At 72.9% G+C, this 212379-nt stretch carries 189 protein-coding genes, 6 tRNA genes, 1 other RNA gene and 1 riboswitch (1 of these 197 only partly in view); of the genes, 65 read left to right on the top strand and 131 right to left on the bottom strand.

The window, feature by feature from the left end:
• A partial coding sequence (locus tag JOE38_RS15655; protein WP_204577093.1) for a dTDP-4-dehydrorhamnose 3,5-epimerase family protein occupies positions 1 to 449 on the bottom strand: 449 nt, incomplete at its 3' end.
• A gap of 25 nt (positions 450 to 474) precedes the next feature.
• Positions 475 to 927, bottom strand: coding sequence for a GtrA family protein (locus JOE38_RS15650; RefSeq protein WP_204577092.1), 453 nt, complete (start codon positions 925 to 927; stop codon positions 475 to 477).
• A 179-nt stretch (positions 928 to 1106) separates the two neighbouring features.
• Here JOE38_RS15650 and rfbB point away from each other — a divergent pair, with 179 nt between their 5' ends.
• The 5 genes from rfbB (at position 1107) to JOE38_RS15625 (ending at position 5876) form a co-directional block, all read left to right on the top strand.
• The gene (rfbB, locus tag JOE38_RS15645; protein WP_204577091.1) at positions 1107 to 2096 is read left to right on the top strand and encodes a dTDP-glucose 4,6-dehydratase; all 990 of its coding nucleotides are present in this window, start codon (positions 1107 to 1109) and stop codon (positions 2094 to 2096) included.
• Positions 2093 to 2947, top strand: a complete 855-nt coding sequence (gene rfbD / locus JOE38_RS15640) for a dTDP-4-dehydrorhamnose reductase (RefSeq protein WP_204577090.1) — start codon at positions 2093 to 2095, stop codon at positions 2945 to 2947. Before rfbB ends, rfbD begins: the two co-directional genes overlap by 4 nt.
• 95 nt (positions 2948 to 3042) lie before the next feature.
• Complete coding sequence (locus JOE38_RS15635) at positions 3043 to 3912, top strand: ABC transporter permease (RefSeq protein ID WP_204577089.1); 870 nt, start codon at positions 3043 to 3045, stop codon at positions 3910 to 3912.
• Complete coding sequence (locus JOE38_RS15630; protein ID WP_204577088.1) at positions 3896 to 4642, top strand: ABC transporter ATP-binding protein; 747 nt, start codon at positions 3896 to 3898, stop codon at positions 4640 to 4642. Before JOE38_RS15635 ends, JOE38_RS15630 begins: the two co-directional genes overlap by 17 nt.
• 94 nt (positions 4643 to 4736) lie before the next feature.
• Positions 4737 to 5876, top strand: coding sequence for a glycosyltransferase family 4 protein (locus JOE38_RS15625; protein WP_204577087.1), 1140 nt, complete (start codon positions 4737 to 4739; stop codon positions 5874 to 5876).
• Positions 5877 to 5891: 15 nt separating this feature from the next.
• Here the strand turns inward: JOE38_RS15625 and JOE38_RS15620 are convergent, their stop codons facing one another.
• The 3 genes from JOE38_RS15620 to JOE38_RS15610 all read right to left on the bottom strand — a co-directional run bounded on the left by JOE38_RS15620 (position 5892) and on the right by JOE38_RS15610 (position 9016).
• Positions 5892 to 7241, bottom strand: coding sequence for an LCP family protein (locus JOE38_RS15620; protein ID WP_204577086.1), 1350 nt, complete (start codon positions 7239 to 7241; stop codon positions 5892 to 5894).
• Positions 7238 to 7762: a 5-(carboxyamino)imidazole ribonucleotide mutase gene (gene purE, locus JOE38_RS15615; protein ID WP_086520774.1), complete on the bottom strand. Its 525-nt coding sequence runs from the start codon at positions 7760 to 7762 to the stop codon at positions 7238 to 7240. Before purE ends, JOE38_RS15620 begins: the two co-directional genes overlap by 4 nt.
• Before the next feature lie 126 nt (positions 7763 to 7888).
• On the bottom strand, positions 7889 to 9016 hold the full coding sequence (locus JOE38_RS15610; protein ID WP_204577085.1) for a 5-(carboxyamino)imidazole ribonucleotide synthase: 1128 nt from the start codon (positions 9014 to 9016) through the stop codon (positions 7889 to 7891).
• A gap of 137 nt (positions 9017 to 9153) precedes the next feature.
• On the opposite strand from JOE38_RS15610, the gene JOE38_RS15605 reads away from it, so the two are divergent.
• Positions 9154 to 9657, top strand: a complete 504-nt coding sequence (locus tag JOE38_RS15605; protein WP_204577084.1) for a GtrA family protein — start codon at positions 9154 to 9156, stop codon at positions 9655 to 9657.
• A 58-nt stretch (positions 9658 to 9715) separates the two neighbouring features.
• Here JOE38_RS15605 and JOE38_RS15600 read toward each other — a convergent pair whose 3' ends face one another.
• The gene (locus tag JOE38_RS15600) at positions 9716 to 10510 is read right to left on the bottom strand and encodes a PH domain-containing protein (RefSeq protein WP_204577083.1); all 795 of its coding nucleotides are present in this window, start codon (positions 10508 to 10510) and stop codon (positions 9716 to 9718) included.
• Positions 10511 to 10513: 3 nt separating this feature from the next.
• Entirely contained in the window at positions 10514 to 11296 is a 783-nt protein-coding gene (locus JOE38_RS15595) for a biotin--[acetyl-CoA-carboxylase] ligase (protein ID WP_204577082.1), read from the bottom strand.
• 149 nt (positions 11297 to 11445) lie between these two features.
• On the opposite strand from JOE38_RS15595, the gene JOE38_RS15590 reads away from it, so the two are divergent.
• The gene (locus tag JOE38_RS15590) at positions 11446 to 13017 is read left to right on the top strand and encodes an acyl-CoA carboxylase subunit beta (RefSeq protein ID WP_239545817.1); all 1572 of its coding nucleotides are present in this window, start codon (positions 11446 to 11448) and stop codon (positions 13015 to 13017) included.
• Positions 13014 to 13247 (top strand): acyl-CoA carboxylase subunit epsilon, encoded by a 234-nt coding sequence (locus tag JOE38_RS15885; protein WP_204577080.1) that lies wholly within the window; start codon positions 13014 to 13016, stop codon positions 13245 to 13247. The genes JOE38_RS15590 and JOE38_RS15885 overlap by 4 nt, the downstream gene beginning before the upstream one ends.
• A 272-nt stretch (positions 13248 to 13519) precedes the next feature.
• On the opposite strand, the gene JOE38_RS15580 is transcribed toward JOE38_RS15885, so the two are convergent.
• The 4 genes from JOE38_RS15580 to JOE38_RS15565 form a co-directional block, all read right to left on the bottom strand.
• Entirely contained in the window at positions 13520 to 14542 is a 1023-nt protein-coding gene (locus tag JOE38_RS15580; RefSeq protein WP_204577079.1) for a hypothetical protein, read from the bottom strand.
• Complete coding sequence (locus JOE38_RS15575) at positions 14539 to 15837, bottom strand: sensor histidine kinase (protein ID WP_307838901.1); 1299 nt, start codon at positions 15835 to 15837, stop codon at positions 14539 to 14541. Before JOE38_RS15575 ends, JOE38_RS15580 begins: the two co-directional genes overlap by 4 nt.
• 34 nt (positions 15838 to 15871) lie before the next feature.
• On the bottom strand, positions 15872 to 16576 hold the full coding sequence (locus JOE38_RS15570) for a response regulator transcription factor (RefSeq protein ID WP_086520783.1): 705 nt from the start codon (positions 16574 to 16576) through the stop codon (positions 15872 to 15874).
• 99 nt (positions 16577 to 16675) lie between these two features.
• Complete coding sequence (locus JOE38_RS15565; protein WP_204577077.1) at positions 16676 to 17923, bottom strand: class I SAM-dependent RNA methyltransferase; 1248 nt, start codon at positions 17921 to 17923, stop codon at positions 16676 to 16678.
• Between the two features lie 336 nt (positions 17924 to 18259).
• Here JOE38_RS15565 and JOE38_RS15560 point away from each other — a divergent pair, with 336 nt between their 5' ends.
• Complete coding sequence (locus JOE38_RS15560; protein ID WP_204577076.1) at positions 18260 to 18931, top strand: Maf family protein; 672 nt, start codon at positions 18260 to 18262, stop codon at positions 18929 to 18931.
• A 22-nt stretch (positions 18932 to 18953) separates the two neighbouring features.
• Here the strand turns inward: JOE38_RS15560 and JOE38_RS15555 are convergent, their stop codons facing one another.
• Complete coding sequence (locus JOE38_RS15555; RefSeq protein ID WP_204577075.1) at positions 18954 to 19481, bottom strand: hypothetical protein; 528 nt, start codon at positions 19479 to 19481, stop codon at positions 18954 to 18956.
• A 122-nt stretch (positions 19482 to 19603) separates the two neighbouring features.
• On the opposite strand from JOE38_RS15555, the gene JOE38_RS15550 reads away from it, so the two are divergent.
• The gene (locus JOE38_RS15550; RefSeq protein WP_204577074.1) at positions 19604 to 21373 is read left to right on the top strand and encodes an acetyl/propionyl/methylcrotonyl-CoA carboxylase subunit alpha; all 1770 of its coding nucleotides are present in this window, start codon (positions 19604 to 19606) and stop codon (positions 21371 to 21373) included.
• A 67-nt stretch (positions 21374 to 21440) separates the two neighbouring features.
• On the opposite strand, the gene JOE38_RS15545 is transcribed toward JOE38_RS15550, so the two are convergent.
• Positions 21441 to 22883 carry an NAD(P)H-quinone dehydrogenase gene (locus tag JOE38_RS15545; protein ID WP_204577073.1) on the bottom strand — a complete coding sequence of 481 codons (1443 nt, stop codon included), beginning with the start codon at positions 22881 to 22883 and terminating at the stop codon, positions 21441 to 21443.
• 90 nt (positions 22884 to 22973) lie between these two features.
• Between JOE38_RS15545 and JOE38_RS15540 the strand changes: the two genes are divergently transcribed.
• The 4 genes from JOE38_RS15540 (at position 22974) to JOE38_RS15525 (ending at position 27259) form a co-directional block, all read left to right on the top strand.
• Entirely contained in the window at positions 22974 to 23801 is an 828-nt protein-coding gene (locus JOE38_RS15540; protein WP_204577072.1) for a purine-nucleoside phosphorylase, read from the top strand.
• A complete protein-coding gene (locus JOE38_RS15535; RefSeq protein ID WP_204577071.1) occupies positions 23798 to 25501 on the top strand; it encodes a phospho-sugar mutase in 1704 nt (567 codons plus the stop codon). Before JOE38_RS15540 ends, JOE38_RS15535 begins: the two co-directional genes overlap by 4 nt.
• A gap of 88 nt (positions 25502 to 25589) precedes the next feature.
• The gene (locus JOE38_RS15530) at positions 25590 to 26228 is read left to right on the top strand and encodes a MerR family transcriptional regulator (protein ID WP_204577070.1); all 639 of its coding nucleotides are present in this window, start codon (positions 25590 to 25592) and stop codon (positions 26226 to 26228) included.
• Positions 26201 to 27259, top strand: coding sequence for a hypothetical protein (locus JOE38_RS15525; protein WP_307838900.1), 1059 nt, complete (start codon positions 26201 to 26203; stop codon positions 27257 to 27259). Before JOE38_RS15530 ends, JOE38_RS15525 begins: the two co-directional genes overlap by 28 nt.
• On the opposite strand, the gene JOE38_RS15520 is transcribed toward JOE38_RS15525, so the two are convergent.
• From JOE38_RS15520 to JOE38_RS15510, 3 genes are all read right to left on the bottom strand, one after another.
• The gene (locus JOE38_RS15520; RefSeq protein ID WP_204577069.1) at positions 27208 to 27480 is read right to left on the bottom strand and encodes a PTS sugar transporter subunit IIB; all 273 of its coding nucleotides are present in this window, start codon (positions 27478 to 27480) and stop codon (positions 27208 to 27210) included. The two genes, JOE38_RS15525 and JOE38_RS15520, sit on opposite strands and share 52 nt — an antisense overlap.
• On the bottom strand, positions 27477 to 27926 hold the full coding sequence (locus JOE38_RS15515; protein WP_204577068.1) for a PTS sugar transporter subunit IIA: 450 nt from the start codon (positions 27924 to 27926) through the stop codon (positions 27477 to 27479). Before JOE38_RS15515 ends, JOE38_RS15520 begins: the two co-directional genes overlap by 4 nt.
• A gap of 66 nt (positions 27927 to 27992) precedes the next feature.
• On the bottom strand, positions 27993 to 29111 hold the full coding sequence (locus JOE38_RS15510) for an adenosine deaminase (RefSeq protein ID WP_204577067.1): 1119 nt from the start codon (positions 29109 to 29111) through the stop codon (positions 27993 to 27995).
• Positions 29112 to 29213: 102 nt separating this feature from the next.
• Here JOE38_RS15510 and uriH point away from each other — a divergent pair, with 102 nt between their 5' ends.
• Positions 29214 to 30149, top strand: coding sequence for a uridine-preferring nucleoside hydrolase UriH (uriH, locus tag JOE38_RS15505; protein WP_204577066.1), 936 nt, complete (start codon positions 29214 to 29216; stop codon positions 30147 to 30149).
• A 57-nt stretch (positions 30150 to 30206) separates the two neighbouring features.
• On the opposite strand, the gene JOE38_RS15500 is transcribed toward uriH, so the two are convergent.
• The 8 genes from JOE38_RS15500 to JOE38_RS15465 all read right to left on the bottom strand — a co-directional run bounded on the left by JOE38_RS15500 (position 30207) and on the right by JOE38_RS15465 (position 39726).
• A complete protein-coding gene (locus JOE38_RS15500; RefSeq protein ID WP_204577065.1) occupies positions 30207 to 31505 on the bottom strand; it encodes a thymidine phosphorylase in 1299 nt (432 codons plus the stop codon).
• Entirely contained in the window at positions 31502 to 31933 is a 432-nt protein-coding gene (locus tag JOE38_RS15495; protein ID WP_043584543.1) for a cytidine deaminase, read from the bottom strand. Before JOE38_RS15495 ends, JOE38_RS15500 begins: the two co-directional genes overlap by 4 nt.
• Complete coding sequence (locus JOE38_RS15490) at positions 31930 to 33234, bottom strand: ABC transporter permease (RefSeq protein ID WP_204577064.1); 1305 nt, start codon at positions 33232 to 33234, stop codon at positions 31930 to 31932. The genes JOE38_RS15495 and JOE38_RS15490 overlap by 4 nt, the downstream gene beginning before the upstream one ends.
• The gene (locus JOE38_RS15485; RefSeq protein WP_204577063.1) at positions 33231 to 34592 is read right to left on the bottom strand and encodes an ABC transporter permease; all 1362 of its coding nucleotides are present in this window, start codon (positions 34590 to 34592) and stop codon (positions 33231 to 33233) included. The genes JOE38_RS15490 and JOE38_RS15485 overlap by 4 nt, the downstream gene beginning before the upstream one ends.
• Positions 34589 to 36130, bottom strand: a complete 1542-nt coding sequence (locus tag JOE38_RS15480) for an ABC transporter ATP-binding protein (protein WP_204577062.1) — start codon at positions 36128 to 36130, stop codon at positions 34589 to 34591. Before JOE38_RS15480 ends, JOE38_RS15485 begins: the two co-directional genes overlap by 4 nt.
• A gap of 81 nt (positions 36131 to 36211) precedes the next feature.
• Positions 36212 to 37306 carry a BMP family lipoprotein gene (locus JOE38_RS15475; RefSeq protein ID WP_204577061.1) on the bottom strand — a complete coding sequence of 365 codons (1095 nt, stop codon included), beginning with the start codon at positions 37304 to 37306 and terminating at the stop codon, positions 36212 to 36214.
• Positions 37307 to 37456: 150 nt separating this feature from the next.
• Positions 37457 to 38530, bottom strand: a complete 1074-nt coding sequence (locus JOE38_RS15470; protein WP_204577060.1) for a BMP family lipoprotein — start codon at positions 38528 to 38530, stop codon at positions 37457 to 37459.
• 74 nt (positions 38531 to 38604) lie between these two features.
• Positions 38605 to 39726 carry a mannose-1-phosphate guanylyltransferase gene (locus tag JOE38_RS15465; RefSeq protein ID WP_012037660.1) on the bottom strand — a complete coding sequence of 374 codons (1122 nt, stop codon included), beginning with the start codon at positions 39724 to 39726 and terminating at the stop codon, positions 38605 to 38607.
• 117 nt (positions 39727 to 39843) lie between these two features.
• Between JOE38_RS15465 and JOE38_RS15460 the strand changes: the two genes are divergently transcribed.
• The 5 genes from JOE38_RS15460 to JOE38_RS15440 all read left to right on the top strand — a co-directional run bounded on the left by JOE38_RS15460 (position 39844) and on the right by JOE38_RS15440 (position 44742).
• The gene (locus JOE38_RS15460; protein ID WP_204577059.1) at positions 39844 to 41019 is read left to right on the top strand and encodes a glycosyltransferase family 4 protein; all 1176 of its coding nucleotides are present in this window, start codon (positions 39844 to 39846) and stop codon (positions 41017 to 41019) included.
• Positions 41020 to 41162: 143 nt separating this feature from the next.
• Positions 41163 to 41597: a succinate dehydrogenase, cytochrome b556 subunit gene (gene sdhC, locus JOE38_RS15455; RefSeq protein WP_307838899.1), complete on the top strand. Its 435-nt coding sequence runs from the start codon at positions 41163 to 41165 to the stop codon at positions 41595 to 41597.
• 2 nt (positions 41598 to 41599) lie between these two features.
• On the top strand, positions 41600 to 42064 hold the full coding sequence (locus JOE38_RS15450; RefSeq protein ID WP_045526948.1) for a succinate dehydrogenase hydrophobic membrane anchor subunit: 465 nt from the start codon (positions 41600 to 41602) through the stop codon (positions 42062 to 42064).
• Positions 42065 to 42097: 33 nt separating this feature from the next.
• Positions 42098 to 43921, top strand: coding sequence for a succinate dehydrogenase flavoprotein subunit (gene sdhA / locus JOE38_RS15445; protein WP_086520802.1), 1824 nt, complete (start codon positions 42098 to 42100; stop codon positions 43919 to 43921).
• 59 nt (positions 43922 to 43980) lie between these two features.
• Positions 43981 to 44742 (top strand): succinate dehydrogenase iron-sulfur subunit, encoded by a 762-nt coding sequence (locus tag JOE38_RS15440; RefSeq protein WP_012037655.1) that lies wholly within the window; start codon positions 43981 to 43983, stop codon positions 44740 to 44742.
• An 88-nt stretch (positions 44743 to 44830) separates the two neighbouring features.
• Here JOE38_RS15440 and ptsP read toward each other — a convergent pair whose 3' ends face one another.
• Positions 44831 to 46486 carry a phosphoenolpyruvate--protein phosphotransferase gene (gene ptsP, locus JOE38_RS15435; RefSeq protein WP_204577058.1) on the bottom strand — a complete coding sequence of 552 codons (1656 nt, stop codon included), beginning with the start codon at positions 46484 to 46486 and terminating at the stop codon, positions 44831 to 44833.
• Positions 46487 to 46612: 126 nt separating this feature from the next.
• On the opposite strand from ptsP, the gene JOE38_RS15430 reads away from it, so the two are divergent.
• From JOE38_RS15430 to JOE38_RS15370, 13 genes are all read left to right on the top strand, one after another.
• Complete coding sequence (locus JOE38_RS15430) at positions 46613 to 47722, top strand: YihY/virulence factor BrkB family protein (protein WP_204577057.1); 1110 nt, start codon at positions 46613 to 46615, stop codon at positions 47720 to 47722.
• 10 nt (positions 47723 to 47732) lie between these two features.
• On the top strand, positions 47733 to 48578 hold the full coding sequence (locus JOE38_RS15425) for an exodeoxyribonuclease III (RefSeq protein ID WP_204577056.1): 846 nt from the start codon (positions 47733 to 47735) through the stop codon (positions 48576 to 48578).
• An 87-nt stretch (positions 48579 to 48665) separates the two neighbouring features.
• The gene (gene trpS, locus JOE38_RS15420; RefSeq protein ID WP_204577055.1) at positions 48666 to 49679 is read left to right on the top strand and encodes a tryptophan--tRNA ligase; all 1014 of its coding nucleotides are present in this window, start codon (positions 48666 to 48668) and stop codon (positions 49677 to 49679) included.
• A complete protein-coding gene (locus JOE38_RS15415; RefSeq protein WP_204577054.1) occupies positions 49676 to 50440 on the top strand; it encodes an HAD family hydrolase in 765 nt (254 codons plus the stop codon). The genes trpS and JOE38_RS15415 overlap by 4 nt, the downstream gene beginning before the upstream one ends.
• Before the next feature lie 66 nt (positions 50441 to 50506).
• Positions 50507 to 50650, top strand: a riboswitch (FMN riboswitch).
• 71 nt (positions 50651 to 50721) lie between these two features.
• Positions 50722 to 51795, top strand: coding sequence for a bifunctional diaminohydroxyphosphoribosylaminopyrimidine deaminase/5-amino-6-(5-phosphoribosylamino)uracil reductase RibD (gene ribD, locus JOE38_RS15410; RefSeq protein WP_204577053.1), 1074 nt, complete (start codon positions 50722 to 50724; stop codon positions 51793 to 51795).
• Entirely contained in the window at positions 51795 to 52436 is a 642-nt protein-coding gene (locus JOE38_RS15405; RefSeq protein WP_204577052.1) for a riboflavin synthase, read from the top strand. Before ribD ends, JOE38_RS15405 begins: the two co-directional genes overlap by 1 nt.
• A complete protein-coding gene (gene ribA / locus JOE38_RS15400) occupies positions 52433 to 53767 on the top strand; it encodes a GTP cyclohydrolase II (protein WP_204577051.1) in 1335 nt (444 codons plus the stop codon). Before JOE38_RS15405 ends, ribA begins: the two co-directional genes overlap by 4 nt.
• Positions 53764 to 54246, top strand: coding sequence for a 6,7-dimethyl-8-ribityllumazine synthase (ribH, locus tag JOE38_RS15395; protein ID WP_204577050.1), 483 nt, complete (start codon positions 53764 to 53766; stop codon positions 54244 to 54246). The genes ribA and ribH overlap by 4 nt, the downstream gene beginning before the upstream one ends.
• Positions 54247 to 54347: 101 nt before the next feature.
• Positions 54348 to 55214, top strand: a complete 867-nt coding sequence (locus JOE38_RS15390) for an ATP-binding cassette domain-containing protein (protein ID WP_204577049.1) — start codon at positions 54348 to 54350, stop codon at positions 55212 to 55214.
• Positions 55211 to 56080: an ABC transporter ATP-binding protein gene (locus JOE38_RS15385; RefSeq protein ID WP_204577048.1), complete on the top strand. Its 870-nt coding sequence runs from the start codon at positions 55211 to 55213 to the stop codon at positions 56078 to 56080. The genes JOE38_RS15390 and JOE38_RS15385 overlap by 4 nt, the downstream gene beginning before the upstream one ends.
• Positions 56077 to 57456: an MFS transporter gene (locus tag JOE38_RS15380; RefSeq protein WP_204577047.1), complete on the top strand. Its 1380-nt coding sequence runs from the start codon at positions 56077 to 56079 to the stop codon at positions 57454 to 57456. The genes JOE38_RS15385 and JOE38_RS15380 overlap by 4 nt, the downstream gene beginning before the upstream one ends.
• Complete coding sequence (locus JOE38_RS15375) at positions 57446 to 58987, top strand: ABC transporter substrate-binding protein (protein ID WP_204577046.1); 1542 nt, start codon at positions 57446 to 57448, stop codon at positions 58985 to 58987. The genes JOE38_RS15380 and JOE38_RS15375 overlap by 11 nt, the downstream gene beginning before the upstream one ends.
• Positions 58987 to 60780 (top strand): ABC transporter permease subunit, encoded by a 1794-nt coding sequence (locus tag JOE38_RS15370; protein ID WP_204577045.1) that lies wholly within the window; start codon positions 58987 to 58989, stop codon positions 60778 to 60780. The genes JOE38_RS15375 and JOE38_RS15370 overlap by 1 nt, the downstream gene beginning before the upstream one ends.
• On the opposite strand, the gene JOE38_RS15365 is transcribed toward JOE38_RS15370, so the two are convergent.
• Positions 60777 to 61073 (bottom strand): hypothetical protein, encoded by a 297-nt coding sequence (locus JOE38_RS15365; RefSeq protein ID WP_204577044.1) that lies wholly within the window; start codon positions 61071 to 61073, stop codon positions 60777 to 60779. The genes JOE38_RS15370 and JOE38_RS15365 overlap by 4 nt on opposite strands.
• 213 nt (positions 61074 to 61286) lie before the next feature.
• On the opposite strand from JOE38_RS15365, the gene JOE38_RS15360 reads away from it, so the two are divergent.
• Positions 61287 to 62702 carry an MFS transporter gene (locus JOE38_RS15360; protein ID WP_204577043.1) on the top strand — a complete coding sequence of 472 codons (1416 nt, stop codon included), beginning with the start codon at positions 61287 to 61289 and terminating at the stop codon, positions 62700 to 62702.
• A gap of 105 nt (positions 62703 to 62807) precedes the next feature.
• Positions 62808 to 64211: an MFS transporter gene (locus JOE38_RS15355; RefSeq protein ID WP_204577042.1), complete on the top strand. Its 1404-nt coding sequence runs from the start codon at positions 62808 to 62810 to the stop codon at positions 64209 to 64211.
• 49 nt (positions 64212 to 64260) lie between these two features.
• Here the strand turns inward: JOE38_RS15355 and JOE38_RS15350 are convergent, their stop codons facing one another.
• A complete protein-coding gene (locus JOE38_RS15350; RefSeq protein ID WP_239544856.1) occupies positions 64261 to 64938 on the bottom strand; it encodes a hypothetical protein in 678 nt (225 codons plus the stop codon).
• A gap of 137 nt (positions 64939 to 65075) precedes the next feature.
• Here JOE38_RS15350 and JOE38_RS15345 point away from each other — a divergent pair, with 137 nt between their 5' ends.
• Together JOE38_RS15345 and JOE38_RS15340 are read left to right on the top strand one after the other, a co-directional pair.
• On the top strand, positions 65076 to 65630 hold the full coding sequence (locus JOE38_RS15345; RefSeq protein ID WP_204577041.1) for an MOSC domain-containing protein: 555 nt from the start codon (positions 65076 to 65078) through the stop codon (positions 65628 to 65630).
• Between the two features lie 11 nt (positions 65631 to 65641).
• Complete coding sequence (locus JOE38_RS15340) at positions 65642 to 65839, top strand: hypothetical protein (RefSeq protein ID WP_239544855.1); 198 nt, start codon at positions 65642 to 65644, stop codon at positions 65837 to 65839.
• A gap of 13 nt (positions 65840 to 65852) precedes the next feature.
• Here JOE38_RS15340 and JOE38_RS15335 read toward each other — a convergent pair whose 3' ends face one another.
• The 5 genes from JOE38_RS15335 to JOE38_RS15315 all read right to left on the bottom strand — a co-directional run bounded on the left by JOE38_RS15335 (position 65853) and on the right by JOE38_RS15315 (position 72103).
• Positions 65853 to 66992, bottom strand: a complete 1140-nt coding sequence (locus tag JOE38_RS15335; protein WP_204577040.1) for a LacI family DNA-binding transcriptional regulator — start codon at positions 66990 to 66992, stop codon at positions 65853 to 65855.
• A gap of 85 nt (positions 66993 to 67077) precedes the next feature.
• Positions 67078 to 68940: a glycoside hydrolase family 3 protein gene (locus JOE38_RS15330; RefSeq protein ID WP_204577039.1), complete on the bottom strand. Its 1863-nt coding sequence runs from the start codon at positions 68938 to 68940 to the stop codon at positions 67078 to 67080.
• Positions 68941 to 68972: 32 nt separating this feature from the next.
• Entirely contained in the window at positions 68973 to 69878 is a 906-nt protein-coding gene (locus JOE38_RS15325) for a carbohydrate ABC transporter permease (protein WP_204577038.1), read from the bottom strand.
• Between the two features lie 11 nt (positions 69879 to 69889).
• Entirely contained in the window at positions 69890 to 70831 is a 942-nt protein-coding gene (locus tag JOE38_RS15320; protein WP_204577037.1) for a carbohydrate ABC transporter permease, read from the bottom strand.
• A gap of 3 nt (positions 70832 to 70834) precedes the next feature.
• Positions 70835 to 72103, bottom strand: coding sequence for an extracellular solute-binding protein (locus JOE38_RS15315; RefSeq protein ID WP_204577036.1), 1269 nt, complete (start codon positions 72101 to 72103; stop codon positions 70835 to 70837).
• Between the two features lie 251 nt (positions 72104 to 72354).
• Here JOE38_RS15315 and JOE38_RS15310 point away from each other — a divergent pair, with 251 nt between their 5' ends.
• Entirely contained in the window at positions 72355 to 72876 is a 522-nt protein-coding gene (locus JOE38_RS15310) for a helix-turn-helix transcriptional regulator (RefSeq protein WP_204577035.1), read from the top strand.
• A gap of 33 nt (positions 72877 to 72909) precedes the next feature.
• Here the strand turns inward: JOE38_RS15310 and JOE38_RS15305 are convergent, their stop codons facing one another.
• Positions 72910 to 73734 carry a ribokinase gene (locus JOE38_RS15305; protein ID WP_239544854.1) on the bottom strand — a complete coding sequence of 275 codons (825 nt, stop codon included), beginning with the start codon at positions 73732 to 73734 and terminating at the stop codon, positions 72910 to 72912.
• A gap of 148 nt (positions 73735 to 73882) precedes the next feature.
• On the opposite strand from JOE38_RS15305, the gene JOE38_RS15300 reads away from it, so the two are divergent.
• On the top strand, positions 73883 to 75214 hold the full coding sequence (locus JOE38_RS15300) for an MFS transporter (protein ID WP_204577033.1): 1332 nt from the start codon (positions 73883 to 73885) through the stop codon (positions 75212 to 75214).
• Here the strand turns inward: JOE38_RS15300 and JOE38_RS15295 are convergent.
• The 8 genes from JOE38_RS15295 to JOE38_RS15260 all read right to left on the bottom strand — a co-directional run bounded on the left by JOE38_RS15295 (position 75177) and on the right by JOE38_RS15260 (position 81972).
• Positions 75177 to 76025, bottom strand: a complete 849-nt coding sequence (locus JOE38_RS15295; RefSeq protein ID WP_204577032.1) for an ABC transporter permease — start codon at positions 76023 to 76025, stop codon at positions 75177 to 75179. The two genes, JOE38_RS15300 and JOE38_RS15295, sit on opposite strands and share 38 nt — an antisense overlap.
• Positions 76022 to 76855: an ABC transporter permease gene (locus JOE38_RS15290; protein WP_204577031.1), complete on the bottom strand. Its 834-nt coding sequence runs from the start codon at positions 76853 to 76855 to the stop codon at positions 76022 to 76024. Before JOE38_RS15290 ends, JOE38_RS15295 begins: the two co-directional genes overlap by 4 nt.
• Positions 76852 to 77778, bottom strand: a complete 927-nt coding sequence (locus JOE38_RS15285) for an ABC transporter ATP-binding protein (protein WP_045529116.1) — start codon at positions 77776 to 77778, stop codon at positions 76852 to 76854. The genes JOE38_RS15290 and JOE38_RS15285 overlap by 4 nt, the downstream gene beginning before the upstream one ends.
• Before the next feature lie 103 nt (positions 77779 to 77881).
• A complete protein-coding gene (locus JOE38_RS15280; RefSeq protein WP_204577030.1) occupies positions 77882 to 78628 on the bottom strand; it encodes an ABC transporter permease in 747 nt (248 codons plus the stop codon).
• Complete coding sequence (locus tag JOE38_RS15275) at positions 78625 to 79386, bottom strand: hypothetical protein (protein WP_204577029.1); 762 nt, start codon at positions 79384 to 79386, stop codon at positions 78625 to 78627. Before JOE38_RS15275 ends, JOE38_RS15280 begins: the two co-directional genes overlap by 4 nt.
• Positions 79383 to 80123 (bottom strand): ABC transporter ATP-binding protein, encoded by a 741-nt coding sequence (locus tag JOE38_RS15270; RefSeq protein WP_204577028.1) that lies wholly within the window; start codon positions 80121 to 80123, stop codon positions 79383 to 79385. Before JOE38_RS15270 ends, JOE38_RS15275 begins: the two co-directional genes overlap by 4 nt.
• A gap of 62 nt (positions 80124 to 80185) precedes the next feature.
• Positions 80186 to 80854 (bottom strand): response regulator transcription factor, encoded by a 669-nt coding sequence (locus tag JOE38_RS15265; protein WP_307838898.1) that lies wholly within the window; start codon positions 80852 to 80854, stop codon positions 80186 to 80188.
• Entirely contained in the window at positions 80851 to 81972 is a 1122-nt protein-coding gene (locus JOE38_RS15260) for a sensor histidine kinase (RefSeq protein WP_204577027.1), read from the bottom strand. The genes JOE38_RS15265 and JOE38_RS15260 overlap by 4 nt, the downstream gene beginning before the upstream one ends.
• 208 nt (positions 81973 to 82180) lie before the next feature.
• Between JOE38_RS15260 and JOE38_RS15255 the strand changes: the two genes are divergently transcribed.
• Positions 82181 to 84115, top strand: a complete 1935-nt coding sequence (locus tag JOE38_RS15255; protein ID WP_204577026.1) for an ABC transporter ATP-binding protein — start codon at positions 82181 to 82183, stop codon at positions 84113 to 84115.
• 107 nt (positions 84116 to 84222) lie between these two features.
• Here JOE38_RS15255 and JOE38_RS15250 read toward each other — a convergent pair whose 3' ends face one another.
• From JOE38_RS15250 to JOE38_RS15180, 15 genes are all read right to left on the bottom strand, one after another.
• Positions 84223 to 84591 (bottom strand): DUF2834 domain-containing protein, encoded by a 369-nt coding sequence (locus tag JOE38_RS15250; RefSeq protein WP_204577025.1) that lies wholly within the window; start codon positions 84589 to 84591, stop codon positions 84223 to 84225.
• 119 nt (positions 84592 to 84710) lie between these two features.
• Positions 84711 to 85523, bottom strand: a complete 813-nt coding sequence (locus JOE38_RS15245; protein ID WP_204577024.1) for a TrmH family RNA methyltransferase — start codon at positions 85521 to 85523, stop codon at positions 84711 to 84713.
• On the bottom strand, positions 85523 to 86998 hold the full coding sequence (locus JOE38_RS15240) for an NAD-dependent succinate-semialdehyde dehydrogenase (RefSeq protein ID WP_204577023.1): 1476 nt from the start codon (positions 86996 to 86998) through the stop codon (positions 85523 to 85525). Before JOE38_RS15240 ends, JOE38_RS15245 begins: the two co-directional genes overlap by 1 nt.
• 94 nt (positions 86999 to 87092) lie before the next feature.
• Positions 87093 to 87683 carry an isochorismatase family protein gene (locus tag JOE38_RS15235; RefSeq protein WP_204577022.1) on the bottom strand — a complete coding sequence of 197 codons (591 nt, stop codon included), beginning with the start codon at positions 87681 to 87683 and terminating at the stop codon, positions 87093 to 87095.
• Positions 87684 to 87747: 64 nt separating this feature from the next.
• Entirely contained in the window at positions 87748 to 89253 is a 1506-nt protein-coding gene (dacB, locus tag JOE38_RS15230; RefSeq protein WP_239544852.1) for a D-alanyl-D-alanine carboxypeptidase/D-alanyl-D-alanine endopeptidase, read from the bottom strand.
• A gap of 140 nt (positions 89254 to 89393) precedes the next feature.
• A tRNA-Thr gene (locus tag JOE38_RS15225) sits at positions 89394 to 89469 on the bottom strand.
• A 115-nt stretch (positions 89470 to 89584) separates the two neighbouring features.
• On the bottom strand, positions 89585 to 91141 hold the full coding sequence (locus JOE38_RS15220) for an alpha/beta hydrolase (RefSeq protein WP_239544851.1): 1557 nt from the start codon (positions 91139 to 91141) through the stop codon (positions 89585 to 89587).
• A 17-nt stretch (positions 91142 to 91158) separates the two neighbouring features.
• Positions 91159 to 92433 carry a DNA polymerase III subunit delta' gene (locus JOE38_RS15215; protein ID WP_374191165.1) on the bottom strand — a complete coding sequence of 425 codons (1275 nt, stop codon included), beginning with the start codon at positions 92431 to 92433 and terminating at the stop codon, positions 91159 to 91161.
• On the bottom strand, positions 92430 to 93065 hold the full coding sequence (gene tmk, locus JOE38_RS15210) for a dTMP kinase (RefSeq protein ID WP_204577020.1): 636 nt from the start codon (positions 93063 to 93065) through the stop codon (positions 92430 to 92432). The genes JOE38_RS15215 and tmk overlap by 4 nt, the downstream gene beginning before the upstream one ends.
• The gene (topA, locus tag JOE38_RS15205; RefSeq protein ID WP_204577019.1) at positions 93062 to 96016 is read right to left on the bottom strand and encodes a type I DNA topoisomerase; all 2955 of its coding nucleotides are present in this window, start codon (positions 96014 to 96016) and stop codon (positions 93062 to 93064) included. The genes tmk and topA overlap by 4 nt, the downstream gene beginning before the upstream one ends.
• Before the next feature lie 340 nt (positions 96017 to 96356).
• On the bottom strand, positions 96357 to 96716 hold the full coding sequence (locus JOE38_RS15200; RefSeq protein WP_204577018.1) for an Rv3654c family TadE-like protein: 360 nt from the start codon (positions 96714 to 96716) through the stop codon (positions 96357 to 96359).
• The gene (locus tag JOE38_RS15985; protein ID WP_204577017.1) at positions 96706 to 97107 is read right to left on the bottom strand and encodes a TadE family type IV pilus minor pilin; all 402 of its coding nucleotides are present in this window, start codon (positions 97105 to 97107) and stop codon (positions 96706 to 96708) included. Before JOE38_RS15985 ends, JOE38_RS15200 begins: the two co-directional genes overlap by 11 nt.
• A complete protein-coding gene (locus JOE38_RS16085) occupies positions 97104 to 97295 on the bottom strand; it encodes a DUF4244 domain-containing protein (protein WP_307838906.1) in 192 nt (63 codons plus the stop codon). Before JOE38_RS16085 ends, JOE38_RS15985 begins: the two co-directional genes overlap by 4 nt.
• A gap of 371 nt (positions 97296 to 97666) precedes the next feature.
• Entirely contained in the window at positions 97667 to 98674 is a 1008-nt protein-coding gene (locus JOE38_RS15185; protein WP_204577015.1) for a type II secretion system F family protein, read from the bottom strand.
• Entirely contained in the window at positions 98671 to 99918 is a 1248-nt protein-coding gene (locus JOE38_RS15180; RefSeq protein WP_204577014.1) for a TadA family conjugal transfer-associated ATPase, read from the bottom strand. Before JOE38_RS15180 ends, JOE38_RS15185 begins: the two co-directional genes overlap by 4 nt.
• A 337-nt stretch (positions 99919 to 100255) precedes the next feature.
• Here JOE38_RS15180 and acs point away from each other — a divergent pair, with 337 nt between their 5' ends.
• Positions 100256 to 102295 carry an acetate--CoA ligase gene (gene acs / locus JOE38_RS15175; RefSeq protein WP_204577013.1) on the top strand — a complete coding sequence of 680 codons (2040 nt, stop codon included), beginning with the start codon at positions 100256 to 100258 and terminating at the stop codon, positions 102293 to 102295.
• Between the two features lie 84 nt (positions 102296 to 102379).
• Here acs and JOE38_RS15170 read toward each other — a convergent pair whose 3' ends face one another.
• Both JOE38_RS15170 and JOE38_RS15165 read right to left on the bottom strand, forming a co-directional pair.
• A complete protein-coding gene (locus JOE38_RS15170) occupies positions 102380 to 102844 on the bottom strand; it encodes a RidA family protein (RefSeq protein ID WP_104344362.1) in 465 nt (154 codons plus the stop codon).
• Positions 102844 to 103026, bottom strand: a complete 183-nt coding sequence (locus tag JOE38_RS15165; RefSeq protein WP_012297657.1) for a hypothetical protein — start codon at positions 103024 to 103026, stop codon at positions 102844 to 102846. Before JOE38_RS15165 ends, JOE38_RS15170 begins: the two co-directional genes overlap by 1 nt.
• Positions 103027 to 103130: 104 nt before the next feature.
• Between JOE38_RS15165 and JOE38_RS15160 the strand changes: the two genes are divergently transcribed.
• The 3 genes from JOE38_RS15160 to JOE38_RS15150 all read left to right on the top strand — a co-directional run bounded on the left by JOE38_RS15160 (position 103131) and on the right by JOE38_RS15150 (position 106755).
• Positions 103131 to 105674, top strand: a complete 2544-nt coding sequence (locus JOE38_RS15160; RefSeq protein ID WP_204577012.1) for a transglycosylase domain-containing protein — start codon at positions 103131 to 103133, stop codon at positions 105672 to 105674.
• Positions 105674 to 106618, top strand: a complete 945-nt coding sequence (locus JOE38_RS15155; RefSeq protein WP_204577011.1) for a metallophosphoesterase — start codon at positions 105674 to 105676, stop codon at positions 106616 to 106618. Before JOE38_RS15160 ends, JOE38_RS15155 begins: the two co-directional genes overlap by 1 nt.
• Before the next feature lie 63 nt (positions 106619 to 106681).
• Positions 106682 to 106755 (top strand) — tRNA-Pro (locus JOE38_RS15150).
• Between the two features lie 107 nt (positions 106756 to 106862).
• On the opposite strand, the gene JOE38_RS15145 is transcribed toward JOE38_RS15150, so the two are convergent.
• The 4 genes from JOE38_RS15145 to JOE38_RS15130 form a co-directional block, all read right to left on the bottom strand.
• The gene (locus JOE38_RS15145) at positions 106863 to 107315 is read right to left on the bottom strand and encodes a hypothetical protein (RefSeq protein ID WP_204577010.1); all 453 of its coding nucleotides are present in this window, start codon (positions 107313 to 107315) and stop codon (positions 106863 to 106865) included.
• Positions 107315 to 108592, bottom strand: a complete 1278-nt coding sequence (locus JOE38_RS15140; protein ID WP_204577009.1) for an acyltransferase family protein — start codon at positions 108590 to 108592, stop codon at positions 107315 to 107317. The genes JOE38_RS15145 and JOE38_RS15140 overlap by 1 nt, the downstream gene beginning before the upstream one ends.
• Before the next feature lie 145 nt (positions 108593 to 108737).
• The gene (locus tag JOE38_RS15135) at positions 108738 to 110966 is read right to left on the bottom strand and encodes a transglycosylase domain-containing protein (RefSeq protein WP_204577008.1); all 2229 of its coding nucleotides are present in this window, start codon (positions 110964 to 110966) and stop codon (positions 108738 to 108740) included.
• 92 nt (positions 110967 to 111058) lie between these two features.
• Positions 111059 to 112090, bottom strand: a complete 1032-nt coding sequence (locus tag JOE38_RS15130; RefSeq protein WP_204577007.1) for an LLM class flavin-dependent oxidoreductase — start codon at positions 112088 to 112090, stop codon at positions 111059 to 111061.
• Between the two features lie 68 nt (positions 112091 to 112158).
• Between JOE38_RS15130 and JOE38_RS15125 the strand changes: the two genes are divergently transcribed.
• Complete coding sequence (locus JOE38_RS15125; protein ID WP_204577006.1) at positions 112159 to 112686, top strand: VanZ family protein; 528 nt, start codon at positions 112159 to 112161, stop codon at positions 112684 to 112686.
• 39 nt (positions 112687 to 112725) lie between these two features.
• Here JOE38_RS15125 and JOE38_RS15120 read toward each other — a convergent pair whose 3' ends face one another.
• From JOE38_RS15120 to ffs, 19 genes are all read right to left on the bottom strand, one after another.
• Positions 112726 to 113268, bottom strand: coding sequence for a sortase (locus JOE38_RS15120; protein ID WP_239544850.1), 543 nt, complete (start codon positions 113266 to 113268; stop codon positions 112726 to 112728).
• Between the two features lie 318 nt (positions 113269 to 113586).
• Entirely contained in the window at positions 113587 to 114171 is a 585-nt protein-coding gene (locus JOE38_RS15115) for a sortase (protein ID WP_204577004.1), read from the bottom strand.
• A gap of 87 nt (positions 114172 to 114258) precedes the next feature.
• Positions 114259 to 116079 (bottom strand): DUF4012 domain-containing protein, encoded by a 1821-nt coding sequence (locus JOE38_RS15110; protein WP_204577003.1) that lies wholly within the window; start codon positions 116077 to 116079, stop codon positions 114259 to 114261.
• Positions 116076 to 117059 (bottom strand): hypothetical protein, encoded by a 984-nt coding sequence (locus JOE38_RS15105; protein ID WP_307838897.1) that lies wholly within the window; start codon positions 117057 to 117059, stop codon positions 116076 to 116078. The genes JOE38_RS15110 and JOE38_RS15105 overlap by 4 nt, the downstream gene beginning before the upstream one ends.
• Positions 117060 to 117362: 303 nt before the next feature.
• Complete coding sequence (locus JOE38_RS15100) at positions 117363 to 118757, bottom strand: polysaccharide biosynthesis tyrosine autokinase (RefSeq protein ID WP_204577002.1); 1395 nt, start codon at positions 118755 to 118757, stop codon at positions 117363 to 117365.
• Positions 118758 to 119123: 366 nt separating this feature from the next.
• On the bottom strand, positions 119124 to 119798 hold the full coding sequence (locus JOE38_RS15095; RefSeq protein WP_043584435.1) for a thymidine kinase: 675 nt from the start codon (positions 119796 to 119798) through the stop codon (positions 119124 to 119126).
• Positions 119799 to 120497 carry a helix-turn-helix transcriptional regulator gene (locus JOE38_RS15090; protein ID WP_204577001.1) on the bottom strand — a complete coding sequence of 233 codons (699 nt, stop codon included), beginning with the start codon at positions 120495 to 120497 and terminating at the stop codon, positions 119799 to 119801. It abuts the gene before it with no gap.
• A 69-nt stretch (positions 120498 to 120566) separates the two neighbouring features.
• A complete protein-coding gene (locus tag JOE38_RS15085) occupies positions 120567 to 121751 on the bottom strand; it encodes an Rv2578c family radical SAM protein (RefSeq protein WP_204577000.1) in 1185 nt (394 codons plus the stop codon).
• Positions 121752 to 121820: 69 nt separating this feature from the next.
• Positions 121821 to 123299: a malate:quinone oxidoreductase gene (locus JOE38_RS15080; RefSeq protein ID WP_204576999.1), complete on the bottom strand. Its 1479-nt coding sequence runs from the start codon at positions 123297 to 123299 to the stop codon at positions 121821 to 121823.
• Between the two features lie 87 nt (positions 123300 to 123386).
• Positions 123387 to 124481, bottom strand: a complete 1095-nt coding sequence (locus JOE38_RS15075) for an aspartate-semialdehyde dehydrogenase (RefSeq protein ID WP_204576998.1) — start codon at positions 124479 to 124481, stop codon at positions 123387 to 123389.
• A gap of 62 nt (positions 124482 to 124543) precedes the next feature.
• Entirely contained in the window at positions 124544 to 125809 is a 1266-nt protein-coding gene (locus JOE38_RS15070; protein WP_015489607.1) for an aspartate kinase, read from the bottom strand.
• A gap of 111 nt (positions 125810 to 125920) precedes the next feature.
• On the bottom strand, positions 125921 to 126520 hold the full coding sequence (gene recR / locus JOE38_RS15065; protein ID WP_012297640.1) for a recombination mediator RecR: 600 nt from the start codon (positions 126518 to 126520) through the stop codon (positions 125921 to 125923).
• A 6-nt stretch (positions 126521 to 126526) separates the two neighbouring features.
• Complete coding sequence (locus JOE38_RS15060) at positions 126527 to 128998, bottom strand: DNA polymerase III subunit gamma and tau (RefSeq protein ID WP_204576997.1); 2472 nt, start codon at positions 128996 to 128998, stop codon at positions 126527 to 126529.
• A gap of 45 nt (positions 128999 to 129043) precedes the next feature.
• Positions 129044 to 130264: an HTTM domain-containing protein gene (locus JOE38_RS15055; protein WP_204576996.1), complete on the bottom strand. Its 1221-nt coding sequence runs from the start codon at positions 130262 to 130264 to the stop codon at positions 129044 to 129046.
• Positions 130261 to 131160, bottom strand: a complete 900-nt coding sequence (locus JOE38_RS15050; protein ID WP_204576995.1) for a DUF5819 family protein — start codon at positions 131158 to 131160, stop codon at positions 130261 to 130263. Before JOE38_RS15050 ends, JOE38_RS15055 begins: the two co-directional genes overlap by 4 nt.
• Before the next feature lie 149 nt (positions 131161 to 131309).
• Complete coding sequence (locus JOE38_RS15045) at positions 131310 to 136370, bottom strand: choice-of-anchor G family protein (RefSeq protein WP_239544847.1); 5061 nt, start codon at positions 136368 to 136370, stop codon at positions 131310 to 131312.
• A 290-nt stretch (positions 136371 to 136660) separates the two neighbouring features.
• The gene (locus JOE38_RS15040; RefSeq protein ID WP_204576993.1) at positions 136661 to 137851 is read right to left on the bottom strand and encodes an acetate/propionate family kinase; all 1191 of its coding nucleotides are present in this window, start codon (positions 137849 to 137851) and stop codon (positions 136661 to 136663) included.
• Positions 137852 to 137905: 54 nt separating this feature from the next.
• Entirely contained in the window at positions 137906 to 140023 is a 2118-nt protein-coding gene (gene pta, locus JOE38_RS15035; protein ID WP_204576992.1) for a phosphate acetyltransferase, read from the bottom strand.
• 50 nt (positions 140024 to 140073) lie between these two features.
• Positions 140074 to 140170: signal recognition particle sRNA small type (gene ffs / locus JOE38_RS15030), an RNA gene on the bottom strand.
• An 86-nt stretch (positions 140171 to 140256) separates the two neighbouring features.
• On the opposite strand from ffs, the gene JOE38_RS15025 reads away from it, so the two are divergent.
• The 5 genes from JOE38_RS15025 to JOE38_RS15005 all read left to right on the top strand — a co-directional run bounded on the left by JOE38_RS15025 (position 140257) and on the right by JOE38_RS15005 (position 145988).
• Complete coding sequence (locus tag JOE38_RS15025) at positions 140257 to 140910, top strand: SDR family oxidoreductase (protein ID WP_204576991.1); 654 nt, start codon at positions 140257 to 140259, stop codon at positions 140908 to 140910.
• Positions 140911 to 141309: 399 nt separating this feature from the next.
• Positions 141310 to 144096: a LuxR family transcriptional regulator gene (locus JOE38_RS15020; protein ID WP_204576990.1), complete on the top strand. Its 2787-nt coding sequence runs from the start codon at positions 141310 to 141312 to the stop codon at positions 144094 to 144096.
• Between the two features lie 45 nt (positions 144097 to 144141).
• Positions 144142 to 144229: transfer RNA gene (locus JOE38_RS15015), tRNA-Ser, on the top strand.
• Positions 144230 to 144447: 218 nt separating this feature from the next.
• Positions 144448 to 145098, top strand: a complete 651-nt coding sequence (locus JOE38_RS15010) for a hypothetical protein (RefSeq protein WP_204576989.1) — start codon at positions 144448 to 144450, stop codon at positions 145096 to 145098.
• Entirely contained in the window at positions 145095 to 145988 is an 894-nt protein-coding gene (locus JOE38_RS15005) for an aminoglycoside phosphotransferase family protein (protein ID WP_204576988.1), read from the top strand. Before JOE38_RS15010 ends, JOE38_RS15005 begins: the two co-directional genes overlap by 4 nt.
• Here JOE38_RS15005 and JOE38_RS15000 read toward each other — a convergent pair.
• From JOE38_RS15000 to JOE38_RS14990, 3 genes are all read right to left on the bottom strand, one after another.
• Positions 145985 to 147064, bottom strand: coding sequence for a heparan-alpha-glucosaminide N-acetyltransferase domain-containing protein (locus JOE38_RS15000; RefSeq protein ID WP_204576987.1), 1080 nt, complete (start codon positions 147062 to 147064; stop codon positions 145985 to 145987). The genes JOE38_RS15005 and JOE38_RS15000 overlap by 4 nt on opposite strands.
• A gap of 40 nt (positions 147065 to 147104) precedes the next feature.
• Positions 147105 to 148340, bottom strand: coding sequence for a multidrug effflux MFS transporter (locus JOE38_RS14995; protein ID WP_204576986.1), 1236 nt, complete (start codon positions 148338 to 148340; stop codon positions 147105 to 147107).
• A 130-nt stretch (positions 148341 to 148470) separates the two neighbouring features.
• A complete protein-coding gene (locus tag JOE38_RS14990) occupies positions 148471 to 149526 on the bottom strand; it encodes an aminotransferase class V-fold PLP-dependent enzyme (RefSeq protein ID WP_204576985.1) in 1056 nt (351 codons plus the stop codon).
• Positions 149527 to 149607: 81 nt separating this feature from the next.
• Between JOE38_RS14990 and JOE38_RS14985 the strand changes: the two genes are divergently transcribed.
• The 3 genes from JOE38_RS14985 to JOE38_RS14975 all read left to right on the top strand — a co-directional run bounded on the left by JOE38_RS14985 (position 149608) and on the right by JOE38_RS14975 (position 151584).
• Positions 149608 to 150564 (top strand): LysR family transcriptional regulator, encoded by a 957-nt coding sequence (locus JOE38_RS14985; protein WP_204576984.1) that lies wholly within the window; start codon positions 149608 to 149610, stop codon positions 150562 to 150564.
• 122 nt (positions 150565 to 150686) lie between these two features.
• Positions 150687 to 151022: a hypothetical protein gene (locus JOE38_RS14980; protein ID WP_204576983.1), complete on the top strand. Its 336-nt coding sequence runs from the start codon at positions 150687 to 150689 to the stop codon at positions 151020 to 151022.
• A gap of 124 nt (positions 151023 to 151146) precedes the next feature.
• Positions 151147 to 151584: a MarR family winged helix-turn-helix transcriptional regulator gene (locus tag JOE38_RS14975; RefSeq protein ID WP_204576982.1), complete on the top strand. Its 438-nt coding sequence runs from the start codon at positions 151147 to 151149 to the stop codon at positions 151582 to 151584.
• A gap of 39 nt (positions 151585 to 151623) precedes the next feature.
• Here the strand turns inward: JOE38_RS14975 and JOE38_RS14970 are convergent, their stop codons facing one another.
• Complete coding sequence (locus tag JOE38_RS14970) at positions 151624 to 152190, bottom strand: GNAT family N-acetyltransferase (RefSeq protein WP_204576981.1); 567 nt, start codon at positions 152188 to 152190, stop codon at positions 151624 to 151626.
• Positions 152187 to 153692: a GH1 family beta-glucosidase gene (locus JOE38_RS14965; protein WP_204576980.1), complete on the bottom strand. Its 1506-nt coding sequence runs from the start codon at positions 153690 to 153692 to the stop codon at positions 152187 to 152189. Before JOE38_RS14965 ends, JOE38_RS14970 begins: the two co-directional genes overlap by 4 nt.
• Before the next feature lie 206 nt (positions 153693 to 153898).
• Between JOE38_RS14965 and xylA the strand changes: the two genes are divergently transcribed.
• Positions 153899 to 155092 carry a xylose isomerase gene (gene xylA, locus JOE38_RS14960; RefSeq protein WP_086520883.1) on the top strand — a complete coding sequence of 398 codons (1194 nt, stop codon included), beginning with the start codon at positions 153899 to 153901 and terminating at the stop codon, positions 155090 to 155092.
• A gap of 177 nt (positions 155093 to 155269) precedes the next feature.
• Here xylA and JOE38_RS14955 read toward each other — a convergent pair whose 3' ends face one another.
• The 8 genes from JOE38_RS14955 to JOE38_RS14920 form a co-directional block, all read right to left on the bottom strand.
• Positions 155270 to 155881, bottom strand: coding sequence for a hypothetical protein (locus JOE38_RS14955; protein WP_204576979.1), 612 nt, complete (start codon positions 155879 to 155881; stop codon positions 155270 to 155272).
• A gap of 653 nt (positions 155882 to 156534) precedes the next feature.
• Positions 156535 to 157722: a multiple monosaccharide ABC transporter permease gene (mmsB, locus tag JOE38_RS14950; protein WP_012037566.1), complete on the bottom strand. Its 1188-nt coding sequence runs from the start codon at positions 157720 to 157722 to the stop codon at positions 156535 to 156537.
• A gap of 5 nt (positions 157723 to 157727) precedes the next feature.
• Positions 157728 to 159257: a multiple monosaccharide ABC transporter ATP-binding protein gene (gene mmsA / locus JOE38_RS14945; RefSeq protein ID WP_204576978.1), complete on the bottom strand. Its 1530-nt coding sequence runs from the start codon at positions 159255 to 159257 to the stop codon at positions 157728 to 157730.
• 178 nt (positions 159258 to 159435) lie between these two features.
• Positions 159436 to 160566 (bottom strand): substrate-binding domain-containing protein, encoded by a 1131-nt coding sequence (locus JOE38_RS14940; protein WP_204576977.1) that lies wholly within the window; start codon positions 160564 to 160566, stop codon positions 159436 to 159438.
• Between the two features lie 76 nt (positions 160567 to 160642).
• Positions 160643 to 162160 (bottom strand): L-arabinose isomerase, encoded by a 1518-nt coding sequence (araA, locus tag JOE38_RS14935; RefSeq protein ID WP_204576976.1) that lies wholly within the window; start codon positions 162158 to 162160, stop codon positions 160643 to 160645.
• Positions 162157 to 162867 (bottom strand): L-ribulose-5-phosphate 4-epimerase, encoded by a 711-nt coding sequence (locus JOE38_RS14930; RefSeq protein WP_204576975.1) that lies wholly within the window; start codon positions 162865 to 162867, stop codon positions 162157 to 162159. Before JOE38_RS14930 ends, araA begins: the two co-directional genes overlap by 4 nt.
• Positions 162864 to 164567: a ribulokinase gene (gene araB / locus JOE38_RS14925; RefSeq protein ID WP_204576974.1), complete on the bottom strand. Its 1704-nt coding sequence runs from the start codon at positions 164565 to 164567 to the stop codon at positions 162864 to 162866. Before araB ends, JOE38_RS14930 begins: the two co-directional genes overlap by 4 nt.
• Positions 164568 to 164735: 168 nt before the next feature.
• Positions 164736 to 165758, bottom strand: a complete 1023-nt coding sequence (locus JOE38_RS14920; protein ID WP_204576973.1) for a LacI family DNA-binding transcriptional regulator — start codon at positions 165756 to 165758, stop codon at positions 164736 to 164738.
• 177 nt (positions 165759 to 165935) lie between these two features.
• Here JOE38_RS14920 and JOE38_RS14915 point away from each other — a divergent pair, with 177 nt between their 5' ends.
• The gene (locus JOE38_RS14915) at positions 165936 to 166697 is read left to right on the top strand and encodes an RNase H family protein (protein ID WP_204576972.1); all 762 of its coding nucleotides are present in this window, start codon (positions 165936 to 165938) and stop codon (positions 166695 to 166697) included.
• Between the two features lie 40 nt (positions 166698 to 166737).
• On the opposite strand, the gene JOE38_RS14910 is transcribed toward JOE38_RS14915, so the two are convergent.
• On the bottom strand, positions 166738 to 167910 hold the full coding sequence (locus JOE38_RS14910) for a cystathionine gamma-synthase (RefSeq protein ID WP_204576971.1): 1173 nt from the start codon (positions 167908 to 167910) through the stop codon (positions 166738 to 166740).
• A 51-nt stretch (positions 167911 to 167961) separates the two neighbouring features.
• Positions 167962 to 169326, bottom strand: coding sequence for a cystathionine beta-synthase (locus JOE38_RS14905; protein ID WP_204576970.1), 1365 nt, complete (start codon positions 169324 to 169326; stop codon positions 167962 to 167964).
• Positions 169327 to 169494: 168 nt separating this feature from the next.
• On the opposite strand from JOE38_RS14905, the gene JOE38_RS14900 reads away from it, so the two are divergent.
• Both JOE38_RS14900 and JOE38_RS14895 read left to right on the top strand, forming a co-directional pair.
• A complete protein-coding gene (locus JOE38_RS14900; RefSeq protein WP_204576969.1) occupies positions 169495 to 170238 on the top strand; it encodes a DUF3105 domain-containing protein in 744 nt (247 codons plus the stop codon).
• A 2-nt stretch (positions 170239 to 170240) separates the two neighbouring features.
• Complete coding sequence (locus JOE38_RS14895; protein ID WP_204576968.1) at positions 170241 to 171008, top strand: DUF305 domain-containing protein; 768 nt, start codon at positions 170241 to 170243, stop codon at positions 171006 to 171008.
• 55 nt (positions 171009 to 171063) lie between these two features.
• Here the strand turns inward: JOE38_RS14895 and JOE38_RS14890 are convergent, their stop codons facing one another.
• From JOE38_RS14890 to JOE38_RS14875, 4 genes are all read right to left on the bottom strand, one after another.
• The gene (locus JOE38_RS14890; RefSeq protein WP_204577247.1) at positions 171064 to 172944 is read right to left on the bottom strand and encodes an ABC transporter ATP-binding protein; all 1881 of its coding nucleotides are present in this window, start codon (positions 172942 to 172944) and stop codon (positions 171064 to 171066) included.
• A 123-nt stretch (positions 172945 to 173067) separates the two neighbouring features.
• Complete coding sequence (locus JOE38_RS14885; protein ID WP_204576967.1) at positions 173068 to 174057, bottom strand: carbohydrate ABC transporter permease; 990 nt, start codon at positions 174055 to 174057, stop codon at positions 173068 to 173070.
• Positions 174054 to 175025, bottom strand: coding sequence for a carbohydrate ABC transporter permease (locus JOE38_RS14880; protein ID WP_204576966.1), 972 nt, complete (start codon positions 175023 to 175025; stop codon positions 174054 to 174056). The genes JOE38_RS14885 and JOE38_RS14880 overlap by 4 nt, the downstream gene beginning before the upstream one ends.
• A 136-nt stretch (positions 175026 to 175161) precedes the next feature.
• A complete protein-coding gene (locus JOE38_RS14875) occupies positions 175162 to 176526 on the bottom strand; it encodes an ABC transporter substrate-binding protein (RefSeq protein ID WP_204576965.1) in 1365 nt (454 codons plus the stop codon).
• 312 nt (positions 176527 to 176838) lie between these two features.
• Here JOE38_RS14875 and JOE38_RS14870 point away from each other — a divergent pair, with 312 nt between their 5' ends.
• Positions 176839 to 177858, top strand: coding sequence for a LacI family DNA-binding transcriptional regulator (locus JOE38_RS14870; protein WP_204576964.1), 1020 nt, complete (start codon positions 176839 to 176841; stop codon positions 177856 to 177858).
• Between the two features lie 37 nt (positions 177859 to 177895).
• Here JOE38_RS14870 and JOE38_RS14865 read toward each other — a convergent pair whose 3' ends face one another.
• Both JOE38_RS14865 and JOE38_RS14860 read right to left on the bottom strand, forming a co-directional pair.
• Positions 177896 to 179128 (bottom strand): MFS transporter, encoded by a 1233-nt coding sequence (locus JOE38_RS14865; RefSeq protein WP_204576963.1) that lies wholly within the window; start codon positions 179126 to 179128, stop codon positions 177896 to 177898.
• A 67-nt stretch (positions 179129 to 179195) separates the two neighbouring features.
• Positions 179196 to 179657, bottom strand: coding sequence for a MarR family winged helix-turn-helix transcriptional regulator (locus tag JOE38_RS14860; RefSeq protein WP_204576962.1), 462 nt, complete (start codon positions 179655 to 179657; stop codon positions 179196 to 179198).
• 153 nt (positions 179658 to 179810) lie between these two features.
• On the opposite strand from JOE38_RS14860, the gene JOE38_RS14855 reads away from it, so the two are divergent.
• Complete coding sequence (locus JOE38_RS14855; protein ID WP_204576961.1) at positions 179811 to 181430, top strand: LuxR family transcriptional regulator; 1620 nt, start codon at positions 179811 to 179813, stop codon at positions 181428 to 181430.
• Between the two features lie 78 nt (positions 181431 to 181508).
• On the opposite strand, the gene rplL is transcribed toward JOE38_RS14855, so the two are convergent.
• The 20 genes from rplL to tilS form a co-directional block, all read right to left on the bottom strand.
• Positions 181509 to 181892 carry a 50S ribosomal protein L7/L12 gene (gene rplL, locus JOE38_RS14850; RefSeq protein WP_045529261.1) on the bottom strand — a complete coding sequence of 128 codons (384 nt, stop codon included), beginning with the start codon at positions 181890 to 181892 and terminating at the stop codon, positions 181509 to 181511.
• Between the two features lie 74 nt (positions 181893 to 181966).
• Complete coding sequence (gene rplJ / locus JOE38_RS14845; protein WP_012037545.1) at positions 181967 to 182482, bottom strand: 50S ribosomal protein L10; 516 nt, start codon at positions 182480 to 182482, stop codon at positions 181967 to 181969.
• Between the two features lie 301 nt (positions 182483 to 182783).
• Positions 182784 to 183761 carry an aldo/keto reductase gene (locus JOE38_RS14840; RefSeq protein WP_204576960.1) on the bottom strand — a complete coding sequence of 326 codons (978 nt, stop codon included), beginning with the start codon at positions 183759 to 183761 and terminating at the stop codon, positions 182784 to 182786.
• Positions 183758 to 184645, bottom strand: coding sequence for an NAD-dependent epimerase/dehydratase family protein (locus JOE38_RS14835; protein ID WP_204576959.1), 888 nt, complete (start codon positions 184643 to 184645; stop codon positions 183758 to 183760). Before JOE38_RS14835 ends, JOE38_RS14840 begins: the two co-directional genes overlap by 4 nt.
• A gap of 162 nt (positions 184646 to 184807) precedes the next feature.
• The gene (locus JOE38_RS14830; protein WP_045529264.1) at positions 184808 to 187318 is read right to left on the bottom strand and encodes an ATP-dependent Clp protease ATP-binding subunit; all 2511 of its coding nucleotides are present in this window, start codon (positions 187316 to 187318) and stop codon (positions 184808 to 184810) included.
• Between the two features lie 154 nt (positions 187319 to 187472).
• Positions 187473 to 187655: a hypothetical protein gene (locus tag JOE38_RS14825; RefSeq protein ID WP_012037541.1), complete on the bottom strand. Its 183-nt coding sequence runs from the start codon at positions 187653 to 187655 to the stop codon at positions 187473 to 187475.
• Between the two features lie 21 nt (positions 187656 to 187676).
• Positions 187677 to 187802, bottom strand: coding sequence for a hypothetical protein (locus JOE38_RS15980; RefSeq protein WP_012037540.1), 126 nt, complete (start codon positions 187800 to 187802; stop codon positions 187677 to 187679).
• A 6-nt stretch (positions 187803 to 187808) separates the two neighbouring features.
• Positions 187809 to 189350 (bottom strand): lysine--tRNA ligase, encoded by a 1542-nt coding sequence (gene lysS / locus JOE38_RS14820; protein ID WP_204576958.1) that lies wholly within the window; start codon positions 189348 to 189350, stop codon positions 187809 to 187811.
• 113 nt (positions 189351 to 189463) lie between these two features.
• On the bottom strand, positions 189464 to 190342 hold the full coding sequence (gene panC / locus JOE38_RS14815) for a pantoate--beta-alanine ligase (RefSeq protein ID WP_204576957.1): 879 nt from the start codon (positions 190340 to 190342) through the stop codon (positions 189464 to 189466).
• Between the two features lie 42 nt (positions 190343 to 190384).
• Positions 190385 to 191146 (bottom strand): Rossmann-like and DUF2520 domain-containing protein, encoded by a 762-nt coding sequence (locus tag JOE38_RS14810; protein ID WP_204576956.1) that lies wholly within the window; start codon positions 191144 to 191146, stop codon positions 190385 to 190387.
• Positions 191143 to 192966, bottom strand: a complete 1824-nt coding sequence (locus JOE38_RS14805) for a PH domain-containing protein (protein WP_204576955.1) — start codon at positions 192964 to 192966, stop codon at positions 191143 to 191145. Before JOE38_RS14805 ends, JOE38_RS14810 begins: the two co-directional genes overlap by 4 nt.
• On the bottom strand, positions 192963 to 193451 hold the full coding sequence (locus JOE38_RS14800) for a PH domain-containing protein (protein WP_204576954.1): 489 nt from the start codon (positions 193449 to 193451) through the stop codon (positions 192963 to 192965). The genes JOE38_RS14805 and JOE38_RS14800 overlap by 4 nt, the downstream gene beginning before the upstream one ends.
• Positions 193452 to 193500: 49 nt before the next feature.
• A complete protein-coding gene (locus JOE38_RS14795; protein WP_204576953.1) occupies positions 193501 to 193983 on the bottom strand; it encodes a DUF3180 domain-containing protein in 483 nt (160 codons plus the stop codon).
• Positions 193980 to 194882: a 2-amino-4-hydroxy-6-hydroxymethyldihydropteridine diphosphokinase gene (gene folK / locus JOE38_RS14790; RefSeq protein WP_204576952.1), complete on the bottom strand. Its 903-nt coding sequence runs from the start codon at positions 194880 to 194882 to the stop codon at positions 193980 to 193982. The genes JOE38_RS14795 and folK overlap by 4 nt, the downstream gene beginning before the upstream one ends.
• Positions 194876 to 195586: a DUF3592 domain-containing protein gene (locus JOE38_RS14785; RefSeq protein ID WP_204576951.1), complete on the bottom strand. Its 711-nt coding sequence runs from the start codon at positions 195584 to 195586 to the stop codon at positions 194876 to 194878. Before JOE38_RS14785 ends, folK begins: the two co-directional genes overlap by 7 nt.
• A gap of 4 nt (positions 195587 to 195590) precedes the next feature.
• Positions 195591 to 196475: a dihydropteroate synthase gene (gene folP, locus JOE38_RS14780; protein ID WP_307838896.1), complete on the bottom strand. Its 885-nt coding sequence runs from the start codon at positions 196473 to 196475 to the stop codon at positions 195591 to 195593.
• The gene (folE, locus tag JOE38_RS14775; protein WP_204576950.1) at positions 196472 to 197056 is read right to left on the bottom strand and encodes a GTP cyclohydrolase I; all 585 of its coding nucleotides are present in this window, start codon (positions 197054 to 197056) and stop codon (positions 196472 to 196474) included. The genes folP and folE overlap by 4 nt, the downstream gene beginning before the upstream one ends.
• A 4-nt stretch (positions 197057 to 197060) precedes the next feature.
• Positions 197061 to 199061 carry an ATP-dependent zinc metalloprotease FtsH gene (gene ftsH, locus JOE38_RS14770; RefSeq protein ID WP_204576949.1) on the bottom strand — a complete coding sequence of 667 codons (2001 nt, stop codon included), beginning with the start codon at positions 199059 to 199061 and terminating at the stop codon, positions 197061 to 197063.
• Between the two features lie 157 nt (positions 199062 to 199218).
• Entirely contained in the window at positions 199219 to 199770 is a 552-nt protein-coding gene (gene hpt, locus JOE38_RS14765; protein WP_204576948.1) for a hypoxanthine phosphoribosyltransferase, read from the bottom strand.
• 1 nt (position 199771) lies between these two features.
• Positions 199772 to 200788 (bottom strand): tRNA lysidine(34) synthetase TilS, encoded by a 1017-nt coding sequence (gene tilS / locus JOE38_RS14760; protein WP_204576947.1) that lies wholly within the window; start codon positions 200786 to 200788, stop codon positions 199772 to 199774.
• 54 nt (positions 200789 to 200842) lie between these two features.
• Between tilS and JOE38_RS14755 the strand changes: the two genes are divergently transcribed.
• Positions 200843 to 201364 carry an inorganic diphosphatase gene (locus JOE38_RS14755; protein WP_119457535.1) on the top strand — a complete coding sequence of 174 codons (522 nt, stop codon included), beginning with the start codon at positions 200843 to 200845 and terminating at the stop codon, positions 201362 to 201364.
• Positions 201365 to 201461: 97 nt separating this feature from the next.
• Here the strand turns inward: JOE38_RS14755 and JOE38_RS14750 are convergent, their stop codons facing one another.
• Both JOE38_RS14750 and JOE38_RS14745 read right to left on the bottom strand, forming a co-directional pair.
• Positions 201462 to 202838 (bottom strand): C40 family peptidase, encoded by a 1377-nt coding sequence (locus tag JOE38_RS14750; RefSeq protein ID WP_204576946.1) that lies wholly within the window; start codon positions 202836 to 202838, stop codon positions 201462 to 201464.
• 13 nt (positions 202839 to 202851) lie between these two features.
• Positions 202852 to 204147 (bottom strand): M23 family metallopeptidase, encoded by a 1296-nt coding sequence (locus JOE38_RS14745; RefSeq protein WP_204576945.1) that lies wholly within the window; start codon positions 204145 to 204147, stop codon positions 202852 to 202854.
• A gap of 426 nt (positions 204148 to 204573) precedes the next feature.
• On the opposite strand from JOE38_RS14745, the gene JOE38_RS14740 reads away from it, so the two are divergent.
• The 3 genes from JOE38_RS14740 to JOE38_RS14730 all read left to right on the top strand — a co-directional run bounded on the left by JOE38_RS14740 (position 204574) and on the right by JOE38_RS14730 (position 204892).
• Positions 204574 to 204649, top strand: a tRNA-Glu gene (locus JOE38_RS14740).
• Positions 204650 to 204670: 21 nt separating this feature from the next.
• A tRNA-Asp gene (locus JOE38_RS14735) sits at positions 204671 to 204747 on the top strand.
• A 69-nt stretch (positions 204748 to 204816) separates the two neighbouring features.
• Positions 204817 to 204892: transfer RNA gene (locus JOE38_RS14730), tRNA-Phe, on the top strand.
• A 56-nt stretch (positions 204893 to 204948) separates the two neighbouring features.
• Here the strand turns inward: JOE38_RS14730 and JOE38_RS14725 are convergent.
• The 4 genes from JOE38_RS14725 to JOE38_RS14710 form a co-directional block, all read right to left on the bottom strand.
• Positions 204949 to 205083, bottom strand: a complete 135-nt coding sequence (locus tag JOE38_RS14725) for a hypothetical protein (RefSeq protein ID WP_275577789.1) — start codon at positions 205081 to 205083, stop codon at positions 204949 to 204951.
• 507 nt (positions 205084 to 205590) lie between these two features.
• Positions 205591 to 206016, bottom strand: a complete 426-nt coding sequence (locus tag JOE38_RS14720) for a hypothetical protein (protein WP_194683187.1) — start codon at positions 206014 to 206016, stop codon at positions 205591 to 205593.
• Positions 206013 to 206354, bottom strand: a complete 342-nt coding sequence (locus JOE38_RS16155; RefSeq protein WP_194683188.1) for a helix-turn-helix domain-containing protein — start codon at positions 206352 to 206354, stop codon at positions 206013 to 206015. The genes JOE38_RS14720 and JOE38_RS16155 overlap by 4 nt, the downstream gene beginning before the upstream one ends.
• A gap of 820 nt (positions 206355 to 207174) precedes the next feature.
• On the bottom strand, positions 207175 to 207708 hold the full coding sequence (locus JOE38_RS14710) for an O-acetyl-ADP-ribose deacetylase (RefSeq protein WP_204576944.1): 534 nt from the start codon (positions 207706 to 207708) through the stop codon (positions 207175 to 207177).
• Positions 207709 to 207945: 237 nt separating this feature from the next.
• Between JOE38_RS14710 and JOE38_RS14705 the strand changes: the two genes are divergently transcribed.
• Entirely contained in the window at positions 207946 to 209781 is a 1836-nt protein-coding gene (locus tag JOE38_RS14705; protein WP_204576943.1) for a glycoside hydrolase family 15 protein, read from the top strand.
• A 29-nt stretch (positions 209782 to 209810) separates the two neighbouring features.
• Here JOE38_RS14705 and JOE38_RS14700 read toward each other — a convergent pair whose 3' ends face one another.
• The gene (locus JOE38_RS14700; protein ID WP_204576942.1) at positions 209811 to 210551 is read right to left on the bottom strand and encodes a YqjF family protein; all 741 of its coding nucleotides are present in this window, start codon (positions 210549 to 210551) and stop codon (positions 209811 to 209813) included.
• Positions 210548 to 211033: a MarR family winged helix-turn-helix transcriptional regulator gene (locus JOE38_RS14695; protein WP_204576941.1), complete on the bottom strand. Its 486-nt coding sequence runs from the start codon at positions 211031 to 211033 to the stop codon at positions 210548 to 210550. The genes JOE38_RS14700 and JOE38_RS14695 overlap by 4 nt, the downstream gene beginning before the upstream one ends.
• Before the next feature lie 79 nt (positions 211034 to 211112).
• Here JOE38_RS14695 and JOE38_RS14690 point away from each other — a divergent pair, with 79 nt between their 5' ends.
• Positions 211113 to 211931, top strand: coding sequence for a TspO/MBR family protein (locus tag JOE38_RS14690; RefSeq protein ID WP_204576940.1), 819 nt, complete (start codon positions 211113 to 211115; stop codon positions 211929 to 211931).
• A gap of 69 nt (positions 211932 to 212000) precedes the next feature.
• On the opposite strand, the gene JOE38_RS14685 is transcribed toward JOE38_RS14690, so the two are convergent.
• Positions 212001 to 212379, bottom strand: partial view of an NAD-dependent epimerase/dehydratase family protein gene (locus JOE38_RS14685; protein WP_307838895.1) — the end only. The gene runs 665 nt beyond the window's last position; only the last 379 of its 1044 coding nucleotides appear in the window; the start codon falls outside the window, past its right edge — the gene reads right to left on this strand; its stop codon occupies positions 212001 to 212003.

Raw genomic sequence — 212379 nt, 5'->3', positions numbered from 1 at the left:
TCGAGCGGGGTGATCCCGTGCTCGGCGCCGGGGTTGTAGACGTCGCTCACGAGGTAGGTGACAGCCGCGTCGTCGGTGAGGGCGACGAAGCAGTGGCCGAGGCCCTCGGAGATGTAGACGGCCCTGTGCGTCTCGGTGTCGAGCCGCACGCTGTCCCACTGGCCGAAGGTCGGCGACCCGACGCGGATGTCCACGATGAAGTCGAGCACGGCGCCGGAGACGGCCTTCACGTGCTTGGCCTGACCGCGCGGCACGTCGGCGAAGTGCACGCCGCGGACGACGCCGCGCTTGGAGACGCTCATGTTCGCCTGGCGGAGGTCGAGCGGGTGGCCGACGCGCTCCTGGATCTCGTCGAACCGGTACCACTCGAGGAACACGCCCCGGTCGTCGGTGCGCTGGACGGGGGTGAGCTCGTACGCGTCGGGTACGGCGAGTTCGCGGATCTGCACGGGTCGGAGTCTAGCAACGGGCCGGTCAGCGGCCGGCCGGGCCCTCGTCCCGCGGTCGGCGGAAGGAGAACCACCGGTGCCCCGCGTAGCTGATGAGGGTGATCACCACCACGATGAGCGCCTGGGCGAGGAGGCGCGGGACCCCGAGCGCGACGAGCAGCGGCAGCGAGACGGCGTTCAGCGTGATGGACACGGCGTAGACCGAGACGAAGCGCGCGAGGTCGCGCAGCACGTGCCCCCGGACGCGGAACACCAGCCGGCGGTACAGGACGAACGCCACGAGCACGGCCACGGCGTAGCTCCCGGCGAGCGGCACGAGCGACCCGAGCACCGGGAGCCCCGCCGCATCGAGCGCCCGGCCCGCGGTGGCGGCGAGCCCCGCGAACAGGAGGAACGCGAAGGCGGTGTTGAAGCCCCCGACGAAGAGGAACGCCACGCGCTCGTCGCGGAGGAGCGCGCGGATGCGGGAGGCGGCCATCCCCGCATCCTGCCCGCATCCCCTCGGGATCCGCCGCGCGGATCGCGCCTCCCCCGCACGGGGACGTGGCCGCGCGGGCCGTCGCCGGTACACTCGCAGGCGGTCCGCCCCCGAACAGCAGCGGACTCTCCCCCGACGTCGGCCACCCGCCCGGCGTCTCGACGACAGGACGTTTCCCCATGAGGATCCTCGTGACCGGCGGCGCCGGCTTCATCGGCTCCAACTTCGTGCGCCACGCGCTCCAGGACCACTACGCCGGGCTCGAGGGCGCCGACGTCGTCGTGCTCGACGCGCTCACCTACTCGGGCAACCTCGAGAACCTCGCGCCCGTCAGCGACTCCCCGCGCTACACGTTCGTGCGGGGCGACATCCGCGACGACGCCGTCCTCGACGAGTGGATCCCCCAGGTCGACGCGGTCGTGCACTTCGCCGCCGAGAGCCACGTCGACCGCTCCGTGCGCGACGCGAGCATCTTCGTCGAGACCAACGTGCTCGGCACGCAGAAGCTCCTCGACGCGGCCCTCCGCCACGACCTGAAGCGGTTCGTGCACGTGTCCACCGACGAGGTCTACGGATCCATCGCCGAGGGCTCGTGGGACGAGGAGCGGCCGCTCGAGCCCAACTCCCCCTACTCCGCGTCGAAGGCCGGCAGCGACCTGCTCGCCCGCTCGTACCACCGCACGCACGGGCTGAACGTGTCGATCACGCGCTGCTCGAACAACTACGGGCCGTACCACTTCCCCGAGAAGGTCATCCCGCTCTTCGTCACGAACCTCATCGACGACAAGCACGTGCCGCTCTACGGCGAGGGCCTCAACATCCGCGACTGGCTGCACGTCGACGACCACTGCCGCGGCATCGCGCTCGTGCTCGTGCAGGGCGCACCCGGCGAGATCTACAACATCGGCGGCGGCACCGAGCTCACCAACCGCGAGCTCACGCAGCTGCTGCTCGACGCCACCGGCCGCGACTGGTCGTACGTCGACCGCGTCGAGGACCGCAAGGGCCACGACCTCCGCTACTCCGTCGACATCTCCAAGATCCAGCGCGAGCTCGGCTACGCGCCGCAGGTGCCGTTCGAGCAGGGCCTGGCCGACGTCGTGCAGTGGTACCGCGACAACCGCTCGTGGTGGGAGCCGCTGAAGACGCGCGCCGAGCTGCCCGCGTGAGCCGGATCCTCGTCGCCGGCGGCCGCGGCATGCTCGGCCAGGACCTCCTGCCGGCCCTCGCCGCGCACGACGTGACGGCGCCCGCGCGCGCCGAGCTCGACATCACCGACGAGGCCGCGGTCCGCGCCGCCGTCTCCGGGCACGACGTGGTGGTCAACCTCGCCGCCTACACCGCGGTCGACGCCGCCGAGGAGCACGAGGACGAGGCCCGCGCGATCAACGCGACCGGCGCCGGCGTGCTCGCGCGCGCGGCCGCCGACGCGGGGGCCCGCATCGTGCACGTCTCCACCGACTACGTCTTCGACGGGACGGCCACCTCGCCCTACCCGGAGGACGCCCCCCACGCGCCCGTCTCCGCCTACGGCCGCACCAAGGCCGAGGGCGAGCGGCTCGTGCTCGACGGCCACCCGACCGGCGCGAGCGTCGTGCGCACCGCGTGGCTGTACGGCGCGGGCGGCCCGTCCTTCCCCTCCACGATGCTGCGGCTCGCCGCGTCGCACGACACGGTCTCCGTGGTCGACGACCAGCGCGGCCAGCCGACGTGGACGGTCGACCTCGCGGCCCGCATCGTCGAGCTCGTCGACGCCGGAGCGCCCGCGGGCGTCTTCCACGGCACGGCCACCGGCGAGACGACCTGGTTCGGGCTCGCGCAGGCCGTCTTCGCGGAGGCGGGACTGGATCCCGAGCGCGTGCGGCCCACCGACAGCGCGTCCTTCGTGCGGCCGGCCCCGCGCCCCGCCTACTCGGTGCTCGGGCACGACGCCTGGGCCCGCGTCGGCCTCGCGCCGCTCCGCGACTGGCGCGAGGCGCTGTCCGACGCCGCCACGCACGGCGTCCTCCGGGCGAGCTGACGGTTACACTCGTGTCCGGTCCGATCCCGGACACCCGAGCCGATCCCGCTCCGCGCCCCGCGCGAGCCCCACGCAGTCCGAAGGGCACCACCGACGTGTCGAGCATGACGAGTTCCCAGTCGAGGGAGTTCTCGAGGCCCGGCACGGGCGCGGGGCTCCTGGACGTGTACCGCCGCCGCTACCTCCTCTCCCTCCTCGTCAAGAAGGAGGTGCAGGTCAGGTACCGCGGATCCGTCCTCGGCTGGCTCTGGTCGTACGTGAAGCCGGCCGCGCAGTTCGCCGTGTTCTTCGTGGCGATGGGCGTGTTCCTGCAGCTGAACCGCAACCAGGTGAACTACCCCGTCTACCTGTTCTCCGGGATCATCCTCATCAACTTCTACACGGAGGCGTTCTCCAACTCCACGAAGTCGCTCGTGGACAACGGGGCGCTGATCAAGAAGATCTACCTGCCCCGGGAGCTGTTCCCGGTGTCGAGCACGTTCGTGGCGCTGGTCAACTTCCTGCCGCAGCTCGTCATCCTGCTCATCGTCTGCCTCCTCGTCGGCTGGGCGCCCACGCCCGTGCAGGTGCTGGGGATCTTCCTGGCCGTCGCCATCATCGGCACGCTGGCCATCGGCCTCGGCATGCTGTTCGGCGCCGCCAACGTGTCCTTCCGCGACTCGCAGAACTTCGTCGAGCTCATCGTGATGGTCGTCGTGTGGGCCTCGCCCGTGCTCTACCCCTACGCGCAGGTCGCGAAGGTGCTGCCGGACTGGCTGCTCGTGATCTACCAGCTCAACCCCGTGACCGCGGCGGTCGAGCTCTTCCACGCCGCCTTCTGGTACCCCACCACGGGCGGCACCGGCGAGCTGCCGCCGAACCTCTGGATGTACGGGTTCATCGCCCTCGGCGTCTCGCTCCTGAGCCTCCTGCTCGGGCAGCTCGTCTTCAAGAAGCTGGAGGGGCGCTTTGCCCAGGACCTCTGAGTCGGACGCGCTCCCGCGCATCATCGTCGAGAACGTGAGGAAGTCCTTCCTCCTCCGCCACACGCACTCCATCAAGGAGACGGTCATCGCGGCCGTGCGCCGGAAGCCGCTCGCCTCGACCTTCGACGCGCTCGAGGACGTGAGCTTCGAGGTGCGCCCCGGCGAGTCGGTCGCGCTCATGGGGTTCAACGGATCCGGCAAGTCGACGCTCCTCAAGCTCATCTCGGGCGTGTACCAGCCCGACAGCGGCGAGGTCCTCGCGCGCGGGCGCATCGCCGGCCTCATCGAGGTGGGCGCCGGATTCCACCCCGACCTCTCGGGCCGCGAGAACATCTACCTCAACGCCGCGATCCTCGGCATGGAGCAGCACGAGATCGACGCGCGCTTCGACCAGATCGTCGAGTTCAGCGAGATCGAGAAGTTCATCGACACCGAGGTCAAGCACTACTCGTCGGGGATGTTCCTGCGCCTGGCGTTCTCGGTCGCGATCCACACCGAGGTCGACATCCTGCTGGTGGACGAGATCCTCTCCGTGGGTGACGAGCCGTTCCAGCGCAAGTGCCTCGCGAAGATCCGGGAGCTGCACGACGCGGGCAAGACGCTCGTGGTCGTGAGCCACGACCTCGACATGGTGTCGGACCTGTGCGAGCGCGGGATCCTCATCCAGTCGGGGAAGGTCGCGTTCGACGGCCCGTCCAAGGATGCGGTCGAGCGGATGCGCCGGAGCTGAGCCCGGCGGCGCCGCGCCCTCCCCGGTTCCCGGGCGCCGCGCCGGTACGATGGTCCTCCCGCGGGCCGACCCGACACCCGCGCGATGGAGGACCGTGACCACCACGCTGCGCGTGATCATCGACCAGCTGACCGGCCCGACGCCCGGCGGCATCGGCCGCTACGCCGAGGACCTGACGAGCGCGATCGTCGCCGCGACGCCGAGCGGCTGCGAGGTCGAGGGCGTCGTCTCCGCGGTCACGCCCGAGCAGACGGCCGACCTGGAGCAGCGCCTGCCCGGCCTCGCGCGCATCACGCGCGTCCCGCTCCCCCGGCGCGAGCTGTCCCGCGCCTGGCAGCTGGGCCTGCCGACGCCCGGCACCACCGGCATGGTCCACGCCCCCGGCCTCCTCGCGCCGCTGCGCCGCCACGACCGCGTGAACACGAACGACCAGATCGTCGCGACGATCCACGACGTCAACGCCTGGACGCACCCCGAGAGCATGACGAGCGCATCCGTCTCGTGGACGAAGGCCATGGCGAAGCGCGCCCGCAAGCACGCCGACGCCGTGGTCGTGCCCTCGCACGCGCTGGCCGAGGAGCTCGCGCGCTACGTCGACCTGGGCGACCGGGTGCGGGTGATCGGCGGCGCGGTCAGCCCGCGCATCGCCCTGCCCGACGACCCCGACGCCCGGGCGGCCGAGCTCGACCTGCCGGTCGACTACCTCCTCACCGTCGGGAGCCTCGAGCCGCGCAAGGGCGTCCAGGCCCTCGTCGAGGCCCTGGCCCGGCCCGAGACCGGGGACCTGCCGCTCCTCATCGTCGGCCCCGCCACGTGGGGCGACGTCGAGCTCGCGCAGGTGGCCGACGAGGCGGGCGTCGACCCGTCGCGCGTCCGGAGCCTCGGATCCCTCACCGACGCCGACCTGGCCGTCGCGCTCGACCGCGCCACGGTGTTCGTGCACCCGAGCCTCTCGGAGGGCTTCGGCCTCCCGGTCGTCGAGGCGCTGTCCTTCGGCACGCCCGTCGTCCACTCGGACGCGCCGGCACTCCTCGAGGTCGCGGCCGACGCGGGCGTCGTGGTGCCGCGCGAGGACGCCGCCGGCTACCCGCTGCGCCTCGCCGAGGCCATCGGCGGCCTGCTGTCCGACACGGCCGCGCGCGAGCGCCTCGCCGTCGTCGGCCAGGACCGCGCCCGCGCGTTCAGCTGGCGCGACTCCGCCGAGAAGGTCTGGCAGCTGCACGCCGACCTGTAGGCCGGCCCCGGGGGATCAGCCCGCGGAGCCGTTCGCGAACTGCTGCTGGATCGCCTGGCGGATGGCCGGGAAGTCGGGCTTCTGCGAGTCGAACCTCGGCGGCACGATCTCCAGGTCGTCGATGGGCTGGTCCTTCGTCTTCAGCGCGAGCTGCGTGAAGTAGCCGAGCATCCCGCGCGGGATGTCGGTCTTGACCACCTGCTGGCCGGCCTGCGCGATCGCGTCGAACTTGGTGAGGACGTTGGCCGGGTCGAACTGCTTGAGCACCGCCTGCTGGACCTCGCGCTGGCGCGACATGCGGTCGTAGTCGGTGGCCTGGTAGCGGGAGCGCGCGTACCAGAGCGCGTGGTAACCGTCGAGCTTCTGCTGCCCCGGCTCGATCCACTCGGGGATGGGCACGGGCCGGAACTTGTCGTCGTGCCCCGAGCCCATGCCGATGCGGCGCTTCACGTCGATGTCGATGCCGCCGAGCGCGTCCACCATGTCGGAGAAGCCCTGCATGTCGATGAGCGCGTAGTACTGGATCGTGAGCCCCGTGACGCCCTGCACGGCCTCGCGCATCGCCTCGATGCCGGGGAGGCTCCCCTTCTCCTTCGCGTCGGGGTAGAGGTCCTGCTTGTAGACCTCGACCTCGGTGTAAATGGAGTTGAGCATGCAGGCGTCGACGTCGCAGCGCTGGTAGCCGTTCGGGTAGCGCTTCTGGAGGGGCGAGCCGTCGGAGAACGGCACCTTCTCCATGTCGCGCGGCAAGCCCACCATGGTGGCGCGTCCGGTGTCGGCGTCGATGCTGACCACGGTGATGCTGTCGGGACGGAGGCCGGCCCGGTCGCTGCCCGCGTCGCCGCCCAGCAGCATGATGTTGTACCGCCCGTCGACCGGGGCCTCGGTGGCGTAGTCGCCGAAGATCCCGCCGAGGGCGCCACGGCCGACGCCGACGATGTAGGCGGCGTAGCCCGCGGATCCCGCCGTGCCGACCAGGAGCAGCACCGACAGCGCCGCGATGACCGGTCGGGCCCGGGGCGCGACGCGGACGATGCGCGCGAGCCGCAGCGTGTCGAGCGCGAGCACGACCCACAGCACGGCGTAGGCCGCGAGCAGCGCCTGCAGCACGACGAGCAGCCACTCCTGGGACACGACCTGGATGAGCGCGCCGCGGGCGAACAGCGCGAACCCGCCGACGACGAGGGCCAGCGCCCACACGGCGAGCGTCGAGGCGAGGCCGATGCGGCCGAGGCGGCGGTTCCCCGCGAGGACCTGGGCGGATCCGGGGATGAGGACGTTCAGCACCACGAGCCACCAGGCGCGGGTGGTCATGATGCGCGGCGACCGGGTGTCCGGGTGCCGCATGGGCTGGGTGAGGCTCACGTCCGCGACGAGACCTTCTGCTGCAGCGCGGCGTTCTTCCGCTCCACGAGCTCGGCGAGCTCGGCGCGGTGGCGCGCGAGGGCGTCCGCGATGCGGTCGTCGGAGGTGGAGAGGATGCGCGCGGCGAGGAGCCCCGCGTTCTCCGCCCCGCCGATGGAGACGGTGGCCACGGGCACGCCCGCGGGCATCTGCACGATCGAGAGCAGGGAGTCCATGCCGTCGAGGGTCGCGAGGGGCACGGGCACGCCGATGACGGGCAGGGTGGTGACGGAGGCGATCATCCCCGGCAGGTGCGCGGCACCGCCGGCACCCGCGACGATGACGCGGATCCCCCGCTCGCGCGCCGTCTGCCCGTAGGCGATCATGCGCTCGGGCGTGCGGTGCGCGGACAGCACCTCGACCTCGTGGGCGATGCCGAGGGCGTCGAGCGCGAGGGACGCCTTCTCCATCACGTTCCAGTCGGAGTCGGAGCCCATGACGAGGCCGACGAGTGCAGGGGTGTCGGGATTCACGGGCTCCATGCTAGGTGGCGCGTCCTGCGCGACCGCCCGCGCCACGCAGCCCGGGCGCTGCCGATCCGCATCGGGTCCCCGCGCCCCCGCGGGATCGGGCGCGCGCCCCCGCGCACGGGCCCCGGGGAACGCCGGTCAGCCCCGGAAGAAGGCCGCCGCCGCGCGCGCCCGGTACGCGGTCTCGTCGAGGTCGTCGCCCACCACGGTGACGTGCCCGACCTTGCGGCCGGGCCGCGGCTCCTTGCCGTAGAAGTGGAAGCGCGCCTCCGGCTGGTCGGCGAGCGCCCGCGGGTAGCGGTCGGCGACGCTGCCGGCCTCCGGGCCGCCCAGGACGTTGATCATGACCGACCAGGGCGCGAGCGGCCGGGTGGATCCGAGCGGCAGGTCGAGCACCGCGCGCAGGTGCTGCTCGAACTGCCCGGTGACCGCGCCGTCCATCGACCAGTGGCCGGTGTTGTGCGGGCGCATCGCCAGCTCGTTGACGAGGAGGCGCCCGTCGACGGTCTCGAACAGCTCGACCGCGAGGACGCCCGTGACGCCGAGCCCCTCCGCGATCCCGCGGGCCATGTCCTCCGCCGCCTCGCGGAGCCGGGCGCTCGCGCCGTGCGCGGGCGCGATGACCTCCGCGCACACGCCGTCGCGCTGGATCGACTCCACGACGGGCCAGGCCGCGATGTCGCCCGAGGGCCGGCGCGCGACGGACTGCGCGAGCTCGCGGGCGTAGTCGACGAGCTCCTCGGCCAGAAGCGCGTCCCCCGTGCCGAGCGCGGCGAACCAGTCGTCGGCCTCGTCGGCGGCGCGCACCACCCGCACGCCCTTGCCGTCGTAGCCGCCGCGCGGCGTCTTCACGACCGCGACGCCGCCGTTGTCGGCGAGGAAGGCGGCGAGCGCCTGCTGGTCGGCGACGCGCGCCCAGATCGGCACCGGGACGCCCAGCTGCTCGAGGCGCTCGCGCATGAGCAGCTTGTCCTGGGCGACGAGCAGCGCGTCCGGTCCCGGGTGCACGGCGACGCCCTCGGCGACGAGCGCGCGGAGGACGTGCTGCGGCACGTGCTCGTGGTCGAACGTGATCACGTCCACGTCGCGCGCGAAGGCGCGGACGGCGTCGAGGTCGCGGTAGTCCCCGACGGCGGTGGCGGCCAGCCCCGCGGACATGCCGTCGGCCTCGGCGAGGACGCGGATCCCGATGCCGAGCTCCACGGCGGGCGCGATCATCATCCGGGCGAGCTGGCCGCCTCCGACGACTCCGACGGTGGGCGTCATGGTGTCCTCCTCTGAGCAGGTGGGTGGGCCCGCGGGCGCCTGCGGGCGGCCTCGGGACGGTCGGTGGGCGGGATCAGCCGGTATCATCGTCCGTCACGCCACCCGCCATCCTCCCCCATCCAGGACGGACCCCGCCCATGTCCCCCCGTCGCTCCCTCGCGTCGCTCGGCGTCCAGATCGCGCAGTTCGGGCTCGTCGGCGGCGCGGGCTTCCTGGTGGACCTCGCGGTCTTCAACCTGCTGCGCGCCACCGTCTTCCACCCCGACGCCGTCGAGGCCGGCCCACTGCTCGCCAAGGTCGCGTCCACCGTCGTCGCCATCGCCGTCAACTGGGTGGGCAACCGCTACTGGACCTTCGGGAAGCAGCGCACCACGCGCCGCGGCCGGGAAGCGCTCGAGTTCCTGGCGGTGAGCCTCCTCGGCATGGTCATCGGGCTCGCGTGCCTCTACGTCTCGCACTACGTGCTGGGCCTCACGTCGCCGCTGGCCGACAACGTCTCCGCCAACGTCATCGGCCTGGGGCTCGGATCCGCGGTGCGCTTCGTGCTCTACCGCCAGTGGGTCTACTCCCCCGCCCGTCGCCACGCGGCACCGCAGGCGGCGGCGCGCACCGAGGACGCCGACCGGGTCGCGGTCTCCTAGGCGCCCGACGACCCGGGGCAGCGCGCCGAGGCGTGGCCGCGAGGACGCGCGGGACCCGTCAGCCGCGCTGCCAGGGCTGCGTGTCGTCCGGCCACACGGAGCGGGGCTCGTCCTGCTGCCGCCAGGACGGGTCGCCGGGCCGGCCGCGGCGCGACTCCTCCTGGCGTCGGCGCTCGGCCACCATGTTGGCGTTCTCCTCCATGAGGTCCTGCAGGGCCTGCACGACGAGCACGGCGGACGGTACGTCCCGCAGCACGACGGGCGACTCGAGGCCGGCGTTGATGGTGACGTGTCCGCTGCGGTGCAGGTGCTGCAGCGGGCCGCGGCGGAGGGTCACGTCGTAGCCGCGCGAGTGCAGCAGCTCCTGCCGGGTGCGCACGAAGAAGCCGTGCGAGACGATGAGGCGCCGCGTCGTGACCGTGTAGCGGCGGTTCAGCCAGACCAGCACGGGCAGCAGCGTGACGAAGACCGCGACGCCCGCGAGCGACACCAGCAGCAGCGCGTTCTCCCACGGCTCCGGGAACCAGCCGCCGAAGTACCCGCCGGTGAGGCAGATCGCGAGGAGCAGCAGCACCGGGAGGGTGAGGGCGCGGCCGTGCGGTCGGAGCCGGACGAGGACGCGTTCCGGATCGGCGGCCGCGACCTGCGAGGTCGGCGCGGCGGGGGGAGCCGCGGGTCGGCCGAGGCGCGGATCCACGTCGTGCGACGCGGTCAGGCGGCCGGCCTCGTCCTCGGCGGCGCGACGGCGCTCCTCCTTCTCGGCCTTGCGCCGTGCCCGGCGTCCGCCGCGGACGGGGAGCGCCCGCCCGCCCTCTCCGGGTGCGTACCGCTGCGTGTCACCCGTGTGCGCCATGCCTCATTGATACCGCAGATGCGTCACGTCCCCGGCGGCGACAGACGTCACGGCCGGATCCCCGGCGGACTCGACGGTGAGCCGCCCGTCGTCGTCGACCCCCGTCGCGCGCCCGAGGAGCTCGCCGCCGCCCGGCAGCTCGACGCGGACGTCGCGGCCGATGGTGGCGCACGTGCGGGTCAGCTCGTCGACGAGACCGGCCGCGCGCGCATCCCCGGCGGCGTCCACCCAGGCCAGGTACCGGGCGCGGAAGGCCACGAGGTAGGCGGCCAGGACCGCGTCCACGTCCGGGTCCGGCACCCCGGCCAGCCGCAGGGACGTCGAGGTGGGCGTCGGCAGCTCGTCCTCCTCGAGCGTGAGGTTGAGGCCGGTGCCGACCAGCATGCGGCCGGGCGCGACGAGCTCGCCGAGGATCCCGGACACCTTCCGCCCATCCACGTGCACGTCGTTCGGCCACTTGAGCGTGACCTCCGCCGGCGTCGGCACGATGTCGCGCAGGGTCGCGACGAGCGCGAGCCCGGCCGCGAGCGGCAGCCAGCCGGGGTCGAGGTCGCCGCGCCCGGGCGCGCAGAGCACGCTGACCGCGAGGGCGCGCCCCGGCGGCGCCGTCCAGACGCGGCCGCGGCGGCCGCGCCCCGCCGTCTGGTCCAGGGTGAGCACGACGGATCCGTCGGGCCATCCGGCCGGATCCGCCGACGCCCGCCGCGAGAGCTCGTCGTTGGTGGATCCCGCCTGGTCGAGGGCGAGGAGGCGCGGGGCGGCGAGGCGGCTGAGCGGGAGGTCCATGACGTCACCGTACCGAGCGGATCAGGAGGACACCGCACCCCGGACGCCCCGTCTTCTGTGCGTGGTCTACAAGGGCGGCGCCCATGCCCGCCGGTACAGTGAGGCGGGTGACTGCACACGAGCCAGACGAGGACGCCGGCGCCCCGGACATGTACACGACCGCAGGCAAGCTCGCCGACCTGAAGAGGCGCTACCACGAGGCCGTCACCGCGAGCGGCGAGGCCGCCATCGAGAAGCAGCACGCGCGCGGCAAGATGACCGCCCGCGAGCGCATCGACCAGCTGCTCGACCACGGGTCGTTCGTCGAGCTGGACGAGTTCGTGCGCCACCGCACGCACGCGTTCGGCATGGACGCCAAGCGGCCCTACGGCGACTCCGTCGTCACGGGCACGGGCACCATCAACGGCCGCCAGGTCGCCGTGTACTCGCAGGACTTCACGATCTTCGGCGGATCCCTCGGCGAGGTCGCGGGCGAGAAGATCATCAAGGTCATGGAGCTCGCCATCAAGACGGGCGTCCCCATCATCGGCATCCTCGACTCGGGTGGCGCGCGCATCCAGGAGGGCGTCGTCGCGCTCGGCAAGTACGGCGAGATCTTCCGCCTCAACACGCGCGCGTCGGGCGTCATCCCGCAAATCTCGCTCATCATGGGCCCGGCAGCGGGCGGCGCCGTCTACTCCCCCGCGCTCACGGACTTCGTGATCATGGTCGACAAGACCAGCCACATGTTCGTCACCGGCCCGGACGTCATCAAGACCGTCACGGGCGAGGAGGTCGGCTTCGAGGAGCTCGGCGGGGCGCTGACCCACAACAAGGTGTCGGGCGTCGCGCACTACCTCGCGAGCGACGAGGAGGACGCGCTCGACTACGCGCGCACTCTGCTCGGCTACCTGCCGGACAACAACCTGGCCGAGCTGCCGGAGTTCCCCCGCACGGTGGACCTCGAGATGACGGCGCGCGACCACGAGCTCGACACGGTCATCCCGGACAGCCCGAACCAGCCGTACGACATGAAGACGATCATCGAGCGCATCGTCGACGACGGCGAGTTCCTGGAGACCCAGCCGCTGTTCGCGCCGAACATCATCGTCGGGTTCGCCCGCGTCGAGGGGCGCTCGGTCGGCATCGTCGCCAACCAGCCGAACGCGATGGCGGGCACGCTCAACATCGAGGCGGGCGAGAAGGCCAGCCGCTTCGTCCGGTTCTGCGACGCCTTCTCCATCCCGATCCTCACGCTCGTCGACGTGCCCGGGTACCTGCCCGGCACCGAGCAGGAGTGGACGGGCGTCATCCGCCGCGGGGCGAAGCTGCTGTACGCGTACGCCGAGGCGACCGTGCCGCTCGTCACCGTCATCACCCGGAAGGCCTACGGCGGGGCGTACATCGTCATGGGATCCAAGCAGCTGGGCGCCGACATCAACCTCGCGTGGCCCACGGCCGAGATCGCGGTGATGGGCGGCCAGGGCGCCGTGAACATCCTCTACCGCGGCGAGATCAAGGGCGCGGAGCAGGCCGGCGAGGACGTCGCGGCGGTGCGCACGCGGCTCGCGAACGAGTACACATACAACGTCGCGAGCCCGTTCCTCGCGGCGGAGCGCGGTGAGCTCGACAACGTCATCCAGCCGGCCGCCACGCGCGCGTCGGTCGTCAAGGCCCTGCGGGCGCTGCGCACCAAGCGCGCGAGCCTGCCGCCCAAGAAGCACGGGAACATCCCGCTGTGAGCGACCCCCGCGGATCGGCGGACGCCGCGCTCGGCGGCTTCCGCGTCCTCGGCGGCTCGCCCACCGAGGAGGAGCTCGCCGCCGCCACGGCGGTCATCGCGGCGCTGGCGGCTCAGCCCGCCGCCGAGCAGCCCGTGCGCCGCGCGCCGGACGCATGGCAGCGCTCGCAGCGCGGCGTCCGCGGCACGCTGGTGCCGGGTCCGGGCCGCTGGCGCGGCTTCTCCGGCTGACCGTCCCGGCGGCGCCCGCGAGGTGCGTCCGCGACCGGCCGTGTCCTCGCAAATGACGACTTGGCGCGTCCCTCCCGTTGCGTGAGACTCGTCGTGCTGGGGGGCCCGCATCGCGGGTCAGTCAACACGGCGTCGTCCATCTGTGGTGAGCGGACGACGCCAGGGGGCGGATCATCCCGATGCTCGGGTCGTCGGGATGACCGGAGAGGCGCGGGGGCGGTCGGTGCAGGCACCGGCCCCCGCGCCTCTCAGCATCACCGCCTGTCGGCGCCTCAGGTCGGCGGTCGCGGGATCTCCAGCCAGAGGTCGACCTCGTCGTCCAGGTCGTCGCTGCCGAGGAGGCTCGCGCTGCCGTCGCCCGCCACGCTGAGGCCGACGACGGTGATCGCCGTGTCGGATCCCTCGGGAACCGTCCGCGCGATGATCTTGTCCGCCCGCGTGTCCCGCACGGCCGCGGCCAACCGGTCGAGCACGACGTCGCGCGTGGCGTCGTCGAGGTCGTCGATGCCGCCCTCGTCGAGGAGCGTGACGACCGTCCCCCGCCGCCGGGCGAGCATGACCTGCTCGCGGACGGCGTCGTTGAGGAGCGTGCGCCCGCGGATCTCGTCGCGGATCGCGCCCTCGAGGTAGAGGCACTCCTGTCGCTCCTCCGGGGAGAGGTCGCCGCCCGTCTCCACGATGCGGCGGAGCATGGGCACCGCCATGCGGCTCGTCTGGCGGAGCCGGAACTGCCGCTCGTAGAGGTGCGCCTCCTGCGCGGCCTGCCAGTCCGCCGCCTCGCGCTCGGCCCGGTGGAACTGCCGGGCGTCGCGGGCGGCCTTGGCGAGCGCGTGCGCGAGCACGTGCGAGACGGCGACCCACAGCGCGCTGCCCGTGACGCCGAGGTCGACGAGCCCGGCCGGCCCGCCCCAGAGCACGGTCTGGACCGCCAGGATCACGATGCCCGCCCACGCGAAGCCCTGCCGACGGCGGGCGGACGTGATGGTCATCAGCGTGCCGACGGCGGCGACGTGCCACGTGGTGAAGGGCACGAGCGGGCCGGGCGCGAGCTGGCTGGTCACCAGGACCGGCACCACCGTCGCGACGGCGAGGTTGAACGAGGCGAGCCAGACGGGCATGACCGTGGGGCTCGTGGGCCACAGGCTCATGAGCGTGGCGACGAGGTAGAGCGCGACCGCGACGAGCGTGACGGCCGCATCCGCGGGGGCGGCGATCGCGACGAGCGCGAGCACGACGTGGTACGCCGAGAAGAGCGCGGCGAGGCCGAGGACGATCGAGCGCGGGACGACGATCACCGGTCGCCCCTCTCGCGGTCGGGGCGCTCCAGCGGGGGTGCCTCGATGTCCCCGGGCAGGAGGGGGATATCGAGCGCGGCGGCGGCCGGGGCGGGCCAGCGGATCCGCACGGCCGTGCCCTCCCCCGGTGCCGTCTCGATGGTGACGAGCCCACCGGCCTGCGCCACGCGCTCCTTGATGGACACGCGGAGCCCGAGGCGCTCGGTGGGGATGCGGCGCTGGTCGAAGCCCGCGCCGTCGTCGACCACGTCGATCGCTACCCCCTCGTCGCCGTGGCCCGAGATCACGAGCATCCGCGTGATGGTCTCCGCGGACGTCCCGGCGTGCTGGAGGCTGTTCATCATCGCCTGCACCGCCGCGGAGTAGATGGCCTCCGCGGTGGCCACCGGGACCGCGCGCGCACCCAGGTCGCGCGTCTCGAGGACGAACGGGGCCGAGAGCGCGGAGGCCGCGTCGACGATGCGCTTCGCGACGGCGCGCAGAGGCACCGAGGCGTCGTCGTCCGTGCCCTGCTCGGCCGCCGCCAGGTGCCCCATCGCGTTGGCCGCCATCGTGGCGGCGAGCGTGCGGGCGGCCGGATCCGCGGTGCGGGCCGCCGAGAGCAGGGTCGTGAGGACGCTGTCGTGCACGATCGCGTCGACCTGCACGCGCTCCACCTCCGTGGCGTGCTGCCGCACCGCGTGCGAGTAGCGCGTCAGCGCCGTGCCCTGCGCCCAGTCGACGCCGAGGGCCGCCTGGCGGAGCACCGTGACGATCATCAGGACCGAGCCGCCGAGGATGATCGAGTAGAGGACCTGCAGGAACGAGTCGAGCGGCGTGATGACGCCATGGCGCAGCACCACCTCCATGAAGCCGAGCCCGAGCGGCACCGCGACCGTGTAGATCACGGCGATCCAGAGGCGGAAGGCCATCGCGGCGCACGTCGTCGCGACCGTGAGCTCCTGGTAGAGGAACGGCTGCGGGACGGTCGAGAGGGTCTCGGGCACGATCGCGAACGGCCACGTCGCGAGCGCGAGGACGAAGACCAGCGCGACGGTCGCGTGCGCGGGCACGACCCCGCGGCGGATGACGCCGGCCACGCACGTCCAGACGAGGCTGCCGAAGAAGACGACGAGGAAGGTGACGCTCCAGACCGGGCGCATGGCGTCCAGCTGCCCGCTGATGACCTGCAGCGACTGCAGGGCGAAGAGGAGGCCGAACGCGCTGGCGCCGCGGCCGAGGATCGTCTCGATGCGGGCAAGGCTGATGGGGTTGTCGGGGGTCCGCGGCGGGGCGCCGGCGAGGGCGCGCGTCACGGGAGCCGCAGAGGGCGGCGCGCTGGCCGGAGGCCTAGCGGCCATCGCCGCCGTCCTGGTCCAGCCCCGGGAGGATTCCGTCCTCCACGGCGCGGCGGAGGAGGTCGACCTTGGTGGGCGCGGGGCGGCCCACCTCGACGTACTTCACGCGGATCCGGTCGAGGTACTCGCGCGCCGTGCTGTTCGCGATGCCCAGCTGCTGCGCGACGAGCTTGAGCGGCAGGCCGGAGGCGTAGAGGTGGAGCACGTCGCGCTCGCGGCGGCCGAGCTGGGCCTTCGCGAAGTCGCGGTCGGCGTCGATCGCGGTCGCCCACTCCAGGTTGTTGAGCACGTCACCGCGGGCGACGGTGGCGACGGCCGCCATCACGGTCTGCGTGGCCGACGACTTGGGGATCACGCCCGCCGCCCCCGCGGCGAGCGCCTCGCGGACGCTCGCGACGCGGTCGGCGATGCTGTGGACGAGCACCGCGGCACCCGTGCCCTGCGCGGCCTTCACGTTGTCGGTGACGGAGGACCCGTCCCCCAGCGAGAGGTCGAGGACGACCACGTCGCACTCGCGGCCCACCAGGCCCTCGACGAGCTCGCGGGCGTTCGCGGCGGCGAGGATGAACTCGTACCCGGCGTCGAGGCACGCGGCCTTGAGGCCGAGGCGCACCGACTCGTGGTCGTCGACCACCGCGACGCGGACGGGCGGGCGGCTCTCGGCCACCGGATCGGATCCCTGCGTTGTCTCGGTCATCCGGATCCCCCTCGTCGCGTGGCGCCGTCGAGCTCCGACGATCGCCTCGCCCACTGTATCGCCCGGCTGCGGCGTCCCCGCGGCGGCGGATGCCTGAGGTCAGGAGGCGGCGGGCACCAGCACGGCCACGCTCTCGACGTGGTGGGTGTGCGGGAAGAGGTCGAACGACCGCACCGAGCGGAGCTCGTAGCCGCGCTCGGCGAACAGCGCCACGTCGCGGGCCAGCGCGACGGGATCGCACGCCACGTAGACGACCTGCGCCGGGTGCAGCTCCGCGAGCGCGTCGACGACGGGCTTCTTCGCGCCCGCGCGCGGCGGGTCGAGCACGACGGTCGCGCCCTGGAGGCGGCGGCGCTCGGCGGGGCTCGCCTCGCGCGCCAGCTTCTGCAGGTAGCGGTCGACGCGCGACGTGAGGGACGCGGCGCCCACCCACTCCGCGAGGTTGTCGCCGGCGAACTCGGTGGCGACCTCGTCGCTCTCGACGCTGGTGATCCGCGTGGTGTCGCCGAAGCGGTCGCCCACGGCGGCGGCCAGCAGCCCCACGCCCCCGTAGAGGTCGAGGTTGGCGGCGCGCGGGTCGAAGAGGGCCTCGTCGATGGAGGACTGCACGGCGTCGTACAGCGTCTCGGCCGCACGGCGGTGCACCTGCCAGAAGCCGCCGGCCTCCAGCTTGAACTCGCGGTCGCGGACGCGCTCGGTGATGGTGTCGCGGCGCTGCGGCTTGCCGTCGATGAGGAGCATGCGCACGTGCCCGTCGGAGGGCGCGACGAGGTCGATGCCCTCGACGCCGGGGAAGCGCTGGCCGAAGGGCGCGGCGCCGTTGACGCCGGCGGTGGCGAGCGGCAGCGACTGCACGGGGATCACGCGGTGCGAGCGCGAGGCGTACGGGCCGACGACGCCGTCGTCGCCGACGTGCAGGCTGACGCGCGTGCGCCAGCCGAGGCCGTCGGACTCGTCGTCGCCGGGCAGCGCCTGCACCTGCACGTCGTGGTCGACGTGCGCCATGCGCGACAGCGAGTCGACGACGACCTGCCGCTTGAGCTCGCGCTGGTGGGAGAGGCGGATGTGGCCGAGCTCGGCGCCGCCGACGCGGTCCTCGGGGGCGCGGTCGACGGAGGCCTCGGCCCAGACGTGCGGGCGGCGGTGCGGCGACGCGTCGAGCACCTCGACCGTGTCGGCCCGCCAGAAGGACTTCTTGGAGTCCTCGGTGATGCGCGCGCGCACCCGCTCGCCGGGGATCGCGTCGGAGACGAAGATCACCCGGCCGTCGTGCCTGGCGACGGAGACCCCTCCGTGCGCCATGTTCGTCACGTCCACCTCGACCTCGCGGCCCACCTGCTCACCCATCCCGCAACCCTGACACACGCCGGAGCGGCACGAACACACAGGCGACAGCAGACCGCGACCCTGACACACGCGGGAGCGGCACGAACACACAGGCGACAGCAGACCGCGACCCTGACACACGCCGGAGCGGCACGAACACACAGGCGACAGCAGACCGCGACCCTGACACACGCCGGAGCGGCACGAACACACAGGCGACAGCAGACCGCGACCCTGACACACGCCGGAGCGGCACGAACACACAGGCGACAGCAGACCGCGACCCTGACACGCGCGGGCGCCGCGATCACACCGCCGTCCGGCCGAGGGGCCGGATCCGCGTGCCACCATGTCCCCGTGACCACGCGCCTCCACCTCGCCTCCACCTCCCCCGCCCGCCTGGCCCTGCTGCGCTCCGCCGGCGTCGAGCCCGTCGTGCTGCCCTCCGACGTCGACGAGCCCGCCGCGGTCGCGGCCGCCGAGGCGCGCCAGGGCCCGCTCGGCCCCGAGGACATGGTGCAGCTGCTCGCCCGGGCCAAGGCCGAGGCTGTCGTCGGGCAGCTCGTCGCCGGCGCGCCGCTCACGGGCCTCGTGCTCGGCGGCGACTCGGCCTTCGAGATCGACGGCGTGGTGCACGGCAAGCCGCACACGGTCGAACGCGCCACCGAGCGATGGCGCGCGCAGCGCGGCCGGGAGGGACGGCTGCACTCCGGGCACTGGCTGATCGAGGTGGCCGACGGGCGCATCGTGCGCGGCATCGGGCGCGCCGCCGTCGCGGACGTCCGGTTCCGCGCCGACATCACCGACGCCGAGATCGACGCCTACGTCGCGACGGGCGAGCCGCTCCTGGTCGCCGGGTCGTTCACCATCGACAGCCTGGGCGCCGCCTTCATCGAGCGGATCCAGGGCGACCCGAGCACCGTCGTCGGCCTGTCGCTCCCCACGCTCCGCGCTCTGGTCCGCGAGCTCGGCACGGAGTGGACGGACCTCTGGAACCGGCAGGGCGCCGTGGAGGCGCGGCTCGTCTGAGCGGCGAGCGCGCCGACGCGCGTCACCCCATCCCGAGGACCTCGATGCGATCCGCGAGGTAGGCGGCGAGGGGCCTGGTCTCGTGCGCGTTCGGCCCCCACTGCACGCGGAGATCGCGGCCGCGCAGCGACAGCGGCCCGGATCCCGCGGCGAGCGACGCCGGGTCGAGCGCGATCGGCTCCCAGTCGTAGTCGACCGCGTCGCCCTCCTCGAAGGCGCGCACGGCCTGGCGCCTCGCCTCCTTGCGCGCCTCGACGCCCGAGTCCAGGCCCTGGGACCGCGTGGGCTCCACGGCGCGGGTGATGCTGCCGGTGCGGCGGAGGGATCCGTCGGCCGAGAGCAGCAGGACGCCGAGCCGCCAGGCCCGACCCACCGGCACCATGGCCGGCTGCCGCTTGATGGGCCCGAACGAGCGCTTGGCGCGCACCTCGGCGAGCGCCTCGTCGGGCGCCCGACGGGCCTGCAGCTCGGCGACCGTGGCCCGCAGCAGCTCGGCGAGGTCGGCCGCGGCGGCTCGCGCGTCGTCGTCGCCGGTGCCGGGTGCGGTCATGCGTCGATCATGCCAGGGGCACGCCGGGAGCGGCCGGTTGTGGGCGCGCGTACCCGACGGCCCCGCATGTTTGTGCGGACCCTCCGAAGCCGCGCGCATCCCAGACCCTAGGCTGGGGTCTCATGACGCGTGTGAACAAGGTCCTCATCGCCAACCGGGGCGAGATCGCCGTCCGCATCATCCGGGCGGCGAGGGATGCGGGGATCGGATCGGTCGCCGTCTACGCCGACCAGGACCGCGACGCCCTGCACGTGACCCTCGCCGACGAGGCGTACGCCCTCGACGGGCAGACGAGCGCGGAGACCTACCTCGTCATCGCCAAGCTCCTCTCCATCGCCCGCCGCTCCGGGGCCGACGCCGTGCACCCGGGCTACGGCTTCCTCGCCGAGAACGCCGACTTCGCCCAGCAGGTCATCGACGCCGGGCTCACGTGGATCGGCCCGTCGCCGAGCGCCATCCAGCAGCTCGGCGACAAGACCACGGCCCGCCACGTGGCCGAGCGCGTGGGCGCTCCCCTCGCGCCCGGCACGCTCAACCCCGTGTCCGGCGCCGACGAGGTGCTCGACTTCGTCGACGTGCACGGCCTGCCCGTCGCCATCAAGGCGGCGTTCGGCGGCGGGGGCCGCGGCCTCAAGGTCGCCCGCACCCGCGAGGAGGTGCCGGAGCTGTTCGAGTCCGCCACCCGCGAGGCCGTCGCGGCGTTCGGCCGCGGCGAGTGCTTCGTCGAGAAGTACCTCGACCGTCCGCGCCACGTCGAGACCCAGTGCCTCGCCGACTCCGCCGGCAACGTGGTCGTGATCTCCACCCGCGACTGCTCGCTGCAGCGCCGCCACCAGAAGCTCGTCGAGGAGGCGCCCGCGCCGTTCCTCACCGACGAGCAGAACGCGCAGCTCTACGCCGCGTCCAAGGCGATCCTCCGCGAGGTCGGCTACGTCGGCGCCGGCACGTGCGAGTTCCTCGTCGCGCAGGACGGCACCATCTCCTTCCTCGAGGTGAACACCCGCCTCCAGGTCGAGCACCCGGTCTCCGAGGAGGTCACGGGCATCGACCTCGTGCGCGAGCAGTTCCGCATCGCCGCGGGCGGCCTCATCGACTACGACGACCCGGCGCCGCGCGGCCACTCGTTCGAGTTCCGGATCAACGGCGAGGACCCGGGCCGCGGCTTCTTCCCCGCGCCCGGCCCCGTGCACGTGTTCCAGGCACCCGGCGGCCCCGGCGTCCGCGTCGACTCCGGCGTGCGCGCGGGCGACGTGGTCTCCGGCGCCTTCGACTCGCTGCTCGCCAAGCTCATCGTCACGGGATCCAGCCGCGAGGACGCCCTCGAGCGCTCGCGCCGCGCGCTCGACGAGTTCGAGGTGCAGGGCCTGCCCACCGTGCTCCCCTTCCACCGCGCGATCGTGCGCGACGCGGCCTTCGCCCCGGCGGACGGCGCGCCCTTCAGCGTCTACACCCGGTGGATCGAGACCGACTTCGACAACACCATCGAGCCCTGGTCCGGAGCGCTCGAGGACGCCGCCGAGGCGCCCGCCCGGCACACGGTCGTGGTCGAGGTCGGCGGCAAGCGCATCGAGGTGAGCCTCCCCGAGGACCTCGCACCGGCCGCGGGCGCGTCCACGTCGCGGCGTGCGGCGGCTGCCCCGACCCGGCGCACGCAGTCCGGATCCGTCGACACCTCGGGCGGCGGATCCGTCACGTCGCCCATGCAGGCCACCGTCGTCAAGCTCGCGGTCGAGGAGGGCCAGCAGGTCGTCAAGGGCGACCTCCTCGTCGTCCTCGAGGCGATGAAGATGGAGCAGCCGCTCACGGCGCACACCTCGGGCACGGTCTCCGGGATCTCCGCCGAGGTCGGGCAGACCGTCCCGTCGGGGCACCGCCTGCTCGACATCGTCTGATCCGCACGCCGAACGTCACGACGGCCGGTCCCCTGGGGCCGGCCGTCGTCGCGTGGGGGCGGGTGCGTCAGAGGACGATGTGCATGGCGCGCGCCGCGTCGGAGATGCTGCCCGACAGCGACGGGTACACCGTGAACGCGCGCGCGACGTCGTCCACCGTGAGCCGGTGCTCGACCGCTAGGGCGAGCGGGAAGATCAGCTCGCTCGCCTTGGGCGCCACGATGACGCCGCCGATGACCGTGCCGGAGCCGGTGCGCGCGAACAGCTTCACGAAGCCGTCCTTCACGTTCTGCATCTTGGCCCGGGGGTTGGAGGCGAGCGGCAGCTTGTAGATGTCGCCCTGCGCGAGCCCCTCCTCGATCTGCTTCTGCGACCAGCCGACCGTCGCGATCTCCGGCTGCGTGAAGATGTTCGAGGTCACGTTGCGGAGCTCGGTGGGGCTCACCGCGTCGCCCATCGCGTGGTAGACCGCGGTGCGGCCCTGCATGGACGCGACGGAGGCGAGCGGGAGGAACGTGGTGCAGTCGCCCGCCGCGTACACGCTCGGCACCGAGGTGCGCGCGACGCGGTTGACGCGGATGTGGCCGGACTCGCTCATCTGCACGCCCGCCTCCTCGAGGCCGATCCCCGCGGTGTTCGGCACGGATCCGACCGCCATGAGGCAGTGGCTGCCCTCGACGACGCGGCCGTCGCTCAGCGTCGCGACCACCCCGTCGCCCTGGCGGACGACCGACTCGGCGCGGGACTTCGAGAGCACCGTCATGCCGTTGCGCGTGAAGACGTCCTCGATGACGCGGGCCGCGTCGGCGTCCTCGCCCGGCAGCACCTGGTCGCGGGAGGAGATGAGCGTGACCTTGGCGCCGAGCGCCGTGTAGGCGGAGGCGAACTCGGCGCCCGTGACGCCGGATCCCACGACGATGAGGTGCTCGGGCACGCAGTCCATCGTGTAGAGCTGGGTCCACGTGAGGATCCGCTCCCCGTCGGGTTTGGCGGTGTCGAGGATGCGCGGGCTCGCGCCCGTGGAGATGACCGTGGTGTCGGCGTCGATCTCGTCGAAGTCGGTGCCCCGGCCGCCGCCGCGGCCGGTGGAGACGATGATGCGGTTCGGCCCGTCGAGCCGTCCCTCGCCCTGCACGATGCGCACGCCCGCGCGGATGAGGCTCGACTTCATGTCCTCCGACTGCTGGCGCGCGAGCCGCAGCAGTCGGTCGTTGACGGCCTGCAGGTTGACGGCGACCTCGGGGCGCACGGGCCGGCGGCTCTGCTCGCCGCGGGAGAAGAACTGGACGCCGAGGTCGGCGGCCTCGCCGAGCGCGTTCGTGGCCTCGGCGGTGGCGATGAGGGTCTTCGAGGGGACGACGTCGGTCATCACGGCCGAGCCGCCGACGCCGACGCGCTCCACCAGCGTGACCTCCGCGCCGAGCTGCGCTCCGGCGATGGCGGCCTCGTAGCCGCCGGGGCCCCCTCCGAGGACGGCGATCCGCTGGTTGGCCTCGAACTCGTATCCCATGCGCACATCATCCCGCAGGCCCGCGGCCCGCGCGAACCCGCCCGTCGTGGCGGCCCGGGGCGCCCGCGCCCGCGCATTTAGGATCGGGGCATGACCTACAGCAACCCCCTAGAGTCGCCCGACGCGGACCCCCAGGAGATCGCGCGGCAGGCCGCCCGGCAGATCGCCGAGCTCACGGGCGTCGAGCGCCACGACATCGCCCTCACGCTCGGCAGCGGATGGGGGAAGGCGGCGGATCTCATCGGCGAGACCACCGCGACCATCCCGGCCACCGAGGTCGTCGGCTTCTCGAAGCCCGCGCTGGAGGGCCACGTCGGCTCGCTCCGCAGCGTCCTGCTGCCGTCCGGCCGCCGAGCCCTCGTGATCGGCGCGCGCACCCATTACTACGAGGGCCACGGGGTCCGCCGGGTCGTGCACAGCGTGCGCACCGCGGCCGCGACGGGCGCCACCACGATGATCCTCACCAACGGCGCGGGCGGCATCAAGGAGCACTGGACCCCCGGCACGCCCGTCCTCATCAGCGACCACATCAACCTCACCGCCGACTCGCCGCTCGAGGGCGCGACCTTCATCGACCTCACCGACCTCTACTCCGCCCGGCTCCGGGCGATCGCCCACGAGGTCGAGCCCGACCTCGACGAGGGCGTCTACTGCCAGTTCCGCGGCCCGCACTACGAGACGCCCGCCGAGGTGCAGATGGCGAAGGCGATCGGCGGCCACATCGTCGGCATGTCCACCGCGCTCGAGGCCATCGCCGCGCGCGAGGCCGGCATGGAGGTGCTGGGCATGTCGCTCATCACCAACCTCGCCGCCGGGATCCAGAAGACCCCGCTCAGCCACGAGGAGGTCATCGAGGCCGGCCGCGCCGCCGAGGGCCGCATCGGCGGCATGCTCGCGCGCATCGTGGGCGCCCTGTGAGCCGCGAGGAGACCGCGGCGCTGGTCGCCGCCGCGCGCGCGTGGCAGGCGCAGGACCCGGATCCCCTCACGCGCGCCGAGGTCGACGAGCTGCTCGCCCTCGTCGAGGGCACCGCGGCCGGAGCGTCCGCGGCCGACCGGGAGCAGGCGGCCGCCGGGATCCGCGACCGCTTCCAGACGCGCCTCCAGTTCGGCACCGCCGGGCTCCGCGGCGAGCTGGGCGCGGGCCCCAACCGCATGAACCGCGTGCTCGTCGCGCAGGCGGCCGCCGGATTCGCCGACTACCTCCGCAGCCGCAGCCCCCGCCCGAGCATCGTCGTCGGGTACGACGGGCGCCACAACTCGCGCGTCTTCGCGGAGGACACCGCGCGCATCATGGCGGGCGCCGGCGTCCGCACCGTGCTGCTGCCACGGGCTCTCCCGACGCCCGTCCTCGCGTACGCGGTGAAGCACCTCGCCGTGAGCGCGGGCGTCATGGTCACGGCGTCGCACAACCCGGCGCGCGACAACGGCTACAAGGTCTACCTCGGCGACGAGGACCACGGCGCGCAGATCGTCAGCCCGGCCGACCGCGACATCGCCGCCTTCATCCACAAGGCCGCCGGCGAGCGCACCGTGCAGCAGCTGCCGATGGCGGACGACTACGAGATCGCGCCCGAGACGCTGATCGACTCGTACGTGGAGGAGACGGCCGACCTGTTCGCCGCGCCGCTCGCCCCGCTGAAGTGGGTGTACACGCCGCTGCACGGCGTCGGGTGGGAGACCGCCGCGCGCGTGTTCGACGCGGTCGGCGTCGACGCTCCCGTCGTCGTCGCGGCCCAGGCGGATCCCGACCCCGACTTCCCCACGGTCGAGTTCCCGAACCCCGAGGAGCCGGGCGCGCTCGACCTCGCGTTCGAGGCGGCCGTGCGGTCCGACGCCGAGCTCATCATCGCCAACGACCCGGACGCCGACCGGCTCGCGGTCGCCATCGCGGACGAGCACGGCGCCTGGCGGCGGCTCTCCGGCAACGAGGTGGGCATGCTGCTCGGCCTCGGCATCGCCGAGCGCTACGCGGCCGACGGCAACACGGGCACGTTCGCCTCGTCCCTCGTCTCCTCCCCCGCGCTCGAGGTCGTCGCGCGCGAGCTGGGCTTCGGCTACCGCGAGACGCTCACGGGCTTCAAGTGGATCAGCCGCGTGCCCGACCTGATCTACGGCTACGAGGAGGCGCTCGGCTACCTGGTCGCGCCCTGGATCACGAGCGACAAGGACGGCATCTCCGCGGCCGTCGCCGTGCTGCACGGCGTGATGCTGCTGAAGTCGCGCGGGCAGACCATCGACGACTACGACCGCGAGTTCGCCGAGCGGTTCGGCTCCTTCGCGAGCGACCAGATCTCGGTGCGCGTCACCGACCTCGCCGTCATCCCGCGCATCATGGCGAAGCTCCGGCAGTCGCCGCCGGCCTCGATCGGGTCCCGTCGCGTCGAGCGCATGGACGACCTCGCCGAGGGGACGGCCGACCTGCCGCCGAGCGACGTGCTCCGCTTCCACCTCGGCGACGGCGCCCGGCTCATCGTGCGGCCGAGCGGCACCGAGCCGAAGATCAAGGTCTACCTCGACGCGCAGAGCACCGAGGGCACCGTGGCCGAGCGCCGCGACGCCGCGCGCGCCATCGTCGCCGACCTGGCGCAGGCCGTGCCGCTGCTGCTCGAGGTCTAGCCGCTCCGGAGCCGCGGGCCGTCATCGGCCCGCGGCTCTTCTCGCACGCTCACTGGTAGTGACGCTATCAGTGCGCTACCCTCGTGGCATGCGCATCACCGAGCTGGCCGAGGCCACGGGCGTGGCCCCCGCCACGGTCAAGTACTACGTCCGCGAGGGCCTGCTCCCCGCGGGCACGCGCGTGAGCGACAACCGCACCGACTACGACGAGGAGCACGCGCGGCGCGTCCGGCTGATCCGCGCCCTCATCGACGTGGGACGGCTGCCCGTCGCGCGCGCCCGCGAGGTGCTCGCGGTGCTCGACGACGACGCCCGCCACGTGCAGGACGTCTTCGCGGTGGCGCAGGACGCGCTGACGCCGGGCCCGCCGGCCATGGATCCCCCGCCCGTGGACGCGCTCGCCCGCGTCGACGCCGTCACCGCCGACGCCGGCTGGTGCGTGCTCGAGGGGCACGCCGGGCGCGCCCAGGCCGCGCGCGCCGTCGACGCGTTCGCGCGCTCGGGCCACCCGATGGACGACGCCTACCTCGCGCGCTACGCGCAGGCCGCGGCGATCCAGGCCGACGCCGACCTCGCGGCGGTGCGGGCCCGCCCCGATCGCACGGCCATGGCCGAGCTCATGGTCGTCGGCACCGTGCTGGGCGACCAGCTGGCGGCGGGCCTCCGCCGGATCGCGCAGGCGACGGTCTCGATGCCCGCGTGGCCGACGACGGGCGGCGCGTCGTGATCCGGCGCGCGTACGACTGGCACCGGCCGCTGATGGCGGTCGCCGCGCTCATGGCCGTGGTCGCGGCGGCGTGCCTCGCGGGCGGCCTGGTCGACGACCGCGTCGTGACGGGCGCGCCCGTCTGGGACAAGCCCGCCAAGTTCTCGCTGTCGATCCTCGTCTACGCCGTCTCCTGGGCCTGGCTCATCGCGCACCTCCCCCGCTTCCGGCGCACGGCCCACCGGCTGGGCACCGTCGTGGCCGTCGCGCTCGTCGTGGAGCAGGCGGTCATCGTGGGCGCGGCGGCCGCCGGGACGACGAGCCACTTCAACATCTCCAGCCCGCTCGCGACGACGCTGTGGGCCGTGATGGCCGCGTCGATCACCGTGCTCTACCTCTGCACGTTCGTCACGAGCCTCGCCGTGCTGCGGCTCCGGCTCCCCGACCCGGCGCTCACCCTCGGGATCCGCGCGGGGGCCCTCATCGCGCTCGTCGGCATCGGGCTGGCCTACCTCATGACGTCGCCCACCGCTGCCCAGCTCGCCGACTTCCACGGCGTCGCCGGGGCCCACACGGTGGGCGCGGACGACGGAGGTCCCGGCATCCCCGTGCTCGGCTGGAGCACGACGGCGGGCGACCTGCGGATCCCGCACTTCGTCGGCATGCACGCGCTGCAGCTGCTGCCGATCGCGGCCCTCCTCCTCGGCGCGGCCGGGCGTCGGATCCCCGCGTTCGCGCCCGACCGGGTGCGCATGCGGCTGACGGCGATCGCGGCGATCGCCTACCTGGCGGCGATCGCGATCGTCACGGTGCAGGCGCTCCGCGGCGAGCCCGTCACGTCGCCCTCTGCCGGGATCGCGGCGGCGGCCGTCGCGGTGGCCGCCGCGGCCCTCGTCGCGGCGCTGGTGGTGGTGCTGCGCGGAGACGCGCGCACGTCGGCCGCCGGAGACGCGGGGCATCCCGACGAGGCGCAGGCCCCGCCGACGGGCGGGCCGCCCGCTCAGCCCAGCGCGGCGTCGAGCTTGGCCGAGATCTCCTCGAGGTCGAAGTAGTTCTCGATCACGACGACGTCGGCGTACGTGGCCCCGATGCGGTCCACGAGCTCCGGCGACGTGAGGATCACCTGCGCATCCTCGCCGAGGGAGGCGACGCTCGCGAGGTCGGCTGCGGTCACGTCCGCCTCGATGCCGAGCCGCGCGAGCGCGCGCTCCGCGTTGACCTTGAGGATGCCGGACGTGCCGATCCCCACGCCGCAGATCGCGACGACCTTCATGCGCTCTCCTCGCCGGCCATGACGCGCCGGACCTCGTCGACGGTGGTGGCGGCGCGCAACCGCGGGATGGCGGTGGCGTCGTTGAAGATGTTCGCCATGTCGGCGACCGAGGACACGTGGCGGTCGACCGTCGTGACGGCGAGCCCCACGATCACGTCGACGGGGTCGTTGTGCGCGTGCCCGAACGCCACCGGCTCCGTGAGGGTGACGACCGCCAGACCGTCGGCGAGCGTCTCGGGACCCGGCCGGGCGTGCGCGAGCGCGAGCCCCGGGGCGATGACGACGTAGGCGCCGAACTCGTCGACGACGCGGATCATGGCCTCCCCGTACTCCGGGGTGGCCGCGCCCGAACGGACGAGCGCGTCGCCCACGAGGCGCACGGCGGCGCGCCAGTCGGCGGCCTCGGCACCGAGTGTGACGGCGTCGTCCGGGAGCGGTGGGAGCACGGGGTGCGGCCTCTCTGTCGGGGCGGGCTGGCGGGACGAGCGGGACGGGAGGCCTCGGGCCTCGCGCTACAGGCGGGCGAACCCGTCGGAGATGATGTCGGCGAGCGCCTCGCGCTCCTCCAGCGGCAGGAAGGCCGCGGCGGCCGCGTTGAGCTGGAAGGCCTCGTGGTCGTCGAGGTCGTAGGCGAACGCGTCCGTGAGGAGGGCCAGCTCCCGGCTGATGCTCGTGCCGCTCATGAGGCGGTTGTCGGTGTTCACGGTGACGGCGAAGCCGAGCTGGTAGAGCAGGTCGAAGGGGTGGTCGACCATCGCGTCGCCCCACGCCTCGATGGCACCGGTCTGCAGGTTCGACGAGGGGCTGAGCTCGAGCGGGATGCCGCGGTCCTTGACCCACTGCGCGAGCGTGCCGAGGGTGACGAAGACGTCCTCGCCCTCCTCGCTGTCGATCTCGATGTCCTCGGCGATCCGCACGCCGTGGCCGAGGCGGAGGGCCCGGCCGTCGAGGAGCGCGCCGCGGATGGACTCGAGGCCGTCGGCCTCGCCCGCGTGCACGGTGCGGGGCATCCACTCGCGCGCCAGCAGGTCGAAGGCGCCCTGCATGCGGGACGGCGGGAAGCCGGCCTCGGGACCCGCGATGTCGAAGCCGACGACTCCGCGGTCGCGATGGCGGATGGCGAGCTCGGCGATCTCGGTGCCGCGGTCGAGGTGGCGCATGGCGCTGACGAGCTGGCCGACGCGGATGGATCCGCCCGCCTCCTCGACGCCGCGCACGGCCTCCTCGATGCCGGACTGCACGGCCTCGACCGCCTGGTCGAGCGAGAGGCCCTTCGTGAGGTGCTGCTCGGGCGCCCAGCGGATCTCGCCGTAGACGACGCCGTCGTCCGCGAGGTCCTCGACGAACTCGCGCGCCACGCGCGCCAGGTGCTCCTCGGTCTGCATGACGGCGATGGTGACGTCGAACGTCTTGAGGTACTCGACGAGCGACCCGGAGTCGGCGCTGGTGCGGAACCACTCGCCGAGCGCCTCGGCGCCCTCGGCGGGCAGCTCGAGGCCGATCTCGTGGGCGATCTCGACGATCGTCCCGGGGCGGAGGCCGCCGTCGAGGTGGTCGTGCAGGGAGACCTTGGGGAGGTCGCGGAACGACCCTCCGCCGGGCAGCGTGGAGTCCTCGGGAGCGATCGTCATGGGACGAATCTACTAGCCTCGACGCGGCCCACGCCGAGGTAGTAGGCACACGAACCATCGGTGCGCGAGACGTCGGAGGGCCGCGACCCGGCCGGAGGACCCATGCCCACCAAGATCCTGATCGACTGCGACCCGGGGCACGACGACGCCCTCGCCCTGATGCTCGCCCACGGGAGCCCCGAGGTGGAGCTCGTCGGCATCACCACCGTCGCGGGCAACCAGACGCTGGAGAAGGTGACGCGGAACGCGCTGGCGGTCGCGACCGTCGCGGGGATCCACGGCGTCCCCGTCGCCGCGGGCTGCGCGCGCCCGCTCGTGCGGCCCGTCATGACGGCGCCCGAGATCCACGGCGAGACCGGGCTCGACGGGCCCGAGCTGCCCACGCCCGCCGTCGCGCTCGACCCGCGGCACGCGGTGGACCTCATCATCGAGACGGTCATGGCGCACGCGCCCGGCGAGATCACGCTGGTGCCGCTCGGGGCGCTCACGAACATCGCGCTGGCCGTGCGCCGGGAGCCGCGCATCGTCGAGCGCGTGAAGGAGGTCGTGCTCATGGGCGGCGGCTACCACCACGGCAACCGCACGGCCGTGGCCGAGTTCAACATCGCGGTCGACCCCGAGGCCGCGCACATCGTGTTCGGCGAGGCGTGGCCCGTGACCATGGTGGGCCTCGACCTCACCTACCAGGCGACGGCGACCCCCGAGGTCATGGCGCGCATCGCGGCGCTCGGCACGCCCGCGGCGCGCTTCGTGGTCGACTCGATGGAGTCCTACGGCCGCGCCTACCACGACCGCCAGGACTTCCCGAGCCCGCCCGTGCACGACCCGTGCGCCGTGGCGCGCGTCATCGACCCGCGCCTCGTCTCGGTGCGGCGCGCGCCGATCTCCGTGGAGCTGACGGGCACGCTCACGACCGGCATGACGGTGGCGGACCTCCGCCGGCCCGCTCCCGCCGACTGCACGACGCAGGTCGCCGTCGAGCTCGACCACTCCGGGTTCTGGGACGTCGTGGTCGACGCGCTCGCGCGCATCGGCTGAGGCGCCGCGCGGCCCGCCCCGGCCGACCCGTGTCCTCCGAGGACGGCCGGCGGCGGATCAGCCCTCGGCGGTGATGCGCTCCCGCACGAGCGGGCCGCGCGCGACGTGCCCCTCCGGGTCGCCGACGCGGTACGCGCCTTCGAGCGACTCCAGCGCGCGGGCGAACCGCTCGGGCTCGTCGGTCGAGAGCGTGAAGAGCGGGTCGCCGCGGCGGACGCGGTCCCCCGGCTTGGCGTGCAGGTCGACGCCCGCGGCGTGCTGCACCGCGTCGCCCTGGCGCGCGCGTCCGGCGCCGAGGCGCCAGGCGGCGATGCCGAACGGGAGGGCGTCCTGCTGCACGAGCACGCCGTCGCGCTCCGCGGTGACCACGTGGGTCTCGCGCGCCACGGGCATCGCGGCGTCCGGATCCCCGCCCTGGGCGCGCACGGTGGCGCGCCAGGAGTCCATGGCCCGGCCGTCGCGGAGGGCGACGTCGACGTCCGCGTCGGGGATCCCGACCGCGGCGAGCATCTCCCGCGCGAGCGCGAGCGTGAGCTCCACGACGTCGGCGGGGCCGCCGCCGCTCAGCACCTCGACGGACTCGCGCACCTCGTTGGCGTTGCCGATGGCCAGTCCCAGCGGCACGTCCATGTCGGTGAGGAGCGCGGTGGTCCGCACGCCGGCGTCGGTGCCGAGCTCGACCATGGTGCGGGCGAGCTCGCGGGACCGGTCGATGTCGGTCATGAAGGCGCCGGATCCGAACTTCACGTCGAGCACGAGCGCGCCCGTGCCCTCCGCGATCTTCTTGCTCATGATGCTCGACGCGATGAGCGGGATGGCCTCGACCGTGCCCGTGGTGTCGCGCAGCGCGTAGAGGCGCTTGTCGGCGGGGGCGAGGCCGCTGCCGGCCGCGCAGATCACGCCGCCGTGGTCCTTCATCTGCCGCACCATCTCCTCGGTGGAGAGGTCGGCGCGCCAGCCGGGGATCGACTCGAGCTTGTCGAGCGTGCCGCCCGTGTGGCCGAGGCCGCGGCCGGACAGCTGCGGCACGGCGACGCCGTAGGAGGCGACCAGCGGCATGAGCGGGAGGGTGATCTTGTCGCCCACGCCGCCCGTGGAGTGCTTGTCGACCGTGGGCTTGCCGAGCTGCGAGAAGTCGAGCGTCTCGCCGCTCGCGATCATGGCGAGCGTGAGGTCGCGGATCTCGGTGCGGTCCATGCCGCGCAGCAGGATCGCCATCGCGAGCGCTGCCATCTGCTCGTCCGCCACGTAGCGGTCGGTGTAGGCCGCCACGAGCCAGTCGATCTCGGCGGTCGAGAGGCGGCCGCCGTCGCGCTTGGTCCGGATGAGGTCGACGACGTCGAACGCGGCGCTCACGAGCGGTCCCCGTACGCGTTCAGCGTGCTCGGGCCGAAGGCGTCAGGCAGCACCTCGTCGATCGTCCGGATCCCCGACACGGTCTCCAGGAGCATGCCCGGCACCGCGTGCTCGAACAGCAGCTGCCGGCACCGCCCGCAGGGCATGAGGATGTTGCCGTCGCCGTCCACGCAGGTGAAGGCCACGAGCTGGCCGCCGCCCGTGAGGTGCAGCACGGAGACGAGCGCGCACTCGGCGCAGAGCGTCAGGCCGTAGGACGCGTTCTCGACGTTGCAGCCGGTGATCACGCGGCCGTCGGTCGCGATGGCCGCGACGCCCACGGGGAAGCGCGAGTACGGGACGTACGCGCGGCCCATGGCCTCGTGCGCCGCCTCGCGGAGCGATCCCCAGTCGATGCCGCCCGACTCGACGGGCTCCACGGCGCTCACGACTTCACGTAGGGCTTGCCGGCGGCGGCGGGTCCGCGCACCTGCCCCACGAGGCCCGCGACGGCGGCGATGGTCACGACGTACGGCAGCATCAGCATGAACTCGCTCGGCACCGGCGATCCGATGACGCCGAGGACGTTCTGCAGGTTGCTCGCGAAGCCGAACAGGAGGGCCGCGAGCGTGGCGCGCAGCGGATCCCACCGGCCGAAGATGACGGCGGCCAGCGCGATGAACCCCGCGCCCGCGGTCATCTCCTTGTTGAAGGCGCCGACGGACCCGAGCGTGAAGAACGCGCCGCCGAGGCCCGCGATCGCGCCCGCGAGGGACACGTTCCAGAAGCGGGTCGCGGAGACCTTGATGCCCACGGTGTCGGCGGCCTGCGGGTGCTCGCCCACCGCGCGGAGGCGGAGGCCCCAGCGCGTGTGGAAGAGGCAGTACCAGACGAGGAACACGGCCACGTACATGAGGTACACGATGATCGTCTGCCGGAAGAGCACGGGTCCGATGATCGGGATCTGGCCGAGGATCGGGATGTCGATGCGGTCGAAGCGCGGCGGCGAGTTGAGCGTGCCCGGGTCGGCCGAGAGCACCTGCGAGAAGAGGAAGCTCGTGAGGCCCGTGACCAGCACGTTGAGCACGACGCCGACGATGACCTGGTCGACCAGGTACTTGATGGCGAACGCCGCGAGCACGAACGACACGAGCATCCCGGCGACCATCGCGGACGCGAGGCCGATGAGCGGCTGACCCGTGATCGAGGCGACCACCGCGGACACGAACGCGCCCGCCAGCAGCTGGCCCTCGATCGCGACGTTGACGACGCCCACGCGCTCCGAGAGCACGCCGCCGAGCGCGCCGAAGATCAGCGGCACCGACAGGGCGACCGTGCCGACCAGGAGGCCGGGCACCGGGATCGTCTGGCCCGCGGACGCCCAGGTGAGGAACGCGACGAGGAAGAGGATCGCGAACACCGCGGTGAACCACAGCGGCACCTTCGCCGACCGGCGCACCAGCAGCACGGACAGCACGGTCAGCACGGCGAGCGCCACGGTGACGACGACGCCGGTGGCGGCGGTCGGCAGCACGAGGGGCGCCAGCTGGATGAGGTCGGTGCCGGTCGAGAGGCCGAACGTGCTCGACCCCTCGCGTCCCAGCAGCACGAACAGGACCAGCGAGATCACGGTGAAGACGCCGAAGGCGACGGGCGCCTTCCAGCTGGTCGCGACGGCGCGCTCGAGCGCGGCGGCCGCGGGGTCGTGCGGCGCGGGAGACGCCGCCTGCGTGGGGGTCGTCGCGGTCATGAGGCGATCGCCGCCTTCCGGGTCCGGGTGGTGCGACGCGCCTGGCCCGGCGCGGGGAGGCGGAACACCGCCCGCACGAGCGGGGGCGCCGCGATGAACAGGACGATGAGCGACTGGACGACCACGACGATGTCGATGGGCACGCCCTCGGCCGCCTGCATCGAGAAGCCGCCGGCCTTGAACGCGCCGAACAGGATCCCCGCGACGAACACGCCCCACGGCCGGCTGCGGCCGAGCAGCGCCACCGTGATGGCGTCGAAGCCGATGCCCGCGTCGATCCCCGAGCTGAAGCCCGTGGTGACCGTGCCGAGCACCTGGCTCGCCCCCGCGAGGCCCGCGAGCCCGCCGGAGATGAGCATGGCGTAGAGATACGAGTTCTTGACGTCGATGCCGGCGACCCGCGCGGCGCTCGGGTTCTCGCCCACCGCGCGGAAGCGGAAACCGAGGCCGGAGCGGTTGAGGAGGTACCAGACGATCACCGTCGCGATGACGACCACGAGGAAGCCTGCGTGCAGCGAGTACCCGTCGCCGAGGAGCGCCGGGAAGATCGCGGTGTCCTGCATCGCGGGCGTCTTCGGGTTGTTCGACCCGGGCGCCTGCAGCAGGCCCGGCGTCCGCAGCAGGTAGGAGAGGAGGTAGAACGCGACGTAGTTGAGCATGATCGTGACGATCACCTCGTGGGCGCCGGTGCGCGCCTTGAGGAGGCCGACGATCCCGCCCCACACCGCGCCGCCGACGATGCCCGCGCCGACGGCGAGCACGAGGTGGATCACGGGCGGCAGGTCGAAGCTGAAGCCGACCCAGCCGGCGCACGCGGCGGCGATGAGCATCTGGCCGCGGGCGCCGATGTTGAACAGCCCCACGCGGAACGCGAGCGCGACGCCGAGGCCGGCCGCGATGAGCGGGGTGGCGAACGTCAGCGTCTCGGTCAGCGGCTTGATGCCGTTCGCGAAGCCCGGCCGACGGAAGTTGTAGATCGACCCCTGGAAGAGCGCGGAGTAGGCGCCCGACGCGGCGTCCCAGCCGGCCCGGAGCGTGTCGAGCGGGCGGCTGAAGAAGTACCCCGCCGCCTTCTGCGTCTCCTCGTCGGTGACGGCGATGAGCAGCGCGCCGACCACGAGCGAGAGCACGACCGCGAGCACCGACAGCAGCGCGCTGCCGCTCGCGATCTCGCGGAGCACCTGGCCGGCGCGGGATCCCCCGTCGCCGTCGGCGCTCGCCACGGCAGGCACGCCCGCGGGCGTCTCGGAGCGGGTGGGGTCGCCCACGGATCCGGCCTCGCGGCCGGACGCGGGCAGCTGCCCCGCGGACGGGTCCTCGGGCCCCTGGCCCTCGGGACGAGTGGTGTCGTCGGTCATGCGGTGCGCCCTCCGGCGGTCGTGGTGGTGGGGACGGATGCGGGGACCTCGCCGGCCATCATCAGGCCGAGCACATCGCGCGGGGTGTCGCCCGGGACGATGCCGACGATGCCGCCGCGGTACATCACGGCGATGCGGTCGGCCAGCGCCGCGACCTCGTCGAGCTCGGTGGAGACGACGATGACGGGCAGGCCGCGGTCGCGCGTCTCGACGACGCGCGTGTGCACGAACTCGATGGATCCCACGTCGAGGCCGCGGGTGGGCTGTGCCGCGACGAACAGGCGCAGGTCCCGGCTGAGCTCGCGCGCGAGCACGACCTTCTGCGCGTTGCCGCCGGAGAGCCGGCCGACGTGCGTGTCGATGCCCTGCGTGCGGATGTCGAACTCGCGCACGCGATCGCGGGCGAACTCGTCGAGGTAGCCGAGCTTCAGGGATCCGGCGACGACGAACGGCGGGCTGTCGGAGCGGTCGAGCATGAGGTTCTCGGCGATGGTGAACTCCGGGACGAGCCCGTCCTCGTTGCGGTCCTCGGGCACGAAGCCGACGCCCGCGTCGAGCACCCGGCGGACGGAGCGGCCCGTGAGGCGCGTGCCGTCGAGGTCGATGGTGCCGGACACGCGCGGCTGCAGCCCCAGGATCGCCTCCGTGAGCTCGGTCTGCCCGTTGCCCTGCACGCCCGCGATGGCGAGGATCTCCCCCGCGTGCACCTCGAAGCTCACGCCGTCGACGACCACCTGGCCGGCGGCGTCGATCACCGTGAGGTCGCGCACCACGAGGGCGGCGTCGCCGGGCGTCGCCGGCTCCTTCGCCACCGTCAGCGACACGCTCCGGCCGACCATCAGCGACGCGAGCTCGGCGTTGCTCGCGGTGGGCTCGGCCTCGCCGACGACCTTGCCGAGGCGGATCACCGTGATGCGGTCCGCGACCTCGCGCACCTCCCGCAGCTTGTGGGTGATGAAGACGATGCCCGTGCCGGCGTCCCGCAGCTGCTTCATGATGACCATGAGCTCGTCGGTCTCCTGCGGCGTGAGCACGGCCGTCGGCTCGTCGAACACGAGCACCTCGGCGTCGCGTGACAGGGCCTTGATGATCTCGACGCGCTGCTGCACGCCGACGGGCAGGTCGGCGACGAGCGCGTCCGGGTCGACGTCGAAGCCGAAGCGGGCGGAGATCTCGCGCACCTTCGCGCGGGCGCCGGCCAGGTCGAGCCGGCCGCCGAGCTTCGTCTCCTCGTGCCCGAGCATGACGTTCTCCGCGACCGTGAAGACGGGGATGAGCATGAAGTGCTGGTGCACCATGCCGATGCCGGCGGCCATGGCGTCGCCGGGTCCGGCGAAGCGCGCCACCCGGTCGTCGAGGAGGATCTCGCCCTCCTCGGCCTGGTACAGGCCGTAGAGCACGTTCATGAGCGTGGACTTGCCTGCGCCGTTCTCGCCCAGGAGGCAGTGGATCTCCCCCGGCTGGACCACGAGGTCGATGTGGTCGTTGGCGACCAGGGCGCCGAAGCGCTTGGTGATGCCCCGCAGTTCGAGCTTCATCGGATCAATCCGTTCGGTGGGTCGGGTGGACACGCGGCGGGGGGACCGGCGCCTGCCGATCCCCCCGCGGTGCGTTCGATGCTACTTCGTCAGAGACGACGGCGACTCGACCGAGATCGAGCCGTCGATGATGCCGGCCTTGATCGTCTCGAGCTCGCCCGAGAGGTCCGACGGGACCTCGGACTCGTAGTCGTGGAACGGGGCGATGTCCACGCCGCCGTTCTTCAGCGTGCCCACGTAGGGGGTCGCGTCGAACTTGTCGTCCGCCGCCGTCTTCACGACGTCCTCGACGCCCGCGTCGATGCCCTTGAGCACCGAGGTGAGGAAGAGGTCCTTGAGGTCGGGCGCGGTCTCGTACGCGTCGGAGTCGACGCCCACCATGACGACCTTCTTGTCGCTGGAGTCGCGGATGGCCTCGCCGGCGCTGAGGAAGATCGGTCCGCCGACGGGCATGATGACGTCCGCGCCCTGGTCGATCAGGGTCTGGGCGGCGGTCTTGGCCGTCTGGTTGGCGACGAACTCGCCGGTGAACGACCCGCTCTGGCTCGCGACGTCCCAGCCGATGGCCTTGACGTCCTTGCCCTTCTGCTCGTTGTAGTAGTTCACGCCGTCGACGAAGCCGTCCATGAAGATCGTGACGGTCGGGATCTGCAGGCCGCCGAAGGTGCCGACGGTGCCGGTCTTCGAGTAGGCCGCCGCGGAGTAGCCCGCGAGGAACGCGGCCTCGCTGGTGTTGAAGGTGATGGGCTTGACGTTCGGGGCGTCGATCGAGGCGTCGTCGATGATCGCGTACTCGATGTCGGAGTTCGCGGCCGCCGCCTCCTTGGTGGCGTCCGCGAGCAGGAAGCCGACGGTGACGATGAGGCCGCAGCCCTGGTCGGCGAGGTTGGTGAGGTTCGGCGCGAAGTCGGTCTCGGCAGCCGACTCGACCGTCTTCGGGGTCTCGAGGCCGAGGTCGGTGGCCGCCTTGGTGAGGCCCTCGAAGCCGAGCTGGTTGAACGACTTGTCGTCGAATCCGCCGGAGTCGGAGACCATGCAGGACACGAGGTCGCTCTTCGCGGCGCCGCCGGTGCCTCCCGCGGTCGACTCGGGGGCGGCGCCGCAGCCCGCGAGGATCGCGGTGATGCCGACGGCGGCGAGACCGCCGAGGGCGGCCTTTCGGGTGGTGATGGTCACTGTGGCCTCCAGGTGCAGCCCGGGTCAGCCGGGCGATGTGCGTTCATGTTACCCATGCACGGGAATGCATCCCGTGCCCCGATCGGGCCCCCGCGCGCAAGCGTTATCGATCCGGGACGGCCCCGAAACACCGCGGCAACACGGGCTCTGCTACGGGGTCGAGACCGACTTCACCTGCACGTCGCCGGACACGATGCGGGCCTTCAGCGCGTCGAGCTCGGACTGCAGCTCGGGCGACACCGCGGCGGCGAGGTCGTGGTACTGCGCGAGGCCCACGCCGCCGTTCGCGAGCGTGCCCACGTACGGCTCCGACGTGAACGACCCCTTCTGGTCGTCGGCCACGATGTCGACCACGGCCTGGCCCGTGTCCTTGAGCACGCTCGTGAGCAGGAGCGGCCGGTACTCGGCGGGCAGCGTGTCGTAGCCGTCGTTGTCGACCCAGATGAGCTTGCCGCTGCCGTGCGCGAGGATCGCCGAGGCCGCGCCCTCCCCCACCTGGCCGGCGACCGGCATGATCACGTCGGCGCCCTGGTCGAGCAGGTTCTGCGTGGTGGTCTGGCCCTTCGACACGTCCTCGAAGTCGCCGGTGAAGGTGCCGTCCTGCGCGGCGGCGTCCCAGCCGAGCGCGACGACGCTCGTGCCGTGCGCCTGGTTGTACGCGGCCACCCCGTCGACGAAGCCGTCCATGAAGAGGGTGACGGGCGGCTGGTTGCCGCCGCCGAAGGTGCCGACCTTGCCCGTCTGGCTCACGCCCGCCGCGAGGTAGCCCGCGAGGTAGGACGCCTGCGCCGTGTCGAAGACGAGCGGCTTGACGTTCGGGGCGTCGACGACCTCGTCCACGATGGAGAAGTGCACGTCCGGGTTCTCCGCGGCCGCCGCCGACGTGGCCTCCGCCAGCTCGTAGCCGACGGTGAGGATGAAGCCGCAGCCCGTGCCCACCGCCTGCTCGACGTTCGGGGCGAGGTCCGTCTCCGAGGTCGAGACGAGGACGTCGGCCTGGATCCCGAGCTCCTTCTCCGCGCGCTGCAGCCCCTCCCAGCTCGACTGGTTGAAGGAGCGGTCCTGCAGGCCGCCGGAGTTGGTGACCATGCGGGCGCAGTAGTCGCTCGCGGCGGCCGAGGTGGTGCCGGTCTCGGGGGCCGCGCCGCACCCGGCGAGGGCCGCGGCGGAGAGGAGGGCGATGGGCAGGATGGCGGCGCGGACGGCGCGGCGGGTGCGGGGCATCCCCGGAATCTAACGGCGGCGCTCCCGGCCCCTTCCGGCCGCGGAGAGCGCCCGGAGGGTTCGTTACCCCTTCGTTACAGGACGTCCGTCCCGCCGCTGAGCTTGAGCGCGTCCACCACGCTCTTGACGCGCTGCGCGTTCTCCTTGGTGGTCACGAGCAGGGCGTCGGGGGTGTCCACCACGACGATGTCGCGCACGCCGATGAGGCTGATCACGCGCTTGCTGTTGGCCACGACGATGCCGCTCGACGCGTCGGACAGGACGCGCGCGTCCTCCCCCAGGATCACGAGGTCGGACTTGCGGCCGCTGGAGTGCATCTTGGCGACGGAGGCGAAGTCGCCCACGTCGTCCCAGGTGAAGCGGCCGGGGATCACGGCGAGCGCGCCCCGGGCGGCGGCGGGCTCGGCGACGGCGTAGTCGATCGCGATCTTCTTGAGGTTCGGCCACACGCGGTCGACGACGAGACCGCGGTCGGCGGTGTCCCACGCCTCGGCGAGCTCGAGCACGCCCTTCAGCAGCTCGGGCTCGGTGCGGCCGAGCTCCTCGAGCAGGCGGTCCGCGCGGGCGATGAACATGCCCGCATTCCAGAGGTGCGTGCCGCCCTTCACGTAGCCGCGGGCGACGCCGATGCTCGGCTTCTCCACGAACGACGCGACCTCGAGGGCGTGCGGGGCGTCCGGGATGCTGAGCGCCTTGCCGGTGTGGATGTAGCCGAAGCCGGTGGCAGGCTCGGTGGGCGTGATGCCGATGGTGGTGATGTAGCCGGCGTCGGCGGCGATGACGGCCTCGCGCACGGTGTCGCGGAAGCGGTCCGGGTCGGCGATGACGTGGTCGGCCGCGAACGAGCCGATGATGACGCCCGGCTCGCGGCGCTGGAGGATGGCCGCCGCGAGCGCGATCGCGGCGGTGCTGTCGCGCCCCTCGCTCTCGAGGACCACGTTCGGGTCGGTGAGCTCGGGCAGCTGGGCCTCGACGGCGGCGCGGTGGGCGCGGCCGGTGACGACCATGATCCGGTCCTCGCCGGACAGCGGGGCGAGACGCTCCCACGTGTCGCGGAGCAGCGTGCGGCCGGAGCCGGTGAGGTCGTGCAGGAACTTCGGGGCGTCCGCGCGGGACAGCGGCCAGAGGCGGGAGCCCACGCCCCCCGCGGGGATCACGCTGTAGAAACGGGAGATCGCGCTCGTCTGCTCGGTCATGGGCCCACACTATCGGCACCCTGGGAAACAGCCGGATGCGCCGAGTTCACGCGACGGCAACGGGGCGTTCACGGGGCCGCGGCGACGGCGTCGGCACCCGTGCCTAGCGTCGAGGGCATGCGCGTAGCCGTCGTCAGCGAGAGCTTCCTCCCCACCGTCAACGGCGTGACCACGAGCGTCTGCCGGGTGCTCGAGCACCTGCGGGACCGCGGGCACCAGGCCATCGTGATCGCCCCGGACGCCGGCGCCCCGTCCGAGTTCGCGGGCTTCCCCGTCCACGGCGTGCCCGCCTTCGCCTACCGGCAGTTCCCGGTCGGGATCCCCAACCCCCAGGTGCTGCGCCTCCTCACCGACTTCGCGCCGGACGTGCTGCACGCCGCGTCGCCCCTCTTCCTGGGGGCGCAGGCCATCGCCGCCGCGACGCGCATCGACACGCCCTCCGTCGCCATCTTCCAGACCGACGTCGCGGGCTACGCGCGCCGGAACAGGCTGGCCGCGACCGCGCCGTACGTGTGGCGGCTCGTGCGCTGGATCCACCAGGGCGCCGACCTGACCCTCGCGCCCTCGAGCGCCGCGGCCGCCGACCTCGCCGCGGCGGGCGTCGAGCGCGTCGCCCGCTGGGGCCGCGGCGTCGACCTCGACCGCTACCACCCGCGCAACCGGGCCATGGAGGACGCGGTCGCGCTGCGGCACCGCGTCGCGCCGGGCGGCGAGACGGTCGTCGGCTACGTGGGGCGCATCGCCCCCGAGAAGCAGCTCGAGCGCCTCCAGGCCCTCCGCGGGATCCGCGGCGTGCGCTTCCTCATCGCCGGCGACGGCCCGAGCCAGGCCTCCGCCCGCCGCGCCCTGGCGGGCATGCCCGTCACGTGGCTCGGCCGCGTGGGCGGTCGCGAGCTCGCGGCCGCGTACGCCGCCATGGACGTGTTCGTGCACACCGGCACCGAGGAGACGTTCGGCCAGACCGTGCAGGAGGCGCACGCGTCCGGCCTCCCGGTGGTCGCGCCGCACGCCGGCGGCCCCATCGACCTCGTCGACCACGGCACGGACGGGTTCCTCTTCGATCCCGCCTCACCGCGGGACGCGCACCTGCGACGGCTGGTGGACGAGCTCGTCGCGAGCGAGCCCATGCGCCTGCGGATGGGCGAGGCCGGTCGACGGGCGGTCCTCGGCCGCTCCTGGGCCACGATCGGCGACGAGCTCATCGGGCACTACGGCCGCGCCGTCTCGGCCCGCCGCTCGGCGCTGCACGCGAACGACGCCGCGGGCGCCGGGCCCGTCCCCGTCGTCGCCTGATCAGGGCCCTCCGGCGGACGTCGACGCTTAGGGTGCCCTAACGGGTGACCGCGCGGACCCGGGCCGTAGACTCGACGGCGACGCGCAATGTCGGCGCGAAGGCGCTCCGCCCACGGGGCACCAGCATCAGGGAGGGTCGTTCCGTGTCCATCAAGACGGCAGGAACCCGCGAACCGCACATCGCTCGCGCACCGAAGGTCCCCGCGGGGACGCTGTACCGGGGCCGCGAGGGCATGTGGTCATGGGTGCTGCACCGCATCACCGGCGTGTCCATCTTCTTCTTCCTCCTGGTGCACGTGCTCGACACGAGCCTCATCCGCGTGAGCCCCGAGGCGTACAACGCGGTCATCGGGACCTACAAGAACCCCGTCATGGGCATCGGCGAGGTCGCGCTCGTCGGCGCCATCGGGTTCCACGCGCTCAACGGGCTGCGGATCATCCTCATCGACTTCTGGCGCTTCGGCGCCAAGCACCAGCGCCTCATGTTCTACGTGGTCATCGGGCTGTGGGTCGTGCTCATGGCCGGCTTCGTGCCGCGCCACCTCATCAACGTGTTCAGCGAAGCGGGATGGATCTGATCATGAGCGACATCGCACAGCAGGTGAGCATCGAGCGTCCCCGCCAGCCCCGGCAGCCGCGCAAGCAGGGCGGCGTGAACTGGGAGAAGTGGGGCTGGATGTACATGCGCGCCTCGGGCGTCGTGCTCGTCGTGCTCATCTTCGGCCACCTCTACGTCAACCTCATCAACGGCGAGGGCATCAAGGCCATCGACTTCGCCTTCGTCGGCGGCAAGCTCTCCGACCCGTTCTGGAAGGTGTGGGACATCGCGCTGCTCTGGCTCGCGGTCATCCACGGCGCCAACGGCATGCGCACCCTCGTGAACGACTACGCCGCGTCGCCCCGCACCCGCACGATCCTCAAGGGCGCGCTCGTGACGTCCACGGTCGTCCTGCTGGTGCTCGGCACGCTGGTCGTCTTCACCTTCGACCCGTGCCCCGCCGGCCAGCCCGCCGACCTGCTCCCCTCCTTCTGCGGCGACCTGTAGCCCGCTTCCCCATCCGCCTCGAGAAAGAAGCCCGTGACCACTGACACCGCGACCCCCGGTTCCGAGCCCTCCGCGAGCACCATCGTGGACGGCGTCCACTACCACCAGTTCGACATCGTGATCGTGGGTGCGGGCGGCGCCGGCATGCGCGCGGCGATCGAGGCGGGACCGCAGGCGAACACGGCCGTCATCTCGAAGCTCTACCCCACCCGTTCCCACACGGGCGCCGCGCAGGGCGGCATGGCGGCCGCCCTCGCGAACGTCGAGGAGGACAGCTGGGAGTGGCACACCTTCGACACCGTCAAGGGCGGCGACTACCTCGTCGACCAGGACGCGGCGGAGATCCTCGCGAAGGAGGCCATCGACGCGGTCATCGACCTCGAGAACATGGGCCTGCCCTTCAACCGCACGCCCGACGGCAAGATTGACCAGCGCCGCTTCGGCGGCCACACGGCCGACCACGGCAAGAGCCCCGTCCGCCGGTCCTGCTACGCGGCGGACCGCACGGGCCACATGATCCTGCAGACGCTGTACCAGAACTGCGTCAAGTTCGGCATCAACTTCTTCAACGAGTTCTACGTCCTCGACCTCGTCATGGCGGAGGTCGACGGCAAGGAGCAGCCCGCGGGCGTCGTGGCCCTCGAGCTCTCCACCGGCGAGATCCACGTCTTCCAGTCCAAGGCCGTGATCTTCGCGACCGGCGGCTTCGGCAAGATCTACAAGACGACCTCGAACGCGCACACGCTCACGGGCGACGGCGTGGGGATCATCTGGCGCAAGGGCCTGCCGCTCGAGGACATGGAGTTCTTCCAGTTCCACCCGACCGGCCTGGCAGGCCTCGGCATCCTCCTGTCGGAGGCGGCCCGCGGCGAGGGCGCGATCCTCCGCAACAGCGAGGGCGAGCGCTTCATGGAGCGGTACGCCCCCACCATCAAGGACCTGGCTCCCCGCGACATCGTGGCGCGCTGCATGGCGACGGAGATCCGCGAGGGCCGCGGCGCGGGACCGAACAAGGACTACGTCTACCTCGACATCACGCACCTGGAGCCCGCCGTCATCGACGCGAAGCTCCCGGACATCACGGAGTTCGCGCGCACGTACCTCGGCGTCGAGCCGTACACGGAGCCCGTGCCCGTGCTGCCGACCGCGCACTACGCGATGGGCGGCATCCCCACCAACATCAAGGCCGAGGTCCTCTCCGACAACACGACCGTGGTTCCCGGCCTCTACGCGGCCGGCGAGTGCGCGTGCGTCTCGGTGCACGGATCCAACCGCCTCGGCACGAACTCGCTCCTCGACATCAACGTCTTCGGCAAGCGCGCGGGCAATTACGCGGCCGAGTACGTGAAGACGGTCGACTTCACGCCGCTTCCCGCCGACGCGGCCGACTTCGTCAAGGGCCTCGTCGAGGGCGCGCGCAACTCCAACGGCACCGAGCGGATCTCGACGCTGCGTCGCGAGCTGCAGGAGTCGATGGACCGCAACGCCCAGGTGTTCCGCACCGAGGACACGCTGATCGAGGTCACCAAGGTGATCGCCGACCTGCGCGAGCGGTACACGAACATCCAGGTGCAGGACAAGGGCCAGCGCTTCAACACGGACCTGCTCGAGGCCATCGAGCTCGGCTTCCTCCTCGACCTCGCGGAGGTCGTCGTCTACTCGGCGATGTACCGCAAGGAGAGCCGCGGCGGGCACTTCCGCGAGGACTTCCCGAAGCGGGACGACGAGAACTACATGGTCCACACCATGGCGTACCTCACCGGCGACGCCCACAGCACGGACGCCGGCGACCACATCAAGCTCAGCACCAAGCCCGTGGTCATCACGAACTACCAGCCGATGGAGCGGAAGTACTGACCCCTCGGGTCAGCGCCGCCGCACATCACCGCATCACCGATCGGAATAGGACCGCACACGTGAGCACCGCAACACTGGACGCACCTCCCGCGGGAGAGGCCTCGGCCATCCCCACCTTCACGGTGACCCTCATCATCCGCCGGTACCTGCCCGGCCAGGACGCGGAGCCGAGGTGGGAGGACTTCGACGTCGAGGTCTACCCGACCGACCGCATCCTCGACGCGCTGCACAAGATCAAGTGGGAGCAGGACGGGTCGCTGACCTTCCGCCGCTCCTGCGCGCACGGCGTGTGCGGATCCGACGCGATGCGCATCAACGGCCGCAACCGCCTGGCCTGCAAGACGCTCATCAAGGACCTCGACATCTCGCAGCCCATCTACGTGGAGGCCATCAAGGGCCTGCCGCTGGAGAAGGACCTCGTCGTCGACATGGAGCCGTTCTTCGAGTCGTTCCGCGACGTGCAGCCGTTCCTCATCTCCAACACGAAGCCGGAGAAGGGCAAGGAGCGGATCCAGTCCGCGGCCGAGCGCGCCCGCTTCGACGACACCACCAAGTGCATCCTCTGCGCCGCGTGCACGTCGTCCTGCCCCGTGTTCTGGACCGATGGCCAGTACTTCGGCCCCGCCGCCATCGTCAACGCGCACCGCTTCATCTTCGACTCGCGCGACGAGTCGAACGTGCGCCTCGACATCCTCAACGACAAGGAGGGCGTGTGGCGCTGCCGCACGACCTTCAACTGCTCCGAGGCGTGCCCGCGCGGCATCCAGGTGACGCAGGCGATCGCCGAGGTCAAGCAGGCGATCATGCGCGGCAAGGCGTAGCGCCTCCGCTCCCCCGCACCACGAAGGCCCCGCAGCTCCTCGGAGCGGCGGGGCCTTCCGCCTGAGCGGGCGGAGTCAGAGCGCGGGTCTACCGGGCGACGAGGATCCGCTCGGCGGCAGCACGGGCCTCGGCTGCGGTGCGCGCCGTGAGCACGGCCTCGGCGGCCGTGCGCGCGTCGTCGAGGGTGCGGTGCGACAGCTCGAGGCGGACGTCGGCCAGCGCCGCCGGGGTCATCGAGAGGCTCGTGGCACCGAGGCCGACGAGGACCACCGCGAGGAGCGGATCCGCCGCCGCCTCGCCGCAGATGCCGACGGGCGTGCCGGTCGCGCGGCCGGCGTCGCCGAGGGCGCGCACGAGGCGGAGGACCGCCGGGTGCCACGGGTCCTGGTAGGAGGCGACCGAGCCGAGCAGGCGGTCCGCCGCCATCGTGTATTGCGTGAGGTCGTTCGTGCCGACGCTCACGAAGTCGGCGACCTCCACGACCTGGTCGGCGAGGAGCGCGAGCGACGGCACCTCCGCCATGACGCCGACCGTGCGGAGGCCGAGCTCGCGGCCGAGCTCGACGAAGTACGCCGTCTCCTCGGCGTCGGCGACCATGGGCGCCATGACCCAGAGGTCGGCGTCGGTGGCCGCGTCGGCCGCCGCCAGGGCGGTGAGCTGGTCGCGGAGGATCTGCTCGTGCGCGCGGAGGGCACGCAGGCCGCGGAGGCCCAGCGCGGGGTTCTCCTCGTCGGCGTCGGTCAGGAAGGCGAGGGGCTTGTCGGCGCCGGCGTCGAGCGCGCGGACGACGACCTTGCGGCCCGGGAAGGCCTCGAGGAGCGCGGTGTACTGCGCGGTCTGCGCGGCGACGGACGGGGCCTCGGCGGCGTCGAGGAACAGGAACTCGGTGCGGAACAGACCGACGCCCTCGGCGCCGAGCTCGACCGCGCGCGCGGCCTCGGCCGGGGATCCGAGGTTGGCGAGGAGCGGGACGGGGGTGCCGTCGGCGAGCGCGCCGTCGGTGACGGGGGCGGCGAGCGCCTCCTCGCGGGCGCGGATCCGGCGGACGGCGTCCTCGCGCTCGGCGTCGGACGGGTCCGCGATGACGAGGCCGGCCGCGGCGTCGACGACGACCTCGGTGCCCTCCACGAGGTCGGCCGCGCCCGTCGCGCCGACGATGGCGGGGATGGAGCGGCTGCGGGCGAGGATCGCGGTGTGGCTGGTGGGGCCGCCGTCCGTGGTGACCAGGGCGAGCACGCGGTCGAGCTCGAGGAGGGCGGTGTCGGCGGGCGCGAGGTCGCGCGCGACGAGGACGAAGGGCGCGTCCGCGGTGGGGATGCCGGGCGCGGGCACGCCGCGGAGGCGGGCGATGACGCGCTGCGCGACGTCGGCGAGGTCCGCCGCGCGCTCGGCCATGTAGCCGCCCATGCCCGTGAGGAGCTCCTGGAAGGTGGCGAACGCCTCGAACACGGCGCGCTCGCCCGAGCGACCCTGGCCGACGAGGCGGCCGACCGAGTCGAGGAGGGCGGGATCGCGCGCCATGAGCGACTGCGCGTCGAGCACGTCCTTCGCGTCGCCGCCGGCGCGGGCTCCGCGCGCGGCCAGGTCGTCGGCCGTCGCGGCGAGGGCGTCGGCGACGCGGGCGACCTCGGCGTCGGCGTCGCCCGTGAATGCCTCGGTGCCGGGCTCGGGCAGCGGGTCGGGCATCCGCATGACGGGGCCGGTGGCCACTCCGTGTCCTACTCCGATGCCGGTGATGCGCACAGGGACTCCCTCGCTCGGGTGCGTGACGCGCGGACGGACGTCGTCGGCGCGGGTGGCCTGTCCGGTCGGGCTGCCGGAACGGCCCGTCCACGCTACCAGGGGCTCGGCGGACCGTATCCTCGGGGGATGACCGCCCCCGACGGCCGCGGACGTCCCGCATCCCCCTCCACCGGCACGACGCCCGCGGAGCCGACCGCGCCCACCGGCATCCCCGCGCTCTTCGCCCGCGTGATGGCGCTGAAGCCCGTGCGGGTGTTCCTCGCCTACGGGGCAGCGGGCGGACCGATCCTCGCGGCCGGCATGTCGTACCAGGCGGTCTTCGCGGTGTTCGCGGCGCTGGCCGTCGGGTTCTCCGTGGCGGGATCCGTGCTCGCGGACAACCCGTTGCTGCTGGACTCGCTGCTCACGCTGATCCAGGGGGCGGTGCCCGGCCTCTTCGGACCGGATGGAGTGATCGAGGATCCGCAGGAGCTGCTGAAGTCGAGCACCATCTCCATCGCGGGCATCGTGGGCTCCATCGGCCTGCTCGTGACCGCGCTCGGCTGGCTGGCCTCGACGCGCGACTCGGTGCGCCGCATCTTCGAGCTGCCGCCGCCCACCACGTTCTTCCTGCTCCTCAAGGTCAAGGACCTCGGGCTCGCCCTGGTGTTCGCGCTCGCGATGCTGCTCTCGGCGGCGCTCTCGGTGGTCAGCACCGGGCTCCTCGGCTTCGTGTTCGGGCTGATGCAGGTCGGCGAGGACTCGCTGCTCGCCGTCGTCGTCGGCCGCACCGTGGGCCTCGCGCTCGTGCTCGCGCTCGACACGGCCGTGCTCGCGGGGGCGTACCGGATCCTGTCGGGCGTCAGGATCCCGCGGCCGCAGCTCCTCCAGGGCGCGCTCCTCGGCGGCGTCGCCATGGGCGTGCTCAAGGTGCTCGGCACGGCGCTCCTCGGCGGCGCGAGCCGGAACCCGCTGCTCGCGTCGTTCGCGGTGATCATCGGGCTCCTGATCTGGTTCAACCTCATCTGCCAGGTCATCCTGATCTGCGCGTCGTGGATCGCCGTGAGCATGGCCGACAAGGGCATCGACGCCCGCGACCTCACCCCCGAGCAGCTCGAGAGGGAGCGGCTCGCGAAGCTCGACGAGGCCCGCCGGATCCTCGAGGAGGAGGAGCGCGCGCGGGAGCGGGAGCGGTACGACCAGTCGCGCGGCATCACGCGGGTGCTGCTCGGACTCCGCCGCCGACGCCGCCGTTAGGATCGAGACCATGCCCTCGAACCTCCGCGTCGCGTCCATCAACACGAACGGCATCCGGGCCGCGTTCCGCAAGGGCATGGGCGACTGGCTCGCCACGCGTGACGTCGACATCCTCGCCATCCAGGAGGTCCGCGCCGAGACGAGCGACATCGAGGGCCTCCTCGGCCCCGAGTGGAACGTGCTGCACGACGCCGCGACCGCCAAGGGCCGCGCGGGCGTCGCGATCGCGAGCCGCCGCCGCGCGGACATCCACCGCGTCGCCATCGGCGAGGAGGACTTCGACAGCGCGGGCCGCTGGCTCGAGGCCGACTACGACGTGGACGGCACCATCGTCACGGTCGTGAGCGCCTACGTGCACTCCGGCGAGGTCGGCACCGCCAAGCAGGACGAGAAGTGGAGGTTCCTCGACGGGATGGAGCGGCGCCTGCCCGAGATCGCCGCGCACTCCGAGCTCGCGGTGGTCGTGGGCGACCTCAACGTCGGGCACCGCGAGCTCGACATCCGCAACTGGAAGGGCAATGTGAAGCGCGCCGGGTTCCTGCCGCGCGAGCGCGCCTACCTCGACCGCATCCTCGGCGCGAGCGGCGAGGAGATCACGGGCGTCGACGGATCCACCGGCCCCGGCCTCGGCTGGGTGGACGTCGGCCGCCAGCAGGCCGGCGAGGTCGACGGCCCGTACACGTGGTGGAGCTGGCGCGGCAAGGCGTTCGACAACGACACCGGCTGGCGCATCGACTACCAGCTCGCGACCCCGGCCCTCGCCGAGAAGGTCGTGGGCTACGCGGTCGACCGCGCCGAGGCGTACGACCAGCGATGGTCGGACCACACGCCCGTGGTCGTCGACTACGCGATCTGACCCGTCGCCCCGCCTCGCACTCCCCTCCCTCCGCGCCGCCCCGGCGCCCCGCGAGCGCCCCGCGCTCCCCCTCACGAAGGCATCGCCATGACCGCACGTCCCGTCCTCTTCTCCGGCATGCAGCCGTCCGCCGACTCGCTGCAGATCGGCAACTACATCGGCGCGCTCCTCCAGTGGAAGGAGCTGCAGAGCACGCACGACGCCGTGTTCTGCGTCGTCGACCTGCACGCCATCACCGTCCCGCAGGATCCCGCGGCGCTCCGGGCGAGCACCCGGCGCACCGCCGCGCAGTACATCGCGGCGGGCATCGACCCGGCCGTCTCGACGCTCTTCGTGCAGTCGCACGTGTCGGCGCACGCGGAGCTCGCGTGGATCCTCAACACGCTCACCGGGTTCGGCGAGGCCAGCCGCATGACCCAGTTCAAGGACAAGTCGCAGAAGCAGGGCGCCGACGCGACGACGCTCGGCCTCTTCGCGTACCCGACGCTCATGGCGGCCGATATCCTGCTCTACGGCACCGAGCTCGTGCCCGTCGGCGACGACCAGAAGCAGCACGTGGAGCTCACGCGCGACCTCGCGAAGCGCTTCAACTCGCGGTTCGGCGACGTCTTCCGGATCCCGGAGCCGATGATCCAGAAGGACACGGCCCGCATCTACGACCTGCAGGACCCGACGTCGAAGATGAGCAAGTCCGCCGCCAGCGACGCGGGCGTCGTGTGGATGCTGGACGAGCCCGCGAAGACGGCCAAGAAGATCCGCTCGGCCGTCACCGACACGGGCCGCGAGATCCGCTTCGACCGCGGCGAGAAGCCCGGCGTCTCCAACTTGCTGACGATCCTGTCGGCCTTCGAGGGCACGGCCGTGGAGGCCCTCGAGGAGCGCTACGCGGGCCGCGGCTACGGCGACCTGAAGAAGGACGTGGCCGAGGTGGTGACGGGGGTATTCGAGCCCGTCCGCGCGCGGACCCTCGAGCTGCTCGACGACCCGGCCGAGCTCGACCGCGTGCTCGCCGGCAACGCCGCGCGCGCCGAGGAGCGGGCCGACGCCATGCTCGCGCGCGTCTACGACGCCGTCGGACTCGTGCGGCGCGCGGGCCGATGACCCTGCGGCTGGTCCTGCTCGACCTCGACGACACGCTGGTGGACCACCGCGGCGCCGTGGCCGACGGGATCACCGCGCACCTCGCCGCGCGCGGGCTGCTCGATCCGGCCGACGCCGCCGAGCGCGACCGGGCCGTCGCGCTGTGGGTCGCGCTCGAGGAGGAGCACTACCACCGGTACCTCGCGGGCGAGCTCGACTACACCGGCCAGCGGCGGGCGCGCGTGCGCGGGTTCCTCGCGGCGTGGGGAGCCGGCGACGCCACCGACCTCGCCGTCGCCCTCGCGGACGACGACGCCGCGACCGACGTCTGGTTCGGCGGCTACCTCGCCGGGTACGAGGCGTCGTGGCGCGCGCTGCCCGGTGCCGTGGAGGCGCTCGACGAGATCGCGCGCCGGCACCCTGGCGTGCGCTTCGGCGTCGTGACGAACGGCGAGCGCAGCCAGCAGGAGCCGAAGATCGCCGCGGCCGGGCTGACCGCGCGCCTCTCCCCCGTCGTCTGCTCCGGGGACCTGGGCTTCACCAAGCCCGACCCGCGGATCTTCCTGCTCGCCTGCGCGGAGGCGGGCGTGGGTCCGGCCGACGCCGTGATGGTGGGCGACCGGCTCCGCACCGACGCGCTCGGGGCGGTCGACGCGGGCCTGGCCGGCGGCGTCTGGTTCGACGCCCTCGGCGACGGGGACGCCCCCCTGCCCGCGGGCGCCGTGCGGATCAGCGCGCTCGAGGAGCTCGCCGACGCCGTGGACCTCGTCGGCGTCCGCTGACGGCGTAGGTCGCGGAGCGTCACGGACCCCGGCCCCGCAGCCGGGTGGGCTAATCTCGACCCATACACGTGCTCCGGGGTCGGTGGAAATCCGAGCCGGCGGTGACAGTCCGCGAACGGACGAAGCGCGACCGGGTCCCCGGGAGCCTCGTCCGCCGATCCGGTGGGATTCCGGGACCGACGGTTAAAGTCCGGATGGGAGGCAGCACGCGGCGCCAGCGACCCTGCCGGCGTCGAGGTCTCGTCGACCGCGCCCGGAGTCCGTCCACGGACGAGGACACCATGCACGACGACCCGACGGCACCCGCGCACGCGCCGGCGACCGGCCAGCCCGCGGCCGGCGCGCTCGAGCGCGCCATGCGCCGCGGCCTCGAGCTCGCCGCCGAGGGCCCCGCGTGGGGCCCGAACCCGCGCGTGGGCTGCGTGATCCTCGACGCCTCCGGCCGCGTCATCGCCGAGGGCCGCCACCGCGGCGCCGGATCCGCCCACGCCGAGGTCGACGCGCTGCGGCAGCTGCCCGCGGGCGGGGCGCGCGGGGCCACCGCCGTCGTCACGCTCGAGCCGTGCAACCACACCGGCCGCACCGGCCCGTGCGCCGCCGCGCTCATCGAGGCGGGCATCGCGCGCGTCGCCTACGCGGTCGCCGACCCGGGCGCCGAGTCCTCCGGCGGCGCGGCCCGGCTGCGCGCCGCGGGCGTCGAGGTCGTGCCCGGCGTGCTCGCCGAGGAGGCCGCGGCGTTCCTCCGGGTGTGGCTCGGATCCGCGCGGCTCGGCCGCCCGTTCGTCACCGCGAAGTGGGCCTCCAGCCTCGACGGTCGCATCGCCGCCGCCGACGGCACGAGCCGCTGGATCACGGGGCCCGCCGCCCGCGAGGACGTGCACCGCCGCCGCGCCGAGGCCGACGCGATCCTGGTGGGCACCGGCACCGTGCTCGCCGACGACCCCGCGCTCACGGCCCGCCGGCCCGACGGGATCCCGTACCCGCACCAGCCCGCGCCCGTCGTGCTCGGCGACCGCGCGATCCCGGAGGACGCGGCCGTGCACCGCCACCCGCGCCGCCTCATCCGCATCGACGGCCACGACCCCGCCGCCGCGCTCGCGGAGCTCGGGAGCCGGGGCATCCGCCACGTGTTCGTGGAGGGCGGCCCCACGATCGTCTCCGCGCTCGTCGCCGCCGGCCTCGTGGACGAGGTGGTCGCCTACCTCGCACCCGTCCTCCTCGGCGGCCCCCGCACCGCGACCGGCGACCTCGGCGTCGCGAGCATGCCCGCCGCCCACCGACTCACCCTCATCAGCACGACGCGGCTCGGGGACGACCTCCTCGTGATCGCGCGACCCACCACGGAAGGCCAGTGATGTTCACAGGGATCATCGAGGAGCGCGGACGCGTCCTCGCGCTCGACGCCGAGGGCGACTCCGCCCGGATCACGGTGGAGGCGCCGCTCGCGGTGTCCGACGCCCGCCACGGCGACTCCATCAGCGTCGACGGCGTGTGCCTCACGGTCGTCGCGCAGACGCCCGAGGGCTTCACCGCCGACGTCATGCGGCAGACGCTCGTCATGAGCTCGCTCGGCCGGCTCGGCGTGGGCGATCGCGTGAACCTGGAGCGCGCCGCGCGCGTGGGCGACCGGCTGGGCGGCCACATCGTCCAGGGCCACGTCGACGGCACCGGGCGCCTCATCGCGACGACGCCGGGCGAGGCGTGGCGGATCCTCCGCTTCTCGCTGCCCGCCGACCTCGCTCCGCTCGTGGTCGACCGCGGATCCATCACCGTGCAGGGCGTCAGCCTCACCGTGAGCGCCGTCAGCCCCACCGACACCCCGGACGCCGACGCGTGGTTCGAGGTGTCGCTCATCCCCGAGACGCTCACCGCGACGACGCTCGGCGCGCTGGAGATCGGCGACGAGGTCAACCTGGAGACCGACGTGCTCGCGCGGCACGTGCAGCGGATGCTCGCGCTCGACGCGCGCGACGCCCGGACGGAGGCCCGCTCGTGAGCCTCGCCGACATCCCCGCCGCGCTGCAGGAGCTGCGCGCCGGACGACCCGTGATCGTCGTCGACGACGAGGGCCGCGAGAACGAGGGCGACGTGCTCCTCGCCGCCGAGTCCGCGTCGCCCGAGTGGGTGGCCTGGCTCGTGAGGCACTCGTCGGGCTTCATCTGCGCGCCCATGACCAACGAGATCGCCGACCGGCTGGAGCTGCCGCTCATGGTGGCCGACAACCGGGATCCGCGCGGCACCGCGTACACGGTCTCGGTCGACGCCGCCGACCGGCTCTCCACGGGCATCAGCGCGTCCGACCGCGCGCACACCCTGCGCGTGCTCGCCGACCTCGGCAGCGTGCCGACGAGCCTGCACCGGCCGGGCCACATCCTCCCGCTGCGCGCGGCGGACGGCGGCGTGCGCGAGCGCGACGGCCACACCGAGGCCGCCGTCGACCTGCTCACGCTCGCGGGCCTCACGCCCGTCGGCGCGATCAGCGAGATCGTGCAGGACGACGGCGAGATGATGCGCCTCCCCGGCCTCCTCGCCCTCGGCGAGCGCGAGGGCGTGCTGGTCGTCACGATCGAGGCGCTCAAGGCGCACCTGGAGGAGTTCCACTGCGACCGGCCGCTCGAGCCCGCCGTCGCGATCCCCGAGGCGTCGCGCGTGATCTTCGAGGTGGAGACCACGGTCCCCACCACGCACGGCTCCGTGAGGCTGCGCGCCTACCGCGACCGCACCACGGGCGCCGACCACGTGGCGATCGTCGCGGGCGAGCCGCGCGCGCACGGCACCCTCGTGCGGGTGCACTCGGAGTGCCTGACGGGCGAGGCGCTCGGATCCCTCAAGTGCGAGTGCGGTCCCCAGCTCGACGCCGCTCTCGACGAGATCCAGCGCGACGGCGGCGTGGTCGTCTACCTGCGCGGACACGAGGGGCGCGGCATCGGCCTCATCAACAAGCTGCGCGCCTACCGGCTGCAGGAGGACGGCTTCGACACGCTCGACGCCAACGTCGCCCTCGGCCTGCCGGCGGACGCGCGCGACTACGGCGCGGCGTCGGCGATCCTGCAGGAGATGGGGATCGAGGACGTGCGCCTGCTCACGAACAACCCCGAGAAGGTGCGGCAGCTCGAGGCTCACGGCGTGGAGGTGACGGAGCGCGTGCCGCTCGTCGTCGGCGTCAACGACGTGAACGCGGGCTACCTCGAGACGAAGCGCGACCGCATGGGGCACCGGATGGTGCTCGACACCGACATGCACATCGGACCCGACGCCTACCCGGACGCCGAGGCGCCCGACGGCCTGACCACCACGACCGCATCACCCCAGGAGGAGACCGCATGAGCGGACACGGAGCACCCGAGATCGACCCCACCGCGCTCGACGGGACGGGCCTCCGGGTCACCGTCGTCGCCGGACGCTGGCACGACGAGATCAGCGCGGGCCTGCTCGCGGGCGCGCAGCGCGTGCTCGACGCGGCCGGCGTCACCACCACGGTGATCCGCGTGCCCGGCAGCTTCGAGCTGCCCGTGGTCGCCCGCGCGGCGCTCGACGCGGGAGCCGACGCGGTCGTCGCGCTCGGCGTCATCATCCGCGGCGGCACCCCGCACTTCGAGTACGTGTCCGACGCGGCGACCTCGGGCCTCACGCAGGCGTCGCTCCTCACGGGCAAGCCCATCGGCTTCGGGCTGCTCACGCTCGACGACGAGCAGCAGGGCCTCGAGCGCGCGGGGCTCCCGGGCTCGAAGGAGGACAAGGGCGCCGAGGCGGCCGAGGCCGCGGTGACGACGGCGCTGCTGCTGAAGGGCATCAGCGGCGCATGACCCGCCGCCCGTTCGGTTTTGATATCGAGAACGGGTATCAGTAAGGTCGTCGGGAGCGCCGCCGGACCGTCCGGCACCCGGCGCGGACGGACGGGGGCCCGGTGCATCCCGCCCTCGACGTCCGCTCCCTCTCGATCGCGATCGACCGCACGCCGCTCGTGCACGACCTCGACCTCCGCGTCGGCGCCGGCGAGCGCGTGGCGCTCGTGGGCGCGTCCGGATCCGGCAAGTCGCTCACCGCGCAGGCCGTGCTCGGGACGCTGCCGGACGGATCCCGGGTGGGCGGCGTCGTCGAGCTCGGCGGCCGCGCGGTGGCCCCGGCCGCGCCGCGCCAGCGCCTCGGCCGCGTCGCCGCCGTGCAGCAGGACTCGCTCGCCGCGCTGAACCCGCTCGTCACGGTGGGCGCGCAGCTCGTGGCGGCGCTGCGCGCGAGCCGGGCCCGGGGATCCGCCGCCGACGGCGGGCTCCTCACCCGCGGCGACGCGCGGCGCGAGGTGCGGGCGCTGCTCGCCGACGTGGGCATCGAGGATCCCGACGGCACGCTCCCCGCCTTCGCCGCCGAGCTGTCGGGCGGCCAGCGCCAGCGCGTCTGCCTCGCGCTCGCGCTCCTCTGCCGCGCCGACCTGCTGCTGGCGGACGAGCCGACGACCGCGCTGGACGTCGTGACGCAGGCGCGCGTGGTCGACGTGATCCGCCGCCGCCTCGACGCGACCGGGCAGGCGCTCCTCTTCATCACGCACGACCTCGCGGTGGCCGCGGCGCTGTGCGACCGGGTCGTGGTGCTCGAGGCCGGCCGCGTGGTCGAGGCCGGGGCGATGCGCGAGCTCGTGCGGCGACCGCGGCACGCGTACAGCCGGGCGCTCGTGACGGCGGCATCCCGGCGGGCGGGCGGCGGATCCGCGGATGCGGTCCTGACGTCGGCGGCCGGGGCCGCCGCCGCCCCGCTCGGCGCGGTGGCGGCCCGATGACGGACGCGCTCCGCCTGGCCGACGCGTCGCCCGACGCCCTCGTCGCGGCCGGCATCACGCATCGCTACCCGCCGCGCCGCGACCCCGCCGCGCGCCGCGCCGCCCGGACCGCCCGCGCGCCCGGCGCCCCCGGCCCCGCGTCCGCCCCCGCACCCGCCCTCGACGACGTGTCGTTCCGCGTCGCACCGGGCGAGACGGTCGGGATCGTGGGCCGCTCCGGATCCGGGAAGTCGACGCTCCTGCGCGTGCTGCTCGCGCTCGAGGCACCGACCGCGGGCCGCGTGGCGCTCGGCGACCGCGCCGTCGCGCCCGGCCGCGCGTCCGCCCTCCGCTGGTACCGGCGGCACGTGCAGATGGTGCCGCAGGATCCGGGCGCGAGCCTCGAGCCGCGCATGACCGTGCGGCAGCTGATCCGCGAGCCGCTCCGCCGCCTCGACGTGCCGGGCGACCACGCCGCGATCGTCGCGCGCGCCCTCGACGACGTGGGCCTCGCCGCATCGCTCGCCGACCGCCGGCCCCGCGAGCTCTCCGGCGGGCAGGCGCAGCGCGTGGCGCTCGCGCGGGCCATCGCGACGTCGCCCGGGATCCTCCTCGCGGACGAGCCCGTGAGCGGGGTGGACCTGCCGCTGCGCGACCGGATCATCGAGCTGCTCGGCGGCCTCGTGCGCGAGCGGGGACTCGGGCTCGTGCTCGTGTCGCACGACCTCGACGCCGTCGCGCGGCTGTGCGGGCGGAGCGTCGTGCTCGCGGGCGGGCGGATCGTGGAGGAGGGGCCGACCGGGCGCCTGCTCGCCGATCCCGCGCACCCGGCGACGCGCGAGCTCGCCGACGCCGTGCCGCGGCTGCCGGGAGCGCTCACCGCATGACCGCGCCCCACCCGACCGGACCCGCGGGCCCGGGCACCGCCGCGCCCCACGCCGCCGTCCTCCTCTCCAGCCAGCTCGTGTTCAACCTCGGCTTCTACGCGGTCGTCCCGTTCCTCGCCGTCGTGATGCGCGACGACCTCGGGCTCGGCGCCCTCGCGATCGGCCTGGTGCTCGGCGCCCGCACCTTCAGCCAGCAGGGCCTGTTCCTCCTCGGCGGGATGCTCGCCGACCGCTTCGGCCCGCGCACCCTCATCGCCGCGGGCTGCGTCGTGCGCGTGTCCGGCTACCTGGGGCTCGCGCTGGCCGCCGACCTGGTCGGCTTCCTCGTCGGCGCGATCCTCACGGGGCTCGGCGGCGCGCTGTTCAGCCCCGCGCTGCAGAGCCTCGTCGCGGCCGCCGACGTGCGGGCGCGCGCGACCCGGCGACCCGGCCGGCCGTCGCTGTTCGCGGCGCTCGTGCTGGTGGGCGAGGTCGGCGCGGCGGTGGGCCCGCTCGCCGGGGCGGCGCTGCTCGGGCTCGGCTTCTCCGCGACCGTGCTCGTGGGCGCCGCGCTGTTCGCGGCCGTGGGCGTCGCGCTCTGGTGCGTGATCCCGGCCGACGCGGGGCGGACCCCCGCGGCATCGCCCGCGGGATCCGCGCCCGCCGCCGGTGCCGTCGCCCGGCCTGCCACCGCCCCCGCCGACCGCTGGGCCGCCGTCCGCGACCGCCGCTTCCTCGCCTTCTCGGCCCTGTTCGCCGTCGACCTCGTGGCCTACAACCAGCTCTACCTCGGGCTGCCGCTCGAGCTCGCGCGGACCGGCGCCGGGACCGCGGCGGTCGGATCCGCGTTCCTCGCCGTCTCGCTCCTCACCATCGCGCTGCAGTGGCCCGTCGCGCTCCTCGCGAAGCGGCTCGGCCCCGGCCGCGCGCTGGCGTGCGGCTTCGGCACCACCGCGACGGGCTTCGCGGCGCTCGCGCTGGCGTCCGTCGTGCCGCCGCCCGCGGGCGCCGAGCTCGTGCCGGCCGCGATCCTCGTCGCCTGCCTCACGCTCGGCCACATGACCGCGGGTCCCGTGACCATGGAGCTCGTCCCGTCCTTCGCCGCCAGCCGCCCGACCGCGTCGTTCTACGGCCTCCTCGCCAGCTGCGGCGGGATCGCCGTGCTCGTGGCCGGCGGCGTGGTGGGATCCCTGCTCGACTCCGCGCCCGCGGTCGCCTGGGGGATCCTCGCCGCGCTCCCCGTCGCCGCCGCCGTCGGCCTGCCCCGGCTGCTTCCCGTCCCTGCGCATGCGGCCTGTCCGGCCCGGCCGAGCGCTCCCCCGACCACCACCCCCGATGCCCCGCGCATCGCCGTCGATGCCCCGCGCATCCCCGAGACAGGACCCCATGCCCGCTAGACGCCCCCGCCCCGCCCGCTCCGCCGCCCTGATCGCCCTCGCCGCCGCGTCCATGCTCGCCCTCAGCGGGTGCTTCGCCGCGAGCCCGGGATCCAGCACGGGAGGCGGGCAGGACGGCGACGCCCGCATCCGCCTCGCCATGCTGCAGCCGCCGCGCTCCGGCCTCACGCCGCTCAGCGACGACGCCTTCAAGCTCGCGCGCTGGAGCACGGCCGAGACGCTCGTGACCCTCGACGACCTCGGCGACGCCCAGCCGCAGCTCGCCACCGGCTGGACCCGCGTCGACGACCTGACGTGGGCCTTCGACATCCGCCCCGACGTGCCCTTCCACGACGGCACGACGCTCACGGCCGCGCAGGCCGCCGCCTCGCTCACCGCCGCCGCGACCGCGAGCCCGAAGCCGCGGATCCTCGACGGCGTCGACCTCACCGCCACCGCGGACGGCGACCGCGTCGTCGTGCGCACCGCGACGCCCGACCCTCTCGTGCCGCAGCGCATGTCAAGCCCGCAGCTCGCGATCCTCGCCGCCTCCGCGTACGGCGCCGACGGCACGGTCTCGCCCGTCGGCACCGGCACGGGCCCGTTCCGCCTGACCGCGGTCGACGGCACGACATCCGCCACGCTCGACCGGTTCGACGACTACTGGGGCGGCCGCGCCGCGTCCGCCGGCATCGACGTGCGCTTCGTCCCCGACGGCACCGCCCGCGCCGCCGCGCTCCGCACCGACACGGCCGACGTGGTCGAGGCGATCCCCGTGGGCCAGGCCGCGCAGGTGGATCCGCAGCTCCTGCACGAGGTCGCCATGCCGCGCACCAACACGCTGTACCTGAACACGCGGACGGGGCCGTTCGCGGATCCCGCCGTGCGCGCCGCCGCCCAGGCCGCGGTCGACCGGGCCGCGCTCGTCTCGGGCGTCTACGAAGGCCGGGCCGACGCGGCCGCCGGGCTCCTCGGGCCGGCCCTGCCCTGGGCCGCGGACCTCCGCGACGGAGCGTCCTACCGTGACGCGCTCGCGGGCCGCGCGACGCCCGCGAGGGTCGACGGCGTGCCCATCACGCTCGGCACCTTCACCGACCGGGCCGAGCTCCCCGAGGTCGCCGTGCAGCTGGAGCAGCAGCTCGAGGCCGCCGGCTTCCAGGTGACCCAGGACGTGCGCGAGTACCAGTACATCGAGGCCGACGCGCTGGCCGGGAAGTTCGACGCCTTCATCCTGTCGCGCGCCACCGTGCTCGACTCCGGGGATCCGGCCGCGTACCTCTACAGCGACTTCGCGTGCCAGGGCTCGTTCAACATCTCGCAGGAGTGCGACCCGGCCGTCGACCAGGCCCTCGCCGACGCGTCCGTGCTGCCGGCCGGGCCCGAGCGGCGCGCCGCGATCATGCGGGTCGAGTCGCTCGTGCTCGCCGACGACGCCGCGGTGCCGCTCCTGCACGAGCGCGTGATCCAGGGCGAGGCCGCCGGGGTGACGGGCGCCGTGCGCGATCCCCGCGAGCGCGCGCTCATCACGGCCGACACGCGCGTCACGCGCTGATGGGCCGCGCGCGCGACGGGCTCGTCGTCGGGGCGTCCCGCGTCGTCGCGATCGGCGGCCTCGTGGCGCTCGTCGGCGCGCTGCCCTGGCTCTCGGGGCGCTCGCCCGAGTACACGATCCTCCGCGCGCGCTACGCCGATCTCGAGGCCACCCCGGAGGCGCTCGCCTCGGTGCGCGCCCAGCTCGGCCTCGACCGCGGGCCGCTCGCCGTCTCGGCGGACTGGCTCGCGGGCGTCGTCCGCGGCGACCTGGGCACGTCGTGGATCTCGGGCCGCCCCGTCATCCACGGCACCCTCGACGCGCTCGGCGTCTCCCTCACCCTGATGGCCTTCGCGATCGCGGTCGCCGTGGTGGTCGCGGCGCTCCTCTGCGCGCCCGCCCTGCACGCCGCGACGCGCGGGCGCCCGGCCCGCGGATCCGGCGCCCTGGCCGCCGCCCTCACCGCGCTCCCCGAGTTCCTGCTCGCGACCGCGCTGCTCGTGGTGGTCGCGGTGTGGCTGCGCTGGGCGCCGCCGTCCGGGTGGGACGGGCCGGCGAACGCGGTGCTCCCGGCGCTCGCCCTCGGGATCCCCGGCGGCGGGCTCGTCGGCCGCCTCCTCGCCGACGCGATCCGCGCGGCGTCCGCCGAGCGCTGGGTCGCCACCTGGGCGATGGCGGGCCTGCACCCCGCGCGCACGACCCTCGCGGTGCTGCGCCGCGCGCTGCCGTCGGTGCTCGGGCAGGTCGGGCTCGTGCTCGTGGGGCTCACGGGCGGCGCGGTCGCGGTCGAGCAGGTGTTCGCGATCCCCGGCATCGGCCGCGCGACCCTCGGCGCGGCCAGCAGCCAGGACGTCCCCGCGCTCCAGGCGGGCGTGCTGGCGCTCCTCGCGGCCGCCGTCGCCGCGGGCGTGCTCGCCGACCTCGCCCGTCGCGCGCTCCTCGGGCCCGCCCTCCGCCTCGGATCCCTGCCCGTGCCCGACGCGCGCGTCCCGGCCCGGCCGCGCGACGCCGTCGTGCCGGCCGTCGCCGCGGGTCTGCTGGCGCTCATCGTCGCGGCGGGGCTCGCGCGGGATCCGTTCGCCACCACCGCGGGCCGCCTCGCCCCGCCGTCGTGGGCGCTCCCCTTCGGCGCCGACGCGAGCGGCCGCGACCTCCTCGGCCGGGTCGGCCACGGCGCCGTCACGACGCTCGGCACCGCGCTCCTCGTGGTCGTCGTCTGCTGCGTCATCGGGCTCGCGCTCGGGCTCCTGCCGCGCGCGGCGATCGGGCCGATCGAGGTCGCGAACGCGGCCCCGCCGATCCTCGCCGGGATCGTGGTGGCGGCGATCCAGGGCCCGTCGACCGCGGGCGCCGCCATCGCCGTGGCGGCCGTCGGCTGGGCGCCGCTGGCCGCGCACGCCGGGGCGCTCATGCAGGAGGCGCGCGCGCAGCCGCACGTGCGGATCCTGCCGGTGCTGGGGGTCGGGCGCGCGCGGATCCTCCTGGTGCACCTGCTGCCCGCGGTCGTCGGGCCGGTGGTGCGGAACGCGATGCTCCGGCTGCCCGGCGTCGCCCTCACGCTCGCGGCGCTCGGCTTCCTCGGCCTCGGCAGCGCCCGGCCGACGCCCGAGTGGGGCCTGATCCTCAGCGAGGGCAGCGCCTACGCGGAGCGCGCGCCGTGGGCGGTCGCCGCCCCCGCGCTCGCGCTGGTGCTGGCCGCGGTGCTCGCGGTGTCGCTGTCGGCGCACGACCTGACGGGGCTCCTGCGGCGGGGACGCGGATCCGCGGCGGACGCCCGCCCGGCCGACGCACCCGCGACGGCCACCGCGGGCTAGCGCCGCTCGTCCGGCCCCGGCTCGTCCGACGGCCGCGGGTCGAGGGCGACGCCGCCGTCCTCGTCCCACCTGAGCGCTTCCGCGTGATCCTCCTCGGTCGGCTCCTCGGCGAGGCGGGCGCGCTCCTCGAGCTCCTGGTGCGTCCACCGGCGCAGCTGCAGCACGCAGATCACGACGACGGCCACGCACGGGATCGCCAGGTACCAGTACCCGGTCGCGACCGCGGCGAACGCCCCGACCCCGCAGAGCTGCGCGAGCCCCGGCAGGACCGCGCGGCCGGTCTCGTGCTCCATGGGGCTCCTCGTGGTCGGGCGGCGCCGCGGGGATCCGCCGGTCACCCCAGCTTAGGGACCGCGCACAGCTTCTCCCCAGGGGCGTAAACTCGGTTCGCCATCACGAGTGGCCCCTCGTCTCCGCCGCACCCGGCGCCCGCGCCCGACCGGCGCGCCCGCCCCTCCGCGCGCCCCTGCCGCTCACGCCGCACCAGCCGAAAGCCGTCTCCTCCCATGTCCACGACCCCCGCGGCCCGCACCGCCGCCCCGTCCACCGCCACCCCGCCCGCCGGCAACTCGCGCTCGCGCGTCATCATCGCGAGCCTCATCGGCACGTCGATCGAGTTCTACGACTTCTACGTCTACGCGACCGCGGCGGTGCTCGTCTTCCCCGCGCTCTTCTTCGCGAACGACGACCCGACCGTCGCGCAGCTCGCGTCGTTCGCGGTGTTCGGCGTCGCGTTCATCGCGCGGCCCATCGGATCCATCCTGTTCGGGCACTTCGGCGACCGCGTCGGCCGCAAGGGCACGCTCGTCGCGTCGCTGCTCACCATGGGCATCGCGACCGTGCTGATCGGCTGCCTGCCCACCGCGCTCACGCCCGGCTGGGAGGTGGCGGCCCCCGCGCTCCTCGTGATCATGCGCTTCGGCCAGGGCCTCGGCCTCGGCGGCGAGTGGAGCGGCGCCGCCCTCCTCGCGACCGAGAACGCGCCCGTCGGCAAGCGCGCGATCTACGGCACGTTCCCGCAGCTCGGCGCGCCCATCGGCTTCATCGTCGCCAACGGGGTCTTCCTCGCGCTGAGCCTCGGCCTCTCCCCCGAGCAGTTCCAGGCGTGGGGCTGGCGCGTGCCGTTCCTCGCGAGCGCCGTGCTCGTGATCGTCGGCCTCTACGTGCGCCTCAAGCTCATCGAGACGCCCGCGTTCCAGAAGGTCGTCGACTCCGGCGAGGTCGCGAAGCTGCCCGTCGCGCGCGTGTTCGTCACGAGCTGGCGCCCGCTGATCCTCGGCACCTTCATCATGCTGGCGACCTACACGCTCTTCTACCTGATGACCACGTTCACGCTCACCTACGGCACCACCGCGCGCGACGCCGCCACCGCAGAGGCCGCCGCGACCGCCGCCGGCAAGCCCTTCAACGCGGACACGTTCGCCGCGGGCCTCGGCTACGCGCGCAACGACTTCCTGCTCATGCTCATCGTGGGCGTCGTGTTCTTCGGCATCTTCACGATGGTCTCGGGACCGCTCGCGGAGAAGTACGGCCGCCGCAAGATGCTCATCGCGACGACCCTCGGGATCCTGGTCTTCGGCCTGCTCTTCGTGCCCCTGTTCTCGGGCGGCTTCGTCGGCACGATGGCGCTCCTCATCATCGGCTTCACCCTCATGGGCCTGACGTTCGGCCCCATGGGCGCGGTGCTGCCGGAGCTGTTCCCGACGAACGTGCGCTACACGGGATCCGCGATCAGCTACAACGTCGCGAGCATCCTCGGCGCGGCGGTCGCGCCGTTCATCGCGGTGGCGCTGTGGCAGCTGCTCGACGGGAACGTGCTGCTCGTCGGCGTGTACCTCAGCGCCATGGCCGCGATCACGCTGGTGGCGCTGATCATCAGCCGCGAGACCCGCGACGCGGACTACGCGGGCAACGTCAGTTGACACGCGTCATGTGAACGGTGGCATCCGAGGGGCGGGGAGCGCCGGTACGGTCGGCGCGCCACGATCCGTGGCGTCTCCCCGTCCCTGAAGTCGGAAGCCACCGCCATGTCCGCTGCCCCCGCCACCGCCCCGCCCGTCGCCACCCCGGCCAACCCCCGCTCGCGGGTCGTGGTCGCGAGCCTCATCGGCACGTCGATCGAGTTCTTCGACTTCTACGTCTACGCCACGGCCGCGGTGCTGGTGTTCCCGGCCCTGTTCTTCGCGAACGACGACCCCGCGGTCGCGCAGCTCCAGTCGCTGGCCGTGTTCGGCGTCGCGTTCTTCGCCCGGCCCATCGGATCCGTGCTCTTCGGCCACTTCGGCGACCGGTTCGGCCGCACGCGCACGCTCGTCGCGTCGCTGCTCACCATGGGCATCGCCACGGTGCTCATCGGCTCCCTGCCGAGCGGGCTCACGCCGGGCTGGGAGATCGCGGCCCCCGCCGCCCTCGCCGTGCTCCGCTTCATCCAGGGGCTCGGCCTCGGCGGCGAGTGGGGCGGCGCGGCGCTGCTGGCGACGGAGAACGCACCCGCGGGCAAGCGGGCGATCTACGGCACGTTCCCGCAGCTCGGCGCCCCCATCGGCTTCTTCCTCAGCACCGGCCTGTTCCTGGTGCTCTCGCTCACGCTCTCCCCCGCCGACCTGCAGTCCTGGGGCTGGCGCGTGCCGTTCCTCGCGAGCGCAGTGCTCGTGCTCGTGGGCCTCTACGTGCGCGTGAAGCTCGTGGAGGCGCCGGAGTTCCAGGCGGTGCTCGACCGCGGCGAGACCTCCCGGCTGCCGCTCGGCCGCACCATCCGCACCGGCTGGCGCGGGCTCGTGCTCGGGGCGCTCGCCCTCCTCGCCATCTTCACGCTCTTCTACCTCATGACCACGTTCACGGTCACCTACGGCACGTCGCCGCGCACCGCGGAGGCCGCGCAGGCCGCCGCCACGGCCGCGGGCAAGCCGTTCGACGCGGCCTCGTTCCACGCCGGCCTCGGCTACGCCCGCACGGACTTCCTGCTCATGCTCCTCGTCGGCGTCGTGTTCTTCGCGATCGCCATCGTGGTCTCGGGCGTGCTCGCCGAGCGACGCGGGGCGCGCCCGATCGTCGCCGTGAGCGCCGCCGGCATGGTCGTGTTCGGGCTGCTGATGGACCCCTTCCTCGCGGCGGGCCTGCCCGGCACGCTCATGTTCGTGATCCTCGGCTTCGCGCTGATCGGCATCGGGTACGGCGCCGTCGGATCCCTGCTGCCCGGACTGTTCGCCACCGACGTCCGCTACACGGGCGCGTCCCTCGCGTTCAGCCTCGCGGGCATCATCGGCGGGGCCGTCGCGCCCTTCATCGCGACGTGGCTGTGGGACATCGGCGGTGGCGGCGTGATGCTCGTCGGCATCTACCTCAGCGTCGCGTCCGCGATCTCCCTCGTGGCGCTCCTCGTGGTGCGCGAGCACGGCGAGGCGCGGAGCACTCCCGCCGCCGCCCGCTGACGGCGGGCGCGGAGGGCCGGGTCGACGCGTCGGCCCGGCCCTCCGTCGTTCACCAGGCCCGGTGGATCGCCTCGGCCCGCGCCCGCATCGCCGCCGACCTGCCGTGCACCAGCAGGCCGATCACGAGCCCGACGGACGCCACGAGGATCACGGTCCGCAGCGCGACGAGCAGCAGCAACAGGAGCGGCACCCACCCGTCTCCCGGCAGGAACGCCCCGATGCCCGTCTCGGACAGCCAGGACACCGCCGTCGCCGACGCGAGGACCAGGAGCGACACGCGGGCCACCGGCTCGAGCAGCCGCCCGCGGACGACCAGGACGGCGAGCACCGCGAGCGCGAGCGCATGGACGGCGACCGCCGCCCGGGACAGGATCACCAGGGCCGACGGCAGCACCGGCTCCGTCGGGTCCGCGAGCGTCAGGCCGATCAGCGCGCTCGTCAGCGCCAGCGCGGCCTGCGCGCCCGCGACCACCAGCACCGCCACGCCCGCCGCGCGGGACGCCCGCATCATCCCCGGCTCGCCGCGCACGCCGCGCACGAGCACCACCGCGGCGAGCACGGACATGGCCAGCGCGGCCACCGTCACCACGGGCCCCTGCAGCACGATCGTCGACGCCATGTCCGGCGTCGGCTGGATCCGGGAGCCGCCCAGCAGCCCGGGCTGCAGCAGCAGCGCGCCCGCGGAGGCGAGACCCGCCACCAGCGTCGTCCGCGGTGATCCGCTCATGGCCGTCGCGCGCATCGCATCCCCCATCGCCGTCGATGCTGCGAACCTAGCGGGACGACCGCCCGAGGAGAGGGATCCGCGCCCCCGTCCTGCCCGGGGGCTCGCCCGCCGGGGGCCGCGCGGCTATCGTCGCTGTCATGCAGCCGTCCGCATCGCCCCGGGTCCTCGCGGTCGCGCGCGACGACGCCCACCGCTTCTCCAAGCCCGTCCGCCCCTCGATCACGCTCCTCGCGGGCCTCGGCGTCGAGGGCGACGCGCACCTCGGCACCACCGTCCAGCACCTCTCGCGGAAGCGCCGTGACCCGGATGCGCCCAACCTCCGCCAGGTGCACCTCGTCCACGCCGAGCTGCACGACGAGCTCGCCGAGAAGGGCTACCGGGTCGGCCCCGGCGACCTCGGAGAGAACGTCACGACCGCGGGTGTCCCGCTCCTCGACCTGCCCACGGGCACGCGCCTGCACCTCGGCGCCGAGGCCGTGGTCGAGCTGACGGGCCTCCGGAACCCGTGCATCCAGATCGACAAGCTGGGCTCGGGCGCCATGAAGGCGGTGCTCGACCGCGACGCCGACGGGAACGTCGTGCGGAAGTCCGGCGTGATGGGCGTCGTGATCACCGGCGGCGAGGTCCGCCCCGACGACGCCGTGCGCGTCGAGCTGCCCGCGGGCGAGCAGCTCGCGCTGCAGCCGGTGTGATGGTCGCGGAAATGCGGATCCTCGCGGCGACCCTGGCCGGGTGCGGCGCGCTCGTCCTGGCGGTCGCGCTGGGCGCCGTGATGGGCGGCATCGCGGGCGAGGAACCGGGGGGCATCGAGATCGCGTGGGCGTTCGCCGCGGCCGGCGCCGCGATCCTGCTGCTGGCGCTCGTCGTCGAGGTCGTGCGCCGCCGGGGTCTCCGCCGCTAGCGGCCCTCCGGCGTCAGCCGCGGCAGCCGCAGCTCTCGCGCACCACGAGCTTCGTGCCGAGCCGGAGCGTCACGGGATCCGCCGGCTGCGTGCCCGTGGTCGTGTCGATGAGGATGCGGGCCGCTGCGCGCCCCATCGCCTCCATGGGCTGCCGCACGGTCGTGAGGCGCGGCGTCGCGAGGAGGCCCGCGAGGATCCCGTCGAAGCCCGTGACCACGACGTCGCCCGGCACGTCGACGCCCTCCGCGCGCAGCAGGTCGACGAGCGCGAGCGCCAGCTGGTCGCTCGCGCACACGAGCGCGCGCGGCAGCCTCCCGGCGCGAAGGGCCGCGATGACGCCGCCGAAGCCGGATCCCTCGCCGAGCACCGTGTCGTCGAGCACCTCGTCGGAGGCCGGGACCCCGAGCTCCGCGAGCGCCGCGCGGTAGCCCTGGAAGCGCTCCCGGTAGTCGCCCACGCTCGTGGCGCCCACGAACCCGAGGTCGGTGATCCCGTGCTCGACCACGAGGTGCCGCACGAGCTCGCGCGCTCCCCCGGCGTTGTCGGACGTGACCCGGTGGTGCCCGTCGTCCGCCGGCGGGTAGCTGAACAGGACGATCGGCATCTTGAGCGACATGCGCTTCAGCGACGCCGCCGCGGACGGCCCCGGGAAGATCGCGAGGCCGTCGACGCGGCCGGCCGACTCGGCGACCGCCGTGGCGGTGTCGCTGCCGCGGCTGAGCATCACCGGCCGGTCGTGCGCGCGGCACTCGAGCTCGAAGCCGCGGCGCACCTCGTCCACGTAGAGCGGGAACGCGCGCGGATCCGCCGCGATCTCGCCCGCGTCGTCCCACGGGATGAAGGTGCGGCCGGGTGCGTACGGCGTCCGCGCGACCGCGGCGTCGTCCGCAGCGGCGGCCGCGTCGGGCTCGCGCTGCAGCGGCCGGTCGATGAGGAGGTCGAACGAGTGCAGCCCGAGCGCCCCCGTGCGGCCGCGCGCGAGGCCGCGGGCGGACGCGCTCGGCATGTACCCGAGCTCGCGCGCGGTCTCGAGCACGCGCTCCCGGGTGGCGACGCTGATCTGGTCGGGTCGGCTGAACGCGAACGACACCGTCGCGATGGAGACCTTCGCGCGTTCGGCGACGTCGTAGACCGTGGGGCGCCGGGGGCTCATGCGACCGTCCTCTCTCCTGGAGAGCGTAGCGAGGCGGGCGCGGACGACCGCGACCCGGCGCCGCGCGGGGCGGGCACGGGCGCGGTCAGCGGATCCGGAGGCCGTGGTGCAGCGGGTACACCGGGTCGGCGGTGTCCGACGGCACGTCCGTGCGGGAGGCCCGCACGGCGTCCATCGAGCGCGGGATCTCGACCGGCAGCCGCCCCTCGGGCGCGATGCGTCCCGTGAGCGCCGCGAGCACGGCGGCGTCGGAGCTGCCGTAGTCGACGGCGAGCGCGGAGGCGAACGGCACGAGCGGCGTCATGATCGCGGGCCGGTCGAGGTTCACCACCACCACGAGCGGACAGCGGTCGGCGATCCGCCGGAGCCGGTGCACGAGCCCGGGCGGGAACTCGAGCGACCCCTGGTGGAACCACGCCTCGAGGAAGAGGTCCGAGCGCGGCTCGAAGGGCGCGCCGAGCCGCACGATCGCGAGGTCGGCGTCGTCGGGCCCGTCCGCGGGATCCGCCCAGCCGTCGAGCGCCTCGGGGCGCATGCCCTCGACGTGGACGCGCATCCGGGGTCCGTCGACGGGCAGCGGCAGCGTGGGCCGGCCGTCGCGCTCCCGGTTCTCGAGCACGGTGACCGACGCGGCCTGCGCGCGGAAGCCGAGCTCGCGGAGGTCCGCCCGGCCGACGATGCGCTCGGCCTCGTCCTCGTCGACGTAGGGGTCGTCGAAGAGCCCCAGCCGGAACTTCACGAGCAGCAGGCGCCGGACCGACTCGTCGAGGCGCGCCTCGGTGACCCGCCCATCGGCCACGAGGTCGAGCAGCACGTCGACGCACTCCTCGCCGCCGAACTGGTCGCAGCCGGCCGCGATGATCCGCTCCATGCGCTCGTGGGGCGTCAGCTCCTCGACGCCCCACGCGCGCGCGGGCAGCACCTGGTCGCCGACGTGGTTGTCGTTCACGAGCTCCCAGTCGGTGACCACGACGCCGTCGTAGCCGAGCTCCTCGCGCAGCAGCCCGGTGATCACCTGCCGGTTGAAGCCGAAGCCCACCGGCTCGATCTCCTCGCCGTCGCGCACGAGGCCCTCGGGCATCCCGTAGTACGGCATCATCGCGGCGGTCCCGCGCGCGATCGCCTCGCGGAACGGCCGCAGGTGGTACTCGAACATCCCGCCCGGGTACACCTGCTCGCGGCCGTACGGGAAGTGCGCGTCCTCGCCGTCCTTCTGGGGGCCGCCGCCCGGGAAGTGCTTGGTGGTGCACGCGACGCTCGTGGATCCGAGCGCCGCACCCTGGAAGCCGTCGAGGTACGCGGCAGTGAACTCGGCCACGCGATCGGCGTCGTGCCCGAGCGTCTGCGCCTGGCGCCCCCAGCGCGGCTCGGTGGCGAGGTCGATCTGCGGGTGCAGCGCCGCGCGGATGCCCACGGCCACGTACTCCTGCCGGGCGGCGTCGGCGAACGCGCGGATGGCGTCCACGTCGTCGAGCGCCGCGAGCCCGAGCGCCTCCGGCCACTGCGAGAACGGGCCGGCCGAGAAGGCGACGCCCGCGTTCTCCACGAAGGCGTGCCGCGGATCCGTGCTCACGGTCACGGGGATCCCGTGCGGCGTCGACTCCGCCAGCTCCTGCAACCGGTTGCTCCAGCGCGCGGCCTGCCGGGCCGTGCGGATCTCGTGCACGTTGAAGTGGTTCATGCCCTTGCCGACCACGACCTCGGTGGTGCCCGACTTCGAGATCGCGCCCGGCTCCTCCTTCAGCTCCCCGTCGGCGCCGACCTCGATCACGGTCTGGAACATGAGACCCGCCTTCTCCGCGAGGCTGAGGCGCCCCACGAGGTCGGCCGTGCGCTCCTCGGGGGTCCGCCGCGGATCCTCGTAGGGCGCCATCACCCCGTCCCCGTCGAGGTCGCGGAAGCGGGTGCCGTCGGGGGCGGTGAGGAGCGTGCGCGGGGCGCGGGGCATGGGGGTCTCCAAGGGTCGGAGGCGGGAGGTGGTCACTTGAGGCCGGCGGTCGCGACGCCCTGGATGAAGTAGCGCTGCAGGAACACGAACAGGGCGAGGATCGGCGCGATCACGAGCACGGATCCCGCGAGCAGCAGGCCGTAGTCGGTCGCGTTCTGCCCGGTCGAGTACAGCGACAGGGCGATCGGCAGCGTGTACATCCCCTCGGTCTGCGCCGCGACGAGCGGCCAGAGGAAGTTGTTCCACGACGCGAGGAACGTGAGGATCCCGAGCGTCGCGAGCGGCGGCCCGCACAGCGGCATCACGATGCGGGAGAAGATGCGGAACTCCCCCGCGCCGTCGAGGCGCGCGGCCTCGATGAGCGCCTCGGGGATCCCGAGCATGAACTGCCGCATGAGGAACACCCCGATGGGCGCCGTGATGAACGGGAGGATGAGCGCCGCGTACGTGTTCACGAGGCCGAGCCCCGAGACCATGACGAACAGCGGCACGAAGGTGACGACGCCCGGCACCATGAGCGTCACCATCACGGTGAGGAACAGGATGCGCTTGCCCGGGAACTCCATCTTCGCCAGCGCGTAGCCCACCATCGAGCAGAACACGAGGTTGCCGAGCACGGTGACGAGCGCGACGACCAGGCTGTTGGAGAAGAACGTGCCGAAGTCGAGCGGCCCGAACCACTGCGCGAAGTTGTCGGCGACGGGATCCGCGGGCCACCACGTCGGCGGTCGCTGCAGGATCTCGCCCTGCGTCTTCACGCTGCCGAGCGCCATCCAGATGAAGGGCAGCAGCCAGACGCAGAGCACGGCGGCGAGGACGAGGTACACGATCGCGCGGGTGCGGCGGCCGCGGTCGGTGCGACGCCGGCGACGCGGCGGGGTGCCGGTCGCGGCCTCGGCGACGACCGGGGCGGCGGGGGCGGATGCGGTGGTGGTCATGGCGGTGCCTTTCAGTCCTTCGACCGCAGCAGCCGGAACTGCAGCAGGCTGAGCAGGGCGATGGCGAGGAAGAGGACGTAGCTCGCCGCGGAGGCGAGGCCGTACTCGCCGAAGCCGAACTGCCGGTAGGTGTAGTACGCGACGGACAGCGTGGAGTCGAGGGGGCCGCCGCGCGTCATCACGAACGCCTCCTCGAAGAACTGCAGGAAGCCGACCGAGATGAGCACGGATCCGAGCAGCAGCGTCGGGCGCAGCAGCGGCAGCGTCACCGAGATCAGCCGGCGCCACGGGCTCGCGCCGTCCATCACCGCGGCCTCCTGCACCTCCTCGGGCACGGCCTGCAGGCCCGCGAGGAAGATGATCATGAGCGTGCCGACGTTGCGCCACACCGCCATCGCGACGAGCGAGGGCAGCGCCCACGTGGTGTCGCTCAGCCAGTTGGGGCCCGTGATGCCGACCACCGCGAGCGCCGAGTTGAGCAGCCCGTCCGGCAGCAGGATGTAGCGCCACACGACGGAGACCGCGACGATGCTCGTCACGACGGGCGCGTAGAACCCGACCCGGAAGAACGAGACGATGCGGCCCCGGCCGGAGTTCAACGCCAGGGCCAGGGCGAGCGCGACGACCATCGTCACCGGGATCCCGACGACCACGAAGAACGCGGTCACGCCGATGGAGCGGAGGAACGTGGCGTCCGTGAAGAGCGCCGCGTACTGGTCGAGGCCGACGAAGTCGACCGCGAACGGCGAGCGGATGTCGGTCGCGCGGAAGTCCGTGAACGACATGGCGAACGAGCTCACCAGCGGCACGAGCATGAAGACCGCGAACACGGCGACGAACGGGAGGCAGAAACCCCAGGCGATGATCGCCTGGCGACGGCGCTGCCGGGCGACGAGCGGGGACCGCGTGCGGCCGGGACGGGTCCCGGCCGCACGCTCCGCGGTGATGGCCAACGGCTACTCCGCCGAGCCGATGGAGTCGGCGTCCGACTGCAGCTTCGCGAGCGCGTCGGGCACCGAGGAGGTGCCGCGGCGGATCTGCTCGAGCGCCGAGTCCGCGGCGGATCCGACCTTGACCCAGTTCGTGCTCACGGGCACGGACTTCGCGGTCTTCAGCTGCTCGCCGAACGCGGCGAGGGTGGGGTCGGACTGCAGCGCGGGGTCCTGCCAGGCGGACTGCGACGCGGGCAGGTCGCCCGTGGCGGCGTACCAGGCCGCCTGCGTCTCCGGCTGGCCGAGCCAGCGGGCGAGCTTCCACGCGGCGTCCTGGTTCTTCGCCTGGTCGAAGACGACGAGGTTGGCGCCGCCGCTGAACGAGGCCGAGGTCTCCTTCGCCGGGAGCACCGCGGTGCTGAACTTCGACGCGAAGTCCGCTCCGCCGACGGCCTTCAGCTGGCCGATCTCGAAGGGGCCCTCGATGAGCATGGGCGTGGATCCGTCGACGAACGAGGCCTCCTGCGCGCCGGACGAGACGTCGACGTCGGGGTCGGCGATGCCGTCGGCGAAGAAGCTGCCGTAGTACTCGTAGGCCTCCCGCATCTCGGGGGTGTCGAGGGTCCACTTCGCGCCGTCGGCGATCTCGGCGCCGTTCGACCACGGCATCCAGAGCGTGCCCTGGAACGCGTCGCTGCCGGCGGGGAGGCGGATGCCGTGCGCGGCGCCGGCCTTCGTCTGCATGTCGGACGCCATCTGCTTGAGCTCGTCCCAGGTGGTGGGGGCCGTCGTCCAGCCGGCCTTCGCCGCGAGGTCGGTGCGGTAGTAGAGCACGCGGGTGTCGACGTACCAGGGGATGCCGGCGGCGCGGTCCTTCACGGAGTTCGTCCTGAGGGAGCCGGGGAAGGAGTCGCTCGCGTCGACGTCGGTGGGCACGGTGGTGAGGGCGTCGGAGAAGTCGGCCATCCACGTGGTGCCCATCATCGCGATGTCCGGGGTGGTGCCGCCCGCGATGGCGGTCTGGAACTTGTTGTGCGCGGCGTCCCAGGGGATCGCCGTGACGTCGACCTCGACGCCGGGGTTCGCGTCCTCGAAGGTCTTCAGGAACGCGGGCAGGGCCTCGCCCTCCGCGCCCATGGCCCACATGGTGACCTTGCCGGTCGCGGGCTCGGAGCCGAGCGTGGTCGCGGCCGCGGCGCCGGATCCCTCGTCGGCGGACCGGCCGCAGCCGGTCAGCGCGACGGTGGCCGCCAGCACGGTCGCGACCGCGCCGAGACGCATGGATGTCTTCACGTGTTCCTCCTTGAACGAAGCGCCCGCGTCGCGAGCCGGTGATCTACTTATGCGCATAAGAAGCGCAGCGCGACGAGCATCTCATGGACCCCGTGCAGGGGGCAAGCGCGGGATCCGACGCCGGGCATCCGCGCGCTCCCGGCGCTGTCGCCCCGCCGTCGCCCCGCTGTCGTCCCGCTGTCGGGCGGATGCCGTGGCCCTGTCGGGTCGGCGTCGTGGTGCGCGCGGCGCCCGGCCGCCAGGCTGGCCCCATGAACGAGACACGGGTGGCGGACCTCCGCCGCGAACGGGGTTGGACGCAGGACAGGCTGGCCGAGGCGAGCGGGATCACGGTGCGCACGGTGCAGCGCCTGGAGGCCGGGAACGACGCGAGCCTCGAGACGCTGTCGCTCGTCGCGAAGGCGCTGGAGGTGCCCGTGCGGGATCTCTTCGCCGCCGTCGGCCAGGACGACTTCGGCCGGACGGTGTCCGCGCTCGACGACCGCGCGGAGCGGCAGCAGGAGCGGCGTGACGCGGTGACGGACGGGTTCCGGTCGCTGTACTACGGGGTCGGGGTCGTCTGGACGCTGCTCGTCGTGGCCGGCATCGCCACTCGCGTGCTGCCCGGCGTCGCGGCGCTCCTCATCGGGGCGTACTGGGCCGGCGGCGCGCTGCTCTCCGAGTTCCTGCTCCGCGTGGTCGTCGGCCCGCGCCTCGACCGCGCCTACCCGCTGTCCCGCGACCGGTCGCTCGAGGAGAGGGCGGTCAGACGGGGTCGGCGGCGCCCGGTCTGACGCCCGCGGCGACGCCGCACTCGCCCACGGGGTTCAGTCGTCCGCCGGCTGTGCGCCCTGCCGCTGCACGACGACCGCAGCCGCGTCGGCGGCGACGACCAGGGCGCCCTCGCGGTCGGCGCCCGCGGCGAGCGCCGAGGCCAGCGCGCCGCAGAACGCGTCGCCCGCGCCCGTGGTGTCGACGACGCGGGAGACCTTCGACGCGGGCACCTCGACGCCGCCCCACATCGCGCCCTCGGCACCCAGCGTGACGAGCAGCGACGCGGGGGCCGGCGTGCCCGTCGCGCGGAGCAGGCCCGCCTCGTGCTCGTTGACGACCACGGGATCCGCGAGGGCGAGCACGTCGGCGGGCAGCGCGGCGAAGGGCGCGAGGTTGAGCACGACGCGGGCGCCGGCGGAGTGCGCGCGGCGGACGCCCGCGGCGATCGTGTCGAGGGGCAGCTCGAGCGAGGCCAGCAGGATGTCGCCCGCGGCGAGCGCGTCGAGCGGATCCAGGTGGGCGTCGGTCACGCGGGCGTTGGCGCCGGGCGCGACGATGATCGTGTTCTCGCCGTCGTCGTCCACCGCGATGATCGCGAGGCCCGTCGTGGCGTCGTCCACGGTGACGAGGCCGGACACGTCGATGCCGCGGTCGGCCAGGCGCGCGCGGTAGGCGGATCCGTCGGCGTCGTCGCCCACGGCGCCCACCATCGCGACCTCGCCGCCGGCGTCGGCCGCCGCGACGGCCTGGTTCGCGCCCTTGCCGCCCCAGAGGCGCTCGGGGTCGGACCCGATGAGCGTCTCCCCCGGCTGCGGGTGCCGCGGCACGCGCACCACTTGGTCGACGTTGAGCGATCCGAGCACCACGACGCGGCCCATGGGCACCTGCCTCCCCCGGCGCGTGGCCGGCCGCGCCCGGGTGGCGCTCTCGGCCAGGGTACCGAGCGGATCCACCCGCCCGGCACGGCCCGGGCACCGCCGCGCCTGCCGCTACCGTGGGGAGGAGACGACCGATCGGAGGCCGCCCGTGCCCGACCCCGACCGTCGCGCGCGCGACCCACGCCCTCCGCTCCTCATCTCCCGCTCGTTCGCGCTCATCTGGGTCGCGCAGGCGCTCTCCGCCTTCGGCGAGTACGTGCTCGCGGCGACCGTGACCGTCTGGCTCGCCACGGGCCTCGCCCCCGGCGACCCGGCCCTGCCGCTCTACATCGGCGCGGTCATCGGCGCGACGAGCCTTCCGCGCCTCGTGCTCGCGCCGGTCGCGGGCGTGCTCGTGGACCGCTGGCCCGCGCGCCGCGTGATGGTCGCGGCCGACCTCGCGCGCGCCGCCCTGCTCGTGCCGCTCATGGTGATCGCGGTCGCCGGGCCCGTGCCCGTGGTGATCGCCGCCGTGATCGCGACGCAGTTCCTCATCGGCTGCGTGTCCCAGCTCTTCGACCCGGCGCGCGCCGCACTCGTGCAGGTGGTCGTGCCGGCCGACCGCCGCGCGGCCGCGGCGGGGCGCTCCCTGCTCGCGAGCACGGGCGTCGGGATCCTCTCGGCCATGACCGGCCCGGCCGTCTACGCGGTGCTCGGGCCGGAGCCCGCGCTCGTGATGGACGCGGTGTCGTTCCTCGCGTCGGCGGCGCTGGTGCTCGCGGTGCGCGAGCGCGGGGCGACGGCGGCGGATGCGGACCGGGTGGACGTCGACGCGCCCGGCGCGGTCGCCTCCGCGCGGGCCCGCTTCCGCGCGGAGCTCGCCGCCGGGATCCGCATCGTGCGGGCATCGCCCCGGCTCCGGATCCTCGTGGCCGGCCTCGCCGCGTACGGCGTGACCCTGGGCGTCAACAACGCGACCCTCGCCCTGGTCGCCCTCACGACGATGGGCCTGACCGCGGCGGAGTACGGCGTCGTCACGGCCATGTTCGCGGTCGGCGGCCTCGTCGGCGCCCTCACCGCGCCCGCGCTCGTCGCCCGGATCCGCCCCGAGCGCGCGCTGCCGTTCGCGCTCGTCACCCTCGGCGCCACGTACGCGGCGTACTCGACCGTGCGCGCGTTCCTGCCCGCGGCGATCCTCATGGGGCTCGCGGGCCTCGTCTTCGCGGTCTTCCTCGTCTCCCAGGGCCCGATCCTCCAGGCCGAGGCGCCCGTCGGGACCATGGGCCGCGTCTCGTCGCTCACGTCGACCGTGCTCGCGGCGTCCTCGCTCCTGGCCACCGTCGTGACGGCGCAGGTGCTCGCCCTCCTCCCGGCGGACGCGCAGCCCGCCGCCTACCCGGTCGCGATCGCCGCGGCGGCCGTCGTGATGGGAGGCGCCGGGCTCGGGCTCGTGGCCAGCGGCCTCAGTCGAGGAAGAGGACCCGCAGCCGCCGCGTCGTGAAGACCAGGCCGATCGCCGTCATCACGGCGAAGTAGAGCACGTGCCCCAGCACCGCGATGGAGAGCGCGCCCGTCGTGAAGCCGCGCACGAGCTCCACCGCGTGCCAGAGCGGGAGCGCCTGGATGACCGTCTGGATCCACGCCGGGTACACCGACAGCGGGTAGAAGGTCGCGGAGAACAGGAACATGGGCAGCAGGACGAAGTTGATCCAGTCCATCTGCTGGAACGTCTTCATGTAGCTCGTCACAGCCATGCCGAAGCTCGCGAACGCCAGCGCGATGAGCACCACGGACGGCAGAGCGAGGATCGCCCACCACGACAGGTTGAGGCCGAGCACCTGCATCACGACGAGGAAGCCCGACGAGTAGACGACGCCGCGCAGCAGCGCCAGCCCGATCTCGCCGAAGGCCACGTCGAGCGGCCCGAGCGAGGTCGCGAGCATGCCCTGGTACAGCTTCGAGTGGTTCATCTTGAAGAAGACGTTCCAGGTGGAGTCGTACACGGCGCCGTTCATGGCGGAGACCGCGAGGAGCGCGGGCGCGATGTACGCGGCGTACGGCACGGGCTGGCCGGTGCTCGTGGTCACGTCGCCCACGAGCGAGCCGAGGCCGATCCCCATCGCGAGCAGATAGAAGACCGGCTCGAAGAAGCCGGAGAGGACGATGGTCCAGTTGGTGCTGCGCGTGGCGAGGAGGCCGCGGGACAGGACCGAGCGGGCGTTGCCGGCGTAGAGCGAGCGGGGGCCGCCGCGGCTGCGACGCGCGGCGGGCGCGGGCGCGGGCGCGTTCGCGGGCATCGTGGATCCGGTCATGCGCGCAGCCTCCTCGTCGCGACGCGGCGCGACAGCGTCCAGCCGACCGCGAGCCAGAGCAGCAGGTACGCGACGTGCGCGAGCGTCAGCCAGAGCGGCTCCTCCAAGCCGTAGGTGGCGACGCGGCCGAGCTCGGTGCCGTGCCAGAGCGGCGAGATCCAGCCGATCCACTGCAGCCAGACCGGGAACTGCGTGAGCGGGAAGAACGTGCCCGAGAACAGCGACAGCGGGGTTATCACGAAGCGCATCACCATCGCGATCTGTCCGGTGTCCTGCGTGAGGGTCGCGACGTAGGCCATGAGCATCACGCCGATCGCCATGCCGGTGAGCACGGCGGCGCCGATCGCGAGGAACCCCGTGCCGAGCGGCACCGCGCCGAACAGGAGCATGAACGCGAAGTAGGCGATGCAGGTCGGCGCCATGCGGATCGCGACGCCGATGACCTGGCCGTCGATGATCTGCGCGGGGGTCAGCGGAGATGCGTTCATCGCCTGGAACACGGGGTTCCACTTGAAGCCGCCGAAGATCGGGAAGCTGAACTCCTCGCTCGCGACCGTCATGGCGCTGGTCGCGAGGAGCGCCGGCGCGACGAAGACGAGGAAGCTGACGCCGAGGGCCTGGTTCGCGTCCGTGCCGCGGTCGACGACCGTGGCGAGGCCCACGCCGAGCGCGTAGAGGTAGACGTAGGGGCTCCCGATGCCGGTCGCGAGCGCCGTGCCGAGGTAGGCGCGGATCCCGAGCAGCCGGTGCTCGGCCGCGTACCAGGCACCGAAGCGGCGCGGGCGGACGCCGCCGGCGACGGCCGCCTCGCGGGTGTCGACGGCGCTCACTCGACCAGGCTCCGTCCGGTGAGGCGCAGGAAGACGTCCTCGAGGCTGGAGCGGCGCACGAGCGTCGTGATCGGCTTCAGGCCCTGCTCGAGGATCCGGCTGAGCACGGCCTCGCCGTCGGACGCGTACACGAGCACGCGGTCGGGCAGCACCTCGACCCGGTCGCCGTACCCGGCGATCTCGCGCGACGCGGACTCGTTGCGGTCGGAGCCGAAGCGCACCTCGAGCACCTCGCGGCTCGAGTGGTCGCGGATGAGGGACGCGGGCGACCCCTCGGCCATGATGCGGCCCTCGTCGACCACGACGATCCGGTCGCAGAGCTGCTCGGCCTCGTCCATGTAGTGCGTGGTGAGCACGAGCGTCGTGCCCTGCTCCTTGAGGCGGAACAGACGGTCCCAGAGGATGTGGCGGGCCTGCGGGTCGAGACCGGTGGTCGGCTCGTCGAGCAGCAGGATCCGCGGGTCGCTGATGAGGGCGCGCGCGATGGTGAGGCGGCGCTTCATGCCGCCGGAGAGGTCGTCGACCTTGGCCCCCGCGCGGTCGCTGAGCTGCGCGAACTCGAGCAGCTCGTCGGCGCGCGCCGCGACCTGCTTGCGCGGCAGGCCGAAGTAGCGGCCGTAGACGATGAGGTTGTCGCGCGCCTTGAGCTCCAGGTCGAGGTTGTCGGCCTGCGGCACGACGCCCAGCTGCGAGCGGATCTCGGGCCCGTGCGTGTCGGGGTCGAGCCCGAGGATGTCGAGGGACCCGCCCGTGCGCGACGAGACCGCGCCGATCATGCGCATGGTCGTGGACTTGCCGGCGCCGTTCGGGCCGAGGAGCCCGAAGGACTCGCCGGGCGCGACCTCGAAGGAGAGGCCGTCGACGGCGACGTGGTCGCCGTACTTCTTCACGAGGCGGTCGGCGGTGATGACGGGGGTGGGCACGATCAGCCAGCCTAGGGAGCGGAGCGCTTTTCCACCATGGGCGGGAATGCCGGATCGAGGCGGCCGGACGCGGCGGGGCCGGGGCCACGGCCGGCCCCGACGCTCAGGCGTCGCGACGCAGGAGGGACAGCGCGGCGGCGGCGCCCAGCGCCCCCGTCCACGCGAGCATGACCAGCGCGCCCGGCAGCGGATCCAGCAGCCCCACCCCGGGGTAGGCGGTGAGCAGCTGGATCCCGGCGAGGTCCGGCAGGTAGCGCACCGCCGGCACGAGCCCGACGAGCGAGACCGTGAGCCCCAGGACGAGCGGCACCAGGACCACGAGCGGCACCACGAGCGACCGCGTCAGCACGGTGACCGACGCGGCGAGGAGGCCGATGAGCGCGAAGTTCACGACGACCCCGACGAGGTTCCCCACCATCCCCGCGGTGAGGCCGGACGAGGGCAGGCCGTCGTCGCCCCGCGTCGCGTGGGCGAGGAGCACCGCCGCGCTCGTCCCGAGGAGCGCCACGACGGCGGTGAGCGCCGCGACGACGACGGCCTTCGCGGCGAGCGCGACCCCGCGTCGCGGGACCGCCAGCAGGGTGGACCGCAGCTGCCCGTCCACGTGCTCGGTGCCCGTGAGGAGGACGGCCGCGAGGATCACGAGCGGCTGCGCGAGGCCCGCCGTGGAGAAGCCGAGGGACTCCACCGGGACCGCGCCCGCGGCGCCGGCCGCCGGATCCGCCGCGAGCGCCTGGACGACGGCGACGACGGGAGGGACCAGCACCGCGGCGAGCGCGGTCGCCTGCACGCTGCGCAGCGTGCGGGCCTTCGTGACCTCCATGCGGATCGCCCGCCCGAGGGCGCTCATGCGTCCCGCCGGGCGAACACCACGAGCGCGACGCCGAGGAGCACGACGGCCCACGCGGCCTGCACCAGGCCGCCGACCACGGGCGGGAGGTAGGCCCCCGCGGCCGGGTCGGAGTACATGGCCGCCCCCGCCGTGACCGGGAGGAACCGCGCGCCCGCCCACGCTCCGGCGAGGAGGTCGCCGATGCCGACCACGAGCGGCAGCAGGAGGATCAGCGGGAGGATCGCCGTCCTCGCCAGCGACCCGATCGCGAACGCCATGAGCGCCGTGAGCACCCACGCGAGGGTCACGCCGCCGAGGTGCGCCCAGATGGCCGGCGTCAGCCGCCACGGGTCGACGTCCCCGCCCGAGGACGCGTGGGTGATGACGATGGCGCCCCACATGGTCAGGGACGCGACGACCGCGGTCACGACGGCCAGCAGGGCGGCCGACACGACGAACACGGGGACACGGCGCGGGGAGGCGAGCAGCGTGCTGCGGATCTGCCGTCCGGCGCCGTGCTCCCCGCCCGCCCAGAGCGCCCCGAGCGCCACGATGAGGACGTAGCCGAAGCCCGCCATCTCGAACCCCTGGTACTCGGTCGGGATGGGGACGGAGGAGAACAGCCGCGGGTCGTCGGCCGGGATGTCGGCGCCGGACGCGGCGTTCGTCCACGCCATGGGCCACGTGGCGAGGACGGCGACGGCGGCGAGGATCGGCATCGCCCGCAGCGTGCGCGCCTTCGTCAGCTCGGAGGCGGCCAGGCCCCGGACGCTCATGCGCGATCCCGGGACGCCACGTCGCCGGACCGGTGGTCGGCCCCGCCCTCCGTGAGGGCGAAGAACGCGCTCTCGAGCGAGTGGAAGCCGGTCGTGATCTCCGCCGACCCGCCCTGCGCGACCACGCGTCCGCGCGCGATGACGACGAAGTCATCCGCGGTGTCCTCCATCTCGCTCATCAGGTGGCTGGACACGAGCACCGTGCGTCCCTCGTCGGCCATACCGCGGAGGAACCGGCGGATCCACCGGATGCCGTCCGGGTCGAGGCCGTTGGTGGGCTCGTCCAGCACCAGGATCTGCGGGTCGCCGAGGAGCGCCGCCGCGATGCCGAGCCGCTGCCCCATGCCGAGGGAGAGGCTGCCGACGCGGGTGCGCCGCTCGCCGGGGAGGCCGACGACCTCGAGGACCTCGTCCACGCGGCGACGCGGGATCCCGTTGCTCTGCGCCATCCAGGTGAGGTGCGCGGCGACGGTGCGGCCGCGGTTCGCGCCCGGCCCGTCGAGCATCGCGCCGACCGTCCGCAGGGGATCGCGGAGGGCGCGGTACGGCACGCCGCCGATGAGCGCCGTGCCGGAGGTGGCCGCGTCGAGCCCGAGCAGCACGCGCATCGTGGAGCTCTTGCCGGCGCCGTTCGGGCCGAGGAGGCCGGTGACGCGGCCGGGCTGCACGTCGAAGGAGACGTCGTCGACGTGCGTCCTGCCGCGGCGGCGCTTGACGAGGTGCGATATCCGGATCATGCGACCAGTCCATCGACGCCGTGCCTCCCCGTCGTCATGCTGATGTCGACAGAGCGTCGGGATCAGCTGCCGACGATCCCCCACTCGTAGCCGAGGACCACGAGCTGCGCGCGATCCCGCGATCCGGTCTTGGCGAGCAGGCGGCTCACGTAGGTGCGGACCGTCGCGTGCGTCACGAACAGCTCCGCCGCGATCTCCTGGTTCGACCGACCGCGGGCGATGAGCTCGAGCGTCATGCGCTCCCGACGCGTCAACCGGCCAGACCGCGGATCGGGCGGCGGCGGGGTGCGTCCCTCCCCCGTCGCCAGCCGCATGACGCGCGCCGTCACCTCCGGGGAGAGGAGCGCGTGCCCGGCGTGCACCAGGCGCACGGCGCGCACGAGCTCCGCGGGCGGGACGTTCTTGAGCAGGAAGCCCGACGCGCCCGCGCGGAGCGCGCCGTCGACGTGCGCATCGGCGTCGAACATGGTGAGGACGATGATGCGCGGCCCGTCGGCCCGCCCGCGCAGGCGACGGGTGGCCTCGATCCCGTCGACGCCCGGCATGCGCACGTCCATGAGCACCACGTCCGGCCGCGTCTCGGCCGCGACGCGGACGACGGCGGTCCCGTCGGCGGCCTCCCCCACGACGGACATGTCCTCCTCGGCGTCGAGGAGGAGGCGGAAGGACGCCCGGAGCGGCCGCTCGTCGTCGGCGACGACGACGCGGATGGGCGACGACGCGCCGGTCACGACCGCGGCCCCGACCCGTGCGCGGCCGGCGGCCGCGGGATCACCGCGTCGACGCGCACCCCGGCGCCGTCCGCGTCGCGGATGGCCAGCGTGCCCCCGAGGATCGCCAGGCGCTCCCGCAGGCCCCGCAGCCCGTCGCCCTCCGCCAGCGGCATCCGGCCGCCGCCGTCGTCGGCGACGGACACCCGGACCGCCGCGTCGTCGGCGTGCACCGCGATGTCGCAGCGCGCGGCCCCGGCGTGGCGGATCACGTTGGTCACCGCCTCGCGGACGACGCGGTGCACGGCGACGCGCTCGGGACCCTGCAGGACGTCGAGCCCCTCGGCGACGAGCGTCACCGCGATGCCGGCCGCCTCCGCGGCCGCGACGGTCTCGCGCAGGCGGACGGGCAGCGCACCGTCGGGGATGAGCTCGCCCGGACCCGCGCGCGTCGCGGCGAGGAGGAGGCCGAGCTCGGCGACGCCGGACCGCGCCGTCCGCTCCACCTCCGCGAGGGTCGCGCGCAGCGCGGCCGCATCGAGCGTCGGCACGTGCGCGGCGACCCCCGCCCGCACCCCGATCGCCCCCAGCGAGTGCGAGAGGACGTCGTGGACGTCGCGCCCGATGCGCGCGCGCTCGGCGAGGACGCCGTTCTCGACGGCGAGGTGCTCCGCGCGACGCGCGGCGACGCCCGCCGCCGCCGCCCCGCCCAGGACGACCAGGCTGAGGAGCGCGCCGCGGATGCCCTCCTCGAACGCCGGGGCGGCCACGAGCGCGAGGATCCCCACGACGACGCCGGCGGCCACGGCGACGCCCGCCGCCGTCCGTGCGGGAGCCGGTCGCGCCGACGAGCGCGCAGCGGAGTGGAGGGCGACGCCGGCCAGCACGAACGGATCCCCCGTGAGGCCGGCCGCCCACGCCGCCGCGGTGGCCGCGGCGGCGGCGACGACCGCGGTGCGGGGCCACCGACGCCGCAGCATCACGCCGCCCACGGCCGCCGCCGCGAGCGCGACCTGCCATGCCAGGAGGACGCCCCCGCCCGCCGGGACCGTCATCCACAGCACGAGCACCACGAGGGCGGACGCTCCGAGGTCCACGGCGACGACCACGGACGGACGCGACGCTGCCGATCCCCGCATGTGCGTCCTCCGAGCTCGGATGTCCCGCTGCCACCCTCCCACGACCCGACGCCCGCCGGGCGGGGAGCGGACGCGCAGCCGCCGGCGCGTAGAGTCCAGACGGCGGCGCCACGCATCCGGCACCGGGTGCCACCGCCTCGGCAGCGGCCACCGCCCGGCACCCGAGGTCCGTCGCCGCACATCAGGATCACCACCCGGGAGACCACGCATGAGCACCGCCCGCCCCTCCTCCTCCGCGCCGCGCGCCCGCTCCCGCAACCCGTTCGCCCGTCGCGACGCCGCCGACGACGGACCCCGCGCGCGCTTCTCGGAGCTCCTCCCCTACATCCTCGAGCAGCGCGGGCTCATGGCCTTCGTCGTCGTGCTGAGCGTCCTCGGCGCGGCCGCGAGCCTCGGCCAGCCGCTCCTCGTGCAGCGCGTCGTCGGCGTCGTGCAGGAGGGCGGCCAGCTCGGCGTCCTCGTCTGGGCTCTCGTCGGCCTGGTCGTCGTGTCCGGCGTGCTCTCCGGCTACCAGCACTACCTGCTGCAGCGCATGGGCGAGGGCATCGTCCTCTCGTCGCGCCGCACGCTCGTGCGCCGGATCCTCCGCCTCCCCATCTCCGAGTTCGACACGCGCCGCACGGGCGACCTCGTCTCCCGCGTCGGGTCCGACACCACGCTCCTCCGCGCGGTGCTCACGCAGGGCCTCGTCGAGGCGATCGGCGGCGCGGTCACGTTCCTCGGCGCCATCATCGCGATGCTCATCATCGACCCCGTGCTCCTCAGTCTCACCGTGCTGGTCGTCGCCGTCTCGGTCGTCGCGGTCGTGGGGCTCTCCAGGCGGATCCGCGTCGCCAGCCAGCGCGCGCAGCGCAAGGTCGGCGACCTGGCCGCGAGCGTCGAGCGCGCCATCGGCGCGATCCGCACCGTGCGCGCGAGCAACGCCACCGACCGGGAGATCCGCACCATCGAGGCCGACGCCGAGGGCGCGTGGGAGATGGGCATCAAGGTCGCGAAGGCGTCCGCCGTGGTCGTCCCGATCGCCGGCATCGCGCTGCAGGCGTCGTTCCTCGTGGTGGTCGGCGTGGGCGGGTTCCGCGTCGCGTCGGGCGCCATCACGGTCGGCGACCTCGTGGCCTTCATCCTGTTCCTCTTCCTCATGATCATGCCGCTCGGCCAGGCGTTCGGCGCCGTGACCGCGGTCAACCAGGCGCTCGGCGCGCTCGGCCGGATCCAGGAGATCGTGAAGCTGCCCGTCGAGACCGACGGCGACGGCGAGATCGCGGGACGCCTCCGCGACGACGCGGCCGCGGGCACGGGCGCGGACCGCACGGACGCGCCCGCCGTGGAGCTCGTGGACGTGCGGTTCTCGTACCCGGTGGCAGCCGATGCGGACGCGACCGCAGACGGTGCCGCGACGACCGAGGCACCCGCGTCTCCGGCCGACGCCGCAGACTCCGCCCCCGGCGCCGACCGCACGGGCGGCGGCGTCCTCCAGGGCATCAGCTTCCGCGCCGAGCGGGGCACGCGGATCGCGCTCGTCGGACCCTCGGGCGCGGGCAAGAGCACGATCCTGGCGCTCATCGAGCGCTTCTACGACCCGACGTCCGGCGTCGTCCGCGTCGGCGGGCGCGACATCCGCACGCTCGACCGGGAGGACCTCCGCCGCCAGATCGGCTACGTCGAGCAGGACGCGCCCGTGCTCGCCGGCACGCTCCGCGAGAACCTCACGCTCACCGCGTTCGACGCGACCGACGACGACTGCATCCAGGTGCTGCACGCCGTGAACCTCACCGAGGTGCTCGCGCGCAACGAGCTCGGCCTCGACGCGCCCGTCGGCGAGGACGGCATCATGCTCTCCGGCGGCGAGCGCCAGCGCCTCGCGATCGCGCGCACGCTGCTGTCGGCCCCGCCGATCCTCCTGCTCGACGAGTCGACCTCCAGCCTCGACGGCCTCAACGAGCAGCTGCTCCGCAAGGCCATCGACGCGGTCGCCGAGCACCGCACCCTCATCGTGATCGCGCACCGGCTCTCGACCGTCGTCGACAGCGACCTCATCGTCGTGGTCGAGAAGGGCCGCGTCGTCGGCACCGGCACGCACGCGGAGCTCGTCGTCTCGACGCCGCTCTACCGCGACCTCGCGAAGCACCAGCTGCTCGTGTAGCGCGCGCCGGGGGCGGTGGATGCGCGGGCGCTGCGACTCTGCGCTGCAGCGCTCGGGCTGCGCTGCGCGGCGGCGCCCACACGATCCGGCGCCCCGGCGGTGACGTGTCACGCGCCCGGTGTCGGCTCCGCCCGCTCCGGCGCGCTCAGGCGCATCTCCCGCGCCGCGAGGAACACCGGCAGGGCGACCGCGAACGCCACGAGCGGGGCGAGCAGCACGTAGATCCACACGCGCCGCATCCGCAGCCGCCGCCCCTCGACGACGATGAAGACGACGCTCGCGACCGCCGCGATCAGCAGGTCCCACGACAGCGACGAGACCGCCGGGCCGCCGGCGGAGAGGTCCGCGAGGAAGTCGCGGCCCTCCGTGACGACGCGGATGTTCGCCGACCAGGTGAGCACGAGGCCGGCGACCGCGAGCACCAGGTAGACGACGGCGAGGCGCGTGGGGCGCCGGCGTGCGGGACGCGTGCTCATGGGGACCCCTTCTCGTGGATGAGGCCAGGCTAGGCGCTGGCCCGCCGGCCTGCGCCATCCGCTCGGGATCGGCCCCGGAGCGGCCCGTTGCCGGCCTGGGGAGGGAGCGGCCCGCGCGTTCAGCCGGCCGGCGCCGTGAGCGCGTAGAGCGCGACCGCGCTGGCGGCCGCCACGTTCAGCGAGTCGATGCCGTGCGCCATCGGGATCCGCACGACCGTGTCCGCCGACCGGATCGCCTCCGCCGAGAGCCCCGGACCCTCCGAGCCGAGCACGATGGCGAGCCGCGCGTGCTCCTCGGCCGGGAAGTCGCGGATCGACACGGCGTCGGGCGTCAGCGCGAGCGCCGCGAAGTGGAAGCCGGCATCGGCGAGCGCGGCGCGCGTCTCCGGCCACTCCCCCGTGCGCGTCCACGGCACCTGGAGCACCGTGCCCATGCTCACGCGGATGGCGCGGCGGTAGAACGGATCCGTGCAGCGCGGCGTGACGAGCACCGCGTCCGCGCCGATGGCCCCGACCGAGCGGAAGATCGCGCCGACGTTCGTCGGATCCACGACGTCCTCGAGCACCACGACGCGCCGCGCGCCCGCGAGCAGCGACGCGACCGACGGCAGCGCCGGCCGGTCGAGCGACGCGACGACGCCGCGATGCAGCACGTAGCCGGTGAGCTCCGCGAGCAGCTCTCCCGGCCCCGTGAACACCGGCACCTCCCGGTCGCCGACCAGCGCCAGCGCCTCGTCGACCGTGCCGCCGAGCGCGAGGACCGACCGCGGCGCGTGCCCGGCGCGGAGCGCCCGCTCGAGCACCAGCGCCGACTCCGCCAGGTAGATCCCGTGCCCCGCGCCCTCCGCCTTGCGGAGCGCGACGTCGGTGCGGTGGCTGTAGTCGGCGAGCCGTGGATCCGCCAGGTCCTCGACCGGGACGACGTGCGCCACTACGACGCGAAGGGGTCGGGCGTGAGCGTGTACTTCGTGTCGAGGTACTCGTGGATCCCCTCGAGCCCGCCCTCCCGGCCGAGCCCCGACTGCTTCACGCCGCCGAACGGCGCGGCGGCGTTGGAGATGACGCCCATGTTAAGGCCCGTCATGCCGGTCTCGAGCCGCTCGATCATGCGCTGACCACGGGCGAGATCGCGCGTGAACACGTAGGAGACGAGGCCGAACTCGGTGTCGTTGGCGAGGCGCACGGCGTCGTCCTCGCCGTCGAACGGCACGATGGCGACGACGGGCCCGAAGATCTCCTCGCGCAGGATGTCGCTGCCCTCGGCCACGCCCGTGACGAGGGTCGGCGGGTAGAAGTGGCCGGCGCCGTCTCCAGGCGCTCCGCCCGCGCGCACGGTGGCACCGCGCTCGACGGCGTCGCGCACCAGCCGGTCGGCCTTGTCGACGGCTCGGCCGTCGATGAGCGGCCCGACCGTGACGCCCTCCTCGGTGCCGCGCCCGATCCGCATGGCGTCGATGCGCTCCTGGAGCCGGTCGGCGAACGCGCCCGCGACGGACGCCTCGACGATGAAGCGGTTCGCCGCCGTGCACGCCTGCCCGACGTTGCGGAACTTCGCCGCCATCGCGCCCTCGACGGCCTTGTCGATGTCGGCGTCCGCGAAGACCACGAAGGGCGCGTTGCCGCCCAGCTCGAGCGAGACGCGCAGCACGTTCTGCGCGGCCTGCGCGCCGAGCTGCCGGCCGACGGGCGTGGATCCGGTGAAGCTCAGCTTGCGCAGCCGCGGGTCGGCGATGAGCGGCCCGGTGACGTCGGCGGCGGCCGTGGTGGGGATCACGTTGAGGACGCCCGCGGGCAGGCCCGCCTCCGCCAGCAACTCGGCGAACCGGAGCGTGGTGAGCGGCGTGAGGTCGGCCGGCTTGATCACCACGGTGCAGCCCGCGGCGAGCGCCGGCGCGATCTTGCGGGTCGCCATCGCGAGCGGGAAGTTCCACGGGGTGATGAGCAGCACGGGCCCGACGGGATGCTGCGACACGATCATGCGGCCGGTCCCCTCGGGGTTCGTGCCGTAGCGGCCCGTGATGCGCACGGCCTCCTCGGAGAACCAGCGGAGGAACTCGCCGCCGTACGTGACCTCGCCGAGCGACTCGGCGAGCGGCTTGCCCATCTCGAGCGTCATGAGGAGCGCGAACTCGTCCTTGCGCTCCTGGAGCAGGTCGAACGCGCGGCGGAGGATCTCGCCCCGGGCGCGCGGCGCGGTCGCCGCCCACGCCGCCTGCGCGTCGACCGCCGCGTCGAGGGCGCGCGCGCCGTCCGCGGGGCTCGCGTCGGCGACGCGTGCGAGGACGGCGTCGGTCGCGGGATCCCGCACCTCGAACGTCGCCCCGCCCTCGGCCTCGACCCGCTCCCCGCCGATGAGCAGGGTGGTGGGCGTGCCCGACAGGAGGTCGGTCTCGGTGGATGCGCTCATGCTGTCCTCGCTTCTTCCGTGCGGTGTCGTGCTCGTGTTCGTCCTCGCGCGGGTGCGCGCGCTCGTGCTCGCGGCGGTGCGGGCCGGCCAGCCGTCAGTCGGCCGGGCCCTCGACGACGTCGGCCCCCGCGTCGCGCAGGCGGTCGAGGGCGGCGGCGCTGGTGGCCGGCGCGACGCCCGCGACGAGGTCGGCGAGGATGCGCACGCGCTTGCCCTGGTGCACCGCGTCGAGCGCGGAGGCGAGCACGCAGTAGTCCGTCGCGAGGCCGACCACGTCGATGTCGGTGATGTCGTGCAGCGCCAGCAGGTCCGCCAGCGGCACGCCGTCCTCCGTCGTGCCCTCGAAGATCGAGTAGGCGGGCGCGCCCTGGCCCTTGCGCAGGTGGAAGTCGACGGCGGTGACGTCGAGGTCGGGGTGGTACTCGGCGCCGTGGGTGCCCTGCACGCAGTGCTCGGGCCACGTGGTCGAGAAGTCGGGGACGGTGCCCGCCGCGGCGAAGTGCCCGCCGTTGCCGCCCGTCGCCTCGTGCCAGTCGCGGGAGGCGAGCACGTGGTCGTACCGGTACGGCTCCGCGGCGAGGAGTCGGGTGATCCCCCGCGCGACGTCGCCGCCGCCCTCGACGCCGAGCGCGCCGCCCTCCGTGAAGTCGTTCTGGACGTCGATGATGAACAGAGCCCTGCTCATGCGCCCCTCCTTCCCCGGGCCGAGCCCGGTGCCGTGGATCCGCCGCCCGGGACCGGGCCGCGCGTCACTCGTCCCCCAGGTCCGCCCCGCAGCGGTACGTGCCCGCTGCCAGCGCGTCCAGGGCGATCTTCGCGTCGCCCGTCACGTTCCCGATGGCGTAGAACGCGAAGGTCAGCTTCGCGCCGTCGGCCGCGTCGACGATGCCGGCGAGCGTGTACCCGGTGTCGATCCAGCCGGTCTTGGCCACGATGTGCCCGCGGGCCACGGCGCTGTCGCCGGTGAAGCGGCCCGCGAGGGTGCCCGTGCGTCCTGCGACGGGGAGCCCGTCGTGCAGGTAGCCGAGCGCCTGCTTCCGCTGGTCGACCTGGATCATCAGCTGCGCGAGCAGCGACGGCGGGACCCGGTTCTCGGGGCTGAGCCCCTGGCCGTCGACGATGGTGAGCGTGGAGGTGTCGAGCCCGTACGCCTGCAGCGCCTTCGGGATGCCCGCCGCCAGCGACTGCTGCGTGTTGCCCGCGCCGACCTGGATGCTCACGAGCCGCGCGAGCGACTCCGCGAGCACGTTGTCGGAGTTGATGAGCGCGGTCTGGATGAGCGACGACACCGGCTGCGACTCGACCTTGCCGAGCACGGCCGCACCGGCGGGTGCCGTGCCCTGCGTGACCTCGGCCGACCCGCCGAGCATGGAGCGGAAGGTGCTGCCGACGCGCGCCAGCGGATCCTCGCTCCGGGCGGAGACGACGGCGGCGGGATCCGCGCGGTCGGCGTCGAGCTGCAGCGGCGTCATGAAGCTGGAGTACCCGGCCTTGCGCTCGGTGGCGGCCCACGAGGGGATCCACGTGTCGCCGGAGAAGAGGGAGGTGTCGAGCACGATGCGGGTGATGGGCGTGCCGGCCGTGGCGGGATCCGCGGCCCACGCCGTGCGCACCTGCTGGGCGAGGTCGCTGAGGCGCGGCGCACCCGGGTAGACGGAGCTGCCGGAGGTGAGGCGCGACAGGGTCGGGTCGCCTCCGCCGACCAGCACGACCGTGCCGGGCTCGGACCCGCGGACGACCGTGGTGGCGATGCGCCGGTCGGGGCCGAGCGCGGCGAGGGCGGCGGCCGAGGTGATGACCTTCATGACGCTCGCCGTGCGCTCCGGCGTGCTGCCGTTCCGGTCGAACAGCACGCGGCCGGTCGCGGCGTCGCGGACCTGGCCCTCGAAGGTGGCGAGGCGCGGATCCTGCGCGAGGGACGAGATGGAGCACATGCGGAGGTCACGCGCGGCGGCCTGGTCGGCGGGTGCGGGACGCGGCGGCGCCGCGGTGGGCGTCGGGCTCGGGGTGGGCGTCGGGTCGGCGGTGGCGGCGACGCTCGCGGAGGCGCTGCCGGCACGACCGGTGAGCGCGCCTGCGCCGACGGCGCCGGCGGCGAGCAGGGCGAGCACGGCGACGGCGGCCGTCAGGGAGCGGGTGCGACGGCGGTCACGCGCGCGGGCGCGCGGGCGGGACGCGGGGGCGCGCGACGCCGGGACATCCTGATGGGTGCGGTCGTCGCGCGCGCGGTCGGGGCCGTCGGCTGGGGATCGCATGGGGCCATGTTAGACGCCGCATCCGGGGGCCCGTCCGCCCGCCGGTACCCCGGGGAGGCGATCGACGAGGGCGCCCTGTGAGGGACGAGACATGCCACGTCCCGGCACGCGAACGACGAGCGCGACGGGAGGAGGGGTGGTGGAGCCGCCTGTCAGAATCGAACTGACGACCTTCTCATTACGAGTGAGATGCTCTACCGACTGAGCTAAGGCGGCCCGGCCCGGACTCGAAGAGCACCGGGCACGAATAGAGAGCATACCGGATGCGGGGGCCGCTCCCGGACACCCGCGGCGCGGAGTCCGCCCCGCCTGCGGTCGGGGCTCGCCCGGGTCAGCCGCAGGTCGTGCCGGCGGCGGGCGGATCCCCGCCGAGCAGGTAGCCGTCCACCGCGGACACGATGCACGGATCCCGTTCGTCGTACGCGATGTGCCCCTCCCCCTCGTAGGTGAGCAGCACGCCCGAGGAGAGCTGGCCCGCGAGCGCCTCCGCCCACGAGTAGGGCGTCGCGGGATCGCCCGTGGTCCCGACGACGACGATGGGCGCCGCGCCCTCCGCCGACACGGGCGCCGGGGCGTCCCGGGCCGGATACGGCCAGTTGCCGCAGAGCGGATCGGGCTCGCCGTCGCGGGAGGTGTCGTCGTCGGCCAGCTCGCCGGCGGCGGCGCGGATCTCGGCCGCCTCCGTCACGAGCACCGCCGGATCCCGCTCCACCGGGTAGTCGATGCACTGGATGGCGAGGAACGCCTCGTAGAAGTTGCCGGAGTAGGTGCCGTCCGGCTTGCGGCCGAAGTAGGAGTCGGCGAGCGCGAAGGCCGTCGCGGACTCGCCGCGGAGGGCCTCGGTGAACGCGGTCGTAAGGGCCGGCCACTGCTGCTCGCTGTAGAGCGCGGAGTCGATGGCGCTGCGCATGACCTGCCCGTCGAGCTCGCGCCCGTCGGAGGCGCGCAGCGGGCTCTGGTCGAGGCGGGCGAGGAGGGTGGAGACGGTCTTCTCGCCGTCCTCGACGGATCCGCGGAACGGGCATCCCTGCCCTGCCAGGCAGGCCGCCATGTACGACTCGAACGAGGTGCGGAAGCCGGTCGTCTGCGCGAGCACCACGTCGAACGAGCTCGCGGACGGATCCGTCGCGCCGTCGAGGACCATGCGGCCGACGTGCCCGGGGAAGTCCTGCGCGTACTGGGCGCCGATGCTCGTGCCGTACGAGTAGCCGAGGTAGTTGAGCCTCTCGTCGCCCACCAGGGCCCGCAGCATGTCGAGGTCGTGCACGGTGCTCTGCGTGTCGATGAACTGCAGCAGCGGGCCGGATCGGGCGGCGCAGGACTCCGCGAACGACTTCGAGGCCTGCACCAGCTCCTCGTCGTGCGCCGGGGTGCCAGGAGGTGCCTCGGTCTCGCCGTAGAGGAAGGAGTCGAGCTGGGCGTCGTCCACGCAGTCGACGGCGGTCGAGGCCCCGACGCCGCGCGGATCCCAGCCGACGACGTCGTACGCGTCCTGGAGATCGCGCGAGACCGCGTAGTCGACGCTGGCCTTCACGAAGTCGACGCCGGACGCCCCCGGTCCGCCCGGGTTGACGAAGAGCGACCCGCGGGGCCCGTCGGCTCCGCGCGCGGTGTGCCGCACGAGGGCGAGCTGGATGTCGGTGGCCGGGTCCGGCGCGGACCAGTCGAGCGGCGCCGTCGCGGTCGCGCACTGGGCGCCGTCCTCGCACGGGGACCACGCGAGGGTCTGCTCGTAGTACCGCGCGAGGTCGGGCGCGACGTCCTCCGTCGTGGGACTCGAGGTGGAGCTGCGCGGCTCGGGGACGGGGATGAGGCCGCAGCCGCTCAGGGCGACGGCAGCCGCGAGGAGGACCGCGCCCAGGGCTCCGGCGCGACGGACGGACGGCATCCGCGTCCTCCGGCGCGTCACGCGCGACCCGCCTGGCGCGTGCGGGTGATGGACACGAGCATGGCCTCCAGGGCGAGCGCCGGGGACACGTTGCCGTCGATCCGACGGCGCGCCACGCCGACCGCGTCGAGGACCGCGAGCGACGCCGCGGCGGACCCGGCCTCCGCGGCCTCCGCGATCCGAGGGGCGATCGCCTCGTTCACCCGGGGCAGGTCCGCCCCCAGCTGATGCAGGAGCACGTCTCGGTGCAGGGACATGAGGTCGACGAGGATCCGGTCGATGCCGTCGCGGAGGCTGCGCGTGGCGCGCCGCTTCTGGTCCTCCTCGAGCTGCCGGATCTGCGAGCGCAGCTGCGGCGGGATGGATCCGCCCTCCTGCACGCCGAGCGACCGGAGCGCGCGCTCGCGCTCGTCGGCGTCGCGCTGCACCGTGAAGGCCTTGGCGTCCTGGCCGGCGAGCTCGAGCATCGCGGCTGCCGCGCGCACGGCGTCGCCGACCGAGCGGATCCCGAGGGCGAGCTCCAGGGTGCGGCTGCGGCGCTCCCGCGCCTCGGCGTCGGTGGCGAGCCGGTGCGCCATGCCGATGTGGCTCTGCGCCTCGCGGGCGGCGCGCGTCGCCGTGGCGGCGTCGACGCCGTCGCGTCGCTGGATCAGCGCGGCCACGTCCTCGACCGACGGGATGCGCAAGCGCACGCTGCGCACGCGCGATCGGATGGTCGGGATCAGGTCGGCCTCGCTGGGCGCGCAGAGGATCCAGATGGTGCGCTCCGGCGGCTCCTCGAGCGCCTTCAGCAGCAGGTTGGACGTGCGCTCGGTCATCCGGTCGGCGTCCTCGACGACCATGACCCGGTAGCGGCCGACCGACGGCGAGTACTGCGACGAGGTGACGAGCGCGCGCACCTCGTCGATGGCGATGATGACCCGCTCGGTCGCGAGCACGCCGAGGTCGGGGTGGCTGCGCGCGGCCACCTGGCGTGCCGTCGCCGCATCGCCCTCGGGCGTGCCGTCGCTGAGCAGCGCGGTGGCGAAGGCGTAGGCGAGGTTCGAGCGGCCGGATCCGGGGGGACCCGTGATCAGCCAGGAGTGCGCGAGCGCGGTGCCGGCGGCGTCGCGTGCGGTGGCCCGGGGACTGCTCGCGGCGGCGAGCAGGGCGACGGCCTCGGACTGACCGGTGAGCTCGTCCCAGATGGCCCGGCCGTCGGGGCTCGCGGGCGTCCCGGACGGCTGTGCGGCGGACCCCTGCGTCGCGGACGCCCGCCCCGCGTGGACGCGGTCGTCGGCTGCGCCGCTCACGCGGAGGCCCCCGACGCGATCAGCGCGTGCGCCCGGGTGCGGATCTCCGCGGCGATCTCCTCGCGGGGGCGTGCGGCGTCGACGACCAGGAAGCGGTCCGGCTCGGCGCCCGCGAGCCCGAGGAACGCCTGGCGGACGCGCTCGTGGAAGTCGGCGCGCTCGGCCTCGAGCCGGTCGAAGCGCGTCCGCGCGGCGTCGAGGCGGACCCGGGCGGCGGCCTGGTCGAGGTCGAGCAGCACGGTCAGGTCGGGCAGGAGCCCTTGAGCGGCCCAGAGCGACAGCTCGCGGATCTCGGCGGCGTCCAGCACGCGACCGGCACCCTGGTAGGCGACGGACGAGTCGAGGTAGCGGTCCTGCAGGACGACGGCGCCCCGCTCGAGGGCCGGCCGGACGACCGTCTCGACGTGATGCGCGCGGTCGGCCGCATACAGCAGCGCCTCCGCGCGGGGCGCGATGTGTCCCCGACGGTGCAGCACGATCTCGCGGATCTCCACCCCGAGGTCGCTGCCGCCCGGCTCGCGGGTCACGACGACCTCGTGGCCCTCGTCCTCGAGCCATCCCCGGAGGAGCGCCGACTGCGTGGACTTCCCCACGCCGTCGCCGCCCTCCAGGGTGATGAAGACGCCGGTCACGTCGCGTCGGACGCCGTCGCCGCAGCAGCGGCCGCCTTGTTGGCGGCCCGCGTCGCCGCGGCCTTCGTGGCGGCGGCCGACCTCGCCGTGGTCGTCTTCGCCGTGGTGCTCTTCGCGGCGCCGCTCTTCGCGGTGGTCGCCTTCGCGGCGCTCGTCTTCGCCGTGGCCGTCTTCGTCTTCGCGGGCGCCTTGGCCTTCGACTTGGCCGGGGCCTTCGCCTTGGCCCTCGGCTTCGCCGGCCCCTTGGCGCGCTTGTCGGCGAGCAGCTCGACCGCCCTGTCGAAGTCGATGTCCTCGACGGACTCGCTCTTCGGGATCGTCGCGTTGGTCTCGCCGTCGGTGACGTACGGACCGAAGCGGCCGTCCTTCACCTTGATCCCCTTGCCGCTCACGGGATCCGCGTCGAACTCCTTGAGCGCGCTGGACGGACGGCGCGCACCGTACTTGGGCTGCGCGAACACCTCGAGGGCGCCGGGCAGGTCGATCTCGAAGATCTGCTCCTCGCTCGTGAGCGAGCGCGAGTCCGTGCCCTTCTTCAGGTACGGGCCGTACTTGCCGTTCTGCGCCGTGATGGGCGTGGCCGTCTCCGGGTCCTCACCCACGACCCTCGGGAGGTCGAGGAGGCGCAGGGCCGTCTCGAGGTCGACCGTGGCGAGGTCCATCGACTTGAAGATCGAGGCCGTGCGCGGCTTCACGGCCGCTGCCTTCTTCGCCGCGGGCTTCTTGGCGGGCGCCTTCTTCGCGGGTGCCGCCGTGGCAGTCGTCGACGCGCTCTCGAGCACCTCGCCGGTCGCGGGGTCGACGCCGTCCGCAGGGGCGGCGGGCGCCGCCTCCGGCTCGGGATCGAGCTCGGTGACGTAGGGGCCGTAGCGGCCGTCCTTCGCGACGATCTGCTTGCCGTTCTCGGGGTTGATGCCGATGACGCGATCGGTGACGACCGGCGCGTCGATGAGCTCGCGGGCCTTGGCCGCCGTCAGCTCGTCCGGCGCGAGGTCCTCCGGCAGGTTGACGCGGCGGGGCGTCGCGTCCGCGGCGGCTCCCTCCTCGTGCACCTCCAGGTAGGGCCCGTACTTGCCGATGCGCAGGGTGATGTCGTCGGCGATGCGCAGCGAGTTGATCTCCTTGGCGTCGATCTCGCCGAGGTTGTCGATGGTGGGGCGGAGCCCCTTGTGCGCGTCGTTGCCGTAGTAGAAGCCCTTCAGCCAGTCGACGCGCTCGGCCGAGCCCTCCGCGATGCGGTCGAGGTCGTCCTCCATGCCCGCGGTGAAGTCGTACTGCACCAGCTCCGTGAAGAACTCCTCCAGCAGCCGCACCACCGAGAAGGCGATCCAGTTGGGGACGAGCGCGGTGCCGCGCGGCGTGACGTAGCCGCGGTCGACGATCGTCGAGATGATGGCCGCGTAGGTCGACGGACGACCGATGCCCAGCTCCTCGAGCGTCTTGACGAGGCTCGCCTCCGTGTAGCGCGGCGGCGGGCTGGTCTCGTGCCCCTTGGCGTCGACGTCGACCAGGCGCAGGTCCTGGCCCTTCTTGAGATCGGGGAGCTTGGCCTCGCGCGGCTCGGCGGCGCCGTGGCGCTCCTCGTCACGGCTCTCCTCGTACGCGGCCAGGAAGCCGCGGAAGGTGATGACCGTGCCGGAGGCGGCGAACTCCGCCACCTCGCCCGCGGACGTGGGCCCCGCGGCGATGACGACCGACGCGGTGGATCCCTTCGCGTCCGCCATCTGCGACGCGATGGTGCGCTTCCAGATGAGGTCGTAGAGCTTGTGGTCGTTGCCGCGCAGCGTGGAGGCGAGCTGCTGGGGCGTGCGGAAGGTCTCGCCCGCGGGGCGGACGGCCTCGTGGGCCTCCTGCGCGTTCTTGCTCTTGCCGGCGTAGAGGCGCGGCTTGTCCGGCACGGTCTCGGGACCGTAGAGCTCCGCGGCCTGCTTGCGCGCCGCGTTGATCGCCTGCTGCGAGAGCGAGGGCGAGTCGGTGCGCATGTAGGTGATGTAGCCGTTCTCGTAGAGCGACTGCGCGACGCTCATCGTCTGGCGCGCGGAGAAGCGGAGCTTGCGCGCCGCCTCCTGCTGGAGCGTCGACGTGGTGAACGGTGCTGCGGGGCGACGCGTGTAGGGCTTCGACTCGACGCTCTGCACCTTGAGCGGCACGGACGGGTCGCGGAGCGCCTCGGCGAGCGCCTCCGCGCTGCTGGCGTCGAGCGGGCGCGAGTCGTTCTTGAGGGCGCCCTTGTCGTCGAAGTCGCGGCCCGTGGCGATGCGCGCGCCGTCGATGCGGACGAGTCGGGCGTCGAACGGCAGCTCCTGGTCGAGCGGGGAGAGCGACGCCGTCAGGTCCCAATAAGAGGCGGTGACGAAGGCGAGCCGCTCGCGCTCGCGGTCCACGACCAGCCGGGTCGCGGCGGACTGCACGCGGCCCGCGGACAGGCCTGGTCCGACCTTGCGCCAGAGCACGGGCGACACCTCGTAGCCGTAGAGGCGGTCGAGGATGCGCCGCGTCTCCTGCGCGTCCACCAGGGCCGTGTCGATGTCGCGCGTGCTGTCGCGGGCGCGCTCGATGGCCTCCTTGGTGATCTCGTGGAACACCATGCGCTTGACCGGCACCTTAGGCTTCAGCACCTGCAGCAGGTGCCAGGCGATGGCCTCGCCCTCGCGGTCCTCATCCGTCGCGAGGAAGAGCTCGTCGGCGTCCTTGAGCGCCCGCTTGAGGTCGGCGACCGTCTTCTTCTTCTGGTCGCTGACGACGTAGTACGGCTCGAAGCCGTTCTCGACATCCACGGAGAACTTGCCGAGCGTGCCCTTCTTGAGCTCAGGCGGCAGGTTCTTGGGCTCGATGAGGTCGCGGATGTGACCCACGGAGGCCTGCACCTCGTAGCCGCTGCCCAGGTACTGGGCGATCGTCTTGGCCTTGGCCGGCGACTCGACGATGACCAACTTCTTCGTGCCGGGCACGTGACTCCTTATATATGCGTTCGTGGGGGCCGGTGGCCGGCCCGCTGTGCGGGGTGCGTGCCCGCTCGGATCGGATCCGATCCGGGGCGACGTGCGGCGGGGTCCCCGACAAGGCACACCATACACACGCGTACCGACCGGCCACCTAATCGCGGTGCCGCCCGAACGCGGCGCGTCCCGGCGGCACCGCGGCCGGCCCGGAGCACCCCGCTCGGACGTGGACCGGGACGCCCCCTGGAGCGCCGACCGCTCTCGCGGGCTGGCGACGCGACGCTCTGGACCGGCGCACCTCAGCTCAGGCGGGAGGGGGCGACGCCCCGGAGGAAGGCGCCGGTGCGGGTCATCCCGGCGCCCGGGACGGAGGTTGACCCGCGCGCGCACGCGCTGTCACCGGCAGGCCGATCGGGCCGTCGTGGCGCTCCGCCTCCACGACAGCCGTCGTGCCCGTGACGTCGCATGCCGTGAGCGCCGCCCCGGCGGCGAACACGACCTCCTCGGCCGCCGAGCACGGGGATCCGGCCGCGAACCCCGCGGCGACATCCGCGGCGGCGAGCGCCCCGGAGTCCGCGGCCCCCGCGGCGGCCGCCCTCTCCACGAGCACGGAGGAGACGGCGACCGTGGCCAGCGCGAGGGCGGTGACCGCTCCGAGCACGCCGACCGCGACCACGGTGCCCGAGCCACCGTCGCCGTCACGGCGCATCCGGATCCTCCTGCCATGCGCACCCCCGCGCCGAGACGCGGAGCCCCGCCGCGCCCGCCGGCCCGAATCGGCTGGGCGCCGTGAGCCGGACGCAGACGGCGTGACCCGAGCGATCCACCGCCATGGACGCTCCCGCAGCCGCGCCCTCGATGCGCGCCGATGCCGTGCCCGCGTCCTCCCCTCGTCCGAGGCTCCGTGCCGCCTCCTCCGCCGCGGACGTCAGCACGATCTGCTGGCCGACCGTCTGCACCGCGCCCAGGCACAGCCCGAGGACCAGCACGACCGCGGGCAGCACGACCGCTAGCTCCGCCGCTGCCGCCCCGCGATCCGCGACAGGCGACGCACGCGGGTCGTGGTGCGGACAGACCCCCGCCGAGGCGCGCGGGATCACCGGTCGTAGGTCAGGGCACGCCGCACGAGGTCGAGGAGCATGCCGCGGACCTCGTCGCTCTGCAGGATGACCACGAGCAGGCCCGCGAACGCCACCGCCGCCATGGTCGCGATGGCGTACTCGGCGGTGGCCGCGCCCCCGTCGCCCGCCGAGCGTCCGAGGAGCGCACGACGCGCCGCCTGCGCCACACGCGCGGATCGCGACGGCACGAGCCTCGGGGGTGCTGTCGCCACCTCCCCGCTGCAGCTCCTCGCGCAGCTCATCGCGCGTCCCGATGATCGCGACGGAGTCGCAGTCGCGGCGGCCAGCGGCCACACCGCGCGGCCCTCCGGTGCCACCGCCGTTCCGCTCGTCCCGGATGCAGTTCCCCGAGCCGCGGCAGCCCCCGCGCCATGCACGTCGATCGGGTACACCTGCTCCTCGATGCGTCCCATGTCCTCGTCCTCTCCCTCTGACGGGCGCTGCCCGCCGTCCTGTCCCTGCCGACCCTCGGCCGGGACATCACCATGCCCCGTCCGCACGGCTCGGCCCGTGACGGGATCTCCGATGGGGGATGCCGTCATCCGTGGCCGAGTGTTGAGGACACGACGGCCAGCAGCATCGGGACGACGCCCACCGCCAGGAACGCCGGCAGGATGCACACGCCCAGCGGCAGCATGAGCCGCGCCGCGAGACGCGCCGCAGCCCGCTCGGCCCGGGTGGCGGCGTCCCTGCGGATCCGTTCCGCCTCGCTCCCGAGGAGCGCGGCGACGGGCGCGCCCGTCCGGGCTGCCGCGTCCACGACCGAACCGACGGCGGCGAGGTCATCGCCGGTGCCCAGCCCGGCGCGTTCGCACGCACGGCGGACGACCGCGACCGCGCGAGGCACGGACGCCCCGCCGGACATGGCCATCGCCACCAGGTCGAGGACCAGTCCGGGCGCCGGCTCGCGCGACACCGCTCGGCTCACCAGGCCGCGGTTCCACCGCCACCCGATCGCCACGAGCGAGGAACCCACCACGAGGCACGCCAGCCCGGGCACGGTGGTGACGAGGACGCGAAGCGGATCGAAGCCGAGCCCCGCCGCCAGGAGCAGGCCGGCGCCCGGCATGAGGAGCACCGTGCGGCTGGTCGCCACCGGCCCCGCGAGCGCCGTCCCGGCGTCGCGGCGCACGCGGGCGATGTCGACGAGGGAGTCGGCGAGCCGGTGGAGGGACCGGGCGAGCGGCGCTCCTGTGCGATCCGCGACCTCGAGCCCGGCGGCGAGCGCGCACCACGATCGTGCGGTGGCTCCGCCCGCCCTCTCGACCGCGGTGGCCGCCTCCACGACGCGCGCGGCGAGCGGATCCGATCCGGCACCCGCGGCCACGCGGCGGACCATGGCGGGCACCGCGCGCTCGCCCCGCCTGGCCCGACCTCCCGGCGGCGCCAGCTGCGACCACGCGCGCTCCGGGTGCAGGCCCGCACCGAGCAGCACGGCGAGCCGTCGCACGAAGCCGGCGATCTCCTCCGCCTCCTCGACGACCGCCTCGTCGCCCGCGCCTCGCAGACGCCGACGCAGCGGGACGGGGTGGGAGCGCCGGATCACGCGCCGGTCCCGCGCGCATCCGGCGCCGTCGCCGTCGCCGCCACCGCCACCGCGGGCTGCGCCATCGGACCCGCGCCGGGGTCCCAGCGCACCGGCATCACCCGGAGGCGGCCGTCGTCGCCGGTCGCGAGGCGTCCCGTGGCCGTCACCCGACGCCCCTGCGGCGTCCTCGCGAGGTGGATGACGAGGCCGATCGCGGTCACCGCCTGCCGCGCCGTCGTGACCGCGTCCATGCCGGCGAGCGCCCCCAGCGCCTCGAGCCGGGCCGGCACGTCCGCAACGCTGTTGGCGTGCAGGGTCCCCGCACCTCCGTCGTGCCCGGTGTTGAGGGCGCCGAGCAGCTCCCGGATCTCGCTGCCCCGGCACTCCCCCACGACGAGCCTGTCCGGCCGCATCCTCAGCGCCTCCCGCACCAGGCGCGGCAGGGACAGCTCCCCGGCCCCCTCGATGTTCGCCTGCCTGGCCTCGAGCGAGACGACGTGCGCGTGCCGCACCCGCAGCTCGGCGACGTCCTCGACGAGCACGATGCGCTCCCGAGGATCCGCCCGGGCGAGCAGCGCGCCGAGCAGGGTCGTCTTGCCGCTGCCGCCCGCGCCCGTGATCAGGAGGTTCGTGCGCCGGCGCACGGCCTCCTCGAGCAGCGCGCGGCAGCCGGGCGGGAACGCACCCGCGACGTCGAGCGCGTCGAGCGTGGGCCTCGCCCGCGAGGGCAACCGGATGGAGAGCAGCGTGCCGCGCGTCGACACGGGCGGCAGCACCGCGTGGATGCGCATCCCGTCGCCCAGCCGCACGTCCACGCAGGGCGCCGCCTCGTCCAGGTGCCGCCCGCCCTCCGCGGCCAGCCGCACGGCGAGCGCCCGCACGGACTGCTCACCGCCGAGGTCGACCCCGGGTCGGCGCTCGGGGCCGGATCCGCGATCCACCCACACCTCGCCGTCGCCGTTGACGAAGACGTCGGTCGTCCGGGGGTCCCCCACCAGAGGGGCGAGGGGACCGAGCGCCGATGGGACGCGGCGCGGGGGCGGGTCCGGCTCGATGTCGGCGACGCCCGCGGGCGACCGGAGGGCCACGACGGTCCCCGCACCCGGACCGGACCCGTCAGCCGTCCTCGCCCGGGGGACGAACGCCGCGGGGCCGCCGACGGGATGACGCGCACCCGGTCCCGCCCCTCCCGCGGACCGGTGTCGCGACGCCTCCTCCGGGAGGACGCCGCGGCCGACGACGGATGCCTGCCACTCGATCATGCGCGGAGGCTAGGCGGCTACGGGCGCCGACGAGCCCCGTCGGATGCAGCCGGGGAGGCCTTGTCACCGCGACCTCCTGGGGAGGAAGAGGGGCGGCGCCCATCGGGGGAACGGGCGCCGCCACGTGACGAAGGATCGGGGGAATCCTGGACTCGCCACACGTCGGGCTTGACCCGACGGCATGAGCATACGCCGCACGCCTCCCGCCACGGGAGGGTTGTGCGTCTTCTGGCCGTTCCCCCACCAGGCTCCCGGGCAGTCGGTCGCCACCGCCCTCCGCGGTCGCCCCTGGCGCCGGGCGACCCACCCGCTAACGTGGGTCGCGGAGAGGATGACGATGACGATGTCCACGAACCCCCGATCGACCCAGCCCGGAGCCGCGAGGCCCGCCGACCACGACCCGGACGAGGCGGGGACGACCGTCCCCTCGCCGTCCGCCGCGACGCCCGAGCCGAGCTCCGTCCACCCGCCGTCGGACGCGTTCCGCGCGACGCGCGTCGCCGACGAGTCCCTCGCGGAGTCCGCCGCCGCGGACCGCCTCGGCTTCTGGGCCGACCGGGCCCGCGAGCTCGTGACCTGGGAGACCCCGTTCGAGACGGTCCTCGACTGGACGGACGCCCCCGTCGCCCGCTGGTTCCCCGATGGCCGGCTCAACGTCGCCTACAACTGCCTCGACCGGCACGTGCTCGCCGGCCACGGCGACCGCGTCGCGCTGCACTGGGAGGGCGAGCCGGGCGACACCCGCGACCTCACCTACGCCGAGCTCACCGCGGAGGTCAAGCGCGCCGCGAACGCCCTCGGCGACCTGGGCGTCGTCGCGGGTGACCGCGTCGCGATCTACCTCCCGATGATCCCGGAGGCCGTGATCGCGATGCTGGCCGTCGCGCGCATCGGCGCGGTCCACTCGGTCGTGTTCGGCGGGTTCAGCGCCGAGAGCCTGCGCGCGCGCATCGACGACGCGGCGGCGCGCGTCGTCATCACCGCCGACGGCGGCTGGCGCAAGGGCAAGGTCTTCCCGCTCAAGCCGGCCGTGGACGCGGCGCTCGTCGGATCGGCCGGATCCGTCGAGCACGTCCTCGTCGTGAGGCGCGGCGAGAACGAGGTGGACTGGGACGAGACGCGCGACCTCTGGTGGCACGAGCGGATCGCCGCGGCGGATCCGGAGCACGAGGTGGAGGCCTTCGAGGCCGAGCACCCCCTCTTCATCCTCTACACGAGCGGCACCACCGGGAAGCCGAAGGGCATCCTGCACACCTCGGGCGGCTACCTCACGCAGGCCGCCTACACGCACCGCAACGTCTTCGACCTGCACCCCGAGACCGACGTCTACTGGTGCACGGCGGACGTCGGCTGGATCACCGGCCACAGCTACGTCGTCTACGGGCCGCTCGCCAACGGCGCCACGCAGGTCGTCTACGAGGGCACGCCCGACACCCCGGAGCCCGGCCGCTGGTGGGACATCGTCGAGAAGCACGGGGTGACCATCCTCTACGCGGCGCCCACCGCCATCCGCTCCTTCATGAAGACGGGCCGCGAGATCCCCGACGCGCGCGACCTCTCCTCCATCCGGCTGCTCGGCTCGGTCGGCGAGCCCATCAACCCGGAGGCGTGGCGCTGGTACCGCGACGTGATCGGGGGCGGCGACGTGCCCGTGGTCGACACGTGGTGGCAGACGGAGACCGGCGGCATCATGATCTCCGCGCTCCCCGGCGTCACCGCCACGAAGCCGGGGTCCGCGCAGTCCCCCATCCCCGGCATCGAGGTCGCCGTGGTCGACGACCAGGGCGAGCCCGTGGCCCGCGGCGAGAGCGGCCTGCTCGTCGTCACGGAGCCGTGGCCGGGCATGCTCCGCGGCATCTGGGGCGATCCGGAGCGCTACCGCGAGACGTACTGGGACCGCTTCGGCGACCGCTACTTCGCGGGCGACGGCGCCCGGCTCGACGAGGACGGCGACATCTGGCTGCTCGGCCGCGTGGACGACGTGATGAACGTCTCCGGCCACCGGCTCTCGACCGCGGAGATCGAGTCCTCGCTCGTCGCGCACCCGTACGTGGCCGAGGCCGCGGTCGTCGGCGCGTCCGACGAGGCGACCGGCCAGGCGGTCGTGGCCTTCGTGATCCTCCGCTCGGCCGAGGCGAGCGCCCTCGGCGACGAGGACCCGAACGAGGTACTCCGGAAGCACGTCTCCGACCAGATCGGCGCCATCGCCAAGCCGCGCCGCGTCTTCGTGGTGCAGGAGCTGCCGAAGACGCGCTCGGGGAAGATCATGCGACGGCTGCTGCGCGACGTGGCGGAGGGCCGGGCCATCGGCGACACCACCACGCTGGCCGACACGCAGGTGATGCAGGTCATCAGCGATCGGATGACCGCAGGCTGACGGCCGAGGACAGCCCGACATGAGGAGGGCCGGGTGCGATGCGCACCCGGCCCTCTCCCTGTCCGCCGCGGCGGACGACGACTACTACTCGACGAGCGCCACCACGAGCTCGACCTCGACGGGCGAGCCGAGCGGCAGCTCCGCGACGCCCACGGCGGAGCGCGCGTGGATCCCCGCATCGCCGAGGATCTCCCCCAGCACCTCGCTCGCGCCGTTGATCACGCCCGGCTGCCCGGTGAACCCCTCGGCCGAGGCGACGAAGCCCGTGACCTTGACCACGCGAGCGATGCGGTCGACGCCGCCGGCCGCGTCCGCCGCGGCCGCGAGCCCGTTGAGCGCGCACGTGCGGGCGTGCGCCTTGGCATCCTCGGCGGACACCTCGGCGCCGACCTTGCCGGTCGCGGCGAGCGCGCCGTCGACGAACGGCAGCTGGCCGCTCGTGTAGACGAGGCCGCCGTGGACGACGGCGGGGACGTAGGCGGCGACGGGGGCCGCGACCGCGGGCAGCTCGATGCCGAGCTCGGCCAGCCGGTCGGAGATCGCGCCCATCAGGCGCCGTGCTCCGCGCCGGCGACCGGGCGCTTCATGTACGCGACGAGCCCGCCCTCGGGGCCGGTGACGACCTGCACGAGCTCCCAGCCCTGCGATCCCCAGGTGTTGAGGATGGCGGCGGTGTTGTGGATCATCAGGGGCGTGGTGAGGTACTCCCACTGCGCGGGCGTTGCGGTCATCTCGGCTCCTTGCCGGTCGGGTCGGGTGCGTGACGGGACGGGCGCGGGCGGCCGGCGCACAGGTCTCACGGGTTCCCATACACCCTTCCCGTACTCTGGAGTCTATGTCTGCTTCCAAGAACACGCCCGGCCGCGTCGCCGCCGCGCTCACGGGCGTCCTCGGCATGAGCGCCGTGGCCGGCGTGCTGGTCGCGGCGATGGTCACCCCGGCCATCGCCGTCACGAGCCTCGCGGCCAACAACACGATCGGCCTCTTCGAGGACCTGCCGGACTACCTGCAGATCGACAACCTCGCCCAGAAGACCGAGCTCTACGCCACGCAGGGCGGGCAGCCGGTCAAGTTCGCCGAGTTCTACGCGCAGAACCGCGAGGAGGTCGGGTGGGACGAGGTCTCCGACAACGCGAAGGCCGCGGCCGTCGACACGGAGGACCCCCGCTTCTACGAGCACGGCGGGGTCGACGTGCAGTCCACGTTCCGCGCGCTCGCCCAGAACGTCATCGGCGGCGGCGTCGAGTCGGGCGCGAGCACCATCACCATGCAGTACGTGAAGAACGTGCTCGTGCAGAAGGCGGAGACGCTCGCGACGACGGATCCGGACGCGGGTAAGAAGGCCTACGCGGAGGCGACGCAGGAGTCGACCGCCCGCAAGCTCAAGGAGATGCGCCTGGCGATCGGGCTGGAGAAGAAGTTCTCCAAGAACGACATCCTCCTCGGCTACCTCAACATCGCGAACTACGGCGGCAGCGTCTACGGGATCCAGTCGGCCGCGAAGTACTACTACGGCGTGAACGCCACGGACCTGAGCATCGCGCAGGCCGCGAGCCTCGTCGCCACGGTCAACTACCCCACGGCCCTCCGCATCGACGAGCCGGGCAACATCCAGGCCAACCAGGCGCGGCGCGACATCCTCATCGACAACATGCTCAAGCACCACAGCATCACGCAGCAGCAGCACGACGAGGCCATCGCCACCCCGGTCACCCCCGCGATCACCCCGTCGGTGAGCGGCTGCAACGCCGCCCAGCCCGCCAGCGCCGCGTACTTCTGCGACGCGGTGAAGTACACGGTCGAGAACTCGAAGGAGTTCGGCGCGACCCCCGATGAGGCGCGGATCAACCTGAACCGCAACGGCTACAAGATCTACACGACGCTGAACCTCGACCTGCAGGCCAAGGCCACGGACGACATGCGCAAGCAGATTCCCACGACGATGAACAGCATCCCGGAGCTCGGGTCGGCGATGACCAGCGTCGAGGCGAAGACCGGTCGCGTCATCGCCATGGTGCAGAACACCGACTACGGCAACAACGCGGGCGCCGGTGTGCAGAGCGTCAACTTCAACACCGACCAGGACATGGGCGGGTCGCGTGGCTTCCAGGTGGGATCGACGTACAAGCTCGTCACCCTCCTCGAGTGGCTCAAGGAGGGGCACTCGGTGAATGAGGTCGTCAACTCCTCCAAGGGGACATGGGCCGGAAGCGACTTCCGCGACTCGTGCACGGGCGGGACGTTGAGCTCGAAGCCGCTGACGGTCACGAACGACGGGGCTGCGCCGGGTGCCAACCGGACCGTCATGTCCGGGACCGCGAACTCCACCAACACCGCGTTCATGGCCATGGCCTCAGAGCTCGACATGTGCGGCATCGTGCAGACCGCGAAGGACATCGGGATCCACCAGGCGGACAAGAGCAAGCCGCTCTCCGGTCTCGTGTCCGACATCATCGGTTCCGGTGGCAACAACATCGCGCCGCTCACGATGGCCTCGGCGTACGCCACGGTCGCGAACAACGGCACCACGTGCACGCCGATCCTGATTGACAAGGTCGTGCTGCCCGATGACACCGAGATCACGCCGCCGTCGGCCAACTGCACCGAGACCGTGAGCCCGGATGTCGCGCACACCGCCGCCTACGCGCTCGCCGGCGTCATGGGCGCGACCGGTGCCGCGGCCAACACGAACGACGGCACACCGCTCATCGGCAAGACGGGCACCACGGACAGGGCGAAGGACACCTGGTTCGTCGGCTCCAGCACCGAGGTCACCACCGCCATCTGGGTGGGCAGCTACGGCGGACAGGACATCCGCCAGCGCCAGACGAAGCTCCCGAACGGGCAGCTCATGTCCACCGCCCGCTTCGCGGTCTGGAAGCCGTTCATGCAGGCCGTCAACGCGGTCTACAAGGGATCGGCGTTCCCCGGCCCGGCAGCGGATCTCACCCGCACGCCGACGGTCCAGGTGCCGGACGTGTCGGGCATGTCGCCCGCCGACGCCCAGTCCGCCATCGAGGGCGCGGGCCTGTCCTTCGCCCAGGGCGGCGCGCGCGCCTCCTCGAGCGTGCCCGCCGGGCAGGTCGCCGGATCCGACCCGGGTGCCGGCGCCAACGCCGCGCGTGGGTCCACCGTGACGGTGTTCATCAGCAGCGGGCCCGACCAGAGCCAGCAGCAGGGCACGCCGGGCACCGTGCCGGACGTGCGCGGGCAGGACATGACGACCGCCCGGCAGACGCTACGGGGGGCCGGCTTCGACGTGACCATGGCGCAGGAGCAGGTGCAGGACAACTCGCAGATCGGCAAGGCGACCCGCACGGATCCTGCGGCCGGACAGCAGAGCGGCGGCCCCGTGACGCTCTACATCGGACGCAGCTGATGAGCGTGCTCGGCAGTATCGCCCGCACCGTCGGCGGCGTCGCCGCGGCCGGCGCGGCGGTCTTCGCGTACGCGTCCTTCTACGAGCGGCGCCGCTTCACCCTCCGCGAGGTGACGGTGCCGGTGCTCCCCGTGGGCGCCGACCCCATCCGCGTGCTGCACCTCTCGGACATGCACATGGCCCCGTGGCAGCACAAGAAGCAGCGGTGGGTGCGCGAGCTCGCGGAGCTCAAGCCCGACCTCGTCGTCGACACCGGTGACAACACGGGCCACGAGCAGGGCATCGTCGCGGTCGAGGAGACCCTCGAGGCCTTCCGCGGGATCCCCGGCGTCTTCGTGCACGGCTCGAACGACTACTACGGGCCGATGCTGAAGAACCCGTTCAAGTACTTCACCGCCAACACGCACGCCACGCAGCGGCCCGCCGACCTGGACCTCCCCCGGCTCGAGCGGCTCTACGCGTCGCTCGGCTGGGTCGACCTCAACAACGCGGCCGGCGCGATCGAGGTCAACGGCACGCTGCTCGAGTTCTTCGGCGTCGATGACCCGCACCGCGACTTCGATCACCTCGAGGCGCTCCCCGGCGCCCTCGACGCGCTGCGCGAGGACGGGGAGGCCTACCAGGGTGCCTCGGACGCGCCGGTCGTGTCCATCGGCGTCGCGCACGCCCCCTACCGCCGGGTGCTCGACTCGTTCGTCACCAACGGCGCCCGCATGATCTTCGCCGGGCACACGCACGGCGGCCAGGTCTGCGTGCCCGGCTACGGCGCGCTCGTCACCAACTGCGACATCCCGCGCCGCCAGGTGAAGGGCCTCAGCGTCTGGCCGCACGCCGACCGAGCCTCGTTCCTGAACGTGAGCGCGGGCCTCGGCACGTCGATCTACGCGCCCGTGCGCTTCGCGTGCTTCCCCGAGGCGACGCTGCTCACGCTCACCGCCGTCTGACCGCCCGCGGCGTACTCGGGACCCCGGAACATCGGGTATCGTAGAGCCCGGCCCTCGGGCCATCGGGGTGTGGCGCAGTTTGGTAGCGCGCTTCGTTCGGGACGAAGAGGTCGCAGGTTCAAATCCTGTTACCCCGACACACCGCCTCCTCCGGGAGGCACAGCACGACAGGCACGAACGACAAGGGCCGCTCCTCCGGGAGCGGCCCTTCGTGGTGCGGACGCCATGCGCTCCGCGGACGGCATCACCCCGCGTGCCGCTCGCGCACGCGCAGGACGACGTGGATGAGGAGCAGGATCGCGGCGGCCGGAAGAGCGGGCCCCGACAGCATGAAGAGGGCCAGGGATCGCGGCTGGTCGGACACCCAGTAGCCGTACGGGCCTGCCGAGAGCGGGAACTGGGCCGCGGCGACGATGACGCCCGCCACGACCAGCACGGGGAACGCCCACGCGGACCTCACGACGCCGAAACGGCGGAGGCACAGCACGCAGCACGAGAACGCGGCGATCACCGCGATGCCCACGGCGACGGCGACGATGACGGCGGCGTCCCTCTCGTCCTCGGTCGGCGACGACGCCTGGGAGATGAAGACGAACTCGTAGAACAGGAGCGCGACGCCGACGCACCACCATGCTCCCGCCGAGGAGAGCCCGAGCCCCATCCGCCTCTTCCGCTGGCCCGTCGAGACGTCGGTCATCACCGCTCCTCCCGCGGGGACGACCGCGTTCTCTCGGAGGACATGGCGTCCCCACGCCGCCGTCGTGCCGGTCGACGGTCGACGTCCTTGAGTCGCAGCGCCGGCCGCTCGATCGCGTAGTACGTCGCCGCGGAGAGCGCGAGCGTCACCGCCCCGACCACCAGCGTGTTGAGGGCGAAGCCCGCGAGCGTGTCCGGCAGCACGAGGCCCGCGCGGCGGAGGAAGCGGATCACCGGCAGGTGCCACAGGTAGACGCTGAACGAGATCGTGCCGAGCCACGCGATCCACCGGAGCTCGAGGAAGCGGGTGACCGGCCCGAGGGATCCGCCGCGCCGCGGCAGCGCCACGAGGAGCAGCAGCGTCGCGCACGAGGCGGCCACGATGCTCTCCTCGAACGCGCCCACGGGCGCCTCGGAGGCGACCACGATGAGCGCCGCGGCGACGATGCCGGCGGGCACGCGCCAGACCGCCACGCGGTCGCGCAGGCCCTCGTCCGCGGACAGGGCGAGCAGGACGACGGCCGCCGCCATGCCGTAGGCGAAGAGGTCCGCGTGCACGAGGATGCTGCGGTTCGCGACCGCCTCCCACGTGACGCCCCACTCGCTCGCGAGGCGTCCGCGGTGACCGAGCGGCGCCTGCGCGATCATCGACCAGACCTTGCCGGCCACGCCGATCAGCAGGAGCACCGCCGCGGGGGCCAGGGCGCGGATCCACGTCGCTCTCCCGCGCAGCAGCCGGGCCGCCAGCAGCGCGACGATCGGCAGCACCACGTAGAAGGACACCTCGACGGCGAGCGTCCACGCGACCTCGATGCCGCTGCGCAGCGTCCGCGGCGCGTAGCCCTGCAGCAGCAGGGCGTTCACGATCGTGTCGACCGGCCCGAGCGTGCCCACGGAGATGCCGGCGTCGCGGCTCTCGCGCGGCAGGATCGCGATGCGCAGCACGAGGCTCACGAGCAGCAGCACCACGATGTAGCCCGGGAAGACGCGGAGCGCGCGGTTCACGGCGTAGCGCGACAGCCGCGGCATGGCGGCGCCGTCGACGAGGCTCCGCGCGAACGGCAGGAACAGCAGGAAGCCGCTCAGCACGAAGAAGAGCGTGACGCCGTGGCTGAAGAAGGCGACCTCGCCGACGAGCGGTACGTCGGTCGTGGGCCGGGCCAGCTGGCGCTGCACGTGGTACAGCAGCACGGCGACGGCGGCGACACCGCGGAGCCCCTCGATGCCGGGCAGGAGCGTGCGCACGCGCGCGGGTGCGGACGTCGGGGTCCCGGTCATGTCGGCCTTCCCGGGTCGGTGGAGCGGCGGTCGTCCAGTCTACGAGGCGCACGATCCGAGGCATCCGGTGCCCGGCGGCGCACAGCACGACGGCCGCCGCCCGGAGGCGACGGCCGTCGGCGCGCGCTCCCCATCGAGCGCGGGCTCATCCCTCCGCGGGAGGGGCCGGCTGGGACGGCGCCGGGGCGGCGGGCGCCTCGGGCGCCGTGGGCGCCGCCGACTGCGTGGGCTTCGGTGCCGGCGGCACGTACGGCTTCTTCGTGAGCGTGCTGCTCGGGGCGGGGAAGCCCTCCGCCGGGTAGCGGTCGTCGATGAACGTCTGCAGCGGCTTGAAGATCCGGTGACGCGCGCTGTCCGCGGCCGAGCCGTTGAGGACGTTGCGGCGCATGGACACGAAGCCCTCGACGTTGCCGACCCAGACGGCCGTCGTGACCTCGGTGGAGGATCCGACGAACCAGGTGTCCTTCGAGCGGTCCGTCGTGCCCGTCTTGCCCATGATCTCCGTGCCGTCGCGTGGGTTCGACGCCGCACCCGTGCCGCCCATGACGGCCTTGAGCGTGAAGGCCGCCGTGTTGGCCACCTCGGGGCTCATGGCCTGCGCGCACTCGCTCTTCGGCGTCACGAGCTCGGACTCGTCCGGGAGGACCACCTTGTCGATCGCGATGGGCGGGCACATGGTGCCCTGGTTCGCGACGGAGGAGAAGGCGGTCGCCATCTGGAGCGGGGCGACGTTGTTGCCACCCGAACCGACCACGTCCGGCGGGTAGTTCTGCAGATCGCGGTTGTCGGCGTTGTAGACGCCCATGTCCTTCGCCGTCTGGTTGATGTCGCAGATGTCGAGCTGGCTGGCCATCGCGATGAACGCCGAGTTCACGGACGCGACGGTCGCCTGGAGGACCGTCTGATTCGAGGTGGCGCCGGTGTTGGTGTCGTTGGTGACCGTGTACGGCTCGGAACCCACGCGCTCCCCGCAGGCGCGGAACTCCGACTGGTTCCACTTGGTCTTCGACGCGTTGACGGTCTGGTAGACGGACTTCCCGCTCTTCAGCCAGTCGACGAGGGTGAAGATCTTGTACGTGGATCCGACCTGGAACCCCGCGGAGCCGCCGTGCGCCTTGTCCGCGGAGTAGTTGATCTCCGTGACGCCGGCCTGGTCGGCGGCGACGCCGTAGTCCGTGTTCTGCGCCATCGCGATGATGCGGCCGGTCTTCACCTCGCGGGAGACCACGGATCCACCGATCTTCGTGAAGCGCGCGGTCGTCGGCACCTGCTTGCGCATCTGCTCCGCCGCGTTCCCCTGGATGTCGAGGTCGAGCGTCGTGTAGACCTGCATGCCGCCGCGCTTGAGCACGGCGTCGCGCTCGGCCGGCGTCGCGCCGAACTCCGGGTTCGTGAGGATCTCGTTCTTCACGTAGTCGCAGAAGTACGCGGCCGAGATCGGGTTGGCCTGGATGCAGCCGCTCGTGGAGGGCGTGATCGTCGGCGTGATCGCCGCGGCGGACGCCGTGTCGTACTGCTCCTGCGTGATCTTCTGCTCCTTGAGCATGTTCCGCAGCAGCAGGTCGCGGCGCTCCTTGTTGCGCTCGAGGTTGTCCGGGTTGTCGATCTTGAAGACCTCGGGCGCGTTGACCGTGGCGATGAGGCTCGCGGCCTGCTCGAGCGTGAGGTCGGCGGCCGAGACGTTGAAGTAGTAGCGCGCCGCGGACTCGATGCCGTAGACCCGGCTGCCGAAGTTCGCGATGTTGAGGTAGGCGAGGAGGATCTCGTTCTTGGAGTACTTCTTCTCCACCCCGATCGCCATCCGCATCTCCTTGAGCTTGCGGGGCATGTCGGGCTGGGTCGCCTCCTGGAAGGCCTTGCGGCCCTCGGCCTGGGTGGCCTCGTCGGAGGAGTCGACCATGTTCTGGGCCTTCTGGACCAGGACGTTGCGGACGTACTGCATCGTGATCGTGGAGGCGCCCGACTGGACCTCCTTGTTCAGCACGTTCTGCGCGAGAGCGCGCGCGGCCGACAGCACGTCGACGCCGCCGTGCTCGTAGTAGCGAGGGTCCTCGGTCGCGATCGCGGCGTCCTTCGCGAACGACGAGACGGCGTCCCACGGGACCTCCTCGCGGTCCTGCGAGAAGAACTCGGCGAAGGGCACCTGGTCGTCGCCCTGCTTGGCGTAGAGGACCGTCTTCTGCGCGAGGTTGTCGATCTGCAGGTTGTCGGGGATGTCCTCGAACACGCCGATGGTGCTGTTGGCCGCGATGCCCGACACGGCGATGGCCGGGGTCACCATGGCGGCGACGAGCACGCCGGCGATCGTGCTCATGCCGACGAGTCCGAGGAACGCGCCCAACCGGGTCGAGATGGTCAGGTCAGTTTTCCTCATGGTACGAATCTAACCCGCGCCCTGAGCGGTCGCGTCCGTCGCAGGTATGGTCCCAGCTCCCCGTGGCCGAAATGTGATGAGTGCACTCGCGATCAGGCCGCGCAGGCCTCCCCGATGGCCAGATCGCGCACGGTGCGGAGCGTCCGGATGCGGTGGTCGAGCGTCGTGGACGACGGCGCGACGATGAGCTCGTCGGCCCCCGTGCTCGTGAGCAGGCGCTCGAGGCCGATCCGCACGGCGTCGGGCGAGCCGATGGCCTGGCGTCGGTCGCGCGCCCCGATGATCTCGCGCTCGAGGTCGCTGAACTCGTACGCGGCGGCCTCGGCCGGATCCACCGGCTGCGGCTTCCCGCCCTGGCGCATGCGGAGCCACGTGATGCGGCCGGCGCGCGCCTCGCGCTCGACGACGTCCGGGTCCTCGTCGGCGATGACGCTCACCGCGATGGCGCTGTGGGGCGCGGCGAGGTCGTCGCTCGGCTGGAAGCGCTCGCGGTACATCGCGAGCGCCTGCTCCGTGCGGTCGCCGGCGAAGTGGTGCGCGAAGGCGAAGCGGATCCCGAGGGCCGCCGCTACCTGGGCGGAGTATCCGCTGGATCCGAGGAGCCACATCTGCGGCCGGTCGCCGAGGCCCGGGACGGCCGTGATCCCGCGCAGCGGGTTGTCGTCGGCCATGCCGCCGGTGAAGAAGCCGACCAGGTCGACGAGCTGCTGCGGGAAGTCGTCGACGCCCAGGCCCGCCTCGCTGCGGCGGAGCGCCATCGCGGTCGCCCCGTCGGTGCCGGGAGCCCGGCCGATGCCGAGGTCGATGCGGTCGCCGTAGAGGGCGCGGAGGGTCCCGAACTGCTCCGCCACGACGAGCGGCGTGTGGTTCGGCAGCATGACGCCGCCGCTGCCGACGCGGATGGTGGACGTGCGCGCGGCGATGCCCGCGAGGAGGACGGCCGGTGCGGAGCTCGCGATCCCCGGCATCCCGTGGTGCTCGGCGACCCAGAACCGCGAGTAGCCCGCGGACTCGGCGGCCTGGGCGAGACGGATGCTGCCGGCGACGGCGTCGCCGTTCGTGCCGCCGAAGGGGCGCGGGGCGAGGTCGAGGACGTTCAGCGGGACGCGTTCGAGGTGGGTCACCCCGGGGAGAACGGGCGGGATCGGCGGCGCATTCCCCGCGGAGGGCCCGTTGCTAGGCTGCCGACCCCATGGATCCCGCCGCCTCCGCCCCCTCGTCGCGTGCCCCGGCAGAGGGCACCGCGCCCGGGCGGTCGCCGTGGGGCGCGCAGCGGGACCGCGCGCGCCGACGCACCCGCCGACGGCAGGCCGCCGTGCTCCTCGTGGCGTACGTCGCCCTGATCGGGCTGGTCACGCTCACCCCCGACAGCGTCGATCGCGGCGTGTACCCGTACCTGATGCGGGGCGTGGTGTTCGTGCAGCGCCACGGCATCCCCGGCTTCCGCTACTCGATGATCGAGGAGGTCGCCAACGTCGCCCTCTTCGCGCCGCTGGGCATGCTCGGCGTGCTCGCGCTCGGGGCTCCGCGCTGGTGGGTCGTCGTGCTCGCCGGGACCGCCATGTCGGCGTCGGTCGAGCTCGCGCAGGGCGCGTTCCTGCCGGCGCGCGTGGCCTCCGTCACCGACGTGGCGGCCAACGGCGCCGGTGCTCTCCTCGGCGCGACGAGCGCGGCGCTCGTCGCGACCCGGAGACGACGACGCGGGCGGATCCGGTCGTGATCGGATCCGCCCGCGTCGGGGCTCATGCGGGGCCGGGCGTCAGGACGCGCGGCGCCGGCGGGCCGTCGCGATCCCCGCGGCTGCGGCACCGACGAGGAGCAGCCCGCCACCGGTGATCGCGAGGCCGGTGGGCAGGGTGCCGCCGGTGACGGGGAGCGATCCCGCATCCGCCGCGGTGCGGGTGCTCGCCGGGACGACGGAGACGATGCCGCACCAGTGGTCGCCCGACGCGGCGGTCTGGTTGGCGCGCCAGGTCCCCGACGCCGTCGTCGGGACGACGAGCGTGCCGGAGACGGAGCCGTCGGCCGCGGCCGTGACGGAGGCGGCGGGGTCGCCCGCCGCTGCGGGTGCACCGGCTGCCGCGGAGAGGCGGACGGCGACGGTCTCGCCCGGGGTGAAGGATCCGGCCACGCCGGCGATACGGACCGACTCGCCCGGCGCGACGGCGGCCGGGGTCACGGACATGCCGCTGCAGGCGATGGCGGAGTCCTTGGGGACGTAGTTCTCCGCCTGGGCGGCGAGGGGGACGGAAACGGTGATCGCGAGCGCGACGAACGCGCCCGCCAGGGTCTTGGCGAGCATCTCGGGTGTGCCTTCTCTGATGCGCCCGGGGCGGACGTGCGGGGGCACGACGGGTATCGCCTCGGGGCGGTGGTGTCCGCGGCGCGCGATTTCGGGTCGACGCCTTCAGGCAGACAGCGGGTCGGGTAAACCCACATCGGCGATGCTAGCCGCGTCTCGGCTCCGCGCGGAGGCTCGGGGCGGGATCGGCCCCGGACTGGGGCCAACCGGCACCCGCATCCCGCCCCGGAGACGGCGGAAGGCCCCGAGGCGGATGCCTCGGGGCCTTCCGTCGCCCGCCTCCGGAGAGGAGTCAGACGACGCTGTTCGTGATGCGGATCAGATCGTGCTGCGCTGGCGACGGACCGTCGCGAGCACCACCACGAGGGCGGCGCCGAGCAGGAGCAGGCCGCCGCCGGTCCAGATGAGGACGACGGGCAGCTGGCCACCCGTGACGGGGAGGCCCGCGGCGCCGTCGGCGCTGGAGCCGCCAACCGCGGTGCCGTTGCCGGCGGCCGCGACGACCGAGATCGTCGTGGAGACGGTGTTGCCCTGGGCGTCGGTGCCGGTGAGGGCGTAGGAGCCCGTCGCGGAACCGGCGGGCAGCGTGACGGTGACGCGGAGGCCGCCGGCGTTGGTCGCGTTCTTGGTGATGGAGTTGCTGGTGACGGCCATGGGGGCCGTGCGGAAGGAGGCGAGCGTGGCGTTGGCCGCGTCCTCGCCCGTGATGGTGATGGTCACCAGGCTGTTGGCGGCGAAGGAGCCGTCCGCGAAGGACAGGACCGTGCTCTGGCCGGGCGCGACGGTCGGGTCGCTGACGGAGACGCCGCCCTCGGGCGTGTACGGGTCCGCGTTGGCGGCGGTGGCGACGGTGAACGTCGCGGCGAGGGCGATGGCCGCCCCGGCGAGGATCTTCTTGAACATGTGGTTCCCCCAGTGTGAGCTTCTCGTGGTGCACAGGGGCCACTAGCGGACTCGGGTCCGCCGTCGATCATTCCCCCACTGAGGAGACTACTGGGAAGTGCCGCAGGACAGGGAGCGGAATTCTGTCGCGATCGTGTCAATTACCGGGGTGGTCACGATCGAGAGCGGCGTGTCGGTCTTTTTGTCCCCCAGCGTGTCCACCGATATGCGGACCTCCTGACCGGGCTTCAGCGTCACTTCGACCTGGGCGACGGCCCGGCCGCCCACGACCTCCGGCTGGAACGGCGTCTCCTGTCCGTCGATGTGCACCCGCAGCGGCACCGTGCCGGGCGGTCCGTAGACCGCCACGCGCGTCTTGATGTCGCCGGGCGCCACGCCGTATACGCCGCCGCCCGTGACGACGAAGGGCAGCGAGACCGCGTCGGCCGGGGCCGTGGATCCGAGGATCACCTCGGTGCGGTAGTCCGGCCTGCCGTCGTCCCGGCACATGGCCATCGCCAGCGTGGTCCGCAGCGAGAGGAAGTAGTCCATCTTCGCGCCGGTGGAGTCGTTGAGGAACACGCCGAAGACCGTCGACTCGTCGTTGTCGGCGGGGAGCGAGCCCTCGAAGGTGGTGCCCGCGAGGGTCGCCTGCTCGTCGGCGCGCGAGTTCCAGATCAGGATGCGCCGTTCCTCGGCCGCGTGCCCGAGCGCCTTCACCAGCGCGGCCGGGTCCACGTCGCCCGAGGAGACCTTCGCGAACACCGAGTCGGCGACGCTCGCGAAGACCGCGTCCTGGACGTCCGGGTTCGGGTAGCGGAGGTACACGTCGTGCAGGAGAAGGTCGACGGCGTCGTCGGAGCGGAGCACGTCGCCGGTGGCGAGCGTGATGGGGCCGGTGGCCTCGAGCAGGTACGAGAGGGCGACCGGGTCGATGCTGATCACGCCGTCGACCGCGTCGCCGTGCTTGAGCCGCCACATCTCGGCGGCGAGCGGCGCGGCCTGGGGGAACTCGGGCGTCAGCGTGACGTCCTGCATGTACCGGCCGGTGATGGTGCCGTAGAGCCCCGCGGTCTGGGGATCCAGCGGCAGGGCCGGCTCCGCGAGGCGCGGGAAGGCGCGCGCCGAGTCCTGGCCGGCGAGCGAGAACGCGCCGCCGCCCGTCCGGACGAGCGCGAGCGCGCCCGGGATGCCGCCGGTGGAGCGCACCTCGGCGTTGTTCTGGAACATGAGCAGGTAGCTGCGATCGCCGTCGGCGCCGAGCATGGCGGGCGCGAGGTCGGTGACGTGGCGCACGACGGCCAGCGTCTCGGCGGCCTTCCCGACCGTCTCCTTCAGACGTGCGACGGCGTCGGCGACGGGCCGGATGGTGCTGCCGGTGTCGATGGCCGTCACGTCGGCCAACGCCGTGTCGAGCGCATCGTCGGCCTGGCGGACGGGCTCCTGCGCGGCCACGATCGGGTCGAGGTCGAGCTTCCCGTCCTTCGGCGTCAGGCTCGCGACGTCGAGCGTGCCGGCGATGCCGACGACGGGCTGCAGCGCGTCGCCGCCGATGCGGTCGACGACGCCGGAGATCTCGCGGAAGGCGCGCAGGTTCGGGCCCACGAATGGCACGTGCTCGGTGACGGCCCAGACCGGATCCCCCGTGAGCGACACCGCGCGCGCGGAGTGGTCGCGCAGCTGCGCGACGCTCGCCGACGCTCCCGCGGAGTCGCCAGCCAGGAGGTCGCGCTGCACGGAGGAGGCGAGCGGCACCGCCTGCTCGAGCTCGCCGCGGGCGAGGAGGGCGCGGGCGGCGACCCACACGATCCAGAGCACGAGGAGGGCGGCGATCACGGCGCCCGCGACCGTCACGATGCGTCGACGCGTCCAGGGGCGTCGGGCCCGGCGGCGTCGCCGTGACGGCGCGACGGCGTCCGCGGAGGTCACCAGGTGGTCCCGCCGTCGGCGGAGATGCTGACGGAGTCGCCGGTGAGCAGCCAGACGTCGCGACCCGCGGCCGAGATGGCCACGGATCCGCTGGTGGGCACGGCAGCCGCGCAGCCGAGGACGCTCACGGCGCCCGAGGCCGGGACGATGCGGCCGACGCTCGTGCCCGCGCAGGACCCGGCGGTGCCCGCGGTCAGGATGCCGTCCGTGCCGAGCGCGAGCGCGAGGACTCCCGGGGCGTCGATCTGACGGAAGTCGCCGCTGCCCGAGCGGACGTGCAGCGCGCCGGATCCGCAGAGCACCGCGGCCGCCTGGCCGCTGTCGACGACCTGGACGGCGTCGTCGCACGGCGCGTCCCGGGGGCCCTGGACGAGCTGCACCGTGCCGGGCTGCGCGGGGTCGACGTACGCCGTCGTCGCCGTGAGCGCGGGCGCGTCGCGCCAGAACTCGCCGCCCGTGAAGCTCTGGAGGGTGGTGCGGGTGCACGCCGCCGTCACGTCGGCGACGACGCTGCCGACGTCCGGGCTCTCCACCTGCAGCGCGAGGATCCGGCGCGCGTCGAACGCGCCCGTCGAACGGGTGTCCCAGGTGCGGCCCTCGTCGATGGTGGTCTGGATGCGCGCGGCCTCGCCCGTGCAGGAGCCGCCCGTGGTGCGCCACGCGACCTCGGCGTTCCCCGCGGCGAGGAAGACGGTGGGCGCGGCGACCGTGGTGCTCGCGGTGGCGCTCGGAGCGGGCGTCGGCGTCGCGGCGGCGTCGGTGCTGGTGGCGGACGGCGCGGGGGCGGCGGTCCCCTCGCCGGTCGATCCGCCGCCGGTTCGGGTCACCGCGGCCGAGACGAGGATCAGGTCGATGACGAGGAAGGCGACCACGGCGGTGACGCCGACGCCGGGGATGATGCGGCCGAGCGACGGACGACGGCGCCGGGCGCGCCCTGTGACGGCCATGGGCTTCCGGCCGTCGGGCGCGGACCTAGCCACGCGCGGCTCCCGCGGATCGAGCGGCGCGGTGGGCGGAGGGGCGTCCTCGCAGGCGGCGCGGTGGCGCCTCGGCGTGAGCCGACATGGTGTCTCCCGGTGTGGCGGGCATCGTGCGGCGCACGGGCAGCTCACCCTCACGGGCGGCCGGATCCGGTCCGCGCCCGGACGTCGAGCCGGGACCCGCTCCTCCGGTGGAGCACGGCCCCCGGTCCGCGCAACGGGAGATGCGGGTCGAGCGGTGGTGTCACCCGGATCGTACAGGCCCCCACGAGGCCCGCCGGGACGACACGGGTCGGCGGCGGGTCAGGGAGCGGCGGGACTCGTGCTGTCGGAGCTCTCGGGCCGCACGTAGGAGTAGCCGTACTGGCCGTACCCGTAAGCGTCGGGACCCTTGGTCGGGAGCATGGTCAGCACCACGCCCAGCACCTCGGCGCCGACGCTGTTCAGCGACTCGATGGCCGCGTGGACCTGGCCCCGGTGCGCGCGACCGGACGACACGACGAGGATGGCCCCGCCCGCGCTCTTCGACAGCACCGCGCTGTCGGTGACGGGCAGCAGCGGCGGCGCGTCGATGAGCACGGTGTCGAACTCGGCCTCGAGCTCCTTGAGGAGCGTGACCATCGTGCGCGAGCCGAGCAGCTCGCTCGGGTTCGGCGGGATCTGGCCGGCCGGCAGCACGAACATGTTGCGGTTGCCCCACGGCTGCAGCACGTCCTTGAGCTCCGCGCGGCCGATGAGCACGTCGGTGAGGCCGACCGCGCCTTCGAGCCCGAGGTACGACGCGAGCTTGGGACGCCGCAGGTCGGCGTCGATGACGGCGACCCGCGCACCCGCGTCGCTCAGGGCGATGGCCAGGTTGGCGCTCGTCGTGGACTTGCCCTCCGACTCCACCGCGCTCGTGATGACGAAGCTGCGCGCGCGTCCGCCGAAGTCGAGGAACTGCAGGTTGGTGCGCAGGCTCCGGAAGGACTCGGCGCGCGGGCTGCGCGGATCCGACTGCACGATGAGCGGGCGCTCCTTGGCCTTCGGGTCGTAGGCGATGCCGCCGAGGATGGGCGCGTGCGTGACGAGGCGCAGGTCGCGCTCCCCGCGGATGCGCGTGTCGAGCGTGGACCGCAGCACGGCCGCGGCGACGCCGAGCGCGAGCCCGATGAGCCCGCCCAGCGCGAGGTTGAGCGGGACCTGCGGCGACACGGGCGATGCCGGGATCCGCGCCTCCTGCAGGGTGGTGATCTTCACCTGCGGCTGGCCGTTGGCGTCGAGCGGCGTGAGCTCGGCGACGACGTCGGTGAAGCTCCGCGCCACCGCGTTGGCGATGGTGGCGGCTGCCTCGGCCTGCTCGTCCTCGACGGAGATCTGGATGATGACGGTGTCGGCCGCCGCGGTGGCGGTGACCTTCGGCGCGAGCGACTCCGCGGTCGCGTCGAGGCCCAGCTGGGCGATGACCGGCTCCAGCACGACGGGCGTCGCCACCACGTCGGCGTAGCTCTTGACCGCCTGCTGCGTGAACGTGCTCCCCTGGCTCAGGTCCTGCACGGTGCCGGCCGACTGCGTCGACACGAACACCTTGGACGACGCCCGGTACTCGGGCGTCTGCACGAGCGAGTAGCCGGCGGCGGCACCCACCCCGAGCAGCAGGACCAACAGGATGAGGACCCACGATCGTCGCAGGATCCGGATGTACTCACGCAGTTCCACAGGCGATCCCCCTCGTCGATGGAGCGCCCCCCAGCGGCGCCCGAGCCCCATGCTCCCACAGGCGCGGACCCGCTCCGGTTCCCCAGATCCGGGAATGACGCCCTGCGGATGGCGCCCCAGCTTCTGGGGCTGCCCCATGGTGGGACGGTCGGTCTAGCGTGGATGCCGGTCCGAGCGCCCCCGCCCCCCGACGCGCACCGCCTGCCCCTCACTCGGAGACGAGGTCCGCACGCCCATGCCCGACGTCTGCGCCGCCCTGATCCCGCTCGCCACCCTGCTGATCACGGGGGCGCTCACCGCCTGCGGCCTCCGCCACCTGCGGGACTGACGACCCGCGCCGCCGAGCGCGCGGTGCGGATCACCGGATCAGGCGAAGTCGGCGTCCGGACCCGCGGGATACCCGAACGCCGACGCGCTCGCCTCGACGGGCCGGCCGCTCGTCAGCACTCCCCCGCTCTCCGCGAGGTAGCAGGCGCCGCAGAGCGACATGTACGTGACGTCCTCGCCGTCGATCGCGACCTGGTCGCCCGCGAAGATGAACCGCTCGCCGACCTGGCGCGCGTTGAATACGGCCTTGCGCCCACAGCGGCAGATCGTCTTCATCTCCTCGAGGCTGTGCGCGATCTCCAACAGCCGCCGGCTCCCGGGGAACGCCACCGTCTGGAAGTCGGTGCGGATCCCGTAGGCGATCACCGGCACGTCCTGCAGGATCGCGATGCGCAGCAGGTCGTCCACCTGCGACTCGCGGAGGAACTGCGCCTCGTCGACGAGGAGGCATGCCGTCGGGCCGCCCTTCTCCTGCAGCACCCGCTCGCGGTGGATCCCGAACTCCTGCCAGACGTCCGCGTCCGGCTCGAGCAGGAAGTCCACCGGGCGACGGACGCCGAGGCGCGACACGATGTCGCGGTCGCCCTTGGTGTCGATCACGGGCTTCGTGAGCAGCACGTGCTGCCCGCGCTCCTCGTAGTTGTAGGCGGCCTGGAGCATCGAGGTGCTCTTGCCGCTGTTCATCGCGCCGAAACGGAAGTAGAGCTTGGCCATCTACCGAAGGTAGCCGTCCTCGGTGGCGCGATCGATCAGGTCGGCTCGGCGACCGGCGATCCTCCCGACGAGGCGGTACTTCGCGCGGACGCGGCGGAGGTAGGTCTTCGCGGTCTCGTACTGGACGTTCATGGCCGCGGCGACCGCCTGCGTCGACCGACCGGTCACGTAGAGGCGGAGGGCCTGCTCCTCGCCCTGGCTGAGGCGCGGGCTCGCGAATCCGCGCACGCCGCCCTCGCCCGACGCCCCGTCCTCGCGCCGCTGCCCGGATCGGGCTCCCGCGGCGACCGCGCGCACCGCGGCGACGATGTCCCCCGCGGGCACGGGCCCGGTCAGCAGAGCCGCGGCCCCCGCGTCGACCACGCGGCGACGGACCTCCTCGGCGCCCGACCGCGACAGGACCACGACGGCCGCCCCCGCCGCACGGCAGGAGCGGATGCGCCCCTCGAGGCTGACGGCGTCGGCGAGGTCGTAATCGACGACCACGACGTCCGTCGGGAATCGCGGCGAGCGCACCAGCTGGAGCCACCCGGTCGTGCTCACCACGACGTCGATCTCGGGTGCCCGGCGGCGGAGGATCGCGCAGACCTCGTCCAACGCGGGCTCGTGCCCCATGAGCACGCCGACCCGCACGGGCTGCGGCGACGACCGCCCGGAGGCGTCGCGCGTGCCCGCCCCGGGGTCACGCAGGGTGGTCATGTCAGAACCTTAGCCAGGGGGCGCGCCCGGGCGGCATGCGGGGGCGTGGGCGGACACCCCGCGCCCGCGTCAGAACAGCGTGGCCTGCGTCGCGGTGGCGGCCGGCAGCGCCGCCGCGACGAGCGGGCCCGGTGCCGGTGCCTGGGTCCAGCTGCCGCGTCCGCGAGCCGTCGTGGCGCGGCTGTCCGCGCCCTCCTGGCTCCAGCCGGGACGCGGTCGGCCGCCGACCGGAGCGATGGCGCCCTGGATGCCGGGCAGGTCGGCACGGGACAGCACCCCGCCGGTGCGCGGATCCACCCGCCCGCCGCCGAGCCCGTGGCGCCGGACCAGCGGATCCATGCGCGCCTTCAGCCACGACCGGTACGCCTGCGGCGCGTACGCACCGCGCGCGTAGAGGTCGAGGTAGCGGCCCACGAGATCCGGGCGCTCGCGCTCCAGCCACTGGAGGTACCACTCCTTGACGCCGGGCTTGAGGTAGAGCGCGGAGTAGAGGACGCGCGTGCCGCCGGCCGCACGGATGCGGGTGAGCGCGTGATCGAGGTGCTCCACGGAGTCCGTGAGCATCGGCAGGATCGGCATCATGAACACGGTGCAGTCGAGGCCCGCCTCGCGGATGGCCGTGACGGTCGCGAGGCGCGCCGCGGTCGTGGGCGTGCCCGGCTCCACCGACTGCTGCAGGTCGTCGTCGAGCACGGCGATGCTCATCGCGAGGTCCACCGGCACCGACGCCGACGCCTCCTGGAGCAGCGGGAGGTCGCGGCGCAGGAGCGTGCCCTTCGTGAGGATGGACAGCGGGGTGCCCGACGAGGCGAGCGCCGCGATGATGCCGGGCATGAGCGCGTAGCGTCCCTCGGCCCGCTGGTAGGGGTCGGTGTTCGTCCCGAGCGCCACGGCGTCGTGCGTCCACGTGGGCTTCGCGAGCTCGCGGGCCAGCACCTCGGCGACGTTGACCTTGACGACGATCTGGTCGTCGAAGTCGCGGCCCCCGTCCAGGTCGAGGTACTCGTGCGTCGGGCGCGCGAAACAGTAGACGCAGGCGTGCGTGCAGCCGCGGTAGGGATTGATGGTCCAGCCGTACGGCATGACCTTCGACTCCCCCGGCACGCGGTTGAGGGCCGACTTCGCCAGCACCTCGTGGAACGTGACCCCCTGGAACTCGGGGGTCCGGACGCTCTGCACGAGGTTGCTCAGGCGGGCGAGCCCGGGGAGCGCGTCCTCGCTCGCGTCGGACAGCCTCTGCGCGCTCCATCTCATGCGCTCATTCGAACACACATTCGAACGGGAAGCGAACGGGCGGACGCGGTCCCGCGCCCGCCCGTCCCGTCAGTGCTGGAGCTCGAGGACCTCGGCGGTCTCCTGGATGATCTTCGGCGTCTTCTTGGGGTCCGAGGCGACGAGGGTGCCGTAGTTCGGGATCATGCGCGTGAGGGGCTTCTTCCACCCGGCGATGCGGTCGGGGAAGCAGCGCTCGAGGACGTCGAGCATGATCGGGACCGCCGTGGACGCCCCGGGCGATGCGCCGAGCAGGCCCGCGATGCTGCCGTCGGCCGCCGCGACGACCTCGGTGCCGAACTGCAGCACGCCGCCCTTCTCCGCGTCCTTCTTCATGACCTGGACGCGCTGGCCGGCCGTGACCTGGTACCAGTCCTTGGGGTCGGCCGTGGGCATGAACTCGCGGAGCGCGTCGAACTTCGTCTCCTTGGAGGCGATGAGCTGGCTGACGAGGTACTTGATGAGGCTCAGGTTGTCCTTGGCGACCGCGAGCATCGGGATGATGTTGTGCGGGCGGATCGACGCGAACAGGTCGAGCAGCGAGCCCTTCTTCAGGAAGCGCGGGCTGAAGCCGGCGTAGGGCCCGAAGAGCAGCGAGGTCTCGCCCCCCACCACGCGCGTGTCGAGGTGCGGCACGGACATGGGCGGCGACCCGATGGCGGCCTTGCCGTAGACCTTCGCGCGGTGCTTCGCGACGATCTCGGGGTCGTCCGTGCGGAACCACTCGCCGCTGATGGGGAACCCGCCGAAGCCCTTGATCTCGGGGATGCCCGACTTCTGCAGGAGGGGCAGCGCTCCGCCGCCCGCGCCGATGAAGACGAACTTCGCGTCCACCTCCACGGTCGAGCGTCCCACGTCGTTGCGGATGCGGAGGTGCCAGCTGCCGTCGGGGTTCTGCGAGAGGCCGCGGACCTCGTGGTTGAGGTGCAGGGCCGCGCCGTGCTCCGTCAGGTAGTCGATGAGCTTGTTGGTCAGAGCGCCGAAGTCGACGTCGGTGCCGCCCTCGAAGCGCGTGGCCGCGATGACCTCGTCCTTCTCGCGCTGCAGCACGAGGAGCGGGGCCCAGGAGTGGATGACCGCGGGGTCCTCCGAGTACTCCATGGCCTCGAAGAGGGGGTGGGCGCGCAGGGCGTCGAAGCGGCGCCGCAGGTACTCGGCGTTCTCCTTGCCGCGGACGAACGTCATGTGCGGGGTGGGGTTGATGAACTCCTTGGGCTCCGGCACGGCGCCCGCCGTGACGAGGTGCGCCCAGAACTGGCGGGAGAGCTGGAACTGCTCGTTGATGCGGGTCGCGGACCCGATCTCGATCTTCCCGTCCTTCTCCGGCGTGTAGTTCAGCTCGCAGAGGGCGGCGTGGCCCGTCCCCGCGTTGTTCCACGGGTTGCTCGACTCCATGGCCACCTCGCCGAGGCGCTCGAAGATCTGGATGGTCCAGTCGGGTTCGAGCTGCTTGATGAGGGTGCCGAGCGTCGCGCTCATGATGCCCCCGCCAACGAGGACGACGTCTACCGGTTCCGCTGTATCAGTCACCGGATCAGTGTACGCCCGGTCCTCCTGGCCCCCTCGGGGGCCGCGCGCGGTGGTACGGGCACCCTCACGAGCGCTGATGGGGAGGGATCAGCGGCGGGCCGCGACGACCTCGGCGATCTGCACGGCGTTGAGCGCGGCGCCCTTGCGGAGGTTGTCGTTGCTGATGAAGAGCGCGAGGCCACGCCCCTCGGGCGCGCCCTCGTCGGCGCGGATCCGGCCGACGTAGCTGGGGTCGGTGCCGGCGGCCTGGAGCGGGGTGGGGATGTCCGACAGCTCGACACCGGGCGCGGTCGAGAGCAGCTCGACGGCGCGGGCGACGCTCAGCGGCGAGGAGAACTCGGCGTTGACCGACAGCGAGTGGCCGGTGAAGACGGGGACGCGGACGCACGTGCCGCTGACGAGCAGGTCGGGGAGCCCGAGGATCTTGCGGCTCTCGTTGCGCAGCTTCTTCTCCTCGTCGGTCTCGAAGAGGCCGTCGTCGACGATGCTGCCGGCGAGCGGGATCACGTCGAAGGCGATGGGGCGCTGGTACACGGCGGGCTCGGGGAGCTCGACCGCGCGGCCGTCGTGGACAAGGCGGCGGAGCGCCTCGGGGCCCGCGGCGACGGCGGCCTCGGCCTGGCCCGCGAGCTCCTCGGCGCCGACGAGGCCGGATCCCGAGACGGCCTGGTAGGTGCTCACGACGAGGCGGGTGAGCCCGGCCTCCTCGTGCAGGACCTTGAGGACGGGCATCGCCGCCATGGTGGTGCAGTTCGGGTTCGCGATGATGCCGCGGCGGGCGTCGTCGATGGCCTCCGGGTTGACCTCGGAGACGACCAGCGGGACCTCGGGGTCCATGCGCCAGGCGCTGGAGTTGTCGATGACGAGCACGCCCGCCGCGGCGAATCGGGGCGCCTGCGCGCGCGAGGTGGTGGCGCCGGCGGAGAAGAGCGCGATGTCGAGGCCCGTGGGGTCGGCGGTCGCCGCGTCCTCCACGACGACGTCGCGGCCCGCGAACGGCAGCGTCGTGCCCGCGGACCTGGCGGAGGCGAAGAAGCGGATCTCGGCGACGGGGAACGCGCGCTCCTCGAGCAGGCGGCGCATGACCGCGCCGACCTGGCCGGTCGCCCCGACGACGCCGACGCGGAGGCCGGGGGTCTGCGGGGCGGGGGCTGCGGATCCGGCGGGGGTGGTGTCGGTCACGGGTTGCTCCTCCTGCGGTGCGCGGGCGTGCGGGTCGGGCGTGCGGATCGGGCGGGTGCGGGTCAGCGGCCGGTGCCGGCGTGGACGACGGCGACGTCGTCCGCGTCGAGCCCGAACGCGTGGTGGACGACGCGCACGGCCTCGTCGATGGTGTCGGCGCGCGTGACGACCGAGATGCGGATCTCGCTGGTGGAGATCATCTCGATGTTGATGCCGGCCTCCGACAGCGCGGTGAACAGCTGCGCCGAGACGCCCGCGTTGGTGCGCATGCCGGCGCCGACGAGCGCGAGCTTGCCGATCTGGTCGTCGTGCTGGAGGCCCGTGAAGCCGACCTCGTCCTTCTCGGCGGCGAGCACCGTGAGGACGCGCTGCGCGTCCGACTTCGGGAGCGTGAACGAGATGTCGGTGAGGCTCGTGGCGGCGGCCGACACGTTCTGCACGATCATGTCGATGTTGGCGCCGGTCTTGGCGACGATGGTGAAGATCTGCGCGGCCTTGCCCGGCACGTCGGGGACGCCGACCACCGTGACCTTGGCCTCGCTGAGGTCGGCGGCGACGCCGACGATGACGGGCTCTTCCACATTCTCTCCATCCGTGGGGTTGTAGACGATGGTGCCCTCGTTGTGCGTGAACGAGGAGCGGACGTGCAGCAGGACGCCGTGCCGGCGGGCGTACTCGACGGCGCGGATGTAGAGGACCTTCGCGCCGGACGCCGCGAGCTCGAGCATCTCCTCGCTCGTGATCCGGTCGATCTTGCGGGCGAGCGGCACGACGCGCGGGTCGGCCGTGAAGATGCCGTCGACGTCGGTGTAGATCTCGCAGACGTCGGCGCCGAGGGCCGCGGCGAGCGCGACCGCCGTGGTGTCGGATCCGCCGCGGCCGAGCGTGGTGATGTCGCCCGTGCCGCGGTTGAAGCCCTGGAAGCCGGCGACGATGGCGATGGCGCCCTCGCCGAGCGCGTCGCGGACGCGGCCCGGCGTGACGTCGACGATGCGCGCGGCGCCGTGCTGGGCGTCGGTGATCATGCCGGCCTGGCTGCCGGTGAACGAGCGGGCGTCGTAGCCCATGCTCTTGATGGCCATCGCGAGCAGCGCCATGGAGATGCGCTCACCCGCGGTGAGGAGCATGTCGAGCTCGCGCGGCGCGGGGATGGGCGTGACCTCGTGGGCCAGGTCGAGCAGCTCGTCCGTGGAGTCGCCCATGGCGGACACGGCGACGACCACGTCGTTGCCGGCCTTGCGGGTGGCGACGATGCGCTTCGCGACGCGCTTGATGCTCTCGGCATCGGCCACCGACGATCCGCCGAACTTCTGCACGATGAGGCTCACGGGCGACTCCTGGGGTTCGGGTGGGCGCGGGAGGCCCGGTTCACGATTGTAGGGCGGGGCGATCTGCGGTCCCGCCGTGTGACGGGGTGCGCCGGCTGGTCCGTCGGCGGGTCACTCCCCCACGAGGCGCCGGCCCTCGAAGGCGCGGCCGAGGGTGACCTCGTCGGCGTACTCGAGGTCGCCGCCGACGGGGAGGCCGGAGGCGAGGCGCGTGACGCGGATGTCGAAGGTGGAGAGCAGCCGCGAGAGGTAGGTGGCGGTCGCCTCGCCCTCCAGGTTCGGGTCGGTGGCGATGATGACCTCGGTGACCGTGGCGTCGGCGAGGCGCTGCATGAGCTGTCGGATGCGGAGGTCGTCCGGCCCGATGCCGTCGATGGGGCTGATGGCCCCGCCGAGGACATGGTAGAGCCCGCGGAACTCGCGCGTGCGCTCGATGGCGACGACGTCCTTGGCCTCCTCGACCACGCAGATGGTGGCGGGGCTGCGGCGGGGATCCCGGCAGATGCCGCAGGTCTCCTCCTCGCTGACGTTGCCGCAGATGGCGCAGAAGCGCACCTTGTCGCGGACCACCGTGAGCACCTCGGCCAGGCGCGAGACGTCGAACGTCTCGGTCTGGAGGATGTGGAACGCGATGCGCTGGGCGGACTTCGGGCCGATGCCCGGCAGGCGGCCGAGCTCGTCGATGAGCTCCTGGACGATTCCCTCGTACATGCGGCGCTAGTCCTGACCTGTGGGGCGGATGGTGGGGCGGGCCTTGCGCTCGACGGGCTTCTCCTCGATGAAGCTCGCCTGCAGGATCTCGCGGACGACGGACTCGCCGTAGCGCTGGGGAGCGGCGGATGACGGGGCGGCGGCGGGCGCGGCCTTCGTACCGGCGGGGGTCGGCTCCGGCCGGGACGCGGATCCGGTCGCCGCGGTGGGCGCCTGCTGCGCGGGGACGGATCGGGCGACCGGCGCGGCCGAGTCCGGGGACGCGCCGCTCGTGGCCCAGCCCGGCTCGGCGGGGCCGAACTCGTCGGGCTCGGGCTCCTCGAAGTCCGGCACGTGGGCGTCCGGGACGGCCGCGGGTCCGCGGGGCGGCGCGCTGGGGGCGGCGGCTGCCTGTGCTGGCGGCACGGTCGCGGGGGCCGGGGTGGCGGCGCGCTCGGGGCGGGAGGCGGGCGCCCGGACCGGGGGCGCCTCGGATGCGCCGGGATCGGAGGTCGGGATCGCCACGGTCGCCCAGCCGCCCCCGGGCGGGGTGGTCTTCGCTCGTGGCGCCGACGTCGCGGGCGGGGTCGACGACGTCGCGGCCGGGGTCGACGACGCGGCAGGAGGAGTGGCCGCGGCAGGTGACGCGGCGGCGGTCCCGCCCTGCGGGCGCGTACCGGCCGAGGCGGAGGCGGATCCCGCGGGCCGGGGGGCGTCGGACGCCGGCGACGTGGATCCGCCGCCGGTCGGTGCTGCGGGGCCGGTGGGAGCCGTGGTCCCGCCGTGCGGTTCGACGCGGGCGATGAACTTCACGCGGATTCCGAGCACGTCGAGGATGGCGGAGCGCAGGATGTCGCTGACGCCCTGGCCCGGGGCGCCGCGCTCCTTGAACTTCTCCGCGTCGTTCGCGCTGATGAAGGACAGCGTGAGCACGTCGTCCGCGAGGGCGCGCGGCGTGGCCGTGACGGCGACGAGCCAGGCGCTGCGCTTGGCCTTCTCGACCGCCTCGACGATCGACGGCCAGGAGTCGCGGAGCTGCTCGAAGGTGACCGGCCCGACGGGCGTCGTCGCGGGAGCCACGGGCGCCGCGGGGGACGCCGCGGGCGGGGCCGATGCGGTGCTCTCCGGGGACGGCGCCGGGGCGGCCGGCGTCTCCGGCGCGGGAGACGCGGAGGTGGGGACGGGATCGGCGGCAGGAGCGGGGGCGGCGACCGGGGTCGGCGCCGGGGCGGCGGCCCCGGGAGCAGCGGCGGGTGAGGGGTCGGGAGCCGCCGCGACGGGAGGAGCGGCGGCGGGCGCCGACGCGACGGGCACCGGATCCGCCGCCGCATCGGCGACGCCGACCCGGCGCTCGAGGCGCTCGACCCGGGCGAGGGCGCCACGGTGCGTGTCGTCGCTGGCGGGCACGAGCACGCGCGCGACCAGGAGCTCGAGGTGGAGGCGCGGCGAGGTGGCGCCCGTCATCTCGGTGAGGGCCGCGTTGACCACGTCCGCGGCGCGGGACAGCTCGACGGCGCCGAAGGCGACGGCCTGCGCGCGCATGCGCTCGAGCTCGTCCTCCGGGGTGCCGCGCAGCACGGCGGCGGCGCCCTCGATGGAGGTGGCGCCCACGATGATGAGGTCGCGCAGGCGCTCGAGGAGGTCCTCCACGAAGCGGCGCGGATCCTGGCCGGTCTGGATGACCCGGTCCACCCCCGCGAAGGCGGCGGCCGCGTCGTGCCGGGCGACCGCGTCGATGACCTCGTCGAGCAGCGCCGCGTGCGTGTATCCGAGCAGGGCGACGGCGCGCTCGTACTCGACGCTCTCGTCCTCCGAGCCGGCGATGAGCTGGTCGAGCAGGGAGAGGGTGTCGCGCACGGATCCGCCACCGGCGCGCACCACGAGCGGGAGGACGCCGGGCGCCACCTGCACGCTCTCCTCCCGGGAGAGGTGCTCCACGTAGTCGAGCATCTGGGCGGGCGGCACGAGGCGGAACGGGTAGTGGTGCGTGCGGGACCGGATGGTGCCGATGACCTTGTCGGGCTCCGTGGTGGCGAAGATGAACTTCACGTGCTCCGGCGGCTCCTCCACGATCTTCAGCAGCGCGTTGAAGCCCTGCGGCGTGACCATGTGCGCCTCGTCGAGGATGAAGATCTTGTAGCGGTCGCGCGCCGGCGCGAAGACCGCGCGCTCGCGGATGTCGCGCGCGTCGTCGACGCCGTTGTGGCTCGCGGCGTCGATCTCGACCACGTCGAGGGATCCGCTGCCGTCACGGCTGAGCTCGACGCAGCTGGGGCACACGCCGCACGGGGTGTCGGTGGGACCCTCGGCGCAGTTGAGGCAGCGCGCGAGGATGCGGGCCGACGTGGTCTTGCCGCAGCCGCGCGGGCCGCTGAACAGGTACGCGTGGTTGACGCGGTTGGTGCGGAGCGCGGTGCGCAGCGGATCCGTCACCTGCGTCTGGCCGATGAGCTCGGCGAAGTTCTCTGGCCGATAACGGCGATACAGGGCGGTGACCACGAGCCTCAGGATACCGGGCACCCCCGACCCCCAGGCCGCCCGGCGTCAGGTCTCGGCCGGGACCTCGGCGGGCGCGGCTGGGGAGGAGCGGCGCGCGCGCAGCTCGCGCAGTCGGCCCGGCGCCTCGGCGCCGACGCGACGGGCGAGCGCGATGCCCTCGCGCCAGGTCGCGTCCCGGATGAAGAGGAAGTCGAGCGCGATCATCGCGAGGGAGAACGGCCAGAGGCCCAGCAGGATCCCGATCATCACGTGCATGCCCGTGATGACCACGAGCGCGACGACGCGCGTCGGCCGCCACAGGATGAGCAGCGGGAACAGGCCCTGGAAGGCGACCGCGACGAAGCTCGCGAGCACCACGCCGACGCTCGCCTGCGCCACCAGGTCGCTCAGCCACGGCCACGGCCGGTAGCCCTCGATGAGGAGCGAGTAGTAGGTCGCGGATCCGTCGCGCCACTCCGGCCCCTGCAGCTTGAGGATCGCCGAGTTCACGTACACGAGCATGATCTGGTACGCGCAGAGCACCAGCGCCGTGTTGTGCAGGAGCACGCGCACGAGCCGCGGGATCCGGTCGACGATCGTCCTGGCCGCCTCGACATGCCGCCCCGGGCGCCGACGCACGATCCCGGCCTCCGCCGCCGCGCGCTCGCGGCGACGCCGGACCGCGTCGAGCGACAGGTGCCTCGACAGGTCGGCGAAGAGCACGAAGAACAGCGTGAGGCGCAGGACGGTGTCGCCGCCGTTGGTGAGCAGCGTGCTGTTCGTCGACAGGCCGATCCAGAAGAGCAGGAGGAACGGGGTCACGATGCGCGTGCGCCAGCCCAGCGTGAACAGCGCGGCGAGCACCACCAGCACGAGGTACGCCAGGTCGAAGAGCGTGGCGTCGGTCTTCGAGAAGAGGCCCGTGAGGATCGGGAGCCAGCCGCGGCGGGACGCCTCGGGGTCGATGAAGCGGGATCCGACGCCCCACAGGTAGTGGCGGTCGGCGAAGCAGGTGACGAGCACCATCAGGATCACGGTGCCGAGCGTGATGCGGAGCGCGGCGAAGCTGAAGGTGGCGTGCTCCCGCTCGGTCATCCACGTGGCGATGCCGCGGGGCCAGCCGCGCGGGTCGCGGAGCGCCGTGAGCAGCTCGCGGTCCTGCAGGAGCCGGCGGACGCGGGCGGCGCGCTCGGACGGGACGGCGCGGACGGGGCGGGTGCGGCCCGCCCAGGATCCCGCGGCCGCGGCCTTCGGGGTGGACGTGGTCTCGTGCGTCCTCGCGCTCATCGTGCGTACCTCTCCACGATCCCCTGGTAGACGCTGAGCGCCTGGGGGTCGATCACGTCGTCCGCCTCGCGCCACCCGAAGGTGCGCGTGGAGGGGGTGAACTGCTGCTCGTCGTCGGACCGGTGGGCGAAGTCGTTGGGCCGCTCGGTCGCGACGCGCCAGCGCACGCGCTCGATGTCGCGGCCGAACCAGGCCGTGGCCCAGTAGGTCGTGAACTCCTTCAGCACGTAGTCCGCGCGGAGCATCGTGATCACGCGGCCGCGGCTCCCCTCGTCGAGGGCGGAGAGCTGGTCGATGAGGGAGACGGCCGTCTTGGCCGCGAACCCCGAGTCGGTGTCGGCCCGGCGGATGAAGGTGTCCTGCACGATCACCTGCTGCTCGGGCGTGAGGCCCCGGAACCGCTCCGTGTAGGTCTTGAGCAGGTTGGCGCTCTGCTTGACGGTGCGGGATCCCTGGATCCGGCCCTCCCCCGCCTCGTACTCGGCGCGGGTGATGTCGACCCAGTCGCTCTTGACGAGCGCGCCCGAGTCGTCGCGCCACTGGGCCTGCATCTGGAGGTAGCGGTTCGTCTTCTGGATCGAGGGGGCGAAGACGTTCCACTGCTGGCTGAAGTAGGGGCGCGCGGCGGCCGTGAGGGCCCGGGTGGCGTCGCCCTGCGGGACGACCATGAGTATCGAGGTCGCCACGTAGATCGCGACGACGAGGGCCGCGACGGCCGTGCCGACGCGGGCGCCGCGGGTGAGGGTAGTAGGTGGGGTGCGGTCGGCGGGGTCGGCCGGAGCCGCGTCCTCGTCCGCGACCTCGGCCTGGTCGTGGGCGGCGGTCTCGGGGGCGTCGTCGCCGACGTCCTCGACGTCGTCCTGGTCCACGTCGTGGTCGTGGGTCGTGTCGGTCATCGTGAGCCGTCCCCCTCGTGCGTCGGGTGGGTCTTCGTGGTGCGGGTCGTGCTGTCGTGCCGGACGTGCCGCCGTGATGGGGAGCGGATCGGGCGGGCGGCCCGGCTCTCGCCGGACCGCCCGCCCCCATCGCGCTCAGCTCGAGCGGATCACGCCCGTCGGCTGCGGCCGCGGTGCAGGGCACCGGCGCCGGTCAGCATCATCAGGAGCGCGATGCCGCCGAGCAGCAGCATCCCGTCGCCGTCGCCGCCGGTGACCGGGAGGATCCCGCCGCCGTAGCCGCCGCCGGAGCCCCCGGTGATCGGCGTGCCGGGCTGGCCCGCCGGGACGGTGGATCCCACCACGCGGAACCGCGTGATCATCTCCTGCGCCATGCCCGACTCGACTCCGATGACCTCGACCCGGTGGTCACCGAGCTCGAAGTCCGGACCGATCTCGAACATGAACGTCGCGCGTCCATCGGCATCCGCGATCATCGGCGTCAGCGGCTTCGGCGTGGAGAACACCGTCGCGTTGAGCGTCTCACCGGGGATGAAGCCGAAGGCGTCGACCATCTGCACCGACCCGCTCCCGCGGACGAGCTCCGTGAAGCGGACGACGGCACGGGTGGGGGTGTCGCCGCCGTCGGTGGATCCGTCGGTCGCGTCGGCGGCGTCCGTGGCGTCAGCTGCGTCCGTTCCGGCCGCGTCGGTCGCATCGGTACCAGCGGCGTCGGTCGCGTCGGTACCAGCGGCGTCGGTCGCGTCCGTTCCAGCAGCGTCAGTCGCGTCGGTGCCAGCAGCATCCGTTGCATCGGTTCCGGCAGCGTCCGTCGCGTCCGTTCCAGCAGCGTCAGTCGCGTCGGTACCGGCAGCATCAGTCGCATCGGTTCCGGCAGCGTCCGTCGCGTCCGTGCCAGCAGCGTCAGTCGCGTCGGTACCGGCAGCATCAGTCGCATCGGTTCCGGCAGCGTCCGTCGCGTCCGTGCCAGCGGCGTCGGTCGCGTCGGTGCCAGCGGCATCGGTCGCGTCGGTGCCAGCGGCATCGGTCGCGTCGGTGCCAGCGGCATCGGTTGCATCCGTCCCGGCAGCGTCCGTCGCGTCGGTTCCGGCAGCGTCCGTCGCGTCCGTGCCGGCAGCGTCGGTCGCGTCGGTACCAGCGGCATCAGTCGCGTCGGTACCAGCGGCATCGGTCGCGTCCGTGCCAGCGGCATCGGTCGCGTCGGTACCGTCAGCATCAGTCGCATCCGTCCCGGCAGCGTCGGTCGCGTCGGTACCAGCAGCGTCCGTTGCGTCGGTGCCAGCCGCGTCCGTTGCATCGGTTCCGGCAGCGTCCGTCGCATCCGTTCCGGCAGCGTCCGTGGCGTCGGTACCGGCAGCATCAGTCGCATCCGTGCCAGCAGCATCAGTCGCATCCGCGCCAGCAGCGTCGGTCGCGTCCGCGCCAGCGGCGTCGGTCGCATCCGTACCAGCAGCATCCGTTGCATCGGTTCCGGCAGCGTCCGTCGCGTCCGTGCCAGCAGCGTCGGTCGCATCCGTACCAGCAGCATCCGTTGCATCGGTGCCAGCGGCATCCGTCGCGTCGGTACCGGCGGCGTCGGTGGCGTCCGTTCCGGCAGCATCCGTCGCGTCAGTACCAGCAGCGTCCGTCGCGTCCGTTCCGGCAGCATCCGTCGCGTCCGTGCCAGCGGCATCGGTCACGTCAGTACCAGCAGCGTCGGTCGCATCCGTACCAGCAGCATCCGTCGCATCCGTACCAGCAGCATCCGTCGCATCCGTACCAGCAGCGTCGGTCGCATCCGTACCAGCAGCATCCGTCGCGTCCGTGCCAGCGGCATCCGTCGCGTCAGCACCAGCCGCGTCCGCAGCGCCGTCGGCGTCGACCGCGTCAGCGTCCGTGCCGCCATCCGCGTCCACACCGCCGTCGGTCCCGTCGGTGCCGTCGCCGTCCACGTCGACCGCGGCCACGGCGTCGGAGTCGACACCCTCCTCGCCGTCCACGCCGACGTCGAACTCGACCGTCGCATCGCCGGCAGGAGCGCCGCCGATGGTCTGCGTCGCGATCGCCTCGTAGGATCCGCGCTCCAGGCCGAAGAACGTCACCGAGTAGTTCCCGTCCTCGTCCACCTCCGTGGTGATCGGGTCGAGCCCCACGATGGAGACCGTCACCGTCCCCAGCGGGTCGGCCGTGCCGGAGATGGGCACGTCCCGGGTGGTCGCCCCGCCGTTCAGCGGGAAGACCTGGAAGTCGAACGGCGAGTCGATGACCACGGGCACGCCGATCGTGAAGGTCACGGTGTCGGTGCCGACGGCGACGCCGCCGATCGTCTGCGTGACGATGCCCGTGTAGGTGCCGGAGGGCAGGTCGGGCGTCGCCAGCGAGAAGTCGCCGTCGTCGTCCACGTCCACCGGATCCGTCGTCGTGTCGCCGACCGTCAGGGTGACGGTGGCGTCGGGGTCGGCCGTGCCCGTCACCGGGACGGAGACGGTGGTGTCCCCGTCCGGCAGCGGGAGGAAGTCGCCGTCCCCCGGGGTCTCGATGACGACCTGGTCGACACCGGCCACGGTGACGGTGAAGTCAGCCGTGTCCGAGCCGGCAGCGGTGCCTCCGATGGTCTGCGTCACCGTCGCGGTGTACTCCGCGGCCGTGAGACCCGGGAACGTCGCCTCGAAGCGGCCGTCGTCTCCGACCACCTGCGTGACCGGCGTCTGGCCCGTGACCGCGATGAGCACGGATCCACGCGGGTCAGCGCTGCCGCTGACGGTCACGGGCACCGCGGTGCCGCCGGCCGGGACGACGAAGTCCTGCCCGTCGGTCGGGGTGTCGATGACCACGGCGACGGCCGGGGCGATGACGGAGAAGGTGACCGTGTCCGATCCGGCGGCGGTGCCGCCGATCGTCTGGGTCGCGGTCGCCGTGTAGGTGCCGACGGGGAGGTCGGCGAAGGCCACGTCGTAGACCCCGTCGTCGCCGACGAGCTCCGTCTGGGGGTCCTGGCCGGGGATCGTCACCGTCACGCTGGCGCGCGGGTCGGCGGCACCGGTCACGGGGACGTCGGCCGTCGGCACGGCGCCGGCGCCGAGGATCTGGTCGTCGTCATCCGGCGACGTGATGGTCACCGCGACGGCGGGGGCGCCGACCGTGAAGGTCACCGTCTCCGTCCCGCGGATCACGCCGTCGATCGCCTGCGTGACCGTCGCCGTGTACGTGCCGACCGCGAGGTCGGCGAACGCCACGTCGTAGAGGCCGTCGACGCCGACCGGCTCGGTCTGCGTGGGCTGGCCGGGGATCGTCACGGTGACCGTGGCGCGCGGGTCCGCCGCGCCCTCCACGGGCACGTCGACCGTCGGGTCGGCCGCGGTGGTCAGGAAGACCTGGCCCGGCCTCGGCGTCGCGATGGTCAGGGGGGTCAGGGCCGGCGCGATGGTGAAGGTCACCGTCTCGGAGCCCGCGGCCTGTCCGCCGACCGTCTGCGTGACCGTCGCCGTGTAGGTGCCGGCCGGGAGGGCCGGCGGGGTGAGCGTGTACGCGTTCCCGGGTCCGACCGGGACCGGCCCGACCGTCTGGCCGCCGACGGTCAGCGTGACCTCGGCGTCGGGGTCGGCGGTGCCGGTGACGGGGACGACCACGGTCGTCTCCCCGTCCGCCAGCTCGATCACCTGGTTCGGCGTCGGCGACGCGATGGTCACGTCGTCGGCGACGGGGGCCGGCACGGCGCGCACGGTGGAGCGGGCCAGGTCGATGGTCGGCCCGTCCCCCAGGAGCGTGACGCGCAGCGCGGTGACCGACGAGGATCCGGCGTCGACGCCGTCCCCGTCGATGAAGGCATCCGGCGTCTGCTCGTTGACCGTGAGGCGCACCACCTGGTCGACGACCGCGAAGGCCGGGGCGAGCGCCGTGATGACGCCCGTGCTGACGCCGGAGAGCGCGGTGCCCACGGCCGGCAGCAGGTCGGTGTCGGCGTTCGCGCCGATGAGGCCGGTGACGAGGTCGTCGAACAGCGGCGTGAGCAGCGCGAGGTCCACCGTCGCGTTCAGCGGCGGCAGCAGCGCGGTGCGGGCGAGGCTGATGGTGGGCGCCGTGCCGGTCGTGCCGCCGAGGAGGCGGTCGAGCGACAGGTTCACGTCCACGCCGAGCGTGCCCGCGTTCACGTTCGCGTTCAGCACCCGCGTCGTGAGCGGCGCGGTGACGGCGACGTCCACCGTGGTGGAGGCGCGGAGCGCGGTCACCAGGCGGTTCGGCAGCACGTCCGTGAAGATGTCCGTGATCGCCGAGTCGACGACGTCCGCGAGGATCGCCGAGGTCAGGATCGACGCGCCGGGGGTTCGGTCGTTGAGCGTCTGGATCCGGTCGAGGTCCACCGTGATGGTGCCGGTGGACACATCGATCGAGACCGTGCCGTCCTCGTTCGTCAGGGGCTGCGCGAGCGCGGCCTGCACGACGGCGGCCGTGTTCACGTTCGCCGTCGCGGTGACCGTGGGGGTCCCGACCTGGAGGGCCGCGGTGAGCACGTTCTCCCCGAGGATGCTCTGGAGTAGGGGGCCCGTGGCGGCGGAGACGTCCACCGAGCCGGCGATGCCGGGCGCGATCCCGTTCACGGCCGTCGTGAGCCGCGAGCTGATCTCCGCGACCAGCGGGCTCGCGAGCACGGCCTCGGCCGAGGCGATGTCGTAGTCCGAGGCCGGCGTGCCGGTGCCCGTCGACGTGACGGTGGAGGAGATCGCGCCGAAGCGCAGCGAGAGATCGGAGAGGGCGCCCTCGGCGCCGATCGAGGCGATGGTCGAGCCGAGGTCGATGACCGTCTGCTGTCCGCCGCCCTGGCCGACCGTGATGGCCCCGCTGTCCGACACGGCTCCGGCCGCGCCCGTGGCGCCGGCCGGTCCCGCGGACGCGTACTGCTGCAGCACGCCGGCCGAAGCCGCCTGGTCCAGGTCGAGGAGGGAGCCGAGCGTGACGCCGGCCGCGAGCTGCGCGTTGGCGAGACCGCCGAGGACGCTCACGTCCAGCGGCGCGTTCTCCACCTGCGCGGCGGTGTCGCCGGGCCCGTAGGAGGCGTACGCGCCGTCGAGGGCGATCACCTGCGGGACGCCCGTCAGGGTCAGGAAGCGGCCTTCGGCCTCCGCCGTGTCCCCCGGTGCGGCGTTCGCGGGCGCGGTGCCCCCGAACGCGACGATCGCCGCGGCGAGCCCGAAGGCCGTCGCGGTCGCCAGCCTGCTTCTGCGGCTGGGCATGTGTAGTGCCATCTGCGTTCCCCTCGATTGCATGGCCGGCCGCGCTCGTGGGGCGCAGCCGTGCTCCCCGCGGGGCGGCCCCCACCACACCCACGGTCATCGAAGGCTCGCATCCGCTCGCGGGGCGGACAACACTGCGCGGCACTGGTGTGCGCGGGCGCGGGCCACGCAGTCGGGTCAGTAGGCATCCCAGTGCCGCTACTGATCCGCACGGCCGGGCAGCACGAGACGAGGCCCGCGATCCGATGGGATCGCGGGCCTCAGGGCGTGCTGCGGAGGGAGCGGCCGGGTCAGTCCGCGGTGGCCGCGAGCGACTGCCGGGCGATCTCGAGCTCCTCGTCCGTCGGGATCACGAGCACCGCGACGGGCGACCCCTCGGGGCTCACGAAGCGCGCCTCGGAGCTGATCAGCTCGTTGCGGTCGTCGTCGATCCCGATGCCCATGAACTCGAGCCCGGCGAGCGAGCGCCGCCGCACGAGCGGGTTGTTCTCGCCGACGCCCGCGGTGAAGACGACCGCGTCCACTCCGCCGAGCTGCGCCGCGTACGCGCCGACGTAGTGGCGGATCCGGTGCCGGTAGACCCCGAGGGCGGTCTGCGCGGCCTCGTCGCCGTCGGCCGCGGCACGCTGCACGTCGCGCATGTCGCCGAGCCCGGTGAGCCCGAGCAGGCCGCTCTTCCGGTTGAGCAGCGTCTCGAGGTCGTCGAGCCCGAGGTCGGTGTGGCGGGCGAGGTGGAAGAGGATCGCGGGGTCGATGTCGCCGGAGCGCGTCCCCATCACGAGGCCCTCGAGCGGGGTGAGGCCCATGGACGTGTCGATGGAGCGCCCGCCCTGCACCGCGGCGGCGGACGCGCCGTTGCCGAGGTGCAGCACGATGATCCGCGTCTCCTCCAGCGGCTTCCCGAGCAGACGCGCGGCGGCCTCGGAGACGTACTTGTGGCTCGTGCCGTGGAAGCCGTAGCGGCGTATGCGGTGCGCGGCCGCGAGCTCCCGGTCGATCGCGTACGTGTACGCCTCGGCCGGCAGCGTCTGGTGGAACGCGGTGTCGAAGACGGCCACGTGCGGGACGTCGGGGAACGCGCTCTGCGCCGCCGCGATCCCCTGCAGCGCGCCCGGGTTGTGCAGCGGCGCGAGCGCGGAGAGGTCGTCGATGTCGGCCTTCACCTGATCCGTGACCACGGTCGGCTCGACGAACACGTCGCCGCCGTGCACGACGCGGTGGCCGACCGCGACGGGCGGACCCTCCTCGAGCGACGGGCCGTGCTCGGCGAACGCGTCGAGCATCGCCTGGAAGCCGGCGGTGTGGTCGGCGATGGGCAGCTCGCGCACCCACGAGTCCCCGCCGGCCTTGTGCCGGGTGGATCCGGTCGGCTCGCCGATGCGCTCCACGAGCCCGGACGCGAGCACGGATTCCGTGTCCATCTCGATGAGCTGGTACTTGAACGACGACGATCCGGAGTTGACGACGAGGACAACGGGCACGGGCGGGCTCCTGACGGGTGGGGCGGGCGGGACGGACGACGGGACGGACGGGCCTCAGCCCGCCTCGATCCCCTCGGCCTGGATGGCGGTGATGGCGACGGTGTTGACGATGTCCTGCACGAGCGCACCGCGCGAGAGGTCGTTGATGGGCTTGCGGAGCCCCTGCAGCACGGGCCCGATGGCGACCGCGCCGGCCGAGCGCTGCACGGCCTTGTAGGTGTTGTTGCCCGTGTTGAGGTCCGGGAAGATGAACACCGTCGCGCGGCCGGCGACCGCGGAGCCGGGCATCTTCGTGGCGGCGACCGCCGCGTCCGCCGCCGCGTCGTACTGGATGGGGCCCTCGACCGCGAGGTCCGGCCGCAGCTCCCTGACGCGCGCGGTGGCCTGGCGCACCTTCTCCACGTCGGCGCCGGCGCCCGACTCCCCCGTCGAGTACGACAGCATCGCGATGCGCGGCTCGATGCCGAACTGCGCCGCGGTCTCCGCCGAGGAGATGGCGATGTCGGCGAGCTGGTCGGCCGTGGGATCCGGGTTCACGGCGCAGTCGCCGTAGACGAGCACGCGGTCGGCGAGCGCCATGAGGAACACGGACGAGACGACGGAGACGCCCTCGGTGGTCTTGATGATCTCGAAGCCCGGCCGGATGGTGTGCGCCGTCGTGTGCGCGGCACCGGAGACCATGCCGTCGGCGAGCCCGAGCTGCACCATCATCGTGCCGAAGTAGGAGACGTCGGTGACGGTCTCGCGCGCGATGTCGAGCACCATGCCCTTGTGGGCCCGGAGGCGCACGTACTCCTCGGCGAAGCGCTCGCGGAGCACGGCGTCGAACGGGCTGAGCACGGTCGCGCGGCCGATGTCGATGCCGAGGCCGATGGCGCGCGAGCGGACCTCGATCTCCTCGCCGAGGATCGTGACGTCGGCGATGCCGCGGCTGAGGATCGTGCCGGCGGCGCGCAGCACGCGGTCGTCGGTGCCCTCGGGCAGCACGATGCGCTTGCCGGCCTTCCTGGCCCGCTCGATGAGGCCGTACTCGAACATGAGCGGCGTGACCACGTCGGAGCGGCTGACGTCGAGGAGCTCGAGCAGGCGGGACGTGTCAACGTGCTGCTCGAACGCGGCGAGCGCCGTGTCCATCTTGCGGGTGGACTCGGGCGAGAGCCGGCCGCGGGTCTGCGTGATGCGCTTCGCGGTCTCGTAGGTGCCGAGCTCGGTGGAGATGATCGGCAGGGTCTGGTCGAGCCCGGCGACGAGCGTCTCGATGGTGGGCGACAGCGCGAACCCGCCGTTGAGCACGATGCCCGCGACCGTGGGGAAGGTCTCGGAGGCATGCGCCGTGAGCACGCCCAGGAGGACCTCGCTGCGGTCGCCGGGGATCACGACGATGGCGCCCTCGGTGAGGCGCGCGAGCACGTTCTCCATCGACATGGCGGAGACGACCACGCCGAGCGCCTCGCGGCTGAGGAGCGCCTGGTCGCCCTTGACGAGCGTGCCGTCGACGGCGTCGAGCAGCTCGGCGACGGTGGGGGCGACGAGGAACGCGTCCTCCGGGATCGCCCAGACGGGCACGTGCGACGCCTTCGCCTGGAGCGACGCGGGGACGGCGGCGGGGATCGCGGCCGTGATGGCGTCGAGCTGCTCGGGGTCGGCGCGGTTCACGACCACGCCGAGGAGGCCGGCGTGCGCGGTCACGAGCTCGGGGATGGCGAGGTCGGCGATCTGGCGCATCTCGTCGGGGCTGCGGCCGCCGGTCTCGTCGGTGCGGCGGCCCGTCAGCACGAGGAGCACGGGGGCGCCGAGGTTCGCGGCGATGCGCGCGTTGAAGGACAGCTCGGTGGGGCTGCCGACGTCGGTGTAGTCGCTGCCGACGATGACGACCGCATCGCACTTCGCCTCGACGGCCTTGTAGCGCTCCACGATGCGCGAGAGCGCGGCCTCGGGATCCGCGTGCACGTCGTCGTAGGTGACGCCCACGCACTCGTCGTAGTCGAGCTCGACGCCGTCGTGCGAGAGCAGCGCCTCGAGCACGTAGTCGCGCTCGACGATGGAGCGGGCGAGGGGCCGGAACACGCCCACGCGCTGGATCTGGTGGGTGAGGGTGTCGAGCACGCCCAGCGCGACCGTCGACTTGCCCGAGTGCCCTTCGGCGGACGTGATGTAGATGCTCCGAGCCATGCCCGCAAGCCTATGGGCGTCGCCTGCACGGCAGCCTGCACGTGTTAAAAGGAGAAGACCCCTCGCGCACCTGCCAGAGCCCGGCTGCCCTTGCTGCGTCTCCGCCCTGGGGGAGTTCACCTGGATGGCACCACGCGAGGAGCCGACACCGAGTGTACCCGACGCGGGAGCCCCGCCGGGCAGGCCGCCGGCGCCCAGGAGCCGGTCACCGCGCCGGGCGTAGCGTGGGCGGCATGCGCATCATCATCGCCGGAGGACACGGCCAGATCGCCCGACTGCTCGAACGACGCCTCGCCGACCAGGGCCACCAGCCCGTCGGCATCGTCCTCAACCCGGACCACGCGTCCGACCTCGCCGACGCCGGGGCGGAGGCGCTCGTGCTCGACCTGGAGGAGAGCGACGTCGCGCAGGTCGCCGCGGCGCTCGAGGGCGCCGACGCCGTGGTCTTCGCGGCCGGCGGCGGGCCGGACTCGGGCCCCGAGCGCAAGCTCACGATCGACCGCGACGGCGCCATCCTGCTCGCCGACGCCGCCGAGAAGGCGGGCGTCACGCGCTACGTCATGATCTCCGCCATGGCCGTCGACGGCTTCGACCCCGACAGCGACGACACCTACGAGATCTACCAGCGCGCCAAGTCCGAGGCGGACGCCGACCTGCGCGCCCGCGACATCGACTGGACCATCGTGCGCCCCGGCGGCCTCACCGACGACGCGGGCACCGGCCGGATCCAGGTGGGCACGTCCACGGGCCGCGGCACCATCCCCCGCGCCGACGTCGCCGAGATCGTGGCGACCGCGCTCATCGACGGCACGGGCGTCCGCGTCCAGTTCGAGGCGATCTCGGGCGAGGAGCCCGTCGCCGAGGCCATCGCGGGTCTGCGCTACTAGCGGCGCCGCCCGGCGCGCGAGCCGACCGATCCGGATGGCGGTCCCCTCCTCCCCGGAGGGGACCGTCATCCGCTTCCGGAGCTGCTGAGGCACCCGGGTCGTGCCGCGGGCGACGCGTCGGGTCGACGGCACCCGAAGCCGTCGTCCTCCCGTGCGTCGCACGCATGGTGCGCCGTGGCGCACCGTCCGGAGCATCCCCATGCCCGGACATGTGAAACACGCTAGGAGCGGCCGGGGGCCGCCCCCACAGTGCCGACTACTTATTTCCGTGACGCATCCGATCAGTAAACGTCGGTGCGCCTTCTCGGATCCCCGCATTCCGCGCAAGATGGATGCACACGGACCGCGCAGCCTCGGGGGATGCGGCGCGGACCACCGCTTTGACGCGACGGGGGTCACATGAAGCAGATGACGCACACCTACATCCGGTCGAGCACGCGCATCGAGAGCACGGCTCCCGGCCGGGGCAGCCGCGCCCGCGACCTCGAGACGCTCGAGCGCTGGCTCGCGGCCGGCACGAGCGCCGTGGTCACCGGCAGCGTCGGCTCGGGTCGCAGCCACGTGGCGGGTCGCGTTGCCGACGCGCTCACGCGCAACGGCCTCACCGTGATCCGCGCCCACGCCTCCACGCCCGACCTCGCGGACGTCCTCCGCCGCGTCATCGACCCGGTCCCCGGGATCCGCACCGCGCGCCCGCTCCCCGCCGCGCGACCCGTCGTGGTCATCGACGACGGGCACCTCATGGCACCCGACCTGCGCGTCGCCCTCGCCGACGCGCGGGCGAGCGAGCGCTGCACGCTGCTCGTGACCGTCGACGACACGGGCGGCGACGCCCGCCACCTCCGCGCCCGGGACCTCGACACCGGCGGCGACCAGGCCGTGCGCACGGCGCAGGCCGCCCACGAGATCCTCGGCCTCTGGCGGAACGGCTACGCCGAACGGCTCGACCTCTCCCCGCTGGACGCGGCCGAGGTCGACGCGATGATCGACTCGATCGCGGGCCAGGTGGCGCTCGACCAGGCGACGCGCGTGCAGATCCAGCGGCGCAGCGGCGGCCGCCCGTTCCTCGTCCGCGAGCTGACCTTCGAGGCGCTCGAGTCGGACGGCACGGAGCGGACCGTCACGGGGTACGCGTTCCCGAGCCCGCACGCGCCGCGCGCCCGGATCCTCGAGCTGGTCTCCTCGCGCGTGTCGATGCTCGACGACGACGAGCGGAGCACGCTCGTGCTCCTCGCCCAGCTCGACGGCGTCCCCTACCAGCGCGCCGCCCGCCTCTTCGGCGAGACGATCCTGCGGGTGCTCGGCGCGCGCGGCCTCGCCCGCGTGCAGGGCCACGGCGACCGGATCCTCCGCGCCGACCTGCTGGAGGCCGAGGCCGCCCTCGCCCGCACCGACCCGGACGCCGTCGACGGCCTCACCCGCCGCGTCGTCGGGTCGCTCCTCCAGGAGGCCGCCCACGGCGTGCCGCTCAATCCCAAGGAGAGCCTGCTGATCGCGCGCACGCTCACCGACGACGGCCGCCGCGACGCCGTCGAGCGCTTCGGCGCGGACACCCTCGCCGCCGTGCACCTCGTCGCCGCGCGGCTGGCCAACGACGTCGGCATGACGCACGACGCGCTCGCGTTCGCGGAGATCGCCGGGCAGGGCGGCGTGTCCGCGTACGCGGCCTGCGAGCGGGGGCGCGCCCTCACCGTCCTCGGCAACCCGGCACGGGCCATGGAGGCGCTGGAGGCGCTGGACACCGCCGCCCTCACCCCGGCCGAGCGCGTCGAGACGCTGCACTGGCGCGTCCTCTCGACGCACGCCGCGATGCCGGGCACGGACCGCGTCCGACGGCTGCTCGACGGGGTCGCGCACGGAGCGGACGCGGACCAGGACGAGCGCGCGCAGGCGGCCGTCATCGGCGCCAACATGTCGCTCGGGCTGATGCGGTGGGAGTCAGCCCTCACCGCCGCCCGGGAGGCCGCCGACCTCACGACCAGCCCGCTCGTGCAGCTCCGGGCGCAGCGCGCCGTCGTCCTCGCGCTCGGCCACTTGGGTCGCGGCGCGGAGCTCGGCGACGCCATCGACGAGGGGCTCGGGCTCGTCGCCCGCCGCGCCGACCGCCGCGGCACCTACGACGACATCCTCCTGGAGGAGGCGCGGCTCGAGCTGCTCTCGGCGAGCGCCTTCAGCCGCCGCCTCTGCCGCCTCGACCTGCCCGACCTCGAGCGCGAGCTCGACGCGTGGGTGGAGTCGGCGATCGCGCAGGACGCGCAGTGGTTCATCCCGGTCCTCGGGGCCATCACGGGCGGCGTCGCCCTCGACCTCGGCCGGCTCGACCGCGCGGAGGCCGAGCTGAGCATCGCCGACGACCGCCTCATCGGCCCGGACATCGGCACGTGGCGGCTCTGGATCGGCATGCAGCGCGCCCGCGTGCTCGCGCTCCGCGGGCGCACGGAGGAGGCCGAGCGCATCGCGACGGAGATCGCGCACCGCGCCGACCCGCGCTACCCGTACCAGCGCATGCTCGCGGAGGGCGTGCGCGTGGAGATCCTCGCGTCCCGCGGCCGGCCGGAGGAGGCGGCGACGCTCCTCCTCGACGCGGGCGACCTCAGCGGCGACGCGCACGCGCTCCGGGCGGGCATGCTCTTCCGGGCGTGGATGCTCGGATCCACGGACGCCCGGCTCGTCCCGGGCGCGCGCCTGGTCCGCGAGCGCACCGACGTCCCGGCGCTGCACGGCATGGCCGAGGTGGTGGAGGGATCCCGCACGGGCGACGCCGCGCTCGTCGCGCAGGGCGTCCGCACGCTCGAGGAGTCCGGCCTGCACCAGCAGGCGCGCACCGCGTGCGAGGACCTCCTCCGGATGCTCGCGGGCACCGAGCCCGGACCCGCGCTCACCGAGGCGCGGGCGGCGCTCACGCGCATCCAGGCCCGCATCGACCGCGGTGCACCCGCAGCGGAGCAGGCCACGGTCACGCCCGTCCTCGACGTGAGCATGCTGACGCGCCGGGAGCTCGAGATCGGCGTGCTCGCGGCCCAGGGGCTGAGCAACCGGGAGATCGCCGGGCGCCTGTTCCTCTCCGTCCGCACGGTCGAGTCGCACCTCTACCAGGCGCGCGCGAAGCTCGGCGCGCCCTCCCGTCGGGCCCTCGCGGGGCTGCTCGACACCCCGGGTGCATCGAGCCTCGTCGCGGGCAGGTAGTATCGACGGGTGCCGCCGCGTTCCTGACGCCGCGGCACGCGTCATGGAGGATTCGCCTAGTGGCCTATGGCGCACGCTTGGAAAGCGTGTTGGGTGAAAGCCCTCAGGGGTTCGAATCCCCTATCCTCCGCCAGTCACACGAGAGCCCCGAAGGACCCAGGTCCCTCGGGGCTCTCGTGTACCCCGGCCGGCTCCCCATGTCCCCCATAGCGCCCCTGCCCGCCGGGTCGACACCCGCCTAGGCTGGACCGGTCGTCCCGCCCGCACCCGCGGGTGCCGCCCGTCCCGAGATGCGCGCGGCGCACCTGGCGACCGCAGACGCGATGACGGCGTCGGACGACCGGAGGCGACGTGCAGCACGACGGCGACGCACCCGACGACGGCGCGAGCACGCTCCTCCGCCCCCGTGCGGCGCTCCTCCGGCAGCTCGGCCTGGCCGCGCTCGCGCTCGTCGTGCCCCTGGGCGCGGCGCTCCTCGTGCTCGCCGTCCCCACCGGCAACGCGGCGGCCGTGCTCCTCGGCGTCGCCGTGGTCGTGCTGCTCGGCGCCCTGCTGGCCGGCCTCTACCTCACCTCCTACGTGCGCATCTCGCACACCACGGGCGACGTCGAGTCCCGCTTCCTCGGACGCCGCACGCGTGTCCGCGGCAGCACCGTCCACGACCTCCTGGTGGTGCACGTCTACCAGGGCCTCACGCTCGACACGCAGCCGCGCCTGTTCGTCATGGACGTCGACGGCCGGCTCCTCCTCCGCCTCAGCGGCCACGTGTACGACCTCTGGACCATGCGCTCGATGGCGGCCGACCTCGACCTGCCGCTCACGGAGCAGGCCAAGGTGCTCACGATGGCGGAGCTGCGCGGGGCACGTCGCGGGATCCTGCCCTGGTACGAGCGGTCGCGGCTCGCGCTGGCCGGGGCGCTCGTGCTCCTGGGCGTGGCCGTGATCGGCGCGGTCGTCGGGATCATGGCGCTCACGGGCGTGCCCGTGTCGATCCGGCTGTGACGGACGCGGTCCTGCCGATGCTCGAGCCCCTGCTCGAGCGCTGGCGGCTGGATCCGGACGGCCCGTCCGTCCGCACGGCCAGCAGCGTGATCGCCCCGGTCCGCCGCGACGGCGCGCGCCTGATGCTCAAGGTGCCGCTCGTGGAGGAGGAGCGCCGCGGCGGACGCCTGATGGCCGCGTGGGCCGGCCGCGGAGCCGCGCCCGTGCTCGCGTCGGACGCCGACGGCACCGTGCTCATGGCGCGCGCGGACGACCCGGGGATCCTCGTGCGGGAGGCGTCGGCCGACGGGCCGGACGCGGACGCGCGCGACGACCGGGCCACGCGGATCCTCGCCCGCGCCGCCGCCCGGCTGCATCGCGTCCCGCTGGATCCGCGGGTCGAGTCCGACGCCGTGCCCCTGGCCGACTGGTTCCGCGAGCTGGTCGCACCCGAGCGGCCGCTCCCCCGGTCCCTGGACCGCGGTGCGGCGGTCGCCCGCGAGCTGCTCGCCGGATCCGGGCCGACCGCGGTGCTGCACGGCGACGTCCACCACGGCAACGTCCTGCGCTTCGGCGGCGGCGGCGGCAGCAGCGACAGCGACGACGACGACTGGCTCGCCATCGACCCGAAGGCCCTCGTGGGCGACCCCGGCTTCGACACGGCGAACGTCCTCGCGAACCCGACCCCCGCGATCGCGCTGCGACCGGGACGCCTGGACCGCCGCGCGCGCGTGGTCGCCGAGGTGACGGGCGCCGACCTCGACGCCGTGCTCGCCTGGACCGAGGCGTGGTGCGCGCTGTCCGCCGCGTGGGACGCGGACGACGCCGCGAGCCGGCCCCGGTTCGCGGCCCTCGGCCGGCTCGGCGCCTCCGCGCGCGACGCCCGCCCCGGCCTCGGACGCCCCCTCTAGCTGGCGCGCTCCGGCATGCGCTCCCCGGATCCCCGCGGCGCGAGGTCCGACGCGCGCCCCGCGACCGCCCCCAGAGCGCGCTCGAGCGGCCCGCGCCCGATGACCCTCGTCCAGAGCAGGCAGAGCGCGACCGTCACGACGACGAACGCCAGGTACGCGCCGTCGTCCGCGATGAGCTCGCCCTCCGGCGCGACGAGGTCGATCACCACGATGTGGACGGCGTACACCGTGAGCGCGAGCTGCCCCACCGCCTCGAGCGGCACGAGCACGGCCGGGAGCAGCGCGGCGATGCGCAGGCACAGGCCGATCACGGCGATGGCGAAGCCGCCGGATCCCACGACCTCGAACGGCGACCCCTCGTGCGGCGTGGTCGAGAGGATGAACTCCCAGCCGGGCGGCGGCGCGGGCACGGCCGCCTCCACGAGGGCCGATCCGCCGTACGCGAGCACGGCGAGCCCGGCGCCCACCGTCACGAGCAGCAGCTGCACGCGCGCGGAGCCGAGCGCGAGCCGGCCGATCCCGAGGCCCGCGATCGCGAACACCACCCACGTGAGCGCCGGGTAGTGGCCGGTGACGACGAGCACCACGAACGGATCCGGTCGCATGAGCGCGCCGTCGAAGTGGATGGCGAGCGCGGTCGTGGCCACCGGCAGCGCGACGGCGGCGACCGCGGCGAGCGCCAGCAGCCGCGACGCCCGCCAGCGCAGCAGCGGCAGCAGGGCGACGAACAGCACGGCGTAGACCTCGAGGATCACGGCGACGTACGTCTGCAGCGACGCCAGCAGCCCGCCGAGGAGGAACAGGCACGCGGCGCGCACGAGGATCCGGAGCCGCGCCCGCGCGAGGTCGCTCCCGTCCACCGGCCGCTCGCGCCCCGACATGAGGGCGATGGACAGGCCCGCGAGCGTCGCGAAGAGGATGGAGGAGCGGCCGTCCGTGATGGCGAGCCAGGTCGCCGGCTCGTCGAGCTCGAGCGTGCGCGGCACCGCGACGTGCGCGGCCATCATCCCGAGGACCGCGAGGCCCCGGGCGGCGTCCACGCCCCGGAGGCGGGCCGGGTCGCGGGCGGGGCTCATGGCCTCACCCTACCCAGCGCTCCCGGCCGGTCGACGGCCGTCAGTTGGTGAGCGCCGGCACCGTCCGCGGCTGGACGATGAGCCACATCGAGAGGATCGAGACGACCGCGCACGCGCCCATGACGGCGGCCATCGGCACGCCCGAGGTGATGCCGATCACGCCGACGATGGGCGAGATCGCGCCCGCGAGGCCGAAGTTCACGGCACCCAGCAGGGACGCCGCGGTGCCCGCCTCGTGCCCGTGGTTCACGAGGCCGAGCACCTGCACGCAGGGGAAGCCGAAGCCGCACGCGAGGATGAAGAAGAACAGCGGGATCAGGGTGCCGAGCAGCCCCGCGTCGGTGAACGTGCCGAGCACGACGATCGTCGCCGACGCCAGGAACTGCACCGTGACGACGCCCGCGAGGATCCACTGCGGCCCGATGACCTTCGTGAGCCGCGCCGCGATCTGGTTGCCGATCACGACCCCCAGCGAGTTGATGCCGAACAGGATCCCGAACTGCTGGGCGTCGAACCCGTACACGTCCTGGAACAGGAACGACGAGCTGGAGAGGTAGGAGAAGAGCCCGGCGAACTGCATGCCGCCGATGAGGGCGACGCCGACGAACACGCGGTCGCCGAGCACCGAGCGGTAGCGGCGGAGGAGCGTCCCCTTCTCCTCGATGCGCACGGCGTCCTTGGGCAGCGTCTCGACGATGAAGAAGGTCACGGCGATCACGACGAGGATCGCGTAGGCGGTGAGCGCGTAGAACACGCCGCGCCAGTCGACGAAGCGCAGCAGCTGCGAGCCGATGACGGGCGCGAGGATCGGCGCGAGCCCGGTCACGAGGGCGAGCCGCGAGAGCATGCGCACGAGCGGGCGGCCACCGAACAGGTCGCGCACCATGGCCATCGCGACGACCGCGCCGCCCGCGGCACCCGCGCCCTGGAGGATGCGGAAGACGAGCAGCACCGTGACGTCGGGGGCGAGCGCGGCGCCGAGCGACGCGAGGATGTGCAGGCTCGTGGCGACGATCAGCGGCAGGCGCCGGCCCACCCGGTCGCTCCACGGCCCGACCACGAGCTGGCCGAGCGCGAACCCGACGGTCGTGCCCGTGAGGGTCAGCTGGACGGCCGCGTCCGAGACGCCGAACTGCTCCTTGATCACCGGGAAGGCGGGCAGGTAGAGGTCGATCGTGAACGGGCCGAGGCCGACGAGGGCGCCCAGCACGATGATGTAGACGATGCGCTCCCGGCGGGAGAGCGCGTCACCGGGGTGGATGGCGGCAGACGACACGGAGCGTTCCTTCGAGGAGAGGGGGCGCGGGGCGCCGCAGGAGGGAGGGCGTGCGCGTGCACCGCCTCGAGGTCCAACGGGCCTGCGCCCGGCTTATTCCCAGCCCAGGGAATCGCCGTGCGTCCGCTCCTCAGCGCCGCAGCGCGCGGACGACGCGCTCCACGTCGTCCTCGTCGTTCCACAGGTGGAAGGCGATGCGCGCGCGGCCCGCCCGTCCCGACGCGACGATCCCCGCGGCCCCGAGCGCGGAGAGGTCGGTGCCGTCCGCGTCCGGCCACGTGACGATCGCCTGCCCGCGCGGCTCGATGCCGAGGCCCGTGCTCACGAGGTCGCCGAGCTCGACGTTCCGCCGGTGCACGGCGTCGAGGTCGAGGCGCGCGAAGAGCGCGATCGCCGGGGCCGCGCCCACCCACGCGCCGAACGCGGGCGACACGTCGAACGCGCGCGCGTCCTCGGCGAGCGCCATCGCGGGTCCGTAGCAGGACGCCCACACGTCCGCGCCCGCGTACCAGTTCGCCTGCACGGGCACGAGGGTCCGGCGGTAGCGGTCGGACAGCGTGAGGAACGCCGCGCCGCGCGGGGCGCAGAGCCACTTGTACGCGTGGCAGGCGGTGGCGTCGAACAGGCTCGCGTCGATCGGCATGGCGCCGGCCGCCTGCGTGGTGTCGCACAGCGTGAAGGCGTCGTGGATCCGCGCGGCCTCGCGGATCGCGGCGACGTCGGCGACCCGGCCGTCGGCGGACTGCACGAGCGAGAACGCGACGAGGTGCGTGCGCGGGCCGATCTCTGCCGCGAGCTCCTCGAGCGGCACGTGCCGCACCACGACGCCGCGCGCCTCCGCCACGACGAACGGGTAGGTGAGCGAGCTGAAGTCGCCCGTCACGCACAGCACCTCGGCGCCCGCGGGGACGGCGGCGGCCAGCACGCTCACGAAGGAGGCGGTCTGCGAGCCGACGGCCACGGATCCCACGTCGACGCCCACGAGCGACGCGTACGACGCGCGGACGCCCTCGACGACGCCGCCGTAGCCGTGCGCGGTGGATCCCCCGGCCGACCACGTCGTGAGGTCGGCCCGCAGGCGCTCGACCGTCGCGCGCGTGGGCAGGCCCATGGTGCAGGCGGAGAGGTAGCCGGGCCCGGCCTCGAACAGGTCGCGGAGGTCGGCGGGCAGCGGCGCGGTCGTCATGCGTCCAGCGTGACGAGGGCGGATCCATCGAGCAAGACCCCGCCCGGCATGCGTCCCATAAGCGCGCGTTATGATCCGCGCATGACCGACGCTGCCTCCACCGCACGCGACCTCGACTCGGCCGCGCTCGCCGCGGTGCACGCCCTGGCCGTCCGCGGCTCGATCACCGCGGCCGCCCAGGCGCTCGGCGTCAGCCAGCCGGCCCTGTCGCAGACGCTCCGGCGCCTGGAGGCGCGCATCGGCGTGCCCGTCACGGCGCGCGCCGGCCGGGGCGTCGTCCTCACGGAGGCCGGCCGGGTCCTCGCGCGGCACGCCGAGACCGTGGTGCACGCCATCGACCAGGCGGCCGACGAGCTCGACGACCTGCGGGGCCTCCGCGCGGGCACCGTCCGCGTCGCGGCGTTCCCGTCGGCGTCGTCGACCGTCGTGCCGCGGCTGCTCGGCGGCCTCGCGGCGGCGCACCCGGGCCTCGGGTTCGGCTACCTCGAGGCCGAGCCGCCCGAGGCCGTCGCGGCGGTCCGCGCGCGCGAGGCCGACGTCGCCGTGACCTTCGCCTACCCGGACGACCCGGACGATCCCGCCGCGCGCTCCCTCGACGGCCTGGAGTCACGGCCGCTCTGGCGCGAGACGCTGTGGGCCGTGCTGCCGGAGGCGCGGGCGCTGCGGCACCGCGGCCCGCTCGCGCTCCGCGACCTCGCCGACGACCGGTGGATCGCCGGCTGCGTGCGCTGCCGCCGCCACCTGGTGAGCGCGTGCGCCCGCAGCGGCTTCGCGCCGGCGACCTCCTTCGAGACGGACAACGCGGCCGCCGCCGTGGGGATGGTGCAGGCGGGGCTCGGGGTCGCCCTCCTGCCGTCGCTGGCCCTCGCGACCGCGCCCCTCCCCCGCGGCGTCGTCCGGCGGCGGATCTCCGGAGTCGGCGAGCGCGTGGTCCACGTCGTCACGGCGCCGGGCGGATCCGCGTCGCCCGCCGTGCACGCCGCCGTCGAGGCGCTCGCTCGGCTGCGCGTGGGCGACTGGGAGCTCCGCCGGGCGTGAGGCCCCGCTCGCGGGCCGCGGGCAGACCCGCTCCTGGCGGATTGTCGGACGTCCTCCGTAGTGTCTGAGGGGTCTGCCTCCGGTGTCCACCGCGGGCCCGAGACCCGGAGGGACGAGGACGCATGTCGGACGAGCACGGCGACGAGCTGCAGGACGAGGTCCAGGCCTCGGGCGGATCCACCGAGCGGCAGAACCGGCACCTGCAGCGCAGCCACTCCGAGCAGGCCAGGTACCTGTCCGCGTACTTCGGCTGGAGCCTGCACGGCGACCTCATCCGCTCGCACGGCACGACGGTGGCCATGTTCGTGGAGGACCTGGCCGACACCATGCTCGCGCTGGGCTGGCTCGACGGCTCCGGCATCATCTGGGAGGCCGTGCCGGTCGACGCGGACCGCGCGGTCGCCCGGGTGCGCCGCCACCAGATGGAGCAGGGGTGGATGCCGCCCGGCACCGAGTGATGACGCGGGCCTCCGCGCGGGCTGTGCGTGCGGTCCCCGGTCGCGCCGCTGCTCGATCTCGGGAGTAGCGTCCGAAGGGATCAGGCCGTCGGGGGACGCGTCTCGCAGACGGCCAGGAGGACACATGACGGACCACGACGGAGCGCTGCTCGACCGCGACATGGGACTGCTGCTGGCCGCCGCATCCCGAGCGGTGATCTCGCTCTACAGGCCGTTGCTCAAGCCCTACCACCTCACGCACCCGCAGTACCTCGTGATGCTCGCGCTGCACGAGCAGGACCCCCGCCGCGCGGGCGACCTGAGCGACGCCGTGCAGCTCACGCCGGGCACGCTGTCCCCGCTGTTCAAGCGCCTGGAGCTCCTCGGCTACATCACGCGCCAGCGCGACCAGGCCGACGAGCGCCGCCTCCTCATCGCGCTCACGGAGCGCGGGCGCGGCATCCTGCCCGACCTCCTGCGGGTCGCCGACCAGGTGCACGACGACGTCGTCCACCGCAGCGGCGCCGACTCGACCGCGCAGGCGCGCCTGCGCAGCATGACCGAGCTGCTCCTCGACGCCTGAGCGCCGACGACGCGCACGCCGATCGCGGGCCGGACGCGGTCACCGCGCGCCGTCGACCACCCGCTGCCAGAGGGTGTGGTCGCTCCACGCGCCGTCGATCCGCAGGTACGCCGGGGCGATCCCGATGGCGTCGAACCCGGCGCGCGTGAGCACCTCCTCGGACCCGCCGTTCCCCACCAGCGTCGACGCCTCCAGCCGGTGCAGCCCGGCGGCGCGCGCGATGCGGACCGCCTCCCGGGCCGCCGCCGTCGCGAGCCCCCTGCCCTGCCTCTCCCGGTCGATCCAGTAGCCGAGGCTCGCGCTCTGCGCCGCGCCGCGCTTCACCGCGAACAGGTCGCAGCGGCCGATGACGCGGTCGCCCTCGACGATCAGGTACGGCAGGCCGGATCCGGCCGCCCGCTCGGCGATGCGCCCCGCGAGCTGCGCGCGCTGACCCGCCGACGTGAAGAAGGCATCCGTGCGCGCGGGCTCGAAGGGGCGGAGGTGCTCCCGATTGGCGCGGTACGCCGCGGCGAGCGCGGCGGCGTCCGTGATCCGCGCGGGCCGCATCACGACGCCGTCCGCGAGCACGGCGCGCTCGTCGGTGCCGGGCGGGGGCCCGCTCACGCCCCGGGACGCACGTGGCGCTCGGGTCGCGCGTCGGCCGCGGGGATGGCGCGGTCGGCGATGAGACGCGCGTACCAGAGCGCGCTGTCCTTGGGCGTGCGCTCCTGCGTGGCGTAGTCGACGTGCACGATGCCGAAGCGCTTCGAGTACCCGAATGCCCACTCGAAGTTGTCGAGGAGCGACCACACCTGGTAGCCGCGGAGGTCCACGCCGCGCTCGATCGCGCGGTGGGCCGCGGCGAAGTGCCGCGACAGGTAGTCGATCCGCGCGGGGTCGTGCACGGCGCGCACGCCGTCGTCGCCCATGGTCACCTCGTCGTCGAACGCGGCCCCGTTCTCCGTCACCATGAGCGGCAGGTCGGGGAACTCCCCGTGCAGCGAGACGAGCAGGTCCTCGAGGCCCTGGGGCTCGATGTTCCAGCCCATCGCCGTGTACGGGCCGGGCTGCTCCAGGAACTCGACGTCGTCCGTCCCGGGGAACGGCGTCGCGGCGACGTCGCCATGGATGGAGGTGCCGCCGCCCGCCGAGGAGCCGTCCCGCATCCGCACCCGGCTGGTGTTGTAGTAGTTGACCCCCAGCAGGTGCAGCGGCTGGCGGATGAGCTCGGTGTCGCCGGGCAGCACGAAGGACCAGTCCGTGATCGAGGCGGTGTCCGCGAGCACGTCCGCGGGGTACCGCCCGTGCAGCAGCGGGTCGAGGAACACGCGGTTGCCGACGCCGTCGACGCGCCGCACGGCCTCCGCCCCCGTGCCGCCCTCGCCGCGGATCACGTGCAGGTTCAGCGTGATGGAGAAGCGCGCGTCCGCCGGCACGACCTCCCGGAGCGCGCGGACCGCGAGCCCGTGCGCGAGGTTGAGGTGGTGCACCGCGCGGAACGAGTCCTCCGCGTCGGTGCGACCGGGCGCGTGCACGCCGGCCGCGTAGCCGAGGTACGCCGAGCACCACGGCTCGTTGAGCGTGGTCCAGGTGCCGACGCGATCGCCCAGCGCCTCGCCCATGATCCGCGCGTAGTCGGCGAACGCGTACGCGGTCTCCCGGTTGGTCCAGCCGCCCTCGTCCTCGAGCGCCTGCGGGAGGTCCCAGTGGTAGAGCGTCGCGATGGGCGTGATCCCCCGCGCGACGAGCCCGTCGACGAGCCGACCGTAGAAGGCGAGCCCGTCCGCGTTCGCGGGGCCGCGCCCGGTCGGCTGGATGCGCGGCCACGCGATCGAGAAGCGGTACGCCTCGAGGCCCAGCGCCTGCATCAGGTCGAGGTCGGACTCGAGCCGGTGGTAGTGGTCGTCGGCGACGTCGCCCGTGTCCCCGCCGAGCACCTTCCCGGGCGTGCGGCTGAAGGTGTCCCAGATGGAGGGGCCGCGGCCGCCCTCGTCGACCGCGCCCTCGATCTGGTAGGCCGCGGTGGCGGATCCGAACAGGAAGCCGGGCGGGAACGCGAGCCCCTCCCCTCGGTCGTCGGCGGGGTCCCGAGGCGAACCGGGTGCGGCGGGCGATGCGTCGGTCATGGCGGGCGGGGACCTCTCCGTCGGGGCGATGGCGGGCCGGCGGATGCGCACGCGCGCGGTCGACGACGACCTCCTGCCATCCTGCCCGGGCCCCCGCGGCGCGTCCAGCCGACCCGCCCCGGCGCCGTGTCGACGTTGTGCCGCGGGCCCGCTCCGGTTAGGTTGTAGTCAGCAACAAATCACCGACGACGCTGACAGGAGACACCATGGCGCTCACCCCCACCCGCGAGGACAAGTTCTCGTTCGGACTCTGGACCATCGGATACACGGGGGCCGATCCCTTCGGCGGCCCCACCCGCTCCGACCTCGACGTGGTCGAGGGCGTCGAGCGCATCTCGGAGCTGGGCGCCTACGGCCTCACGTTCCATGACGACGACCTCTTCGCCTTCGGCTCCACCGACGCGGAGCGCCAGACGCAGATCGACCGCCTCAAGGGCGCGCTCAGCGACACCGGCATCGTCGTGCCGATGGTCACCACGAACCTCTTCTCGGCCCCCGTCTTCAAGGACGGCGGCTTCACCTCCAACGACCGCGCCGTCCGCCGGTTCGCGATCCGCAAGGTGCTCCGCAACATCGACCTCGCCGCCGAGCTCGGCGCGCAGACGTTCGTGATGTGGGGCGGCCGCGAGGGCGCCGAGTACGACTCCGCCAAGGACGTCCGCGGTGCGCTCGAGCGCTACCGCGAGGCCGTCAACCTCCTCGGCGACTACGTCACCGACAAGGGCTACGACATCCGCTTCGCGATCGAGCCGAAGCCCAACGAGCCCCGCGGCGACATCCTGCTGCCCACGCTCGGCCACGCGCTCGCCTTCATCGAGACCCTCGAGCGCCCCGAGCTCGTCGGCGTGAACCCCGAGGTCGGCCACGAGCAGATGGCGGGCCTCAACTTCACCGCCGGCATCATGCAGGCGCTGTACCAGGGCAAGCTCTTCCACATCGACCTCAACGGCCAGCGCGGCATCAAGTACGACCAGGACCTCGTCTTCGGCCACGGCGACCTGCAGAACGCGTTCTCGCTCGTCGACCTGCTGGAGAACGGCGGCGTGGGCGGCGGCCGCTCCTACGACGGCCCGCGTCACTTCGACTACAAGCCCAGCCGCACCGAGGACATCACGGGCGTGTGGGACTCCGCCGCCGCGAACATGCGCATGTACCTGCTCCTCAAGGAGCGCGCGCAGGCGTTCCGCGCCGACCCCGAGGTCCAGGAGGCGCTGGCCGCCGCCAAGGTCCAGGACATCTACACGCCGACGCTGAACGAGGGCGAGTCCTACGACGACATCCTCGCCGACCGCTCCTCCTACGAGGACTTCGCGGCCGACGAGTACTTCGACGCGAAGGGCTTCGGCTTCGTGCGCCTCAACCAGCTGGCGCTCGAGCACCTGATGGGCGCGCGCTCCTAGAGCTTCCCCCGCACCCCGTACGACGGAAGGGCCCGGCATGCACTCGGATGCCGGGCCCTCTGCAGCTCAGTCAAGTGTGCACAGCCAAAAGGCGGCGGCGGATCGCTGTATCCATCGCATCCTGAAATTTTGATGGCGGCGCTGCGCCGGTCATGTAGCTCTCTAAGAGGACTCTGGTCAATGTATTTCAGCAACCACTTTCTCCGCGTCCGCCTGACGTTTTTGCCACAAAAAGTGAGTGAGCGCGGCAACCATGTGTGCTGCCACCTCAAACGATCGCCCCTCAAGCCCAGTGCTTGAATTGAGCCAATACTCAAGCTCTTCGTCGCTAGCCAGAGTTCCGCCATGACCCAGCCGTTGATTTCTAAACTGGGTGAGCTTGACAGCCTCGTCGATCCAGTCTGCTCCGAGACCCAGAGCCTTACCGGCGTTTCTGATCTTCATGTCGGCAAATCTATTATCCAGACGCTCGAGCGCGTTTCTCGCAGTTCGAATCGACTCCATCTGCTTATGCAGCTTTGTTTTCGTTTGCAGATCATCCCGCAACTTATTAACAATCGCTACGCGCCGATCGTCGCCGTCAGGCGCCTCGACTCCGGGAAAGAACGTGGATATGCGCTCTATGCACTGGAAGTGCGCGAGCACTGCGCCCGACTTAAAAGTCGGACTATCTCCCGAGTCTTTGAGGTATTGGCCACGCATGAGGAGTTGCGTAGCAGTATCTAGAGCATCGGACTCCACCGCATTTTCTAGGTACAGCGCCACTCGTTGCATGGTCGGTAGATCCATGGGTACATCAACCCAGAATTGCGTTGCATGCGTCGGGCCAGATGATTCGCCGCCAACCTCAGGTCGAGTAGTTCCCACAACCTGTATACGGTATGCAATACCTCTGTGCGCCAGGGTCAAAGCAGCAGCCACGCGAGGCGCCCATGTCATGGCGACGAGCTTTTGCGCTTCGTACACCGATTCGGCTTCTACTGGTACACGCATCCAACACTGCCCGGAAACTATGGGATAAGATTCGGGTTGATTAAAGTGAGAGTACATTGTTGACTCTATAGACCCAGTACCCACGACCGGTGGCGTTTCACCTTTTTCGACTGGGCCAATCAGCACGTCGCCAATTTTTATAAGTTCTCGTGGGAGCGAGGGGCCCGCAACTCGACACCAAACCAAATATGTCTCTACCGCCATAAGGGGAGGATAACGCCTCATCTCAAACAAGAAGACCCCCATTGCGGGGGCGTCGCTGCTGCTACTTTGTGGCGAAGCGCATGCCTTTTTTGAGCTACAGTCCGCGCCCGCCCGACAGGTGGTTTGTGTATGCTCATATTTCCGCAGGGAGCAAAGCACCTGCACGAGCTAGCACCCCGCACGACAGAAGGGCCCGGCATCCACTCGGATGCCGGGCCCTTCGTCTGCGAATCAGCGCGGGTGGATCAGGTCGCGGACTTGGATCCGCGGCTCTTGTTGAAGACGTCGAACGCGACGGCCAGCAGGAGCACGAGGCCCTTGATGAGCTGCTGGTACTCCGTGCCGAGGCCGAGCAGCGACATGCCGTTGTTGAGCACGCCCATGATCAGACCACCGATCATGGCGCCGGTCACGGTGCCGATGCCGCCGGTGACGGCCGCGCCGCCGATGAACACCGCGGCGATGGCGTCGAGCTCGAAGCCGTTGCCTGCCGAGGGGAGCGCCGAGTTGCTGCGGGCCGTGAAGGCGATGCCCGCGAGCGCGGCCAGGAAGCCCATGTTCACGAAGAGCAGGAAGTCGACGCGCTTCGTGTTGATGCCGGACAGCTGCGCCGCGTTGAGGTTGCCGCCTCGGGCGTAGATGTGACGACCGAAGATGCTGCGGTTCATCACCGCCGTGTAGACGAGGACGAGGACCGCGAGGATCAGCAGCACGATCGGCGTGCCCTGGTAGCTGGCGAGCAGGTACGTGATGCCGAGCACGAGGATCGCGATTGTGGCGAGCTTGGTGATGAACCAGGCGAAGGGCTCGTCCTCGAGGTTGAGCTTGACGCGGGCGCGACGCTCGCGGAGCTGCTGCGCGACGAGGAAGACCGCGGCCAGCACGCCCAGCGTGACGGTGACCCACTCGAGGTAGGAGGTGCCGCCCGAGGGGTCGGGCAGGAAGCCCGCGCCGACGGAGACGTACTCGTCCGGGAACGGCGTGATGGGGCGGTTCTGCAGGACGATCTGCGCGAGGCCGCGGAACGTGAGCATGCCGGCGAGGGTCACGATGAACGCGGGGATGCCGACGTACGCCACCCAGAAGCCCTGCCAGGCGCCGATGAGGCCGCCGATCACGAGGCTCGCGATGATGGAGATGTACCAGGGCCATCCCCAGCTCACCGCGAACACGCCGGAGACGGCACCGATGAGGGCCACCACGGAACCGACCGACAGGTCGATGTGGCCGGCGATGATGATCATCACCATGCCGATCGCGAGGATCAGGATGTAGGCGTTCTGGACGACGATGCTCGTGACGTTGCGGGGCTCGAGGAGCGTCCCGTCGGTGAGGATCTGGAACAGCACCACGATCGCGATCAGCGCGATGAAGATGCCGATCTGCCTGAGGCGACTGACGAGGAAACCCGCCACACTGCTGAGACTGGACATGCTTGCTATTCCTTTTCCTTGGTCATGTAGGACATGAGGCTCTCGGGGGTCGCCTCGGCGATCGGCAGCTGTCCCGTGATCCGCCCGGCGGAGAGGGCGTAGATCCGGTCGCAGATGCCGAGCAGCTCGGGCAGCTCGCTGGAGATGACGATGACGGCCTTCCCCTGCGCGGCGAGCGCGTTGATGATCGTGTAGATCTCGTACTTGGCGCCGACGTCGATGCCGCGGGTGGGCTCGTCGAGGATGAGCACGTCCGGGTCGGAGAACATCCACTTGGAGAGGACGACCTTCTGCTGGTTGCCGCCGGAGAGCTTCCCGGTGATGGCGCCCACGCTCGGGGCCTTGATGTTCATCGACTTCCGGTAGCCGTCGGCCACCACGTACTCCTGGTTCGCGTCGACCCAGCCGGCCTTGGCCAGCTTGTCCAGCGCGGCGCCGGAGACGTTGCGCTTGATGTCGTCGATGAGGTTGAGGCCGTAGTGCTTGCGGTCCTCGGTGGCGTAGGCGATGCCGTGCTTGATGGCGTCGCCGACCGTCTTGGCCTGGATCTCCTTGCCGCGCTTGTAGAGCTTGCCGGAGATGTTCGCGCCGTAGGAGCGGCCGAAGACGCTCATCGCGAGCTCGGTGCGACCCGCGCCCATGAGGCCGGCGATGCCGACGACCTCGCCCGCGCGGACGTTGAGGTTGGCGTGGTCGACGATGACGCGGGAGTGCTCCTGCGGGTGGTGGACCGTCCAGTCCTCGATGCGGAGGATCTCCTCGCCGATGTCCGGCGTGCGGTCGGGATAGCGGCTCTGCAGGTCGCGGCCGACCATGCCCTTGATGATGCGCTCCTCGCTGATGGAGTCGCGCTCGAGGTCGAGGGTCTCGATCGTCTTGCCGTCGCGGATGATCGTCACCGCGTCGGCGATCGCCTTGATCTCGTTCAGCTTGTGGCTGATGATGATGCTCGTGATGCCCTGGCCCTTGAGGTGCTTGATCAGGTCGAGCAGGTGGGCGGAGTCCTCGTCGTTCAGCGCGGCGGTGGGCTCGTCGAGGATGAGGAGCTTCACCTCCTTGGACAGGGCCTTCGCGATCTCCACGAGCTGCTGCTTGCCCACGCCGATGTCGGCGATCTTGGTGGCCGGGTTGTCGCTCAGCCCGACGCGGGCGAGGAGCTTCGCGGCCTCGACGTTGGTGGCGTTCCAGTCGATGAAGCCGCCCTTGGAGATCTCGTTGCCGAGGAAGATGTTCTCCGCGATGGAGAGGAAGGGGCTCAGCGCGAGCTCCTGGTGGATGATCACCACGCCCGACTTCTCGCTGTCGCGGATGCTGGAGAACTTGACGACCTCGTTCTCGAGCACGATGTCGCCGTCGTACGAACCGGCCGGGTAGACGCCCGAGAGGACCTTCATCAGGGTCGACTTGCCCGCGCCGTTCTCGCCGCAGATCGCGTGGCACGTGCCGCGCGTGACCTCGAGAGTGACGTCCTGCAGCGCCTTGACGCCGGGGAACGTCTTGGTGATGCCGCGCATCTCGAGAATGTGGTTGGCCATGGCCTGCCTCACTTGTGTGGATGGTGGTGCCGGGTACCCGGCGGTGGTGCTGCGTGCGGCGGGTGACCGCCGCCCGGGGGCGGGCCGGCCGCGGTGCGCGGCCGGCCCGACCCGGTGGAGGCCGGTCGACGCGAGCGTCGACCGGCCGGGTGCGCCGCCGGGGCGGTGCGGGTGGGTGCTACTCGCCCTTGTCGATCTCGTCCTGCGTGTAGTAGCCGCTGTCCACGATGACCTCGACGAGGTTGTCCTTCGTCACGGTCACGGGGGCGAACTGCTTGGTCGGGACGTCCTTCACCTTGTTGTTGTAGGAGTCGGGCGCGTCGGGCGTGCCGCCGGTGAGCAGGTCGTCGACCATCGTGACGGCCTCCTTGCCGAGCAGGCGCGTGTCCTTGAAGATCGTCGAGTACTGGACGCCGTCGAGGATGAGCTTGTCGGACGCCTTCTCGCCGTCCTGGCCGGTGATGATCGGCATCGCGTTGCTGGCGACGCCGGCCGAGGTCAGGGCCTGGATGATGCCGCGCGACAGGCCGTCGTACGGCGAGAGGACGCCGTCCGGCTTGGCGCCGCCGGGGTACGAGCCCGAGAGCAGGTTCTCCATGCGGGCCTGGGCGCCCTCCTGCTTCCACTGCTGGATCGCGACCTGGCTGAAGTCCGACTGGCCGGAGCCGATCGTGACCTGGCCAGAGTCGAGGAACGGCTTGAGGACGCTCATCGCGCCGTCGTAGAAGAACTGCGCGTTGTTGTCGTCCGGGCTGCCGGCGAAGACCTCGATGGTCTTCTTCTCGGTGCTGCCGGTGGCCTTGCCGTCGGCGTCCACGAGACCGAGGCCCTGCAGGAGCGAGTTGCCCTGGAGCACGCCGACCTGCTGGTTGTCGAACGTCGTGTAGTAGTCGACGTCCTCGGTGCCGTTGATCAGGCGGTCGTACGCGATGACCTTGACGCCGTCGTCGGCCGCGGTCTTGAGGACCTGGGTCAGCGCGGTGCCGTCGATCGACGCGACGATGAGGGCCTTGGCGCCCTTGTTGAGCATGGTCTCGATCTGCGAGATCTGGTCCTGCACCTTGTCGTTGGCGTACTGCAGGTCGACCTTGTAGCCGAGCTTGGTGAGCTGGTCGTTGACGTTGTTGCCGTCGTCGACCCAGCGCTCGCTCGTCTTGGTGGGCATGGCGACGCCGACGAGGGCGCCCTTGTTGTCCTCGGTGCCGCCGGCGCTGCCGCCGCGGCCTCCGCCGCCGCCGCTGGAGCAGGCGGCGAGCGAGACGGCGATGCTCGTGGCGGCGATGCCGACGAGGACCTTCTTCATCTTCACGGTCGTGTCCTTTCGTACTGCTGCTGTGAGGCGCTCGCCCGGCTTCTGCGCCGGACCAGCACCCCTGGTGTGGGTGTTACAGGCCCTGGGCCAGGCGGTGGTACGCCTGGTTCCAGCGGACTTCCTTGGTGAAACCCTTGAGGGTCGTGTCCTCGTCGATGACGAGGAGCTCGGTGCGCGCGATCTCGGCGAAGTCCTCGAAGACCTCGACGCCGACCTGCGTGCTCATGACCGTGTGGTGGGCGGCCCCGGCGGTGAGCCAGGCCGCGGCGCTCGTCGCGAGATCCGGTGCGGGCTTCCACACGGCGCGGGCGACGGGCAGGTTCGGGAGCGGCTCGTCGAGCGGGACGACCTCCACGACGTTCGCGACGATGCGGAACCGGTCGCGCATGTCGGACATGGCGACGACGACCGCGGGGCCGGGGTCGGTGTCGAAGACGAGGCGCACCGGGTCCTCGCGTCCGCCGATGCCGAGCGGGTGGATCTCGAGGCTCGGCCGACCGGTCGTGAGGGTGGGGCAGATCTCGAGCATGTGCGCGCCCAGGATCTTCTCCTCGCCGGGGACGAGGTGGTACGTGTAGTCCTCCATGAGGCTCGCGCCCCCGGGGAGACCCGCGCCCATGACCTTCGCCGCGCGGATCAGCACGGCCGTCTTCCAGTCGCCCTCGGCGCCGAAGCCGTAACCCTCGGCCATGAGCCGCTGGACGGCCAGGCCGGGGAGCTGACGGAGGCCGCCGAGGTCCTCGAAGCTCGTGGTGAACGCGCCGAAGCCGCCCTCCTCGAGGAACGACCGGAGCCCGACCTCGATGGCCGCGCCGTAGCGGAGCGACTCGTGGCGCTCCCCGCCGCGGTGCAGCTCGGGCTGGATGTCATAGAGACGCTCGTACTCGTCGACCAGCGCGTCGATCTCGGCGGCGGTCGCCGCGTCCACGCGCTCGACGAGGTCGTTGACGCCCCAGGTGTTGACGCTGACGCCGAACTTGAGCTCGGCCTCCGTCTTGTCGCCCTCGGTGACCGCGACGTTGCGCATGTTGTCGCCGAAGCGGGCGACCTTGAGCTCGTGGACCGCGGCCCAGCCGGCGGCGGCTCGCATCCACGTGCCGATGCTGGCGCGCACGGACTCGGTGCTCACGTGGCCGACGACCGTCTTGCGGACGACGCCGAGGCGCGACTGGATGTAGCCGAACTCGCGGTCGCCGTGCGCGGCCTGGTTCAGGTTCATGAAGTCCATGTCGATGCTGCTCCAGGGCAGCGCGACGTTGGCCTGAGTGTGCAGGTGCAGGAACGGCTTCTGCAGGGCGTCGAGGCCCTGGATCCACATCTTCGCGGGGCTGAACGTGTGCATCCACGCGATGAGGCCGATGGTGCGGTCGCTCGCGTTGGCCTCGAGGGCCATGCGGCGGATGCTGTCGGAGTCCTTGAGGACGGGCTTCCACACGACGCGGACGGGGATGTCCGACGCCTCCTCGAGCTGCCGGGCGATCTCCTGCGACTGCTCGGCGACCTGCTGGAGCGTCTCCTCGCCGTAGAGGTTCTGGCTGCCCGTGAGGAACCAGACCTCGTAGTGGTCGAGGGACGTGGTGATGCGGCTCACTTCAGGGCTCCTTGGGGTGCTTGTCCGTAGACGTTCTGGTAGCGGTCGAACAGGGAGTCGACGGCCTCGGCGGGCAGGGGCGCAGGCGTGCCGAGCTGGCGGGAGATGTGCACGGTGCGCGCCACGTCCTCGACCATCACGGCCGCCTTCACGGCGTCCTTCGCGTCCTTGCCGATGGTGAAGGGCCCATGGCCCGCCATCAGGACGGCGCGCGAGCGGTGCCCGGTGAGCGTCTCGACGATGCCGCGGCCGATGGAGTCGTCGCCGATGATCGCGAACGGGCCGACGGGGATCTCGCCGCCGAACTCGTCCGCCATCGCTGTGATGACGCACGGGATGGGCTCGCGCCGGGCCGCCCACGCCACCGCGTAGGTGGAGTGCGTGTGGACCACGCCGCCCACCTCGGGCATGTTGCGGTAGACGTACGCGTGCGCCGCGGTGTCGCTCGACGGGGCGTTGCGGGAGCCGGGGGTGTCCGGGATCACCTTGCCGTCGAGGTCGCAGAGGATCATGTTCTCGGGGCTCAGGTCGTCGTAGCTGACGCCGGACGGCTTGATGACGAAGAGGTCGGCACCGGGCACGCGGCCGGAGACGTTGCCGCCGGTCCAGACCACGAGGCCGTAGCGCACGAGCTCGCCGTGCAGGCGGGAGACCTCGGAGCGGACGCGGGCGACCGCGACCTCGATCTCGGGGGCGTAGGTGCTCACGCGCGGGCCTCCCTCTTCAGCGACTTGAGGCGCTTCATGACGTCGTTGGCGCCGCGGCCGAAGTAGTCGTGCAGCGTGGAGTACTCCTCGTAGAGGCGGTCGTAGGCGAGCGCGCGCTCCTCGCTCGGCTGGTACTTCCCGCGCTCGACCTTGCCCATGGCGTCGCCCGCGACGCGCACGTCCGGGTAGGCGCCCGCGGCGACGGCGGCGTGGATCGCGGATCCGAGCGCCGGGCCCTGCTCGCTCGTGATGACCGAGATGGGGAGGCGGAGGATGTCGCTGTACGCCTGCATGAGGAACGCGTTCTTCAGCAGGCCGCCCGCGACGATGAACTCGGTGACGGGGACGCCCGACGCGTTGAACGTCTCGACGATCTTGCGGGTGCCGAAGGCGGTGGCCTCGAGCAGCGCCCGGTAGACCTCCTCGGTGCGCGTGGTGAGCGTGGTGCCGACGACGAGGCCGGAGAGCTCGTGGTCGACGAGCACCGAGCGGTTGCCCGAGTGCCAGTCGAGCGCGACCAGGCCGTGGCCGCCGACGGGCTGGTCGGCGGCGAGGTCGGTGAGGTGCTGGTGGACGCTCTTGCCGGCGGCCGCGGCCTCCTCGGCGTAGCGCGCGGGCACCTGGTTCTTGACGTACCAGGCGAAGATGTCGCCGACGCCGGACTGGCCGGCCTCGTAGCCGTAGAGCCCCGAGACGATGCCGCCGTCGACGACGCCGCACATGCCGGGGACCTCGGTGAGCACGTCGCTGTTCATGACGTGGCAGGTGCTGGTGCCCATGATGGCGACCATCTGGCCGGGCTCGACGGCACGGGCGACGGGCGCCGTGACGTGCGCGTCGACGTTGCCGACCGCGACGGCGATGCCCTCGGGAAGGCCCGTCCAGGCGGCGGCCTCGGCCGAGAGCGTGCCGGCCGCGGATCCGAGCTGGCCGATCTCGTGCGCGACCTTGTCCTCGGCGAAGGAGGCGAAGTCGGGGTTGAGCGCGCCGAGGAACTCGGGCGTCGGGTACTCGCCGTCCTGGAGGATGCCCTTGTACCCGGCGGTGCAGGCGTTGCGGACGTAGCTGCCGGTGAGCTGCCAGACGATCCAGTCGGCCGCCTCGACCCAGTGCTCCATGAGCCCGTAGAGCTCCGGGTCCTCCTCGAGCAGCTGGAGGCCCTTGGCGAACTCCCACTCGCTCGAGATGAGGCCGCCGTAGCGGGCCAGCCACTTCTCGCCGCGCTCCTCGGCCAGCGCGTTGATGCGGTCGGCGTGCGACTGCGCGGCGTGGTGCTTCCAGAGCTTGACGTAGGCGTGGGGGCGGTCGGCGAATCCCTCGACCTCGTTGAGCGGCGTGCCGTCGGCGAGGGTGGGGACCATCGTGCACGCCGTGAAGTCGGTGCCGATGCCGATGACCCGCGCGGGGTCGATGCCGGCCTCGCGGATGGCGGCGGGGACGGCCTGCTTGAGCACGTCGACGTAGTCGGACGGCACCTGCAGGGCCCACTCGGGCGGCAGCTGCGCGCCGGTGGCGGCGAGCGTGTCGTCCATCACCGCGTGCGGGTAGTCGAGGACGCCGGAGCCGAGCTCGACGCCGTCCGAGACGCGCACGACGACGGCGCGGCCGGAGAGGGTGCCGTAGTCGACCCCGATGACGTAGCTCTCGGCCTCCGGACCGGGCTGTGCCTCGGCGGCGGTGCTCACGGGGGCGCTGGGCACGGGATCGACTCCTTCGTCTGATGCATGGCGATCCGGGAAGACCGCCCGCCGATGTGAACGGTCACATCAGCGAAGGTGAGTCTACGACTCCCGATGGCCGCTCTGTCAACCCGGACGCTCCTGACCCCTCGAAGTGGGGTGTCGGCGGACCTCCGGAGGGCCGGGCCGTCACATCGACGGCGGTGCGGTGGACGCGCGGACGACCAGCTCCGGCGTGATCGTGCCGCGGTACCGGTCCCCCGTGCCGCCCATGCCGTCGAGGAGCAGGGCCACGCAGCGGCGGCCGACCTCGGCGAAGTCCTGGCGGACCGTCGTCAGCGGCGGCCAGAAGTGCGCGGCCTCCGGGATGTCGTCGAAGCCGACGATGCTGACGTCGCCCGGGACGTCGAGGCCGGCGTCGCGCACGGCGTGGATGAGCCCCAGGGCCATCTGGTCGTTGCTGGAGAAGATCGCCGTGAAGTCCCGGAGGCGCAGCATCTCGCGGCCCGCGTAGAACCCGAACTCCGCGGTCCAGTCGCCGAGGATGGGCGCGGTGGTGGGCGCATCGGCCGCGGACATGGCGTCGAGGAAGCCGCGCATCCGCGCCTCCGCCTCGATCCAGTCCTGCGGGCCGGCGAGGTGGTAGATGTCGCGGTGGCCGAGGTCGAGCAGGTGCCGCGTGGCGAGGCGCGCGCCCGCGATCTGGTCGACCGAGAGATCGTGCGCGTCGCCGCGCCCGTCGCTCTGCATGGTCACGTACGGGACGTCGAGGGACATGCTCGCGATGACCTCGCGCACGCGCACCTGCGGGGCCACGACCACGAGGCCCTCCACCGCCTGGTCGACGAGGTGGCCGAGCGCGACCTTGATCGCGGCCTCGTCGGACGAGGGCAGGTTCGTGGTCGTGACCAGGTACCCGGCCTCGCGGGCGGCCTCCTCGATGGCCGCGATGGAGGACGCGGGACCGTACTGCGAGCTCTGGGCGGTGAGCACGCCGATCGTGCGGGACCGGCTGGTGACGAGGGCGCGGGCCGCGCGGTTCGGCCGGTACTGGATCTGCTCCATCACGTCGAGCACGCGCTGCCGCGTCTCCGCGCGGAGCGAGGGCGAGTCGTTGAGCACGCGCGAGACCGTCTGGTGCGAGACCCCGGCGAGGCGCGCGACGTCGCGGATGCTGGGCGCCCTGCCGCGCGGCGTCTCCGTCGTCATCATCGACCCCGTCTCCGTGCGGGCATCCGCCCGACAGCGCCCCGTGGCGCAGGTGTCACATTGTCACATGTGACTGTCACATGCCTCATGCGAACGGGATGGGTCGCGGCCGGGAGGGCGCGCGCCCGCGGTCGGAGGCCTGCGGCAGACTGGTCGTCCACCCGACGAGAGGCACCACCTGTGACGATCACCGCCGCGGCAGACGGATCCGCGCTCGGCAACCCCGGACCCGCCGGCTGGGCCTGGTACGTCGACGACGAGCACTGGGCGGCGGGCGGCTGGCCGCACGCGACCAACAACCAGGGCGAGCTGAAGGCCGTGCTCGAGCTGTTCCGGGCCACCGCGCACCTCGACGACGACCTGCTCGTGCTGTGCGACAGCCAGTACGTCATCAACTCGGTGACCAAGTGGATGCCCGGTTGGAAGCGCAAGGGCTGGCGCAAGGGCGACGGCAAGCCGGTGCTCAACGTCGAGCTGCTCAAGGAGATCGACGCCGAGATCCAGGGCCGCCGCTACCGCTTCGAGTGGGTCAAGGGCCACGCGAACCACCCGCTCAACGAGGCGGCCGACGATCGCGCGCGCGCCGTCGCGACGGCGTTCCAGGGCCGACGCCCGATCCCCGAGGGGCCGGGCTGGGCGGGCCACGACGCCGACGAGGCCGCCGCCGCCGCCACCGACGACACGACGGAGACCGCGGCGGTCGCGGCCGACGCCGAGCGCGCGGCCGATCCCGTGGCGCCCGCGGCGGAGGAGCTGGAGGCGGAGGCCCCCGCGCAGCCGGGCCTGTTCGACTTCGACGCGTTCGACGAGGAGATCGCGCCCGAGCCCGGCGACACGACCCTCACGATCGCGCTCGACCGCGACACGATGGCGCGGCTCAGCGCCCACGCGCGCGAGCGCGGCGTGAGCGTCGGCGAGGCCGTGCGCGAGCTGCTGCCCTGAGCGCCGCGCGACCCCGCCGGCGAGGCGGGGTCGTCGGCCGCTAGTGCTTGCCCTGCTTGAGGGCCTTGCCGAGCGCGCGCTCGAGGTCGACGACGAGGTCCTCCACGGCCTCGATGCCCACCGAGAGGCGCACCAGGTCGTCCGGGACCTCGAGCGGCGTGCCCTTGACGGACGCGTGCGTCATCTCGGACGGGTAGCTGATGAGCGACTCCACGCCGCCGAGCGACTCCGCGAGCTGGAACACGCGCGTGCCCTCGACGACGCGGCGCGCGGCCTTCGCTCCCCCGCGCACCTGGAACGAGATCATGCCGCCGAAGCCCGTCATCTGCGCCTTGGCGATGTCGTATCCCGGGTGCTCCGGGAGGCCCGGGTAGTGCACGGCCGTGACGTCGGGGTGCTGCTGCAGGAACGCGGCGATCTCCTCGGCGTTCGCCGAGTGGCGCTCGACGCGCACCGCGAGGGTCTTGATGCCGCGGGTGGTGAGCCAGGCGTCCATCGGGCCGGAGACGGCGCCGATCGCGAACTGGAGGAAGCCGACCTTCTCGGCGAGCGCGTCGTCGTCGAGGATCACGGCGCCGCCGAGCACGTCGGAGTGCCCGCCCAGGTACTTGGTGGTCGAGTGCACGACCACGTCGGCGCCGAGCGTGAGCGGCTGCTGGAGGTAGGGCGAGGCGAACGTGTTGTCGACGACGACCGTGGCGCCGGCCGCGTGGCCGAGGTCGGCGAGCGCGCGGATGTCGCTGATCTTCATCAGAGGATTGCTCGGCGTCTCGACCCAGAGGACCTTGGCGGGGCCGGATCCGAGCACCCGCTCGACCGCCGCGAGGTCGCTCATGTCGACGGTCTCGACGACGATCCCCCAGTCGCCGAGCACGCGCGTGAGGAGGCGGTAGGTGCCGCCGTACACGTCGTCGCTCAGCACGATGCGGTCGCCGGGGCGCGTGATCGCGCGCAGCAGCGTGTCCTCGGCGGCGAGCCCCGAGGCGAACGAGAAGGCGTGCTTTCCCTTCTCGAGCGATGCCAGCAGCTCCTGGAGCCCGGTGCGCGTCGGGTTGGCGCTCCGCGCGTACTCGTAGCCCTCGCGGAGGCCGCCGATGCCGTCCTGCACGAAGGTGCTCGTGAGGTAGAGAGGCGGGATGACCGCGCCCGTGGTGGGGTCGGGGTCCTGGCCGGCGTGGATCGCGCGGGTGTCGAAGTCGTGCTTGTCGCTCACGGGGACTCGTCTCTGTGGGTCGGGAGGGGTGCGGGCGTCGGCGCCGGCGGGTCAGTCGGTGAGGTAGGTGAGGAGGTCGTGCCGCGTGAGCACGCCGATGGGCTTGCCGCCGTCGCTCACCATGAGCGCGTCGGCGGATCCGAGGGCGCTCCACGCGTCGGGCACGGTCTCGTTGACCCCGATGAGGCCGAACGCCGCGCCCGCGAACGGGCCGACCTTGTCGGACAGCTGAGCGCGGCCGCTGAACACGAGCTCGAGGAGGCTGCGCTCGTCGACCGCGCCGGCCACCTCGCCCATGACGACGGGCGGCTCGGCGGAGAGGACGGGCAGCTGCGAGACGTCGTACTCGGTCATGATGCGGATCGCGTCGCGGATGGTGTCGTTCGGGTGCGCGTGCACGAGGTCCGGCAGGCTGCCGGTCTTGGCGCTCATCACGTCGGCGACGGTGCGCTGGCCGTTGACGCGGGCGAAGCCGTACGACTGCATCCACTTCTCGTTGAAGATCTTGCCGAGGTAGCCGCGGCCGCCGTCGGGGAGCAGGATCACCATCACGTCGTCGGGGCCGAGGTGCTTCGCGGCCTTGAGCGCGGAGACGACGGCCATGCCGCTGGATCCGCCGACGAGCAGGCCCTCCTCGCGGGCGAGCCGCAGGGTCATGTCGAACGACTCCTGGTCGCTGGAGGCGATGACCTCGTCGACCACGTCGGGGTCGTACGCGGCCGGCCAGAAGTCCTCGCCCACGCCCTCGACGAGGTAGGGGCGGCCGGTGCCGCCGGAGTAGACCGAGCCCTCGGGGTCGGCGCCGACGATGCGCACGCGCCCCTCCGACACCTCCTTGAGGTAGCGGCCGACGCCGCTGATGGTGCCGCCGGTGCCGACACCCGCGACGAAGTGCGTGATCTCGCCCTCCGTGTCGCGCCAGATCTCGGGACCCGTGGTCTCGTAGTGGCTGAGCGGGCCGTTGGGGTTGGAGTACTGGTCGGGCTTGAAGGCGCCGGGGATCTCGGCGGCGAGCCGGTCGCTCACCGAATAGTAGGAGTCGGGGTGGTCGGGCGCGACCGAGGTGGGCGTGACCACGATCTCGGCGCCGTACGCCGTGAGCACGTTGCGCTTGTCCTCGCCGACCTTGTCGGGCAGGACGAAGACGCAGCGGTAGCCGCGCTGCTGCGCGACGAGCGCGAGGCCGACGCCCGTGTTGCCGGACGTGGGCTCCACGATGGTGCCGCCCGGCTTCAGCTTCCCCTCGCGCTCGGCGGCGTCGATGATGCGCGTCGCGATGCGGTCCTTGGCGCTGCCGCCGGGGTTCAGGTACTCCACCTTCACGAGCACGGTCGCCGAGATCCCCTCGACCACCTTGTTGAGCTTCACGAGCGGGGTGTTCCCGATGAGGTCGAGGATCGTGTCGGCGTACTTCACGTGAGGTGGCGCTCCCGGCTCTGAGGTGCGCGGGCCGGTGGGCCCGCCCGTTCAGTGTAGGCGCGTGCCTCCCGCGTGTTACGGGGCGCGGGCGGCGCCGCCAGCAGGGTCCGCCCAGGCCGAGCGGATACCCTGGTCGCACATTCCCCCAGCAGAGAAGGACCCTCCGTGGCGCGACGCGACGACACCACGCCCTCCGGCGACGAGAACGGACGGCCCGTGCCGCCGACCGCCAAGCAGGCCCAGAAGGACCTCACGGTCAAGCAGCAGCGCGAAGCCCGCCGCGCCGAGAAGGTGGCGGCGCTCAAGAAGCAGCAGGACCGCGCGCGCCGCAACCGGCTCGTCGGCATCATCACGGGATCCGTCGCCGCCGTCGCCGTGGTCGCGATCGTGATCGGCGTGGTCGTTTCGAGCGGCACGCCGAAGCAGGATCCGGACGACATCAGCATCGAGGGCCTCCGCACCTGGGACTCGCTGCCGAGCACGCACGTGCAGACGTCCGTCGATTACGCCGGGCTGTACGACGGCATGAGCCCGCCCGCCGGCGGCGAGCACAACCCCATGTGGCTGAACTGCGGCATCTACGACCAGCCGCAGCCCAACGAGAACGCGGTCCACGACCTCGAGCACGGCGCCGTGTGGATCACGTACGACGCCGCCAAGATCACGGGCGACGACCTGTCGAACCTGCAGAAGTACGCGGAGTCGTTCGGCGGCTACGTCACGATGTCGCCGTACGAGGGCCTCGACACCCCCATCGCGCTGTCCGCGTGGGGCGCTCAGGTGAAGGTCGACTCCGTCGACGACCAGCGCATCAAGGACTTCATGGCCAAGTACTGGAAGAGCCCCAACGCCCCCGAGGCCGGCGCCGCGTGCACCGGCGCCCTCGAGGGCGAGGGCCGGGTCGGCTGACCGTGAGCGACCGCGGCACCGAGGGAACCGACCGCCCCGACGAGGGCCACGTCGTGGTGGACCACGTCCCCGACGACGACATCCGCGAGGAGGAGCTCGAGGGCCTCGTCGCGCACGGCGATCAGGCGCGCGCCCGCGGGCGCCGGATCCGCATCGGCCTCGCGGCGGGCATCGTCGCGGTGGCCCTGGTGGTCGCCGGGCTCCTCGTCGGCCGGGTCACCGCGCCCGTGTCGGCGCTCACGCCCAGCACGAACAGCGCGGAGGCCGGCTTCTCCCGCGACATGCAGGTGCACCACGAGCAGGCCGTGCAGATGTCGCTCATGATCATCGACCGCACGGACGACCCCGAGGTCAAGCTCCTCGCGCAGGACATCGCGCAGGCGCAGTCCCAGCAGGCGGGCCAGATGTACGCGTTCCTCAGCTCGTGGGGCCTCGACCAGGCGCCGTCGCAGCCGCGCATGACGTGGATGACGCTGCCGACGCTCGACGGCAAGACCGACCACTCGTCCATGGACATGACCCCCGGCGCGACGATGCCGGGCCTCGCGTCGCAGGCCGATCTCGACGAGCTGCAGTCACTCACGGGCGTCGAGGCCGAGCGGAAGTTCCTGACGCTGATGATCGCCCACCACCGCGGCGGCGTCGAGATGGCGCAGGGCCTCCTCGACCGGTCGCGGAACCCCCTCGTCACCGACCTGGCCAACGGCATGGTGATGATCCAGGACAAGGAGATCCTCTACATGCAGCAGCTGCTCGACGCCCGGTCCTGAGCCGCTCCGCCGCACCGCCCGTCCGCCGTCGCGGGCGGGCGGTCGTGCGTCCGGGTCAGGCCGCCGCGGAGCGCTGGTCGCTGTAGAGCCGCGCGTACTCGCCGCCGCGCGCCAGCAGCTCGACGTGCGTGCCCTGCTCGACGATGCGGCCGGCGACGACCACGAAGATCACGTCGGCGTCGACCACGGTCGAGAGCCGGTGGGCGATCGCGATCGTGGTCCGCCCGCGCGACGCCGTGTCGAGCGCCTGCTGCACGACGCGCTCCGAGATCGCGTCGAGCGCGCTCGTGGCCTCGTCGAGGATCAGCACGGCCGGGTCCTTGAGCAGCACGCGCGCGATGGCGATGCGCTGCTTCTCGCCGCCGGAGAGCCGATATCCGCGCTCCCCCACGAGCGTGTCGTACCCGTCGGGGAACGACACGATGGTCGGGTGGATGTTGGCGGCGCGGGCCGCCTGCTCGATCTGCTCCTGCGTGGCGTCCGGACGCGCGTACCGCAGGTTCTCGCCGATGGTGGCGTGGAAGAGGTACGTCTCCTGGCTGACGATGCCGATGTTCTCCAGCAGCGACTCCTGCTCGAGGTCGCGCACGTCCTCGCCCGAGAAGAGCACGCGGCCGCCGGTGACGTCGTGGAAGCGCGGGATGAGGTACGACACCGTGGTCTTGCCCGCGCCCGACGGGCCGACGAAGGCCGCGAACTGGCCCGGCTGGATCTCGAACGACATGCCGTCGAGCGTCGGCTTGTCGCCGGGGCGCGTGTCGGGGTAGGAGAACCGTACGTCGTCGAACGCGACGCGACCGAGCGCCGGGCCCGCGGCGACGGGGCGCGCGTCGCGCCGGTCGCGGATCGCGGGCTCGAGGTCCAGGTACTCGAAGATGCGGGCGAACAGCGCGCCCGAGGTCTGCAGGTCGAGCGCGACGCGCATCAGGCCGATGAGCGGCCACATCAGGCGCGCCTGCACGGTCGTGAACGCGACGATGGTGCCCGCCGTGACGCTGACGCCGCCCGTGATGAGGAAGCCCGCGACCACGTAGACGATGGCCGGGATGATCGACAGGAAGATCTGCACGAGCGCGAAGAACCACTGGCCGCTCATCTGCTGGCTCACCTGAAGCCGGATCTGGTTGCGGTTCTCGGCCTCGTAGCGCTCGGTCTCCGCCTGCTGCCGGTTGAAGCTCTTGGAGAGCAGGATCCCGGAGACCGAGAGCGTCTCCTGCGTGATCGCCGTCATGTCCGACAGCGACTCCTGCGTCTTGGAGGCGATCCGCGCCCGCACCTGGCCCACGCGCCGCTGCGCGATGACGAGCACGGGCATGAGGATCACGGCGACGAGCGTCAGCTGCCAGTTGAGCACGAGCATCGCGACGAGCGCCGCGATGACGGTCACGGTGTTGCCGAGCACGCTCGACACGGTGTTGGTGAGGACGGCCGCGACGCCGCCCACGTCGTTCTGCAGGCGGGACTGGATGACGCCGGTCTTCGTGCGCGTGAAGAAGCCGAGCTCCATGCTCTGCAGGTGGCGGAACAGGTCGACGCGCATGGATCCCATGACCCGGTTGCCGACCGTGGCGGTGAGGTAGGTCTGCCAGACGCCGAGGCCCGCGCCCACGACCCAGATGGCGATCATGATCCCGACGAGCTCGACGAGGACGGGGATGTCGGGTCCGCCCGTCGGCGGGAAGAGCCCGCGGTCGAAGGCCTGCTGCGTGAGCAGCGGCGGCACCACCGTGAGGCCCGCGCCGACCAGCACGAGCGCGATCGTGAGGACCAGCGCCCGGCGGTGCGGGCGGAACAGCTCCGCGATCCGGCCCAGCAGGTTCTCGACGCGCGGCGCCTCGGCGTTGGCCCGGCGCTGGGCCTCCGCGTCGGCGGCGCTCACCCGCCCGCGGCGTCCGCCGCCTCCGCGCATCCCGCCGCCCGCGGCGATGTCGCCCATCCTCGTCATTCCGGCGATTTTACGCCCGTGGGGGATCCCTCCCGACCACGCCGGCGGCCGGCAGGACGACGACCCGGTCGCCCGCGCGAGCGGACGGACCGGGCCGGGTCGGACGGGCGCGGATCAGCCCTTCGTGGATCCCGCCAGGAGCCCCCGCACGAAGTACCGCTGGAGGCTGAAGAACACGATGAGCGGGACGATGAGCGAGACGAAGGCGGCCGCTGTCAGCCGCTGCCAGTCCTGCCCGCGCGTGCCCGTGAGCTCGGCGAGGCGCTGCGTGAGCGGCGCGACGTCGGCCGTGCCGCCCGAGAAGATCAGCGCCACCAGCAGGTCGTTCCAGACCCAGAGGAACTGGAAGATCGCGAACGACGCGATGGCGGGGAGCGCGAGCGGCAGGACGATGCGGAAGAACACCTGGCCGTGGCTCGCGCCGTCGACCCGGGCCGCCTCGATGACCTCGCCCGGGATCTCCGAGATGAAGTTGTGCAGCAGGAAGATGGCGAGCGGCAGCGCGAAGATCGTGTGCGCCACCCACACCGGCAGGTAGCCCTGCTCGGGGATGAGCGGGATCACGCCGTGCACGGCCTCCTGCAGCGGGCGGAGCGTGCGCGTGAACATCTGCAGCAGCGGGATGAGCGCCATCTGCAGCGGCACGATCTGGAGCGCGAAGATCAGCACGAACAGGAAGTTCGAGCCCTTGAACTTGATCCACGCGAACGCGTACGCCGCCATCGACGCGATGACGAGCGGGAACAGCGTCGCCGGGATCGCGATGGCGAGCGAGTTGACGAAGTACGAGCCCAGCTGCGGCGACGACTGCGACGTGGAGAGCAGCACGTCCTGGTAGTTGTCGAGCGTGAAGCCCGGGTTCTGGAAGATCGTCCACCAGCCCGTGGTCTGGATGAGGCCGGCCGGCCGGAACGACGAGACGAACAGGCCGAAGGTCGGCAGGGTCCAGAGCACCGCGATGATCAGCGCGGCGACGGTGGCCCGACGCGAGGTGAGCCGGTTCTTGACGCGGCGGCTCTTCGCGCCGACGGTGGCGGCCTGCTCGATGGTGCCGCGACGCGTCCCGCGGTCCGCGACGGGCAGGTCGGCGGGTGCGACGCTCATCGGATCTCCCTCTGCTTGCTCATGACGCGGACGTTGTAGATGACGATCGGCAGCACCATGAGGAACAGCACGATGGCGAGCGCCGAGCCTCGGCCCTGCTCGCCGGCGCGGAACGCCTGCGTGTACATCTCGTTGGCGATGACGCTGGTCTCGAAGTTGCCCGCGGTCATGGTGCGGACGATGTCGAAGACCTTGAGCGTCGCGATGGAGATGGTCGTGACCACCACGACGAGCGAGCCGCGGATCCCGGGGAGCGTCACGTTGAGGAAGCGCTCCCAGGCGTTCGTGCCGTCGAGCTGCGCGGCCTCGATCTGCTCGGTCGGCACGCCCTTGATGCTCGCGGAGAGCACGACCATGGCGAAGCCGGTCTGGATCCAGATCATCACGATGATGAGCAGCGCCGTGTTGACGGGCGAGGTCTGCAGCCACTGCACGGGCTCCTGGCCCGTCCAGACGAGGATCTGGTTGAGCAGGCCGATCTGCGCGTTGTCGCCCGACTTGTAGTCGTAGACGAAGCGCCAGATGATGCCGGCCCCGACGAACGAGATGGCCATCGGCATGAAGACGAGGGCCTTGAAGTACTTCTCGCCGCGCGACTTGTCGATGAAGACCGCGTAGGCGAGGCCGATGGCCGTCGACAGCAGCGGCACGAAGACCACCCAGATGACGGTGTTGAGCAGCGTGCGGAGCGCGGACGGCTGGGTGAACATCCAGACGAAGTTGTCGAACCCGGCCCACTCCCCCGAGTTGTCGCGGAAGGCGAGGAGGGTCGTGCGGAACGCGGGGTAGATGAGGCCGACGGCCAGCAGGATCAGCGCGGGGAGCACGAACGCGCCGAGCTGGACCCAGTCCTTGCCGCGCTTCGGCGCCTTGTCGATGAGGAAGAGGATCAGCCCGATCACCACGGCGAAGACGGCGAGCGCCACCACCACCTGGAGGATCTTGCCGATCAGATCAGCGGTCGTCATGGACGTCTCGCCCTTCGGGTCGGAGGGATGTGGGAGCGGGGCCGCCGCGCGTTCGCGGCGGCCCCGCATGGCCCCGCACGGATGCGGGAGCCGGTGCCGGCCCGGTCGGGGCCGGCGGTGGATCAGCCGGCGTCGATCAGGAAGCGGGCCAGCTCGACTCGATGGCGTCGACCGTCTTCTTGGTCGAGTCGCCGCTCAGCCAGCCGACGATCCCCTTCCAGAAGGAGTCGGTGCCGACCGCGCCGGGCATGAGGTCCGAGCCGTCGAACCGGAACGTGGCGTTCGGGTCCTGCAGGATCTCGATGCTCTGCTTGAGGATGTCGCTCGACGCGTTCGCGGGGTCCAGCCCCTTGTTCGCGCTGATGACGCCGCCGAGCTTCACGCGGTTGTTCGCCCAGGTGTCGCTCGAGAGGTAGGAGAGCACCGCGGTGATCTCGTCGCTCGACTTGAAGGCGCCGACGAGCTCGCCGCCGCCGGTGACGGCCGTGGCGTCGCCCTCGTTCGTGGGCGGCAGGAGGAACGCGTAGACGTCGCCGTCGGGCGAGACCTTCGCGTCGGTGCCGTCCGCCTTCTTCCAGAAGCCCTCGTAGAACGAGGCCTGGTGGTGCAGCGAGCACTCGCCGTCGAGGATCGGGAGGCCGGCGTCGCCGAACTCCGTGGAGATGATCGACGAGACGTCGCCGAGGCCGCCGTTGACGTAGTCGGGGTTCTTGATGATCTCGCCGACGCCGTCGAACGCCTTCGCGATGGCCGGGTCGTTGAACGGGATCTGGTGGGTGACCCACTTGTCGTAGGTCTCGGGTCCCGCCTCGCGGAGGACGTAGTCCTCGATCCAGTCGGTGCCCGGCCAGCCCGTGGCGTCGCCGGAGCCGATGCCGACGCACCAGGGCTTGTGGTCGCCCTCGTCCGCGATCTTCTTGGTGAGGTCCATGAGCTCGGCGGTGGACTTCGGGATCTCGTAGCCCTTCTCCTCGAACTCCGCCGGCGAGTACCAGACGTAGCCCTTGACGCTCGCCATCAGCGGCGCGCCGTAGAAGGTGCCGTCGACCGTGCCGTAGCCCTTCCAGTCGGTGGACCAGCCCTTGTCGACGTTCTCCTCGACGGCGGCGGGCGCGGCCTGCAGGTAGCCCTTCGACGCGAGCACGTTGAAGAGGCCCGGCTGCGGGATGATGCCGATGTCGGGGGCCGACTGGCCCTCGGCGAGGACCGCGATCTGCGCCTCGAACTCCTTGGTGCCCTGGTAGTTCACGGTGATGCCCGTGCAGGACTCGAAGTCCTTCCAGGACTCCACGAGCCGGTCGGCCTCGTCGTCCTGGATCGTGCCGCCGATGCTGACCTCGGGGCTCCCCTCGAACGTGCCGTACGACGAGTACGGCGAGCAGTCGGTGTCCGCGGCGTCCTCGGCCGCGATGTCGCCCGTGCAGCCCGTGAGCGCGAGGCCGGCGATGCCGACCGCTGCGAGGGGTGCCGCGAAGCGACGTCGGAATAGGGCATGGCCCATGTGCGTCTCCTCTTCATCGAGTGGATGCGGGTCCGCCCCGCCGTCCTGTCATGCGCGCGTCGGCGGGTGAGGCGCCGTCGCCTGAAAACTTTTCCGCCGTATGGGGAACCGGTTCCACAGGTCAACGTAGGGGAGCTCGCAGGTCACGGCAAGGTGGCTGAGGTAACGAAACGGTCTACCTCGCGGCGTCGGCCTGGGCGCACGCGCCGCGGATGGTCCATCATCGGACTCGGCCCCCGCGCATCCTGGAACCGCTTCCAGTGCGCGCGTCCGGCGCGACGAGGCGCCGCGGGTCCCGATGGAGGGAGCGCGATGAGCGCCATCGCCGACGTCGCCCGGCTCGCCGGGGTCTCCAAGGCCACCGCCTCGCGCGCGCTCAGCGGCCGCGGCTACGTCTCCCCCGGCACGCGCGACCGAGTCTCCGCGGCCGCCGCGGAGATCGGCTACGTCGTCTCCTCGAACGCGTCGAGCCTCGTGACCGGCCGGTCGAAGAACGTGGGCGTCGTCATGCCCTTCATCAACCGGTGGTTCTTCGCGGAGCTGCTCGAGGGGATCGAGGAGGCGCTCATCGAGGCCGACCACGACCTCACGCTGTACCGCCTGACCGCGGATCCCGAGCAGCGCCGCAAGGTCTTCGAGTACTTCCTCGTGCGCAAGCGCGTGGACGCCGTCATCGCGGTGAGCGTCGCGCTCACGCCCGCGGAGGTCGTGCGGCTGCGCGCGCTCGACAAGCCGCTCGTCGGGATCGGCGGGCCGGTCGAGGGCATGAGCACCCTGAGCATCGACGACGAGGCCGCGGCGCGCCTCGCCACCGAGCACCTGCTGAGCCTCGGGCACGCGCGCGTCGTGCACCTGGGCGGGGACCTGCACGCGCAGATGGCGTTCTTCGTGCACGCGAAGCGGTTGGCGGGCTACCGGGCGGCGATGGAGGCGGATCCTCGCGGGCTCGAGGCCCGGTTCGCCACGGCCGAGTTCACGATCGACGGCGGATTCCGCTCGGCCATGGCGCTGCTGGCCGACCCGCGGACGAGGCCGACGGCGATCTTCGCGGCGTCCGACGAGATCGCCATCGGGACGATCCTCGCGGCCCGGCAGCTGGGCATCGCCGTGCCCGCCGAGCTCTCGGTCGCCGGGATCGACGGGCACGCGCTCGCGCCGCTGTTCGGCCTGACGACCGTGGAGCAGCACCCGCGGACGCAGGGGCGCGCCGCCGTGGGCCTGGTGTTCGAGGGGCTCGCGGCGGAGGGAGCGGCCGAGCGGACCGTGACGGTGCCGGTCGACTTCCAGGCCCGCACGAGCACGACCGCGCCCCCGGCCCCGCGGGCGCCGTGAGGGCGGGCGGGTCCGGGGGCGATGCGCCGGCCGCGCGTCAGGCGTCGCCGGCGGTGACCGCCTGCGCCTCCTCGAGGGCGTCCACCGGCCGAGCGTCGACGCGACGCAGCCAGCGGTGTCCGGCCACCACGATCACGAGGGCGACGAGCACCGATCCGGCCGCGGCGTAGTAGGGCGTCGCGTCCGAGAACAGGTTCGCGAGCTCGGTCGCGGCGGGCGGGGCGATGGCGCCGCCGAGGAAGCGCACCGAGGAGTACGCGGAGGACGCGACGCTGCGCGGGTGGTCCGTCGCCTCCATCACGCACTCGGTGAGCACCGTGTTGAGGACGCCGAGGAGGAGCCCGCCGACGATCACGCACACCACGAGCCCGATCGAGGAGCGGACCACGAGGCCGGCCGCCGCGAGGTCCACCGCGAGGAGCGGGAGCACGAGCCGGAGGACCGAGGTGCGCGCCATGCGCCTCGTGAGGAGCGGCGCCACGAGCACCGACGTGATCGCGAGCCCGACTCCCCAGCCGAAGAACGTGAGGCCGAGGCCGATGGCGTCGAAGCCCAGCGGGAACGGCGTGTAGGCGAGGAGCACGAAGAAGCCGATGTTGTAGAAGAGCGCGGCCGCCGCGAGGACCGCGAGCGCGGGCGTGCGGAGCGCGCGGAGCGGGGCCGAGAGGCGCATGGGGGCGCGCGGCGCGTCGTCCTTCCCGAGGAGGGCCAGGATCGCGACGAAGCCGACGGCCATGAGCGTCGCGGTGCCGAAGAACGGGCCGCGCCAGCTCCAGCTGCCGAGGAGACCGCCGAGCAGCGGGCCGACCGCGATCCCGAGGCCGAGCGCCGCCTCGTAGAGCATGATCGCGGACGCGGTGCCGCCGGACGCGGATCCGACGATGGTGGCGAGCGCGGTGGAGATGAAGAGCGCGTTGCCGAGGCCCCAGCCGGCGCGGAAGCCGATGACCTGCTCCACGTCCTGCGAGAGGCCGGCCGCCGCGGCGAAGACCACGATGATCGCCAGGCCGATGAGGAGGGTGCGCTTGGCGCCGATGCGGCTGGAGATCCAGCTGGTGATGAGCATCGCGAGCCCGGTGACGAGCAGGTAGCTCGTGAAGAGGAGCTCCGTCTCGGTCGCGGTGGCGTCGAGGCTCGTGGCGATGGCGGGGAGGATCGGGTCGACGAGCCCGATGCCCATGAACGCGATGACGCACGCGAAGGCGACGGCGAAGACGGAGCGGGGCTGGCGGAAGATGTCGCGGAACGACGCGTGCTGCTGAGTGGACACGGGTGCGGTGTCGCCTCCTGGGATCGGTGCGGATGGGGGTGGGTGCGGGGTCGGCGGGCGCCGGCGGTCAGTCGCCCGCGGGCGCGGGCGCGGGCGCCGCCTCGCCGTCGACGCGCGACATGACGATCTCGACGGCCCGCGCGAGCACGGCCACGTCGTCGGCCGGGAGGTCGGCGAAGCGCGGGACGAGCGCGGTGGCCAGGCGGTCGCGCCAGTCGTCGAGCGCGGAACGGCCGTCCGGCGTGATCTCGAGGAGGGTCGCGCGCGCGTCGGACGGATCCGTCACCTGCGCGATCCAGCCCTGGGCGACGAGCGAGCGCACGATCTTGGTGGTCGTGGGCTGCGAGACGCGGCTGCGCTCGGCGAGCGCACCGAGGCGCATCCCGCCCGGCCACGTCACGAGCACCGACAGGGTGCGCCAGACGGCGGGCGAGCTCGTGCCGCCGACCTCGTGCGCGGCGAGGCGCGTGAGCCGGTGCCCGGCGGTCACCAGGTCGCCGAGCAGGGCGCGCAGGTCGTGATCGGTCATGCGTCAATCATATAGCCAGGCTATGCAGATGTCATCTCCTCCGTCGGATGTCCGAGAAGGGACGGCACCGCGCCCCGCCTCGCTCCGGACGGCCGTCGGGACGTAACGTGAAGGGGCCCGGCCTCCCCACCGGGCCCCGCCCCGAAGGACCCCATGAGCGACGCGCCGACCATCGACGGGCTCGAGCATGCGATGGGCGAGGCCCTGGACGGCGGCGCCGACGCGCAGGCCGCGGCGCTCCTCGCCGCCGGATGGCCCCTGCACGTCGACCTCCACTCCGACCGCATCCGCGCCCTCTACGACCGGCTCGACCCCGCGCTGTGGGAGGTCGACGTCTGGCTCGTCACCGGCATGGCCGCCACCTACCGCGGCGCGGTCGCCTCCGACCGCCGGGCCTCCATCGCCTACCGGTCCGCGCTCGACCTCCTCCTCACCGCGGATCCCCCGCCCGCCGCCCCGACGCGCGCCGCGGTCCTCGCGCATCGGGCCGCGGGCGACCGCCGGGTGGGCCGGCTGGCCGAGGCGCGCGACTCCCTCCACGAGGCCCGCGGGATCCTCGACACCGACCGCGGGATCCCGCTGCAGGAGCGCATCACCCTCCAGGCCCGCGTCGCGCTGCAGCACGGTCTCGTGCTCACGCACCTCGGCGACTTCACCGCGGCGCGCGACGAGCTCCGCATCGCGGAGGGCCTGGGCGAACGCCACCTCGTGCTGCCCGACCGGCTGGAGTGCCGCGGCGCGCTCGCCTACCTCGCCTACTGCCTCGGCGAGATCGAGGAGGCGCGCGACCTCGTCGTGCGCGCCCGCGGCCTGCTGGCCTCGCCGGGGGCCGATCCAGCGCTGGCCCGCAGCGGGTTCCTCGCGCCGGCCGAGATCGCCGCCACGCTGATCGCGGTGGACGAGACGCGTCCGGACGAGGCGACCCTCATCGTCGACGGCCTCCGTCCCGCGAGCGACGGCACCGACTGGGAGCTGCTCGCCCGCTACGCCGAGGCCACCGTGGCTGCGATCCGGGGCCTCCGGCTCGACGCGCTCGAGCACCTGCGCCGGCTGCACAACCTCGGCGTGGGCTGGGCGGAGCACGGCCCCGTCCCGACCATGCGCGACACGCTGCGGGCGTCGCTCCTCGTGCACCTGGAACAGCCGGCCGCGGCGTGGGACCTGCTCCGCACCCTCGAGCCGACGGCGCAGCATTCGACGTGCCCGGCGATGATCGCCGGTCGGCTGCGGGTCCAGGCCGACGACCACGTCGGCGCCCTCGCCCAGATGGCGGACTGCCTCGCGCTCGGCGACGCGCACTCGGGGCGCACCCTCGACGACGTGCTGCTCGTGGTCGCGGCGGCCTACCACGGCCTCGGCGACCACGCGCGGAGCGACCACGCGTTCGACCGCGCGGCGCTGCACGCCGTGACGACCGGCATCCTCCGACCGTTCGCGGTGTTCCCCGCCGCGGCGTCGCATGCGCTGCTCGACCGCGCCCTCGAGCGGGATCAGCTGCCGGACGTGCGGGAGATGCTCGTCGGCGTCCGCGCGGGGCGGGTGCGCGTCGAGTCCGCGCCGGTGGATCCGCTCACCGACCGCGAGCGCCTCATCGTCGCGTGCCTGGCCGACGGCCTGACGGTGACGCAGATCGCCGCCCGGCTCTTCATCTCGCCCAACACGGTGAAGTCGCACGTGCGGAGCGCCTACCGGAAGCTCGACGCGACGTCGCGATCCGAGGCAGTGGAGCGGGCGCGCGCCCTCGGGCACGACCTGCGGCCGGGCGTCGCCTGAGCCGACCGAGCCCGGGGACGACGCAGGGCGCCGACCCCCGAGGGGATCGGCGCCCTGAGCGCTGTGCTGTGGTGCGAGCTACTTGACGGTGACCGTCGCGCCCGCGGCCTCGAGCTGCGCCTTGGCCTTGTCGGCGGCCTCCTTGTTGGCGCCCTCCAGGACGGCCTTGGGGGCTCCGTCGACGAGCGCCTTCGCCTCGCCGAGACCGAGGCTCGTGAGGGCGCGCACCTCCTTGATGACCTGGATCTTCTTGTCGCCGGCGGCCTCGAGGATGACGTCGAAGGACGTCTTCTCCTCGACCTCCTCCGCGGGGGCGGCCGAGCCGGGGGCGGCGGCAGCGGCGACGGGCGCCGCGGCGGTGACCTCGAAGACCTCCTCGAACTTCTTGACGAAGTCGCTGAGCTCGATGAGCGTGAGCTCCTTGAAGGCCTCGATGAGCTCGTCGTTCGAGAGCTTTGCCATGGTGATTCTCCTTGGGTTGGTGTGGTGTCTGATGGATCAGTGCATCGCGCCCCGGGGATGGGACCCGAGGGGTGCTACTGAGCCGATTCCTGCTTCTCGCGCAGCGCCTCGACGGTGCGTACGGCCTGCGAGAGCGGTGCGTTGAACAGGTACGCCGCGCCGAAGAGCGAGGCCTTGAAGGCGCCGGCGAGCTTGCCCAGCAGCACCTCCCGCGACTCGAGGTCGGCGAGCTTGTTCACCTCGTCCGCCGTCAGGGGGTTGCCGTCGAAGTAACCGCCCTTCACGACGAGAAGAGGGTTGGCCTTGGTGAAGGTGCGCAGCGCCTTCGCGACGGCGACGGTGTCGCCGTGCACGAACGCGATCGCGGACGGGCCGACGAGCTCGTCGTCGAACGACGAGATCCCCGCCTGGTTCGCCGCGATCTTGGTCAGCGTGTTCTTCACCACGGCGTAGGTCGCGTCTGCACTGATGCTCTTCCGCAGCTGCTTGAGCTGGGCAACGGTGAGACCGCGGTACTCGGTGAGCAGTACGGCGTTCGAGCTGCGGAACTTCTCCGCGAGCTCGGCGACCGAGGCTTCCTTGTTCGCCATGGCACTCCTTATCACGTGGTTCCCCGACACCGCGGAAGCGGTGCGAGGTGCTGGCAGCCCCCGGCTGCACACATGAGAAACGCTCCGGCACAGGAGGCCGGAGCGGGAGTGTCGCGCAGGCCCTCAGGGCATGCGCTGCATCGTGCTTCGATCACCTGCGCGGGCCTTCACCTGAGTGAACCTTCGTCCGGCGCATCCCCTCGCGGAGGCACGCCGACGACCAGCGGTCTGTGGCTCCGCTAAGAGTAGGTGACGGGGATCGTCCGCGCAAGTCGGGCGACGCGGGCGATCCCCGGAGCGGTCAGTTCCCGACGACCGCGTGCGGCACGTAGTGCACCTCTAGCCGCGCGACCTCGTCGTCCGTGAGCTCGAGGTCGAGCGAGGCGACGGCGTCCTCGATGTGCGACGCCTTCGTGCCGCCCACGATGGGCGCCGTCACGACCGGGTTCCGCGACACCCAGGCCAGCGCGACCTGCGCCCGCGGCACCCCGCGCGCCTCGGCCACCTCGGCGACGGCGGCGGCGACCTGCCGGTCCGCGTCCTCCTGCGCCGCGTAGAGCGTCGTGCCGAACGCGTCGGTCTCGCTGCGGGCCGTCGACGCGTCCCAGTCGCGCGTGAGGCGGCCGCGGGCGAGCGGGCTCCACGGCAGGGAGCCCACGCCCTCATCGGCGCAGAGGGGCAGCATCTCGCGCTCCTCCTCGCGGTTCACGAGGTTGTAGTGGTCCTGCATGGTGACGAACGGCGCCCAGCCGTTCGCCCGCTGCAGGTGCAGCGCCTTCGAGAACCGCCACGCGTCCATCGACGAGGCGCCGAGATAGCGCACCTTGCCGGCCTTCACCAGGTCGTGGAGCGCCTCGAGGGTCTCCTCCAGCGGCGTCGCGGGGTCGAAGCGGTGGATCTGGTACAGGTCCACGTAGTCGGTCCCGAGCCGGCGGAGGCTCTCGTCGATCTGCCACATGATGTGCTTCCGCGACAGCCCGCGGGAGTTCGGCCCCTCCCCCATGGCGCCGTGCACCTTGGTGGCGATGACCACCTCCTCGCGCGTCGTCATCGCCTTCAGCGCGCGACCCGTGATCTCCTCGCTCGATCCGTCGGAGTACACGTTCGCGGTGTCGAAGAACGTGATCCCGAGCTCGACCGCGCGGCGGATGAGCGGGATCGAGTCCTCCTCCGTGAGCGTCCACGCGTGGTTGCCGCGCGTCGGCTCGCCGTAGCTCATGCAGCCGAGCGCGATGGCCGAGACCTCGGTGCCCGTGCTGCCCAGGCGGACGTACCTCATGACGGGTGCCCCGCGACCGGGTCGTCGCCCGTGGTGGCCGGAGCGTGGTCCCGCCAGGTGTGCTCGGGCTCGTAGCCGAGGATCCGGCGGGCCTTGTCGATGGACAGCAGCGTCTCGTGCTCGCCCAGGTCCTTCGTGACCTCGACGCCCGGGAAGACCTCGGCGGCGAGCTCGGCCGACGAGCGGCTCATCACGGTGTCGGCGTTCGCGACGATGAAGCGGTCGAAGCCCGGCGCGTCGTGCTCGAGCGCCTTGCGGACGGCCTGCGCGCCGTCGCGGCCGTCGATGTAGCCCCACAGGTTCCACTTGCGCGCGAGCGCGTCGTCGTCGAACCCGGGGAACTCGTCGTAGTCGTCCACGTCCATGACGTTGGAGAAGCGGAGCGCGGTGACCTGCAGCTCCGGATCCCAGCGGCACAGCTCGATCGCCATCTGCTCCTCGAGGTGCTTCACGAGCGAGTAGGTGCTGTTCGGCTGCGCGGGGTACTCCTCGTCGACGGGGAGGTACGGCGGCGGCACGTCGAACGGCAGGCCGAGCACGGTCTCGCTGGAGGCGTAGACGACCTTCTTGATGCCCGCCCGGCGCGCGGCCTGGAAGACGTTGAAGCTCGTGAGCATGTTGTTGTGGAACGTGGCCACGTCGCTGAGGATCGCGGGGGCCGGGATCGCGGCGAGGTGGACGACGGCGTCGAACCCGTCATGCAGGTCCTGGACGCCGAACAGCGCGTCCACCACCTGCCCGTAGTCGGTGGTGTCGACGCGGACGTAGCCGGATCCGCGCTCCCCCACCTGGTCGATGTTGGTGACCTCGTGTCCGTGGGCGCGCAGGTCGGCCACGACGTGGCGGCCGAGCTTCCCCGAGCCTCCGGTGACGGCGATTCTCATCAGCTGGCATCTCCTTCGTGGGGCGGTTCCGCCCCTCGTCCATCCTGGCCCGCGGCCGGGAGGGACGACAGCGGCACCCGGCGGACCCGCAGCCCGGACACGGCGACGGCCCGCCGCCCCCTCTCGGGGACGACGGGCCGTCGTGGTGGCGCTGGCTGCTCGCTACTCGCTCGTGATGGCGAGATCCGGCGTGCCGGTCCCGGTGCCGATGCCGGCCGCGACCGAGATGCCCTCGCGCTGCGTGGTGACGAACGTGAACTGGCCGTCCACGTAGTCCACGTGCACGTGGTCGCCCGCGTTGAGGTCGCCCTGCAGGATGCGCTCCGACAGGCGGTCCTCGATCTCGTGCTGCACCGCGCGGCGGAGGGGCCGGGCGCCGAGCGACGGGTCGAAGCCGACCTCGATGAGGCGCTCCTTCGCGGCGGTCTCGAGCGTGATCGTGAGGTCGCGGTCCATCATGCGGTCCGACAGGCGCTTCACGAACAGGTCGACGATCTGGAGCAGCTCGGGCTTCGACAGCTGCGGGAACACGATGGTGTCGTCCACGCGGTTGAGGAACTCGGGCTTGAAGTTCTTCTTCAGCTCCTCGCTGACCTTGCCCTTCATGCGCTCGTAGGAGTTCGCGGCGTTGTTCTCGACCTGGAACCCGACCGGGGCGCCCGTGATGTCCTTGGTGCCGAGGTTGGTGGTCATGATGATGACCGTGTTCTTGAAGTCGACCACGCGGCCCTGGCCATCCGTCAGGCGTCCCTCCTCCAGGATCTGGAGGAGCGAGTTGAAGATGTCCGGGTGGGCCTTCTCGATCTCGTCGAAGAGCACCACGGAGAACGGCTTGCGGCGCACCTTCTCGGTGAGCTGGCCGCCCTCCTCGAAGCCCACGAATCCGGGAGGGGCGCCGAAGAGGCGGCTCACGGTGTGCTTCTCGCCGTACTCGCTCATGTCGAGCGAGATGAGGGCGTCCTCGTCGTCGAACAGGAACTCCGCCAGGGCCTTCGCGAGCTCCGTCTTGCCGACGCCCGTGGGGCCGGCGAAGATGAACGATCCCGAGGGACGACGCGGGTCCTTGAGCCCGGCGCGGGTGCGGCGGATGGTCTTGGACAGGGCCGAGATGGCCTCCTCCTGGCCGATGACCCGCTGGTGCAGGGCCTTCTCCATGAAGACGAGGCGGGAGGACTCCTCCTCCGTGAGCTTGAACACCGGGATGCCCGTGGCCTGCGCCAGGACCTCGGCGATCAGGCCCTCGTCGACCTCGGCGGTGGTGCGGACGTCGCCCGAGCGCCACTGCTTCTCGAGGCGGAGGCGCTCGCCGAGGAGGTTCTTCTCCTCGTCGCGCAGGCTCGCGGCCTTCTCGAAGTCCTGGTCCTCGATGGCGGTCTCCTTGGCCACGCGGACCGTGGAGATACGCTCGTCGAACTCGCGGAGCTCCGGCGGCGCCGACAGGATCGAGAGGCGCAGGCGGGCGCCGGCCTCGTCGATCAGGTCGATGGCCTTGTCCGGGAGGAACCGGTCGGCGATGTAGCGGTCGGCGAGGTTCGCGGCGGACACGATGGCGCCGTCGGTGATGGACACCTTGTGGAACGCCTCGTACCGGTCGCGCAGGCCCTTGAGGATGTTGATGGTGTGGGGCAGCGAGGGCTCCTGCACCTGGATGGGCTGGAAGCGGCGCTCGAGGGCCGCGTCCTTCTCGAAGTGCTTGCGGTACTCGTCGAGCGTGGTGGCGCCGATGGTCTGCAGCTCGCCGCGCGCGAGGAGCGGCTTGAGGATGCTGGCCGCGTCGATCGCGCCCTCGGCGGCACCCGCGCCGACGAGGGTGTGGATCTCGTCGATGAAGGTGATGATGTCGCCGCGGGTGCGGATCTCCTTGGTGACCTTCTTGAGGCGCTCCTCGAAGTCGCCGCGGTAGCGGGATCCGGCGATGAGCGAGCCGAGGTCGAGCGTGTAGAGCTGCTTGTCCTTCAGCGTCTCCGGGACGTCGCCCTTGACGATGGCCTGCGCCAGGCCCTCGACGACGGCGGTCTTGCCGACACCGGGCTCGCCGATGAGGACGGGGTTGTTCTTGGAGCGGCGCGACAGGATCTGCATCACGCGCTCGATCTCCTTCTCGCGCCCGATGACGGGATCGAGCTTGCCGTCGCGCGCGGCCTGCGTGAGGTTGCGCCCGAACTGGTCGAGGACCGTGGAGCCCGCCTGCTGGCTCTGCTGCGCCTCGCCGCCGACGGCGACCGCCTCCTTGCCCTGGTAGCCGGACAGGAGCTGGATGACCTGCTGGCGCACGCGGTTGAGGTCGGCGCCGAGCTTGACGAGCACCTGCGCGGCGACGCCCTCGCCCTCGCGGATCAGGCCGAGGAGGATGTGCTCGGTGCCGATGTAGTTGTGGCCGAGCTGGAGGGCCTCGCGGAGCGACAGCTCCAGGACCTTCTTGGCACGCGGCGTGAACGGGATGTGCCCCGTGGGCTGCTGCTGGCCCTGGCCGATGATGTCCTGGACCTGTTCGCGGACGGCATCGAGGGAGATGCCGAGCGACTCCAGGGCCTTGGCGGCCACGCCTTCGCCCTCGTGGATGAGGCCGAGCAGGATGTGCTCGGTCCCGATGTAGTTGTGGTTGAGCATCTTGGCCTCTTCTTGGGCCAGGACGACGACGCGACGAGCGCGGTCGGTGAATCTCTCGAACATCTGTATCTCCCTGGGCACCGGGGCAGGGGGCCGGCGCCGATATGTAGAGAGTAACGACGGGTCCGAGGAGTGCATGCCCCTGTTCGCCGTGGGCGTGACGCGATGCGGCGGGCGGCGGATCCGGGCCGGGAGCGGCCGACGAGTGCGGTCCGCGCTAGCGGTCGGCGTCGGGCGCGGGCACGCCCATGCGGGCGCGCTCCTTCGCCTCGATGGCGGCGTAGGCCTTGCGCTCCTGCTTGTCCGCCTGGATGACCGCTCGCATGATGAACCAGAAGATCAGGCCCACGCCGAGGGTGGGGAGGATCGACCAGATCGCGCTCGCCCAGAAATCATCCATGCGAGAAGGATACGCCGCGCTCTAGGTGAGGATGCCGTAGACGCCCTGGCCGATCATGACGACGGCGATGCCGCCCACGATGATCCAGAGGGCGTAGCGCGCGGTGGTGGGCTTCTTCGGGTTCGAGCCGTCGGGGCCTAATGGCATGGTCGCCTACTTCACTAGAGGGAACAGGATGGTCTCGCGGATGCCGAGACCGGTGATGGCCATGAGGAGCCGGTCGACCCCCATGCCCATGCCGCCCGAGGGCGGCATGCCGTGCTCGAGGGCACGGAGGAACTCCTCGTCGAGCGGCATGGCCTCGTCGTCGCCGCGCGCCGACTGGCGCGCCTGGTCGACGAAGCGCTCGCGCTGGACGACGGGGTCCACGAGCTCGGAGTAGCCGGTGGCCAGCTCGAAGCCGCGGATGTAGAGGTCCCACTTCTCGACGACGCCCTCGATGGAGCGGTGCGCGCGCGTGAGCGGCGAGGTCTCGACAGGGAAGTCGAGGACGAAGGTGGGGCGCTCGAGCCCGCCCTTGACGAAGTGCTCCCAGAGCTCCTCGACGAGCTTGCCGTGCGTGCTCAGCGGCACGACGACGCCCTCGCGATCGGCGATGGCCTGGAGCTCGTCGACGGTCGTGGCGGGCGTGATCTCGACACCCGCGGCCTCGCTCAGCGAGCCGTACATGGAGATCCGGTCCCACTCGCCGCCGAGGTCGTACTCGGTGCCGTCGGCCCACGTGACCACGTGTCCGCCGGCGACGGCCATCGCGGCGTCCTGCACCAGGGTCTGGGTGAGCTCCGCGATGGAGGTGTAGTCGCCGTAGGCCTCGTACGCCTCGAGCATCGCGAACTCGGGGCTGTGCGTCGAGTCGGCGCCCTCGTTGCGGAAGTTGCGGTTGATCTCGAAGACGCGGTCGATGCCGCCGACGACCGCGCGCTTGAGATAGAGCTCGGGCGCGATGCGGAGGTACATCTCCGTGTCGAAGGCGTTGGAGTGCGTGACGAACGGGCGGGCGGACGCGCCGCCGTGCATCACCTGCAGCATGGGCGTCTCGACCTCGACGTAGCCCCGCTTCCGGAACGTCTCGCGCATCGAGGCGTTGACCTTCGCGCGGTCGAGGACGTTCTTGCGCGCCTGGTCGCGCACGATGAGGTCGAGGTAGCGGCTGCGGACCCGGGTCTCGTCGGAGAGCTCGGAGTGGAGGTTCGGCAGGGGCAGCAGGGCCTTCGATGCGATGCGCCACTCGGTCGCCATGATGGACAGCTCGCCCTTCCGGCTCGCGATGACGCGGCCCGCGACGAAGACGTGGTCGCCCAGGTCGACGAGCTCCTTCCACGCGGCGAGCGCCTCGTCGCCGACCTCGGCCAGCGAGATCATGGCCTGGATGCGCGTGCCGTCGCCCGCCTGGAGCGTGGCGAAGCAGAGCTTGCCGGTGTTGCGGAAGTGGACGACGCGGCCGGCGATGCCGACCACGTGGTCGGTCTCCTCGCCGGGCTCGAGGTGGCCGAACTCGGCGCGGACGGCCGGGATGGTCGTTGTGACCGGGACCTGCACGGGGTACGCGCCCCCGCCGGGGCCGCCCTCGGCGTTGAGGCGGGCGCGCTTGGCGAGGCGCACGGCCTTCTGCTCGGCGACGTCCTCGGCGGATCCCTCCACGGCGGGAGCGGGGGCGGTCTCGGGCGTCGCGGGCGTTCCGGGGCTGTCGGTCATGTGCGGGCGGATCCTCGCGGGTCGTGGGTTCGTGGGCGGCCGAGCGGCCTCCCGTCGATTCTCGCAGGTGCGGGCGGGGCCCGGGCACGCCCGCGGATCGGATGCCCGCGAGGTCAGGCGATGACGACGGTCTCGTTGTCGATGAGGCGCGTGCTGCCGACGCGGGCGGCGACGACGGCGAGCGCGACGCCCGTGAAGCCGTCGTCGACGGACTCGAATGTGGTCGGATCCACCACCTGGAAGTAGTCGAGCGCGACGGCGGGCTCCCCCATCACCACGGACTGGGCGGCGGCGATGACGGCGTCGATGCCGCGGTCCCCGGCGCTCTGGGCGGCCTCGAGGGCGGCCGGGATGACGCGGGCTGCGCGGCGCTCGCGGTCGTCGAGGTAGCGGTTGCGGCTGGAGAGGGCGAGGCCGTCGGGCTCGCGCACCGTGGGCAGCTCCTCGATGCGGACGGGCAGGTCGAGGTCGCGCACCATGCGGCGCACGAGGTGCAGCTGCTGCGCGTCCTTACGGCCGAAGGTGGCGACGTCGGGCGCCACGATGTGCAGGAGCTTCGCCACGACGGTGAGCATGCCGTCGAAGTGACCGGGGCGGGAGCGGCCCTCCAGGGTGAGGGCGACGGATCCGCCGGTGACGCGGATGCGCGCGGGGCCGTCCGGGTACATCTCGGCCGCGGAGGGCGCGAAGACGAGGTCGGCGCCGGTCTCCGCGAGCGCGGCGACGTCGGCGTCGAGCGTGCGCGGGTACGCGTCGAGGTCCTCGCCCGCGCCGAACTGCAGGGGGTTGACGAAGATCGAGACGACCACGAGGGAGCCGAGCTCGCGGGCGCGGCGCGCGTGCGCGAGGTGGCCCTCGTGCAGCGCGCCCATGGTGGGGACGAGGACGACGACGGGCGCCTCCCCCGCGGCCGTGCGCGCGGCCCGGTGGTCGCGGACGCGGGCGCGCAGCTCGGCGATGCCGGTGACGACGGTGGGCGCGGGGATCGTCATGCCGTGGTGCTCCTCGGGTGCTCGGGACGCGGACACGACAGGTTAGTGCGCGGCGGGCCCCTCGTCCGTCGGCAGCGGCACGTCGCCGGTCGTGAGGCGCGCGCCGCCCGCCGGGGAGGAGCGGCGGAGCGCGTCGTCGACGGCCGAGCGGATCAGCGGGCCGAGCACGCGGCCCGGCTCCTCGACGCCGATGCCCGCGAGGAGGCCGGCGGCCTGGTCGACGATGGCGGTGGAGAACGTGGTCGCGGTGGCGATGGCCTCCGCGTACGCCGGGCGGTCGCGCTCCTCCACGACGACGGGCTCCCCGCCCATCTCCACGACGAGCACCTGCGCGATGGGGAGCACGGGCGCGGGCGCGGTCACGGCGAACCAGCTGTCGACCATGCGGCTGAGGTCCATGCTCGTGCCGGTGAACGACATCGCGGGGTGGATGGCGAGCGGGATGATGCCGGACGCGAACGCGGGCGCGAGCACCTGGATCCCGTGCGCCGCCGACGTGTGCACGACGAGCTGGCCGGCCTGCCAGGCGCCCGTGGCGGCGAGGCCCGCGACGAGGCCGGGCAGCTCGGCGTCGGGGACGGCGAGGATCACGAGCTCGCTCCGCTCGACGAGGTCGGGGATCTCGAGCACGGGGACGCCCGGCAGCATCGCCTCCGCGCGCTCGCGGCTCGCCTCCGAGACCGCGGAGATGCCCGTGATCGCGTGGCCGGCACCGGCGAGGGCGGCACCGAGGACGGGGCCGACGCGGCCCGCGCCGACGATGCCCACGCCGAGGCGGCCGGAGCGCTGGGAGGGGGCGGTCATGCGGGGTCCTCGGGGGTGGATCGGTGGCGCGGGGCGTCGGCGCTGGGGGGCGGCCAGGCGGCGTCGGGGGCGGGGTCGGGGTCGGGCAGTGCGGGTGCGGCGGGTGCGCTGTCGGCGGGTGCAGCCGCCGCGGGTGCGGCGACGGCCGGTGCAGCGGCAGCGGCGGACGCGGATCCCGGCGCCGGCCAGCTCGCGGCCTCGGCGCCCCAGCGCGCGGACGTGTCGGATCGGGCGGAGGCCACGGCGGCCTGGACCAGCCGGGTCGACAGCTCCATGCCGGTGGCGCGGTCGATGGCGCCGAGCCGCGTGTCGACGGGGCCGGCGACGGTTGCGGCGCGCACCGAGACGAGGTCCAGGCGGCGGTCGATCGGGCCCTGCGTGAGGTCGACGCCCTGCGTCCGGGCGTGCGGGACGATGACGAGGCGGCGCCAGATCATGCCGCGGCGCACGAGGAACGCAGACGCGTCGACCGCGAAGCCGGTGCGGCGCCAGGAGAAGGGCTTGAGGATCCACGCGCGGCGGGGCGACGTCGTGAAGCCGTCGTCGTCTCCGCCGCGGCCGGTCATGCCGACGGCGACGAGCCGGAGCGCCTGGTCGCCGACGAGGTCGGGCAGGACGAGGCCGAGCACGCGGTCGACGTCGCGGCGGTCGCCCACCGGGAGGATCGACGTGTTCTGCTGGCCGGCGGCGCCCGGCGACGAGGAGTGCGAGGCGCGCGTGATGCGGATCTCCCACCAGCCGGCCGCGCGCCAGAGCAGCGGCTGCACGACCTCGACCGCGTGGATCCGGCCGGGCGGGATGGTGTCGTTGCTCGTGGACAGCAGGCCGAAGCCGACCCGGACGCCGTCGGGCGTGCCGGCGACGCTGTAGCGGAGCGAGCGCGTGATGCGGCGCACGAAGAAGCCGGCGGATCCCAGCAGCGTCGGCAGCAGCGGCACGAGGAGGTACCAGGCCTCGAAGCGCACGATGAGCGGGATCCCGACGACCACGAACAGCACGAGCACGACCGTCGGCGCCGACAGGAGCACGGCGCCGACGAGGCGCGGGACGGGGATGCGGACGACGGACTGCGGCGGGGCGGCGTCCGGATCCAGCTCGGGCGCGAGGAAGTCGTCCACGCGGGAGCCGACGAAGCCGCGCGGGGTGCCGGCCGGAGCGGACGGCCGGGCGGATCCCGCCGCCTCGGCCCGCGCGCCGGACGCGAGCCGCAGCACGCGCAGCCGGAACGCGTCGGCGTCGCGCGAGCGGAGGTACTGCAGCGGCAGGTTGGCGTCGTTGCCAGCGACCTGGATCTCGAGCTTGGCCGCGCCGATCAATCGCGCGACGAGCGGGCGCACGATGTTGACGCCCTGGATCCGGTCGAGCCGGGCCCGCCGGTTCGTGCGGGAGAGGATGCCGCTGCGCACCTCGACGGTCTCCTCCGTGACGCGGAACGTGTGCATGCGCCACGAGAGGTACGAGACGCCGACCGCGAGGAGGGTGAACGCGAGGAGGGCGAGGATGACCCAGATGAGGCTGCCGGACTCCACGAGCATCGGGATGAGGTCCTGCTCGCCGTCCCGCCGCTGGCCGGGCACGAACTGCTCCACGAGCTGCTCCCGCAGCGACGAGACGAGGAAGCCGATCGCGACGATGAAGAGGACCCCGCCGCGGAGCACGGGGGTGGCCGGGTGCAGGCGGTGCCAGTCGCCGTCGGTGAGCTCCTCCGCGATGCGGGCCTCGGCGGCGGGGACGGCCTCGGGCGCCGCGGCGGGCGGCGCGACGTCGGGCGCGGACTCGGGCGGGCGCGCCGCCGGATCCTCGGGCGTCGCGTCGCTCACAGGCCGGCCCGGCGCGTCTCGGCGAGGGCGACCAGGCGGTCGCGCAGCTCCTCGGCGTCCGCGTTCGTGAGCCCGGGGATCTGGATGGCCGCCGCGGCCGCCGCGGTGACGAGCTTGAGGTCGGCGAGGCCGAGCAGGCGGCCGACGGGGCCGCGCGTGATGTCCACGAGCTGCATCCGGCCGTAGGGCACGGCGACGACGCGGGTCCACATGATGCCGCGGCGGAAGACGAGGTCGTCCTCGCGGAGCTGGTACCCCATCGCGCGCACGCGGCGCGGGACGATGACGAGCGTCACCACCAGCTCGATCACCGCGGCGGCGCCGAGGACGATGCGGATCCAGCCCGGCGCCCCGACGACGGACAGGAACACGGCGATGCCGCCGAGCACGAGGGCGGTGATCACGCCGCCCACCAGCTCGACGCCGACGAGGCGCGGGGAGACGCGGCGCCAGGTCACGCCGTGCGGGTCGACGTTCGGGGTCACGGTGCTCCTCGGGGTGCGGTGGGCCTGCGAGCGGGGGTGCTGCGGGGTCCTACGAGAGCTCGCGCGCCGGATCCCCGGGGCGCGAGTCGTCCCGGTCGTCGGGCGGGACCGTGCACCAGTGCTCGGCGACCAGCCCGGCGACGAGGAGGACGACGGCTCCCACCGTACCGGCCACCGCCAGCCCGACGGAGGACGCGCCGGGCAGCACCGGCCGGGCCAGCACGAAGGCCAGCACTCCCCCGGTGATCCCCGTGAGCAGCGCGCCCGCGAGCGCCGACGCCTTCGCGAGCAGAACGACGCGCGTCGCGCGGAACGGGTCGACGCGACCGGGTGCGCGCCCGAGCGTCGAGCGGCGGATGGGGCGGGCGAGCGCGAGCAGCACGATGCCGACGATGAGGAGCGTCGCGCCGAGCGTGAGCGGCGGGATGAGGAGCGCCCGCCCGGTCATGACGAGCGCGTTCTCGGCGAACCAGCCGATGGCCGCGCCCGCGATGAGGAGGGCGATGAGGGTGGTGGAGCGCGTGCGGGTCATCGGGTCGCCTCCGCGGGGTCGGTGGCGGGTCCGGCGACGGGCTCGAGGGCGGCCAGCAGCGCGTCGACGCGGCCGTGCCCGGGCAGCACCGCGTCGGGATCCGCCTGCAGCCACGGCCCCAGCACGAAGGCGCGCTCGGCGGCGCGCGGGTGCGGGAGCGTGAGGCGGTCGTCGTGGATCCGCGCGTCGCCGTACGCGACGACGTCGAGGTCGATCGTGCGGTCGCCCCAACGCTCGGCGCGCACGCGGCCGAGGTCGCGCTCGATCGCGGCCAGCGCGTCCAGCAGGGCGTGCGGCCCGAGCCCGGAGTCCACCAGCGCGACGCCGTTGAGGTAGCCGGGCTTCGTCGGATCCTCCCCGTCGGCGGTCACGGCGACGGACTCCACGAGGTCGGACGCGCGCACGACGCGGAGGCCGGGCACCTCGTCGATGCGGGCCAGCGCGCGCTCGATGGTCGCGCGCCGGTCGCCGAGGTTGGAGCCCACGGCCACCACCGCGCGCACGGTCGCGCCCGGCGCCGGCAGGGCGGACGCGCGCTCGATCACGACGGCCACGTCGTCGAAGGGGACGGCGATGGGCGCGTCCGGCTTGTGCACGGTGACGCGCACCGACCGGGCCACGGGATGCGCGAGCACGACGCCCGCGACGCGCTCGGCGAGCGTCTCGATGAGGTCGACGGGATCCCGCCCGACCGCCGCGGCGACCTCCTCGGCGAGCTCCCCGTAGTGCAGCGTGCGGCCGAGCTCGTCGGTGCCGCCGGCGGGCGCGAGGTCGAGCGCGACCTCGAGGTCGATCACGAACGGCTGGCCGTCGCGGCGCTCCTCCGCGAAGACGCCGTGGTGGGCGTGCACGCGCAGCCCGGTGAGGAGGATGCGGTCGGTCGGGAGCCCGGTCACCATGAGCGGCCCACGACGATGGACGGGAGGTCGCCCGGGTCGGCCGGGTCGTACCAGAGCGGGAGCTTGCCGCCGACGGCCGGGAGCAGCCGGTCGGCCGTGGTGACGGTGCGCGTGACGTGGTGGTCGCGCCCGTCGGCGTCGGTGAAGGCCACCGTGAGGCGCGCGCGGACGGCCTCGCCGGATCCGTCGAGGCGCTGCACCGCGGTGACGATCGCGGAGGTGCGGCGGCCGGTCTCGGTGACGCGGCGGGCGGTGGCCGCGAGGCGCGCGACGCGACGCTGGACGACGGCCCATCCGACGGCCGCGGCGATCCCGAGGACGGCCAGCACCGCGGCGACGAGCCCGAGGACCGCGTGCGACGCGTCGCCCTCGACCGCGGCGGAGGAGAACGGCAGCGCGCCGACGATCCCGAGCGCGGTGCCGAGCAGCGCGACGGCGGCCGGCCACAGCGCGGCGCCCGCGGTGGTGAGGACGGGCGACAGCAGCACGACGGACGCGTAGGCGGCGCCGAGGGATCCGAGGAGCCCGAGCACGACGGCCACGACCTTCGCGACCACGACGGCCGCGCCGGCACCGGCGGCGAGGTCGGCCGGGAAGGTCAGGCCGGCGCCGAGGATCACGGAGGCGATGAGCGCGGCGATCGCGATGCGCACGAGCACCGCCTGCGGGGAGACGACGACACGGTCCTGGCTCACGGCGCTCATGCTCCTACTCTGACAGACCGGCGGCGGCTGGCGGCCCGGCGGACGGCCCGGCGGACGCGGCCGCGACGGCCTCGGCGCGCCCGCGCGACCACGCCTCCTCGACCGCGAGCGCGGCGCGGGTGGACGCGACGTCGTGCACGCGGACGGCCCACGCCCCGGCGCGCGCGGACAGGGCGCTGACGACCGCGGTCGGCACGTCGCGCTCCTCGACGGCAGCCTCCTCCGGCAGCAGCCGCCCGAGGAAGCGCTTGCGGGAGGCGCCCACGAGCACGCGGTGGCCGAGGCCCGTGAACGCGTCGAGGGATCCGAGGAGCTGCCAGTCGTGCGCGGCCTCCTTCGCGAAGCCGAGGCCGGGGTCGAGGGCGATGCGGGCGGGATCCACTCCGGCGGCGACGAGGGCGGCGACGCGCGCGCGCAGCTCGTCGCGCACCTCGCCCACGGTGTCGGCGTACGTCGCGCGCGCCGCCATGGTGTCGCTGTGCCCGCGCCAGTGCATCGCCACGTAGTCGACGTCGGCGCCCGCGACGACGGCGGCCATGCGCGGATCCGCGAGGCCGCCTGACACGTCGTTGACGACGCGCGCCCCCGCCGCGACGCACGCCTCGGCGGTCGCGGCGCGCATGGTGTCGACGCTCACGGCGATGCCCTCCGCGGCGAGCTCGCGGACCACGGGCAGCACGCGCCGGAGCTCCTCGTCGGCGTCCACGCGGAGCGCGCCCGGGCGGGTGGACTCGCCGCCCACGTCCACGAGGTCCGCGCCCGCGGCGACCATCCGCCGCGCGTGCGCGAGCGCGTCGTCGAGGGCGAGGTGACGGCCGCCGTCGCTGAAGGAGTCGGGGGTCGCGTTGAGGATCCCCATCACGAGCGTGCGCGCGGAGGCCACGGTCACGCCCGCCCGCCCGATGCGGGCAGCAGCGCGAGCACCTCGGCGCGCGCCGCCGGCTCGGCGAGCGACCCACGGGCCGCGATGGTGATGGTCGTGCTGCCGGCCTGGCGGGTGCCGCGCGCGGTGACGCAGCCGTGCGTCGCGTCGAGGATCACGGCGACGCCGCGCGCCCCGAGACCGTGCTCGAGCGCCTCGGCGATCTGCTCGCCCAGACGCTCCTGCATCTGGGGGCGGGAGGCGAGGTCGTCGACCACGCGCGGCAGCCGGCCGAGGCCGACGATCCGCTCGCCCGGCACGTAGGCGAGGTGCGCGACGCCCGTGAACGGCAGCAGGTGGTGCTCGCAGATGGACCGGAACGCGATGCCCGTCACGATCACGGGCTGCGGCGCCGCGTCCGTCTCGGGGAGCGGGAAGGTCTCGCGGAGGTGGCGGAGCGGATCCGCGCCCACGCCCGCGAAGAACTCGCCGTAGGCCTCGGCCACCCGCGCGGGGGTGGTCGCGAGTCCCTCCCGGCCCGGGTCCTCGCCGATGGCGAGGATCAGCTCGGCCACGGCCGCCTCGATGCGCGCCCGGTCGACGCCCACCGGCTCAGGCCGTCGCGGGACGCGGGAAGGGCGAGCGCTTCGGCTTGCCGGCCGGCGGCTCCGAGTCCACCGCGCCGTCGACGACGCCCTGGTCGATGGGCGCCTTCTGCGGCATGGGGACGGGGGGCAGGTCGGACAGCGGGCGCTTGTCGCTCGACAGCCACTGCGGGCGCGGCGGGAGCTTCTTGACGTCCGCGAAGATCGCCGCGAGCTGGTCGTGGTCGAGCGTCTCCTTCTCGAGGAGCTCGGTGGCCAGGCGATCGAGCACGTCGCGGTTGTCGTTGATGACCTGCCACGCCTCGTCGTGCGCGCCGTCGAGGAGCGCGCGCACCTCGGCGTCGACCGTGAGGGCCATGTCCTCCGAGTAGTCGCGTCCGCCGCCGAGCTCGCGCCCGAGGAAGGGCTCGCCCGAGCTGGAGCCGAGCTTCACGGATCCGACCTTGGCGCTCATGCCGTACTCGGTGACCATGCGACGCGCGGTCGACGTGGCCTTCTCGATGTCGTTCGACGCGCCCGTGGTGGGGTCGTGGAACACGATCTCCTCGGCGACGCGGCCGCCCATGGCGTACGTCAGCTGGTCGAGCAGCTCGTTGCGGGTGACGGAGTACTTGTCCTCGAGCGGCAGCACCATCGTGTAGCCGAGGGCGCGGCCGCGCGGCAGGATCGTGACCTTCGTGACGGGATCCGTGTTGTTCATCGCCGCCGCCGCGAGCGCGTGGCCGCCCTCGTGGTACGCGGTGATGAGCTTCTCGTGGTCGCGCATGATGCGGCTGCGGCGCTGGGGGCCGGCCATGACGCGGTCAACGGCCTCGTCGAGCGCGCGGTCGTCGATGAGCTGGGCGTTGGAGCGCGCCGTGAGCAGCGCGGCCTCGTTGAGGACGTTGGCGAGGTCGGCGCCCGTGAAGCCCGGGGTCTTCCGCGCGAGGACCTCGAGGTCGACGCCCGCGGCGAGCGGCTTGCCACGCCCGTGCACCTCGAGGATCTGCTTGCGGCCCTGGAGGTCCGGCGCGTCGACGCCGATCTGGCGGTCGAAGCGGCCGGGGCGCAGCAGCGCGGGGTCGAGCACGTCGGGCCGGTTGGTGGCCGCGATGAGGATGACGTTGGTCTTGACGTCGAAGCCGTCCATCTCCACTAGGAGCTGGTTGAGGGTCTGCTCGCGCTCGTCGTTGCCGCCGCCGACGCCGGCGCCGCGGTGGCGGCCGACCGCGTCGATCTCGTCGACGAAGATGATGGCCGGCGCGTTCTGCTTGGCCTGCTCGAACAGGTCGCGCACGCGGCTCGCGCCGACGCCCACGAACATCTCGACGAAGTCGGATCCGGAGATCGAGTAGAAGGGCACGCCCGCCTCGCCCGCGACGGCGCGCGCGAGGAGCGTCTTGCCGGTGCCGGGAGGGCCGTACAGCAGCACGCCCTTGGGGATGCGGGCGCCCACGGCCTGGAACTTGGCGGGCTCCTTGAGGAAGTCCTTGATCTCCTCGAGCTCCTCGATGGCCTCGTCCGACCCGGCGACGTCGGCGAACGTCACCTTCGGGGAGTCCTTGGAGGCGAGCTTCGCCTTCGACTTGCCGAACTGCATGACGCGGTTCCCGCCGCCCTGCATGCCGGAGAACATGATCCAGATGAAGAAGCCGATGAGCAGCAGCGGCAGCAGGATGCTGAACGCCGACAGGAGCCAGCTCGGCTGCGGCACCTGGTCGTCGAAGCCCTCGGCGGGGTTCGCGGCCGTGATGGCGGAGACGATCTCGCCGCCGCGCTGCGCGACGTAGTTGAACTGCACCATGGTGCCGTTGTCGCCGTCGGCGCTCGCGAGCGTGAGGTCGACCCGCTGCTCGCCGTCGATGATCTTGGCGGAGGCGACCTTGCCGTCCTGGATCAGCTCGAGGCCGTGCTGCGTGGTGATGGTCTTGTAGCCGGATCCCGTGATGAGGCTGAAGCCCACCGACACCACGACGATGGCGAGGACGACGATCAGGATCGGGCTGCGGAGGAGTTTCTTGAAGTTCATGAGCGTAGGGGCGCGGGCCCGACACCTTTCTGCCCGTGCCGCGCCGTACGGCGACGAGATGTCTCGAGGATACAAGCGGCCGTCTGAGCGTGGCCGCGGTGTTCGCCGCCAGCCGAACGTGCGCCGGCATGGAGGCCGATAAGAGGAGCGGGACGCCTCAGCTGTAGACGTGCGGCGCGAGGACCGCCACGTCGCGGAGGTTGCGGTACCGCTCGGCGTAGTCGAGGCCGTAGCCGACCACGAAGTCGTCCGGGATCTCGAAGCCCACGTACTTCACGTCGACCGCGATCTTCGCGGCCTCGGGCTTGCGCAGCAGGGCGCACACCTCGACGCTCGCGGCCCCGCGCGAGCGCAGGTTCGCCAGCAGCCAGGAGAGCGTGAGGCCGGAGTCGATGATGTCCTCGACGATCAGCACCCGCCGACCGGTGAGGTCGGCGTCGAGGTCCTTGAGGATGCGGACGACGCCGCTCGACTTGGTGCCGGAGCCGTAGGAGCTCACCGCCATCCAGTCCATGTGGATCGGCAGCTCGAGCTCGCGCGCGAGGTCGGCCATGACCATGACCGCGCCCTTGAGCACGCCCACGAGGAGCAGCTCCTCCCCCGGGTTGTCGCGCTCGATCTCGCGGCACATCTCGGCGATGCGGCCGCGGATCTCCTCCTCGGTGTGGAGGACCTCGGTCAGGTCGTCGGCGATGTCGGTGGATCTCATGTCACTCTTCCGTCGTCCTGGCGCTGAGGACGATGAGCTCGTCCTTGCGTACGACCCTAACGCCCGGCAGGTCGACGGGCCCCTGCCCGTGCCAGTCGGTCACGAGCCGCGCGACCTCCAGGACGTGCGTCCGCGAGAGGTGCGCGGCGAACTCCTCGCGGGCGGCGAGGCGGATCAGCCGGTGCCGCAGCGCGGGCGGCGCGGCGAGGAGCGAGGCCACCTCGAGGGAGATGCCCGCCTCGGCGTGGTCGGCGATCTCCTCGACCATCTCGGCGGCGAAGTGCTCGAGCGCGTCGTCGTCCTCGCGCAGCTGGTCGGCCGTGCGGGAGAGGGCCTCGGCGATGCCGGGGCCGAGCTCGCGCTCGAGCACGGGCAGGACGTCGTGGCGGACGCGCACGCGGGCGTAGGCGGGATCGGCGTTGTGCGGGTCCTGCCACGGGTCGAGGCCCTGATCAGCGCACGCGGCGCGGGTGGCGGCCGCGCGGATCCCGAGCAACGGCCGCAGGTAGACGGCGTCGGCGTCGCGGGCCGGCGCGGAGCGGGCCATGCCGTGCAGGCTCGTCGCCCCGGATCCGCGCGCCAGCCCGAGCAGCACGGTCTCGGCCTGGTCGTCGAGGGTGTGGGCGAGGAGCAGCGCGCGGGATCCGGTCTCCCGGAGCGCCGTGTCGAACGCGGCGTACCGGGCCGCGCGGGCGGCGGCCTCGGGGCCGGCGGTGCCCGGATCCACCTGCACGCGCGTCACGACGACGGGCGTGAGGCCGAGCGCGCGCGCGGCGTCGGCGGCCCGGGCGGCGACGCCCGCGGAGCCGTCCTGCAGCCCGTGGTCGACGACGACGGCGCCCACGGCGACGCCCGCGCGCGGCCCCTCGAACGCGGCCGCCGCGGCGAGCGCGAGCGAGTCGGCGCCGCCGGAGAGCGCCACGAGGACGGGCCCGGCCGGGGCTCCGGCGAGCGCCTCGCGGACCGCCCGTCGGAGGTCCGCGACGGCGGGGGTGAGACGGGGGCGCTCGGAGGGCATCCACTAACGTTATGGCAGCAATCCGCCCACGTCAGAACCACGAGGAGCACGCGCATGGCCAGCTACGACGTCGTCGTCGAAATCCCCAAGGGGTCCCGCAACAAGTACGAGGTCGACCACGAGACGGGTCGCGTGTACCTCGACCGGGTGCTCTTCACGTCGTTCGTCTACCCCACCGACTACGGCTACTTCGAGAACACGCTCGGCCTCGACGGCGACCCCGTCGACGTGCTCGTGCTCCTCGAATACCCCGTCTTCCCCGGCGTGGGCGTCTCCATCCGCCCCGTGGGCGTGTTCAACATGAGCGACGAGGCCGGCATCGACTCCAAGGTCATCGGCGTCCCCGCGAAGGACCCGCGCTGGGCCCACATCCAGGACATCGACGACGTGCCGCAGCAGACGCGCAACGAGATCGAGCACTTCTTCGAGCACTACAAGGACCTCGAGCCCGGCAAGTGGGTCAAGACGGAGGGCTGGGGCGACGCGGCCGAGGCCGAGCGCATCGTGCAGGCCGGCTTCGAGAAGCTCCAGGCCGAGGGCGACGGCCACGGCGGCGAGCCGGAGGAGGACGCCTGATCCGCGTCACCGCCTGAGTCCGCGCGCCGGACACGACGACGCCCGCCCCCGCAGCTGATGCGGTGAGGCGGGCGTCGTCGTGTGCGGCGGGCGGGGATCAGCCGGGTCGGCCGACGTACGGCATGATGTCGCTGCCGCCCCAGAGGCCCTGGATCTTCACCACGTCGCCGGGCTTCGGCGCCGCGATGATGGTGTTCCCGCCGAGCGAGATGGCGTCGTGGTAGAAGCCGCTGCCGTCGTTCCAGAAGATGATGTCGCCGGCCTGGCGCTGCGAGAACGGCACCAGGCGGCCCCGGGCCTGCATCGTGTTGTACTGCGAGCTCACCGAGTGGCTGCCGACGTCGATGCCCGCCGCGCGGTACGCCATCATCACGAGGCCCGAGCAGTCCCACACGTTCGGGCCCGCGCCGCCGAGGACGTAGGACTCGCCGAGCTGGGCCTTCGCGAACGAGATCGCGACCTGCGCCGCGTTGCCCGACGGGGCGGGAGCCGGCGCGGGCGCGGGTGCCGGCGCGGGCGCCGGACGCGACGGCTGCTGCGGGGCGGGCTGCTGGGGTGCGGGCGCGGGGGCGCTCGATCCGCCGCCGGACGAGGATCCGCCCCCGCCGGACGACGACCCGCCGCCGGAGGACGGACCACCGCCGCCGCCGGACGAGGATCCGCCGCCCGAGCCCGAGCCGCCGGAGGACGCCGCAGGTGCGGCCGCGGCCTCGGGGATGGGCGGCTGCGTGATGCTCTGGATGTACTGCGCCTCGATCTCCGAGGTGGAGTCCTTGAGGAGCGCCAGCTGCGCGATGAGCTGGTCGCTGTTGCGCGTCTGCTCGGTGACCGCGGCCTGCGCGGTCGCGGCCGCGGAGTTCGCGTCGTCGAGCGCCTTCTGGGCCTCGTCCGCGAGCCGGGCGAGCTCGTCCTTCGCGACCTGCGCCTGGTCGCTCAGCGACGCGGCGCTGTTGCGGTCCGCGAGCGCCTGCTGGTACACGGACTGCGTGCTCTCGGAGAGCTTCGTCATGGTGCCGAGCGAGCGCAGCAGCTCCTCCGCGTCGTCGCCGTCGGAGGAGAAGAGGCTCGCGGTGATGTCCTGGCCGCCCGCCCGGGCGAGGTGGCTCGCGAGGAGCCCCGCGCGCATCCGGCTGGTGAGGGCCGTGGCCTGCGCCTCGTCGGCCTTCTTCTGCAGGCGCGCGAGCTCGTCGGCCTTCGCGTCGCGCGCGGCCTGCGCCCCGGCGTACTTCTCGCCGGCGATCAGCGCGGCCTTGTTCGACTGGTCGGCGGACACCTGCAGCCCCGTGACCAGCTCGGTCACGCGGTCGATGGCCGCCTGGGTGTCGGCCTGGTTCGCCTTCGCCGCCTGGACGTCGGCCCACGAGGGGTAGTCGGTCGCGGCGAACGCGGTCTGGGCGGCGACGCCGCTGGACACCGCGATCACCCCCACGGCGATCGTGGAGATGACGACCGTGGTCGGGCGGAGGTGGTTCATGTCGTTCCTCATGTCAATGCGTGCTCGTGATGGTGACGCCCTGGCCGTGCATGAACGCCACCGGGTCGACGGCGTTCCCGTTGATGCGGATCTCGAAGTGGAGGTGGCAGCCGGTCGAGCCGCCCGTGGTGCCCGTGCGGGCGATGGGCTGGCCCGCGACGACCTGCTGGCCGGTGCGGACGAGCGTGCCGCCGTCCATGATGTGCCCGTAGGCCGAGGAGACGCCGCCGCCGTGGTCGATGCGGATGTAGTTGCCGTACCCGCCGTTCCGACCCGCGAAGCTCACGGTGCCCGAGTGGGCGGCGTACTGGATCTCGCCGCAGCTGTAGCCCCGGACCAGGTCCTCGCCCGCGTGCATGATCTTGGTGTGGTAGATCGGGTGGATCCGGTACCCGAAGGGGCTGCTCGTGCTGGCTCCCAGCAGAGGCGCGGTCCAGCCGGAAGCGCTGATGGCGCCGGTCGACACGCCGCCCCCCGAGGCGCCCTGGCTGGCGGCGAGCGCATCCGCGTCCGCCTGGCGCTTGCGGACGCCGGCCTGGTAGTCGTCCTCGGTCGCCTCGCGGTTCTGGGTGATGACGGAGAGCTTCGCGTCGGCGTCGGCCTTCTGCGCGCTCTGGTCCTCGAGCGCCTGCTCGAGGTCCATCTGCGCCTGCGCGGCCTCCTCGAGGAGCTGCTCGGCCTTCGCGTTCAGCGCGTCGAGCTCCTTCAGCGCGACCTGGGCCTGGTCGCTGAGGGACTTCGCGGCGTTGCGGTCCTGGAGGGCGATGGCGTAGATCTGGTCGGTCTTCTCGGCGACCTTGCTCATGGTGCCGAGCTTGTCGAGGAGGTCGTCGCTGCCGTCGCCCTCGCTGAGGAGCAGGGTACCGGAGAGGTTCTGGCCGCCCGACCGTATCAGCTGCTTGGCGAGGCCGGCGGCCTGCTCCTGGGACTTCGTGGCCTTCGCGTCGGCTGCGTCGACCTTCTGCTGCAGCAGCTCGGTCTCGGCGTGCTTGTCGTCCGCCGCCTGCTGCGCCTTGTCGTGCTCGTCGCCGCGCTGGACCACGAGGGCCTGCGCGTCGGTGACGCGCTGCTGGAGCGACGCGATCTCGTCGTTGATGCGCTGCACGAGCGCCTGCTGCGCCTGCTCGTCGCCGCGCGCCTTCTGCACGTCGTCCCACGAGGCGAAGGTGTCGGCGTGGGCGGGAGCGGCGATCGATCCGGTGAGGAGCACGGCGGCGATGGCGACGATGGCCTGGAGGCTGCGGCGTCCGCGGGGGCGCGGTCGTCGCGCGCCCGAGGGGCGCGAGCTCCGGAGGAGGTCATGGTGCATGGTGATCCCGATCATCGTGTCGCCCGGCTGGCCGGCTGTGCCTCCCTGCAGGGCCGGCGGGGAGCGCGGATCACATCCGTCACGCCTTCACCGGCTCTCACAGTAGCAACGGGGGTGCGCGGCGCACAGCGCGCCGATGCGGGGATCCACGCTGGGGATCCCCTCCCCGGGAGGGTCGTGCGAAGGCTAACCCCGCGGATGGGGCACATCGGGGCAGCGGGCTGGCCGTGTCGCGAACCTGCGAGGAGGCCGTGCCGGGTGTCGACGGGCAGGGCTCGGGGCCCTGGTGCGAGGAGCCGACACGCCGCCCGATCCGCATGCCCACGCGGGCAGGACGCGAACGGGGACGGCCGATTTGAGTCCTCGCCCGGAGTGCGGTTATGCTGACGTGTCGGTTGCTGCGAGACCTGGTCCGCCAGGGCGAGCGGCCCCATCGTTTAGTGGCCTAGGACGGCGCCCTTTCACGGCGTTAACACGGGTTCGAATCCCGTTGGGGTCACCAGGCAATGTGATCGACATGCAAGGCCCTGTAGCGCAGCTGGTTAGCGTGCCGCCCTGTCACGGCGGAGGTCGCGGGTTCAAGTCCCGTCAGGGTCGCCACGGATATGAGCCCTCTCTCACGAGAGGGCTTCTGTCCGATGTGGGCGTCTTCTCGCAAGCCGCCCGCTCGCCTGGGTAGCTCAGTTGGTAGAGCGTTCGACTGAAAATCGAAAGGTCCGCGGATCGACGCCGCGTCCAGGCACCATGTGCCGGTCCCCGTCACAGACGGCAGGGCCGGCGCCTCTCTTTCTCCTGGCCCGCTCAGGCGTCGGACGCGAGCGCTGCCTCGAAGGCCGCGAGCACCGCGTCGGAGAAGAGCACGAAGCGCACCAGCTCGATCCCGTCGGCCGCGCCCTCGGCGAGCGGACCCCGCACCGCGGCCACCGCCACCGCCACGCCGCATGTGGCAATGACGCCTCTGCTGGTACATCAGTCGGCTTCGCCCGGTCAAGCGTGCCCACATCCTCAGCCGTGGAGCGTTGGCGCGATCGGGTGTGAGCCGACGGAATCAAATCGGGGCCCAATGCCTTGCCTCCCGCCATTAGCGGGGAAGAGGGTCAGGAAAATCCCTAAACTCGACACCCAGGACGGCACCAGTAGAGCGCGTATGAGCATGCCCGCCCTGACCAATCACGACGCACGTCCGCCGTGACAACCTGACGCTTTCTCAAGCAAGATGCTGACTCACGTCCGTCGCCCGCTTTAGCGAGCGGCATTCGCATTCGCGAGAGTAGTAGCAGTTCTCGCACGAGTGTATGCGCGTCCTGCTCATCGTGCCCGAAAATCCGGTTATCGACATCCACAGCGTCAAATGAGCTGAGCGAACATCTCCTAGGCTCAGCTACAGCCGCAAAGCCGCCAATGGGAACGCTAACCGGCGCAATGCCTAGCCACGAAAGGCAATCACGCCTCCCGATCTGCCGATTCCTCGTTGCCCTCTTCCTCGAAGGGACTCATCTCAGCCGGCGGCGCCTTGGCTGGCGCTTGAAGGTCAATATCTAAAGTGCCACAGACACTCATGAATGTGGTCCGCGCAAAGTCATACACCGTTTCGAGAGCAGTCGACTTCGCGATGGATGTAGCAAGCTCTGCCGAGTCCGTTAGCTCCTCTCCCACTGCAGTGAACAGGGCCCCGACCGTCACGTCGACGCGCCCTTGCTCCCTAGCCACATGCATGGTGGCGATGATGATCCGTCCAGGATCTATCGTCTCCAAGTCGTAAGAGACCACCCATGTAGCATGCGCGTCCGCCACCCCACCACTGTCACCGTGCATGCTGAGCACTTTGAGGTCCTCAGCAAAGTAAGTATTGGCAAGCTCGTCGGTCACGACGCCTTCTGCTTACGGTAGGCCGACACCGATGTTACCGAGTGATCGCAGGCGCGCGTACGCGGCACCCGATTAGTGACCTGTCTCGCAGTCCGACGACTCCATTCCGATCGAACAATCTCATGACCGCTCGGAGACGATGCCCCCGTGAGGCTGAGATTGAGATGAGAGCCAAGAGCGTGCAAAGTCGCAGCAAGAGTACGCACGGTGATATTTCGTTCGCCACGAAGACGGGCCGTTATCTCACTTTTGCTGACGCCGAGTTCCGCGGCGAGATCAGTGCGTGATTTCCCCGAAATCTCGAGCGCCTCCGCTATCAGCTCGCTCGCCTTAACCATGGCCGCTTCTTGCGCGTATGTGCTTCTAAACTCACCAGTGTCAGGAAATACCGACATAATTACTTTTCCTTAGAGTCCATATAGAAGTAGAAGATATCAAAGGCCTTGGTGATTTCCGCAGGAACGCGCTTGTCGCTTACTTTCTTTGTACCGTGCGTCGCGTACCACACGCCATCACTCAAAATGAGGTACAATCGGAGCCCGCCAGCGGCATGAACCTTTAGTTCATGTAAGGCATTTCCGCCGGAGTCGGTGTGCAAGTGCCGCATGTTTTCAGGGCTCTTGACGCGATGACCGTCGCGAAGGCACTCCAAGAAGTACTTGAATCTCGCTTGATGCGCAACACTTAGCCCCCTTAGAAAAATGACGGCATCGGCACGTCCGCTCGAGCGGACGATGGCTACCACCGGCTCCGACTCCCCGAGCATAGGGATCAGAGACGGTTCTGTCATAACTTAACACGCCTCCGGGTCCGCGACAAGCTGCTTGCAGCTCTTGTGGAGGGAGCGTAGTCGAGCTCATGACGGTCGACTACCCCTGGCTCCAGCCGCGCCCCTCCTTCAGTGGGCACACCCATCGCCTTCTACACCCCGCTTCGTGCCGGCGTTCTGCCCAGAATCAGCGGGCGCGACCGGTCATTCCGAGAAACCCCGGGGATAGAGGAGGGCCGTGGGGCCACGGACGCCCCCCGCTCGCTGCCCTGCTGAGAGCCCTCGCGTGACTGAAAATCGAAAGGTCCGCGGATCGACGCCGCGTCCAGGCACCATCCGCCGGTCCCCGTCCCAGACGGCAGGGCCGGCGTCCTCGTTCCCGGGTCGGCTCAGATCTCGGATGCGAGCGCCGCCTCGAAGGCCGCGAGCACCTCCTCGGAGAACAGGACGAAGCGCACCAGCTCGATCCCGTCGGCCGCGCCGTCCGCCATCGCCCGGCGCACCGCGGCCACCGCCACGCGCGCCGCGTCGTCGACCGGCCAGCCGTAGACGCCGGCCGAGACCGCGGGGAAGGCGACGCTGCGGATCCCGAGGGCGGCGGCCTCCTCGATCGACCGGCGGTAGGCGCTCGCGAGCGTCGCCGTGCGGTCGTTCGACGCCGACCAGACCGGGCCGACCGTGTGGATCACGTGGCGCGCGGGGAGGCGGAAGCCGGGCGTCGCGATCGCGTCGCCCGCGGGCAGGCCGTCGGGCAGCTCCTCGGCGCGGATGCGGCGGCACGCGGCGAGCAGCTCGGGGCCGGCCGCGCGGTGGATCGCGCCGTCCACTCCCCCGCCGCCGAGGAGCGACGAGTTCGCGGCGTTCACGATCGCGTCCACGTCCTGCCGGGTGATGTCGCCGCGCACGGCCTCGAGGAGCGTCATGGATCCAGCCTGGCCCGGATCGCGAGCGGGAGGAGACCCGCGCGGACGACGCTGTCCGACGGGCGCGACCGGAACCGTTCGGGTGGGCTCCGGGCACATCGGCGGTATTCGGAGCCCGGGGAAGAAGGGATTGGCCGGCCCGCCGTGTCCGCGTCCGGTCGGCGGCCCGGTCGCGCGGAGGCGTCCCGGGGATACTGGAGGGGTCGGTGCCCTCCTGCCGGCGTCGACAGGAGTCCCATGGCCACGTCCGCATCCCGCCCCGCACCCGAGCGCATCGACGGCTACGTCGCGCTCCGCAGCTATGCCGCCATCGGGGACGGGCGCACCGTCGCGCTCATCGCCGAGGACGGGGACATCGACTGGCTGCCGCTGCCGAACCTGCACACGGCGCCCGCGTTCGCCGCGATCCTCGACGCTCCGCACGGCGGCCGGATCACGCTGCGGCCCGACGAGGACTTCGAGGTGACGCGCGCCTACGTGCCCGGCACCAACGTGCTCACCACCACGTTCACCACCGCGTCCGGCAGCGTGCGCGTGACCGACGCGCTCGTCACGGGCGTCGCCGGGCGTCTGCCGTGGTCCGAGCTCGGGCGACGCATCGAGGGGCTCACGGGCGAGGTGGCGATGAGCTGGCTCGTCGCGCCCGGGACCGCGCTCGGCACGTCGTCGCCCTGGGTGCAGGCGACGCACAACGGCCCGGTCATCCGCGTGGACGGCGTGACGCTCGCGGTCGTCGGCCTCGACCACGGGCCCGCCGAGCCCGGGACGCAGTCGCTGGCCGGCGCGTTCACCACGAAGGAGGGATCGCGCCACGTCCTCACGATGGTGGGGACCGAGCGGGAACCCGTGCGGATCCCGAACCCCGAGATCGTGGACGAGGGCATCAACCGCACCATCCGCAACTGGGAGGGCTGGAGCGCCGAGTTCCGCTACGAGGGCGAGTGGGCCGAGGCCGTGCAGCGCAGCGCCCTCGCGCTCAAGCTGCTCGTGCACGCGCCCACCGGATCCATCGCGGCGGCCGCGACGACCTCGCTGCCCGAGCGGATGGGCGGCGGCAAGAACTGGGACTACCGCTTCGCCTGGGTGCGCGACCTCGCGTACACCGTGAACGCGCTCGTGCGGTTCGGCTTGCGCGAGGAGACGCACGCGGCGGTGTCGTGGATGCTCCGCACGATCCGCGACAACGGACCCGACCTGCACGTCTTCTACTCGCTCGAGGGCGGCGTGCCCGAGGGCAGCTCCAACCCGGAGGTGCCGGGCTGGCGCGGCGTCGGGCCCGTCGTCGACGGCAACGACGCGCAGTCGCAGCTGCAGCTGGGCGTCTTCGGCGACCTGTTCGACGTGGTGCGCACCTACGTCCGCGACGGCAACGTGCTCGACGCCGACACCGGCCGCCTCCTCGCGACCTTCGCCGACCGCACGTGCGACATGTGGCAGAAGCGCGACGCCGGGATGTGGGAGCTCGAGGACGAGCAGCACTACACGACCTCGAAGCTGGGCTGCTGGCAGGCGCTCGACTGCGCCGTGGAGCTCGCGGAGCTCGGACAGATCCCCGGCGTGCCGGACCGGTGGCGAGCCGAGCGCGACCGGATCCGCACCTGGGTCGAGGAGGAGTGCTGGGACGAGGGGCGCGGCGCCTACGTGATGCACCCGGGCAGCCAGCGGCTCGACGCGAGCATCCTGCTGCACGCCGTCTCCGGCTTCGACCGCGGCGAGCGCATGTCCCGCACCCTCGACGCGCTGCGCTCCGAGCTCGGTCGCGGGCCGCTGCTGTACCGCTACTCCGGCATGCCGGAGGAGGAGGGCACGTTCGTCGCCTGCGGGTTCTGGATGGCGGGCGCGCTCGCATGCGTCGGCCGGATGGACGAGGCGCGGGAGCTGATGGACCAGCTGGTCGACCTCGGCAACGACGTCGGGCTGTACTCCGAGATGATCGACGCCGACGACCACGCGTTCCTCGGGAACCTGCCGCAGGGGCTCAGCCACCTCGCGCTGGTGAGCGCGGCGCTGACGATTGACGAGCTGTCGCACGGGCGGAAGCGCTCGACCCGGACGCCGCGCGCGAAGCGGTAGGCGCGGGCCGGCCCGCGCCGGACCGAGCGCTAGGCGCGCGGCCGGAGCGGGCCGGCGAACTCGGTGCGGACGCCGCGGGAGAACAGCACCGAGTCGGGCGCGCGGTCGACGATCCCGGGGAGGCCGGCGGCCGCGACCAGCTCGTCGTCGAGGTCCACGAGCTCGGCGCGCTCGAGGGTCCACGCGTCGTGCGTGTTCGGCCAGTAGCGCGTGACGCCGCCGCGGGCGACGTGCATGCCCCAGCGGGCGGTGAGGAAGTCGGCGAGCGGATCCCCCTCCACCTCCTCGCCGAGCGGGCGCACGGAGAGGCGCGACGACGGGCGGGCGCCCGTGTGCCGGCGCGACGTGTAGGTGACGACGCCGTCGCGCTCCTCATGCGTCATCGCCGCCCACATGTAGGGCAGGCCGAGGCCCACGCGCGCGCCGATCACGGGCAGGAGCTTGGCGGCCTCGAGCGAGCGGAAGACCACGCCGCGGCGGCCGTCGTCGCCGACGCTGTAGAGGCGCACGTTGAGCTCGGCGAACGTGCCCGCCCACGGCACGGCGGGCAGGGGCGGGAAGGCGCTGCGGGACAGGACGAACGGGATGAGGCCGACCCAGCTGGATCCGTCGTGGACGTCCGGGCACGTGCCCGGCGGGAGGAGCGGGGCGACGAGCGCGGGATCCACGCGCCAGTGCACGAACGCGAGGTCGCTCCAGACCTGGCGGATGACCGCGCGGCCGGGGAGGTCGGGGGCGGCGGCGGAGATCGGATCCGCGGGGCGGCTCATCGGGCGCGCCCGGGTGATGCCGTCGCGGCGGCGGGCGCCGGCGCACCTGGCGCGTCGTCGGCCGGCGTCGGGCGCCCGGCGGCGCGGATCACGTCGATCAGGCCGCGGCGCATCTCCTCGGAGCGGGCGAGCTCGGGGACGACGTCCTGCTCGAGCGCCTGCGCGCGCTCCCACGCGTCGGCGCCGGCCGCGGTGCGGGCGACGACGTGGCGGCGGCGGTCGTGGGCATCCGGCGCGCGCGACACGAGCCCCTCCCGCTCCAGCCGCTCCAGCGTGCGCGACATGGTCTGCGTCTCGACGTGCGCGGAGCGGGCGAGCTGGATCTGGCTGAGCGGCCCGTCGCGGAGCAGGTGCAGCGCGATGAGGCCCGCGTGCGTGACGCCGAGGCCGGCGAGCGCCTCCGACCACGCGTGCTCCACCGCGCGCGCGGCCGTGGACAGCAGCCGCCCGGTGGGCCAGCTGGCGAGCTCGTCGTCCTGCATGGGCGCCCTCCTGCTACAGTGATCGTCAGCAGGCTTACTATCCGCCTGCTGACATTCCCATCGTAGAGGAGCAGGCCGCATGGGCACCGTGAAGGACATCGTCCGCCAGATCGTCGTCATCTCGAGCATGGCGTTCGCCGTCATCGGCTCCGCGTTCGGCTCGGGCGCGTTCAGCGACCAGAGCATCCAGAACGCGTCGAGCGGCGCCCTCAGCGCGAGCTACACGCCCGTCGCGCCGGCCGGCCCGGCGTTCTCGATCTGGAGCGTGATCTACCTCGGGCTCGTCGCGTACACCGTGTGGCAGGCGCTCCCCGCGCAGCGCGCCGACGAGCGCCAGCGCCGCGTCGGCTACCCCGTGGCCGTGACCCTCGTGCTCAACGCCGTGTGGATCCTCACGGCGCAGGCCGGGCTCCTCGTTCTCAGCGGCGTCGTCATCGTCGCGCTGCTCGCGACGCTGATGTGGACGTTCCGCGCGCTGATGGCGACGCGGCCGCGGAACCTCGTGGAGGGCGTCGTGCTCGACGGCACCATGGGCCTCTATCTGGGATGGGTGAGCGTCGCGAGCATCGCGAACATCGCCTCGATCCTCACGGCGTCGGGCCTCCAGCCGGGCACGGCCGGGCGCGACGCGTGGGCGGTGGCGCTGCTGGCGGTCGCGGGCGTCGTCGGCGCGGTGCTCGCCCTGAGCGACGGCGGGCGGCTCGCGCCCAGCGCGGCGATCGCGTGGGGCCTCGCGTGGGTCGCCGTCGGACGGCTCACGGGCGAGCTGCTCTCGACGCCCGCCGCCGTGGCCGCGCTCGTGGCGGCCGCCGCGGTCGTGGTCGTGACGCTCGTCGCCCGCGCTCGTGCCGGGTGGACCGGGCGGGTCGCCGTGCGTCCCGCGGTCGCCGCCCGCTAGCGCCGCGCGTCGGCCGGCCGCGGGTCGGCCGGCCGCGCGTCGGCCGGCCGCGGGTGGGCCGGCGCCGGATCAGCCCGCCGCGGCTGCGCGGTAGGCGGCGTCTGCCGCGTGCTTCGCGTCGACGAGGCGCTGGATCCTGCGGTCGGTGTCCGCGTCCGGCCGCGTGAGCTCGGGGTGGGCCGCCCGCCACGCGACCACGCCGCGGACCGCGAGGTGGAACGGGATCCGCGGCTGGAACGCGGGGACCAGACGGCGGATCCGCGTCGTGTCGAACACAGCGCTGTGCGAGAGGTCGCCCAGCACGAGCTCCGACCACCCCCAGTCGGGCTCGACGATCGGGAACTGCTCGGCGGGCACGTGCACCAGCCGCGCCTCGACGCCGAGCGCGTCGGCGACGAGGTGGTGGATCCGGTCCCACGTGGAGACGTCGTCGCTCGTGATGTGCAGC

Origin of the sequence: Clavibacter michiganensis, from assembly GCF_016907085.1 — a bacterium.
In the GTDB taxonomy this organism is placed as follows: Bacteria; Actinomycetota; Actinomycetes; order Actinomycetales; family Microbacteriaceae; genus Clavibacter; species Clavibacter michiganensis_O.
The sequence above is the reverse complement of the archived record's forward strand: the minus strand, read 5'-3'. Positions and strand labels throughout refer to the sequence as shown.

Bases quoted from the DNA above. Each gene is read 5' to 3' on its own strand.
- JOE38_RS15450 (WP_045526948.1), top strand. From the start codon at position 41,600: ATGAGCGACATCGCACAGCAGGTGAGCATCGAGCGTCCCCGCCAGCCC.
- JOE38_RS15650 (WP_204577092.1), bottom strand. From the start codon at position 927: ATGGCCGCCTCCCGCATCCGCGCGCTCCTCCGCGACGAGCGCGTGGCG.
- JOE38_RS15380 (WP_204577047.1), top strand. From the start codon at position 56,077: ATGACCGCGCCCCACCCGACCGGACCCGCGGGCCCGGGCACCGCCGCG.
- JOE38_RS15485 (WP_204577063.1), bottom strand. From the start codon at position 34,592: ATGACCGACGACACCACTCGTCCCGAGGGCCAGGGGCCCGAGGACCCG.
- JOE38_RS14700 (WP_204576942.1), bottom strand. From the start codon at position 210,551: ATGAGCCGCCCCGCGGATCCGATCTCCGCCGCCGCCCCCGACCTCCCC.
- JOE38_RS14985 (WP_204576984.1), top strand. From the start codon at position 149,608: ATGACCGACGCTGCCTCCACCGCACGCGACCTCGACTCGGCCGCGCTC.
- JOE38_RS15330 (WP_204577039.1), bottom strand. From the start codon at position 68,940: ATGCCCCGCGCCCCGCGCACGCTCCTCACCGCCCCCGACGGCACCCGC.
- folK (WP_204576952.1), bottom strand. From the start codon at position 194,882: ATGGTGACCGGGCTCCCGACCGACCGCATCCTCCTCACCGGGCTGCGC.
- JOE38_RS14840 (WP_204576960.1), bottom strand. From the start codon at position 183,761: ATGAGGTACGTCCGCCTGGGCAGCACGGGCACCGAGGTCTCGGCCATC.
- JOE38_RS14880 (WP_204576966.1), bottom strand. From the start codon at position 175,025: ATGACGACCGCTGATCTGATCGGCAAGATCCTCCAGGTGGTGGTGGCG.
- JOE38_RS15170 (WP_104344362.1), bottom strand. From the start codon at position 102,844: ATGGGCGCGATCTCCGACCGGCTGGCCGAGCTCGGCATCGAGCTGCCC.
- JOE38_RS15055 (WP_204576996.1), bottom strand. From the start codon at position 130,264: ATGAGCGCGAGGACGCACGAGACCACGTCCACCCCGAAGGCCGCGGCC.
- rfbB (WP_204577091.1), top strand. From the start codon at position 1,107: ATGAGGATCCTCGTGACCGGCGGCGCCGGCTTCATCGGCTCCAACTTC.
- JOE38_RS15310 (WP_204577035.1), top strand. From the start codon at position 72,355: ATGAACGAGACACGGGTGGCGGACCTCCGCCGCGAACGGGGTTGGACG.
- JOE38_RS15460 (WP_204577059.1), top strand. From the start codon at position 39,844: ATGCGCGTAGCCGTCGTCAGCGAGAGCTTCCTCCCCACCGTCAACGGC.
- JOE38_RS14710 (WP_204576944.1), bottom strand. From the start codon at position 207,708: ATGACGCTCCTCGAGGCCGTGCGCGGCGACATCACCCGGCAGGACGTG.
- JOE38_RS15520 (WP_204577069.1), bottom strand. From the start codon at position 27,480: ATGAAGGTCGTCGCGATCTGCGGCGTGGGGATCGGCACGTCCGGCATC.
- tilS (WP_204576947.1), bottom strand. From the start codon at position 200,788: ATGCCCTCCGAGCGCCCCCGTCTCACCCCCGCCGTCGCGGACCTCCGA.
- mmsB (WP_012037566.1), bottom strand. From the start codon at position 157,722: ATGTCCAGTCTCAGCAGTGTGGCGGGTTTCCTCGTCAGTCGCCTCAGG.
- JOE38_RS15595 (WP_204577082.1), bottom strand. From the start codon at position 11,296: ATGGACCTCCCGCTCAGCCGCCTCGCCGCCCCGCGCCTCCTCGCCCTC.
- lysS (WP_204576958.1), bottom strand. From the start codon at position 189,350: ATGACCGACAGCCCCGGAACGCCCGCGACGCCCGAGACCGCCCCCGCT.
- JOE38_RS15610 (WP_204577085.1), bottom strand. From the start codon at position 9,016: ATGACGCCCACCGTCGGAGTCGTCGGAGGCGGCCAGCTCGCCCGGATG.
- JOE38_RS14885 (WP_204576967.1), bottom strand. From the start codon at position 174,057: ATGAGCGTCGCACCCGCCGACCTGCCCGTCGCGGACCGCGGGACGCGT.
- JOE38_RS15355 (WP_204577042.1), top strand. From the start codon at position 62,808: ATGTCCGCTGCCCCCGCCACCGCCCCGCCCGTCGCCACCCCGGCCAAC.
- JOE38_RS15125 (WP_204577006.1), top strand. From the start codon at position 112,159: ATGGATCCCGCCGCCTCCGCCCCCTCGTCGCGTGCCCCGGCAGAGGGC.
- JOE38_RS14705 (WP_204576943.1), top strand. From the start codon at position 207,946: ATGGCCACGTCCGCATCCCGCCCCGCACCCGAGCGCATCGACGGCTAC.
- JOE38_RS15565 (WP_204577077.1), bottom strand. From the start codon at position 17,923: ATGGGTGAGCAGGTGGGCCGCGAGGTCGAGGTGGACGTGACGAACATG.
- JOE38_RS15220 (WP_239544851.1), bottom strand. From the start codon at position 91,141: ATGCCGTCCGTCCGTCGCGCCGGAGCCCTGGGCGCGGTCCTCCTCGCG.
- rplL (WP_045529261.1), bottom strand. From the start codon at position 181,892: ATGGCAAAGCTCTCGAACGACGAGCTCATCGAGGCCTTCAAGGAGCTC.
- JOE38_RS15545 (WP_204577073.1), bottom strand. From the start codon at position 22,883: ATGGGATACGAGTTCGAGGCCAACCAGCGGATCGCCGTCCTCGGAGGG.
- JOE38_RS15430 (WP_204577057.1), top strand. From the start codon at position 46,613: ATGACCGCCCCCGACGGCCGCGGACGTCCCGCATCCCCCTCCACCGGC.
- panC (WP_204576957.1), bottom strand. From the start codon at position 190,342: ATGACGATCCCCGCGCCCACCGTCGTCACCGGCATCGCCGAGCTGCGC.
- JOE38_RS14955 (WP_204576979.1), bottom strand. From the start codon at position 155,881: ATGGATCTACCGACCATGCAACGAGTGGCGCTGTACCTAGAAAATGCG.
- JOE38_RS15415 (WP_204577054.1), top strand. From the start codon at position 49,676: ATGACCCTGCGGCTGGTCCTGCTCGACCTCGACGACACGCTGGTGGAC.
- JOE38_RS15280 (WP_204577030.1), bottom strand. From the start codon at position 78,628: ATGAGCGCCCTCGGGCGGGCGATCCGCATGGAGGTCACGAAGGCCCGC.
- JOE38_RS15020 (WP_204576990.1), top strand. From the start codon at position 141,310: ATGAAGCAGATGACGCACACCTACATCCGGTCGAGCACGCGCATCGAG.
- rplJ (WP_012037545.1), bottom strand. From the start codon at position 182,482: ATGGCGAACAAGGAAGCCTCGGTCGCCGAGCTCGCGGAGAAGTTCCGC.
- JOE38_RS15090 (WP_204577001.1), bottom strand. From the start codon at position 120,497: ATGACCACCCTGCGTGACCCCGGGGCGGGCACGCGCGACGCCTCCGGG.
- JOE38_RS15405 (WP_204577052.1), top strand. From the start codon at position 51,795: ATGTTCACAGGGATCATCGAGGAGCGCGGACGCGTCCTCGCGCTCGAC.
- JOE38_RS15025 (WP_204576991.1), top strand. From the start codon at position 140,257: ATGCGCATCATCATCGCCGGAGGACACGGCCAGATCGCCCGACTGCTC.
- JOE38_RS15375 (WP_204577046.1), top strand. From the start codon at position 57,446: ATGCCCGCTAGACGCCCCCGCCCCGCCCGCTCCGCCGCCCTGATCGCC.
- JOE38_RS15155 (WP_204577011.1), top strand. From the start codon at position 105,674: ATGAGCGTGCTCGGCAGTATCGCCCGCACCGTCGGCGGCGTCGCCGCG.
- JOE38_RS15115 (WP_204577004.1), bottom strand. From the start codon at position 114,171: ATGTTCAAGAAGATCCTCGCCGGGGCGGCCATCGCCCTCGCCGCGACG.
- JOE38_RS15240 (WP_204577023.1), bottom strand. From the start codon at position 86,998: ATGAGCGCATCCACCGAGACCGACCTCCTGTCGGGCACGCCCACCACC.
- JOE38_RS14795 (WP_204576953.1), bottom strand. From the start codon at position 193,983: ATGACCCGCACGCGCTCCACCACCCTCATCGCCCTCCTCATCGCGGGC.
- JOE38_RS14835 (WP_204576959.1), bottom strand. From the start codon at position 184,645: ATGAGAATCGCCGTCACCGGAGGCTCGGGGAAGCTCGGCCGCCACGTC.
- JOE38_RS15250 (WP_204577025.1), bottom strand. From the start codon at position 84,591: ATGAGCACGCGTCCCGCACGCCGGCGCCCCACGCGCCTCGCCGTCGTC.
- JOE38_RS15140 (WP_204577009.1), bottom strand. From the start codon at position 108,592: ATGACCGGGACCCCGACGTCCGCACCCGCGCGCGTGCGCACGCTCCTG.
- mmsA (WP_204576978.1), bottom strand. From the start codon at position 159,257: ATGGCCAACCACATTCTCGAGATGCGCGGCATCACCAAGACGTTCCCC.
- pta (WP_204576992.1), bottom strand. From the start codon at position 140,023: ATGGCTCGGAGCATCTACATCACGTCCGCCGAAGGGCACTCGGGCAAG.
- JOE38_RS14870 (WP_204576964.1), top strand. From the start codon at position 176,839: ATGAGCGCCATCGCCGACGTCGCCCGGCTCGCCGGGGTCTCCAAGGCC.
- JOE38_RS15340 (WP_239544855.1), top strand. From the start codon at position 65,642: ATGCGGATCCTCGCGGCGACCCTGGCCGGGTGCGGCGCGCTCGTCCTG.
- JOE38_RS14785 (WP_204576951.1), bottom strand. From the start codon at position 195,586: ATGAGCGCCGTGAGCCAGGACCGTGTCGTCGTCTCCCCGCAGGCGGTG.
- JOE38_RS15180 (WP_204577014.1), bottom strand. From the start codon at position 99,918: ATGATCGAGTGGCAGGCATCCGTCGTCGGCCGCGGCGTCCTCCCGGAG.
- JOE38_RS15305 (WP_239544854.1), bottom strand. From the start codon at position 73,734: ATGGGCCGCGTCGTGGTGCTCGGATCGCTCAACGTCGACCAAGTGGTG.
- JOE38_RS15095 (WP_043584435.1), bottom strand. From the start codon at position 119,798: ATGGCCAAGCTCTACTTCCGTTTCGGCGCGATGAACAGCGGCAAGAGC.
- JOE38_RS14855 (WP_204576961.1), top strand. From the start codon at position 179,811: ATGAGCGACGCGCCGACCATCGACGGGCTCGAGCATGCGATGGGCGAG.
- JOE38_RS15045 (WP_239544847.1), bottom strand. From the start codon at position 136,370: ATGCCCAGCCGCAGAAGCAGGCTGGCGACCGCGACGGCCTTCGGGCTC.
- JOE38_RS15600 (WP_204577083.1), bottom strand. From the start codon at position 10,510: ATGGCGCACACGGGTGACACGCAGCGGTACGCACCCGGAGAGGGCGGG.
- JOE38_RS15275 (WP_204577029.1), bottom strand. From the start codon at position 79,386: ATGAGCGTCCGGGGCCTGGCCGCCTCCGAGCTGACGAAGGCGCGCACG.
- ftsH (WP_204576949.1), bottom strand. From the start codon at position 199,061: ATGAACTTCAAGAAACTCCTCCGCAGCCCGATCCTGATCGTCGTCCTC.
- JOE38_RS15050 (WP_204576995.1), bottom strand. From the start codon at position 131,160: ATGACCGACACGACCCACGACCACGACGTGGACCAGGACGACGTCGAG.
- JOE38_RS15365 (WP_204577044.1), bottom strand. From the start codon at position 61,073: ATGGAGCACGAGACCGGCCGCGCGGTCCTGCCGGGGCTCGCGCAGCTC.
- JOE38_RS15480 (WP_204577062.1), bottom strand. From the start codon at position 36,130: ATGAAGCTCGAACTGCGGGGCATCACCAAGCGCTTCGGCGCCCTGGTC.
- JOE38_RS15385 (WP_204577048.1), top strand. From the start codon at position 55,211: ATGACGGACGCGCTCCGCCTGGCCGACGCGTCGCCCGACGCCCTCGTC.
- JOE38_RS15085 (WP_204577000.1), bottom strand. From the start codon at position 121,751: ATGAGATGGAGCGCGCAGAGGCTGTCCGACGCGAGCGAGGACGCGCTC.
- JOE38_RS15000 (WP_204576987.1), bottom strand. From the start codon at position 147,064: ATGAGCCCCGCCCGCGACCCGGCCCGCCTCCGGGGCGTGGACGCCGCC.
- JOE38_RS15590 (WP_239545817.1), top strand. From the start codon at position 11,446: ATGTACACGACCGCAGGCAAGCTCGCCGACCTGAAGAGGCGCTACCAC.
- JOE38_RS15270 (WP_204577028.1), bottom strand. From the start codon at position 80,123: ATGATCCGGATATCGCACCTCGTCAAGCGCCGCCGCGGCAGGACGCAC.
- JOE38_RS15135 (WP_204577008.1), bottom strand. From the start codon at position 110,966: ATGAGGAAAACTGACCTGACCATCTCGACCCGGTTGGGCGCGTTCCTC.
- JOE38_RS15295 (WP_204577032.1), bottom strand. From the start codon at position 76,025: ATGACCGGATCCACGATGCCCGCGAACGCGCCCGCGCCCGCGCCCGCC.
- JOE38_RS14890 (WP_204577247.1), bottom strand. From the start codon at position 172,944: ATGGGCGACATCGCCGCGGGCGGCGGGATGCGCGGAGGCGGCGGACGC.
- JOE38_RS14965 (WP_204576980.1), bottom strand. From the start codon at position 153,692: ATGACCGACGCATCGCCCGCCGCACCCGGTTCGCCTCGGGACCCCGCC.
- acs (WP_204577013.1), top strand. From the start codon at position 100,256: ATGACGATGTCCACGAACCCCCGATCGACCCAGCCCGGAGCCGCGAGG.
- JOE38_RS15165 (WP_012297657.1), bottom strand. From the start codon at position 103,026: ATGACCGCAACGCCCGCGCAGTGGGAGTACCTCACCACGCCCCTGATG.
- JOE38_RS15160 (WP_204577012.1), top strand. From the start codon at position 103,131: ATGTCTGCTTCCAAGAACACGCCCGGCCGCGTCGCCGCCGCGCTCACG.
- JOE38_RS15425 (WP_204577056.1), top strand. From the start codon at position 47,733: ATGCCCTCGAACCTCCGCGTCGCGTCCATCAACACGAACGGCATCCGG.
- JOE38_RS15260 (WP_204577027.1), bottom strand. From the start codon at position 81,972: ATGCGGGGATCGGCAGCGTCGCGTCCGTCCGTGGTCGTCGCCGTGGAC.
- JOE38_RS14980 (WP_204576983.1), top strand. From the start codon at position 150,687: ATGTCGGACGAGCACGGCGACGAGCTGCAGGACGAGGTCCAGGCCTCG.
- recR (WP_012297640.1), bottom strand. From the start codon at position 126,520: ATGTACGAGGGAATCGTCCAGGAGCTCATCGACGAGCTCGGCCGCCTG.
- JOE38_RS15255 (WP_204577026.1), top strand. From the start codon at position 82,181: ATGAGCACCGCCCGCCCCTCCTCCTCCGCGCCGCGCGCCCGCTCCCGC.
- JOE38_RS15360 (WP_204577043.1), top strand. From the start codon at position 61,287: ATGTCCACGACCCCCGCGGCCCGCACCGCCGCCCCGTCCACCGCCACC.
- JOE38_RS15490 (WP_204577064.1), bottom strand. From the start codon at position 33,234: ATGACCGCGACGACCCCCACGCAGGCGGCGTCTCCCGCGCCGCACGAC.
- JOE38_RS15470 (WP_204577060.1), bottom strand. From the start codon at position 38,530: ATGCCCCGCACCCGCCGCGCCGTCCGCGCCGCCATCCTGCCCATCGCC.
- JOE38_RS15120 (WP_239544850.1), bottom strand. From the start codon at position 113,268: ATGCTCGCCAAGACCCTGGCGGGCGCGTTCGTCGCGCTCGCGATCACC.
- JOE38_RS15510 (WP_204577067.1), bottom strand. From the start codon at position 29,111: ATGACGATCGCTCCCGAGGACTCCACGCTGCCCGGCGGAGGGTCGTTC.
- JOE38_RS15235 (WP_204577022.1), bottom strand. From the start codon at position 87,683: ATGAGCAGGGCTCTGTTCATCATCGACGTCCAGAACGACTTCACGGAG.
- ribH (WP_204577050.1), top strand. From the start codon at position 53,764: ATGAGCGGACACGGAGCACCCGAGATCGACCCCACCGCGCTCGACGGG.
- JOE38_RS15980 (WP_012037540.1), bottom strand. From the start codon at position 187,802: ATGCCATTAGGCCCCGACGGCTCGAACCCGAAGAAGCCCACCACCGCG.
- JOE38_RS15555 (WP_204577075.1), bottom strand. From the start codon at position 19,481: ATGACCGCACCCGGCACCGGCGACGACGACGCGCGAGCCGCCGCGGCC.
- JOE38_RS15570 (WP_086520783.1), bottom strand. From the start codon at position 16,576: ATGACCGAGACAACGCAGGGATCCGATCCGGTGGCCGAGAGCCGCCCG.
- hpt (WP_204576948.1), bottom strand. From the start codon at position 199,770: ATGAGATCCACCGACATCGCCGACGACCTGACCGAGGTCCTCCACACC.
- dacB (WP_239544852.1), bottom strand. From the start codon at position 89,253: ATGCGATCCCCAGCCGACGGCCCCGACCGCGCGCGCGACGACCGCACC.
- JOE38_RS16155 (WP_194683188.1), bottom strand. From the start codon at position 206,354: ATGGTTAAGGCGAGCGAGCTGATAGCGGAGGCGCTCGAGATTTCGGGG.
- JOE38_RS14825 (WP_012037541.1), bottom strand. From the start codon at position 187,655: ATGGATGATTTCTGGGCGAGCGCGATCTGGTCGATCCTCCCCACCCTC.
- JOE38_RS14990 (WP_204576985.1), bottom strand. From the start codon at position 149,526: ATGACGACCGCGCCGCTGCCCGCCGACCTCCGCGACCTGTTCGAGGCC.
- JOE38_RS15605 (WP_204577084.1), top strand. From the start codon at position 9,154: ATGTCCCCCCGTCGCTCCCTCGCGTCGCTCGGCGTCCAGATCGCGCAG.
- JOE38_RS14975 (WP_204576982.1), top strand. From the start codon at position 151,147: ATGACGGACCACGACGGAGCGCTGCTCGACCGCGACATGGGACTGCTG.
- purE (WP_086520774.1), bottom strand. From the start codon at position 7,762: ATGGAGCCCGTGAATCCCGACACCCCTGCACTCGTCGGCCTCGTCATG.
- JOE38_RS14750 (WP_204576946.1), bottom strand. From the start codon at position 202,838: ATGAACCACCTCCGCCCGACCACGGTCGTCATCTCCACGATCGCCGTG.
- JOE38_RS15530 (WP_204577070.1), top strand. From the start codon at position 25,590: ATGCGCATCACCGAGCTGGCCGAGGCCACGGGCGTGGCCCCCGCCACG.
- JOE38_RS14860 (WP_204576962.1), bottom strand. From the start codon at position 179,657: ATGACCGATCACGACCTGCGCGCCCTGCTCGGCGACCTGGTGACCGCC.
- JOE38_RS14695 (WP_204576941.1), bottom strand. From the start codon at position 211,033: ATGCAGGACGACGAGCTCGCCAGCTGGCCCACCGGGCGGCTGCTGTCC.
- xylA (WP_086520883.1), top strand. From the start codon at position 153,899: ATGGCGCTCACCCCCACCCGCGAGGACAAGTTCTCGTTCGGACTCTGG.
- JOE38_RS15145 (WP_204577010.1), bottom strand. From the start codon at position 107,315: ATGACCGACGTCTCGACGGGCCAGCGGAAGAGGCGGATGGGGCTCGGG.
- JOE38_RS14875 (WP_204576965.1), bottom strand. From the start codon at position 176,526: ATGGGCCATGCCCTATTCCGACGTCGCTTCGCGGCACCCCTCGCAGCG.
- JOE38_RS15345 (WP_204577041.1), top strand. From the start codon at position 65,076: ATGCAGCCGTCCGCATCGCCCCGGGTCCTCGCGGTCGCGCGCGACGAC.
- JOE38_RS15350 (WP_239544856.1), bottom strand. From the start codon at position 64,938: ATGAGCGGATCACCGCGGACGACGCTGGTGGCGGGTCTCGCCTCCGCG.
- JOE38_RS15550 (WP_204577074.1), top strand. From the start codon at position 19,604: ATGACGCGTGTGAACAAGGTCCTCATCGCCAACCGGGGCGAGATCGCC.
- JOE38_RS14920 (WP_204576973.1), bottom strand. From the start codon at position 165,758: ATGATGACGACGGAGACGCCGCGCGGCAGGGCGCCCAGCATCCGCGAC.
- JOE38_RS14755 (WP_119457535.1), top strand. From the start codon at position 200,843: ATGGCCAGCTACGACGTCGTCGTCGAAATCCCCAAGGGGTCCCGCAAC.
- JOE38_RS14810 (WP_204576956.1), bottom strand. From the start codon at position 191,146: ATGACCGCCCCCTCCCAGCGCTCCGGCCGCCTCGGCGTGGGCATCGTC.
- JOE38_RS15335 (WP_204577040.1), bottom strand. From the start codon at position 66,992: ATGAGCCCCCGGCGCCCCACGGTCTACGACGTCGCCGAACGCGCGAAG.
- trpS (WP_204577055.1), top strand. From the start codon at position 48,666: ATGACCGCACGTCCCGTCCTCTTCTCCGGCATGCAGCCGTCCGCCGAC.
- JOE38_RS14690 (WP_204576940.1), top strand. From the start codon at position 211,113: ATGGGCACCGTGAAGGACATCGTCCGCCAGATCGTCGTCATCTCGAGC.
- JOE38_RS14745 (WP_204576945.1), bottom strand. From the start codon at position 204,147: ATGCACCATGACCTCCTCCGGAGCTCGCGCCCCTCGGGCGCGCGACGA.
- JOE38_RS15325 (WP_204577038.1), bottom strand. From the start codon at position 69,878: ATGACCACCACCGCATCCGCCCCCGCCGCCCCGGTCGTCGCCGAGGCC.
- uriH (WP_204577066.1), top strand. From the start codon at position 29,214: ATGCCCACCAAGATCCTGATCGACTGCGACCCGGGGCACGACGACGCC.
- JOE38_RS15200 (WP_204577018.1), bottom strand. From the start codon at position 96,716: ATGCGCCGTGACGGCGACGGTGGCTCGGGCACCGTGGTCGCGGTCGGC.
- JOE38_RS14830 (WP_045529264.1), bottom strand. From the start codon at position 187,318: ATGTTCGAGAGATTCACCGACCGCGCTCGTCGCGTCGTCGTCCTGGCC.
- JOE38_RS15540 (WP_204577072.1), top strand. From the start codon at position 22,974: ATGACCTACAGCAACCCCCTAGAGTCGCCCGACGCGGACCCCCAGGAG.
- JOE38_RS15465 (WP_012037660.1), bottom strand. From the start codon at position 39,726: ATGACCGAGCAGACGAGCGCGATCTCCCGTTTCTACAGCGTGATCCCC.
- JOE38_RS15370 (WP_204577045.1), top strand. From the start codon at position 58,987: ATGGGCCGCGCGCGCGACGGGCTCGTCGTCGGGGCGTCCCGCGTCGTC.
- ribD (WP_204577053.1), top strand. From the start codon at position 50,722: ATGCACGACGACCCGACGGCACCCGCGCACGCGCCGGCGACCGGCCAG.